Here is a 230686-nt window from a genome sequence, read left to right on the forward strand (position 1 = left end):
GACCCGCGATCGCCGCGCCATCAGCGCGCCCAAGTCGAGCTCCCCTCGGGGCCCGCCGATGGTGCCGATGACGACCAGCCGCCCGTGCTCGCGCAGCATGGACACGTTGTCCATCAGCGTCGGCCCGCCCACGACGTCCAGGATCACGTCGGCACCGCCGGCCTCGCGGACGGCGGCGGGCACATCGGCGGTCCGACGGTTCCAGGCGAGGTCCGCGCCGAGCTCACGGGCCGTGGCAACGGCCTTGTCGGAGCCGACGGTGGTCCAGACCTGCAGGCCCAGGGCGCGGGCGAACTGCAGGGCGAAGGAACCGATCCCGCCGGTGCCGCCGTGGACCAGGAGCGTCTGCGGCTCGGGGGCGGGCTCGCCCTGGAGACGCGGCCACGGAGAGCTGGAGCCGCCGCCGGGCTGGAGGTCGGCTTCGACCACGAGGTTGGAGACGACGGTGGCCGCGACCTCGATCAGGCCGGCGGCATCGCGCAGGTCCAGGTCCGAGGGGGCGGGCAGCAGCTGCTCCTCGGGCACGGCCACCACCTCGGCGTAGCCGCCACCGGCGAGCAGGGCGACCACCGCTTCGCCGGTGTCGCGACGATGGCCCGAGACCTCGAGGCCGAGCAGCTCGGAGGCGCCTGGGGGCGGCGGGTAGTGCCCGGCGGCCTGGGCGAGGTCAGCGCGGTTCACGCCGGCCGCGATCACGTCCACCAGCACCTCGCCCTCGGCGGGGACGGGCTCGGGGAGGTCGGAGAGCTCGAGCTGGTGATCGTCGGTGACGGTGATGGCGCGCATGGACGCCACGGTACGCGGCCGCGCTGAGGACGGGACGCGGCCGGAATCGGAGGAATCACCAGGTATCGGAACGGTTCGACGGTTCGGGGGACCTTCGTGCTCGCCCGGTCTAGCGTGAGCGGCGATCCCGCGGGGTCCCCCGTCGGACGCACTCGAGGAGGAGTGATCGTGGACGAGCCGATGCACGACCGGGTCCGAGCAGATCGTGGCCCCGCAGACCGAAGCCGCCAAGACCGGACCCGCACCGACCGGGCCCGTCCCGACCGGATCCGCCCCGCTGACCCGCGCCCCGGACGACGCGCCCTGCTGGGAGCGGCTGCCTGCTCCGCGGTGGCGCTGCCCGCAGCCGCTGCCGCTGCTGCCCCGGCCGCGTCGGCCGCGTCGGCCGCTCCTGCCGCTCCCACCGGGTCGGGCCGAGCCGGAGCGCAGGTCAGCGGTGCTGAGCGGCGGCAGCGCGCCCGGCGAGCGGTCGAGGCGCTGCGCCTGAACTTCTCGCAGGACGCTCCGAGCGAGATGCTCTCCGAGCTGTACCCACGGCGCGACGGAGACCCCGACTACTCCTACTGCTGGCCGCTCTCGCAGGCGCGCGCGGCCGCGTGCGAACTGTCCTATGCGCTGCCGACCCCGCCACGGGCCGTGAACGCGTTCGTCGCCTCCCTCGAGCGTGCCCAGGAGGCCTACTGGTACCCGGCGGGAGGGGAGACCGACCTGCCGGGATACACCGCAGCCTGCGACGCCGAGCAGGGGCCCCACGGCGACATGTATTACGACGACAACGCCTGGGTGGGCCTGCAGGAGGTCGAGGAGCACCTGATGACGAACGGTCGTCGCGGTGACCTCGGCCGTGCCCGCGCCGTGCTCGAGCTGCTGCGCTCGGGGGAGGACACGGATCCCGACGCCCCCAGCCCCGGCGGCATCTTCTGGACGCAGGCGGGTGAGGAGAGCGGGCGCAACACCGTCTCCACGGTCCCCTCCGCCAAGCTGGCCCTGCGTCTGCACGTGCTCACGGGGGAGGACACGATGCTGCGCGATGCCCAGCGCTGGATGACCTGAACCCGCAACACACTGCTCTCGGCCGACGGCCTGTTCTGGGACAACATCGGGCCCGATGGCGCCATCGACCGCACGACCTGGAGCTACAACCAGGGCGTCCCGCTGGGGGCGGAGGTCCTGCTGTACGAGATCACCGGCCGGCAGGAGCACCGTGACCGCGCGATCGACCTGGCCGACGCCGTGGCCAGCCACTTCGGCCCCTACGAGGACGGTGGCGGGCTCGATCAGGAGCCGCTGCAGTTCGCTGCGATCCTGACGTCGAACCTGGTGATGGCCGAAGCCTTCATCGGTGATCGCATCCCCGGCCGCTCGATCGCGCGGGCCTACGCGGACCGGCTGTGGGGACGGCGAGATCCCGGCACCGATCTGTACGACGGCGAGAAGCGCGAGGGCGGGGATCGCCTGCACCTTCTGGACCAGGCGGGGTACGCGCGAGCGCTCGCCGTGGCGGCGCTGTCCGCGAAGAGCGCGCGGAAGCTGTGCTGATCAGCGCAGGTCCCTCTGCCCGCCGCGCTCGATGTAGGAGCGAGCGGACTGCTCGGCCTTGTCGATCTTGCGGCGGTGCTTCGGCGCGTACCGGCGGGCGGTGCCCGCCATGACGTCGGTCGCCCGCCCGGCCGCCTGACGTCCTCGGTCGGTCCGCAGAGCTGCTCGCGCGGTGTGGGTCAGTCGATTCAGTCGCATGAGCATCACACGACCAGCCGCAGCTGGACTGCGCCTGCGTGTGCGCCGGACGCTTCCCGAACCGGCGCCACCAGACCCCGCGAGCCGCTCTCGCATCATGGGTCCTTCGGGTCAGTCCCTCGGCGGATGCTCCGCGATGCAGAACAGGTTGCCCTCCGGATCCGCCAGCGTCGTCCACTGCACGTGCGGGTGCTCGTCCAGGACGTGCCATTTGACGGTGGCGCCGAGCGCCTCGGCACGTTCGACCTCCGACTCCCGGCTGCCCCAGGGGACGGTCAGATCGAGGTGGGCGAGCTGTCGCGCGGGGCGCTCACCCTCCAGGGGCTGGAAGAAGAGGCCGAAGCCCTGGGGCCCGGCGGGGGCGACGTAGACGCAGTCGCCGCCGGGATGGGTGTCGCCACCGGTGATCTGCGACCAGAACCGTGCGAGGTCGTAGGGATGCTGCGCCTCGGCGTTGTAGGCGCCGAGGGTGAGGGTCGTCGACGTGTTCATGTCCTGGAGCGTATCGACGACGACGGACGGATCCTGTCCTCGAACGGGAGAGCCTGTTGCATCCGATAGAGTCGTCCGGCAGCCGTGTGACGGCTGCCCGGAGGGATGACAGAGCGGCCGAATGTGGTGGTCTTGAAAACCACTGTGCAGTGATCCTGTACCGCGGGTTCGAATCCCGCTCCCTCCGCCGTTCCTCCGCTGCTCACCCGAAGTAGATCGGGTGGTGCGCGGCGCAGCCGGGGTTGAAGGGTGCGGCGCACCGCGGGCAGGCATCCACGGCCGTGTACTCGGCGATGGTGAGTTCGCGCCGGCACGCGCCGCACAGCACGGCGTGCACGTTCTCGGACCCCTCCGGCCACGGCCGCGAGGGATGATCGGCGGTCTCCTCGTGGCACAGGTGGCAGGGGTAGTACTCGCCGCAGCAGGCGAAGCGGATCGCGATGATGTCCAACGGCGTCCGGTAGTGGATGCAGCGGGTGTGGTCGTCGACGGTCGGGCCGTGCACGTCGGGGGTCATCGCACTCCTCGTGCTGTCAGGGCCTCCCCGAGCTCGTCCGCGTGCTTGAGCGCGAGGATCAGGAACGGCACTGCGAAGCGCCGCAGGCTCGGTCGGGCGCTGCGGGCCCGCTGGGCCTCGCGCACCTGGCCGGCGGCGCGGGTGAGCGCGGGCACCGTGTTCAGGGTGACGGCCAGCAGCAGGGCGACGCGCTGCGGGTCGATGCGCAGGCGGGAGAGCGGCGAGAGGCCGCGCTCCATCGCATCGAGCAGGTCGGTGGTGCGCGTGGTCAGGGCCAGCAGCGCCGCGATCGAGATCAGGGCGGCGATCCGGGTGGTGTTCACGAGGGCGGGCCCCGGGCCCAGGAAGATCAGCTGGCCGACGGCGGTGACGATCAGGATCCAGCGCATCGCCACCAGCTGTCCGAGCAGAACGCGAAGGCCGATGCCGGGCACCGCGTAGCAGGCCAGGCAGAGCGCGGCGGGGATCGTGGCGGTCGGCCGCCCCCAGGCCTGCGGCAGCAGGGAGATCGCGAGCACCAGCGCCGCCAGGACGAGGGCCTTGCGTCCGGTGGCGAGCAGGTGCCACAGGCTGCTGCCGGGCCGGTAGAGCGTCACCATCGCAGGCTCTCCTCGTAGGCGGCGATGACCTCGGCCGACGCGCCGACGGCCGCGACCCGGCCCTCGGCCACGTACACGGCGCTCTCGCAGCGGCGGGCGAGTGCGAGGTCGTGGGTGACCAGCAGAAGACGGTGCGCACCCTCGGCGAGGAGATGGTCGGCGACGTGGCGTGCGTTGCGCGCATCCAGGTAGGCGGTCGGCTCGTCGGCGATCACCAGCTCGGGGCTGCGCACGAACGCCCCGCAGAGGGCGAGCAGCTGCTTCTGCCCGCCGGAGAGGTCGTGCGAGCTACGGTCCGCGAGATCGGAGAGACCGAAGCGCTCGAGCGCCGCCGTCACCCTCTCCGCCCGCTCGGCACGTCGGAGCCGGTCGCCGCGCAGGGAGAAGGCGACGTCCTCGGCGACCGTCGGCATCACGATCTGCGCATCGGGGTTGCTGAACACGATCGCGACCCGGCGTCGCAGCTCGGCGGCCTGACGCCGGGGATCGAGCCCCAGCACCTCGACCGTGCCGGAGGAGGCGGGGAGCAGCCCTCCGACCAGGCGCGCGAGGGTGGATTTCCCCGAGCCGTTGTCACCGAGGACCGCCGTCGTCCGGGCATCGAGGGTCAGCGAGACGTCCCGCAGCGCCTCGACCTCGCCCAGTCGCACGCTCGCGTCCTCGAGCACGATGCCGTTCATGCGACGACCTCCACGACGGCCGCGACGCCCATCCCGCCGCCGACGGAGGCGGCGGCGACCCCGAGCGTCCCGGGCCTCGCGCCGCCGCGGACGAGGCGGCTGAACAGGCGCACCACGCTCACGGCACCGCTCGCGCCCCACGGATGGCCGAGCGCGAGGGCGCCGCCGTCGGCGCACACCCGCGGGTCGTCGTCGGCGAGGTCCAGCCGTCCCAGCACAGCCAGGACCTGGGCGGCGAACGCCTCCACGATCTCGACCGCCGCGATCTGGTCGATGCCGACGCCGGCGCGCTCGAGAGCCGCGGTGATCGCGGGCGCCGCACCGACCCCGGGCAGGGCCGGGTCGCAGCCGACGACCGCGTGGCCGCGGATCGCGAGGCCGGGGACCCCGGGCGCCGCCCGGCGGGGAAGGAGCGCGACCGCCGCGGCGCCGTCGCTGATCCGCGTGGCGGTGCCGGCGGTGACGGTGCCGTCCGCTGCCAGCGGGGTCAGGCGTGGCAGCAGGGCCTCCGCGCGGCCGATCGCGTCGTCGTCCGTGGCGCTCCCCAGGGGGACGAGCTCCGCGTCGAAGCGTCCGGATTCGTGTGCGCTGCGGGCGCGCCGGTGGCTGCGGGCCGCGTACGCGTCCTGCCGCGCGCGGTCGATGCCGTCGTGCCGGGCGAGCTCGTCGGCCGCTGCGGGCATGTCGGGGTCCGGCCGACCGGCGGGAGCGAAGGGCGCGCGGGCATACGTCACCCCGTCGATCGAGCGCACCGGCGCGGTCGACGCGCTCTCGACGCCGCCGGCGAGCCGTGGACGTTCGTCGCCCGCACCGATCGCCGTGGCCGCGTCGATGATCGCGGCGAGCCCGCTCCCGCACTGCCGGTCGACGGTCGCACCGGTCACCTCGGGACCGAGGCCCGCGGCGAGAGCCGAGACGCGGGCGGGGTTGCCACCGGGTCCCGTGCAGTTCCCGAGCACGACGTCGGCCGGGTGGAGCCCGTGCCCGAGCGCGGCAGAGGCATCGGCGCTCACCACCTGCAGGACGGGCCCCACGAGCTGCTCGACCCGCAGGTCCGCGAGCGCCCGGCCGCGGGTGGCGATCGGTGTGCGCCGGGCGGCGATGATGACGGCTTCATCCGGCACGGCGGGTCACCTCCCCGTCGAGGACGAGGCGCAGCGCCTCCGCGCGGGCCAACTTGCCGGCCGGCGTGCGCGGGACCTGTCCGGTGAACCAGAGCCGGGGGCGGCTCGCCGGGGTGAGTGCGGCCTCGGCGGACCGGCGCAGGTCCGGATCGTGCGTTGCCTCCGACTCGACCTCGACGAGGGCCGCGACCAGGTGACCCACGGCCGCGGCGGGGACCCCGAAGACCACGGCGTCTGCGATACCGGGAACGCTTCGCAGGGCCGCCTCGACCTCCTCGGGGACCACGGTCGCCGAGGCGGTGAGGATGGCCCCGTCGGCGCGGCCGCGCAGTCGCAGCACGCCGCTCTCGATCTCGGCCAGGTCGCCGACGGTGCACCACGCACCGTCCGTGCGCAGCGGCGCGGGCCGGCCGAGGTATCCGAGCGCAGCGTAGGGACTGCGCACCCACAGCTCACCGTCGCGGATCTCGAGGTCGACGCCGGGGAAGGGGCGCAGCCCCGTGCCGTCGTCGACGGCCACGAAGGACAGCTCGGCCGCCCCGTAGTAGGCGATGACGCGGATACCGTGCGCCTCGGCCGCCGTGCGCAGCGCGGGGTCGAGGTCCGAGCCGCCGACGAGCGCGGTGCGCACCGTGAGCGGATCATCCGAGGCCAGCAGCGCGCGCAGACCCTGCGGCGTCCCGTGGACGGCCGTGGGGGAGTGGCCGGCCCTGCTGCGTCCGGTTCCGTCGTCCTCGGATCCACCGCCTCCGGTCCGGCCGAGGACCGGACGCGGACCGCCGTCCTCGGCGTGCGCCAGGGAGAACAGGGTCAACGACGACGAGGCGGGTGCGGGCAGCAGGACCTCGTCCTCCGGGCCCGCCTCCAGCAGAGCGGTGACGGCGGGGAAGGAACGGCTCCAGGACTCCGCCGTCCGCACGACGATGCGCGGCGCCCCGCTGCTGCCCGAGGTGAGGGCCGCCCATGCCGTTCCTTCTGGAAGGGGAGCGCTCGCGGCCAGGTCACGGACGGAGCCCCACTGCTCGTCGGACCAGCGCTCGTCACCGATCAGCGGCACGTCGCCGTCGGCGCGCACCGCGCGGAGACGCTCGAGCACCTGCTCCTGGGGTGCTCGCAGCGGGACGATCCGTGTCATCGCCCGCTTCCGACCGGCCGGCTCCCGACCGCCTGGCTCCGGGCCCCCTCGGAACGGCGTCGCGAGGTGCGTGCCCACTCCCGCCGGAAGGCGCGCGGGTACGCGCGCACCAGCGTCCTCACCACGAGGGTGGCGATCACGGCCTTGATCAAGTCACCGGGGACGAACACGAGGCTCTGCAGCGCGGTCGACCCCAGCGGCAGATGGGTGACGGCGCTCTGCACGGGGATGCCGATCGCGTAGACCGCACCGATGCCACCGACGACGATGCCCAGCAGCGTGCGCCACCACACCGGCTTGCGGGCGCCCGCGTGCACGATCAGACCGATCACGAAGGCGCCGAGGATCCAGCCGAGAGCGAATCCGCCGGTGGGTCCGATGAAGACCGTCGCGCCACCGCGCCCTCCGGCGAGCAGCGGGAGGCCCGCGGCGACCAGTGTGAGCAGCGCGGTCATCGACAGCGCCCCGAGCCACGGGCCCAGGATCGCCCCGGCCAGCATGACCCCGAGCGTCTGGGCGGTGATCGGCACGGCGCCGAACACCGAGAAGCCGCCCGGCAGTCCCAGCACCGCGACGATGCCGGCGAACACCGCCACCCGGGCCAGGTCCGTGGCGTCCACACCTCGTCGCCCTCTGGGCCTTGCTTCGTCCACGCGCACTCCCGAACCGAACCTGAACGCCGTTCAGGTGAACGGCGTTCAGTAGAGTAGCGCCGTGGCTGAGCAGCGGACAAACCTGAGCCCCCGGCGCACCCGACGCTCGCGGGCCGACATCGTCGAGGCCGCGCTCGGCATCCTGGAGGAGCAGGGGCTCCCGGACCTGACGATGCGCCGCCTGGGCGAGGTGCTCGACCTGCAGGCCAGCGCCCTCTACTGGCACTTCACGAACAAGCAGAGCCTGCTGGCCGCGGTCAGCGAACGCATCCTCGCGCCGGTCACCGCGGGCGGGTGGGAATCAGGATCGCTGCGCGACGCGGTGATCGAGGCGGGGACACAGCTGCACGAGTGCCTCCTGGCCTGGCGCGACGGTTCCGAACTGGTCTCCAGCTCGCTCGCACTCGGGCTGATCGACGCGCCGCTCCACGAGCCCCTCATCGCGACCGCCCGACGCCTCGGGGCGCCGGAGGCCCTGGCTCGCACCGCCGCGGAAGCGGTCACGCACTTCGTGATCGGGCATGCCTTCCACGAGCAGCAGCAGCGTCAGGCCGCACGGCTCGGCGCGCTCGCGGCGTCGCGACCCGGGGCGGCGCCTGAGCATCCGGAGACACCCTCGACACCACCGTCGGAGTTCTCGGCGGGACTCGAGCTCATCGCGGCCGGGGTCGAGGCTTCGGTGGGCGCGTCCCCCGCATGAGACGGAGTCGTGCCCGGTTCCTTCCTCTCGCCTCCCGACGGAGGCAGGAACCGGGCACGACGGCCATGGGGCGGAGCGACAGGGAGTCGCTCCGGCGTGGGTCAGCTCCCTTCGGGGAGCTCGCCGAGCAGGTAGGTCACCATGTCGTTGCCCCGCACGGCTGTGCCGTACCAGGTGGTGGTCACGCGCGTCCCGCCGGAGGGGTAGCTCACGCGACCGACGATGGTCTTCCCGTCGTTCATCAGCGACACGTCGCGCACGCGGACGGGGTTCGGCCCGTCTTCGCCGAAGCTGAAGCCGACGGCGTTGGAGATGATCGTGGTCGCCTCCTCCATGGTCACGTCGGCCGGGGACTCCGCGAGGGTCGCAGACTCGACGATCGACGCCTTGGGGGGCAGGAGGACCGACCAGCCGCGCGTGCCGAGGACGTGGAGGAGCAGCGCTCGTGACTGAGGGTTGGCGGTGCGGACGAGCTGGGCCTCGGCCAAGGTCTCGATCCCGTCGTCGTCGGCGAAGCTCACCGAGACCGGCCCCCCGTCGAGACGGGCGGTCTCGGAGACCTCGATGTCGTACTGGTCCACCTGCGGGTCCTCGCCGTAGGGGGTGAAGTTGACGACGCCGTCGGCCTTCTTGATGTTCGCCGGGCTAAGCTCGGCGATCGGTCCCGAGTCGTACAGCACTGCGTGGGACGAGATGTAGCCGTCGAGCTTGGAACGCAGGGGATCGGTGAAGATCGTTCCCTCCCAGCTGTCAGGGAGCTTGACATCCCCCGTGCTCGACCTCGTGTGCTCCCCGCCCGGCCCTGCAGGGGCCGCCTGGGCCGAGGTGACCAGGCCGGTGCCGGCCAGGGCGCCCCCGGTGAGTGCGAGGGAGGAGCGCAGGAACGCGCTGCGACTGATGGTGCGGGTGCTGCGTGCGGGGGTCATGACGGTTCCTTCCGTGATGAGGGGAAGAGATGTCGGCCGATTCGCGAGGCGATCACCGTGCCGCTGTCATGACCAACTCTTTACGAGTGCTTGACCGGAGTCAAGGGTAAGAATCAGGCGCTGCGAGGTCTTCGCAGGTCACTCCTAAGAAATTAGTTCCACCATGAGCGTGTCAGAACAAAATAAGTTCCGTCGCGCGAGCACCGGGCTGGCCGATGGTGGTCGCTCCTGTGGGGTCGGCGCGTTGTGGGTGCCTGGTCAAGCCGGGGCGTCGTCGTCCGCTCGGGGCAGAGTCGTACCCGGTTCCTCCCTCTCGCCCCCCGACGATGGGCAGGAACCGGGCACGACGTTCATGGGCCGGGGCGGCCGAGCGCCGCCCCGGGATGGGTCAGCTCCCCTCGGGGAGCGCGCCGAACAGGTACGCCCAGCCGCCGTCGCCGCCGACGGCGGTGCCGTACCAGGTGTAGCGGAGGTCGCCGCCGTCGAGGCGGTACCTGACGTCGCCGACGATGTGCTGGCCGTCGTCCAGGACCTGGACGTTGCTCACGCGTGCCGGGTTGTCGCCGTCCTCGGCGAAGCTCAGCGCGACGGCATTGGCGAGCATCGTGCGGGCCATGCTCTTCGTGACCTGCACGGGGGAGTCGACCCGGGCGAGATCCTTGACGATCGGGGCCATCGGGGGGGAGGTCGATCGACCACCCCTGGGTGCCGACGATGTGCAGCAGAAGGCCTCGTGTGTGCGGGTCGGCGGTCTGGACGAGCTGCACCTCGCCCATGATCTCGATCCCCTCGCTGTCGGCGAACCGCACCGACACCGGCCCGCCGTCGAGGCGCACGGTATCGAAGACCTCGACGCTGTACTTCTCCTCCATCGTGTCCGTGCCGTACGGCAGGAAGTTCACGAAGCCGTCGGCCTCCTCGACCTTCTTAGCGCTGAGCTCGTCGATCGGCCCCTCGTCGTAGAGCGTCGTGAAGCTGGCGACGTACCCGTCGAGCTCGGTCGGCAGGGACTGGGTGAAGACCGTCCCGTCCCAGCTGCCGGGGAGCTCGACGCCCTTCCCGCCCGACGTCGTGTGCTCGCCACCCGACCCCGTAGGGGCCGCCTGGGCAGAGGTGACCAGGCCGGTGCCGGCCAGGGCGCCACCGGTGAGAGCGAGGGACGAGCGCAGGAATGCGCTGCGGCTGATGGTGCGGGTGCTGCGTGCGGAGGACATGACGGTCCCTTCCGTGGTGAGGGGAAGTGCTGTCGGCCGGATCGCCGGGGCGAAGCCGTGCCGCTAACGTGACCAAGCCTTTACGAAGGCTTGACTCAGGTCAAGCGGGAAATTCTCCCCCGAGAGCATCTCCGCAGGTCAATGCTGAGAAATTTGTTCCATCGCCCGCGTGTCGGAACGAAGAGACTTACGTGACGCACGTGACACAGAGGGATGTCGGGTGACGCAGAGTCGTGCCCGGTTCCTCCCTCTCGCCCCCCGACGGTGGGCAGGAACCGGGCACGACAGTCATTGTCCGGGGCGAGATGTCGCCCCGGTGGGTCACTCGGGGAGCTGCCCGAAGATGTACGCCCAGCCTTCGTAGCCCGGCACGGCGGTGCCGAACCAGGTGTGCTCCTCGAGGGCGCCGTCAACGGGGTAGCTCACCGTTCCGGAGATGTGCTGGTTGCCGTCGCTCCGCCGGAGGTTGGTGACCCTCGCCGGGTTGTCCCCGTTGGTCTGGAAGCTGAATCCGACGGCGTCCGCGAGCAGGTGGGATGCATCCTCCGCCGTGATCTGCGAGGGCGAGTCGACCGCGGCGCGGAACTCGACGATGGGTGTGCCCTTCGGGAGGGAGATGGTCTCCCAGTCGGGCGTCAGGATGTGCAGGAGCACGCCTCGGGCATCGGAGTTGGCCGTCTTGGTCAGGCGCGCCTCGGCCTGCACCTTGGTCCCTTGGTCTCCCGTGAGCACGACCCCGACGGGTTCGCCGTCGAGCTCCGCCACGGCCTCGGCGTGACCGGTGAACATCTCGTGCCCGTCCGACCCTTCGGGCATGAAACCGGCGACGGCTTCGGTCTCCACGAGCTGCTCAGGGCTGAGACTGGTGATGGGGCCGTCCTCGTACAGGGTCGAGTAGTTGTCGAGATACCCCCAGGAATTGCCGGGAACCGGCTCCGTGAAGACGGTGCCCTTCCAGCTCGCGGGCGGTGCGGCGACCGTCGATCCGGTCTCGGCGGCGCGGCCGACGGGTGTCGCGTGGGCCGACGTGGCGAGGCTGCCGACGCCGAGCGCGCCACCGGTGAGCGCGACGGTCGAACGCAGGAACGCGCCACGGGTGATGCCGTGAGTGCTGTGGTTCGTGGTCATCGTGATCTCTCCTCCGTGATGTGGGGAAGTGATGCCGGCGGGCCACCGGAGTGGCGCCTGCCGCGTGCATGACCAACCGTTGACCTTTGCTTGACCGGACTCAAGGGGCGAGTTTCGGGCATTTCGGCGCCGTTGCAGGTCAGGGCTAGGAAATTACTTTTGCAAGATGCGAGTTCTAGGGAGTGTTCTTTCGCGCTAGGGGCTGTGTGGTGGTGTCGTGGACGAGTGGAACGGTCTCGGTCGCCGGCGCTTCGGGGTGGCGCATCGGGGGTCTGCGCGCAGAGCGCCCCGCTCTCGCGGACGGGAGCGGGGCGCTCTGCGAAGGGTTCGCCGATGCGTCGTATCGGCGATCGGGTGGCCGCGGGAGAGGGCTCCCTGAGGGGTGTCCCCGGGGTCGGCTCGGAGCGCTCAGCTGTCGGGCAGCTGCCCGAACAGGTAGGACCACACACCCTCGATCTCGCTGACCGCTGTGCCGTACCACCGGTGGCGCAGCTTCTCGCCCCCGAGCGGATAGGTCACGCGCCCCACGGTGTGCCGTCCACCGTCCAGGATCTGCAACGAGTCGGCGGTGGCAGGGTTGTCTCCGTCGGGGTGGAACGCGGTGCCGACCGCTCCCGCGAGCAGTTGCCGGGCGTCCTTCTTGGTGACGGCCGACAGGCTGTCCGCGAGGACGTTCGCGCTGACGATCGGTGTTCGACGCGGCAGACGCAGTCGCCATCCCGACGTGCCCACCACGTGCAGCAGGAGGGCGCGGCGCCTGGTGCTCGCCGTGCGCACCAGCTGCACCTGACCCCAGACCTCGGTGCCCTCTGCGCCGAGGAAGAAGGCCTCGACCGGTTCGGCATCGAGTCGAGCGGTGCCGGCGACGTACGGGGTGAAGGCTTCGGACGCGTCGCCGCGCGTGTTCGTGAAGTCCGCGAACCCCTCCTGCCCCTCGATCGTCTCGGCATCCAGTGACTGGATCGCGCCCTGGTCGAACAGCGGCCAGAAGTACGACAGCCAGCCGTCCTGGTACCCCGGGAGGGGGTCGGTGAACACGGTGTCGCTCCAGGACGCAGGGAGTCGCACGGCGGCTGCGGTGGCCTTCTCCGCTGCCACGGATTCCGACGGCGGCGCCGCCTGCGCGGTGCCGGCCGAGAGGGCGACAGCGCCCCCTGCGAGGAGTCCTGTGGAGCGGAGGAAGGAGCCCCGGCTGATCGGTCTGTGAGGCGTCGGAGAGGTGGGTGACGTGGACATGGTGGTCCTCTTCTCAGAGAGGGGAAGTGGTGTCCGCGGGGTCGCGAGCGCGATCTCTAGGCACGAACGAGGGTAAGAGTTGACCAACTCTTGACCTTCGTCAACCCCTGATGCGCGAGGCGGTGGCGCGGCCCCAGGTCATCTCACGAAAACTCGTTCCGCCATTCCGCCTCCCGAAGGAGACGACTTCCGACGTCAGCTCCCGGGGCGCGTTCCGAGCAGCTCGATCTGGGCGAGCGAGATCGGCTGCCGAGTCCCGGTAAGGACCAGGCGGTGCCGGACGGTTCCGCTCGACCCCGCCGGGGACGTGCCCATGGAACGCGAGGGCCGGAACGGGCGGGTCTGACGGCGCCAGCGGAACACCTGCTCGGTGCGCTCGTCGAGCACCTGCCACTCCGGCTCCGCCTCCCCGTCCTCTCCGGAGATCGTGTCCGCCCACGCGGCCTCGAGTCGCCACGAGGTCGGGTCCGCACCCTCTGTCGCCCCGGAGGTGAGGGTGTAGAACACCGGCCCCGTGGCCGGTGTCCGTTCCGCGTCGATCCCGGGCAGCTCGATCACGACTTCGCCGCCCTCCGGGTCGAAGCGCGCCTCGGTGCTCGAGGCGTCGTCCAGGAGCGGGTCCTCGGGATCGTGGGGGAGGAGGTCCACGAGAGGTTGCGGCACCCCGCCGGGCGATGTCGGGGAAGCCGGCGGGTCGTCGGCCGGACCGGGCTGGTCGCCCAGACGCACCCGGACGTCCCCGCGCAGCTCGCCGTGGCGGATCCAGGTGGTCGGGTGCGCCGTGCCCTCGACCGTCACCTGCTGCAGGAACGGATGGTCCAGCGCCTGGTCCTCGGCGCTGATGGTGAATCCCTCGCCGCCCAACGGGCGCACGCGGGCGGTCTCGAACAGCGGCGCGACCAGGTGGTAGACGTCCGTCCCGAGTTGCAGCGGGTACAGGCCCAGGGCGGTCAGCAGCCACCAGGCGCTCATCTCGCCGTTGTCCTCGTCGCCCGGGTAGCCCTGGCCGATCTGCTCGCCCGTGAACAGGCGCCGATGCACCTCCCGCACGATCTCCTGGGCGCGGTGCGGCGCCCCGGCGTGGTGGAAGAGGAAGGGGATGTGGTGGCTGGGCTGGTTCGACATGCCGAACTGGCCCATCCGCACCGCGCGGGCCTCGAGCATCTCGTGGATCACGCTGTCGTAGCCGCCCACGCGATCACCCGTCTCCGGGGTCGCGAAGAACTCCTCGAGCTTCGCCCGCAGAGCATCCCGGCCGCCGTACAGCGCGGCGAGCCCCTCGCCGTCGTGGGGGACGTGGAAGGCGAAGTTCCAGCCGTCGGTCTCGGTGAAGTCCCCGCCCCAGTCGCGCGGGTCGAACGTCCCGGGCGCCTGGGCGAAGGCGCCGTCGGCACGTCGGCCCTGGAAGAAGCCGACGGCGGGGTCGAACAGGAGCGCGTACCCGGCGCTGCGGGCCTCCAGGTACGCGGCCTCCTCCCGCAGCTCCGCGCGACGTGCCTCGGGGAGCTCGGGATCCTCCGCGAGACGCAGCGCCTGCGCGGCGAGGCCGTGGTCGTTGATGTGCGCCTCGAGGCTCCAGGAGACGGACTCGGGGGTGTCGTTGTCGACGTAGCCCGTGAACATCGCGCGATGAACGCCCTTGCGGCCGACGAGCCCATCGGGCGGGGCGACGGTGGCGTTGCGCAGACCGGCCTCGTAGGTCGCGAGCGGGTCGATCAGCTGCACGCCACGGGCCTCCGCGTCGGCGAAGGCCACGTCGGAGCTGGTGCCGGTCATGCAGTCGGCATACCCGGGGGAGGACCAGCGCGGGATCCAGCCGCCCTCGCGGTAGTGCTGGACGAAGCCGTCGACCAGGCGTGCGGCCAGCTGCGGGTAGAGCAGGGCGTACGCGGGCCAGCAGGTGCGGTAGGTGTCCCAGAACCCGTGGTTGACGAACAGCTCGCCCGGCAGGACCTGGGCATTCGTGCGGATGTCGGTGACCTTCCCGCGCGTGGGCGCGACGGGGGAGGCGTGCATCGGACGCGGATCCCGGGCCGAGCCGGTGTTCTCGTGCTGCGAGTTCGGGTAGAGGCTCAGGCGGTAGAGGTTCCCGTAGAGCGTGCGTCGCTGCGGCGGAGTCGCCCCTTCGACGTCGATCACCCCGAGCCGCTCGGACCACGCGGCGTGCGCGGCCCTCTGGAGCGTGCGCAGGTCGCGGCCCTTCAGCTCCAGGTCGAGGGTGTGGCGAGCCTGCTCGAGGCCGATGAAGCTCGTCGCCAGGTGCAGGGTGACCGTGCGGACGCCCTCGTCGAAGGTCGCCACGCGGGCGCTCGTGAGATCGGCGCCCGCCGGGCCGACGCGCACCGGCAGCGGGTCGAGCGTTCCGGCCACGAACATGCGCGAGCGCCCTGCTGCGCTGGCGGCGCCCTCGGTGCCGTTGTCGACCCAGCCGGAGAGCGAGCCGTCGAAGACGGCGCCGGCGAGATCGAACCGGGCGTTCTCGTCGGCGCCTTCGAGCAGGAGGTGGCGCCCGGTCGACTCCGGCGCGAAGGTGATCTCGAGGATCGCGCCGTGGTCGCTCGGGGCCAGGCTCAGCGCGGTGTCGTCCTCGAGCGTGACGGCGTACAGGTCGGGGCGGGCGGTCTCGTCGTCGTGGGAGAAGGCGCGCGAGCGGCCGACGGGGCTCGCGTCGGGGGAGTCGCCCGTCAGCGGCATGGCGATCAGCTGATTGCGGTCGCCCATCCAGGGGCTGGGCTGGTGGGAGACGGCCAGGCCCTGCAGCCGTGGCCGGTTCTGGTCGTCGTTGGCCCGGTGGTACTCGTAGGGCCAGCGCAGCGTGCGGGCGTTCGTCATCGGGGTGAAGAAGGCGAAGCCGTTCGGCCAGGCGGTGATCGGAAGGTTGTTGCCCCGGGAGAAGTCGCCCGAGGCGTTCGTCCCGCGGCGGGTGTCGACCCAGGCGACGGGATCGCTCGGCGAGGGGTCCGCGGGGATCGGCTCGATCCGCGGAGGGTCGATCCAGGCGACGAGGTCAGGCTGGTCGTCCTGGTCGTCCTGGTCGTCCTGGTCGTCCTGAACCTCCGGACCCGCCGAGGGCGGGTCCGCGACCACCAGCACGCCGACGATCGTGCGGCCGACGGCGGGGGTCAGGTCGACCTGGACGTCGTTCCACTGATCCGCGTACAGGATCTTGCCGGCGCCCTGCGCGGCGGCATCGACCGGGGTGCCGTACTGGTCGGTGGCGCCGAGCTGGGAGAGGCGGGTGCCGTCGGAGAGCTCGAGATCCACCGCGATGTGCGTGGCACCCCAGGTCAGGGCTTCATCGAGCGCGGGGTACACGACGGTGCGCAGGTGCTCCCCGGGGGCGATCACGTGCAGGACGGGATCGAGGTCGCGGTCCTCGAAGGGGAACGCCGCCTCGCTGTGCCGGCCGGCGGGGAACTGCGCGCGCACCGCCTCGGGAGAGTCGAACCCTGCATCGTCGCGACTGGTGGGACCGCCGACGGGCCCGCCTCCGGGGGTGAGGATCATCCCGCCATGCTACGCAGGTCACACCCGGGAACCGGGTTCCGACGGACGTGTCAGCCCTGCGACGTCGCGGCGCGCCGGCGCCACGCGGCGAGAGCGGCGAGCACGGCGGCAACGGCGAGCAGAGGGAGACCCCGCCTCCACACCTCGGCCTCGACCTGCGTGAGCAATAGCAGGCACGACAGGAGGCCGCCGACGGGCAGCACGGTCGGCGCGCGGAAGTGCCGGTGCTCGACGCGGTCGCGTCGCAGCACCAGTGCCGCTGCGTTCACCGCGAGGAAGACCACCAGCAGGAGGAGCACCATGGTGCCCGCGAGCACGTCCACGGTCCCGGTCAGGGCCAGCGCCAGCGACAGCGCCGTGGTCACGACGATGGCGACCCATGGCGTGCGTCGGCGGGGGAGCAGGCGGCCCAGGAACCCCGGCAGCAGGCCGTCGGCCGCCATCCCGTAGGCCAGGCGCGAGGACATGATGCCCGTGAGCAGGGCGCCGTTGGCGACGGCGACGAGGGCGACCGCGCTGAAGACCACGGGAGGCACGATCCCCGCCGCGGAGACGACCCGCGCGAGGGGTGCGGAGGAGCCGGCCAGGTCCTCGGTGGGCACCACCGCCGAGGCCACCACCCCCACGAGCGCATAGACCGCACCGGCGGTGAGCAGGGCCGCGAACAGCGCGCGCGGGTAGGAGCGCGCGGGATCCTTCGTCTCCTCGGCGATGTTCACGCTGGTCTCGAAACCGACATAGGAGTAGAACGCGAGGACGCTGCCCGCGAGGACGGCCGCCGCCGGGCCGTGGTCAGCGGTGCCGAGGGCCGTCAGGCGGCTCAGGTCGCCCTCGCCGCGCAGCAGGACGATCGCCCCGAGGGCGATCACCAGCAGGAGCCCGGAGACCTCGACGACCGTCGCCACCCGGTTCGTCGCCATGGATTCGGAGATGCCCCGCGCGTTCAGGGCCGCGAGCACGAGCAGGAACAGGACGACGACCAGGATCGTCGGGAGGGTGACGAAGGCGCGCAGATAGTCACCGGCGAACCCCAGTGCGAGGGCCCCCACCGAGACGATCCCCGCGGCGAGCATGCAGAAACCCACCAGGAAGCCGACGAAGGGTCCGAAGGCGCGGGTCGCGTAGTGGGAGGACCCTCCGGCGCGCGGGTACTTGGTCGAGAGCTCGGCGTACGACGAAGCCGTCAGCAGCGCGAGCCCGAGCGCGACGGCCAGGGGGATCCACAGCGCTCCACCGGCGATCGCGGCGATCTGCCCCGCCAGCACGTAGACCCCCGCCCCCAGCACGTCGCCGAGGATGAAGAGGAACAGGCTGAAGGTGGTGACCGTCCGGACGAGCGTGGGGGCACCGGAACTCCGCGACGAGGGCATGCGCGTCAGAGTACGCGCGCGCTCCTGTCCGGCATCCGCCTCAGCGCGACTCGACGCGTGCCCCCGGCACCTTCTCCCCGGCATCGACCGCGATCGGCAGCGTGTTCTCCTGCGGCGGGACCGGGCAGGTCGAGTAATCGGTGTAGGCGCACGGAAGATTGACCGATCGGTTGAAGTCGAGCACCACGGAGCCATCGGGCGCGGGCGCGGCCACCGAGAGCGACCTGCTCGCCGCATAGGTCGTGATCCCGCTCGTGGCGTCGCGGAACAGCACGGTGAGCGTGCCGTTCGCGCCCGAGAACGCGGTGAGGCGATGCTGCCGCTCGCCGACCGTGAACTCGATGTGACCCGGCGAGGAGAAGCTGTGCTCGATGCCCGGGAGGACGGCCTCGACACGGCGGGTGGCCGGCTCCTCGGCGGCGACGAAGCGGCCGGTCACCGCCCACTGCGGGTCCGCCGGGTAGGCCTTCGTGCCCGTGTAGGAGCCCAGGTAGGCGCTATCGGCCCGGCGCGGGCGCAGCATCACCCCGTTGCCGCGGCGCGAGACCTCCGCGAGGCCCTTCACGCCTCCGTCGACGAACGCCAGCAGGGCCGTCCCCGTGCGCAGGAACGGTGTCAGCTCCCGGGTTCCGCGCAGCTGCTCGCCGTCGACGGTGAGGACCTCGCCCTCACCGAGCTCGACGACGGGGCCGTTCGCACCGATCGCCCAGGCGCCGGGGACGCCGGGCACGCGCAGACGCGCGCGTCCCAGCCAATGCAGCCCGGTCGCCGCGAGGATGCCGAGCCGGTCCGTGCGGGTCTCCTCGTGGCTCTCGTGCCAGGCAGTCCACTCGGAGACGAAGTCGGCGTCGGCCGGCGCCCAGGCCTCGGCGCTCATGCGGCGTCCCGCACCGCGTCCACCGGCACCGAACCGCGCTCGGCGTCCAGCAGCTCCCCGAACCAGCGTGCGACCTGCCGCACGGCAGGGGTCGCGACCTCCTGCTCGACGGCCGGGTTGTAGTTCGAGTTCGTGTTCAGGTCGTAGGTGACCGTGCGGCCGTCGGTGGTGGTGAGGAACTCGATTCCGGCGATCTCGATGCCCAGGTCCGCGATCAGCTCCTCGTAGTGGCGGATCAGCGGGGTGCTCGCGGTGATCGTGGGGTCCAGACGGAAGGACGGACCCGCCGTCTCCCCCGGCAGTGCGCAGGCGTCGGCCGGGCACAGCTCGAAGCCGCTCGAGGTGTCCACGCGCACCGCGTAGACGAAGCGGCCGCCGACGAACTCCGCGCGCGTGATCACCGGCTCGGGCGCGACCAGCAGCTCTTGCAGGAGCGTCGTGCCGTCGGCCGGCTCCTCGAAGTCCTCGCCGGCGACGTAGGCCTCGAACGCGTCGTGGTCGTCGAAGCGGCGCACACCCAGTCCCTTGCCGCCCTGATCGTGCTTGGTGATGAAGGGGGCGGGCAGGGACTGCGCCGCCTCGGGCAGCAGGGCCCGGTCGTGGACCGCGAGGGTGCGCGGCACGTCGAAGCCGGCCCGGCGCAGGGCGGCGTGCTGCTGGACCTTGGAGACCTCGAGGTCGGCCACGCGCGAGCCGCCCACCACGCGGCGGTCCCAGGACTCGAGCCAGGCGAGGGTGCCGCGGGCGACGTCCTTGGCGTGGGGAGCGCCGCGGGTGTGCGAGGAGGCGCTCAGTCGCGACCAGAAGACGCCCTGCGGGGGCTCGGCGTCGAGGTCGAGCATGCCGCCGTCGAGCGGCCATTCGACCAGGGGGACGCCGGCGGCCTCGAAGGCCTCGGCGAACGGGACGATCCACTCGGGATTGTCGTGGAGCACGTGGACTGCGGGATCGGACATTCGGTCCTCCTGGGCGTCGGGTGGTCGGTGCTTCCGTGATGCGCGGGTGGGCCGACGCTAGCCCTTCCCGTGGCGGCGGGTGGGTGGCGGCGTCATCCGCCGTCATCCGGTGAGGGGGCCCACCGCCTATCAGCAGTATCTCTTATGCCCCACATAAGTACATGCGAGGGCGACGGAGATGTGCGATACGTCGCCCTGCGCGGGCGGTGCGCCAGCGGTGCGCGCGCTCAGGCGCTCTTCGAGCTGCTGCCGCCCGAGCGCGAGGACGCAGAGGTCTTCTTCGAGCTCGAGCTCTTCGGCGAGCTCTTCCCCTTCGAGTTCTTCGACCCCGTCGAGTTCGTGATCGATCCCTTCGAGCTCTTCGACCTCTTCGAGGACTTCTTCGTCGAACCACCGGAGCTCTTCGCGCCCGAGGAGGAGGACGTCTTCTTCGAGGACGAGGAGCCCTTCTTCGCTCCGGACGTCTTCGCGCTCGACGTCTTCCCCGACCCCGAGGAGCTCTTCGACGTCGCCGACCCACCGGAACCGCCACGCTTCTGGAGGCTGCGGTCCAGGGCGTCCATCAGGCTGATGACCTTGCCGCCCTCGTCGTCCTTCTCGCTCTTCTCCTCGTGCTCGCGGCCGAAGGTGGCGTCGGTGTCCACGGCGTCGCCCTGCTCGAGCTTGTCCTCGAGGAGCTCGTGGAGCTGCTCCTGGTACTCGTCGCCGTACTTCTCCGGCTCGAAGTCCCCGCTGAACTGGTCGACGAGCGCTCCGGCCATGTCGAGCTCCTTCGCGGAGATCTTCGGGCGCTTGCGTGCGGAGGGGAAGTCGACCTCCTGGATGTCCTCGGGCCAGCGCATGGTCTGCAGCGTCAGCAGGTTCCCTCGCGAACGCAGCACGCCCAGGCGCGTCTTGGTGCGCAGGGTGAAGGTCACGATCGCCGTGCGATCACTGTTCTCGAGCGTGCGCCGCAGCAGCACGTAGGACTTCGGGGAGCGACCCACCGGCTCGAGCACGTAGGCGGTCCCCAGCAGGATGGCGTCGACCTGGTCGCCCGGGATGAACTGCACGACGTCGATCTCGTCGCTCTCCTCCGCGGGGAGCGACTCCAGCTCCTCGTCGCTGAGGACGACGGTCTTGTCGCCCTCCGCGTACGCCTTCTCGATGTGGTCGTAGTCGATCACGCGCCCGCAGACGTCGCAGCGCCTCTCGTAGCGGATGCGGCCCTGGTCCTCGTCGTGCACCTGATGGAAGGAGACGTCGTGCGAACGGGTGGCGCCGTACAGCTTCACCGGCACGTTCACGAGGCCGAACGTGATCTCACCGCTCCATATCGCGCGCATCTGCCCATCACAGCACTCCTGCGCCCGATCGGCCAGGGTTCTCGGTGACGCGCTGGACCGGGCGCGCCCGTGACACGGTGCGTGATCCGGGGCACAGTGGGCTCATGTCCCCGCGTGAGCAGAAGGTCGAGATCGAGGGGCGCACGCTGCGCGTCTCGCACCTCGACAAGGTCATGTACCCCTCGACCGGCACCACGAAGGGCGAGGTCATCGACTACTACCGACGAGTGGCCGAGGTGATGGTGCCGCAGGCGGAGCGTCGGCCGGCGACGCGCAAGCGGTGGGTCGACGGGGTCGGCACGGCGAAGAAGCCCGGGAAGGTCTTCTTCCGCAAGGACCTCGAGGACTCGGCGCCCGACTGGGTGCCGCGGGCGGACATCGACCACCACGAGGGCACCTCGACGTACCCGCTCATCGACGAGCCCGCGGTGCTGATCTGGCTCGCCCAGCTCGCCGCGCTCGAGATCCACACGCCCCAGTGGCGCTTCGACGCCGATGGCGAGCCGGTGAATCCTGACCGGCTCGTGCTGGACCTCGACCCGGGTGAGGGCGCGGGCCTGGGCGAGTGCGCGCAGGTGGCGCTGTGGTGCCGCGAGCTGCTGGAGGAGATGGGGCTCGACTCCTTCCCGGTCACCTCCGGCTCCAAGGGCATCCACCTCTACGCTCCGCTCGACGGCTCCGCCACGGCCGACGAGGTCGCGAAGGTCGCCCACCGGCTCGCGCGGGCGCTCGAGGAGGAGCATCCCGACCATGTGGTCAGCGACATGAAGAAGGCGCTGCGCCGGGGGAAGGTGCTCGTGGACTGGTCGCAGAACAACGGCCACAAGACCACGGTCTGCCCCTACTCCCTGCGCGGCCGGGAGCGCCCCACGGTCTCCGCTCCGCGCACGTGGGAGGAGATCGAGGACTCCGGCCTCGAGCAGCTCGAGCTCGAGGACGTCCTCGCCCGTATCGAGGACGGCACCGACCCCATCTCCCCCCTGGGGTTCGCGCAGAACGGCCGGGCGAGGACAGCATCCGGGGCAGGGAAGGGGACGAAGAACAGCAAGAAGGAGGGGAAGACAGGGAAGAAGGGAAAGAAGGACGAGAAGGGGGCGACGGGTGCGACGAGTGGCGCCTCCTCGGCCGACACCGTCTCCGATCGCCTGAGCACCTACCGCTCCAAGCGGGACGCCGAGCGCACCCCCGAGCCCGTTCCCGTGGCGAGTGCCGGGGATCCTGCCGATGCCGCCCAGGAGGCCCTCGACTCCGACGCACCGATGTTCGTGATCCAGGAGCACCACGCCTCGAGCCTGCACTGGGACTTCCGGCTCGAGCACGAGGGCGTCCTGGTCTCCTGGGCGGTGCCCAAGGGGCCGCCTCTCGAGGAGGACGTGAACCGGCTGGCCGTTCAGACCGAGGACCACCCGCTCGAGTACGGCACCTTCGAGGGCACCATCCCGAAGGACGAGTACGGCGGTGGCGAGGTGCTGCTCTGGGACAGCGGCACCGTCGAGATCGAGAAGTGGCGCGAGGGGAAGGAGGTGATCGCCGTCTGCCACGGCCGGGAGGACGGGGGACTGGGCGGCGTTCCCCGACGCTTCGCCCTCATCCACACCGGCGGCATGGGGCGCGGCGCGAAGTCCGCCGCCGCGAAGAAGAAGGCGAGCTCCGACTGGCTCCTGCACCTGATGAAGGACCAGCCCGACGAGGACGCGGCTGCGCCGGAGGGGTCGACCTCCGCAGGGGGCACCGATGCCGCGTCCGGGGCGGGAAGTGGCACGGCTCCCGGCGACTCGGCCCCTGGCGACGCAGCTCCCGGCGACGCGGCCCCCGATCTCGGCGAGCCGATACGGCCGATGCTCGCGACTCTCGGCAGCCGCGGGGACATCGACGAGGACGAGTGGGCGTTCGAGATGAAGTGGGACGGGGTCCGCGTGATCGCGACGCTCGTTCCCGGCGAGCTGCGCCTGACCAGTCGCGGGGGCAAGGACATGACGCCCACCTTCCCCGAGCTCACGGAGCTTCTCGAGGCGATCGCCCCCGACACCCTGCAGGCGGGGCGGGTGGTGCTGGACGGGGAGGTCGTCGCCCTGGACGCCCAGGACCGTCCCTCGTTCTCCCGGCTGCAGCAGCGCCTGGGCCTGACCCGCGAGCGGGACGTGGAGCGTGCGCGCGAGCGGACCGAGGTCCACCTGATGGTCTTCGACCTGCTCGAGGCCGGCGGCCGGTCGCTGCTGCGCACGCCCTACCGCGAACGCCGCGACGCCCTGTTCGAGACCGTCGACGCGAGCGAGCACGTGAGCCTCCCGCACGCCGATCACGGCGACGTGGGGCATGCGATCGCGCTCTCGCAGGATCTGCAGCTCGAGGGGGTGATGGCGAAGAAGGAGTCCGGCGTCTATCAGCCGGGTCGGCGCGCCCGCACCTGGATCAAGATCAAGAACTCACGCCACCAGGAGGTGGTGGTCGTGGGCTGGCGCGAAGGCCACGGTGCGCGCGCCGGGGGTATCGGCTCCCTGCTGCTGGCCGTTGCGGGCGAGGACGGTGCACTGCACTACGCCGGCCGGGTCGGCACCGGCTTCAGCGACCGCGACCTCGAGGCCGTGGCCGATCGGCTGCGGTCGCGGACGCGGAAGACCCCTCCGGTGGACGACGTCCCGGCCGCCGACGCCCGGGATGCGCAGTGGGTGCGCGCCGACCTCGTGGGAGAGGTGAAGTACGCCGAGCGCACGGAGGATGACCGCCTGCGGCAGCCGGTATGGCGGGGCTGGCGGCCCGACAAGTCCGCCGACGAGGTGCGCTGGGAGACCTGAGCGGGCCGGGCCGATCTGCTCGAGGAGCGGGCGGCTCGGGTTGGTCGAGGGACGGGCGGCTCGGGCTGCTCGGGGATCGACCGGCCCGGGATGTGAGGACGGCAATGCGCGCACGGCGAGCGAGCGCCGGGCGCGCGAGACTGGAGGGGTCCTCGACCCCCTGCCGGTGCTGAGATGCGTCGGCCGATCGGAGCTCATGCCGTGTCCTCGTCCGTCGCCCCCACCACCTCCGCCCAGCCCTGGACCACGATCGGGGCGGGTCCGCACGACGTGCGCCTGGTCGTCGCGGACATGGACGGCACCCTGCTGACGCCCGACGGGGACGTCCCCGAGGGCTTCGCCGAGCTGCAGCACGCGATGCGTGAGCACGGTGTCGCCTTCGTCCCCGCCAGCGGCCGTCAGCTCGCCACCCTGCGGGAGACCTTCGGCGGCGAGGGCGGTGTGCGGACGTACATCGCCGAGAACGGCACCCTGGTCGTCCACGAGGACGAGGTCATCGCGACCACGACCGTCGATGCGCCGACGGTCGCCGACGTGATCGCGCTGGTGCGGCGGCTCGTCGGGCGCGGGATCGACCTGGGCCTGGTGGTGTGCGGGGTCGAGACCGCCTACGTCGAGCGCAGCGACGAGGCCTTTCTCGCCGAGGCCCGGAAGTACTACCGGCGCCTCGAGATCGTCGAGGACCTCGAGACCGTCGAGGGCGGCGTCCTCAAGCTCGCGATCCACGACTTCGTCGACGCCGAGGCCACTGCCGCCGCCGAGTTCGGCCCCCTCGGCGAGGACCACCAGGTCGTCGTCTCCGGCAAGCACTGGATCGACGTCATGCACCCCGAGGCCGACAAGGGGCGCGGGATCCGCGCCCTGCAGGCGGCGCTGGGGATCGAACCGGCGCAGACGGCGGTGTTCGGCGACTACCTCAACGACCTGGCGATGTACTCCGCCGCGGACTGGTCCTTCGCGATGGCCAACGCCCATCCGGACATCACCGCCGCCGCACGCTTCGTCGCCCCCAGCAACGCCGAGCGCGGCGTGGTGCAGGTGCTGGGGCGGCTGCTGGGCGCCCGCTGAGGCCTCGCACCCGCTGACGTCGGGCTCCCGCTGACGTCTCGCTCCCGCCAACACCACCGACGCGAAGCGCCCGGCCCCCTCGCAGGGGACCGGGCGCTTCGTTCTCGTCGGGGAGAGGGACTCGTCTCAGCGCAACGCCGCGGGCGCGGTCGAGGGCTTCGAGGGATCCTCGCGGTTGACGGGGCCCTCGAACAGGAGGATCGACTCGTCGGCCCCCTTGCCGTTGGTCTCCGGCAGGAAGCGGTGCACGAAGATCACCCCGAACAGGCAGAGCACGGCGAAGATGATCATGACCCAGCTCAGTCCCAGGCCGTCGCGCAGCGGCGGGAAGGCCAGGACCAGCGCGAAGTTCGCGATCCAGTTGACGGCCGCCGCGATCGCGGCCGCCCTGCCACGCACGGCGGTCGGGAAGATCTCCCCCTGCAGCAGCCAGCCGGTGCCGCCCACGCCGATCGCGAAGCTCGAGATGAACAGCGCGAAGGTGATCATCAGGACCACCAGCTGCGGCGTGCCCGAGAGGGTCGCGTTGCCGATCGCGCCGATGACGAGGAAGACGATCATGAAGGTGAAGCCCCCGATGGAGAGCTTGCGACGGCCCAGCTTGTCGATCCAGCGGAAGGCGAAGTAGGTCGCGACCACGTTGACGATCGCGAGCACGCCCGCCGCCATCACGCCGGCGATCTCCGCGTCCACGGGGTTGCCCGCGTCGGTGCCGAAGTAGGGCCCGAGCAGCTCGGGGCCGTAGTAGAAGGCCACATTGATGCCGGTGATCTGCTGGAACACGAAGAACACGCAGACCACCGCGAGCGCGCGGCGCACCGCCGGCGTCCACAGGGTCGTGTTCGCCAGGCGCCGCACCCGCTCCTGGACCGCGAGGGCCTCGGCGTGGACCTGCTCGGCGGTCACGGGGATGTCGAGCTTGCGCATCGCGGTCAGCACGTCGCCCTCACGACCGCGCTCGAGCAGCCAGCGCGGGGACTCGGGCATCCGGGCCCGCAGCAGCAGGGAGACGATCGCCGGGATGAACCCGACGCCCAGCATGATCCGCCAGTCCATGGTGGTGGCGGCGTCGGGGAAGGCACGCAGCAGCACGACGGCGACCACGTAGGCCCCGAGGATGCCGATGGTGATCATCCACTGCTGGATGACCGACAGCCCGCCGCGACGCTTCTTCGGCGCGAACTCGGCGATGTACGCGGTGGCGATCGCCGAGTCGGCGCCGATCGCGAGGCCGATGATGAGGCGGCCGATGATCAGGGTGATCGGCTCCGGGGCGAGGGCCGAGATGATCGAGCCGACCGCGAACAGCGCGGAGTCGGCCAGCAGCAGCGACTTGCGGCCGAAGCGGTCGGTCAGCGGGCCGGCCAGCAGGGCGCCCACGGCCGAGCCGAGCGAAGCGCCGGCCACGGTGATGCCCGTGCCCCAGGAGCCCAGGTCGAAGGGCAGGAACACCAGCGCGGAGCCGATGTTCGAGGAGTCGAACCCGAAGAGGAAGCCGCCGATCGTCGCGAGCACCGCGAGATAGAGGTAGAGCCCCTTGACGTCCCGCGCGTCCAGTGCTGCGAGGACGCCGCCGCCCGGCGGGGCCGGGTCGGGGATCGAGCCGGGGCCGGACCCCTCAGGGGAGCGGCCTACGGGTCCTGATGCATTCTCCGGTGAATTCGACACGGGCGGGACTGTACTCCTCGCCCGGGGGTCATGCGAGATGGCGGCGCAGGAAGACGCCGGTCACGCTGTCGGGGTCGTCGGCGAGCTGCGGTGGTGTGCCGGTCGCGATGATCCTGCCGCCGGCCTCGCCCCCGCCGGGGCCCATGTCGATGACGTGGTCGGCGTTGGCGATCATGTCCAGGTCGTGCTCGATCACGACCACGGTCGCCCCGTTGCCGACCAGGCGGTCGAGCACGGTCAGCAGGGTGCGCACGTCGAGCGGGTGCAGGCCGACGCTGGGCTCGTCGAACACGAACAGGGCGTCCTGCTGGCCGCGGTCGATGTGCCCGGAGAGCTTCAGGCGCTGCGCCTCCCCACCCGAGAGCGCCGGCGTGTCCTCGCCCAGCGTCAGGTACCCCAGTCCCAGGTCTATCAGGGCCTGGAGACGACGGCGCACCGAGGGGATGTCGCCGACCACCTCGATCACCTCGCGGATCGTCTGCGTCATCAGCTCGGGGAGCGTGACGCCCTGGCGCGGGTAGTCGGAGGCCGCAGGCGCGTAGCGGCGTCCCTCGCACTCGGGGCAGTCGATGTCGACGTCGGGCAGGAACTGGACGTCCAGCACCACCCGACCGGTGCCCTCGCAGCGCGGGCAGCGCAGCGAGCCGGTGTTGTAGGAGAAGTCGCCGGCACCGAGACCGGCCTCCGTGGCGGTCGCGGTGCGGGCGAAGGCGCGACGCAGCTCGTCGAGGACGCCGCTGTAGGTCGCGACCGTCGATCGGATGTTCACGCCGATCGGGGTCGCGTCGATCTGGTGCACGCGCCGGATCCCGGAGCTCTCGAGCGAGCGCACGTGGCCGGGCAGGGGTGATGCCCCCGAGTCCGGGCCGCGGTTCTCGTCCGACCGTGGATCCGAGCTCCCCGTCGACGCGAGCAGGGCCGGGACCAGGGACTCGAGCACCATGGTGGTCTTCCCGGAGCCCGAGACCCCGGTGACGGCGGTGAGTCGGCCGTGGGGGACGCTCACCTCGAGCGGGTGGACCGTGTGCACGGTGTCCGTCCCCATGGCGATCGTGCCGCCCGCGAACATCTCGTCGGGCCGGGCCTGCTCCCGCACGACCACGTCGGCGCTGCCGTCGAGGAAGCCCGCCAGGCGGGAGACGCCCGAGGCCACGACCTCGTCCACCGAGCCGGTGGCGGTGATCTCGCCGCCCTCGCGGCCGGAGCCCGGGCCGATCTCGATCAGGTGATCGGCTTCCCGGAGCACCTGCACGTCGTGGTCCACGACCACCACGGAGTTGCCGTCGGCCAGCAGGTCGCCGACCAGGGCGAGCAGGCCGTCGATGTTCGAGGGGTGCAGGCCGATGCTCGGCTCGTCGAGCACGTAGAGCACCCCGGTGGTGCGGTTGCGCACCGCGCGGGCCAGCTGCACGCGCTGGCGCTCGCCCGTGGACAGCGAGGAGCCCGCCCGGTCGAGGGCGAGATAGCCCAGACCCAGCTGGGAGAGCCGATCCGCCATCGAGGTGAGCTGGGCGACGAGCTCGCGGGCCATCGGGTGCATGTCGGCCGGCAGCGTGTCGAGCACCGTGGGCGCCCAGGTCACCAGATCGTCGAGGGTGAGCGCCGTGGCGTCCGCGAGCCCCAGGTCGCCGATCCGCGGGGTGCGGGCGGTGGGGGAGAGTCGCGTGCCCTCGCAGTCCGGGCAGGTGCGGGTGACCAGGAAGCGGCTCACGCGGCCCAGGCGCTTCTCGGTGTCGGCGCGACGCAGCTCCTCGGTGACGGTGAGGCGGGCGTTGCGGAAGGTGAAGTCGAGGTCGTGCACGCCCTTCTTCGAGGTCACCGTGATGTGCTTCTTCTCCTCGGGGCCGTCGAGCACGATCTCGCGCTCCCAGTCCTCGAGGTCGCGGTAGGGCACGTCGGTGCGTACGCCGAACTCGCGGGCGATGTCGGGCTGGACGTTGAAGCCGAACATCTGCCAGGGGGCGACCGCGCCCCCGTCGAGGGTCTTCGAGGGATCGGGTACCAGGGTGTCGTCGTCGACCTCGCGGACGGTGCCGATGCCCTCGCAGGTCGGGCAGGCGCCCTCGGAGTTGAAGGCGAGGGCCTCCGCGCCCGGCGGCTGCATCTGCGCGCCGCACGTCGGGCAGGAGAAGGGGACCTCGGCGGCGACGTCGATCGTGGGCGGCACCCGATGACCGTTCGGGCACAGGTGGGAGGCCAGGCGCGAGAACATCAGCCGCAGCACGTTCAGCAGCTCGGTGGCGGTGCCGAAGGTCGAGCGGACACCCGGCACGGCCGGCCGCTGGCGCAGGGCGAGCGCGGCCGGCACGTGGGTGACGGCGTCGACGGCGGCGCGCGGCGCCTGGGACATGCGGCGCCGGGTGTAGGTGGAGAGGGCCTCGACGTAGCGCCGGGAGCCCTCGGCGTAGAGCACGCCCAGCGCGAGCGAGGACTTGCCCGAGCCCGAGACCCCCGCGATCGCGACGAGCCGGTCGAGGGGCACGTCGACGTCGACGTCGCGCAGGTTGTGCACGCGGGCGCCGCGCACCTCGATGGCCGACGGACCGGAGATCTCTCGTGCGCTCACCCCGCCCACGCTACTCGCGCAGGTGCGGGCTCCCGGTCCCGCTCGGCCCGGCCTCTCAGACCCGCTCGGCCCGGCGCACGTACTCCTGCTTGGTGCCGAAAATAGTCAGCGCCGTGATGTCGTGCCCGTCAGAGCGGCTCACCAGGCTCCACAGCAGGGACGCGAGGTAGCCGACCACGGCGCTGAGCACGAAGGCGACGCAGGCGACCCAGAACGGGGAGGACCCGTCGCTCTGGACCATCCAGGCGCCGATCGAGCCGACGACGAGACCGGTCACCACACCCACGGCGTTCGCGCGCCGGGTGAAGATGCCCAGGGCGAACACGGTCGCGAGCGGGGTGCCGAACAGCCCCAGGATCGACAGGAACAGGTTCCAGGTCTCCGCCTGGTTGGTGCTGGTCAGGTACAGCGCCGCGCCGGTGCCGATCAGGCCCGCGACGATGATGATGGCGCGCGCGAGGCCCACCGAGGCCTGCTTCCCTCCGCGCGGGACGGCGAAGCGGTCCCAGATGTCCACCGTCAGGCACGCGGAGATCGAGTTCATCGAGGAGGACAACGTCGACTGGGCGGCGGCGAAGATCGCGGCCAGGACGAGTCCGGAGACGCCGGCGGGCAGGACATGGACCACGAAGTAGGGGACCACCGCCGAGGTGTTCACGCTCTCCGGCAGCGGCGAGGTGTGCTTGAAGTAGCTGTAGAGCATGGTGCCCATGCCGTAGAACAGCGGGATCGTGACCAGCGCGAGCACGCCGTTGGTCAGCAGCGAGCGGGCGGTCTCGGAGTTGCTCGCGGTGGTCTGGTAGCGCTGGACCACGTCCTGGCTGCCGGTGTACTGGTACAGGTTCGTGAACACCGAGCCGATGAACACCAGCGGGATCGAGGCGTTGACGACGTCGGTCAGGTGCCAGTTCTTCGTGGAGATGAACTTGTCGTCGGCCGCGGCGTCGCTGAGCACCGTGCCCAGCCCGCCATCGATGAAGAACAGGCCCACCACGATGATCAGCACCGCGCCCAGCAGCAGGATGATCCCCTGGATCACGTCGGCCCAGATCACGCCCTCGATGCCGCCCAGGAACGTGTAGATCACCGAGAGGATGCCGACCACGCCCGCGACCAGCACCGGGTTGATGTCGGTGACCGAGGAGATCGCGAGGGTTGGCAGGTAGACCACCACCGCGATGCGGCCGATGTGGAACAGGACGAACAGCAGCGAGCCGATCACCCGCACCAGGGGGCTGAAGCGCTCCTCGAGGTAGTCGTAGGCCGTGACGACGTTGAGCTTGCGGAAGAACGGGATGTAGAACCAGATCAGGATCGGCACGATCGCGAAGATCGCGAGGTTGCCCGCCGCGTACGACCAGTCCGCGAGATACGCCTGCTCGGGCGTGGACATGTAGGTGATCGCCGAGAGCGTTGTCGCGTAGATGCTGAAGCCGGCGGCCCAGGCGGGAATGCGGCCCTGGGCGCGGAAGTAGGAGTCGGTGCTCCGCGAGGCACGCCGGGTGAAGTACACGCCCACACCCAGCATCGCGAGCAGGTAGACGATGATGACGGCCCAGTTCAGGGCGCCCAGTCCGGACGTCTCCACGGAGGTCTCCTTCGGCATTCGGCCCCGGTGCCGAGCGGGGCGATCGACTCTGATCGGCGGCTGCGCGCAGTCGTCGAAGCGTCTGCGGGCCTCCACGCGACATCCTCCGTCCGACCCTCGACCACGAGGACATCGGACGTCTGATGTCTAGGCGTGCCCGACGATAGCGTGCCTGGGGCGCGGGTCGTCAAGCGCCCCACGACGGGGGTGACGCGGCTCGCGATCCGCCGCGGGGCGGGCGGGGTCCCAGCTGTGCCTGCGAGGGTGGGGGCGTGGACATCGGCTCTGTGCTCTCGCGCGCCTGGGACCTCGCGACGCCCTCGACCCCGCCCGACCAGGGGTGGTGGTCGTTCGCGGCGCTGCTGGTCGCCCTCGCGGCCGTCGTCGCGCCGCCGATCTGGCGCCTCGCTCGGCTCGCGGTGACCATCGTCCACGAGCTCGGGCACGCGGGCGTCGGGATCCTGATGGGCCGACGCTTCACCGGGTTCGTGGTCAGCCCCGACATGTCGGGACACGCGATCACCGTGGGCCGAAGCCAAGGCATCGGGCGCGTGGCGTCCGCCTGGGCGGGCTACCCGATGCCCGCGCTCCTCGGCGCGCTGCTGATCCAGGTCGCCTTCGGCGGCTGGGCGAGCACCGCGCTCGCCGTCGCCCTCGTGCTGCTGATCCTCTCGCTGGTCTTCTCCCGCTCCCTGCACACGGTCACGACCGTGCTCGCGACCGCCGTGATCATCGCGCTCGTGTGGTGGTTCGGCGGACCGCTCGGCGCGGCGGCGCTCGTGCTCGGCGGGGGCGTGCTCCTGCTGCTCGGGGCCTGGCGCCACCTCGGGGCGGTCATGCGCAGCGGCCGACGCCAGGACGACCCCCAGCAGCTCGCGCAGCTGACGGGCGTCCCCGCCTGGGCCTGGATCGGCACGTACCTGCTGGTGCTCGCCCTGTGCTCGTGGTGGGCCGCAGCGGTGCTGCTGCGCGCCCTCGGCTGAGTCGCCGGCCGCCGGCGCGTGCTCCCCGGGTGGCGTGGGAACGTCGCCACGGGTGGCGCGGGGACGCCGACGGGTCCATGATCGAAGGGGTCGGCGCGTCCCGTCCCTTCCGCGTCGGCCCCGCACGCGGAGGTGAGCACGGTGGACCTGCAGGCCTGGCTCTCGCTGCTGGATGCCGGCGAGTACACGATCGCCCGCGAGGTGATCCTGCGCGGCGTCGCGGCGATGTTCGCCCTCGCCTTCCTCTCGGCCTTCCACCAGGTGCCGGTTCTCGTCGGGGAGGACGGTCTGCTGCCGGCCCCGACCTTCCTGGAGCGGCTGCGCGAGCGCGGGATCCGCGGCGGGCCGACCCTCTTCCACTGGCACCGCACCCCCTACTCCGACCGTCTGCTGCGGGCCATGTGTCTGGTCGGGATGGTCCTGGGCGTCGCGACGGTGCTCGGACTCCCGCAGCTCGGACCGGCCTGGACGACGATCCCGGTGTTCGCCGTGATGTGGGGCCTGTACCTCTCGATCCATTCCATCGGCCAGGTGTTCTTCGGCTTCGGCTGGGAATCGATGCTCCTGGAGTGCGGGGCGATCGTGGGCTTCCTGGGGTCCGACCAGGTCGCCCCGCCGCTGCTGGTGCTGCTGTTCCTGCGCTGGATGCTGATCCGCCTCGAGTTCGGCGCCGGCATGATCAAGATGCGCGGCGACCCCGCCTGGCGGAACCTCACCGCGATGGACCACCACCATCAGACCCAGCCGATGCCCGGCCCGCTCAGCCGGCAGGCGCACCTCATGCCGCGCTGGTGGCACCGCGTGGAGACGCTCGGCTCCCACGTCGTGCAGCTGGGCGCGATCTGGCTCGTGCTGCTGCCGCAGCCGCTCGCCTCGATCGGCGCGTCACTGGTGATCCTCACCCAGTTGTTCCTCGTGGTGACCGGGAACTTCGCGTGGTTGAACTGGCTGACGATCATCGTGGCCTTCAGCGCGATCAGTGACCCGTTCCTGCGCTGGATCGTGGGCGGTCCCTGGCCTGACTGGGGGCTGCCGCACGGGCCGGCTGCGGACTCCGCAGCTCCGGGGGTCGAGGCCTCGCCGCTGTGGTGGCACGTGCTGATCGTGCTGGTGATCGCCGGCCTCGTGGTCCTCAGCAGACGGCCGCTGCTGAACCTGTTCTCCTCCCACCAGCTGATGAACGCGAGCTTCAACCGCTTCCACCTCGTCAACGCCTACGGCGCCTTCGGATCGATGACCACGCGGCGCTTCGAGGTCGAGATCGAGGGGACTCAGGAGGAGGACCCCGATGCCGCCGGGGAGGAGCAGTGGCAGCCCTACCGCTTCCGCGGCAAGCCCGGCGACGTGCGCCGGCGCTCCCGTCAGTTCGCCCCCTACCACCTGCGGCTCGACTGGATGATGTGGTTCCTCGCGCTGCGACCCGGACCCGAGGCCTGGTTCGTGGTGTTCCTCCAGAAGCTGCTGGCCGGGGACCCCGCCGTGCGCCGTCTGCTGGCCGAGGATCCCTTCGACGGCGAACCGCCGACGGCGCTGCGCGTGCGCTACTTCGCCTACCGCTACGCCACCCGCGCCGAGCGCCGGGAGACCGGGCAGTGGTGGGTGCGCCGCGAGGTACGGGAGCTCGGCCGGTTCGGGCCGCGCTGACGCGGTCGTTCAGACGCAGTCCGCGAGACTGCTGGGTCAGCCGTCCAGCCCGGTCTCGCGCAGGGTGATGTTCAGTCGGCCGTCCGGGATCCCGCAGCCCGCGGGCGCGGTCCCCGGATGGATGCGGGTGACGCCGTGGAAGGCGAGTCGCGCGGGACCGCCGAAGACGAAGAGGTCGCCGGATTCCAGGGTGATGTCCTGGTACGGGCGGGTGCGCGCCTCGGTGTTGCCGAAGCGGAACGTGCAGGCATCCCCGATGGACAGCGAGACCACGGGGGCGAGGGAGTGCTCGTCCTTGTCCTGGTGCATGCCCATCTTCGCGTCCGGGTGGTAGTGGTTCACCAGGGCGGTGTCGGGGGAATAGGGGGCGGCGTCGGGCGCGGCGCCGGACTCCTGCGCGGCTCCGGATTCGCGCCGGAGGGTGTCGGAGACGTCGGTGGCGGCGTCGATCGCCGACCTGCCCAGGCGCGTCATCCAGTCGGGGAAGGGCAGGACGGGCCTGCCGTTCACGTCGACGGCCTCGCGCGAATAGGCGTAGGGGCGCCAGTGCCACCCCAGGCACACCGTGCGCACGCTCATCTCGTGGCCGCGGACCTTGGGCGAGCGCGGCGGCACCGGACCCTCGGCCCATTCCTCGAAGCGGGCCGCGATCCAGGATTGCTGCTCGAGGGTCAGGAACCCCGGCACCCACACCGCGCCGGGGGCGAGCTCGTGCACGGGGCGGGGCAGCAGGTCGTCGCCGAACAGGGCGCCGGCGCCGTCATTCGCGTCCATGCCCTCGATCCTCGCAGACGGGTCAGGGGGTCGTGGGAGTCGAGCCGAGGCGGCTCCGCGGGCCCGTACAGTGATCCGCGAGCACACCCCGAACACGTGGAACAGGAGAGGCATGCCCGAGACGCCCGCCACCGGCACCGCCGTCAAGCTCGCCGTCGGCGACCCCGCCCCAGGATTCGACCTCCCCACCGCCGACGGCGGTCGGGTCACCCTCGAGGACCTGCGCGGCGCCCCCGCCCTGATCTGGTTCTATCCCGCCGCCAACACCTCGCTGTGCACGCGAGAGGCCTGCGACCTGCGGGATCACCAGGAGATGTTCGCGGCGAAGGGGTACCGGATCCTCGGCATCTCCCCGGATCCGCTCGAGGAGATCCAGCGCTTCGCCCGCGAGCAGGAGCTGCCGTACACGCTGGCCGGCGACGAGTCGAAGGACGTCATGCGCGCCTACGGCGCCTTCGGCGAGAAGAACATGTACGGCAAGCTCGTGCAGGGGACGATCCGCTCCACCTTCGCGATCGACGCCGACGGCATCCTGACCTACGTGAAGTACCGCGTGGGCACGCCCAAGCAGATCGCGGACCTGCAGGCCAAGCTCGGTCTCTGACTGGTCGGGCGGTGCGCGCGAAGCGTCCGACGTGACATGCGCCCGTCGTGGGACCGCATCTTTTGCTGGCCACCATCCCGCTCCGCTACGATGATCGGCGTTGCGCATGCACTGCCCGCGGTTCCGGCCCGGGCGACGGCAGGCGCACCGCGCACATGGTGCGTGAGGAGACGTGGCAGAGCGGCCGAATGCGCTCCCCTGCTAAGGGAGTAGGCGGCTAAAACCGCCTCGGAGGTTCAAATCCTCTCGTCTCCGCGTCGATCGAAGGGTCGTCGGCCCGGTGGAATCCCGGGCCGGCGGCCCTTTGGTGTTTCCGGTGTGTTCCCGTATCGGCGAACGAATCGGGTCCATGGCCATGTGCCGCCGGAGTCCATCCATTACCCTCGGGACATGTGCGAGGAATGTCCGCATGTGTCGTCGATGGTCGGATCCCATGTCGCCGACCTGGTGGACGAACGGATCGGTCGGGGAGCGCTGCTGCTCCCGGCCTCGAGGTGATGTTGATGGACCGCCAACCTTTTCCGCTCCTGATCGCGTGGGACTACGTGCTCATCACCGAGTGGTACGACGGTGAGAGCTACCAGGAGGGCCCGGAGCCGCTGCTGGTGATCCCCGCGTCGCTCGCCCAGGCCCTGGAGCAGTGGTCGGGCGAGATGGGGGACGCGTACGCCGACGAGACGGGCGCCGTGAACCCGTCACGCGCCGAGGCGCATGCGCTGGACGTCCGGTTCGACGAACTGGTCGACGACCTGCGCGCCGAGGGGTTCGACGTCGTCCAGGGCGACAAGTGGTGGCGAGGCCGGTAGGGCTCGCACCCCCTGAGGCGCCCCCTGTCGCCCGTCCTGCTCGCCCGTCTCGCTCGCGTCTCCGTCGCCGCGGGATCGTCCCCATGACTGAGACATCGTGCTCGCCTGTCGGGACGGCCCTGTAACCTGTCCCGGACCGTTCACAGCCGACACGGCCGTCGGCTGCTGTCGTCGGTTGTGCGCCGAGGCAGAGCCAGGAGGCCGAGTGTCCGACACAGGTGGCATCCACATCCCGACGCTGACCAGCGAGTTCCCCGTTGTCAGCGATGACCCGCACATCGACGCGCCACTGCGCGCGACAGTCCGACGGCTGTCGACGCTGCTGGGCCGCACCCTCGCCGACCAGCACGGCCAGGACCTGCTCGACCTCGTCGAGGACGTGCGCCGTCAGACCAAGGACGCCAAGAGCTCCGGCGACGCGTCCGAGGCGCAGGCGATCCAGAACCGACTGGCCGAGCTGCCCCATGAGCAGGCGACCGCGCTCACCCGCGCCTTCACCGAGTACTTCCTGCTCGCCAACGCCGCGGAGCAGCTCTACCGCGTGAAGGCGATCGAGGAGAACCCCACCAGCGAGTCCTGGATCCCGCGCACCGTGAAGGAGATCCACGAGAGCGCCGGCGCCGAGGCCCTGCAGAACGCCGTGGACTCCCTGGACATCGAGCTCGTTTTCACGGCCCACCCCACCGAGGCCTCGCGCCGTGCCGTGCTGACCAAGCTGCGCAAGGTCTCCGACCTGCTGGCCGAGGAGACCGAGGAGGGCACGCCGGAGCGTCGCCGTCAGGACCGCCACCTCGCCGAGGTCATCGAGATGCTGTGGCAGACCGACGAGCTGCGCAGCACCCAGCCCACCCCGCAGGACGAGTCGCGCAACGCCCTCTACTACCTGCGCGGGATCTACCGCCACACGATGCCGGGCCTGCTCGACGACCTGCGCGAAGAACTGCGTGCCCATGGCGCCGACCTGCCCACCGACGCGGTCCCGCTGCGCTTCGGCACCTGGATGGGTGGCGACCGCGACGGCAACCCCTACGTCACCGCCGAGGTCACCCGTGAGGTCCTCGGGCTGCAGGCCGACGCCGCGATCGACCTCTCGGTGCAGATCGTCACCGACCTCATCGCCGACCTCTCGGAGTCCTCGACCCTGACCGGCGCCGACCCCGAGCTGCAGGCCTCCATCGAGGCCGACGTCGAGGCAGGCGGCTCGGTCGACGAGGACCAGCGCACGATGTACGCGTCCGAGCCCTTCCGCCTGAAGCTCGGCGCGATCCGCAGCAAGCTCGAGCACACCCGCGAGCGCATGCACTCGGGCGAGGCCCACGTGCACGGCCGCGACTACCTCTCGAGCGATGAGCTCCTGGCCGACGTGCAGGTCGTGCGCGACGCCCTCGAGCGTCACCGCGGACAGCGCGCGGCCGACGGTGCGATCGCCCTGGCCCAGCACCTGCTCGCCGGGATCCGTCTCAGCCTCGCGACCCTCGACGTGCGCGAGCACTCCGAGAAGCACCACGACGTGCTGGCCGCGATGTTCGACCGCCTCGGCGAGCTCGAGCGTCCCTACGGCGAGCTCTCGCGCGTCGAGCGCACCCCCGTGCTCGGCGACGAGCTCAAGAGCCGTCGGCCGATGTTCGGTGCGTCCCTGGCCGACGAGGACTCGATCCTCGACGAGACCACCGCCCCGACCTACCGGGTGTTCACCGAGATCCGCAATGCGCACCGGCGCTACGGCACCGACGTCATCCAGACCTACATCGTCTCGATGACCCACGGGGCCGACGACATCTTCGCCGTCGCCCTGCTGGCCCGCGAGGCCGGGATCCTCGACCTCTCGAGCTCCGAGGACAAGCGCGCCGACCTCGACTTCGCCCCGCTGCTGGAGACCGTCGAGGAGCTCCGCCATGCCGGCGAGATCCTCGACGAGCTGCTGAGCAACCCCGCCTACCGCGAGATCGTGCGCCTGCGCGGCGACCGTCAGGAGGTCATGCTGGGCTACTCCGACTCCAACAAGGAGTCCGGCGTGGTCACCTCGCAGTGGGAGATCCACCAGGCCCAGCGCACCCTGCGCGACGTCGCCGCCCGCCACGGCGTCACCCTGCGCCTCTTCCACGGTCGCGGCGGCTCGGTGGGACGCGGCGGCGGCCCCACCTACGATGCGATCCTCGCGCAGCCCTACGGCGTGCTGGACGGCACCATCAAGTTCACCGAGCAGGGCGAGGTCATCTCCGACAAGTACACGCTGCCGGTGCTCGCCCGCGAGAACCTCGATCTCACGATCGCCGCGGTCCTGCAGGCCACGGCCCTGCACACCGAGCCGCGCACCACGCCCGAGCAGCTCGAGCGCTTCGGCTCCGTGATGGAGAAGGTCTCCGACGCGGCCTACGACCGCTACCGGACCCTGGCCGACGACCCGGACCTGCCCGAGTACTTCGTGACGTCCACGCCGGTCGAGCAGCTGGGCGATCTGAAGATCGGCTCGCGGCCCTCCAAGCGCACCACCTCGGAGAAGGGACTCGACGGACTGCGCGCCATCCCGTGGGTCTTCGGCTGGACACAGTCCCGCCAGATCGTCCCCGGCTGGTTCGGCGTCGGCTCCGGCCTGAAGGCCGCCCGCGAGGCCGGCCTCGAGGACGAGCTCCACGAGATGCTCGGCAACTGGCACTTCTTCCGCACCGTCATCAGCAACATCGAGATGACGCTCGCGAAGACCGACATGGAGATCGCCGCCCACTACGTCCACTCCCTGGTGCCCGAGCGCCTGTGGCCGCTGTTCGAGCGGATCCGCGAGGAGTACGAGCTCAGCGTCGCCGAGGTCGAGCGCCTCACCGGCGTGCTCGGCCTGCTCGACGGTCAGCCGATCCTCAAGCGCACCCTCGCCGTGCGCGACCGCTACCTCGACCCCATCAACTACATGCAGGTCGCCATGCTGCAGCGCACTCGCGCCGTGGCCGAGCGCGGTGAGGAGCCCTCCGAGGAGCTCCAGCGGGCCCTGCTCACCACCATCAACGGCGTCGCCGCGGGGATGAAGAACACGGGGTGAGGCGGGGCCCGGCGGTCCTGTCGGCCCGTCGGCTGGGCGGTCCCGCCGGCTGGGCGGTCCTGCCTGGTCGGTAGGCGAAGGCCGTCTATAGGAAAGATCCGGAGCAGAACGAGCGTGTTCTGCTCCGGATCTTTCCTATAGAGGGGCGTGAGGACGGTGGGGACGGGTGTGCTCACCCCCTGTACATCAGCGCCGGCGGACGGGTGCGCAGGGATGCGACCGCCTTCCGGATCCGTTCCACGCTCGGCACCCGTGCGCCCCGTTCCCGCAGGCTTTCGCGCAGCCGCAGCAGGGAGGGCAACGGATCGAGCAGGTCGCCGCGGTTCTGTCGGCGCAGCAGCCACCCTTGGGCCGCGAGGGCTTCGCGACGCTCCTCGTCCTCCCGCCAGGCACGCTTGGAGAGCCGGCGCCAATCGCCGTCGTACTCGAGCCCTACCTTCGGAGCCCACCATCCGTTGTCCACCCGCCGCGTCCGACCCTCCAGATCGACGTGCACGGGCAGGTTCGGCACGGGCTCCTCGAATCCCGCGTGGCATGCCAGGAGACGTGCGTAGGTCTCGCCCGGTGACTCGACACGGGGTCGGGACAGCGTGAGTGCGCGACGGAGAGCAGGAACTCCGGGTCGGGCCGTCTGCCCCTCGGTGTAGGCGCGGAGATCCTCGAGGGTCAGCCCACGCACGTCCGTCGTGTCGCCGATCAGGGCGTCGGCGGCGGCCACCAGGTCCCAGACGGGCAGCTGGGCGGCGAGCTGCAGCAGCACTTCGGCGGGATGGGACAGGGCCAGCCCGCTGCGCGTGATCGTCGGGCGGGGTGAGCTGCGATGCACATGCGTCGACTCACGCACTCCGCCCCGGCCCTGACCGATGGTGCAGTGCAGCGGTGGGAAGGACGCTGCCAACCCGTCGGCACCCGAAAAAAGGCTCCTGCTCTGCTCCGGCGTGATGCGTGCCGGGATCACCGGCCCGACGCCGTCCCACTCACGGGCCGCGGAGAGCAATCCGACTCCGTCGTCGAGCTGGTGCGGCAGGGGAATGCCCCAATGGACGGCGGCCGTGGAATGACTGATCACGCAGCCCGGCAGGACCCGCTGCTGCAGGAGGCGGCAGAGCACGGTGAGACTCGCGGGCTGTTCGGTCGGGGTGTGGAACCCGGGGACCACGCGACGGAACTCGTCGGACGCGAGTCTGCGGGCGGTGACGCCCCGCGCGATCCACTCGCTGCGGTGCATGACCAGCCCGGCGATCCGGCCCGAGGGAGCATTCATGCTCCGCAGGTTAGGGAGCTGGCAGGGGCTGGTTCGCTCGGCCGCGACGGGTGTGGATGACCGGCCTGTGGGGAGGGAGGAGGAGTGGGGGAGGAGAGGCGGAGAGGAGCGCGGGAGTTGCTGGCGGGCGGCAGCGAGGGCGACGCCCCGCGCCCACCCCTTCTATATGACAGTTCCGTAGCGAGAAGCGGTGTTCTCGCTACGGAACTGTCCTATAGCCGGGCTGACGAACGGGCCGATCGACCGACGGGCGGCCGACGGGGTGGCCAACGGACCAACGGACCGACGGGCCAACGGACCGACGGGCCGACGGACGGGCCCGCCCACCCCGTCACCACTCCAGGATCGACCAGCGCTTCTTCTTGGCGACGGAGTAGAGGCCCAGGTCGGGGGAGACGGCCGAGGGGGTGCCCACGAGCTCGAGCCAGGAGGCGTCGGCCAGGGAGTCGCCGTAGCCGTAGGACTTGGCGAGGTCGGCGCCGTGCTCGTCGGCGTACTTGCGCAGCCAGTTCGCGCGTGCCTCGTCGACCACGGGCGGGGTCGCGAGGTAGCCGCTCATGCGCCCGTCGGACGAGACGTCCATGCGCGTGGCGACGATGTCGTCGAAGAGGTCGGACAGCGGCTCGACCAGCACGTCGAGCGCTCCGGTGACCAGCACGGTGCGATGCCCGGCGCGGCGGTGCTGCTCGATCAGCTCGAGCGCCTCGGGGCGGATCGAGGAGCGGATCGAGCGGCCCAGGGACCCGCTCAGCAGGCGCACCAGCTCCTCGCGGCGGTACCCCTTGTAGCGGCGGTTGACCAGGCGGATCAGCTCCGAGCGGTCGCGCTTCTCGGCCCGCAGGTAGGAAGGGACCGAGCGCAGCAGCGAGCCGATCTCTCCCGGCCAGGCCGAGGCGGGACGGGTCGCCCGCACCACCGAGAGGTACTGCTGGATGATGTTCGCGCCCACCACGGTGCCGTCGAGGTCGAACACGGCCACGGCGTCGGTCGCCTCCTTCATGGGGGCGGCGGGGCGGCTCTGCCGTGCGCGCACGGCGGCGCGGCCGCGGGAGTAGGCCTTGGTGAGCTCGGTGACCGCGGGCAGGTGGAGGTTGCGGAAGTAGTCCTTCCAGTCCAGCGCGGTGATGTCGAAGTCGTGCGTGGCCAGGAACGACTCGGGCAGCTCCTCGCGCAGGGCGCGGGTGTTCGCGTCGTCGAAGACCATCTCGGTCTTGGTGTACTGACGGTAGAGCTCGATGTACTTGCGCAGCGTCGAGAGCCCGGACTCGTTGCGGTGCAGCGTCGAGGTCCACTCGCGGGTGCGGCGGGTCGCGGGCAGGCGCGAGACGACGGTCTGGCCGACCTTGGTGGCCAACTCCTTCATCCGGAAGCGCTGCTCGACGAGCTCGACCGACGGGAAGGTCCAGTCGGGCACGGTGATGTCGTTGCCGTCGTCGTCCTGCAGCGGGTGCTCGATGAAGTAGCCGCGCACCGCGTCGACCATCTCGTGGAAGGGCAGCGGGTTCGAGCCGCCCGAGGCGACCTGGAAGTACGCGTCGTCGCCGCGGCGGGCGACGTCCTGGGTGGCCAGGGCGACGATCACGTTGACCACGAAGTCCACGGGGATGATGTCGAGGATCGAGTCCGCGAGCCCCGGGAACTCGGGGAGCAGCCCGCGGCCGAAGGCCATGATCAGCGGGTCGGCGACCTTGTAGCCGTCGATCCAGCCCGGGAAGGGACGCTGCAGCGCCGACTCGATGATCGAGGGGCGCACGAAGGAGACGCGGTGGCCGGCGTCGGCCCACATCGACTCGGCGACGCGCTCGGCCATCGCCTTGGTGAAGGTGTAGATATCGGTCCAGCCCACGGACTGCGCGCGGGTGCGGCCGAAGTCGACCAGGCGCTCGTCGACCCATGCCTTGCGGGCCTCCTCGGCGGCGGCGGCGACGGCCTTGGGGCCCATCCGTCCGTCGCGCAGGCGGGCCACGCGCATGTGCGTGCGCAGGTTCTCGGGCCGACGGGACTCGGCCTCGACGCGCGTGCGCGCGGACTGGGAGGCCTCGAACTCGGCCTGCCAGTCCACGGAGTGCTCGAGGCGCCCCTCGCGGCGCAGTCCCTTGGAGATGCCGCCCACGTACGCGGTGGAGACGTGGATGACGTGCGGGTCCTGCCCGGAGTCCAGCAGGGCCTGGTACAGGTTGCGGGCGCCGCCGACGTTGGTGCGGAAGGCCTCGTCGATCGGCGGGTCGAAGGAGACGGAGGAGGCCGAGTGGATGACCGTGGCGTAGGTCTTGTCGAGCTCCGGCATCGCGGTGAGGTCGCCCTCGAGGACGTCCACGCGCTCATCGAAGGCTGCGCGGACGGTGTCCTTGCCCACCCGGTCGGCCCAGGAGGAGAACACGGGCTTGCGCAGCAAGCCCTCGAGGCGCTTGCGGCCGGTCAGCGTGCCCTTGGGGCGCACCAGGGCGGTGACGCGGACGTCATCGGTGTACTCCAGCAGCGACTGCAGCACGGCCTGGCCCAGGAAGCCGGTGACGCCGGTGAGGAGGACCTCCCGGGAGCCGGTGGTGCCGGCGGAGGCCGGGGCGGACGGGGTGGGGTTGGACATGCGGTGTTCCCTCAGGTGCTGGTGGGCGGCCGACGGGACGGCCGGGCTGGTCCCGGCCTGCGTCCGACGGGGCGACAGCGGACGCTGCAGCAACGGCGGACGCGCCCGCACGCGCGAGGCGGACGGACGTCGAGCACGGTCACCTCCGACGGTAGCGCATGGGACCCCGTCGGCCCCGACGATCACGCCTGCGCGTGACGACATTCGCGCGTGACGCGGATGACGGAGGCAGGGAGGCCGACACGCCCTGGCGGGTCGATGCCCGCATGTATCGTGGCGGCATGCACAGGGCCCTGATCACCGGTGGGACCGCAGGCATCGGAGCGGCGTTCGCCAGGGCCTTCGCCCGGCGCGGCGTGGACCTGGTGCTCGTGGCCCGCGACCCCTCGCGCCTCGCCGACTTCGCCACCGAGGTGCGCGACACCTACGGCGTCGAGGTCGAGACGCTCGTCGCCGACCTCTCCGACCGGGAGGACCAGCAGAAGGTCGCGGACCGGCTGGAGAACTCCGACGGCCCCGCGGTCGACGTGCTCGTCAACAACGCGGGCTTCTCCGTGCGGGCCTCCCTGCTGGACCCCGACCTCGACGAGCACGACCGCGGGTTCGAGGTCATGCAGCGGGCGGTGCTCAAGCTCGGCGGCGCCGCCGGACGCGCGATGCGCGAGCGCGGCCAGGGGTGGATCATCAACATCGCCTCGGTCAGCGCTTTCATCACGCAGAACAACTACACGGCGATCAAGGCCTGGGTCACGAACTTCTCCGAGTCCCTGAGCGTGCAGCTCGAGGGGACGGGCGTGCTGGTCACGGCGCTGACGCCGGGCTGGGTGCGCACCGAGTTCCACGAGCGCGCCGGGATCCGCGGCTCCTCCATCCCCGACTTCCTGTGGCTGGACGCCGACGAGCTCGTCGAGGAGTGCCTGCGGGACGTGGCGCGCGGCAAGCCCGTGAGCATCCCCGGCGGCCGCTGGAAGCTGATCACCGCCGTCCTGCGCACGACCCCGCGCCCGCTCGTCCACCGCATCAGCTCCCTGCTCAGCTCGCGGCGCAGCAAGGAGCGCTGAGGCCCGTGGCGGAGCAGCAGACCCCGAGCGGGGCGGACGAGGAGGACGGCACCTCGCGCAGCGCGCGCCTGCGTCAGTCCCTCTCCTCGCACCTGCGCAGCCGCGGCTGGGACCCGTTGGACGAGGACACCCGCAAGTACCGCTCCCGCGCTCGTTCGTCGCTGCGCTTCGTGCTCCAGCGCGGGTTGTTCCGTGCCCTGGTGCGCGCGAACGTCACCCAGACCGTGCAGGTCGCGCGGCGGGTGAAGTCGGTGCGCGGGCCCTTCGTGCTGGTCGCCAACCACACCAGCCACCTGGACGCGCCGCTGCTCGCCGAGGGCCTGCCCTGGGCTCAGGCGCGGTTCCTGTCCACCGGGGTCGCCGCCGACTACTGGTTCCGCCCCTGGTACAAGCGCCTGTTCGTGCGCCTGCTGTTCAACGCCTACCCGATCGACCGCGACGGCTCGCGCAAGAACTCCGGGTTCTCGCGCCGTCTGCTGCGCAGCGGGGTCCCGATCCTGGTGTTCCCCGAAGGGGGACGGCAGAAGACGGGCGTGATGGGCGAGTTCAAGCCGGGCGCCGCGGCGCTCGCCTCGGGCGTCGGCATCCCGATCATCCCGGCCGCCCTGGTGGGCGGCTACGAGGCCATGCCCAAGGGCCGCAGCTGGCCCAAGCCCGGGCGCCCGCCCGTCGGCGTCGTCTTCGGCGACCCGATGATGGCGCACGAGGGCGAATCGGTCGTCGACTACATGGAGCGCGTGCGCGCGCAGGTCGTCGACCTCTACGAGAGCACCTACGAGCAGATCCTGGGCCCCGAGTCCGGACCCCGGGAGGAGAACCGATGACCGCATCGATCAGCGCCGGCGACGTCACCCGTCACAAGTGGTGGGGGTGGGGGATGGATGACGTCCGCTTCCGCTTCGACAACAAGCCGGCCTTCCCGCCGCTGGCGAAGAACAAGATCGGCGTGGATCTCGAGGAGATCACCCAGTTCGACGACCCCGACCTCGCCGATCACGAGGTCCCCGAGACCCGTCTGAAGAAGCCCGTGCGCACCGCCCTCGAGGACGTCGTAGGTGCCGAGAACGTCCGCGTCGACGACGAGTACCGCGTGCTGCACTCCTTCGGCCGCTCGCTGACGGACCTGTTCCAGGTGCGCTCGGGCCACTTCGAGCGTCTCGTGGACGCCGTGGTCTACCCGGGCAGCGAGCACGAGGTCGCCGCGGTGCTGCGTCTCGCCCTCGACAAGGACCTCGTGCTGATCCCCTACGGCGGCGGCTCCTGCATCTCCGGATCGGTGACCCCGGATCCCGCCGAGAAGCGCCAGATCATCACCGTGAACCTCGGCCGCATGCGCGAGGTGGTCTCGATCGACGACACGGCCGGGCTCGCCCGTGTGCAGGCCGGTGTCTACGGGCCCGACCTCGAGGAGCAGCTGGCCGCGCAGGGCTGGACGATGGGCCACTTCCCGGACTCCTTCACCTACTCGACCCTGGGCGGCTGGGCCGCGACCCGCTCCTCGGGCATGCAGTCCGACAAGTACGGCGACATCGAGGACATCGTGCGCGGCATGCGCGTCGTCCACCCCGAGGGCACCGTGGTCACCAAGCCGATCCCGGGGCGCGACTCCGGGCCGAGCGTCCACGAGATGATCCTGGGCTCCGAGGGCCGCATGGGCATCATCACGGAGCTGACCGTGCAGGTGCACCGCCTGCCGCAGGTGCGCCAGGTCATCGCCTACATGTACCCCGACTGGGAGCACGGGATCCGCGGCATGCACGCGATCGCGCGCTCCACCGACGTCTCGCCGACCTTCACGCGACTGTCCGACGGGCCCGAGACCGAGTTCAGCCTCGCCATGGTCAAGGAGCCCACCTCGACCAAGGGCAAGGTCGCTGCGAAGGTCCAGGACGGCCTGTTCTCCTACCTGCGCTCCAAGGGCTGGGACACGGACGAGGAGATGAGCATCTCCTACGTCTGCTTCGAGGGCTCCAAGGAGACCGTCGAGCACCAGAAGTCGATCGTGAAGAAGCTCGTCAAGGGTGCGGGCGGGATCACGCTGGGCGCCGGCCCGGGCGCGATCTACGACCAGAAGAAGTTCGACACCCCCTACCTGCGCGACTTCCTGCTCAGCTACCAGGTGTTCGGGGACGTCTGCGACACCGGAGCGACCTGGTCGAACATCAACGAGGTCCACGCCAAGGTCTACGAGGCCTTCTACGAGGCGCAGCGGAAGCAGGGCCTGCCCGGCTTCATGTTCTGCCACATGTCGCACAGCTACCACTCGGGAGCGTGTCTCTACTTCACCTTCGCGCTGAAGTACACGAGCGAGGACAAGGCCCTCGAGCAGTACCTCACCGCCAAGCGCGCCGTGCAGCAGGCCTTCGTGGACCTCGGCTCGACCGTCTCGCACCACCACGCGGTGGGCAGCGAGCACCAGCCCTGGCTCACCGAGGACATCGGCGAGCTCGGCGAGCACATCATCGAGGGACTGTTCGAGCAGAACGACCCGGGCCGGAACCTCAACCCCGGCAAGATCGTCACCCCCTGACCAGGAGGGCCCGACAGGAGCCGACGGTCCGGGGCCGACGGGCCGACGGGCCGGCGCCGACGGAGGAGGATCCCGTGAGCGAGGCCCGCTTCTCCCTGCGCTGCGATCCTTCCCGCGCCCGTGAGCTGGTGCTCGAGCAGCTGTGCGCGGAGGGGTGGCGGCAGCGGGCTTCCCGCCCGGCCGCTGCGCCACGCGACCACCCGGACGACGATCCGCCCCCGCTCCGGATGGAACGGGGGCGGATCGGGTCCAGCGTCCTGCTGGGCGGCCTGGCCGGGAACGCGCAGCACCTCCTGCTGCGCGTCGACGTCCGCCCTGATGAACACGACGACAGGGGGAGCGTCGTCGTCTGCTCCTGGTCGGACGTCAGCCCGAGAGCCCTCGGCGGGATCCTCGGCCGCCGACGCGCGGAGCGAACCATGCAGCGGACGGTCGATCGGCTGCGGGATGCCCTCTCGCGAGCCCGCGTCCTGCAGGAGGAATGAACCGTCCCGCGGGGGAGCCGGGTCAGGCCTCGAGCGCGCTCATGATGCCGGGCAGGTCCTCGGCCAGGGCGTCCCTCCAGGCTCCCCACTCGTGTTCCCGACCCGGCCAGACGGCGAAGTCATGGTCGATCCCCGCCTCGTCCAGGGCATCGTGGAAGTGCTCGTTCGTGGGTTTGACGACGACCTCGGTGACGTCAGCCATGATCTTCGAGACCGAGAGGCCCAGCTGTGCAGCGATGTCCGGGGCCGCGTCGATGATCTGCTGGAGGTCACCGTTCAGGCCGTCACCGCAGCGCAGGAACAGGCGCTTGCCCCGATATCGTTCGACGTTGGTGATCGGGTCGTACTGGAATTGCACGTCGGTGACCGGCCATCCCCAGACGGCCCCGGGGAAGTTCGTCGTCTGCCAGTACCCGGCCTGCGCATCGGCCAGAGGTGCGAGCGCGATCGTCCCCTTGACCCCGAGATCAGTGACGTCGGCCGGACCTGAATAGGAGCTGATCGAGCGGAACAGGTCCTGGTACTTCTGGCCCAGCGCGAGCGCGCCGAACCCGCCCATGGAGAGTCCGGCGATCGCCATCCGCGCGGGATCCGTGCGGAAGTTCTCGTGCACGAAGGGCAGGACCTGCTCGATGATGAAGGTCTCCCAGTTCGCCTCGAGCCCCGGTCGCGGGAAGTTGGCGTTGGAGTAGAAGGAACCGCCGCCGCCGTCGGGCATGACGACGATGACGTCCGAACCGGCTGTCGCCTCGATGGCATTCCCTCCATGTTCCGTCCAGTCCAGGAACATCCCCCATCCGCCGTGCAGCAGGAGCAGCACGGGGTAGGAGCGGTCGGTGTCGGCGTAGCCCTCGGGCAGGAGCACGCGGAACGAGGGCGGGAAGGTCTTCACCTGGTCGGTGCTCACCCGGAAGTCGACCGAGCGCTTGTCCGCCGCGGCGACGGGGAAGCCCTTCTCGAACCGCAGACCGTGCGAGGGCGCATAGGCGCCGGGATCGTAGGGATCCGCCGCGGCCGCTCGGGCCGAGGGGGCGTCGAGGACTCCACCGGCGACCGCCGCGGCAGCGACCGTGGTGCCCGCCAGCAGCGTGCGTCGTGAGGGGCGGAGGGATGTCTGGGTGTGGGTGGGGAGGGACATGGAGTGTCTCCTGTCGGGGAGGGATGGACAGCGCAGCGGAACCCAGAGGGCGCGCTGCAGTACCGCCGGGCGGGATACCCGGTCGGATCGAGGAAGGAAAGGGGTGCGCGGCGGCGGGGGACCCGCCGCGCACGGGCCGCGGACGCGGCGATGGGACGCGGGGCGCCGGCCTGGTCAGGCCTCCAGGGCCTTCATGATCCCGGGGAGGTCCTCGGCGAAGTTTTCCTGCCACAGGCCGAACTCGTGCGTGCGGCCTTTGAGCATCTTGTGGTCGTGCTCGATGCCGGCATCGGTGAGGGCATCGGCGAAGCGCTCGAGGTTGGGGCTCACGTCGCCCTCGACGACGTCCTGGCCGATCGTCTTCTGCTTGTCCCGCAGTTGTTCGTAGAGGTCGCCGTGGCCCTTCAGGGCTTCCGCGAAGTCGATCCAGTTGCCGTCCCCGTTGCGCAGGAAGAGGCGCTTGCCCCGGTACCTCTCGAGGTTCTCGATGGGGTTGTAGGTGGAGGCGATGTCCGGGTCGAGATCGTTGCCCCAGATCGATCCGGGTCCGTTCGCCGTGAAGGGGTACCGCTTGGCCTCGAGAGCAGGGCCGATCCAGATCACGAGGGAGAACAGGCCGCCGTCGAGGGTGTCGGGGCGGCAGTCCGCCAGGCCGGAGTACGCGCTGATCGAACGGAACAGGTCCTGGTACTTCTGGCCGAGGGACAGGGCTCCCCAACCGCCCATGGAGTCGCCGGCGACCGCCATCCGGGAGGGGTCCGTGCGGAAGTTCTCGTGCACGAACGGGAGCACCTGGTCAATCAGGAAGGTCTCCCAGTCGGCCCTGCGCCCGGGGGCCGCGTGATACGCGTTGGAGTAGAAGGATCCGGCGCCGCCGTCGGGCATCACCACGATGACGTCCTGGTCGGCGGTCCGCGAGATCACGTCACCGCCGTTGCCGGATCCCTCGCCGGTCTCTCCCTGGGTCCACTGGGTGAAGTTGCCGCCACGGCCGTGCAGCAGCAGGAGCACGGGGTAGTTGCGATCAGGGCTGTCGCGGTAGCTGGTGGGCAGGGTGACGCGGAACGAGGGCGGGAAGGTCTGGACCTTCTCGGTGTTCACGCGGAAGTCGACCGAGCGCCAGTCCGGGATCGGGACGGGGAAGCCGTCGACGAAGTCGAGCCCGTGGCAGGAGTGGTAGTTCGAGGCGTCGAACGGATCGTTCGTGGAGGCGTGGGCGGTGACGGGGGCCGCGAGCAGGCCGGTTGCGGCGGCGGTGCCGGCGAGAAGCGCCCGTCGGGAGGGGCGGGCAACGCGGGAGGCCCGCTCGGGCGTGACGGCAGAAAGGGTCATCGGATCTCCTGTGATCGGTGCACGAGAAGCCGTGGCCGAACCGAAGACCGTCGCGCGGGAGCACCCTCGTTGGCGCACCCGTCCGCCGCGATCCGAAGAGCTCGCCGGGGCCTGGACAGAGTGCACGGACAGTGCGCGCTGTTGCAAGGGTCACTGGTCGTCGCGGCGTGTCGACGGCGAGGGAGGACCACTCGGCGGCGCTCCGGTGGCCGCGCGCCGGCAGCAGGATCGTCCCAGCAGGGGGACAGGGCATGGAGTGGGAGGGTGCCGCGACCCTACGATGGTGACCACGTGGGAACGACCCCTGCGATTACCCCCAGAGACGAAGGAGTCACGCGCGATGACCCTGCGCATCACCGTGTTCGGAGAGAACCGGCACGAGAAGTTCGACCAGCGGGTCCAGGAGCTCTACCCCGAGGGCATGCACACGACGATCGCCGAGGGCCTCACCCGCACTCTCGCGGAGCTCGGGGTCGAGACCGAGGTGCGGATCGCCCTGCTCGACGACATCGAGGACACCCTCAGCGACGAGGTGCTCGCCGAGACCGACGTCCTCACCTGGTGGGGGCACATCGCCCACGACGACGTGCCCGACGAGATCGCCGAGCGCGTGGTCCGCCACGTCCGCGAGGGGATGGGCCTGCTGCCCCTGCACTCCGCCCACTACTCCAAGCCGTTCCGGCTGCTCATGGGTACCACCTGCAACCTGCTGTGGCGCAACGACAACGACGAGGAGAGGGTGTGGACCGTCAGCGGCTCGCACCCGATCGCGCGCGGGGTGCCGCACCCGATCGTGATCCCCGGCCAGGAGATGTACGGGGAGATGTTCGACATCCCCGCGCCCGACGAGCAGGTGTTCCTCTCCTCCTTCAGCGGGGGAGAGGTGTTCCGCTCGGGCTGCTGCTTCTACCGCGGCAAGGGGCGGGTGTTCTACTTCAGCCCCGGTGACCAGGAGTACCCCGTCTACCACCAGGCGGAGATCCAGCGCGTGCTCGCAAACGCCGCGCTGTGGGCCGCCCCGCAGGAGGGGCGCGAGCGCACCCCTGTGAAGATCTCCAACGCCCCGCGGGACTGGTTCCGCGACGGCGTCGCCGGGCCCGGCGAGGACGGGGAGGCACTGGATCGTGTCATCTGACCTGTACAGCGTCTCGGCGGCGAGCACCTCGGAGGCGGTCGCCGACCCCAATGCCGCCCTCGCGGACGCGGCCGGCCGGCGCCCCTTGCGGGCGGTCGTCGTCGGCGCGGGCGGGATGGGCAGGTGGTGGTCCCGTGTGATCGCCTCGAGTCCGATGACCGAGCTCGTGGGCGTCGCGGACCTCGTCGAGGGCATGCCCGCCGAGTCGATCGCGCAGTCGGGGGTCGAGGACCCGTCGGCCGTCGCGATCGGCACCGACGGCGTCGACCTCGCCCTCGAGATCGGGGCCGACATCCTCATCGACCCCACCGTGCCCGTGGCCCACCATCCCGTCACCCTCAAGGCCCTCCATGCGGGGATCCCGGTGCTGGGCGAGAAACCGGTCACCGAGACGCTCCCGGAGGCGCTGAGCCTGATGGCGCACGCCGAGCTCACCGGCGTGCCGTTCATGGTCTCCCAGTCCCGACGCTTCTTCCCCCAGGTGCGTGAGCTGCGCCGTTTCGTCGCCGCCCACGGGCCGACGGTCCTCACCAGCGCGTTCTTCAGCCTGTTCACCGAGCACGGGGGTTTCCGCGCGACCCAGCAGCATCCGCTGCTGCGTGACATGGGCATCCACGCCTTCGACACCGCCCGGTACGTGACCGGCACGGACCCGATCGCCGTGACCGCCCGCGGGGCCAACCCGCCGTGGAGCACCTACGCCGGTGATGCGAGTGTGACCTGCACCTTCGAGATGTCGGGCGGGTCGCTGTTCGTCTACAACGGGACTTGGAACGCCCGCGGCCTGCCGACGTACTGGAACAGCGAGTGGCGGATCGGGGCCGAGCACGGCAGCGCCACGTGGGACGGCAAGGGCGTCCCGCAGCTGGGCACCGAGGACGAGGCGGGGACGAGCTCGCTGCAGCGGGACCTCGAGCGCGCACTCGAGGCCCCGGAGCCCGATCAGATCGACGCCTCGATCATCGAGTTCGTGACCGCGGTGCGCGAAGGCCGACGACCCATGTGCGAGGTGCACGAGAACATCCTCAGCTTCGCGATGGTCGAGGCGGCGGTGGCCTCGGTCGACCGCGGCACGCGGGTGGTGATCGACGAGGTGCTCGAGGAGGCCCGCACGGAGGCGATCGCCGCCGAGACGTATCCCGAGGCCCGCGACATCCTGCAGTCCTGGCCGTCGGTGCGTGAGGCGATCGAGCGCAACTGACATGCGAAAGGCCCCGTCACCACTGGTGACGGGGCCTTTCCGCTGGTGCGCCCGGAGGGATTCGAACCCCCAACCTTCTGATCCGTAGTCAGATGCTCTATCCGTTAAGCTACGGGCGCCCGTCGGCCATGCCGACCTGATCAATACTAATCGGCCCAGCACCTGCGCGCCAATCGAGAGGCCGTGAGGCGCCTCACGGAATCATCGCGCAGGCAGGGGCTCGACGACGACCCGGTCCGACGGAGCGACGCGATGTCATCCCTGTGGGGGTCCGGACCAGGGCTGGCCGCCCTGAGGGTTCTGGCCGGGCTGCTGCGCCCCGGGCTGCTGGCCCCACTGCGGAGGCTGCGACCCCTGCTGACCCTGACCCTGACCCTGACCCTGGCCCTGGCCCGGGGCCGGGCTCCATCCCTGCTGCTGCGGAGCAGGAGCCGGCGGCGGGGACATCTGGCCACCTGCGGGACCTGCGCCGGAACCCGCCCCTGGACCGGCGCCTGGACCGGCTCCGGGGTACCCGCCAGGACCTCCGGCGCCACCGGCACCCGGGCCTTGGCCCGGGAAGCCCGGACCACCGGCGTTCTGCGCGGCCTTCTTCCGTCGCGAGCGCACCACGAAGAAGATGATCAGCGCGAGCGCGATCAGGACGATCAGCAGCAGGACGACGACGGCGACGATCACCCCGATGAGCACGCCGCTGATCCCGCCGGCCTTGGCCGTGATGTCGAGCCCCGAGCCGAGGTCGGTGGGGTCGGTGATGGTGACGGTCTTGCCGTCCACGCTGCCGACATTGGCGTCGAGGACCTTGCCCGGGAAAGTGAACGACAGCTTCAGCTCGAAGCCGTTGACGTCGGAGGAGCTCAGCTGGCTGAACGATTCGTCGGGCTTCTGCGTCAGGTGCAGTTCGCCGTTGCTCTTCTCGATCGAGAAGGCGGGTCCGAAGTTCTCCTTCTGCACCGTCCCGGAGATCTTGCAGCCCCACATGCCGTCCTTCTCGTAGGACTCGGGCTTCGCGGCGCCGAAGGTGGATTCTTCGCTCCCGAGCTCCTTGCACATGTCCGCGGCGGAGTCGTACGAGGTGTCGACGTACTCGGTCTCGAGGGCGATGTCGAGATCCAGGTGGTAGCTGTTCTCGTCCTTGATCTCGTAGTCGGCCGTCATCCGGCCGCACCCGGCGACCAGGAGCAGAAGGGGGAGCAGGAGGAGGGCGGCGAGCCGTCGCCGCAGGGGGAGGGGATGCATGGGGAACCCGTCGTCGGTGAAGGAGGCGGACGAGGAGATCCCGCGTCCACGATCGGCCGATCGCTGCGCGGCCGAGTCCGTGCTCACACTGTAAACCGACGTACGCACGAGCGCAGTGGGGAGAACTCCCCATCGTCGCTGCGTCCCGCTGTGTTCCGTTCCGCTCCCGGACACCGGCCCGGGGCGCGCGCGGGAGGGCCGGCTGTGGGTCAGCTGTCCTCGGCGGAGGTGCCGGGCGGCATCGGTGAGCCGAAGACGGGCGCCGCCGACGGGCGCTTCGCGTGCACTGCATCGCCCGAGGACTGGCGTCGCAGCCGGCGCATCACCCAGGGGCCGAAGTGGACCCGCGCCCAGTGCAGGTCCTGCTGGCGGGCCTCCCGCCACGGCACCGCCGTCGGATCACCCAGATCGTGCGGCTGCAGGGAGTGCTCGACGCCGAGGGTGTCCAGCACGTGCGCAGCGATCGTCAGGTGCCCCTCGGGGGAGAAGTGCAGGCGGTCCTCGGCCCACATCGCCTCATGGGTCAGCGACCGCAGGCCCCAGAGGTCCACGACCGCCGCGCCGTGGCGCTGGGCGACCGCACGCATGTTCTCGTTGTAGATCGCGGTGCGCCCGCGGATGAGGTGGAAGACCGGGGTCGAGCCGACGTCGGGGCCCGTCCACAGCACGATCGTCGCACCGGTCTCGGCCAGCCGGCCGACGGCCGCGTCCATGGCGGCGGCGATCTCATCGGGGTCCTTGCCGCGGATGACGTCGTTCCCGCCGGCGAAGATGCTGATCAGATCCGGCTCCAGGGCGATCGCAGGATCGATCTGCTGGGCGATGATCTCCCGGTACAGGCGCCCGCGGATCGCGAGGTTCGCGTAGACGAAGTCCGGGACGTCCCGCCCCAGCTCCTCCGCGACGCGGTCGGCCCAGCCGCGATGCCCGCCCGGGACATCGGGATCAGGGTCGCCGATGCCCTCGGTGAAGGAGTCGCCGAGGGCGACGAAGCGCCGCCAGGGCTGGCCCTGGCCGGGACGGGTGCGAGGTGCGGGCCCGTCGCTCATGCTCACTTCCAGAACATGAGCGTGACGCCGCCCAGCGCGAGCACGCCGAAGCCCACCAGCAGGTTCCAGTCACCGATCGGCAGCGGCATCGTCGCGCTCGAGAGGTAGTACGTCACCAGGTAGATCAGGCCGATGATCAGCAGCACCACGGCGAGCGGGGCGATCCACGAGGGGGTCACCGCCGGGGCGGCGGAACGGCGGCCCTTGCCGGTGGCTTCCGCCGTCGGGCGACGGCGCTCGGCGATCGCGTCCTTCGCCTTCTCGCGGGTGTCATCGGTGGCTGGCTCCGCGGCAGCCGAGGGCGTCGAGGACCCGGCGCTCTTCGCGCGCTTCGCGGGCTCGGCACCCTTCGCGCGCTTGACGGGATCCGCGGGCTTCCGGTCGCTCTTCCTGCGCTGCGATGGGGTCATGCGATGCTGCTCCGTTTCCGACGGGGACGAGGTCGATGGACGTGGTGCGAGGCTGACGACTCAGCCGGCGAGGAGCCGTGAGGGCGGGGCGGCACGGACCGGAGGAACCTGAGCGAGAAGAGAACCCGCAGGGTTCCATGGTCCTGCGCCACGGCCCAGGGTATAAGGCACACCTGGGCGGCGCGAGCGTGGAGTTGGTGGCCGGGTGGCCAGGTGGCCGGCGGCGGGAACGCGGGTCGCAGGGCAGGGTCCGGGAGGCAGGTCCGGGGAATCGGTGCTGCCCTGGTGCGTTCGATGGCTCCAGGTGAGGGCTCACGCCCCCAGAAAGGTCGAGACCTCACCCGGAGCCATTGACGGAAGCACCTCGACGAACCTCAGCAGCGTCCAGTCCATCGACCGGCGCGCATCGCCGGACCAAGAGCCGGTCAGGCCGGGGAGACCAGGGGAGCGAGGCCTTGCGAGCGCTCGAGGGCGTCGATCCCGTCGCACAGCTCGAGGAAGCGCGCGAAGATCAGGTGGCCGTGCTGGGTGAGCACCGACTCCGGGTGGAACTGGACGCCGTGCAGCGGCAGGCTGCGATGGGCGAGCCCCTGGACGACGCCGTCGGCCGATCGGGCCGTCACCTCGAGCACCTCGGGGACGGTCTCGGGCACCACGACCAGCGAGTGGTAGCGGGTGGCGGTGAAGGGGCTGGGCACCGCGGCGAACACGCTCGCGCCCTCGTGCTCGACCACGCTCGTGCGCCCGTGCATGAGCTGCGGGGCATGGGTGACCGTGCCGCCGAAGAACTGGCCGAGCGCCTGATGACCCAGGCACACCCCGAGCGTCGGCACCTCCGCGCTCGCGCAGGCCTCGATCACCTCGAGGAGCCGGCCGGCGGTCGAGGGCGTCCCCGGGCCGGGCGAGAGCAGGACGCCGTCGATGCCCGAGAGGTCGACGCCGCCGTCGGCCCCGCTGGGCACGTCGTCGTTGCGCACCACGATCGTCTCGACGCCCATCTGCTGCAGATAGCCGACGATCGTGAACACGAAGCTGTCGTAGTTGTCGACGACCAGGATCCGTGCGGGCCGGTCACTCATTGCCGCTGTCCCCGTTCTCCTTGTCGTTGCCGCTGTCCTCGGCGGGGCTGCTGCTGCTCGAGGCCGAGGACGACGGGCTCTCGCTGTCGGAGGTCGAGGACGACGGGCTCTCGCTGTCCGACGGGGACTCGGTGGGCGTGTCCGAGCTCGAGCTCGGGTCCTCCGTGGGCTCCTCCGTCTTCTCCGGGCCGGTGGAGACGTAGATGGTGACCGTGGTGTTCGGCGAGACCTTGTCGTTGGGCTTGGGATCCGACTTGATGACGGTGCCCTTGGCGACGTCGTCATCGGACTGGTAGGTGACCTCGACCCCGAAGTCCTCGCTGCTGAGGGCCTTGCGCGCATCGGCCTCCGAGCGGCCGACGACGTTCGGGACGGTGACGTCGCCCGGCGCCTTCGCGACCACGATCTGCACGCTCGAGCCGACCTCCGCGGTCTTCCCGCCGCCGCCCGAGGGGGTCTGGTCGACGACCGTGCCCGGGTCCTCGTCGGACTCCCGGGTCGAGGACTCGACCTCGAAGCCCTGCTCCTGGAGAGTGTCGGTTGCCCGGTCCTGATCGAGCCCGGTGACATCGGGCAGCTCGGTCTCGCCGGAGGCGAGATTCACGGTCACCGAGTCGCCCGCCTCGGCGCTCGAGCCGGCCGGCGGGTCCTGCCCGACGACCGTGCCCGCCTTCTTGCCGGAGGCGTCCTTCGAGTCACCGATCTCGATGCCGAGCCCGGCATCCTTCAGCGCCTGCGTGGCGTCGTCGCGGGACATGTCGGTGAGATCGGGGACCTCGACCTGCTCCGGGCCGCTGGAGACGGCGACCGTCACCACGGAGTTCTCGTCGACCTGGGTGTTCGCCCTCGGGTCGGTCGAGATGACCTGGCCCTCCTGGACCTTCGAGCTCGCCTTCTTCTCGAACTTGCCCGTGAGGTCCTCGGCCTCGAGCCGACTGCGGGCCTGGTCCTCGGACATGTTCGTCACGTCGGGGACGCTGGTCTGCTTCGGTCCGTTGTCCCACGGCTGCCACACGGTGAGGATGGCGGCGATCGCGGCGGCGGCGATCAGCAGCAGGAGGACGATCGGCCAGACGGCGCGCTTGCGCCGCGGCTCGGCCTCGTCGTCGGGCCGATCCGTGACGGTCCCGGCGGTCCCGGGGCCACCTGCTGAGGTGCCGGTGGCGCCGCTGCCGCCGGCAGCGCCGGCTCCGGCCGCACCTGCGGCCCCGGCCCCGGCGAGCCCCGCACCGGCGGCGGCAGCCCCTGCCCCGGCCGCCGGGGCGCGATGCGTCTGCTGGGCGCCGGTCGCCTGCGAGGGCAGCGCCTCGGTGCGCTCGTCCACCGGGCTGAGCACCGTGGTCGCCTCGGCGTCCGAACCGGGCTGCGGGTTCCCGGGCACCAGCCGCGGAGCGCGCCCGGCGACCACCGAGGCGATGTCACGCCCGAAGGCGGTCGCCGAGGGGTAGCGGGTCTCGCGGTCCTTGGCCAGGCCCGTGAGGATCACGCGGTCCACGTCGGGCCCGATCGCCGGGTTGAAGCGGGAAGGCGGGACCGGGGTCTCGCGCACGTGCTGGTAGGCGATCGAGACCGGGCTGTCCCCGGTGAACGGCGGACGTCCCGTGACCAGCTCGTAGAACACGCAGGCCGCGGAGTAGATGTCGCTGCGCGCGTCGACCAGCTGTCCGCGGGCCTGCTCGGGGGAGAGGTACTGCGCGGTGCCCATGACCGCCTGGGTCTGGGTCATCCCGGTCGCGTCGGCCACCGCGCGGGCGATGCCGAAGTCCATCACCTTGACGTCGCCGTCGTCGGTGATCATCACGTTGCCGGGCTTGATGTCGCGGTGGACGATGCCCTGCTGGTGGGAGTACTCGAGCGCCGAGAGCAGCGCCTGCATGATCGGTCCGGCCTGCTCGGGCGACATCGGGCGCTCGGGGTCGATGTAGTCGCGCAGCGTGCGCCCGCGCACGTACTCCATCACGATGTACGGGATCGTGATCTCGTTGCCGGTGAAGTCCTTGGTGTGCTCCTCGCCGGTGTCGTAGACGGCGACGATCGACGGGTGGTTCAGACCCGCGGCGCTCTGCGCCTCGCGGCGGAAGCGCTCCTGGAAGTTCGTGTCGCGAGCCAGATCCGTGCGCAGCACCTTCACCGCGACCGTGCGGTGGAGACGGCGGTCCTCCGCCAGGTGCACGTCGGCCATGCCGCCGTGCCCGAGAGCCTTGCCCAGGGCATAGCGCCCGGACAGAATCAGGTTCTCTTCGCTCACGTTCCTACCGTCCTCGAGGCTTCGCCGGTCAGGGCCGGCTCGAACATCGTACGTGCATGCAGGGCCAGTTCGGTCGTCCCGACGGCCGGGTGCGACGCGGGCAACGGTGCCCCGCTCAGCCAGCTCCCGGGGATCACGCCCACGCCCAGCCCGACCGCCACGAGTGCGACCACGACCACGATCAGCAGCAGCACGAAGCCGGGCACCGTGAACGGCCCGATCCGCGACCCGGTGCCGCCTGAGCGAGGGGTGCGACCCGAGGAGGGCGAGCTCCGCTGCGCGGGTGCGTCGGCAGCGCCACGAGCCCCTCCGGTCCCCGCGAACCCGGCGGTCCCGGCGGCCCCGGCGGCCCCGGTGGACGCCGCGCGCGACGTCGTCCCCGTCGCGGCGGGTGCGGGGGAGCCCGCACCCCCGGGCCGGTTCGCGCTCTGCGTGCGCGAGGACCCCGAGGCGGGCATCGCCGCCGACGTGCTCGGCTCCGAGGCCGAGGGCGCCGAGGCACCCGACAACGCCGAGGGCCCCGACGTGCCCGAGCGGTGGCGGATCCCGCGGCGACGGTGCGTGCGCGGCAGCGGCATCGCCGCCGTGCGCGTGCCCACCGGCGAGGAGGACGGCCGCTTCGAGGAGGAGCTGCGGTTCTCCCCGGTGGACCCCGAGGAGGCCGAGGTCCCGGACGAGGAGGAGCCCGTCCCGGCCGGGATCGCCCCGGTGGTGAAGCGCGGCTCCTCGCCGCGCTGGATCGACTCGAGGATGCGGGCGACGGCCGCGGCCGAGCGCGGACGGTTCGCCGGCGCCTTCGCGAGCAGCATCATCACCAGGCGCCGCAGGTCCTCGCCCACCGACTCGGGGAGAGCCGGGGGCTGCTTCTTGACCTGCGCCATCGCGATCTCCACCTGGCTCGCGCCGGTGAAGGGTCGATGACCCACGACCATCTCGTAGGCGACGATCCCCAGTGCGTACAGATCCGAGAGCGAGGTGGCCTGCTTGCCCATCGCCTGCTCGGGGGAGAGGTACTGGGCGGTGCCCATCACCAGACCGGTCTTGGTCAGCCGCGCCTGGTCCTGGCTGCGGGCGATCCCGAAGTCGGTGATCTTCATGTGCCAGCCGTCGGTGTCGTCCACGAGGATGTTCTCGGGCTTCACGTCGCGGTGGACCACACCCTTGGCATGGGCGGCGTCGAGCGCGCGAGCGAGGTCGATGAGCACCGAGATCACCCGGTCCTCGGGGAGCCCGTCGGGGTTGGCCTCGATGATCTCCGAGAGCGGCCGTCCCTTGCACAGCTCCATCACGATGTACGCGCGGCCGTCGATCTCGCCGTAGTCGTAGAGCGCGGCGATCGTGTCGTGGCTGAGCGAGGCGGTGTGCCGGGCCTCCGCGCGGAAGCGCTTGAGGAAGCCCTCGTCGAAGGCGTACTCCTCGCGCAGCACCTTGACCGCGGTCTCGCGGTCCAGGTCCTGGTCCCAGCCCTTCCAGACCTCGCCCATGCCGCCGGTGGCGATCAGGGAGTCCAGGCGGTAGCGCCCCTCCAGCACCATTCCCTTGCCGGTCCTCACTTCGAGACCACCGCCTCCATCACATTGCGCGCGATCGGAGCCGCGACGTCCGCGCCGTACCCGCCCTGCTCGACGACCACGGAGACGGCGACCTTCTTCCCGCCGTTGTCCGCGAAGCCGACGAACCACGAGTGCGGGGTGCGTCCGTCACCCCACTGGGCCGTACCGGTCTTGCCGCCGACCTCGACGCCGTTGATCGCGGCGGCACCGCCCGTGCCGTCCTTGACCGTCGACACCATCATCTCGCGCATCTGCGCCGCATTGGCGGCGCTCAGGGGCTGGGAGTACTGCTGGGCGGAGAACGAGGAGATCACCGACTGGTCGCGGGTGCGGACCTCATCGACCAGCTGCGGGGACATCACCTTGCCGTCGTTGGCCATCGCGGAGCCGACCATCGCCATCTGCAGGGGCGTCACCCGGTCCTCGTACTGGCCGATCGAGCTGGTGGCGAGCTGGGCGTCGTTGAGGTCCTTGCCCATGCTCGAGGGCGTCACCGACAGGGGGATCTCCATCCGGTCCCCGAAGCCGAACTCCTTGGCCTTCTTCTCGATCGCGTCCTCGCCCAGCGAGATGCCGAGCTTGGCGAACGAGGTGTTGCACGACTGCTGCAGCGCGGAGGACAGCGTCGAGGAGCCCCCGGAGCCGCAGGGCGTGTTGTCGCCCCTGGGGTGGTTGTACAGGGTGTTCTGCGTCTGCGGGAGCGTGAACGAGCCCGGGCCGGGGATCTTCGTGTCCTTCGTGTAGTCGCCGCTGTCCAGGGCGGCGGCGGCCACGATCAGCTTGAAGGTCGAGCCCGGCGGGTAGAGGTCGCCGGCGATCGCCCGGTTGGTCAGCGGCCGGTCGGGATCCTCGTTCAGGTCCGTCCACGCCTGGTGCACCTTCTTCGTCGAGTGCGAGGCGAGGTCGTCGGGGTCGTAGCTGGGTGCCGAGACCAGCGCGAGCACCTTGCCGGTCTCGGGGTCCATGGCCACGGCGGCCCCGCGGTGGCCCTGGAGCGCGTCGGTCGCCGCCCGCTGCGCGGCGGGATCGATCGTCAGCTGCACGGACGCGCCCTGCGGGTCGCGTCCGGAGACGGTGTCCGTGAGGCGCTGGTAGAACAGCGCGTCGGACTCGCCGGAGAGCGTGTCGTTCAGCGACTTCTCCAGCCCGGAGAAGCCGTACTCCACCGAGTAGTAGCCGGTGACGGGGGCGTACAGGGACCCGGGGTCGTAGGTGCGCTGGTAGCCGTAGGCGTCGTCGGTCGCATGGGACTCGGCGATGGGTTCGCCGCCCACCACGATCGGTCCGCGGTGGCGGTCGTACTCGGCGTAGACGGTGCGTGCGTTGCGGCCGTCGGCGTTCAGGGACTTCGCGGCGATCACCTGGAAGTAGGTGGTCGAGCCGAACAGCAGCAGGAACAGCACGGCGACGACCATCCACACGTGGCGCAGGGGCTTGTTCACGAGGCCACCTCCTGGGGTCGTCGCGGGGAGGCCGATGCGTCGGCGTCCACCCGCCGGGCCGCCGGGCGACGGGCGGCGTCGGACATCCGCACCAGCAGCGCGAGGATGATCCAGTTGCACACCAGCGAGCTGCCGCCGGCTGCCAGGAACGGCAGGGTCAGGCCGGTCAGCGGGATCACCCGGGTGATGCCGCCGACGACCACGAACACCTGCAGGGCGAGGACGAAGCCGAGACCGGCCGCGAGCAGCGTGCCGAAGCCGTCGGAGATCCCCACGGCCGCGCGCAGCGCCCGCTGCACGAGCAGCATGTAGAGCATCAGCACCGCGAAGGCGCCGATCATGCCGAGCTCCTCGGCGAGGGTCGTGTAGATGAAGTCGGAGTGACCGAAGGGCACCATGTCGGGCCTGCCGCCGCCCGGTCCCTTGCCCAGCAGACCACCGTTGGCCAACCCGAACAGACCCCGGTCGATCTGCTCGCAGGAGCTGAAGTTCTCCCTGCTCAGCGGGTCGAGCCAGCACGTGAAGCGGGTGCGCACATGGCCCAGCAGGGTGGCCGCGAAGATCGCGGGCGGCAGGAACATGACCGCCCCGATCACGAGCCAGCTCAGCCGGTCGGTGGCGACGTACAGCATCGCCACGAACAGCCCGAAGAACATCAGCGCGGTACCCAGATCGGTCTCGAACACGAGGATCGCGATGCAGAAGGCCCAGGCGCCCAGGATCGGCCCGAAGTCCGACCACCGCGGCAGCTGGATGCCCAGCACCTTCGGGCCCGCGAGCGCGAGGGTGTCGCGCCGGGAGACCAGGTAGCCGGCGAAGAAGATCGCGATGCAGATCTTCGCCAGCTCGGCCGGCTGGAAGGAGTAGCCGGCGATGTTGATCCAGATCTTCGAGCCGTACTTCTCGTCGGTCAGGAACGGCACCAGCGGCATCAGCAGCAGCACGGCGCCGCTGACCGCGAAGATCCAGGTGTAGCGGCGCAGCATCCGGTGGTCCCGGAGGGCGAACATCAGCGCCACCGCGAGCACCACGCCGACCCCGGTCCACAGCTCCTGGCGGCCCGCGTACTCGGCGTGGATGGCCGTGAACTTGTTGACCGCGGAGTCGTAGCTGGAGATCATCGCGATGCCGATGCCGTTCAGCAGCACGCCGATCGGCAGGATCACGGGATCCGCGAACGGCGCCCGCCACATCACGGCGATCTGCAGCACCACGATCAGCACGCCCGCGCCGATCGAGATCGTCATCAGATCAGCGGGCAGCTCGCCCTCGCGACCCAGGCCCACCAGGGCGTAGGTCAGCACGCCGAGCGCGGCCGCGATCAGCAGCAGCAGCGCCTGCAGCAGCCGGCGCGGACGCGCCGTGTAGGAGACGACGGTGACCATGTCAGTCCCCCTCGTCGCCGGCGGAGGACCCGCCGTTGTCGGAGGAGCCGCCGCCGTCCGATCCGCCGCCGTCGGAGGCGCTCGAGGAGCTGTCGGCCGGTGGCGTGGGCCCCTCGGTCGGCGTCGTCGGCAGGGTGGTGGCGCTCTGGTCCTCGAGGCGCTGCACGATCTTCTGGGCGTCCTCGAGATCGTCGGCCGGGATGGTCGAGCCGACCTGCTGGCGGGTGACCGAGGGCAGGGTGCCGACGGCGACCTCCGTGGTCTCCACGGGGTCGGACAGCGACAGCGGCCCGAGGTCCTGCGAGATGCCGCGGTAGATCACCACGTGCTCCCCGTCGCTGCCCACGAAGTACTGCTTCTGGGACCAGGTGTACCCGGCCCAGAGGGCGCCCGCGAGCACGGCGACGACGAGCACCAGGGTGACCAGCGCGGGCCAGGGGCCGCGCCTCGGCGGCTCCTCCTCCTCGAAGTCCTCGTCGGAGTAGGGCACCTCGGTGCTCTCGCTGCGGGTCAGGGCGGCGGCGCGGGCGGCCGGCCCGGAGGCGCTCGTGGGCTGGTTGCGGGTGCGTGCGGCGGAGCCGACGATCAGCGGGGCGCTCGAGGGGGCCTCCTGGCCCCGCGGCAGGTCGTCGAGGTCCACGACGTCGGCGACGATGCAGGTGATGTTGTCCGGCCCGCCGCCCTTGAGAGCGAGCTGCACGAGGGCCTCGGCGCACTCGTCGGGGTCCTCGAAGCCGGTCATGGTGGCGTCGATGGTCTCCAGCGACACCAGCCCCGACAGTCCGTCGGAGCACAGCATCCAGCGGTCGCCCACTCGCGCCGAGCGCATCGAGAGGTCGAGCTCGGGATCCGCGTCGACGTCGCCGAGCACGCGCATCAGCACAGAGCGCTGCGGATGGCGCTCGGCCTCCTCGGGGGTCAGCCGCCCCTCGTCCATGAGGCGCTGGACGAAGGTGTGGTCCTTGGAGACCTGCACGGTCTCGCCGTCGCGCAGGAGGTAGGCGCGCGAGTCCCCGATGTGGGCGAGGGCGAAGCGGCCCTCGGCGCGCAGCAGGGCGGTGACCGTGGTCCCCATGCCGGCCAGCTGCGGCTCGTCACGGGCGCGGCGCAGGATCTGCTGGTTGGCGTCGAGGATCGTCTCCTCGAGGCTCGCGACCAGGTCGGAGGCGGGGGTGTCGGTGTCCAGCTGCGCCATCCGCCCCACGGTGATCGAGGAGGCGACGTCGCCGCCGGCGTGCCCGCCCATGCCGTCGGCCACCATCAGCAGGTGGCTGCCCGCGTACCCGGAGTCCTGGTTGTTCGAACGCACCAGACCCACGTCGCTGCGGGCCGCGTAGCGCAGCGCCACGGTCATCGGGGACCTCGCCTCAGCTCGATCTCGGTGCGGCCGATGCGCACCTGGGCACCGGGCCGGAACGGCACGGCGCCCTCGATCGTGGTCCCGGACAGCAGCGTGCCGTTGGTGGAGCCGAGGTCCTCGACCATCCACTCGTCGTCCTGCGGGAACACCCGGGCATGGCGGTTGGACGCGTAATCGTCGTCGAGCACGAGGGTGCACTCGGGGGCGCGGCCGATCAGCACCGGGGTGCGCCCCAGCGTGAGGGTGGTGCCGCGCAGTGGACCGGCCGTGACCACGAGCGCCGTCGCGATCACCGAGGGATCGGTGCGCAGCGATGCGGCCTGGGCGGGATCGGCCGACGGCCGCTGCTCACGACGCGGGTCCGGCTTGGTGCCGCGGTTGACCACGGTGGTGCCGAAGAGATCGTTGCGCAGGATCAGCAGCACGGCGACCACGAACAGCCACAGCCCCAGCACCAGCGCGATGCGCAGGACCAGGATCGTCAGTTCGCTCATGCGGCGATCACCAGGAGGCCTGCGACTGCTGGGGCAGGATCACGGTCATCCGGGTGCGTCCGATGCGGACCGTCGAGCGGTCCTGGACCGGGACGGGCGTGCGGATGCGCTCGCCGTCCACGAAGGTGCCGTTGGTCGATCCGAGATCGGTCACGGTCACGTTCCCGCCGTCGGCCCGCAACTCGACGTGGTGACGGGAGACGCCGGTGTCGTCGAGGATGATGTCGGCGTCGCCGCCGCGGCCGATGACGGTCACGGGGCCGGTCAGCAGGTACTGCTGATCGTCGATCTCGACGATGGGGTGGCCGGGTCCGGCGGCCTGCTCGGCCCCGGTCGCCGGTGCCACGGTGCCGCGCTCCGTGCGCGACTCGGTCTCGAAGCGGCCCGCGCGGACCTCGTCGTCGGCCTCGAGGGAGACGACCACGCCTCCCACGAAGACGTACCGGTTCTTCTCGGCGTGCTCGAGGACGACGCGCTCCATCTCCTCGATGAGCGTGTCCTCCCAGGAGGAGAAGCGCTCACGGTCCTCGGAGTTGAGGTAGATCGTGAAGACGTTGGGGGCGATCGTGCGGGTGCGATCCAGGACCTGGATCTGGTCGTCGCACTCGCGCTTGAGCCCCTGGGCGAGGTCGAGCGGCTTGAGCTGGCCGCGACCCGACGTGAACACGCTGGTGACGCCGCGGTCCAGTCCGCGCTCGATCCGATCCAAGATCCCCACGGTCGATCCTCCGCTGTCGAGACGATGCCCGGTGGAGCCTGTGCGTCCGGGGGGCCGCCGACGGCGGAGAAGGCGCACAGGCACGGGCGGTGCTGATCGATCGTATCGTGCCACGTCGTCGCTGAACGCGAGGAGGAGCGAGGACCTGGGGGAAGGGGTGTGCAGGTCGTGTGGAGGCGCACCCCGTCGCCGCGGTCCCCGCTCCTCGTGCGGAGCTGCTCGCGCCGAGCTCGGCGGCGGCTCTCAGTGCACCAGCACCCGCCGCCCCTTCTTCATCCAGCCCTCCTTCCACAGCATGTCGGTCGCCGCGACGGAGAGGCGTGAGCAGCCGTGGGAGTCGGCGTAGGGCGGGATCGAGGTGGAGCCGTGGATCGCCCAGCCCCGGTCGTAGTACCCCGCGCGGTAGAGGCGGCCCAGCGGCGCGGTCTCCCAGCCGCTGGAGTGGAAGCGCTGCATGGTGTAGTCACCGCTCGGAGTGGTCGCCGTCTTCCAGCGGCCGCCGGAGTAGTAGCGCTTGCCCGAGCCCGTGGAGGTGTTCAGGATGAACTTCAGCTTCCCCGAGCTGATGCAGTAGATCAGCTGCTTCTTCTTGTCGATCTCGAAGGCGGTCCCGGAGGTGATCTTCGGCTTCGGCCTCTTCTTCGCCGCCAGTGCGGCCTTCGACTTCGGGCCGTACACGCCGTCGGCGGTGAGCCCCGCCGCCTTCTGCAGGGCGTAGACGGCCTGCTGGGTGGTGGCCCCGAAGCTGCCGTCGGCGCTCCCGCACCAGTAGCCGACCTTCGCGAGGCTCTTCTGCAGTGAGGTCACCGCGCTGCCGCGTGACCCCTTCTTCAGGACGGTGTCCTTGGCGAGGGCGGGGGCGGTGCCCATCGCCAGGGAGGCGGTGAGGACCGGGGCTCCCACGAGCAGGGTGCGTCGGCCGACGGCGCCCCGGGCGGTTGTGCGATCGATGGTCATCTCTCTTCTCCTCAGGAGAGACGGCGCGGGGGGCCACCGTGTGGCGGGTTCTTCAGGACATGTCCGATCTGCGGACGTGCACAGCCAGCCATACGTCAAGAAAAAGTAAAAGAGGGGTCAAATGCACGTGATGGTCCGAGCGTTCGAGGCCTGTGCGACCCTGGGGCCGTGACCAGTGACGAGACCCGTGACGAGCCCCGCGACACCGTGGACGAACTGCTCGAGGCCTTCGGCTTCCCCTGCGCCCTCGGCGTGACCGATGCGCAGGGCCCGCTCCTGCGCCGCGGCGAGACCTCGCGGGTGCACCCGCTCGCGAGCGTCTCCAAGCCGGTGACGGCGCTCGGCGCGCTGATCGCCCTCGACCGCTCCCTGCTCTCCCTCGACCAGGAGGCCGGGCCCGAGGGGGCGACCGTGCGCCACCTGCTCGCCCACACCGCCGGGTACGCCTTCGACGCCGACACCGTGCTCGCCGCGCCCGGCACCCGCCGCATCTACTCCAACACCGGCTTCGAGGTGCTCGGCCGCGTGCTCGAGGACGCCACCGGCAGCGACCTGCCCGACTGGCTCGAGGGCAGCGTGGTGCAGGGGCTGGGGCTGGTGGACCTCGAGGTCGACGGATCCCCGGCAGCAGGGTTCCGCGGCAGCATCGAGGACCTGCTGGCCCTCGGCCGCGAGCTGCTGCACCCGACCCTGATCGGCGAGGAGCTCTGGCGCGAGGCGACGACCGTGCAGTTCCCGGGACTCGCCGGCGTGGTGCCCGGGTTCGGGCGCCAGCGGGACAACACCTGGGGTCTGGGCCTGGAGATCCGCGATCACAAGTCCCCGCACTGGACGGGGGAGCTCTCGGGGCCGACGAGCTTCGGGCACTTCGGCCAGTCCGGGTCCTTCCTGCTCGTGGACCCCGACCGCGGCCTGTCCGTGAGCTTCCTCGGCGAGGAGCCCTTCGGACCGGTGCACCAGCAGCGCTGGCCCGGGCTCCTGGACGCCGTCCTGGAGCGGGCCGACGCCGGGACGCTCGGAGGGGACGGGGCGCGGGGATGACCCCCGGGCTGGGGGTCCTCGAGGAGTTCCCCTTCGAGGCGGCCGCGATCGTGCTCGGCCCCGAGGGCGTGCGCGCGAGCGCCGGCGACCTCACCCGGTCGCGCCCGCTGCGCTCGGTCACCAAGACCCTCACCGCCTACGCCTGCGCGATCGCCCTCGAGCAGGGCGCGGTGACCCTCGAGGACCAGGCCGGTCCCGAGGGGTCGACCCTGCGCCACCTGCTGTGCCACGCCTCCGGCCTCTTCTACGAGTCCGACCGTGTCCTGCAGCCGCCCGGCCGGCGGCGCCACTACTCCAACCGCGGCATCGACCTCGCCGCCGAGCACGTCGCCTCCGCCGTCGGACGGGACTTCGAGGACTGGGTGCGCGAGCGCGTCACGGGACCCCTCGGCATGGACCGCCTGGAGTGGGCGGGCTCGCCCTCGGTGGGCGCCTCCGCCCCGCTGGAGGACCTCGCCCTGTTCGCCCTCGAGCTGCTGCGGCCCACGCTCGTCGGCCCCGACGTGTTCGCCCGGACGACCACCGCGCAGCTGCCCGAGCTCGCCGGGATCATGCCCGGCTTCGGCAAGCAGGACCCCAACCCCTTCGGCCTCGGCTTCGAGATCCGCGGCCACAAGCACCCGCACTGGACCGCCCTCGCGGGCAGCCCGCGCACCTTCGGCCACTTCGGGATGCTCGGGGTGGCCCTGTGGGTGGACCCCGACGCCGACCTCGCCGCCGTGATCGGCACCGGGCACGAGTTCTGCGACCACCACCGCGTCCTGCTGCCGCGATTGGGCGACGACATCCTCGCCGCATGGGGTCCGTCGGGCCGATAGTCTCGAGGGGATCCCACCCTCCGACCGCATCCGTGCACGCCGTCCGCGCCGCCGAGGAGACACGCCATGCATGACGACACCCGCCTCATCGAGGAGCGGATCCAGCGCTTTTCCCGCGACCATCTCACCGACGCCGGTCGCCGCGAGCAGGTCCCGGTGCGCATCAGCGCCCATGCCCTCCCCGGCGAGCCCGTGCCGCCCGCCCGCGCCATCGCCGCGGACGACTACCGGGACATCGAGGTCGGGCAGAGCTGGGGTCGCGCCTGGTCGACGCTCTGGCTCCACGTCACCGGCACCGTCCCGCCGGGATGGGACCGGCCCGAGGACCTCTGCGAGCTCGTCGTCGATCTCGACTTCACCGACATGCCGGGCTTCCAGGCCGAAGCCCTCGTGTTCACCCCGCAGGCCGAGCCGCTCAAGGCGGTCAACCCCCTGAACTCCTCCCTCGCCCTGCAGGCCGGCCAGGAGATCGACCTCTACCTCGAGTGCGCCGCGAACCCGTCGGTCGCCGGGGGGTGGACCTTCGCGCCGACCGACCTGGGGGATCCGGACACCGTCCCGGAGCGGGAGCTGTACACGATCCGTGCCCTGCACTTGCAGCGCAGCGACCGTCGCGTCCGCGAGCTCGGCCGCGACGTGCGCGCTCTGGCCGGGCTGATGCGCGAGCTGCCCGAGGCGGGCACCCGCCGGGCCGAGATCCTGCGCGGGCTCGAGGCGGCCCTGGACGTCGTCGATCCGGACGACCTGCCGGGAACCGCGGACGCTGCCCGCGAGGTGCTGCGGCCGCTGCTCGCACGACCTGCGCACGACTCGGCGCTGACGGTGATGGCGACCGGTCACGCCCACATCGACTCCGCCTGGCTGTGGCCCGTGCGGGAGACCATCCGCAAGTGCGCGCGCACCTTCTCCAACGCGATCGCCCTGATGGACGCCGAGCCCGACTTCACGTTCTCGGTCTCCTCCGCGCAGCAGTACCTGTGGATGAAGGAGTCCTACCCGGGGCTGTTCGAGAGGATCCGCGAGAAGGTCGCCGAAGGTCGCTTCGTGCCCGTCGGCGGCATGTGGGTCGAGTCCGACACCAACATGCCCGGGTCGGAGGCCATGGCCCGGCAGTTCGTCGCCGGCAAGCGGTTCTTCCTCGAGGAGTTCGGGGTGGAGACCACGCAGACCTGGCTGCCCGATTCCTTCGGGTACTCCGCCGCGCTCCCGCAGATCGCCGCCCTCGCCGGGCAGGACGACTTCCTGACCCAGAAGGTCTCCTGGAACCAGGTCAACACCTTCCCCCACCACACCTTCAGCTGGGAGGGTCTGGACGGCACGAGCGTGTTCACCCACTTCCCTCCCGCCGACACCTACAACGGCACCCTGGAGCCCTCCGAGCTGGCGTTCCTGGAGCGCAACTTCAAGGAGAAGGGACGCTCGGACGTCGCGATCGACCTCTTCGGCTTCGGCGACGGCGGGGGAGGACCGTCCCCCGAGATGATCGCCGCCGGACGTCGCGCCGCCGACCTCGAGGGCTCCCCGAAGGTCGAGTTCGCGGGCCCCGAGCAGTTCTTCGACCGCGCTCGGGACTCCTACCCGGAGCCGCCGGTGTGGGCGGGGGAGCTCTACCTCGAGCTGCACCGCGGCACCTACAGCGCGCAGCTCGCCACCAAGCAGGGCAACCGTCGCAGCGAGGCGCTCCTGCACGAGGCCGAGCACCTCGCGACCCTCGCCGCCCTCCGCGCCGACGAGCTCTACCCCCACGACGCGCTCGAGGAGATCTGGCACGACGCCCTGCTGCTGCAGTTCCACGACATCCTCCCGGGCTCCTCGATCGCCTGGGTCCACCGCGACGCCGAGCGCAACCACGCCTCGATCCGGGAGCGGGCCGAGCGGATCATCGAGACCTCCCTCGCCGCGCTCTCACGGACCGTCGGGCCCGACGACCCGGACACCGGGGAGGACGAGGTGCTGCTGAACACCGCGCCGGTGGTCTCCCGGCGCGGCATCGCGCCCTACAGCGCGGCACCCGCCCCGAGCCGCGGGGAGGGGGTGAGCGTGATGCGCCGGGGTGACCGGGTCGCCCTCGACAACGGGCTGGTGAGCGCGCTGCTGGACGGCCGGGGGGAGATCCTCTCGCTGATCGACGGCGCGAGCGGCCGCGAGGCGATCGCCCCGGGCGATTCCGGTGCCCGGCTCCAGCTGCACCGCGACACCCCCAATGCCTGGGACGCCTGGGACATCGACGCCTTCTACCGCCACGTGGTGCGCGACCTCGACGCCCCGACCAGCGTGGAGGTCGACGAGATCGCCGGCGGCGCCCGCATCACCTACCGCTACACCACGACCGCGCCGGCGGGGTCGAGCGCCGGGGTCACCGGGGCCGGCAGCGAGATCGCCAAGACCTTCGAGCTGCACCCCGGGGACGCCTCCCTGCAGATCACGATCGACCTGGACTGGAAGGAGCGGCGCAAGGCCCTCAAGCTCGGCTTCGGACTGGACCTGCGCGCCCAGGTCATGAGCAGCGAGGTCCAGTTCGGGCACGTGGACCGCCCGATCCCCGTGAACACCTCCTGGGACGCGGCCCGCTTCGAGACCTGCGCCCACCGCTTCGTGCACGTGGCCGAGGGGGAGCGGGGCGTCGCCCTGGCCAACGACTCGACCTACGGCCACGACGTGCTGCGCACGGTGCGCGAGGCCGACGGCGGGACCACCACGACCGTGCGGGCGACCCTGGTGCGCTCCCCGGAGTTCCCGGACCCCGGAGCCGACCACGGCATCTACTCGCTGCGCTTCGCCCTGCGCCCCGGCGCCGACACCGCCGACGCGATCGCCGAGGGCTACCGCACGAACCTCCCCGAGCGCGTCGTGCCGGGGGGCGTCGCACGGGCCGCCGCTCCGCTCGCGCGGATCGAGGGTGCGCCCGGCGTGCTGATCGAGACCGTGAAGCTCGCCGAGGACCGCTCCGGCGACCTCGTGCTGCGCCTGTACGAATCCCACGGCGAACGGGCACGAGCTCGGCTCGTGCTCGACGTGCCCGGCCAGGACGAGCCGAAGGTCGCCGCCGTGGACCTCCTCGAGCGCCCCTTCGGCGAGGACGCCCCCTCGCACCTCGCATCCCTGGTGCGCGACGGCGGGGACGGGACCGAGGAGCGGCGCGGGGCCGGGTCGGCGATCGACCTGGACCTGCGTCCCTTCGAGATCCGCACCCTGCGGGTGGTGCGCGCATGAGCGGCGGGAACAGGGAGATCGCGACCGTGGGCAGGGTCTTCGCGATCGTCGCGTTCGCCGAGGCCGTCACCTGGGCGGGCCTCCTGGTGGGCATGGTGCTGAAGTACGGGCCCGTCGGCACGGAGGCCGGGGTCTGGCTGTTCGGGCGTCTGCACGGCGGCGTCTTCGTCGCCTACGTGGCGGTGGCCCTGGTGGCGGCGGTGCGCCTGCGCTGGCGCTGGTGGGTCGCGCTGCTCGCGCTCGCCTGCTCCGTGCCGCCGCTGGTGACCGTCCCCCTCGAGATCTGGCTGCGGCGCACGGGACGGCTGGACCGCCGTCGCGACGATGTCATCTCCCCGTCACCCGGAGGGCGCCCTTCCCAGGCGGACACCGATACGCTGGAGGATGTCGAGCCCACACCCTGACCAGGAGGTTCCCTGCAATGAAGATCGTCGTCGCCGGCGGAGACGGATTCTGCGGCTGGCCCACTGCCCTCTACCTCTCGCAGAAGGGCCACGAGGTCACCATCGTGGACTCCCTCGTGCGCCGTGAGATCGACACCGAGCTGGGCTCGAACTCGATGACGCCGATCCTCCCGCTCGAGGAGCGCGTGGCCGCCTGGAAGGAGGTCACCGGCAAGGACATCGACGTCGTGATCGGCGATCTCACCGACTACGACGACGTCACCCGGGTGTTCACCGAGAAGCAGCCCGAGGCGTTCGTGCACTTCGCCGAGCACCGCAGCGCCCCCTACTCGATGATCGACCGCGAGCACGCGATCGAGAACCACCGCAACAACGTCGAGGGCACCCTCAACGTGCTGTGGGCGATCAAGGACCACGCGCCCGACTGCCACCTCGTCAAGCTCGGCACGATGGGGGAGTACGGCCAGCCCAACATCGACATCGAGGAGGGGTGGATCGAGATCGAGCACAAGGGCCGGAAGGACCGTCTGCCCTTCCCCAAGGCGCCCGGCTCGTTCTACCACCTCACCAAGGTCCACGACAGCGACAACATCATGTTCGCCTGCCGGATCTGGGGCGTGCGCGCGACCGACCTCAACCAGGGCGTGGTCTACGGCCTCGACACCGACGAGACCCGGCTGGACCCGCGGCTGACCAACCGTTTCGACTACGACGCCGTGTTCGGCACCGCCCTGAACCGCTTCCTGATCCAGGCGGCGATCGGCCACGACCTCACGGTCTACGGGGGCGGCTCGCAGACCCGCGGCTACCTCAACATCGCCGACACCGTGCGCTGCATCGAGATCGCCTGCGAGAACCCCGCCGAGCGCGGCGAGTTCCGGGTGTTCAACCAGTTCACCGAGTCCTTCAGCGTCCAGGACCTCGCCGAGAAGGTCCAGCGCGTGGCCCGGGAGCAGGGCCTCAAGGTCGGCATCGACCACCTCGAGAACCCGCGCGTGGAGAAGTACGACCACTACTACAACGCGGTCAACACGAACCTGCTGGACCTCGGTCTCGAGCCGCACCTGCTGACCGACGAGGTGCTCGAGGAGATCCTGCGGGTGGCCCGCGAGAACGTCGACCGGGTCTCCGACGAGCTCGTGCTGCCCACCGTCACCTGGAAGTGACCCCGGCCGCGTGAAGATCGCGATCGTCACCGAGACGTTCCTGCCGTCGGTCGACGGCGTGGTGACCCGTCTGCGCCACGCCGTCGAGCGCTTCGTGGACCTCGGCCACGAGGTGATGGTGATCGCCCCCGACCTGGGCGTGACCGAGCACCACGGGGCGCGGGTGGTGGGGATGAAGCCGGTCACGCTGCCGTTCTACAAGCATCGTCGCTTCACCCTGCCCAGCCCCACCGTCGACGGGGTGATCCGCGGCTTCCACCCCGACGTGGTCCACGCGGCCCAACCGATCCTGCTGGCCTCCTCGGGGGCCTACGCGGCCCACCGCCAGCGCATCCCCCTGCTCGCGAGCTACCACACGCACATCCCGCGCTACCTCGATCTCTACCGGGCATGGAAGTGGTCCAAGCCCCTGGTCTGGTGGCAGATCAAGCGCAACCACGCCCTGGCCGACGTCAACATCGCGACCTCCCGCACCATGCGCGACGAGCTCGCGGACGAGGGCATCGGGAACCTGCACGTGCTGCGCCGCGGGGTGGACACCGCCCAGTACCACCCCCGCTTCGCCTCCGCGGAGGTGCGCGAGCACCTCTCCGGTGGGCATCCGGAGAAGACGCTGCTGGTGTTCGTCGGCCGGTTGGCGGCGGAGAAGGAGATCCAGCGTCTGCGGCCGATGATGGACCGCCGGGACGACGTCGCGCTCGCGATCGTCGGCGACGGACCCTTCCGCGGGGAGCTCGAGCGGATCTTCGCGGGGACCTCCACCGTCTTCCCCGGCTTCCTCGAGGGGGAGGCGCTCGCGAGCGCCTTCGCGAGCGCCGACGGCTTCGTGTTCCCCTCGGTCACCGAGACCCTGGGCCTGGTGATCCTCGAGGGCATGGCCTCGGGCCTGCCCGTCCTGGCCGCCCGCTCCGGGCCGACGATGGAGCAGGTCACCGACGGGGTCGACGGGCTCCTCTTCGACGCCCGCGACGAGGACAGCCTCGATGCCGCCCTGGACAGGCTCGCCGATGCGGAGCTGAGCGCCTCGATCCGCGAGGCGGCGCGCGCAGAGGCCGAGAAGTACTCCTGGGAGAACGCCTCGGACGACCTGCTGCGGCTGTACGAGCTCGCGATCCAGGAGCACTCCGCGCGGCGGTGACGCAGGAGAACGGCCCGGCCCCGCAGTGCGGGACCGGGCCGGTCGCTGTGGGCGCCGGAGCGCCGTGGCGCCGTGGCGCCGGGGGGATCAGCGGAAGGTGACGAAGCCGCTGGGGGAGCCCCAGATGTCGCGCTCGACGACCTTCTGCTGCGAGCCGGAGGCGTCGATGATCTTGCCGTTGCCGGCGTAGATCGCGACGTGGCCCGGGTAGGTGACGATGTCGCCGGGCTGCGCCTCGGACTCGGAGATCGACGTGCCCTGGGCGGCGATCTCGCTGCTCGTGCGGGGGATGTCGATGCCGGCCTGCTGGTAGGCGTAGGTCACGAGGCCCGAGCAGTCCATGCCGCCGAGGTCGTCGCCGCCCCAGGAGTAGGGGGTGCCGAGGGCGGACTCGGCCGCGCTCATGATCGAGTTGGAGCTGCCGGAGCTCGCCGGGGCCGCGGTCGAGCCCGCGGAGGAGCCGGAGCTGGGCAGCTCGCTGGACTGGCTCGACTGCGTCGACTGCACGGTCGTGGTGCCCTGCTCGCTGGAGCCGGACAGCTCCTGGTCGTTGGCGTTGGCGGCGCCGCCGCTGAGGGCGGTGCCGGCCAGGACGGTGCCGAGCAGCGCGGCGCCGCCGAGGGTGCGGGCGGCGCGGCTGGTGGAGCGCAGGGGGGTGACGGCGCGGCCGGCGGAGCGATGCGTGTTCTGAAGTGCCATGGTGTCGGTGACTTCCTTCCGACCTCGTAGCGAGGATCGTGATGCTGTGCGGGGCAAGCGTCGAGGCCCCGGAGTGTTCTCCGGGGCGCTGCGTCGCGATGTGCATCCACCGTAGGGACGCTCGGCCAGGCACCTGAAGGCGTTTGAGAGAGCCACCGACGAGGGTTGACGGGACTTTGAACCGCCGCGGGGGAGAGGTGACCGAGAGGTGACGCGGATTGACGCTCTCGCGGGGCGTACGCCACATCGACGGCCGGGTCCGTGGGGAACGTGTCGGGGGAATGTGTCGCCCTGTGACATCAGGTTGGCACGCTCCCGCCGGGCCCGCCCATGATGCCGGACATGACCACCACTGTGCCCCTCGACGCCGCCCCCGGACGCGGTGGGCAGGAAGCGCGCGCCCCGCGCGGGTCCACTCCCCGCAGTGCGCTGCGACTGGACGGGGTGGGGCGCGCCTTCGCCGCCCCCGACCCCCGGAGGGGAGAGCCCGTCGACGTCCTGCGCGCCGTCGATCTCGACGTGCCCGGCGGGCAGATCCTCGGCGTCGTCGGCCCCTCGGGGTGCGGCAAGTCGACCCTGCTGCGCCTGGTCGCCGGACTCGACACCCCGAGCGAGGGGACCATCCGCCTGGGCGGGGCCGCGATCCGCGGGACCGACGAGTCCACCGCCGTCGCCTTCCAGGAGCCGCGTCTGCTGCCCTGGCGGACGCTCGCGGCGAACGTGGCCCTCGGGCTGCCCCGCGGCACCTCGAGGACCGAGGGACGCGACCGCGTGCGCCATCTGCTGCAGCTGGTGGGTCTCGAGCACGCCGCCTCCCAGAGGCCCCGGGAGGTCTCCGGCGGCATGGCGCAGCGCGCCTCCCTCGCCCGGGCCCTCGCCCGCGGCCCCGAGGTGCTCCTGCTCGACGAGCCCTTCGGCGCCCTCGACGCCCTCACCCGCCTGCGCATGCAGGACCTGCTGCTCGAGATCCACGCCGCCGAGCCCACCACCGTCCTGGTGGTCACGCACGACGTCGAGGAGGCGCTGTACCTCGCCGATCGCGTCGTGCAGCTGCGCACGCTGCGCGAGGCGGGCGAGGAGGAGGGGTCCCTCGCCCGCGAGATCGAGGTCCCGAGCCCTCGCCCGCGGGACCGCGCCGACCCCGCCCTCGCCGCCCTGCGCGGTGAGCTGCTCGACGGGCTCGGCGTGACCACGCACCACCAGCCAGACGCCCGCCCCACGACGTCCCAGGAGCACTCATGACCCGCCCCCTCGCCACCCGCCGCGCCACGCGCCGAGCCGCCATCGCCCTCGGCGGCGCCCTGCCCCTCGCCCTCGCGGGCTGTGTCGCCGGAGAGGACTCCGAGGGCGCCGGCGCGAAGAAGGCGGGCGGCTCGGGGGACTGGTCCCTCGGTGAGCTCACGATCGACTTCGCGACCTTCAACCCGCTGAGCCTCGTGGTCAAGGATCAGCGCCTCATCGAGAAGGCGCTCGGCGGGGGCGTGAAGGTCACCTGGGTGGAGTCGGCCGGGTCCAACAAGGCCAACGAGTTCCTGCGCTCGGGCTCCGCACAGGTCGCCTCGACGGCGGGCTCCGCCGCACTCCTGGCGCGCGCGAACGGCTCCCCGATCAAGGTCATCGACATCTACTCCCAGCCCGAGTGGTCGGCCCTCGTCGGCCCTCGCGGCACCGACCTGAAGGATCCCGCCGACCTGAAGGGCCGCTCGGTCGCCGCGACCAAGGGCACGGATCCCTACTTCTTCCTGGTGCAGGCGCTCGATTCCGCGGGCCTCGGCGTGAAGGACGTCGAGATCCAGTCGCTCCAGCACGCCGACGGCCGCTCGGCCCTGGACGGCGGCTCCGTGGACGCCTGGGCGGGGCTGGACCCGATCATGGCCGCCGCCGAGGCCGAGAGCGGCGACGAGCTCTTCTACCGCGACGTCGACCTCAACACCTACGGGTTCCTCAACGCGACCGAGGAGTTCATCGAGAACAACGCCGACGTCGCTCAGGTCGTCGTCGACGCCTACGAGAAGGCCCGCGGCTGGGCGCTGGAGCACCTCGAGGGCACCGCGGGCCTGCTGGCGAAGGCCGCCGGGATCGACGAGAAGGTCGCGAGCACCGTGGTCTCCGAGCGCTCGAACCTCGACGTCAGCGGGGTCCCGGGGTCGGACCAGACGAAGGTCCTCGAGCGGATCGCCCCGGTGCTGGGTTCCTCGGGCGACGTCCAGGGAGGGGAGAAGGCGGTCTCCTCGGCCCTCGAGAGCATCGTCCACGACGCGTTCGCGAAGAAGGCCACGGCGAAATGAGCACGACGACGACCCCGGCCCCGTCGACCGGGCGCGGCGAGCGCAGGAGCGCCCACGGAAGAGGTGGTGGGATCCGCCGCCTCGCGCTCGGTGCTGCCGTCCCGCTGCTGCTCCTGGTGGTGTGGCAGGCGGTCACCGCCGCCGGTCTGGTGGCGCCCTATCGCCTGCCCGGACCGCTCGCGGTGCTGAGCGCTGCGGGCGAGCTGCAGCGGGACGGGCAGCTCTGGCTGCAGATCGCGATATCCGTCCAGCGCGTGCTGATCGGGTTCGCGATCGGGGCGGTCGCGGGGCTCGCGGTGGCGGCGCTGGTGGGCCTCAGCCGCACCGCCGACGCCCTGCTCGGCCCGCTGCTGGCGGCCCTGCGCGCGGTACCGTCGCTGGCCTGGGTGCCGCTGCTGATCCTGTGGATGCAGATCGGGGAGACCTCGAAGATCACGCTGATCGCGATCGGCGCGTTCTTCCCCGTGCTCACCACCGTCTCCTCGGGCCTGCGCCACATCGACCCGCAACTGGTCGAGGCCGGTCGCGCCTTCGGGCTGCGCGGGCTCTCACTGCTGCGCACCGTGCAGCTGCCGGCCGCCGTCCCCGCGGTGGTCTCGGGGCTGCGCCTCGCCCTCGCCCAGGCCTGGTTGTTCCTGGTGGCGGCCGAGCTGATCGCCTCGTCGATGGGACTCGGGTACCTGCTCCTGGAGTCCCAGCAGAACGGCCGCGTGGACCGCATCCTGCTGACCATCGTGCTGCTGGCGCTGCTGGGCACCGCATCCAACGCCCTGCTGGGGCTCGTCGAGAAGAAGCTGCTGAGGAGGTGGGCATGAGCCCGTCCGAGACCGCGACCGACCCTGCGAGCGACACCGCGAGCGCACTCGCACCCGAGGCGCGATTGACCGAGGACCGCAGTTACGCCCCGCCGACGGCCCTCGCCGGCACGGCGAACGTCGGCCCGGGGGAGTACGAGCGGGCCGCGGCGGATCCCGTCGGGTTCTGGGAGGAGGCCGCGCACCGACTCGCCTGGCGCACGCCCTGGCACACCGCGCTGGACTGGCAGCCGCCCCGCGAGGACCCCGCCACCGGCGAGCTGAGCGTGCCGACGGTGCGCTGGTTCGAGGGCGGCACGCTCAACGTCGCCGAGAACTGCGTGGACCGCCACGTGCGGGAGGGCCGCGCGGAGAAGGTCGCCCTGTTCGTCGAGGGCGAGCGCGGCGACCGCGAGGCCGTCACCTATGCCGAGCTCCAGCAGCGCGTGTGTCGGACGGCCAACGCGCTCACGGATCTCGGCATCGGCCCCGGCGACCGCGTCGTCGTCTACCTGCCGGTGATCGTGGAGACCGTCGTCATCGCCCTGGCCTGCGCCCGCATCGGTGCCGTCCACTCCCTCGTCTTCGGCGGCTTCAGCGCCGAGGCCGTGCGTTTCCGCCTGCAGGACACCGGAGCGAAGCTCCTGGTCACCTCCGACGGCCAGTTCCGTCGCGGCACGGCCGTCGAGGTCAAGTCCGCGGCCGACGCCGCCGCGGCGAACCTCCCGGACCTCGAGCACGTGCTCGTCGTGCGCAGGACCGGGCAGGACGTCGAGTGGACCGACGGTCGCGACCTGTGGTGGCACGAGGTCGTGGACCCCGCGAGCCCCGAGCACGAGGCCCCCGCCTTCGATGCCGAGCATCCTCTGTTCATCATCTACACCTCCGGGACCACCGGGAAGCCCAAGGGCCTCGTCCACACCTCCGGCGGCTACCTCGCCCACGCCTCCTGGGCGCACTGGGCGCACTTCGACGCGACCGAGGACGACGTCCACTGGTGCACGGCGGATCTGGCCTGGGTCACCGCCCACACCTACGAGATCTACGGACCGCTGGCCAACGGGCTCACCCAGGTGATCTACGAGGGCACCCCGGACACCCCGCACCGGGAGCGCCACCTCGAGATCATCGAGCGCTACGGCGTCACCTGCTACTACACGGCGCCCACCCTGATCCGCACCTTCATGTCCTGGTTCGGGCAGGAGCTGCCGGGCGGCCACGACCTCTCCTCCCTGCGGCTGCTGGGCACCGTGGGGGAGTCCATCAACCCCGAGGCCTGGGTGTGGTTCCGCCGCACCTTCGGGCGCGGGGAGCTGCCGATCGTGGACACCTGGTGGCAGTCGGAGACCGGCGCCGCCATGGTCGCCCCTCTTCCCGGAGCCACCACCCTGAAGCCCGGCTCGGCGACCCGAGCCCTTCCCGGCATCGACGTCGCCGTCGTCGACGAGGCGGGCGAGGAGGTCGAGCCCGGACGCGCCGGAGCCCTGGTGGTGCGTCGGCCCTGGCCCGGCATGGCGCGCACCGTGTGGGGCGACCCCGAGCGCTACCGCGACTCCTACTGGCGTGCCCACGCGGGCCGCGGCGAGCACGGCGGCTACTACCTCGCGGGCGACAGCGCCACGATCGACACCGACGGCTGTCTGTGGGTGCTCGGACGCCTCGACGATGTCGTGAACGTGTCCGGGCACCGCCTCTCCACCATCGAGATCGAGTCCTCCCTGGTCGCCGACCCCGCCGTCGCCGAAGCCGGTGTGGCGGGCGTGTCCGACCCGGTCACCGGCCAGGCCGTCGCCGCCTTCGTCACGCCGAGCGGCTGCGCGGACGATGCGGTGATCGACCCCGATCGCCTGCGTGCCCTGGCACGGCGGGAGATCGGACCGATCGCCAAGCCCCGTCACGTGCTCGAGGTCGGGGACCTGCCCAAGACCCGCTCGGGCAAGATCATGCGGCGTCTGCTGGCCGACCTCGTGCACGCCGAGCGCGACCGCCGGGCGGGGCGCACCCCCGTGCCGCTGGGCGACGTGACCTCGCTGCAGAACCCGGAGGCCGTCGACACCGTCGCCCGGATCCTCGCCGACCTGCCGGAGGACCACCCGATCCTCACCTGAAAGACGCCCCCGACCATCATCGCTACGATCGCCAACGATCCGATCGAGAACGATCCGACCACCAGGAGGTCCCCGTGACCACGACCGCTCCCGTGAGCGCCCTCGAGACGCCGCTGAAGTTCGCCTACTGGGTGCCCAACGTCTCCGGAGGCCTCGTCGTCTCCACCATCGAGCAGCGCACCGACTGGCAGCTGCCCTACAACTCCTCGCTCGCGAAGATCGCCGAGGACTCGGGCTTCGAGTACGCCCTCACCCAGACCCGCTACGCCGCGAGCTACGGCGCCTCCCAGCAGCACGAGGCCTCGGCCTTCAGCCTGGCCCTGCTCGGGGCGACCGAGCGGCTGCGCGTGATCGCCGCCTTCCACCCCGGCATGTGGCACCCGGGCGTGCTCGCCAAGTGGGTGAACACCGCCGACCAGCTCTCGGGCGGCCGCGCGGCGGTCAACATAGTCTCGGGCTGGCTGAAGGACGAGTTCACCGGCTTCGGCCTGCCCTGGCTCGAGCACGACGAGCGCTACGTGCGCACCGAGGAGTTCATCCGCGCCCTGCGCGGCCTGATCACCGAGGACGGTTACTCCCAGGACGGCCAGTACTACACGATCGACGACTTCACGCTCTCCCCGAAGCCGGTCGACGTGCCCGGCCGCGCCCACCCGGAGATCTTCTTCGGCGGGAACTCCACGGCCGCGCAGGGCGTCGCCGGCCGCGTCGCCGACTGGTACTTCTCCAACGGCCGTGACCTCGAGGGGTACGCCGGCAACGTCGAGGGCGTGCGCGCCTCCGCCGAGAAGGCCGGCCGCTCGCCGCGCTTCGGCCTGAACGGCTTCGTGATCGCCCGTGATTCCCGCAAGGAGGCTGAGGAGACCCTGCGCGAGATCGTCGCCAAGGCCCACCGGCCGGCGGTCGAGGGCTTCCAGAAGTCCGTCCAGGAGGCGGGTGCCTCCACGAAGGACGGGAAGGGCATGTGGGCCGACTCCTCCTTCGAGGACCTCGTGCAGTACAACGACGGCTTCAAGACCCGGCTCCTGGGCACCCCCGAGGAGATCGCCGAGCGCATCGTCTCCTACAAGGAGATCGGGGTGAACCTGCTCCTGACCTGCTACCTCAACTTCACCGAGGAGGTCGCCGGCTTCGGGCGCGAGGTGATGCCGATCGTCCGCGAGCTCGAGAAGGACCTGGCGCGCAAGCACGGCACCGAGCTCGACGTCTCGCAGATCCCCGACGTGCCCGGCGTGAGCGCCGAGCAGGCCACCGCGGCGGCCGACGCGACGCTGCCCGCCAGCGGCGCGAACGGTTCGAACGGCGCCGGCGCGGACCAGGAGGACGCCGCGTGAGCGCCTCGGACCAGGAGCGCAGCTTCGGCTTCCGCACCCGGGCCCTCCACGCCGGCGGCACGCCCGATGCCGTCCACGGGGCCCGTGCGGTGCCGATCTACCAGACCACCTCCTACGTCTTCGACGACGCCAACGACGCCGCGACCCTGTTCGCCCTGCAGAAGTACGGCAACATCTACTCGCGGATCGGCAACCCGACCGTCGCGGCCTTCGAGGAGCGCGTGGCGTCCCTCGAGGGAGGGATCGGTGCGGTCGCGACCGCCTCGGGGATGAGCGCGGAGTTCATCACCTTCGCGGCGCTCGCCGGGGCGGGTGACCACATCGTCGCCTCCGCACAGCTCTACGGCGGCACCGTCACCCAGCTCGACGTCACTCTGCGTCGCTTCGGGGTCGAGACCACCTTCGTGCCCTCCTCGGAGGCCGCGGACTACGCGGCGGCGATCCGGCCGGAGACCAAGGCGCTCTACGTCGAGATCATCGGCAACCCCTCGGGGGAGATCGCCGACCTCGCCGCGCTCGCCGAGATCGCCCATGCCGCCGACATCCCGCTGGTCGTCGACGCGACCCTCGCGACGCCGTACCTGGTGCGGCCGCTCGAGCACGGGGCGGACATCGTCCTGCACTCGGCCACCAAGTTCCTGGGCGGGCACGGCACCACCCTCGGCGGCGTCGTCGTCGAGTCGGGCCGCTTCGACTGGGGCAACGGCAAGTTCCCCGCCATGACGGAGCCCGTCGAGAGTTACGGCGGGCTCAGCTGGTGGGCGAACTTCGGCGAGTACGGGTTCCTCACCAAGCTGCGCTCCGAGCAGCTTCGTGACATCGGGCCCTCGCTGAGCGCGCAGTCGGCCTTCCAGCTGCTGCAGGGCGTCGAGACCCTTCCGCAGCGCATCGACGCCCACCTGGCGAACGCGCGCGAGGTCGCCACCTGGCTCGAGCAGGACCCCCGCGTCGCGTACGTGACCTGGGCGGGCCTGGAGAGCCACCCCCACCACGAGCGCGCCGAGCGGTACCTGCCGTTGGGCCCGGGGTCCGTCTTCGCCTTCGGCGTCCATCCGACGGGCGAGTTCGACGACGATGCCGAGCGGGCCACCGCGGCCCGTGAGACCGGTGAGGCGGTGATCGGGAACCTGCGGCTCGCCTCGCACCTGGCGAACATCGGCGATGCGCGCACGCTCGTCATCCATCCGGCGTCCACCACCCACCAGCAGCTCACTCCCGAGCAGCTGCTCGCGGGCGGCGTGGCGCCGGACCTGATCCGCATCTCGGTGGGGCTCGAGGACGCCGAGGACATCATCTGGGACCTCGACCAGGCGATCACGAGTGCGACGGGAGTGGAGCGATGACCGACACCGGTACGAACGGATCCGGGACCCGCAGCTGGCAGGGGCCCTCGGCTCCGGAACGTCTCGGGATCCTGCGGCGCGCCAGGTCGGTCGCGATCGTCGGCGCGTCCGCGAACCCCTCGCGGGCGAGCTACTTCGTGGCGACCTACCTGCTCTCGAGCTCCCCTTACGACGTCTACTTCGTGAACCCGCGGGCCGAGACGATCCTGGGCCGACCGGCCTACGACTCGCTCGCCGACCTGCCGGTGGTGCCGGACATCGTCGATGTCTTCCGTCGCCACGACGACCTGCCGGGGGTCGCCCGTGAGGCGGTCTCCGTCGGTGCGAAGGCTCTCTGGCTCCAGCTCGGCTCCTGGAACGAGGAGGCCGCGCAGATCGCGGAGTCGGCGGGACTGGACGTGGTCATGGACCGATGCCTGAAGATCGAGCACGCGCGATTCCACGGGGGCCTCCATCTGGCCGGTTTCAACACCGGCGAGATCACCTCGCGCAAGCAGAGGATTGCGTGAGGATGAGATTTTCCTGATGAGATAGTGGTGCAGATCCGGTGGCCGGTTCCCCTGAGGGGGAGCCGGCCACTTCTGTGTGGGACTGGGTGCGGCGGGACACGGTGCGAAGACGGGGAACGGTGCAGGCCATAATCGTGCCAGGGCTCCACGTCCGTGGAGGGTGGTCTGTGGAAAAGTGGCCGAAAAGCGATGTCGGATGCGCGTGACTTGCGAATGTCGGTATCGAATGTGGAGAACTCGATAATGTGGAGGATTGGTCGTCCGCGTCTTTATCAACAATCTCGCCGAGAGATGGAGAATGGCGTGTTCCGTGATATTCTGGAGGCAGTTCTCCCGCTGGTGACGACGAGGTCGGAAAGGGGGCGGGGAGGATGCTCCAGGACGATGCGCGCGGCGGCGACGTCCACGCCGACGGCCCTCCGGCACGCGAACCGAGCCCTCGACGCCTGGCGCGGGGCCCGCGGCCCCGCACCCCGATCTCCCGCGACGCGGTCGGCCCGCGGGCGCTCACGGAGGAGGATCCCGAACTCACCGAGGAGCTGCAGGCCCTCTGGGACCTCGGCGTCGAGGAGTCGAGGGCCGCGGTGGTCCAGATGCGCGCCCTCGCCCCGCTGTGGGCCGACCGCGATGCCCCGAACGCCGAGCCACACACCGGGGACGCGGAGGACGCCGAGGTCGCCATCTCCCTGCGCTGCACCATCGCCGGCGCCTATGGCCGGATCCGCGACGCACACGAGGCCGTCACGATCTTCCCCGCCCTCCTCGCCCGGGTCGAGGAGGGCGACCTGCCGATCGACTGGCTGCGGCGCGTGCTGCGACGCACCCGGGAGCTGCCCGTCGAGGACCGTCGGTACGTCGATGAGCTCATGGGGACGTGGGAGTTCGGCGTCACTCCGGAGACCTTCCGCCGGCTGCTCTCCGAACTGGTCTGCTGGCTGAGGTCCCTGCTCGACCTGTCCCCGCTCGAACAGGCCGAGCAGCGCCGCCGCGTGGAGTCGCCGCAGATCGGGGAGGACGGCACGGCCAGCATCAGCATCGTCGGCCCGATCCCCGAGATCACCGCCTTCATGCAGCGTCTCGACGCCGCCGCGGAGACGCTCCAGCGAGCCCAGCGCCGAGCCATCGCCGAGGGGGAGCCCATCCCGTTCGACGACGGGACGCTCGCCGCCGACGGCCGACCCTTCTCGAAGGGGCGCCTGCGCTACGAGACCCTGCGTCACGGCAGCCTCGACGTCGATGGCCTCGAGATCCCGGCAGAGCGGTTCCGCATGCTCATGACCGTCCCTGCCATGACCCTCATGGGCAGCTGCGAGGCACCGGGCATGATCGACGGCCGCCACCCCGTCCCTGCCGAGATGGCCCGGGAGCTTGCTGCCGGTCAGGAGGACTGGTACCGGGTGCTGACCGACCCCGTCACCGGTGCCTTCCTGCCCCTGCCTCCCGAGCGATACACACCGACCCCGGCCATGCTCGAGCACCTGCGGCTGCGGAGCCCCGAGTGCGCCGTCCCCGGCTGCACCCGTTCCACGCGCCACGGTGCGGAGGCCGATCACATCGAGGAGTTCGACCACGAGCACCCCTAGGCAGGCGGTCGCACCTCACTCGATGACCTGCACCTGCTGTGCACCGGCCATCACCAGATCAAGACCGGCCGCGAGATCGACCCGATGCGTCTCGAGGATCCCTCGACCCCGGAGGAGACGCCCCCTGACCCGCCGCCCCGACCTCGTTCGGGTCCCGTGGGAGCCTCCCCACCCTTCCGACTCCCGAGCCGCGCCGTCGACGAGACGGTGCATCATCGCCGTCGGCCGGGGCGGACGCGCTGGGACCTGCGCGGCACAGCGAAGGTCACGGTCCAGGACTCGCGTGACCTCCTCACACCCCTGATCGCCCGGGACCTGCGGCTCGCCTGGGAGCAGCACCTCGCTGCCCCCGCGATCGACGCTGCCTCCGTCGCCGACGCGGTGGTGGAGACCTCCCCCGAGGGCTCGCAGGCGCCCCACCACGACCCGCCCTTCTGAGGAGGATCACAGGCACGGGCAACCGGATCGCTAGCATGGCCACCATGTCCGACGAGCACCCCACCGCCGCCACAGCGCGGCGCGACCCTCGCCTGGTGACGCTGGAGCAGGACTCCGGATACCAGGTGCACGAGCGCATCGGTGCCGGCGGCATGGGCATCGTCTACCGCGCGCACGATGCCGACGGCAACGAGGTCGCGATCAAGCTGCTGCGCCATGACATCGCCGACGACCCCCGTGCCCGCGAGCGCCTCGCCCGGGAGGTCGGCGCCCAGCGCCTCGTGCACAACGACAACATCGTGCGGATCCTCGACGCCGAGCTCGAGTCGGCCGACGCCTTCGTCGTCACCGAGTTCGTCCCCGGCCCGACCCTCGAGGACGCCGTGCGCAGCGTGGGCGGTCTCCATCCCGAGCTGGTGCGTGAACTGGGCATCGTGCTCGCCGAGTCCCTCGAGGACATCCACGCTGCCGGCGTCGTCCACCGTGACCTCAAGCCCTCCAACGTGCTGCTGCGCGGGGCCCGCGACGAGGACCTCCAGGGCTACGACCCCGAGGGGTACGGCCTGGATCCCGTGATCATCGACTTCGGCATCGCCGTCGCCGCCGAGGAATCCCGTCTCACCTCGACGGGCCTGGTCATGGGCACGGCCGCCTACCTCGACCCCGAGGTCATGCGCAGCAACCGCACCGGCGAGACCGGCGACTGGTGGGCGCTGGCCGCGATGCTCGCCTTCGCCGCCACAGGCCGCGAGCCCTTCGGCAGCGGCCGCGCCGACCTCGTGCTGCTGCGTGCCGAGCGCGGGGAGATCGACGTCGACGGAGTGCCCGTCGAGCTCGGTCAGTGGTTCCGGGACGCCCTGCGATCCGAGCCCGAGGACCGTCCGAGCCCCCGTGAGCTGCGCGAACGCCTCGACCGTCTCGACCTCGACCGCTACGCCCACGAAGGTGCGACCGAGGCGATCCCTGCCGGGACCGCCGGCGCGGGAGCCGCGACCGCGGCTGCAGGAGCCGGCGCGGCAGCGGGGTCTGCCGCCGCAGCCGACCCGCCCACCGAAGCCCTGCCGGCCACGGACGGGGAGGACACCCCGCCCGCCGGATCCGACCGCACCGAGGTGCTGTCGGCCGGCCCGCGCACCGACTCCACGCGCCCGCAGGAGACCGGCGCAGCCGGAGCGGCCGCCGCGGATCCCGACCGCACGGAGGCCCTGCCCGCGGCCCGCCAGGATCCGGCCACCGAGGTCATCCCCGTCGCGCAGAACCCCACCAAGGCCATGCCCGTCATTCGGGACGAGGACGAGCCGCAGGGCGGACCGGTGCACCGGCAGCCCGCTCCCGCGCCGGCGCCGGCACCTCAGCAGGAGCCGCCCACAGAACGGATGGCCCCGGTCGCCTCCGCGCCCCCGCAGCAGGCTCAGGACGCGCAGGATTCCCAGCGCATGCAGCCCTGGGCACCGTCGGCCCAGCAGCCCACCGGCAGCGAACAGGCAGGGCAGGGGCTCGCGAACCCGTACGGCGACTGGCAGCAGCCCCCGGCTCCACGTCGCCGCATCATCGTGTGGATCGGCCATCTGATCATCGTCGCGCTCGCGGCGGTGGCCCCGTACGTCTCGCTCGCCCTGCTGCTGGTGTTCGGCGCCCTCGCCCGCACCTGGGAGAAGTCGCACCGCACGGTGCTGGCCCGACGCTCGCGCGGCTCCTCGAGCAGCGGTGCCAGCACGGCGGCCGGCTTCGCCGCGCCCTTCCGCTTCCTGCTCGGACTCGTGGTGACGGCCCTGCAGGCGCTGCTCCCGCTGATCCTGGGCCTGCTGATCGGCCTGGGCGTGGTCGCCGCCTTCGACCTGGTCCAGCACACCCAGCTGCCCGACGCGGTGCCGTTCGCGATCGCGATGGCGGTCACCCTCCTGCTGGTCTGGGTGGGGATCGGCGCACGCACCACGCGCGACGGCGCCCACCGCATCGTCGAGGCCGCGACGCCCGACCTCGTGTGGAGCCTGGTCGTCGGGGTGCTGCTGGTGCTCCTGCTCGGCGCGATCGTCTCGGTGATCGTGGCCCGCGGTGGCGCGACCGACTACATGCCCTTCTACCAGTGGCCGACGATCTCCCAGATCGCCTTCTGGCGCTGAGCGACGCAGACCCCGAGTGACCTCGGCGGCATCCAGGCACGGTTCGAGAAGGCCTCGGTAGACTGCGCGGCGGGTCCCCGCGCGCGGGGCACGCACCCCGACACGACCATGCCGCCGCACGGTGGCGAGGAGGACCGATGGCCGCATCGAACGCCCAGGAACGACGCGAGGCCCAGCGCGACGCGATCCGCAGGCAGCGCGAGGCCGAGCTCAAGCGCCAGCGCAGCATCCGCACCATCGTGATCACGGCGATCGTCGTGGTCGCCCTGCTGATCGCGGCCGGTATCGGCTACCTGGTCTGGAGCGCGAACAAGCCGGAGGGCCCCGCCGCGACACCGAAGGGCACCTCGCAGGAGCAGCCGTACTACTCGCTCGGGGCGCCCAAGGACTCGGGCAAGCCCGTGGTCGAGCTCCACGTCGACTTCATGTGCCCGGTCTGCGGCCAGTTCGAGAAGATCAACGGCAAGGACATCCGCAGCATCGTCGACGACAAGGAGGCGACGGTGCACCTCTACACGCGGCGCTTCCTCGACTCGAACTCGACGACGGGTGACTACTCGACCCGAGCGGCGAACGCCGCCGCCTGCGTGTACAACGACGACCCCGACAACTTCATGGACTTCCAGACCGCGCTGTTCGACAACCAGCCGGGCGAGGGGACGGCCGGCCTGTCCGACGACGAGCTCGCCCAGTACGCGCAGAAGGCCGGAGCCGGCAAGGACGTCGCCAGCTGCATCGACGACGGCACGTACGACCGGTGGGTGCGTGAGGACGTGGACCCGGAGGCGGAGAAGCACGAGAAGGCAGACGATGCCAAGGGCACGCCCTTCATCAAGGTCGACGAGAAGGTCGTCGGCCCCGGGTCGTGGAGCAAGCAGGGCGAGGTCAAGAAGGCCGTCGAGAACGCCGCCAAGGGCTGATCACCCTCGACCGCCTCGGTCACCTCGATCGCGCGTGACGGCTGCGATCCGGTACCCTTTCGGGGTGCCGGATCGCAGTCATCCGCACCTCCGCTGGAGTGGCGCAACGGTAGCGCACCTGTCTTGTAAACAGGTGGTTGCGGGTTCGATTCCCGTCTCCAGCTCTCACGGCCCTCACGGGCCATCGCCCCACCGTCACACCGAGACGCGCCCGCTCCGCACCCGTTCCTTCGCGCGCGCCACCGCCCCCTCCGGGATGCTCGGCAGGCGCCCGCCGGCCATCGACTCCAGGACCCGCACCACCTGACGGCAGTAGCCGTGCTCGTTGTCGTACCAGACGTAGAGCACGGCGTCCCCGCCGCCGTCGGCGATGGTGGCCAGGCCGTCGACGATCCCGGCCTTGCGGGAGCCCAGACCGTCGCTCGAGGCGAACTCGGGGGACTCGATGTAGTCCACCTGCCGGCGCAGCGGCGAGGCGAGCGAGGTCTCGCGCAGGAACGCGTTCAGCTGCTCCCGGTCCATGCTCTGGGCACCCGCACCCAGGCGCAGGTTCAGGACGGCCAGGGAGACGTTCGGGACCGGGACCCTGATCGCGCTGCCGGTGAGCCGGCCAGCGAGCGGCGGGTAGGCGGCCCCCACGGCGCGGGCCGCGCCGGTCTCGGCGATCACCATGTTCAGCGTCGCCGCCCGACCGCGGCGATCTGCCGTGTGGAAGTTGTCGGTGAGGTTCTGGTCGTTCGTGAAGGCGTGGACCGTCTCGACATGTCCCCGCTCCACCCCGCAATGCTCGTGCAGCGCCTTCAGCACGGGTGCCACGGCGTTGGTCGTGCACGAGGCCGCCGCGAGGACGGCGTGATCGCCGATCTCGTCGTCGTTGACGCCGTGCACGATGTTCGGCACGTCGCCCTTGCCCGGTGCGGTCAGCAGGACCCGTCGCACCCCGCGTGAGCGCAGATGCTGTTCGAGGCCCTCGCGGTCGCGCCAGCGCCCCGTGGTGTCCACGACGATCGCCTCGTCGATCCCGTGCTCGGTGTAGTCCACGGCGTCGGGGGAGGGGGACTCGATCACCTGGATCTCGATGCCGTTGGCGACCAGGACACGACGTTCCGCGTCGACGGTGATGGTGCCCTGGAAGGGCCCGTGGACGCTGTCGCGACGCAGCAGGCTCGCGCGCTTGACCAGGTCCTCGTCGCTGCCGGGACGGACCACCACGGCCCGCAGGCGCAGACCGTCGGCGCCCCCGGAGCGGGCGAGCAGGATCCGGGTGAGCAGGCGACCGATGCGCCCGAAGCCGTAGACGACGATGTCCGTCGGCCCTGTCGCCGGGCGGGGCGTGATCCGCGCGAGCTCGCGGTGCAGCAGCTCCTCGGCCCCCTCGTCGGGCCGCTCCCGCCCGAGGGCCAGCAGCGAGGCGAGGTCGACGACGGACGGCGGGACATCGGTCGCGGCGAGGGTCTGCAGGAGGGGGAAGGAGTCCGCGGGGTCGAGCTCGGTGCCGTCGATGTGTCGGGCGAAGCGGTGGGCCTTCAGGATCTGCTGCGCCGAGAGATCGACGAGGCGGCGCCCGTGGATCGTGGTCACCACGTGGTGGGTGCGGTAGAGCGATCCGATGATCGGGATCATCGACTCCGCGAGTGCGAGACGATCGGACCAGTCATCGGATGCGGACGGGAACTGCACGGGGGTTTCTCCTCCTCGAGAGCGGGGGTGGTCACCCCAGCCTCGCGCGACGCGGGCCCGTGTGGGAGTCGTCCCGGCCCAGAATTTCCCCGGTTCTTGCACTGAGGGGAAATCGCGCGCTGCGATCGTGGGCTGCGAGGGGGCCGACCGCCGCGGCGAGGCTCAATCCATCGCGGCGTGGCGCTCGAGGAACTCGAAGACCTCCGTGTCGTCGACTCCGGGGAAACGGCCCGAGGGCAGGGCCGCGAGCACCTGCGCGTGCATGCGGGCGCTCGGCCAGGCCGCCTCGGACCAGCGGGCGGCGAGGTCCGAGGGCGGACGGGAGCAGCACGACTCGTCGGGGCAGGTCGAGACCTGGCGCTCCCGGGTGGCGCGCCCGCGGAACCACTTCGCGTCGTCGAACCCCACCCCGAAGGTGATCGAGAAGGCGCCGTGAGGGCCCGATCCGGTCTGCGTCGAGGACCAGAAGGTGCCCGCCGCGGTGTCGGTGTACTGGTGGGCCTCGGTGGTGCGGTTCTCCTGGTGCCCGGCGCGGCGTGCGATCCACTTGCGGCACACGATCTGGCCCTCGACGGCCCCGGTGACGTCGGTGGGCAGCGGCAGGCCGTCGTTCTCGTAGGCCTTGTGGATCTCGCCGTCGGCCCCCACGCGCAGGAAGTGCACGCGCAGCCCCAGGTGGGTGGTGAGCAGGTTCGTCATCCGCAGGGCGGCCTGCTCGTGGGTGACGCCGAAGGCGTCACGGAAATCCTCCACGGCCAGGTCGCGCCGCTCCTTCGCGTCGGTCAGGAACTCGACGGCCTGCCGCTCCGGCATCAGGCACGAGCCCGCGAAGCAGGCGATCTCGAGGCGCTGGCGCAGGAACTCCTGGTAGGAGGAGGGTGCCGTGTGGCCCAGCACGCGGTGGGCCATCGCCTGCAGGGCCATCGAGCGCAGCCCGTGCCCGCCCGGGATGGAGGAGGGCGGCAGGTAGATCCGCCCGTGCTCGAGATCGGTGATGGTGCGCGTCGAGCGGGGCAGGTCGTCGACGTGCAGCAGGTTGAACCCCAGGTGCTCGGCCATCAGCGCGACCTCGCGGTGCGTGAGCGCGCCGATCTCGTGGCCCACCGCCTCGACGATCTCCGTGGCCGCGGACTCGATGTGGGGCAGGTGGTTGTCCCTCTCGCGCATCCAGCCGCGCAGCTCGGTGTTCGCGCGCCGGGCCTCCTCCGGCGTCGCCGTCGCCTCGCGGGCCTTGCGGTCCAGCTCCTGGAGGGTGCGCACGAGCGCCGCGAGCGCGTCGTGGGGAAGCGTGCGGGAGACACGGACGGCGGGCACGCCGAGAGCGGCGAACTGCGGCCCGCTCTGCAGGCGCTGCAGCTCGAGCTCGAGGGCGGTGCGCGCGTCGGGCGGCTCGTCCGACAGCAGGTCGGTGACATCGACGCCCAGGGCGCCGGCGAAGCTCGGCATCTCGGGGGCGCGCAGGGCCCGTTTCCCGTTCTCGACCAGGGACAGGGTGCTCGCCGTGGTCCCCAGCTGCTCGGCGAGGGCAGCGAGGGTCAGGCCCGCACGGGTGCGGAAGTGGCGGATGCGGGCGCCCATCACCCGGGTTCGGTCGTCCTCGACACGCATGTTTTCACCATACGGGAAGAATCAAGATTCTTCGATGCGCCACGGGGCGTGTCAGGCGGTCCGCAGCCCCCAGTGTGGAGACACGACCGGCGGACGATTCCGCCCTCGCCCGACGAAAGGCTTGGTCATGACCCTCCTGACGCATTCCGCTTCCGACGTACGCACCGATCGCCCTGGCGTACTGCCGCTGTCCGCGGTGGGCCTGGACGATCTGGCGCGCGTCGGCGGGAAGAACGCCTCGCTAGGCGAGATGCTCGGCTCCCTCTCCGAGCTCGGCGTCAGCGTCCCGGACGGCTTCGCCACCACGGCCGACGCCTTCCGCGACCATATGTCCGCCACGGGCCTGACCGAGTGGATCAGCGAGCAGCTGCAGGCGCTCGACGTCGAGGACACCTCGGCGCTCGCCGCCACCGGCGCCCGCATCCGCGCACGGGTCGAGGAGACGCCGCTGGCCGAGTCCCTCGCCGACGCCGTGCGCACGGCCTTCGCCGAGCTGCTCGAGACGGCCCCGGACGGCGATGTCGAGGCGTCCTTCGCGGTGCGCTCGAGCGCGACCGCGGAGGACCTGCCCGATGCCTCTTTCGCCGGGCAGCAGGACACCTACCTCAACGTCCGCGGCATCGACAACGTGCTCGACGCCGTGCGGATGGTCTTCGCCTCCCTGTTCACCGACCGCGCGATCGCCTACCGCGTGCACCACGGCTTCGTCCACGACGAGGTCGCCATCTCGGTGGGCGTGCAGCGCATGGTCCGCTCCGACCTCGCCGCCGCCGGCGTCATGTTCACCCTGGACACCGAGTCCGGCTTCGAGGACGCCGTCTTCCTCACCAGCGCCTACGGCCTGGGGGAGGGCGTCGTCCAGGGCGCCGTGGATCCCGACGAGTACACGGTGCACAAGCCGGGCCTGCGCGAGGGCCGCCCCGCGATCCTCCGCCGTCACCTGGGGTCCAAGGACCGTCGGATGATCTTCACCGAGGATCCGCGCGTGGGTCGCACCACCGCCTTCGAACCCACCGAGGAGGACGAGCGCGGCCGCTTCTCGCTGGCCGACGACGAGGTCACCGAGCTCGCCCGCATCGCCCTGGCCATCGAGGACCACTACGGGCGGCCGATGGACATCGAATGGGGCAAGGACGGCGCCGACGGCAGCCTGCACATCCTGCAGGCCCGGCCCGAGACCGTCGCCTCCCGCCGCGGCGCCGGCGTGATCGAGCGCCACCACCGCGTCGGCGACTCCCGTGTGCTCTCCGAGGGCCGCGCGATCGGCCAGAAGATCGGCACGGGCGCCGTGCGGCGCCTGACCGACCCCGAGGACATGCACGGCTTCGAGCCCGGTGACGTGCTGGTCGCGCCGATGACCGACCCCGACTGGGAGCCGATCATGAAGCGTGCGGCGGCGATCGTCACCGACCGCGGCGGGCGCACCTGCCATGCGGCGATCATCGCTCGCGAGCTCGGGATCCCCGCCGTCGTCGGCACCGGGGACGCCACCCAGCAGCTGTCCGACGGGCAGGAGGTCACCGTCTCCTGCGCCGACGGCGAGACCGGGCTCGTGTTCGAGGGCATCCTCGAGACCCGCGTCGAGACGATCGAGATCGGCGAGCTCGGCGAGCTGGACGTCGATCTGATGCTGAACCTGGGCAATCCCGACCTCGCCCTGTCCACGGCCGCGCTGCCGAGCGCCGGCGTGGGCCTGGCCCGGATGGAGTTCGTCATCAACCGCCAGATCGGGATCCACCCGCTCGCCCTCCTGCACCCCGAGGACCAGAGCGGGCAGGTGCGCGAGGAGATCGCGCGACGCACCAGCGCCGACGACTCACCGCGCGAGTTCTTCGTGCGCGCCCTCGCCGAGGGCGTCGCCACGATCGCCGCCGCCTTCTCGCCCCGACCGGTGATCGTGCGGCTGAGCGACTTCAAGTCCAACGAGTACGCCGGCCTGGTCGGCGGGGCGGCGCACGAGCCGGACGAGGAGAACCCGATGATCGGGTTCCGTGGCGCCTCCCGCTACCTCGACGAGGACTTCGCCGAGGCCTTCGCCCTGGAGTGCGAGGCCCTGCGCCGCGTCCGCGAGGACATGGGGCTGACGAACCTGCGGATCATGATCCCCTTCGTCCGCACCCCTGCGGAGGCCGAGGGCGTCGTCGACCTGCTCGCGCGCAACGGGCTCGAGCGCGGGAAGGACGGTCTGCAGGTCGTGATGATGTGCGAGATCCCGGCCAACGCGCTGAACGCCGGGGAGTTCCTCGAGCACGTCGACGGCTTCTCGATCGGTTCGAACGACCTCACCCAGCTGACCCTCGGCATCGACCGCGACTCCTCGCTGGTGGCCGGATCCTTCGACGAGCGCGACCCCGCGGTGCTGCACCTCGTCGACCTCGCGATCGACGCCTGCCGGGAGCGCGGGAAGTACGTGGGCATCTGCGGACAGGCTCCGAGCGACCACCCCGAGCTCGCGCAGCACCTGCGCGAACGCGGGATCAGCTCGATCTCCCTGAATCCCGACACGATCGTGGACACCTGGATGCGGCTCACCGGCCAGGAGGCCGGCGAGGAGGACGGTCAGAAGGTCTGATAGCCGGCCTTGGCGAGCGTGAAGCCCTTCCCGGTTTTCACGTTCCAGCAGGTGATGCCGCTGGACTCGCTCGTGCAGGCGACGTCGCCCTTCGCCGCGCTGCTGCCGTAGGAGAGCCTCTCGGGGGAGCCGCCGCCGAAGGAGGTCCCGCACTCGGGTCCCGCCTCCTTCCCGGCGACTCCGATCGAGAAGGCATCGGTGGAGCAGTCCTCGAGGTCGTCCCCGAAGGTGTGCTCGCCGATGGTGCAGCCCACGGAGTCCTCCTCGAGGCTGCAACTGATGTTCCCGCTGGGAGCGGTGAACGCGCTGAGGTCACGGGCATTCCGCGGGGCCGGCTTCACGTCCGGCTCCTCGGTCTTCGTCGTCTTCTCCTCCGTGGGCTTCGCGGAGGTGGACTCGGCCGACGTGCTCGAGGAGTCGCGCTGGTAGGAGTCGTCACCCTCGCTCATCCAGGCGCGCAGACCCAGCACGGCCACCAGCACGACGATCAGGGCGAGCAGCAGGCAGCCGCCGCACGCCCACCAGGTGCGACGTCGTCGAGCGGCGTCCTGGTCGGAACCGTCGCCGGATTCATCGTAGGAGCCGGCACCGGCCCCGACGCCCGCGCCCGTACCGACGCCGGCACCGGCACCCGCACCCGCGGCGACCGCCGGCAGGGTCGCGGTCGCCGCGGGGTCGGGGCTCGAGCCCGAACCCGAGCCGGAAGGCCCGAGGGGGACCACCCCGCCGTCGGACTTCACCCGATGGATCGGGCCGTTCGGGGTGGCGGGCCGCTCCTCGCGCACCGGCGGGATGCCCCAGACGGACTCGGCATCGGGGTCCGCGACCGGGTCGTTTCGGTCGGTCGCGTCCTGCCGAGGATCCGCGGCGGTGGTGTCGGGGCGCAGCGGTGCCGGGGCGGCGGAGGCGTCGATCGGCCGGGTCTCCGGCTCCTCCGCGCCGCTCGCTGCGCCGGCCTCGTCCTGGGTCCAGTCCTGCGCGTCCGTGCTGGGCTCCCCGCTCTCGTCGGGCTCGCCGCTCCCCCTGGCCTGGGCGTTCTCGTCGGCCTCGGTGCTGCCGTCGGCCTCGGCGCGGGAGCGCAGGCGCGGGTTCGACGCGAGGATCCACTGGCGTGCCACGTCCGGACAGGAGGGGTTGGCCAGGATCAGGCTCTGCAGCTGCGGGTGCCGCTCGGTCAGCTCCACCAGTCGCTCGGGCGGGGTGGAGGGGTCCTTCGCCTCCTCGGCGGGTGACCGGGGGGTCTCGTTCACGTCTACTCCTGTTCATGGGCGCGGGCTCTGCGGCCGCCCGATGACGGGCGCGCGAGGACCCCGGCTCTGTGCGCAGTCACCCGAGGGTGCCACACCTGCTCACGCGCCGTCGCACGCACATCGTCGCCCTTGTGAGAGTCCGGACGAAACCGGTACCAGGAGATGACGTTCGGGGGCTGACTGAGGGCAGGCTTACCTGACATACTGGCTCCGCGCCCCGCCGACCGCCGACCCTCCGGGGATCAGATCCGTCAAGGAGACACCGTGCCGCCTACGACCACCACCGCCCACCTCGCCGAGGTCCTCCGGGTGGAGGAGCGCAGTCCGTCCTTCCGCCGTGTGGTGCTAGGAGGCGAGGGGATGCGCAGCTTCGGCTTCGAGCACCACCCGCTGGACCAGCGCTTCAAGATGATCATCCCGCCGCAGCACGAGAAGCCCTCCCTGGACCTCGTCGACTTCCTCGAGAGCCGCGCCGAGGACGACGGTCTCTCCTGGTACCAGGCATGGCTGCGCCTGGAGGAGTCCGAGCGCGGCGCGATGCGCACCTACACCATCCGCGAATGGCGCGACGAGGAGCGCGAGCTGGTCGTCGACATGGTGCTGCACACCGACGAGCAGGGCGTGGGCGGCCCCGCCGGGACCTGGGCCCGCGATGCGGAGCCGGGATGGCAGCTGCACGTGATCGGCCCCCACCGCGAGGGCGAGGACCGACGCTCGGGCATCGAGTTCGAGCCCCGCGGGGCCCGCGACCTGCTGCTGGTCGGCGACGAGACCGCCGTGCCCGCCATCGCCTCGATCCTCGATTCGCTCGCGGGCCAGGACGTGCGCGGCTGCGTGATCCTCGAGGTCCCCACCCTCGAGGACGTCCCCGAGCTGGATGCGCCCGGGGGCATCGAGGTGATCCCGCTGGCGCGGGACGGACGTGCCCACGGCGACCTCACGATCCCCGCCGTGAAGGCGGCGGTCACCACGCACCCGCCGGCCGGCAGCGGAGCCTCCGGCTCCGGGGTCGATCTCGAGGAGGTCGACATCGACAGCACGGTGCTGTGGGACACTCCCCAGCTGCTCACTCACGCCGCGCACGGCAGCACCACCGAAACCCATCGCGACGAGCGCCCCTTCTACGCGTGGATCGCCGGGGAGGCAGGGGTGGTCAAGACCCTGCGTCGCTACCTGGTGCGCGAGGTCGGCGTGGACCGCAAGCAGGTCGCGTTCATGGGCTACTGGCGCCGCGGCAAGGCCGAGGGCTGACGCGCCGCACCCCGATCCGGCGCGCCCGGCGTGGCACCATGCCGCCCATGGAACCCCGCGACGCCGACGTCCGACCCTTCACCGCCCCCGTGCGTCGCCATCTCGCCGGCGCCGCACTGGCCGGAGCGGGAGCCCTCGTGCTCGCCTCCGCCGGCCCCGCCGGGGCCGAGGACCGACAGACGGACGGGGGATCGGCCCTGCCGGTCCTCCACCCCGACGAGGACTGGTCGCGGATGCTCGCGAGGAGCCCCCGGGTGCAGCTGGTACCCGGGGCGGTCTACACCCTCGCCGCCCCTGTGCACCTGCCCGACGGCGCCCGCATCCAGGGCAACGGTGCCGTCCTCACCACCGCGGACACCACCTCCGGCGCCCTCGTCGTCGACGGCGCCCGCGACGTCACGATCAGCGACGTCCGCTGCCTCGGCGAGGGAGCGGGCAGCGCGGACCCCGGGCGCATCGACGTGCCCTTCGCGCGGGACCACGTGGCCGTGCGCATCGACCGCTCGAGCAACGTGCGGGTGCTGGACTGCGACCTGATCGGCTGGCGCGGCGCCGGGATCGTGCTGACCGGCAGCACCGAGGACGACTACTTCTCCTACGGCAACCACATCGCCGGGTGTCGCTTCGCCCGCTGCTACCTGGGCCTCTCCGCCGCCGACCGTGCGGAGTTCTCCCAGCTGGAGAGGTGCTTCTTCACCGCCTGCCGGCTCGCCGTGTGGCAGTCGGCGGGGAACTGGACGCTCTCGGGCTGCATCATGGTCGGCTGCCACGGCAGCTACTACTCGATCGCGGCGAGCAGTCCCTACGGCGAGGCCGACTCCGACAACTGGAACCACGGCACGCTCGTCGGCTGCACGATGAACCACGCGAACTCCGGGGCGAAGGAGACCTGGTCCGCGCACCTGGAGATGCCCATTGGGGGGTAAAGTCGTGACCCCGGTCGTGGCGTGGTCGTCGAAGGGCTGCTGCCACCCACCACGTCCGGCTGCACCTTCTGGTACACCGACGGCACCGCGAGGGGCCTGCAGGGCACGGCATGGACCCTCACCGGCTGCACGCTCTCGGACCTGACGATCACGGGCGAGGGCGAGGTGCCGATCCGGCTCGTCGGCCATCAGTCCAACAGCGGCGAGCACCGGCCGGTGCTCACCGGCGCCGTCGAGGACGCACTCGCCTGAGCGCTCAGGCGGTCGCGGCGTCCTTCACCACCCGCCAGTCCACGGGATCGGCGCCCTGCTGCTCCAGGAGCGCGTTCGCCCGCGAGAACGGGGCCGATCCGAAGAACCCGCGGCGCGCGGAGAGCGGACTGGGGTGCGGGCTGGTGATGCACGGCGTCGGCGACAGCAAGGGCTGCAGGTTCTGGGCGTCACGACCCCACAGGATCGCCACCAGCGGGCCGCCGCGGGCCGCCAGCGCCCGGATCGCGGCCTCGGTGACGGCCTCCCAGCCCTTCCCGCGGTGGGAGGCCGGGGTGCCAGGGCGCACGGTGAGCACCCGGTTCAGCAGCAGCACGCCCTGGTCCTGCCAGGCGCTGAGATCGCCGTGCGGGGCGGGAGGGATGCCGAGGTCGTCCCGCATCTCGGCATAGATGTTCTGCAGGCTGCGGGGGATCGGCCGCACGTGCTCCTCGACCGCGAAGGAGAGCCCGATGGGGTGACCGGGAGTGGGGTAGGGGTCCTGGCCGACGATCAGCACCCGCACGTCGGCCAGCGGACGGGTGAAGGCCCGCAGCACGTTCTCCCCGGTGGGCAGGTACCCGTTCCCGGATTCCGCCTCCCCACGCAGGAAATCACCCATCGCGTGGATCGCGGGCTCGACGGGGGAGAGGGCCTCGGCCCAGTCGGGCGCGATGGTCTCGGCGAGGGGACGCGGCATGGGATCAGTCTGGCATGCGGCGCGCCGCCCGAGCCCGTGTGGAGCTCCCGCCTAGGCTTGGGGGCATGACCGATCCCGCCTCGTCCGACGCCCTCTCCGAGGGGCCCACGGATCCGGATGGTCTGAGCGCCCAGGACCTCGCGATCCTGGCGATGGAGGAACGCAGCTTCCGCTACGTCGGCGCGAAGGAGAGGCGGATCCGCGAGGAGCTCGGACTCTCGCCGACCTCCTACTTCGTGCGGTTGAACGCCCTGCTGGACCGTCCCGAGGCGCTGCGGGCCGCGCCGGGTGCGGTCAACCGCCTGCGGGCCCGCCGGGTGAGCTCCACGAGCACCGGCCCCGGACCCGCCCACGCCGCCTGAGACCCGCTGCGGCCGCACGGCCGCGCCACGCGTGTCCCGCGCGTGGCTACCGCCGCTTCCGACGGGGACCTGGTTCAATGGGCCCGTGGCTGATTCCGAGTACCCCTACCCTCCGGACCAGTACGACGAGGAGGCGGCTGACGTCGCCTTCCACGGTGCGCACCGCGCCGAGGAGTCGTTCTGGCGCCAGAACCTGGTCTACCTGATCATCATCGCCGTCGCGGTGGTGATCCTGCTCGCGCTGCTGTTCACCATCGGCGGGCTCGGGCGTTCCGGGGACGAGCGAGCGGATTCCCCCACCACCTCGGCGTCCCAGGACGACTCCTCGAAGCAGGCCTCCGACGGCGGAGGCGACGAGGAGGACAAGCCCAAGGCCGACGCCTCCACCCCCATCCTGGTCCTGAACGGCGGCAACGTCAGCGGCATGGCCGCGGACTGGAAGCAGGCGCTCACCGACGACGGCTGGTCCAACGTCGGCATCGGCACCTCCGACAACGTCCAGCAGGAGAGCGTGGTGTTCTACCGCGACAAGGACGACGAGGCCTCGGCGCAGGAGCTCGCCGACCAGGTCGGCGCGGAGGACGCACGCCAGAGCGACGAGTACGACAACCGCATCACCTTCGTCGCGGTGCAGCCCCCCGAGAACGACTGAGAGCGGCCGACGCCCCGTGGCAGGGCGCCCGCCGATTCCCGTGGCCGGGGACGGTCGGGTCGTTCGCGGCATGCGCGGGGCGTGCCCCCGGCACGCTGTGGGCTGAATCCGCCCGCGACTTCGGATCGGGGTTAGCACTCGGAGGGTGAGAGTGCTTATGATGATCTGGCACTCGACGCCGGAGAGTGACAGCACCATCCGGCGGCGAGCCAGGAACATTCCGGCCCCGTGAGGGACCCGGCGCCGCGTGACGTGAACACGGCGTGGGGTGCCGTCCGTCGCGGGCACTGGGTCGGGTGGACATCACAGACACGGGAGAGATTCCACAATGGCCAAGCTCATCTCTTACGACGAGGAGGCCCGGCGCGGTCTCGAGCGGGGAATGAACCAGCTCGCCGACGCCGTGAAGGTCACCCTCGGCCCCAAGGGTCGCAACGTCGTCCTCGAGAAGTCCTGGGGCGCTCCGACGATCACCAACGACGGCGTCTCGATCGCCAAGGAGATCGAACTCGACGACCCGTACGAGAAGATCGGTGCGGAGCTCGTCAAGGAGGTCGCCAAGAAGACGGATGACATCGCGGGCGACGGCACCACCACCGCCACCGTCCTCGCCCAGGCCCTCGTCAAGGAGGGCCTGCGCAACGTCGCCGCCGGCGCCAGCCCGATCGCGCTCAAGCGCGGCATCGACAAGGCCGTCGCCGCGGTCTCCGAGACCCTGCTCAAGCAGGCCAAGGAGATCGAGACCAAGGACCAGATCGCGCACACCGCCGGCATCTCGGCGGCCGACCCGGCCATCGGCGAGCTCATCGCCGAGGCCCTCGACAAGGTCGGCAAGGAAGGCGTGATCACGGTCGAGGAGTCCAACACCATGGGCCTCGAGCTGGAGCTCACCGAGGGCATGCGGTTCGACAAGGGCTACCTCTCGCCGTACTTCGTCACCGACGCCGAGCGGCAGGAAGCGGTCCTCGAGGACCCGTACATCCTGCTGATGAACTCCAAGATCTCGAACGTCAAGGACCTGCTGCCGCTGCTGGAGAAGGTCATCCAGGCCGGCAAGCCGCTCGCGATCATCTCCGAGGACGTCGAGGGCGAGGCCCTCGCGGTGCTCGTGGTCAACAAGCTCAAGGGCTCCTTCAAGTCCGTGGCACTCAAGGCCCCCGGCTTCGGCGACCGCCGCAAGGCGATGCTCGAGGACATGGCGATCCTCACCGGCGGCCAGGTCATCTCCGAGGAGGTCGGCCTCAAGCTCGAGACTGCGGGCCTGGAGCTTCTGGGCCAGGCGCGCAAGGTCGTCGTCACCAAGGACGAGACCACCATCGTCGAGGGCTCGGGCGAGGCCGACCGGATCGCCGGTCGCGTCAAGCAGATCCGCACCGAGATCGAGAACTCCGACTCCGACTACGACCGCGAGAAGCTCCAGGAGCGCCTGGCGAAGCTCGCGGGCGGCGTGGCCGTCATCAAGGCCGGTGCCGCGACCGAGGTCGAGCTCAAGGAGCGCAAGCACCGCATCGAGGACGCGGTGCGCAACGCCAAGGCGGCCGTCGAGGAGGGCGTCGTCGCCGGTGGTGGCGTCGCGCTGCTGCAGGCGGGCAAGGACACCTTCGGTGGCCTCTCGCTCGAGGGTGACGAGGCGACCGGTGCGTCCATCGTCTCCGTGGCCGTCGAGGCCCCGCTCAAGCAGATCGCCGTCAACGCCGGCCTCGAGGGCGGCGTCGTCGCGGAGAAGGTCAAGAACCTCCCCGTCGGCCAGGGCCTGAACGCGGCCAGCGGCGAGTACGAGGACCTGCTGAACGCGGGCATCATCGACCCGGTCAAGGTCACCCGTTCGGCGCTGCAGAACGCGGCCTCGATCGCCGGCCTGTTCCTGACCACCGAGGCCGTCGTGGCCGACAAGCCGGAGCCCGAGGCCCCGGCCGCCGGTGGCGGCGACATGGGTGGCATGGGAGGCATGGGCGGCATGATGTGATCCGGCCCGGGCCTCGTGCCCGGACCTGATCGTGTCGGCGAGCCTGCCCGGGTCGGCCCGGGCGGGCCCGCCCGCCTCACGGGCCCCTCGTCGGGCCCGCCCGCCTCACGGCGCCTATATGACGATTGCGAGTCAAATCCCCGCGGATTTGGCTCGCAATCGTCATATAGAGGGGTTGCTTGCCCCGCTGGGTGCTTGTCCAGCGGGGTGCCTGTCCCGATGGGTGCTCGTCCCCGCTGGGTGCTCGTCTCGTGCCGCCTGCCGCCTGCCGCCGGTCGGCTGGTCCGTGGCATGCCCGCTCGGCACGTCGGTGGACAATGGCGCCATGACCTACGAGATCCAGGACTCCGTTCAGCTCTCCGCGTCTCCGGAGCAGGTGTACGAGCTGCTCAGCGACATCACGCGCACGGGCGAATGGAGCCAGCAGTGCCATCGGTGCGAGTGGGAGAGCGATGACCGTGGTGTGGGCGCCCGGTTCGTCGGGCACAACCGCACGCCGGAGCGGGAGTGGCAGACCGTGTCCGAAGTGGTCGCCGACGTCACCAGAGAGCACTTCGCCTGGTCGGTCGGTCCGGGACGGGCCGTGTGGGGATACAGGATGCGGCCCTCTGCTGGAGGCGGGACGGAGCTGACCGAGTACACCCGCACCTCCCCGACCTTCGAGGAGTTCTTCACCGAGCGCTACGGGGACCGTGCCGAGGAGGAGATCGCGACGCGGCAGGAGGCCGCGCGCGCCGGCATCCCGGCGACGCTCGCGACGATCCGGGGGATCCTCGACGGTCGGTGAGGTCGGTGAGGCCAACACGGGCGGAGGACCCAGGCAGCCATGTCGTGATATCCCTATGACAGTTGCGAGCCGAATCCGGGGGGATTCGGCTCGCAACTGTCATAGGGGCGATCCGACCGCCCCTCTGCCTCGTTCCTCCGCTCGTCTCTTGCTGCCCGGCCACGGATCAGCCCCGGGAAGGTCTCGGGCTGTGCGTGCGTTGTGTGAGGGGTGAGGATCTCCCTGCTGGACCGCTCCCGCACGCGCGACGGGCGCCCCGAACCGGTGGCGCTGCGCGACAGCGTGGAGCGGGCGGTCTCCGCCGAGTCGCAGGGCTACCACCGCTTCTGGGTGGCCGAGCACCATGGCGTCCCGGGGATCGCGAGCGGCTCACCGGCGGTTCTGCTCGCCGCCGCCGGGCAGCGCACCACCACGATCCGGCTCGGTTCCGGCGGCGTGATGCTGCCCAACCACCGGCCCCTCGTGGTCGCCGAGCAGTTCCTCATGCTCGAGGGCCTCGCACCGGGCCGGGTGGACCTGGGGCTCGGACGCTCGTTGGGCTTCACCGCACCCGTGCGGGAGGCCCTCGGACGCACGGAAGCCACCGCGGAGCAGTTCGCCCACGAGATCCTCCAGCTGCGCGATCACCTCGAGGGCAGCGCGCCGGTCACCGCACGGCCCGCTGCCGACACCCCTCCGCCGCTCCACGTGCTCGCCACCGGCTCCGGCCTGCAGACCGCCGCGCGCCTGGGGCTCGGGGCGGTCATCGGCGGGCCGGCTCTGCTCTCCGATGACATCGGGGAGAGTGCTGCCGCCTACCGCCGGGAGTTCCGCCCGCACCGGGGCAGCGTCCCGCACCTGATGGTCTCGATGGACCTCCTGGTCGCCGACACCGACGCCGCCGCCCAGGAGCTCGCGCTCCCCGAGGTCTGGGCGATGGTCCGGGCCCGGGAGGCCGGCGCGTTCCCTCCGCTCGAGGACCCGGCGAGCATTCGTGCGCGTGTGCAGGCGCGTGCGCTCGGTGCCCGCGAGGAATCCCGCCTAGAGAAGGGACTCGCCACGGCCTGGGCCGGCAGCGAGCGGACGCTCCGCGAGCGAGTGGGCAGGCTCCTCGAGACCACCGGGGCCGACGAGGTCCTCGCCTCGGGTGTCACCTACGACCGCGGCGCACTGGCCGAGTCCGACGCCCGGATTGCGCGGCTGCTGGAGTGAGAAGGAGCCAGGGGACTAGGGGGCCAGGGGGACCCGGGGCCAGGGGAGTTCTCAACCCGCCGACGGTGCCTCCAGGTCCAGGTCCAGGTCCAGGCCCTGGCCCCGGGCCCAGGCCCGTTTCCAAGTCTTTGCGGAAGCAGACGCTGATGCCGTCGGCCGGGTCGTAGGGGGAGAAGACCTGCACGTGCTCCCAGCCCTCGCGCTCGTAGAGGGCGATCGCGTCGGGCTGGCGGTTCCCGGTCTGCAGGAAGAGCTCCCGCTCCCCGCGCTCCCGCGCTTCCTGTTCGAGATGGGCCAGGACGGCTCGGGCGAGTCCCAGGCGGCGGAAGGCGGGGGACACGAACAGTCGCTTGACCTCCAGCCGGTCCGGCAGCCGCCGCAGGGTGCCGGTCGCCGCGACCTCGCCGTCGACCAGGGCCAGTGCGACGATCACGACGTCGTCCCCTGTCGGCCTCCCCGGCGGCACCGCGGTGCCGCGCAGCGGCACGTACCGCGGCCCGACCTCGGCGTCCATCGCATCGCGCAGTGCGCGGGCCCGGGGATCCTCCCAGCCGGTGTGCTCCCAGGTGATGACGGGAGCGGGGACGGTGCTCATGCGGTGGCCTCCAGGATGTCCTCGTCGCGGCGGCCCCCGAGGGCGGGGACCGAGCTCAGCAGTCGCTGCGTGTACTCGTGCTGCGGGGCGGCGAGGACCCGCGCGGCCTCGCCCTCCTCGACCACCTCGCCACGGCGCAGCACCGTGAGGGTATCGGCGATCTGCCGCACCACACCGAGGTCGTGGGAGATGAACAGGTAGGTCAGTCCGAGGTCACGCTGCAGGGTCGCGAGCACCTCGAGGATCCCCGCCTGCACGCTCACGTCCAGGGCGCTGGTCGGCTCGTCGAGCACGAGCACCTCGGGGCGCAGCACGAGGGCGCGTGCGATCGCGACGCGCTGGCGCTGCCCGCCCGAGAGGGCCGTCGGCCTGCGCCCGAGCAGGTCCTCCCCGAGCCGGACGGCGTCCAGCGCCCAGCGCACGCGTTCGCGGCGCTCGGCCGCGCTGCCCACCCCGTACAGGTCCAGGGGCTCGCGCACGATGCGGCCCACCCGGAACCGCGGATCGAGGGACGTGAAGGGGTTCTGGTGGACCAGCTGTAGGTCCCGGCGCAGCGAGCGCAGGCTGCGCCGGTCGCCGGGGTCGATCGCACGGCCGTCGACGCGCAGTCGTCCGCTGTCGAGGGGCTCGAGGCCCATCAGCGCCCGCGCGGCGGTGGTCTTCCCGGACCCCGATTCGCCGACGAGCGCGTGGGTGGTGCCGCGGCGGACGGCGAAGGAGACCTCGCGCAGAGCGGGCACGTCCCCGCCGGCCGTGCGGAAGGTGCGGGTGATCCTGTCGGCCTCGAGACGTGCGGGGGAGCCCGCGGCGGCATCACCGGGGGAGCCCCCGGCGGTGTCCCCGCGTCCTGCGCGCAGGGCGGCGAAGCGGTCGGGATGCAGTCCGGGGACGTCGGCCTGGAGGCGGCGGGTGTAGTCCGAGTGCGGGCGCTCGAAGACCTGCGCGGTGGGGCCCGCCTCCTGGATGCTGCCGCCGCTCAGGACGACGACCTGCTGGGAGCGCTCGGCCGCGAGCGCGAGATCGTGCGTGATCAGCAGCAGGCCGATGCCGAGCTCGGCCTGCAGGGAGGCGAGCAGGTCGAGGATCTGCTTCTGGACGGTGACGTCGAGGGCGCTGGTGGGCTCGTCGGCCACCAGCAGCGCGGGGCGGGGGATGATCGCGAGCGCGATCAGCACACGCTGCAGCTGGCCGCCGGAGAGCTGATGGGGGTAGGCCGCGGCGATGCGTCCGGGATCGGAGAGACCCACCCGTTCGAGGGCGTCGCGGACCAGGTCCTCGCGGGCGGCGCGGGTGCTCGCTTCCGGGACCAGCGCCGCGGCCTCGAGGGCCTGGGAGCCGATGGTGCGCACGGGGTTCAGGGAGCTGCCCGGGTCCTGCGGGACGAAGCCGAGGACCCGTCCGCGCAGAGGACGCAGGGCAGGCTCGGGGAGGTCGTGGATGGCGCGTCCGCGCAGCGTGATGCTGCCGCGCACGTGGGCCCCGCGCCGGTCCAGCAGGCGCAGCACCGCCCGCGCGATCGTGGACTTCCCGGAGCCGGACTCGCCGATCAGGGCGAGGGTCGATCCGCGGGGGACCGTGAAGGAGACGTCGCGGACCACCTCGGATCGACCGTAGGCGACGTGCAGGTGCTCGACGGTCAGCAACGGCTCCTCGGAGGAGGGTCGGGAGGTCATGGTCATCGGTTCCTCTCGGTGTCGATGAAGCGGCTCAGTCGGCTCACGGACAGCACGACGATCGCGATCGTCAGTCCCGGGGCGAGGACGAGCCAGGGGGCGTGCAGGAGGTGCTCGCGACCGTCGGCCACCAGCAGTCCCCAGTCGGAGGCGGGCGGCGGGTCGCCGTACCCCAGGAAGGCGAGACCGGCGATGGTGAGGATCGCGAGGCCGAACTGCAGCACGGCGAGCGAGAGCACGGGGCGCACGGCGTTGGGCAGCACGTGGCGCACCAGGACGTAGCCTCCCGAGCCCCCGTTCAGCCGTGCCGCCTCGATGAACACGCTGGTGCGCACGCGCAGCACCTCCGCCCGCATGAGCCGGGCGAACACCGCCACCGCGGAGACGCCGGTCGCGATCGCGGCGTTGCGGGTGTCGTACCCGAGCGCCGTCACCACGACGACGGCGAGCAGGAAGCTCGGGATCGCCAGCAGCACGTCCACCAGGCGACCCAGCACCGCGTCGGCCCATCCGCCCGCGTACCCGGCGACGAGGCCGATCGCGCCGCCCACGATCACGCCGATGGCGACGGCGACCAGTGCGCTGGTCATCGAGGAGGCCGAGCCGTGGACGATGCGGCTGAGCAGGTCGCGTCCCAGGTGGTCGGTACCCAGGAGGTACTGCGTCCCCGGAGCGGTGAACTTCGCCGCGGGGATCCCCGCGGCGGGGTCCGAGCGGGTTAACAGTCCCGGGACGAGGGAGAAGGCCAGCACGAGAGCGAGCACGAGGAGCGCGAGGACCACGGTGAGCGGGAGGCGCCGGCGCGGGGAGGCCGACGGGGCCTCCGCGGCGGCGGTGGGCTCGCCGGTGGTCAGGACCGCTGCACTCATGAGGCCTCCTGGATCGGGCGCAGCCGCGGGTCGAGCGCGGGCAGCACGAGGTCGATGACGAGGTTCACCAGCACGAACACGGCCGCGGAGAGGACCACGGCGGCCTGCAGGACCGGCACGTCCTGGCTGCTGACGGCCTTCTGGACGACGGTCCCCAGGCCCGCGCGGCCGAAGATCGTCTCGGTGATCAGGGATCCGCCCAGCAGCTCGCCGACGACGAGGCCGCACACGGTGACGGTGGGCAGCAGGGAGGGACGCAGCAGGTGACGGGCGAACACCCGCAGCGGGGTCAGGCCCCGTGAGAGCGCGACCTCGGTGTGGTCGAGGGACGCGGTGGTGTCGAGAGCCGTGATGAGCACCTGGGCGATCTGTGCGGAGACGGGGATCGCCAGGGTGAGGGCCGCGAACAGCGTCGCCCCGGCGCTCTCGGGCTCGATGATCGAGAACAGGCCGAGCTGCACGGCGAGCACCTGGATGAGGACCAGACCGATCAGGAAGTTCGGGGTTGAGAGGAACACCGTGGGCAGGGTCCGCACGAGGGCGTTCGGACGGCCCTCGGGGAGCCGCTGGGAGGCGAAGCCGAGCGCGAGGGCGATCAGCACCGCCAGGACCAGGGCGCTCGAGGCGAGCGCGAGCGTCGAGGGGAGGGCCTCGCCGATCGTGCTCGAGACGGACGCCGAGGTGGACAGCGAGATCCCCAGGTCCCCGTGCAGGGCCCGGCCGAGGGCGAGGGCGAGCTGGACGAGGACGGGCTTGTCGAGCCCGTAGAAGGAGCGGATGCGGGCCTTCTCGGCCTCGGTGTAGCCGGCTTCAGGGTTGTCCAGCTGCGCCGAGACGGGATCCCCGGGGATCGCCGCCAACACCAGGAAGACCAGGACGTACGCCAGCAGGATCACCAGGACGGCCTGCGCGAGGCGGCGCAGCGCGAAGCCGGCGTAGCGGCTGCGCGCTGCGGTGAGAGGGGAGCGCGTGACGGCGAGGCCCAGGGCGCCGGCCCCGGGGGACGTGGTGCTCATGCGGCCTTCCTCCTGCCCAGGGTGGCGGCGTGGTACGAGGGGATCGCGACCGCGTTGAACGTGATGCCGGTCAGCTCGGGGGTCTGCACGTAGATGCGCTGGACGTTCTGCTCGAGGGGGATGAAGTACGCCTGCTCGAGGACGTGCCGCGAGAGGTCGGCGATCACCGAGGCGCGCTCCCGGCGGTCACCGGTGCCGGCGACCCGGGCGGCGAGCTCGGTGAGCTCCTCGTCGCTGTCCTGCAGGCCGAACCAGTCCTCGCCGTCACCGGTGATCACCCCGGCCACGGTGCCCGCGTCCACGAAGCTGCGGGTGACCTCGGCGAGGCCCTGCTCGGGGTTGTCGTCGACCTTGCCCGCGTAGCTCGAGATGTCGACGTTCTGGGTGGCGACCCGGATCCCGAGGCGTCCCAGCTGCTGCGAGATCAGCTCGGCCTCGGGCACCGATCCCGTGAGGTACGGGGTGGGGTAGAGCGTGAAGCCGAGCTCCGTGCCGTGCTTCGCGCGGTAGCCGTCCTCGGTGCGGTCGGTCCAGCCGGCCTCGTCCAGCAGCTTCTCGGCGGCCGACGGGTCGTGCGCGAACAGGTCGGAGAGGTCCGTGGTCTCGGGGACGGAGGACTGCAGCCAGCTCGTCGCCGGCTCCCAGGCATCGGTGAACACGGTGCGCAGGATCTCCGCCCGGTCGATGCCGTGGGTGATCGCCCGGCGCACGCGCACGTCGTCGAAGGGTGCCACGGTGGTGCGCACCCGGAATCCGTGGGTGAAGCCCAGGTAGCGGGGCACGTCGATCGTGAAGCCGTTGTCGGTGAAGGAGTCGAGCACCTGCGGGTTCACGTTGTAGGCCACGTCGGTCTGCCCGGCGCGGGCGGCCGAGGCCCGCAGGGTGTCGTCGGGCAGCACTTTGAATCGGATCCGGGACAGCGCCGCCGGCCCGCTGCGGCCGAGGGCGGGCGGGGCCCAGTCGTAGTCCGCGCGTCGCACGAGGGTCACGTGGTCGTCGGCCGCCCAGGAGTCCAGGACGAAGGGTCCGCTGCCGATCTGGTGGGCGAGATCGGCCTGGTCGGCGAGCGAACGGGCCACGGAGTCGGGGCTCAGGAGCAGGCAGGCGTGGTAGCCCAGGGTGGGCAGGAAGGACAGCGAGGGGGCGGAGAAGCGCACGCGCACGGTGTGCGCGTCCTCTGCCTCGGCGCCCTCGTAGGTCGAGCCGGGGAACAGGCCCACCTTCGCGATGCCCTCGTCGGGGCGGCCCTTCGCCCAGACGTCGAGGTTCGCGACCACGGCGTGAGCGTCCAGCGGGGTGGTGTCGGAGAAGGACACCCCGCGGCGCAGGTGCAGAACGAACTCGGTGGAATCCGCGTTCGCCTCCCAGCTCTCGGCGATCCACGGGGTGACCTTCCCGTGGTCGTCGGTGTGCAGCAGCTTGTCCGTGAGCTGCTGCCAGACGTTCGCCTCGTAGCTCGAGATCGCGCTCTTGGACGGCACCCAGCCGCCGTCGAGGTTCGAGATCAGGAAGGTCAGCTCGTCGCCGTCGCCGTCGGCGCTGGCCGCCTCGACCGAGCAGGCGGCCAGCGGCAGGGCGGAGAGACCGAGCGCCCCGGCCCCGAGTCCGCGCAGCAGCTGCCGACGACTGGGTGCGCCCGTCATGGTCTCGCCGCCGGGTCCGCGAGCGCTTCGGCCAGGCGCTCGGCACCCGTCCGCAGCTGATCGGGTCCGAGGTGGCTGATGCCGACCCGCAGGCTCGCCCGGTCGTCCGCAGGATCCTCACGGAAGAAGTACCGGCCCAGCACGGCGTCGGTGCCGGTCCTCTCGCGGGCGACCCGCTGGGCCGCGGCGAGGTCCGTCCCGCTCTCGCGCAGGCGCACCCAGGCGAAGATCCCTCCGGTGCGGTGGGCTACCTCGATCCCACCGGGCACCTGCGCATCGAGGATCCCGGTGACCAGGTCGAAGCGCTCGGCATAGGCACTGCGGGCGCGGGCCGCGATGGCGTCGAAGCCGCGCGGAGCGTGCGGGCCGTCGCCCGGGGCGGGCGAGGCGCCGGCGCCGACGACCCGGGCGACGACCTCCTGGACCAGCACCGAGGAGTGCTGATCCTGGTTCGCCCGCAGACGGGTCACCGGGCCGACGAGCCAGTCGGGCAGGGCCAGCCAGCCCAGGCGCAGCCCGGGACCGAGCACCTTGGAGAAGGTGCGCACGTGGACCACGCGATCGGAGTCCAGCGGGTAGTCCGGCAGGGAGGGGCCGTCGAAGCCGAGCGAGTGATAGGCGTCGTCGGAGACGATCACGAAGCCGAAGCGCTCGGCGAGGGAGGTCAGACGCGCGCGCTCGGCGGGCGTGGTGACGTACCCGGTGGGGTTGTGGTGATCGGGCACGGTGTACAGGAGCTTGGGGCGCTCCCCGGCGATCAGGCGCTGCTCGAGGGCGTCGATGTCGAAGCCCTGAGGGGCAAGGGTCAGAGGCACCAGGCGCGGGCGCTTGTGCTGGAGGTCCCGGAAGATCAGCGGGTAGGTGGGGTCCTCGACGATCACGGCATCGCCCTCGTCCAGCAGGGCGTCGAAGAGCAGGGAGAGGCCGTGGAAGGCGCCGTTGGTCACCAGGATCCGGTCGGCCTCGGTGCCCTCCCGCGCCGCGATCCAGTCGCGCAGGGCGGGTGTGCCCGAGGGGCGGGAGTACTGCAGGGCGGCGGCGAGCGCCGCGGGATCGGCGGTGAGGTCCTCGCTCGCGTGGCGGATCTGCGCGAGCGGCAGCAGATCGGCGCTCGGGGCCCCGCCCAGCAGCGGGATGGAGCCGGGCAGCGAGCCGGTGGCTTTCCCGAAGCCGCGCGAACGGTCCTCGCGGGAGGCGAGATCGGACAGCAGGCGCTGCGGCGTCAGAGCCGGCGCGGGTGCAGGGGTGGAGGTCGTGGTGCTCACAGGGCCTTCCCGGGGTTGAGCAGGTGCTGGGGGTCGAAGGCGTCCTTGAGGCGACGCTGCAGGTCACGTGAGGCAGGGGAGAGCTCGAGGTCGAGCCAGCCACGCTTGGCCGTGCCGATCCCGTGCTCGCCGCTGATGGTGCCGCCCGCCGCGAGGGCCTCGCGCACCAGGGCGTCGGCCGCCTCGTGGATCACGGGAGGGATCGGCGCGCGGGGGCCCGTGGCGGCCTCGGCGGGGTCATCGTCGGGGCGGGGGAGCGAGAACGAGGGGTGGAGGTTCCCATCACCCGCATGGGCCACGGCCGAGGTGCGGACGCCGTGCTCGGCACCGATCCGCTCGAGGGCCGCGAACACACTGCCCAGGCGCGACTTCGGGACCGCGACGTCCTCGCCGAGCCGGAACTGCCCGACGCCGGACCCGCGGCCGGAACGCCGCAGCTCCCACCAGTGCTCGGCCTCCGCCTCGTCCTCGAGAACCGTCACCCGGGCACCGGAGGCGACGAGGGCGGTGGTGAGGTCGCGGGTCTGCTCCCCGATGCCGTAGCCGTCGAGCTCCACGAGCAGCACGGCGCTGTCACCCTCGGCCACTCTCTCGCCGGTGTTCTCCTCGATGTCCTCGAGGGAGCGGGCATCCAGCAGCTCGCTCGCGGCGGGACGGACGGGGCTCAGCGAGATCGCGTTCACCCCGACGGTCGCCTGCGCGATCGTGGGGAATCGCGCGAGCACGCTGCGGCGGGCCACCGGCAGCGGACGGATGCGGACCGTGGCCGCGACGACCACCGCGAGCGTGCCCTCGGAGCCGATCAGGAGCTGGCTGAGGTCGAGCCCGGTGACGCCCTTGACCGAGCGGTGGCCCGTCCTCAGCAGGGTGCCGTCGGCCAGGACGACCTCGAGGCCCAGCACCGACTCACGGGTCACCCCGTACTTCGCGCAGTGCAGACCGCCGGCGTTGGTCGCGATGTTCCCGCCGATGCTCGAGAGGTGCGCGCTCGCCGGGTCCGGCGCGTAGAAGAAGCCGCGCGGGGCGAGGGCCCTCGAGAGGTCGGCGGTGATGACGCCGGCCTCGACCACGGCGACCTCGTCGACGGGGTCGATCTCCCGGATCCGCGTGAGCCGTTCGAGACCGAGCACGATCGCGCCGAGGGTGGGCGCGGCCCCGCCGGAGAGCCCCGAGCCGGAGCCGCGAGGGACGACGGGGGTGCCGGTGTCGTGGGAGAGGCGCAGGACGGCCTGCACCCCCTCGACGTCACGGGGGAGAGCGAGCAGATAGGGCGTGCCGGGCTCTGCGCTCACGGCGCGGTCACCCGCGTACTGGGGAGCGGGGTCGGACACCACGGCGTCCTCGCCGAGCTCCGCACGCAGGCGATCGGCGAGGACGTGCAGGTCCGGAGCGAGGGCGGTCGTATCGAGGGCGGTCACACCGTCTCCCGGGGGTTGTCGGCGGCAGGGACCGTCACATCCTCCGGGCCGCGCTGCATTAGCGCAACTGATGGTTCACATAAGGAGATACAGGGGTGTGGTCCGTATCCGGTCGCAGTGTCAGCCGCCGAGCCCCCAGGCGTCGGCGAGGAGCTCGTGGGAGCGGTCGCGGTGATCGGGGTCGTAGACCTGCCCGGTGACGATCAGCTCGTCGGCCCCGGTGGCGCGCACGATCGACTCGAGCTGGGAGACCACGGTCGCGGGCGATCCGACGGCGCGCACCGAGAGCGTCTGGTCCACCTTCTGCAGCAGGGCCGGATCGGCCAGGCCTTCGAGCGAACGCGGCGGACGGACCTTGCTGCGCTCGCCGCGCAGGATCCCCAGGAAGCCCTGCTGCGCCGAGGTGAACAGGTGCTGCGCCTCCTCGTCCGTGGGGGCGACCAGGACGTTGACGCCGACCATCGTGTACGGCGCGTCGATCTGGGCGGAGTCCGCGGAGGGGTCGAAGGTCCGACGGTAGGCGTCCAGGGCCTGCTCGAAGCCGAACGGCGAGAAGTGCGAGGCCACGGAGAAGGGGAGTCCCAGGCGGCCGGCGAGCTGGGCGCCGTTCGCGGTCGATCCCAGGATCCACAGGGCGACCTCGGTGCCCTCGGCCACTGGGGCAGCGATCCGCAGACCCGTCGGCTGCTCGCTCCGGGACCAGTCGCGCATCTGCTCGACCGCGGCGATGAACGCCTCGGGATCGGCCGACGTGCGCGCGAGCAACTGCGCCGTGAGCGGGTCGGTGCCCGGCGCCCGCCCCAGGCCGAGATCGATGCGCTCGCCGTGCATCTGCACCAGGGTGCCGAACTGCTCGATGACCGAGAGCGGGGAGTGGTTGGGCAGCATGATGCCGCCCGAGCCCACGCGGATCCGCTCGGTCAGCTGGGCGGCCTGTCCGATCAGCAGACTGGTCGCGTTCGAGGCCAGCGAGACCGTGTTGTGGTGCTCGGCGAACCAGTAGCGGCTGAAGCCCAGTCGGTCGGCGAGCTGCGCTGCGCTCATCGAGCGCGCGATCGCCTCGTCCGCCTGCATCCCCTCGGAGATCGGGACCAGATCGAGGATCGACAGCGGGATGTGGGGAGTGTGCGGAACTGGGGCGCTGGTGCTCATGAGAGCGAGGCTACGCCCCTGGTCACGAGCGTGCAGAGCGCTGTGAGCGGCCGAGCGTCGGCCGCGGGAATATTGAGGTCAGCGCGCCGGGTGCACCGGGCGGCCGTAGGCAGCCTGGAAGGCGGCGTACTGCGCGCGCACACGCTCGTTGTGGTTCGAGGCGGCCACGCATCCCCAGATGATGCTCGCGATCCAGATCGCGACACCGAATACCGGGACCAGGAGCAGCAGGACCGAACCGAGGCCCATGGTGGCGAGCGAGATGAGGCCGATGATCACCCCGCCGAGGAGGCCGCCTCCGATGGCGATGGCGAGCAGGGTGATCGCACCGGCGACCGAGGAGTAGAAGAGCCCGAACACGCCGAAGAAGAAGGTCAGCACGAACGCGACACCCACGCTCTTGGGCTGCATGACCGGCACCGGGACGGCCGCCGGCATGGCCTGCGGGGCGGGCGGTGGAACCTGCCCGGCCCGGACCAGCGCGCCGTGGTCTGCCGGATGGCCCGCCATGGGCGGCTGCTCGACGAGCTGCCCGGGAATGACGTCGTGGGACGGCGCCTGCGTCCGCGCGGAGGAGTGGTGCGGTTCATGTGGTGAGCTCACCTGGACCACTGTACGGTCGGCCACCGCGTCGGAGGCCGGGTTCGCGCCGAACGGACGCTCGCTCAGGTGATGTAGCGCGTCGGCCGTGGCTCGACGGGAAGCCCTGCCGCGGCCCAGGCCCGGAAGCCGCCTGCCAGGTCCGTGGCCCGGGAGAAGCCGAGCTCGCGCAGGTCCCTCGCGGCGAGCGAGGAGGAGAAGCCCTCGTTGCACACGGTGATCACGAGGTCGTCGTGGCCGGGGCCGTCGGGGATCCTGCTCGGGCTGAGCGGGTCCATCCGCCACAGCATCACCGTGTGCTCGACGACGACCGCGCCGGGGATGTGCCCCTCCTCGTCCCTGGTCCACGGTGTGCGCAGGTCGAGCACCCACGCGCCCTCGGCGAGGAGGGCGGGGAGTGCCTCGGCATCGACCCGTCGGACGCCCCGACGAGCCTCCGCGAGCACCTGGGAGATGCTGCGCGTGGCCCGGTCGGGGATCTCGTCCGCAGGGCGCTGGTCTATGACAGGAAGCCTAGGCGGGTCCGGCTTCGGCGTCCGGAACGGACTCAGCCGCGGCGACCGGAGGAGAAGGCTGCGAGGCCGGCGCTGGAGCCCCGGCTGCCGCGACCCGAGCCCTCGCTCGAGGTGCTGTAGGTGGCCACGGAGCCGGAGCCCGAACGGGCGCCGCGGGAGCGACCGCGCGAACCCTGCCCGCCGCGCGAACCCTGCCCGCCACGACGGTTCTCGCCGCCCTGGGTGTCCCCGCCGCTACGACGGCGTCCGCCGTTAGCGCGCTCGCCGCCGTTTCCGCCGCCGTTCCCGCGACCGCCACCGTTGCCGCGGCCGTTCCCACGACCGCCGCCGTTGCCGCGGCCGCGCCCGCCGCCCTGCTGGGCCTGGGACGGGGCCGGTGCGGGCTCGGTGAACACCCGCTCGCCGGGGGCGAGGTCGCGCAGCACGGTGCTCTCGACGCTCACGCCCTCGTGGGCGGCGGGCGTGATCCGCGCCTTGCGCATCAGGTCGTGCACGTCCTTCTTCTGGTCGGGCGTGCGCACGGTGATCACGGTGCCGGAACCGCCCGCACGTGCGGTGCGGCCCGAGCGGTGCAGGTAGGCCTTGTGCTCGACCGGCGGGTCGGCGTGCACCACGAGGGCGACGTCGTCGACGTGGATGCCGCGGGCGGCGATGTCGGTCGAGACCAGGGTGCTCGCGCTCCCGTCGCCGAAGGCCTCGAGGTTGCGGGTGCGCGCCCCCTGCGAGAGGTTGCCGTGCAGCTCGACCGCGGCCACGCCCGTGCGGCTGAGCTTCTGGGCGAGCTTCTTCGCGCCGTGCTTGGTGCGCGTGAACAGGATGGTGCGGCCCGGCGCTGCCGCGAGATCGCGCAGGACGTCGAACTTCGCCTCGCTGGAGACCTCGAGCACGTGGTGCTCCATGGTCGAGACGGGGCTGGTCTCGGGATCGGCCGAGTGGGTGACGGGGGAGTGGAGGAACTCCTTGACGAGCTTCTGCACGCCCTGGTCCAGGGTCGCCGAGAACAGCATCCGCTGCCCCTGCTTCGGGGTGGCGGAGAGGATCCGGCGCACCATCGGCAGGAAGCCCATGTCAGCCATGTGGTCGGCCTCGTCGAGCACCGTGATCTCGATGCCGCGCAGGTCCACGTGGCCCTGACCCATCAGGTCCAGGAGGCGACCGGGGCAGGCGACGAGCACGTCGACGCCGCCCGCGAGCGCGTCGACCTGGGGCTTCTGTCCGACCCCGCCGAAGACGACGGTGCTGCGCAGCTTCGAGGCCCGCAGCAGAGGGCTCAGGGAGGCGTCGATCTGGGCGGCGAGCTCACGGGTCGGTGCGAGCACGAGGGCGCGCGGCATCCGGGCGCGGCGCTTCCTGCCGTCGGCCTCGAGGCGCGCGACCAGCGGCAGTCCGAAGGCGTAGGTCTTTCCCGAGCCGGTGCGTCCACGGCCCAGCACGTCGCGCCCGGCGAGGGAGTCGCCGAGCGTCGCGGCCTGGATCGGGGTGGGGGTGGTGATGCCCTGCGGGGCGAGGGCGTCGATGAGGTGGGAGGGCACGCCGAGGCGCGCGAAGTCACTGGTGGTCACGGGGATCCGTTCTGCATGAGGGGGGCGGTCCCGCCGGCGCGCTGCACATCCGATCGCCCAGAGGGCGCTTGCGCGGATGGCGCGCCGCCGTCGTCGCTCGTGCGACGAGGCGCGGTGCCATGGCAGGGGACGGCACACGAAATATCGAGCCTACGCCGGGAATCGCCCCTCGGCCCCTGTCACGGACGTCGATGTGAGCAACGCACCGCCTGGGTATCCTCGGCGCAGGCGCGAACAGGACGTGCGCGAACAGGACGTGAGAGACGAGGAGGCCGCGATGGGCCGCCGGGTGAGCATCAAGGACGTGGCCCGCACGGCCGGGGTCTCCTGGAAGACCGTCTCGAACGTCGTCAACGACCGCCCGGTGGTGCGGGAGGAGACCCGCCGACGCGTCGAGCAGGCGATCGCCGACCTCGGCTACGTCCCCAACACCGTGGGCAGGGAGCTGCGCGGCGGTCCCACACGCCTGATCTCCCTGGTCCTGCCCGAGCTCGAGAACCCCTACTTCGCGCGCCTGGCGCAGGCTCTGCACGTGGCCGCGAAGGCCCGGGGGTACGGGGTGAGCGTCGAGCTGACGTTGGGAAACGTCGACGTCGAACGCGCTCACGTGCGCGGCCGGGTCAGCCGCCCCGTGGATGCCGTCATCATCTCGCCGGACGCCCTCGACCCGGCCGAGATCCGCGAGCGCGGCGACGGCCCGCCCCTGGTGCTGCTCGGCGAACGGCTGCTGGGAGCCGCGGGCATCGCCCACGTCGCGGTCGACAACGTCGAGGCCTCGGCCGACGTCGTCCGCCACCTCGTCGAGCGCGGCTACCGGCATCCGGTGTTCCTGGGCGGCGAGTCGGAGCAGCGCTCGGCCGGCACGGACCGTCTGGCCGGCTTCCGTGCCGCCTGCCGGGCGAGCGGGATCCCCAGCGACGCGGCGCACATCGCCCACGTCGACGCCTGGGACATGGCTGAGGGACGACGGGCCGTCCTCGACCTCCTGACCGGCGGCATCGAGGTCGACGCGATCGCGGCGGCGAACGACCAGCTCGCCCTCGGTGCTCTCGCCGTCCTGCGCGAGTCGGGCCGGGACGTCCCCGGCGACGTCGGCGTCGTGGGCTGGGACGATACCCCCGGCAGTCGCCACAGCGCACCCCTGCTCAGCACGGTCAGCCCCGACATGGACGATCTGGTGGCGGCCGCGCTGGATGCGGCCGTGGGCTCCGAGGGGGCGGGCACGGCAGCGGACGGGAGCGCGGACGGCGAGGGGAACGCGAGCGGGGAGCACGTCGTGCCCTACCGCCTGCTGGTGCGCGAGTCCTCGTCCGGTCCGCGGACATGACGGTTTCCCACGTTGCAAACCGGTCCTCGGCAGTGTTGACTTGAACCGGCCGACGTGACCCGTCGCGGCGGCCGGCTCCGCCGATCAGCGCCGATGGAAGGACCACCGTGACCTCTCCCGCCCCGCAGCACCCCGCGCACGACGCCCCCGAGCTGCCCGCCCACCTCAGCGAGCTGTTCGCCCGCGCCGACGAGCTCGCCGCGGCCCTCGACGCGCCGCCGGCGGCCCCGGCCGGGGGAGCGGAGAACGGCGAGGTGCCGCGACCGGAGCATCCGCGTCCCCAGCTGCAGCGCGAGAACTGGGTGAACCTCAACGGCCGCTGGCAGTTCGAGATCGACCGCGGCGACTCCGGCCGCGAGCGCGGCCTGCTCGAGCGCGACCTGGCCACCGAGATCCTGGTGCCCTTCCCCCCGGAGTCGGAGGCCTCGGGCATCGGCGACCGCGACTTCCTCGAGGCCGTCTGGTACCGCCGCACCGTCCGGATCCCCGCGAACTGGGAGGGGCTGCGGGCCGTCGTCCACTTCGCGGCGGTCGACCACGACGCGACCGTCTGGGCGAACGGCATCGAGGTCGCCCGCCACCGCGGCGGCTTCACCCCCTTCAGCGCCGACCTCTCGAAGGTCGCGGGACCGGGGGAGAGCGTCGAGCTGGTGGTGCGCGCCAGGGACTCGCGCGAGGCCCTGCAGGCCCGCGGCAAGCAGTCCACCTTCTACGGGGCCAGCCACGCGACCTACCACCGCGTCACCGGCATCTGGCAGACGGTCTGGCTCGAGGGCGTGCCTGCCGACGAGATCCGCTCGCTGCGCATCGTGCCCTCGCTCGCCTCGCGCTCCTTCGCGATCGACGTCCCGCTAGCCCGCTCGACGCCCGGCACCCGTCTCGAGGTCGTGCTCGGCGAGGTCGGCGGCGGGACCGTCGCGAGCGCCGAGGTCCGCGCCGACCTCGACCTCGCCCCGCACGTCGAGATCGTGATCCCCGAGGAGTCGGTGCGCATCTGGGCCCCGGGAGACCCTCAGCTCTACACCCTCGAGCTGCGCCTGCTGGCCGACGGCGGCGCCGTGCTCGACGAGGTCCGCTCCTACGCCGGCCTGCGCTCGACCTCGCTGAACGGCCACGAGTACCGCCTGAACGGCCAGAAGGTCTTCCAGCGCCTGGTCCTGGACCAGGGATGGTGGGAGGAGTCCTTCATGACGGCCCCGTCGGACGCGGCGATGGTGGACGACATCCGCCTCTCGCTCGAGGCCGGCTTCAACGGCGCGCGCCTGCACCAGAAGGTCTTCGAGGAGCGCATGCTCTTCTGGGCCGACGTCCACGGCTACCTCACCTGGGGCGAGTTCGGCGACTGGGGCGTCTCGGGCCAGGGGCCCACGGGCGACAACCAGAAGCCCACCGCCTCGTTCGTCGCCCAGTGGATCGAGGCGCTGCACCGCGACATCAACCACCCCTCGATCATCGGCTGGTGCCCGCTGAACGAGACCCACCAGGTGCGCCACGACCGCATCACCCAGCTCGACGACGTCACCCAGGCGATGTACGACGCGACCAAGCTCGCCGACCCCACCCGACCGGTCCTGGACGTCTCCGGCTACTCCCACCGCGTGCGCGGGGCCGACGTCTACGACTCCCACTCCTACGAGCAGGACCCGGGGCGCTTCCGCACCGAGCAGGCCGGACTCGCCGACGGCGAGCCGTTCGCCAACCGCCGCGACATCGGCGACGGCGAGCTGCCCTTCGCCGACGGTTCCTTCTCCCTGCCCTACGCCGGCCAGCCCTACTTCGTCTCGGAGTACGGCGGCATCTGGTGGAACGCCGAGGAGGCCGAGCGCGCCGCACGGGAGGCCGGCAACAACGCCGCGGAGTCCTGGGGCTACGGCCAGCGGATCGCGAGCGAGGAGGAGCTCTACGAGCGCTTCGAGGGCCTCACGAACGTGCTGCTCGAGGATCCGCTCATGTTCGGCTACTGCTACACCCAGCTGACCGATGTCTTCCAGGAGAAGAACGGAGTCGTGGACTTCGCCCGCGGCCGCAAGCTCGACCTCGCCCGGCTGCGCGCCGTGCAGGAGCGCGCGGCGGCGTACGAGCAGGAGTGAGGGCCGGGGTGGGGCGGTCCCGGGCGACACAGGGATCGTAGCCGCCGGATCGGACGCCGCAGCGCCGCTCAACACTCACCTTCGATGGTTCCTGGTGAGGTCTCAGGCCCGTATACGCGTCGAGACCTCACCCGGAGCCATCGAAGATGACGTCCCGCCGCGCACGGCACCGTCGTGAGCGTCCCTCGTCGTGAGCGCTCCCTCGTCGCGAGGGACACTCACCGCGAGCGACCCCCAGCCGCCGTGCGGCACGATGGCCTCATGAGAGCCGTGCGCTACGACGCCTTCCGCCAGCAGCCCCGCATCGAGCAGCTCCCGGACCCTGCGTGCCCGCCGCGCGGGGCGGTGGTCGACGTGCACGCCACGGGCGTCTGCCGCAGCGACTGGCATGCCTGGCAGGGCCATGACGACTCCGTCGTCCTGCCGCACGTGCCCGGGCACGAGTTCGCGGGCGTGGTCCGCTCCGTCGGCCCCGAGGTCACGCGCTTCACGCCCGGCGACCGCGTCACCGCACCGTTCATCCTCTCCTGCGGGCGCTGCGAGCAGTGCCTCGCGGGGAACGGTCAGGTATGCCCCGACCAGCAGCAGCCGGGATTCGACCTGCCCGGGTCCTACGCCGAGCAGGTGGTGGTGATCGAGGCCGACCACAACCTCGTGGCCCTGCCCGCGGAGATCGACATGGTCGCCGCGGCGGGCCTGGGGTGCCGTTTCGGCACCGCCTTCCACGCCGTGCGCAGCCAGGCCCGCCTCCAGGAGGGGGAGTGCCTGGTGGTGCTCGGCTGCGGCGGGGTGGGGCTCTCGGTCATCCAGATCGCCCGGGCCATCGGCGCTCGCGTGCTCGCCGTCGACGTCTCACCGGGCGCGCTCGAGGCCGCCCGCAGGCTCGGCGCCGAGCCCGTGCCGACGACGCCCGACGAGTCGGCCGACGTCCTCGTCGGACGTCTGCTGGAGGCGAGCGGCGGGGGAGCGGACGTCACGATCGACGCCCTGGGCTCGGCGCGCACCGCGCGCATCGGCCTGCGCAGCCTGCGTCCGCGCGGACGCCACGTGCAGGTCGGTCTGCTGCTGGGCGAGGACGCCGACCCCGCCCTGCCGATGGGTCTCGTGATCGGCCTGGAGCTGCAGGTCCTCGGCAGTCACGGTCTCGCCGTCGGCGAGTACCGCGAGCTGCTCGAGGAGATCGCGAGCGGGCACCTGGACCCCGGCGCCACCGTGGGCACCGTCATCGGCCTCGAGGACCTGCCGGATGCCCTCGTCGGGCTCGGTGGCGTGCCGGCGTCGGCCGGGATGACGGTCGCACGGATCGGCTGAGCGAGGCCCGCTCAGCCCTCGCGGATCTCCCGGTCCGCGCTGCGCCGGACCGTGCGGTACAGCGCGACGGCGAGGACGACGAACACGATCACGCCCAGGATCATCGCCGGGTTCGCGAAGCCCTCGCCGACCACGGCCAGCGGGGTGTCGTTGCCGGTCGCGGCGACGACGCCCGCGAAGACCACGCCGAACAGGCTCTCGCCGACGATCATGCCGGTGGCCAGCAGCGTGCCCAGCCGTCCCGCGAGCTCGGGGCGCTTCGAGCGCTTCGCCCACCGCGTGTAGAACAGGCCGATCACCGCGCCGACCACGATCAGCAGCGTCGTGCTCATCGGCAGGTACATGCCCATGCCCACGCCCAGCGGCGGCAGCGCGAGACGGGAGCTGCGGGCGCGCAGCACCTCGTCGACGACGATCACGACCAGGCCGAGCAGCGCGCCCAGCCCGATCAGGCTCCAGTCCAGGTCCCCGCCGAAGATGCCCTTCACGAGCGAGGAGATCAGGGAGGCCTGCGGGGCGGCGAGGGCGTCCGGGCCGGCACCCGGGGCGCCCTGGAAGCCGAAGGCCGTGGACATCAGGCCCAGCACCGGCGGGATGATGATCGAGCCGAAGACCACGCCGATCACGAGGGCGACCTGCTGCTTCCACGGGGTCGATCCGACCAGCTGACCGGTCTTGAGGTCCTGGAGATTGTCGTTGGAGATGGTCGCGATCCCGAACACGATCGCGGTCGTGAACAGCGTGAAGGCGACCAGTGCGGCGGTCTGCGAGGGGTCGGCGCCGTGGACGAGCTTGATGACCAGGGCGGCCGTGATCGCGACCAGGATGCCCACGCCGGAGATCGGCGAGTTCGAGGAGCCGATGAGGCCGGCCATGTAGCCGCACACGGAGGCCACCAGCAGGCCGGCGATCAGCACGTAGAGGATGCAGATGGTGATCAGCCCGCCCGCGCTCTGGGCCAGCGCGGTGTCCTTGACGAACCACCACAGCATCAGGCCGATCGGGACCATCGAGACCACGGTGATGACCACGACGAGCGAGAAGGGCAGGTCGCGCTCGGTCTTCTCCACACTCGCGCCGCGGCGCCGGGCGTGCGAGGAGGCGAGGGAGCTGCGAATGCCGCCGACGACGGGCCGGGCGATCCGCACCAGGGTCCAGATGGCGGCGATCGCGATGGCGCCGGCGCCCACGAAGCGCACGTCGCTGGAGAAGACGCCGTCGACGGCCTCGGCGATGTCGCCGCTGCCCGGCAGCGCGCCGCTCGACATGATCGGGAGCAGCACGCCGTAGGAGACCACGAGTCCGACGAGCATCGCGATGCCCACGGTGATCCCCACCAGGTGACCGACGCCGAGCAGGGCGAAGGACAGGCCGGCGCCGATCATCGTGCCGCCCGAGCCGATGCGGAAGGCGGTGGTGACCGAGTTGCTGATCACCTGCAGGGCCGAGACGACCGAGAAGCCCGCGGAGGTGATCGCGCCCAGCAGGATCGCGCGCAGACCGCGACGGTTCTCCTCCGCTCCGCCGGCGGAGTCGCCGACCAGCAGGACCTCGGCGCCCGCCACTCCCTCGGGGTAGGGCAGGTCCGAGCCGGTGACGAGGGCGCGTCGCAGGGGGATCGAGTACATGACCCCGAGCAGGCCGCCGACGGCGCACAGGGCGACCGTCGTCCAGTACGGGAAGCCGCTCCACCAGCCGACGACCACGAGGCCCGGCAGCACGAAGATGATCGCCGAGAGGGTGCCTGCGGAGGAGGCGATGGTCTGGACGATGTTGTTCTCGACCACGCTGTGGCGGCGGAAGAAGCGCAGCACGGCCATCGAGATGACGGCCGCGGGGATCGAGGTCGCGAAGGTCAGCCCGGATTTCAGCCCCAGGTAGACGTTCGCGGCGGTGAAGACGAGGGTGATGATCCCACCCAGGATGATCCCGCGCAGCGTGAGTTCGCGGACCGTGGGGGCGGTGGTCGCCTGCGCGGGGTCGGTGGCCGATGACATGGATGCTCCTGCTTCCCGGAGCACGGCGCGCCCCGACGTCGGGCACCGTACTCTTCCCCGCCGTCACCGGGGTAACCGGTGTCTACCTCGACTCGTCGGTTGACACCGGAGACGATGAGGGTCGCGTCCTCAGTGCTCAGCGCGCTGTGGAACGATTGCGGCCATGACGATCACCGCTGCGGCCGACGGCTCCGCGCTCGGCAACCCCGGCCCGGCGGGCTGGGCCTGGTACATCGACGACTCGACCTGGCGGGCGGGCGGATGGCCCCACGGCACCAACAACATGGGCGAGCTCAAGGCCGTGCTCGACCTCCTCGAGGCGACCGCCGTCGATGCCGATCAGCACCTCCACGTGCTGTGCGACAGCCAGTACGTCATCAACTCGGTCACCAAGTGGATGCCGGGATGGAAGCGCAAGGGCTGGCGCAAGAAGGACGGCAAGCCCGTGATGAACGTGGACCTGCTGAAGGCGATCGACCGCGCGCTCGCCGGGCGCAGCGTCGAGTTCGAGTGGGTCAAGGGCCATGCCGGGCACGCCATGAACGAGGCGGCCGACCGTCGGGCGAACGGCGCGGCCCTCGCCTACTCCAAGAAGCAGGATCCGGACGTCGGACCCGGATACCGCGGCAGCGGCGGAGACGCGTCGGCTCGCCACCTCTCGTTGACCCCCTCCGGGGCGGACGACGCGGAGGGACCGGACACCGCGACCGGCGCGAGCACGTCGAGCGAGTCGGCGGGGGACGACCTGTTCAGTCTCTTCGCAGCCGAGCCGGAACCGGAGCCGGCCCCGTCGGCCCCCAGTTCGGAGCGATCGGCCGCCGGCAGCCGCGCGTCCGACAATCCTGCCGACACCCCCTTCGAGGAGGTCGTCGCCCGCGAGCAGGTGCTCCTGAGCGACCTGCTGCGCAAGAATCCCGCGCGCGCCGCCGAGCTGCTGCATCCCGACTTCGTGGAGATCGGTGCCTCCGGGCGCGTCCACGACCGCGAGCAGACCCTGGAGGCGCTCGCGCCCGTTCCCGGCGTCCGCGCCGAGGAGTTCGTGGCCGAGGAGATCGCTCCGGACGTCGTGCTGCTGCGCTTCGTCACCGCCGACCACCGGGGCGCCGTCCGGCGCAGCTCGCTGTGGATGCGCGTGGACGGGGAGTGGCTGCTGCGCCACCACCAGGGGACGCCCTCGCCGCGCTCATGACGTGACCGTGCGCCGGCACCGTCGGATGCGAGACCATGACGTCATGACCGTCTTCGCCGACACGCCGCGCTGGGAGCGCCACGGGATGCTGTGGGGGCATCTGATCTCCGATGCCTCCCTCTCCGAGCTGCACCTCGTGGCTGCTCGCGGCGGTCTGCACCCGCGGTCCTTCGACCTCGACCATTACGACTGGCCCGAGAGTGCCCGGGAGGGCCTCGAGGCCGTGGGGGTCACGTTCGTCGGCAACGGCGACCTGACCAGGAGGCTGATCGCGAGCGGGCTGCGCGTGCCGGCCGCCCGCCGGGCGGAGGCCCGCCGCGAGCGGGCCGAGCGCGGGGCCGTCGGCCTCGGCCTCGACCACGTGCCCGAGGATCTCGTGACCGGTCTCGAGGGCCACGCGGCGCCGCTCCCGCCCGTGGGGGAGGCGACTCCGGGGACCTTCCGTCTCACCCGTGACAGTCCGTGCGCGCTGGTGCGGATCGAGGCGCACGACGAGCTCGGTCGGGCGGCGGCCTGGGAGTTCCTCGCGCGGGCCGACGTGCTGTCGAACCGGGCCACAGGCCATTCGTTCGTCGGTCAGGTGCTGGACGTCCCGGACTGAGGCCCCGACGGCCTGTCGCCCGGATCCGCATCGCCCTGCGTGATCTCGCTGACCTGATCGGGTTCGACGACCTGCTCGGGGGAGAGGTCGGCCGCCTGCAGCTCCACATGGAAGGTGGCGCCGCCACCGGGCGTCTCGTCCACCCGGATCGAGCCCTGGTGCTGCTGGACGATGGTCGCGGCGATCGAGAGGCCGAGCCCCGCGCCGCCGCCCTGTGCGGCCGAGCGCTGTCGCGACTCGTCGGTGCGGTAGAAGCGTTCGAAGACCTTCTCGCGCTGGTCCTCCGCGATCCCCTCGCCGTGGTCGCGCACCTCGATCACCACGGTCCCGGCATCCTGTCGGCCCACGGCGATCTCCACCGGGGAGCCCTTGGGCGTGTGGCGGTTGGTGTTGCCGATCAGGTTCAGCAGCACCTGGCGCAGGGCCGGCTCGTCGCCCCGGACGCCGACCGGGATGTGCGGGCTGACCGAGAGCGGCGTCCCCGATAGCGAGACCACCATGACCTGGCGGGAGGGGTCCAGGGCCCGCAGGTCCTGGGCGACGTCGAAGATCGCGTCGGTGACGTCGAGCGGCTCGAGGGCGACGTCGGGGTTCTCGTCGAGGCGCGCCAGGCGCAGCAGGTTCTCCACCAGTGAGCCCATGCGCCGGGCCTCGTCCTCGATGCGGCGCATCGCGGAGGAGACGTTCTCCTCGCCGCTGAGGGCGCCCATCCGGTACAGCTCGCCGAAGCCACGGATCGCCGCCAGCGGCGTGCGCAGCTCGTGGGAGGCGTCGCCCACGAAACGGCGCATCCTGGCCTCCGAGCTGGTGGCCTTCTCCTCGCTGTCGGCCTGGGCGATGAAGGACTGCTCGAGGCGCACGAGCATCTCGTTGAGCGACACCGCGAGGGCGTTGACCTCCTGGCTGGTGTCGGTCACCGGGACGCGCCGGGACAGGTCGCCCGCGACGATCTGGGAGGCGACCTCCTCGACGTCGCGCAGCGGCTCGAGCGCGCGATGGGCCATGTAGCCGCCGGCGCCCATGCCCACGAGCACCACGAACGTGCCGACCAGCACGATCACCAGGGCCATCTCCCGCATGGTGCGGTCGACGCTGTCCAGCGGGAGGGCGACGAAGACGCTGCCGCCGGATGCGTCGTCGTTGACCATGGCGCGCACGCGCCAGCGGTTGCCGTCGGAGTCCAGGAGGGTGAAGGGCTTCCCGTCGTGCTGGTTGACCTGTTCGGTCGTCCAAGAGGGGAAGGCGAGGTCCACCGAGGAGTCGTCGTGGTAGTTGTCCTTGCGGTAGACCTGGTGGCGACCGCTGTCGTCGTGGACGGCGATCACGAAGTCCACGGGCGCGTTCGCCGGGTCGTCGCCCTCCTCGTCGTCCCCGTTCAGGTCCGCTGCGGCGATGCTGACCATGCCCTGCATGCCGGTGCGCAGCTCGCCGTCCTTGGACTGCATGAGGGTGCGGTGCAGCAGGGTCAGCGAGAGCGCCCCGGTGAGCAGCGTCCCCAGCACGAGCACCAGGGAGATCAGCGTGACGATCCGTGTCCACAGGGACACGGGGCGCCGGCTGCCGAGGGAGGGGAAGGACACGCGCGTGTCAGCGGCTCTCGGCCGAACGCAGCACGTAGCCGATGCCGCGCTTGGTGTGGATCATCGGCTCGCCGATCACGTCGATCTTGCGGCGCAGGTAGGAGATGTAGGACTCGACGATGCCGACCTCGCCGGACCAGTCGTAGTCCCACACGTGGTCGAGGATCTGGGTCTTGGAGACCACGCGTCCCGAGTTGAGCATGAGGTAGCGCAGCAGCTTGAACTCGGTGGGGGAGAGGTCGATCGCGATGTCGCCGCGGTAGACCTCGTGGGAGTCCTCGTCCAGGCTCAGGTCGCCGACCACCAGCGCGCTCTCGACGGTGTCCTCGCTCGCGCCGTGGGTGCGGCGCAGCACCGCGCGGATGCGGGCCACGACCTCCTCGAGGCTGAACGGCTTGGTGACGTAGTCGTCACCGCCCACCGTGAGCCCCTGCACCTTGTCCTTGGTGTCGTCCTTCGCGGTGAGGAACAGGATGGGGTACTGCTCCCCGCGGTCGCGCAGGCGACGGGTGACGGTGAAGCCGTCCATGTCCGGGAGCATCACGTCGAGGACCACGAGGTCGGGCTTGTTCTCGGTGGCCTCGCGGATCGCCTCGTTGCCGGTGGAGGCGGTGAACACCTCGAAGCCGGCGAACCGCAGCGACGTGGCGAGCAGGTCGCGGATGTTGGGTTCGTCGTCGACGACGAGGAGGCGGGCCTCGAAGTTCTGATCCTGGTCTGTGCTCATGGCTCCACGGTGCGCGGCCTAGGTGGGAGTTCCCTGGACGTGGGCTGTGCGCAGCTCACGTCCAGGGACGATCCGGGTGGGCCAGCGGCGGTGATCAGCGATCGACCGGGTGCTGGACCTTCTGCAGCTGCTTGCGCAGCTTCTTGATTGTGCGGCCCTGCTGGAACATCCGCACCGAACCGACCAGCGCCATCACCAGCGCGCCCGCGATCGCCGCGAGCAGCATCGCGATGCCCAGCGGCAGAGCGAACTGACCGGCGAAGTAGTGGAAGTCGGCCGGGGTGTTGTTCTGCAGGATGAACACGAGCAGCAGGATCAGCACGATCGCGCCGAGCACGAGGGCGATCCAGACACCTGCGGTGCGACCGCCCGAACGCGGCACGTCCTGGACGTCGTCGTGGGCAGGTGCGTGCCGCTCGGTCTCGTCCCGACGGCCCGACGGGCGGGTCTCGGCCGACGAGGTGCCCGAGGGAGAGGTGGAGGAGGGCGCGGTGGAGGGTGCGGGCTCGGCATCGGGCCGCGCACCGGTGTCGCGGATGTCGCGGGCGCCCTCGGCTGCGGGGGTCCCCTCGGCCAGGGGCTCGCCGGCGGTGCGGCGAGGCTCCCGCGGGGTGGTGGGGGTGGAGTCGTCGGACGAGGTCATCGGTCGCTCCTCGGGGAAGAGAGGGATGCGCGGCCCGCGGACCGCGGACCGCACCGGACAGCGCCCACTGTAGCCACCGCGGCCCTGCGCACGGCGCTCATCGCGCCTCGGAGCGGCGCGGCGGGGGTCGCCGAGCCCGCTCCGCTCCGTGGCGCGACGAGCGAGGCCGGTGCGCGAGGTCGGTGCGCGGGGCCCGTGCGTGAGCAAGGGTGCGGAGGCCTCGATGTGTTCGCCGATGGCTCCCCGTGAGGTCTCGCCGCCTATAGGGGGTTCGGACCTCACGGGACGCCATCGGAGAGAAGCATGGCGGGGATGCAGCGGCCGCTGGGCTCCGACCCTCAGGTCGCGGGCTGCAGGGCTTCTCCTCCCTTCACCATCAGCCGACGGGCCGACGGGCTCCGCCTCACCGTCAGCCGACAGGCAGGTCCTCGCCGTCGACGATCGAGTAGGCGTAGCCCTGCTCGGCGAGGAAGCGCTGGCGGTGGGCGGCGAACTCCTGGTCCTGGGTGTCGCGCGTGACGACGGTGTAGAAGCGGGCCTCGCGGCCGTCTGCCTTGGGGCGCAGCAGCCTGCCCAGCCTCTGGGCCTCCTCCTGGCGGGACCCGAAGGCACCCGAGACCTGGATCGCGACGCTCGCCTCGGGCAGGTCGATCGAGAAGTTCGCGACCTTCGAGACCACGAGCCGGTCGATGCTGCCCTCCCGGAAGGCGTCGAACAGCTCCTGGCGGCGCTTCACCGAGGTCTTCCCGGTGATGAGGTCGCAGTCCAGCCGCTCGGAGATCTCCTCGAGCTGGTCGAGGTACTGGCCGATCACCAGCAGGCCCTCGCCGGCGTGCCGGCGGGCCAGGCGCTCGACGACGTCGATCTTCCCGGGGTGGGTCGCGGCCAGGCGGTGGCGGTCGTCGGCCTCGGCGCCCGCATGCAGGAGGCGCTCCTCCCGGGTCATGCTCACCCGCACCTCCGTGCACACGGCGGGCGCGATGTATCCCTGGGCCTCGATGTCCCGCCAGGGGGCGTCGTATCGTTTGGGGCCGATCAGCGAGAACACCTCGCCCTCGCGACCGTCCTCCCGCACCAGGGTGGCCGTCAGCCCCAGACGCCGACGTGCCTGCAGGTCCGCGGTCATGCGGAAGACGGGCGCGGGCAGCAGGTGCACCTCGTCGTAGAGGATCAGACCCCAGTCGCGGGCGCTGACCAGCTCGAGATGCGGGTGCACGCCCTTCCGCTTCGTCGTCAGCACCTGGTAGGTCGCGATGGTGACCGGGCGGATCTCCTTGGAGGCCCCGGAGTACTCGCCGATCTCGTCCTCGGTCAGGGAGGTGCGGGCCAGCAGCTCGGCCTTCCACTGCCGGGCGGAGACGGTGCTGGTGACCAGGATCAGGGTGGTGCGGCCGGTGGCGGCCATCGCGCCCGCGCCGACCAGGGTCTTGCCCGCGCCGCACGGGAGCACCACCACGCCGCTGCCGCCCTCGACGAAGGAGTCGACCGCCTCGCGCTGGTAGGGGCGCAGCTCCCACTCGTCCTCGACGAGGTGGATCGGATGGGACTCGCCGTCGACGTAGCCCGCGAGGTCCTCGGCCGGCCAGCCGAGCCGCAGCAGGGCCTGCTTGAGGGCGCCGCGCTCGGAGGGGTGCACGGCGATCGTGTCCTCGTCGATCCGCGCACCGAGCATCCCGGCGACCCGCTTGGAGCGCGAGACCTCCGTGAGCACCGCCCGGTCCAGGGCCCGCAGCACCAGGCCGTGCGCAGGATCGGCCTGCAGCTGCAGGCGCCCGTAGCGGTCCATCGTGTCCGCGACGTCCACCAGCAGGGCGTGCGGAACGGGGTAGCGGGAGTTGTCCACCAGCGCGGCGACCACGCTCTCGGCGTCGTAGCCGGCGGCGCGGGCGTTCCACAGTCCCAGGTCGGTGATCCGGTAGGTGTGGATGTGCTCGGGGGCGCGCTCGAGCTCCGCGAACGGGGCGACCGCCGCACGGGCGGTCGTGGCGCGCGGATGATCGACCTCCAGCAGGAGGGACTTGTCGCTCTGGACGATGAGGGGGCCGTCGGTCACCCGAGCGAGGGTACGCCGGAGCGTGCGAGGTGGGGAGGGGCGGCCGGCGCCGCCGTCGCCCGCATCACCTCAGGGTGCGTCCGGCAGCTCCCGCCCGCTCAGACGCTCGTAGAGCCCGAGCAGGAACAGCGAGGTGAACGGGGCGGCGAGGATGTCGAGGACGTTCAGGTCCGCGGTCAGCAGCGAGAGGACCCACACCATCAGGATGCCGAGGATCGTCGTCCCCACGTGCCGGCGGGCCACGGCGGCACTCGCCCCGAACGGTCGCTCGGACCCGCGCGCCGCGGCAGCAGGGGCGAAGACGAGCAGCACGATCGCGACCAGGCCCGGGACGACGAGGAGGACCAGGCCGACGACGATGGCGAGAGAGGTCAGGATGTATATCCAGATCACCTGGCCGCTGCCCGTGAAGTAGCGGTTCGAGCCACCCCTGTGCCCCTCGAGGCCGTCCACCCCGAACCGCAGGCAGGCGGCGGTCCACAGCAGGGTGACCACGAGGTTCGCGAGAGAGAGGACCAGTTCCGAGCCGGTCAGCGAGATCAGCAGCCAGTGCGGCAGATGATCCGCGAAGGGGAGGCTGACGAGCGGGCCGCTGCCGACCCCGTCGTCGCCCGTCAGTCCCTTCACGACGTCCAGGGCCAGGGCGATCGCCCCGTAGACGCAGATCGCCGGGAGCAGTGCTCCGCCGCGGCGGCTGATCATCCGCCACATGAAGCGCAGCGCCGCGCCCAGGTCTGCGCCCAGGTGGGTGCCGGGCGCATGCCCGTCGGAGACGGAGGCGGAGGCGGTCGGGTTCGGGTGCTGGTTCTCGGGCGTCGCCATCATGCTCGGACGGGCTCGGCCGGCTCGCGGTGGTTCAGGCGCTCGTGGAGGCCGAACTGGAACAGGATCTGCAGAGGGATCAGGACGAAGATGCCCACGAGCAGGAAGCTCGCCACCGAGGAGGCGGCCATCAGGATCAGGTAGGCGATGATCGTCGTGCCCAGGTTCTGCTTGGCCAGCGCGAAGCTCTCCTTGAGGGCCTCGACGGGGCGCGCACCCCGGGCGGCGGCGGGCAGGGCGTAGAAGCTCATCACCGCGACGATCAGACCGGGGATGTACAGCAGGACCATGCCGACCCCGACCAGCACGAGCACGAGCAGGGCGGTCAGGACGAGCCGTCCGCTGCCGATGAAGGCACGGCCGATGCTCGGGCGCTCCCCCTCGAGGACGGTGCGGCCGCCGCGCGCGGTGCCGGACTGCCACAGGGCGCCCACGAGACCCGCGACTGGGGCGGAGGCGAACATGATCGCGTAGGCGCCCAGGATCGGACCGAGCGGCGGGGTCTCGTCGGAGCCGGCGGCGCCTTCGACGGCCGAGTAGAAGACCGCGAAGCCGATGCCCACGAAGAGACCGATGATCACGAAGCTGACGACCGACCACACGATCGAGGGCACCAGGAAGGCGGCGACGTTGCGCGAGAAGGCCTTCCACATCCAGCGCAGCGCGGCCCCGAGATCGGCGCCCAGGTCCGTGCCGGGGGCCGGGGCGCCGTCGAACGGGGGAGCGCCGAAAGGCTGCTGCCCGCCGACGGCCTGCTGCTCGCCGAAGGTCTGCTGGGCGCCGTAGGGCCGCTGCTCGCCGTAGGGCTGCTGCGGAGCATCGGCCGGGGAGGTCGGGATCGTCGGACCCTGCTGCCAGGGCGAGGGTCCGGAGCCGTTGTCCGGGGTGGGCGGAGGAGTGGTGCTCATCGCGGTGCTGCTCCTGAGGGGAGTTCGCCTCTCGGGCACCGGCGCGGCCGGTGATGCGGGGCGAGGCTCGACGGGGTCGGGGACATCGTGACGTGCAGAACGCTACCGGCGCTGCCGTTCCGGGAGATCCCTCGTTCGTCGGGCGGACCTGCGACGGAGGTCGCGGTGTGCTGGCGCGCGCCGCGCGGAGCGCCTGCACGGGGCGCGCGTGCCGCCGGTCACGGCAAGCAATGGCAGGCGACCACGGCAGGTGCGCGCCATACCTACAATGGTCCCGACAGCCGGCACGGCCGCCCGGCGCGTGTGCGCCGGATCGGTGCGCGCCGCCCCGACGCGCGGCCCCGCCGTACGCCGGATCGGTGCGCGCCGCCCCGACGCGCGGCCCCGCCGTACGCCGGCTACCGCACTCGATGCAAGGAGCACATCCATGGCCAGCTTCGAACCTTCGCCCGCGAACGTCGCCGACATCGGCGTCACCGGCATGGCGGTGATGGGGTCCAACCTCGCCCGCAACCTCGCGCGCAACGGCTTCAAGGTCGCGATCCACAACCGTTCGGTCGGCAAGACCGAGACGGTCTACGACCGCTACAAGGACGAGGGCGAGTTCTACCCCTCGGAGTCCACCGAGGAGTTCGTCGCCTCGCTGCAGAAGCCGCGGGTCGCCATCATCATGGTGAAGGCCGGCGGCCCCACCGATGCCGTCATCGACGAGCTCTCGCAGTACATGGACGAGGGCGACATCATCGTGGACTGCGGCAACGCACTGTTCACCGACACCCGTCGTCGTGAGAAGGCTCTGCGTGAGAAGGGCCTGCACTTCGTGGGCGCCGGCGTCTCCGGTGGCGAGGAGGGCGCCCTCAACGGTCCCTCGATCATGCCCGGCGGCACGGTCGAGTCCTACGACCGCCTCGGCCCGATGTTCGAGAAGATCGCCGCGCAGGTCGACGGCGCCCCCTGCTGCACCCACGTGGGCGAGGACGGCGCGGGCCACTTCGTGAAGATGGTCCACAACGGCATCGAGTACGCCGACATGCAGGTCATCTCCGAGGCCTACGACCTGATGAAGCGGGCCCTGGGCATGGACGCCGACGCCATCGGCGCGGTGTTCGAGGACTGGAACAAGGGCGACCTGGAGTCCTTCCTCATCGAGATCACCGCGATCGTGCTGAAGCACAAGGACTCGCGCACCGGCAAGCCGTTCGTCGACGTCATCGCCGACCAGGCCGCCCAGAAGGGCACCGGCGCCTGGACCGTGCAGACCGCCCTGGACCTGGGCGTGCCGGTCACCGGCATCGCCGAGGCCACCTTCGCCCGCTCCACCTCCGGTGACGTCGCCGAGCGCGACGCCGCCCAGAAGGCCCTCAAGGGCGAGACCGTCGGCGAGGACATCGCCGACAAGGCCCAGTTCATCGACGACCTGCAGAAGGCGCTCTACGCCTCCAAGCTCGTCGCCTACTCGCAGGGCTTCGAGGAGATCGCCAAGGGCGCCGAGACCTACGACTGGGACATCAAGCTCGGCGACATGGCCAAGATCTGGCGCGGCGGCTGCATCATCCGCGCCAAGTTCCTCAACCGCATCACCGAGGCCTACGACCGCGCCCCCGGCCTCAAGCTGCTGCTCGCGGATCCGTACTTCGCCGAGGAGATCACCAAGTGCGTGCCCGCATGGCGCCGCGTGGTGGCCTACGCCGCGGCCAACGGCTACCCCGCCCAGGTGTTCGCCTCCTCGCTCGCCTACTACGACGCGGTGCGCGCCGAGCGTCTGCCGGCCGCCCTGGTCCAGGCCCAGCGCGACTACTTCGGCGCCCACACCTACAAGCGCGTGGACGACGAGGGCACCTACCACGTCGAGTGGTCCGAGGACCGTCGCGAAACCCGCACGGACGCCGAGCGCGAGAGCGGCGTGACCCACGGCGCCGTCGATCCTGCCGCCGGTGAGGCCACCCAGGAGGCCTCGACCGACCGCAGCTGATCATCTCGGCTAGATGACGAAGGCCCGGACCTGATGGTCCGGGCCTTCGTCATGCTGTGCCTCGCGGGTGCGGGGCGTGGGGTTCAGTAGGTCTGCATGGACCCGGAATTGATGAGCGCCGGCACGACGACGGTGAAGTACACGATCAGCCCGATGATCGTGAGGACTGCCCAGATCGCGTAGATGATCCAGCCCCACTTGTAGAGCTTGTTCGCGAGCGGGAGGTCCTGGTCGGCCTTTACCAGGCCGATGATCGCCAGGATCATCGTCACCAGGTTGCCGAAGCACAGGGTGCCGACGACCAACTGCACGATCCACTTGGTCTTGCTGACGGGAGCCCCGGGGGCGCCGCCCTGTCCGCCGGGCACCGGGCTCGAGGCGCCGGGTCCGCCCTGTCCGGGGCCGGGGGTCGGGGAGCTGAAGTTGGGGTTCGGGGTTGTCATGGTGGTCCCTTCGTCGGGCCGGCGGGTTCCGCCGGTCTGGTCGTGGTGGCCGCCACTGGGGGTGTGCTCGGCGACACGCAAAAGCATAGGCACAAGATCGACGCGGGACGATGGGGAGAGGTCCCCATGGCGCCGCGTGTCGCGGGTAGGTGCTCGCCTCAGTCCAGCGTCACCCGATGGACGAGCACCGTGAATTCGCTGCCGTCCTCGCTGCTGCGGGCGCGCAGTCGCCCGTCCTCGACCGCGAGCGGCACCGCCCGGCGGGTCTCGACGCCGCCGCGGCCGTCCACGATCCCGAGGTCGAGCTCGAGGGCGCTGCCGGCGGCCTCGAGCAGCCGGTCCATCACGCTGGGGGAGCCGTCGCCGGCCTCCGCCCGCCGCAGCCGGGTGATGGCCGTCGCGAGATCGGGAGTCGCCGAGGCCGGCACCTGCGCGGGAGCCCGCACGAGGTGGTCCGTCCGGCCCACTCCCGGCCCGCGCGAGTCCAGACGCACGCCCTGGCCCTCGATGAGCGGGGAGAGCCCGGCTGCGGTCGCCAGACGCAGCAGGGTGCGCGGCTCGCAGGTCGCGACGGCGACCGTCGGCGCGAGACGACGCAGACCCGCCTCGGCCGCACCCGGATGGGCGAGCAGGAGCGCGAGGGCATCCTCCTCGCCGGTGACGTAGGCCAGTGCCGAGCCCACGCGCACCTGGCCGAGCCGGCGCTGCTCGTCGTGCACCAGGTATTCGAGTGCCTGCGGGAGCGGGGAGCTGGATGCCTCGCGCAACAGCTCCAGGAAGGCCTCGGGGTCACGACCCTCGCGCAGCGCACCGCCGATCGATTCTGCGGTCGCGCGCAGCGTGAGGGCTCCGCCGCGCGAGACCACCTCGGTCCAGCTCTCCAGGGCCTCCAGTCGGGCGCTCGGTCTCCCGGGGATCACGATTGTGAGGTCGGCGTCCAGCAGCACCTCGTCCACCGGCGCAGGGGCATGGGACGTCAGCGCGTCCGTGAGAGCGGCGTCGGCCGTGGGAAGGTCGGCGTCGAGAACGCCGACGAGGGCATGGCCGAGCACGGTGAGGGCGCCCCCGTCGAGCAGGCCGAGGGCGTTCCCCTCGGCGAGCAGGGCGTCGACGTCCTGGCGCAGTGTGCGCGCCGGGACCAGCGGATACCACCAGGAGAGCGCCGCCAGCAGCCCCGCCGACGGCACGTCACGATCGGGATGCTCGGCGAGCAGGTGCAGCAGGCGGTGCCGGCGGGTGGCGGCCTGCTCGACCCGGGTGGCCTCGGAGAGGGCGGCGCGCGGCGTCGTGGTGGCATCGGCGTCGCCGACGATCGTCGCGAGATGGTCGCTGTGCGCCCAGGTGAGAACGAGCTCGGCCCACCGGGACTCGGGTCCGCGCCGCCACAGGTCGACCCAGTCGGCCGTCGGCGCCCAGGTCTCGCCGTCGTGGCCGATCAGCCCGGCGAGCCACCCGGTCTGCAGCACCGTGGCAGTCGTCGTCACCTCGGCGCCGGCCTCGACGGCGAGGCGCCGCAGATCGCGCTGGGGGAGGCCACCCCGGCGTAGCACGCCGGGCGCGTTCTCGTCGTCCCAGGTGAGGACGGTGTCGAGGACCCGTACGGCATCCAGGGCGCGCTCGACCGCCCCGGCCGTGCGGGTGCCGGGGATGCGTTCCCGGATCTCCGTGCCGCCCGGATCCGGCGGCGCGGCGGGGAAGGACTCGTGGAGGTGACCACCGCGCAGCTCGAGGTGGATCGAGCGAGGGATCCGCAGGGCGTCCGGACCGTCGGCCCGGGCTATCCCTGCCTCCTCCAGCTGGGAGGCCAGGGTGCCGGATCCTCGCGCGAGGCGGCCGGGCGCCCAGCGCAGTGAGTCCAGCGGACCCTGGAGGGCGGTGGGGGCGTGGGCGACGAGGTCACGGGCCTCGTCGGCCGACGGGTCCTCGGGGTGGGGCGGCGCGAGGCCGGCGGGGGAGCGCAACCCCTCGCGCACGGCGTGGACGAGGTGCAGCTCCTTCTCGCCCCACAGCAGGGCGAGGGTCCGCAGGCGCTCGAGGTGTGGTGCGAGATCGGCCGCCCCGAGGGCGAGGAGTTCGGCGACCGCGGTCGGCGAGGTGTCCTCCGGCAGGACGGCGAGGGCGTCGACGACAGCGAGCTCGGCGGCGGTGAGCGACCCGAGCGCCCGTCGGGCCGACAGGGCTCCGGCGGCCCGGGCCGCGAGGGCCCCGATGCCGTGGGGCAGGGGGCGCAGCAGGTCCTCACGGGCACCCAGGAGTTCGGCGAGACGGGTGTCGTCGAACCGGCGGAGCGAGTCGGCGAGGGAGCGGAGGGAGTCTGCCATGGCCGCACCAGCATAGGCTTGGCAGCTGCGCGCCCCCATAGCCCAACCGGCAGAGGCAGCCGCCTTAAAAGCGGCTCAGTGCGGGTTCGAATCCCGCTGGGGGCACCGATCCCGGGGCGGCGGGGACGACGGGTCACCCCACGCGCTGAGCGGCGGCCAACCTCCCCACCAGAACCGTGAACACGCCCGCCAGCACGATCTGCACGCCCACGCAGGCCGCGAAGGCCCATGCGGGCAGCGCCGGCAGCGCACTCAGGACGAGCCCGAAGATCGGGACACCCACGGCGATGCCGACCTGCTGCATCGTCGAGAACAAGCCGCTGGCGAGCCCGGCGAGGCCGCGATCGACCGCGCCCATCACGCTGCCGATCAGCGGGCCGTACATCGAGGCCTGCACCAGGCCGAGGATGATCAGCAGCACGCACAGGAGCACGAGCGGCGGCTGCGACCCGGTGACCACGATGAGGGTGGCGATGGCCAGCAGCGTGAGCACCTGACCGGTGACACCCGCGAGCATCACGCGACGGGCCGAGAAGCGCTCGAGCAGCGCGGGCAGCAGAGTGCTGGCGACGACGAACCCCGCGTTGAAGGTCATCAGCGTGATCGCTGTGGTCAGCGCTCCCAGCCCCAGCCCTGCCTGCAGCGCGGTCGCGAAGTAGTAGGCGAAACCGCCGTAGCTCGCGAAGAAGACGAGGGTGAGGGCGAGCCCGATCTGCAGGGGGCGCACCCGCAGGGCGGGCAGCGGCACCAGGGCGTGCTGCGCGGTGCGGTGCCGCTCCCAGAGGGCGAACAGGGCCAGCAGCACGAGGGCGCCCACCACCAGCAGCGCGGTGATCACCGGGGGCAGGGTCGTGAAGAGTCCGAGCGGGAGCACGATCATCGTGATCGCCGCGCCGAGCAGCAGGGCGCCCAGCGGGTCGAGGCGTCCCGAGACCGTGCCGCGGGTCTCGGGGATCGCGGAGCTGGTGGCGAGCACGAGCAGCGCGACCGCGGCGACGAGCGCGAAGCTCAGTCGCCAACCGATCCCCCAGGGGTCGAGCGTCACCAGCACGCCGGCGCCCATCTGCCCCACCGCGGTGCCGCCGCCGATGACCGCGGCGTAGGCGCCGGTCCAGCGGGCACGTGCGCGTCCGCTGGTCGAGTGCTGGATCGTGGAGAGCACCTGGGGGAGGGCGAGACCGCTGGCGATCCCCTGCAGCGCCCGCCCCACCAGCAGGACGCCTGCCCCGGGAGCGAGCGCCACCAGCAGCGAGGCGGGGATCAGGGCGGCGACCGCGAGTCGCAGGATCCGGCGCCTGCCGTGGGCGTCGCCGAGCCGGCCGCCGAGCACGAGCGTGGCCGCGAAGCCCACGGAGAACAGCGCCACCACGAGCGCCCCGGTGGCGGGGGCGAGGGCGAGGCCCGACTCGAGGGCGGGCAGCGCCAGCGTCGAGGCGCCGAAGACGAGGTTGCCCGTGATCCCGGCGGCGAGCAGCGCCACGCCGCCCGCACCGAGCCCGTCCGCCGGCTGCGTGGCGGACGATGCGGGGGCGGCGTCAGGAGAGGCCGTGGAGGACGTCATGTGACCATTGGACACCTTCTCTATCCGGGTATCCAGATGGTCTTTATCATGGTACTCATGATGCCCACCTCCGCAGCTGCACGATCCGAGCTCGGCTCCTTCCTGCGCAGCCGGCGCGAGGGTCTCACCCCCGGGCGGGTGGGCCTGCCGCCGGGAGGGCGACGGCGCACCCCGGGGCTGCGTCGCGAGGAGGTCGCCCTGCTCGCCGGCGTCGGCGTCACCTGGTACACGTGGCTCGAACAGGGACGCGACATCAGCCCGTCGGCCCAGGTGCTCGACGCCGTGTCCCGCGCCCTGCTGATGGACCCGGACGAGCGCGCCCACGTCCACCAGCTCGCCACGGGCGCCCGGCCGGAGGATGCCGGTGAGGCCATGGGCTGCGGGGCGGTGACCTCGGAGCACCTCGATCTGCTCGAGCGGCTGGACGGCATCCCCGCATGCATCCAGACCGCGAAGTTCGACATCCTCGCCTCGAACGCGACCTATCGCTTCCTCATCGACGACGTGGACGAGGGCCCGACCGAGGACCGCAACTGCCTGGTGCGTGCCTTCCTCCACCCCGCCTGGAAAGACGCCTACGACGACTGGGAGGCGACCACCGCGCGGATGGTCGCCCGTCTGCGATCCGCGATGCCCGCTCATCTCGACGACCCGGCCTGGACCGGGCTGGTCGAGCGCATGAGAGGAGCCTCGTCCCGGTTCGAGGATCTCTGGCAGCGCCACGAGCTCACCCGCGACGAGACGCACGACCAGCTCTTCCACCTGCCGCGGGTCGGCGACGTCACCGTGCGGTTCACACTCCTCTGGCTCGACACCGCCGCGAACGTGCACCTCACGCTGCTGCATCCGGTCGGCCGGCGCGACGCCGAGCGGCTTCGCGAGCTCAGCTCGTCCACGGCGCACGCTCCCCGCGTGACCGTGCGCCCCGCGCTCGCCCGGCGCCTCGGCGAGCTGGAAGAATCGGCCGCATGACCAGCACCCCCGGTACGACCCCCGTTCCCGACCTCGAGCAGCGCCTGGACGGCGTGCTCGGCCGTATCGAGTCCGCAGCCGAGCGGGCCGGGCGAGACCCGCGGGAGATCCTGGTGCTGCTGGCCACCAAGACCCGCGAGCCCGGCGAGATCGCCGCGGCCGTGCGCGCGGTCCACGAGCGGGGATGGCGGGTCGCGGTGGGGGAGAACCGTGCCCAGGAGATCGCCAAGCACGAGGACCCGGCGCTCGCCGCGCTGGAGTCCGAGCTCGGGGTGCCCCGGCACTTCATCGGCCGTCTGCAGCGCAACAAGGCGCGCGACGTGGTCGACTTCGCCTCCGTGATCCACGGCGTCGACCGGGACGGGATCATCGACGCCCTCGCCCGTCGCGCCGAGCTGGCGGGCACGCAGCGGGACGTGCTCGTGCAGGTCAACACGTCGGGGGAGGAGTCCAAGGGCGGCTTCGTCCCGTCGGCCGACGTCCTCGCGGACGCCGTGACGAGGATCCGCGCGACCGGGGTGCTGCGACCCGTCGGCCTGATGACGATCGGCGCGCACACGAGCGAGGAGAGCGCGGTGCGGTCCTCGCTGCGCCTGCTGCGCACCCTGCGGGACGAGCTCGCGGATCCGCAGATCGTGGAGCTCTCGATGGGGATGAGCGGCGATCTCGAGATCGCCGTCGAAGAGGGCGCGAGCATCGTGCGCCCGGGATCGGCCGTCTTCGGTCCCCGCGAGGGCTGATCGCCGGGCCGAGACTCCGTCCCCTCCCGCCCTACTCGGGGCCGACCAGCGCCGTGGGCAGACCGTACTCGTGCTCGAGGACCTCGCACGCCGAGCCGACGGCGATCAGATCGGTGCCGCGGGTGGAGAGCATGACCTCGACGTGCACCCACGGCTCCTCGCGCAGGCCCGCCTCGAGGGCGCTGCGGATCGCGCCCATCATCTGCTCGTGGTGGGCGTAGACGGTGCTGCCGCCCAGGACCACGCGATCGACGTCGACCAGGCGCACCAGGTCCAGCACGATCGTGGCGAGGACCTGCGCGGCGTCCTCCACGTCCCCTCGTCCCAGGGATGCCGCGAACTCGGCCTGGGCGCAGCCGCGCCGACCGCACTCGCAGGGCGCCCCGTCCATGCGGACGACCGTGTGCCCGACCTCGCCGGCGTGGGAGTGGGCTCCGCGCACGATCGAGCCGTCGATGCTGAGGCTCGCCCCCAGGCCGTCCTCGACCAGCACCAGGGCGGCATTGCGCAGCAAGTCGGGCTGGGACCAGGTCTCGCCGACGATCGCGGCGCGGGAGTCGTGGTCCAGGAGGACCGGCATCGCCAGAGCGTCCACGAGCATCCGGCGGATCTCGGCGCCGCGCCACGGGTCCGGGGCGGAGGTCCCCCGGTAGACGCCGCCGCTGAAGTCCACGGGCCCGGGCATCCCCAGGCCCACCCCCAGCAGGGTGCCGGAGCCCACGTCGGCCAGCTCGCGCGCCTGGGCGGTGAGCGTCTCGAGCAGCTCGGGCACGGGCTGGCGGTGGCCGATCTCGATCTCGCGGTGGGAGACGACCTCGCCGGTCAGGTCCGCGACGACCCCTCGCAGGCGCGTGCGGGTGAGGTGCAGACCGATCGCCCGACGGGACGAGGGCACGATCCGGTAGAGCGTGGTGGGCTTGCCCGGGCCCGAGATGATCGACCCCGCGCCGGCCATCATGCCGCGCTCCATGAGCCGCGCCAGGATCTTCGAGATCGCCTGCGGGGTGACGCCCAGCGCCTCGGCGAGATCGGTCCTGGAGACGGGCTCCCCGCGACGTGCGACCGCCAGCACGGCGGCGTCATGGGCGCCGGCCACGCGGTCCAGGGGAGTACTCGGTCTCACGACTCCCATCCTCCCACGCGCGCCCCGCGGCGACAGGTGTGACGCGGGTCCGACGGTCCCACCCCTTGACGTAACGCAACAGCGTTGCTTTATTCTGGAGCATGGGTCGACGGAGCCCGCCCTGCACGATCCGCCCCAGTCCCGAAGGTTCGCTCATGACCACAGTCGACACCTCGCCCGTCACCACGGCCGCACAGTCCCCCGACGAGATCTCGCCCATGCGGCGCCGCCTCGCCCTGTTCGCCCTCGCGCTGGGCGGATTCGGCATCGGCGGCTCCGAGTTCGCCTCGATGGGCCTGCTCCCCGGAATCGCCCACGGTCTGCTGCCCGACCTCATGGCCTCCGATCCGGAGACCGGCATCGCCCGCGCCGGCATCGCGATCTCCGCGTACGCCGTCGGCGTCGTGGTCGGCGCCCCGATCCTCGCGCTGCTCTCGGTCCGGTGGAGCCGTTCCTCGATGATCGTCGCGCTCGCTCTCGCGCTCGCTGCGGGCACCCTGCTCTCGGCGCTCATGCCCACCTTCGAGCTCACCGTGGCGGCCCGCTTCCTCGCGGGCATCCCGCACGGCGCCTACTTCGGCGTCGCCTCGCTGCTGGCCGCGTCCCTGATGGGCCCCGGCAGCCAGGGCAAGGGCGTCGCGCTCGCGCTCTCGGGTCTGACCGTCGCCAACCTGCTCGGCGTGCCGGTGCTGACTGCCGTGGGCCAGGCCTTCGGATGGCGCTCGGTGTACATGGTCCTCGCCGGGGTCTTCCTGGTGACCGTCCTCGCCCTGCGTATGACGGTCCCTGCCCACGAGAAGCCGCTGGGGCGTCGCATGGTCGACGAGCTCGTGGCCCTGCGCCGCGTGCAGCTGTGGGTCGTCATGGGCATCGCCGCGATCGGCTTCGCCGGCTCCTTCGCCGTGTTCAGCTACGTCTCGGACATCACCACCCAGGTCACCGGCGCACCCGAGAACGCGGTCCCGTGGGTCCTGGCCGCCGCCGGCCTCGGCATGACGATCGGCAACGTCGTGGGCGGCGCCAGCGCCGACCGTTCGCTGAACCGCACGCTCATGGTCGGCTTCCCCGCCAACATCCTCGCGCTCGTGCTGCTGTTCGCGGTGGCGCACACCAACCTGGTGGCGCTGATGGTCGGCTTCTTCCTCGCCAACCTCGCCAACGCCTCCCTGAACCCCGCGATGCAGACCTGGCTGATCCGCATCGCCCGCAGCTCGGAGGTGCTCGGCGCCTCCCTGAACCACGCGGCGTTCAACGTGGCCAACGCCCTCGGTGCGGGCCTCGGCGGTGCCGTGATCGCCGCCGGCTTCGGCTACCGCTCCACCATGGTGGTCGCGATCGTGCTGGCCACGGCCGGGTTCCTGATGGTCTCCGGTGCCCTGCTGGCGCTGCGGGTGCGTGCCCGTCGCCGCCTGGAGATGCTGCGCCGCACCGAGTTCACCACCACCGGCGCCATCGAGGCGATCGAGGAGGAGGCCGTCGCGGCCGAGGAGACCACCGAGGTCCGCGAGACCGTCTCGGTCTGACCGGTCTCCCGCGCCCTCCACGGGGGTCGCGCCGTGTGTCCCAGGACGCATCGGCGCGACCCCCAACACATGTTTATGGCACCGATAAGCGGCGCGCCTAGGATGGGGGTATTCGTCCCGTCCAGGAGGTTTTCGTGCACATCCAGACCCTCGCCGTCCAGGCCCTGCGCGACCACGAGCACGGTGCCGTGGTCCCGCCCGTGCACCTGGCCTCGACCTTCGAGCTCGACCCCGCCACGTCGGGCGGCGACTTCTCCTACCAGCGCGGAGGGAACCCCACCCGCGCGCAGCTGGAGACCGTGCTCGCCGCGCTCGAGGACGGCGCCCTGGAGGGCCGCGAGCAGCCCAGCCGGGGCTTCGCCTTCGCGACCGGGATGGCGGCGACCTCCGCGGCCTTCTCGCTGCTGCACACCGGTGACGAGGTCATCCTCCCCACCAGTGTCTACGGGGGCACCTTCCGCTTCGTCGAGACCGGCTTCGAGCGGCTGGGCCTCGGCGCCCGCTGGGTCCGGGACCTCGGCGAGCTGACCGAGGCCGACTTCGGCGAGTCCACCCGGATGGTCTTCGTCGAGACCCCCACGAACCCGACGCTGCGCGTCACCGATCTGCGACGCATCGTCGAGCTCGCCCACGCCCACGGTGCCCTCGTCGTCGTCGACAACACCTTCCTCACCCCGCTCCTGCAGCGCCCGCTGGATCTCGGCGCGGACCTCGTCGTGCAGTCGGCCACGAAGTACCTCGCCGGGCACGCGGACCTCCTCGCGGGCGTGGTGACCACGCGCGACCCCGAGATCGCCGAGAAGATCGCCCTCTCGCAGAAGACCTACGGCGGCGTCCTCTCGCCGTTCGACTCCTACCGGCTGATCCAGGACATCAAGACCCTGCCGCTGCGTCTGGCCCAGCAGCAGGCGAGCGCGATCACCATCGCCGAGCACCTGCGCGGCCACGAGGCCGTCTCCCGCGTGCTCACGCCCGGTTCGCACGACGAGCGCGAGGCCCGGATCCAGGCCGATCAGGCCGACGGTCCCGGTGCCGTGCTCTCCTTCGAGCTCGTGGACGGCGTGGACCGCGTGCGCTTCCTGCGCGCGCTGAGGATCCCCGCCTACGCCGTCAGCCTGGGCGGCGTGGAGTCCCTCATCTGCTACCCCGCCACCACCACCCACGACGCCATGACCCCGCAGGCCCGCGTCGACGCCGACATCACCGAGGGCATGCTGCGACTGTCCGTCGGGATCGAGGAGGTCCAGGACCTCGTCGCCGACCTCGACCAGGCCCTCGACGCCGCCCGCTGAGCCCGCGCCGCCGCCGCTCACCCCACCCATCCTGCCCAGGAGGCACGTCATGACCCGCCAGCTCCCCGCCGTCACCACCCGCCGCAGCTTCCTCACCGCAGGATCGGGCCTCGGCCTGGCCGCGCTGCTCGCCGCCTGCGGCCCCTCCCAGAACCGCGGCTCCGACGGCTCGGTCTCCAGCGACGGCGGCGGCAAGCCCGCCGACGAGGATGTCCTCAAGCGCATCCAGTCCTCCAAGACGGTGCGCATCGGTCTCGAGGGCACCTACCGGCCCTACGCGTACCACGACAAGGGCAAGCTCGTCGGGTTCGAGAAGGAGATCGCCGACGCCGTCGCCGAGGGGCTCGGCGCGAAGGCGAAGTACGTCGAGACCGAATGGGACTCGCTGATCGCCGGGCTGGACGTCGACAAGTTCGACATCGTCATCAACAACGTCGGCATCACCCCCGAGCGCGAGAAGTCCTACCTGTTCTCCGAGCCCTACGCGCGTTCGATCGGCCGCGTCGCCGTGCCCGAGGGATCGGACATCACCACCCTCGACGACCTCAAGGGCAAGCGTGCGGCGCAGTCGGCGACCAGCAACTGGGCCGAGGAGATGAAGAAGCTCGACGCCGAGATCGTCTCCGTGCAGGGCTTCGCCGAGGCCGTCGAGCTGCTGACCCAGGGCCGCGTGGACGCCACCGCCAACGACCTGGTCTCCTTCCAGACCTACAAGAAGGAGAACCCGGGCAAGAAGTTCACGCTGCTGGACGAGGAACTCCCCGGGGAGACCGAGGTCGGCGTGATCATGCCCCAGGGCCAGGACGACCTGAAGAAGAAGATCGACGAGATCCTGGACGGCATGAAGTCCGACGGCTCGCTGAAGAAGATCTACGAGAAGTGGGTGGGACAGGACCTCACCCCCAAGAAGTGAGGGCACCCGCATGAACACCCTCCAGCTGTGGTGGCAGAGCCTGCCGGACCTGCTCATGGCCGCCGTCGAGGTCACGGTCCCGCTCTCGCTGATCTCCTTCGCGATCGCGATGGTGCTCGCCGTGATCACGGCCCTCGGCCGTCTCTACCTGCCCGGTCCGCTCAAGGTCATCCCGTGGCTGTACGTGTGGATCTTCCGCGGCACGCCGATGGTCGTGCAGCTGTTCATCGTCTTCTTCGGGCTGCCGAACATCGGGATCGTGCTGCCCGCGATGACGGCCGCCGTCGTCACCCTCGCGCTGAACACCGGCGCCTACGCCTCCGAGGCCGTGCGCGCCTCGATCCTCTCGATCCCGCGCGGCCAGTTCGAGGCGGCCCAGACGCTGAACCTCTCGCGGCGCACCACCTTCTCCAAGGTGGTCGCCCCGCAGGCGTTCCGCATCGCCCTGCCGCCGCTGATGAACGACTTCATCGACCTGGTGAAGGGCACCAGCCTGGTCTTCGCGATCACCATCACCGATCTGTTCCAGGTGGGGCGCCAGGTGGCCGCCTCGACCTACCAGCCGATGGCGATGTACGCCCTGGTCGCGCTGATCTACCTGGTGATCGTCTCCCTGCTGAGCCTGCTCCAGCTCGTCCTCGAGAAGAAGGTGTCCGCCCATGTCCGCAGCAGCTGAGCCCGCCGGCACCCCGACCCCGGCCGAGGCAGCCGAGACCCTGCGTCTGCGCGGGATCCGCAAGACCTTCGGTTCCCTGACAGCGCTCGACGAGGTGGACCTCGACATCCCCCGCCGGGGGACGACGGTCCTGCTGGGCCCCTCGGGCTCGGGGAAGTCGACGCTCCTGCGCTGCATCAACCTGCTCGAGGAGCCCGACGCCGGGGAGATCGACTTCGGCGACGGCCCCACCCGCCTCGGGGGACGCCTGGGCGCCCGCACGGTGCGTTCCATCCGTGCGCGCTCGACCATGGTCTTCCAGCAGTTCAACCTGTTCCCGCACCTCACGGCGCTGGGCAACGTGACCCTCGCGCCGATCCACACCAAGGGTGTCGCCAAGGAGAAGGCCGAGGTCCGCGGCAGGGAGCTGCTGGAGAAGGTCGGTCTCGGGTCGAAGGCCGACGCCTACCCCGACCGCCTCTCCGGCGGCCAGCAGCAGCGCGTCGCGATCGCCCGCGCGCTCGCCATGGAGCCCGACGTGCTCCTGTTCGACGAGCCCACCTCGGCGCTGGACCCCGAGCTCGCGGCCGAGGTGGTCGCGGTCCTCGCCGACCTCGCCCGCGAGGACCGCACGCTCGTGGTCGTCACCCACTCGCTCGCCTTCGCCCAGCGGGTGGCCGACAAGGTCGTCTTCCTCGAGGAGGGCAGGATCCTGCTCGACGGCCCGCCCGCGGACTTCTTCGAGAGCGAGGACGCGCGGCTGCGCCGCTTCCGCGAGATGGTCAGCTCGGCGGTGTGAGGCGGCTCCGCGAGGAGCGCTGACGGTGCGCGCGCCGCTCACGCAGGCGGCGCACCAGCCGCAGCAGAGCGCGCCGAGCGCCGGTCAGCGAGTCGGCGACCAGGGCCACGCCCAGGGTCGAGACCAGGGAGATCAGGAAGGTCCCCGTCGCGGTCCCCAGCAGGCCCAGGTGCGAGGCGAGCGTCCACGCGCCCGCGGTCGTCCCGGCACCCGTGACGAGCTCGCGCGGCGAGAGCGAGCGCACCGCGCGGCGCTCGCTGTCCTCGGCGCGAGACGGGCGGGGTGAGCGAACGGATCCCTGTGTGGAGCCGCGCGCGGAGCCCTGCCCGGAGTCCTGCGCCGTGGCGGCGTCCTCCCGCTGCGGTCCCAGCTCGAGCGCCCGGCTGTCGATCGCACGCAGCGTGGTGGTCGCCGTGACGGTGCGCCGGGGCAGGTGGCGGGTGCGAGGGGAGTGCGGGGCGGTGTCGCTCGCGAGGGGGTTCTCGGCGGTGGCGGTGGGCATGGGTCCCACCCTCGCGCGCCTCGCGCGTGCACGGGCGAAGGATCCGTGAGGCCTTCGTGAAGATCGCGCGACGTCTCCCCGTCGGCGCTGAGCGAACTCCCACCCTTCGCCCAGGTGCAGGTACGAGCGCCCCGGTAGACTGGCAGCAACCCCCGGGCCACCTGCCTGGGCGCAGCACCCCACGCCATCACGCACTATCGGAGGAGCGCCATGGCACGGCACAACATCGTCTTCGGCAACGACCAGCCCATCAGGCAGGGCGTCGCCCGCCCCTCGCCCGACTTCACCTCGGACTTCCCGTCCAGCGATCAGCGCACGAGCAGCGAGCACTCGCCCGAGAACCTCGAGGCGATCTACGCCCGCCCCTCGGCCACGGGCCGCGACACCGGCCGGATGACCATCCGCGACGTGCTCAACGCGACGACCGCGACCCTCGGTCTCACCATCGTCGCAGGCATCGTGTTCGCTCTTCTCCCGATCGCGCTCGGATTCGTGGGCGGCGACGAGGGGTACACCCTTGGTCGCGGCATCTCGATGGTCGCGATGGGCGTGGGCTTCCTCGGCGGCTTCGTGCTGGCCCTGGTGAACTCCTTCAAGAAGAAGCCCTCGCCGGTCCTGGTGCTCGCCTATGCGCTCCTCGAGGGCGCGGCGCTGGGCGGTCTGAGCGGGATGCTCAACGAGCAGCTGCCGGGAATCGCGCTGCAGGCGGTGGTGGGCACCCTCGCCGTGGCCACGACGGTGCTCTTCCTCTTCCGCATCGGCGTGCTGCGCACGTCGCCGCTGCTGACGAAGATCTTCGCCGTCGCGATGGTCGCCTACCTGCTCTTCTGCCTCGTGAACGTCGGGGTCGTCTTCCTCACCGGCGGCGACCTGCGCAGTGGGGCGCTCGGCCTCGTGATCGGCGCGCTCGCCGTGATCATGGCGTCCTACTCGCTGGTGATGGACTTCGAGGACGTCCAGCGCGGCGTCAACGCCGGAGCCCCGCGCGCCTATGCCTGGCGCTGCGCCTTCGGCATCACCGTGACCCTGGTGTGGATGTACATCGAGATCCTGCGGATCCTGTCGATCCTGCGGAACAACTGACGCGTCGTGGTGACGCTCACGAGGGCGGTGGGTCTTCGGACCCGCCGCCCTCGTGCGACAGTGGAGGGTCTGCGCAACGAGCGATGAGGAGCAGGTGAGGAGGGCACGTGGAGGCCTGGAGGTGGCTCGTCGAGCACGTCGTCCTCGTCGCGCCCTACGTGGCGCTGGTCGTGGACATCATCCTGCGAGTGGTCGCGGTGCTCGTGGTGCCGCGCAACCGCCGGCCCGCCAGCTCCTTCGCCTGGCTGCTGGCGATCATGGTGTTCCCGATCATCGGCTTCCCGCTGTTCCTGCTGCTCGGTGACACCCAGCTGCCCCGCAAGCGGCGCGAGAAGCAGCAGGTCGTCAACCGTCTGATGAAGGTCCGCTCGCACGACATCCCCGACAGCGAGCTCGACGAGGACAGCCCCAGCTGGCTGCAGTCCGCCGTCGCCCTGAACCGCGAGCTCGGCGCCTTCCCGCTGACGGGCAACAACTCCGCCGACCTCGAGATCGAGTACGAGAAGTCGATCCGCCGCATGGCGGAGGACATCCGCACCGCCCGCGAGAGCGTGCACGTGCTCTTCTACATCGCGGGCCTGGACGAGACCACCCGCCCGTTCTTCGACGCCGTCACCGAGGCCGCCGACCGCGGCGTGAAGGTGCGCTTCCTCTACGACCACTACGGGTCGCTGAAGTACGGCAGCGTCTACCGGCCGATGCGCCGTCTGCTGGACGCGCACGACATCGAGCACTACCCGATGATGCCCATCAAGCCGCTGCGGGACGGCGCCCTGCAGCGTCCGGACCTGCGCAACCATCGCAAGATGCTGGTCGTGGACGGCGAGGTCGCCTGGATGGGCAGCCAGAACCTGATCGACTCCGCCTACGCGAGCGCGAAGGGCGCGCGTGAGGGCGTGCGCTGGCAGGAGACGATGATCCGACTGCGCGGCCCGATCGTCTCCGAGATCAACCTGATGTTCGCGACCGACTGGTACCTCGAGTCCAGCGAGTCGATCGCCGAGTCCCAGGTGGTCAAGCCCTCCCCGGACACCTCGGGCACCTACGAGTGCCAGCTGGTGCCCAGCGGTCCGGGCTTCGTGCTCGAGAACAACCTGCTGCTGTTCAACCAGCTCTTCTACAGCGCCGAGCGACGCATCGCGGCCGTCAGCCCTTACTTCGTGCCCGACGAGTCGCTGCTGTACGCCCTGGTCACGGCGGCCAAGCGCGGGGTGGAGGTCGAGCTGTTCGTCTCCGAGAAGGGCGATCAGTTCCTCGTCGACCACGCCCAGAGCTCCTACTACTCGACGCTGCTCGAGGCGGGCGTGCGCATCCAGCTCTACGAGAGCCCGAAGGTCCTGCACGCCAAGCACGTGACGGTCGACGACTCGGTGACGGTGCTGGGCTCCTCGAACATGGACATCCGCTCGTTCCTGCTGGACATGGAGAGCTCGCTGATGGTCGGCGGCACCGATTTCATGAAGAAGATGCACGCGGTCGAGGACGTCTACCGGTCCCGCAGCCGCGAGCTGACGCTCGAGGAATGGCGGCAGCGGTCGGTCTGGCGTCAGTTCGTGGACAACACCTGCCGCCTGGCCTCCTCGATCGTGTGAACGCCGGGAGTCGGCATCGGGGCCGACGCCTCAGGTGAGCCCGCTCAACGAGTTCTCCGCCTGCTCCGCAGCCTTCTCGTGCTCCTCCACGCCGATCGCGGACTCGGAGACGAAGACGCTGGGGCCCTCTGGGGTGTCCACGACGATCACGGTCAGCCCGCTCGCCGACGTCTTCTTCAGGCTGGAGGAGTCGAACGTGAGCTTCCCGGAGGTGCGGTAGCCCTTCATGCCGTCGACCGTCACCTCGGTGGTCTTCTCGTCCTCGAGCTCACGGCCCGTGGTGTCGCCCCAGAGGCTGGACTTGGAGACCAGGCAGTCCAGGATCCGGCTGGAGGCCTCCTTGTCGCCCGGGTACTCGATGCCGGGCTGCCATTCCACCTTCGCGACGCCCACGGTCGAGGACCAGTCCTCCTCGACATGCGCCGCGGCCAGCACGCTGTCGTTGGTGAACGCCGCGTAGGACATGTCGCGGCGGTCGTTGAAGACGTCGGGGATCTCGAGCTCGAGGCCTCCGCCGCGCAGCCTGTCGGGCGGGTTCGTCGACGTGCGGTCGAATCGGGTGGGGGTCCAGCACCACTCCTCGTCCTGCGCCGCGTCCTCGCTCTCGGTCTCGCTCGGGGTCGCGGTCGGACCGGAGGTGGGGGAGGCCGTGGGGCTCGGGGAGGAGCGGCCCACCGTGAGGGCGTGCACGCCGAGAGTCCCGCCCACGATCAGCACGAACACGACCACGAACGCGCCCACGCCCGCGAGGACCGGCCGGGATCCGGTGGGGAGTCGGGGGGTCATGGGGCTGCTCCGGGCATGTCAGACCACCTTTAGGGTCTCGATGATCTCCTCGAGCGCGTCGGCGTGCTCGGGGACGTCGGCCGCGACGTCCGAGGCGAGCGCCTGCGGGCCGTCGTCGGTCTCGACCACGATCGAGGTGACGATCGAGGCACTCGAGTCCTTGATGAAATCGGGGTTCTCGAAATGGTAGGTGGCCTGGACGATCCACGCCTGGTGTCCGTCGACCTCGGTCTTCTCGCTGCGGTAGTCGGTGACGGTGGGGTTCTCCCCGAAGCCCACGAGGACCCCGGAGGTGGTCGCGTAGCACTGGAAGATCGCGACGGCGGCGTCCTCGGTGCCCGGGTACCCGCCCTCCTCGTCGGGCCACTCGACGGAGCCGACGTTGACGACGCTGTACCAGTCGTCCTCGACCTCTCTGCCGTAGGCCGACACGTCCTTCATGTAGGGCAGGCCCGCGTCGACCCACGGGTAGTCCCAGTCCTTCGGTCGCGTGTACTCCAGATGTCCGCCCCGGACGGTACGGGGTCCGCTCCCGGTGCCGCCCTGCCCGGCGTCCGAGGGGATCGAGCAGTCCGTGGTCGGCGCCTGCGTGAAGATCGGCGGGGGCGGGGCGAGGTCGGGATCCTTCGGATCGGGCACGTACTCGCCCTCGCCCGAGGAGGAGCGGGAGGACCCGGCGGTCGGGGTGTGGGACTCGTCGGGATCCAGCATCGGGCGGAAGAGCGTCTGCGAGAGGATCAGGGCGATCACGCCGATCAGCACCACGGCGCCGACGATCACGGTGATCAGCACGACCCGGGTGCGGGCACGGCCGGCCTCGTCGGGGCGGGAGAACGGCGCCGGGGTGTTCCGGGCGTCCGTGGAGTAGTCGGGGAGGTCCGCGTCCTCCTGGCCCGGGGTGAACGCGGGGAGGGAAGGGGTGTCCTCCTCGTCCCGCTCCGGGCTCCCTGCCATCTGCTCTCCCTGGTCGTGCCGTGGCTCCGTGCGAATTCTCCCACAGCCTCCCCGGCGCCTCAGGCTCCCGGGACCGACCGCGCCTGCTTGACCCGCAGCATCCGCGCCGCGGACTCGCGCACGCGGCGAGCCGTGGCCTTCGACTGCGATGCCCAGTCGGCGATCGCCTCGACGAGCTGCTCGGCGAGGTCGGGGTCCGCTGTCAGCACCACGTCCCCGCCGGCCTCCAGCAGACGGGTCGCGCGTTCGGCGACGGGGACGTCCTGCACCGCCGCCGCGCTGCCGACGTCGTCGCTGACGACGAGGCCGTCGAAGCCCATCGACCCGCGCAGCAGCTCGGTGACGATCGGGCGGGAGAACATCGCGGGGGTGTCCTCGTCCAGGCGCGGGTAGAGCGCGCTGGAGAGCATGACCATGTCGGCCCCGGCGTCGATGCCGGCGCGGAACGGGTCCAGGTACGAGGAATCGGCGTCGGTCTTCTCGTCGGTGATGTCCTCGGCCGAGAAGTCGGTGTTGCCGCGCACGCGGCCCAGGCCCGGGAAGTGCTTGAGGGCGGAGGCGACCTGCTGGCCATCGAGCGCCTTCGTCGCGGCCACCACGCAGTCCGCGACGTGCGCCGGGTCGGTGCCGAAGCCGCGGTCGACCTTCCCGACCGGCGCATTGGCCGAGCCCAGCTCCGGGTCGACGGCGTCGGCGACGGGGGCGAGCGCCGCGTGCAGACCCAGGCCCGCGAGGTCCTCGCCGATGCTCGTGTACGCATCGGTGACGGCGTCGGTGCCCTGCTCGCCGAGGGTCGCGGCCGACGGGGTCCGGCGGGCCGCGCTGCCGCGCAGCATGCGCACCTGGCCGCCCTCCTGGTCCACGCTCAGCAGCGGCGAGACGTCCCCGTCCCCGACCCGGTCGCCGATGTCCTCGACGAGCGCGCGCACGGTGTCGGCGCTGTCCCAGATGCCCAGCAGGAAGAAGCCGCCCACGCGCAGGTCGGAGATCAGGGAGGAGGCGGGAGTGGTGCCGGCGGGGATCCCCACGAGCACCAGCTGCGCGGCGGCCTCCTCGTCGCTGAGGTCCGCCGCTCGCTGCTCCGCGGCATCGGGCGTGGGAGAGGGGGAGGGGGTCGTCTTCTTCCCGGAGGCCTCGGAACCGCCGTCGGACGACGAGGGCCGGGACGTGCTGCCGCTCGCGTCGGAGGCGTCGGCCCCGCGATCGGAGCAGGAGGCGAGAAGAGCGGCCGGGGGAAGGGCGAGAGCAGTGCGTCGGCGCATGTCATCGAGTCTGCCACGGAGCGCGGACGGGTTCGCCCGGAGGGAGGCCCCACACGGGTGTTCGCCACTAGTGTGAAGGCATGAGCCAGCACGCCGAGTCCCGCCCGCAGCTCCCGGACGCCGAGACCGCGGCCGACCCCTGGCAGTGGCTCGAGGACGTCACCGGCGAGAAGGCCCTGGACCACGTGCGCGAGCGCAACGCCCGTGCGGAGTCGGAGATCGACGCCGTCGAGGACCCGCGCGGAGACGGCAGCCTGAGCGAGCACCTGCAACAGGACATCCTCCAGATCCTCGACGCGAGCGACCGCATCCCGGGCGTCACCAAGCGCGGGGAGTTCCTCTACAACGTGTGGACCGACGCCGAGCACGAGCGCGGGCTCTGGCGGCGCACCACGCTCGAGAGCTACCGCGAGGACGAGCCCGAATGGGACGTGCTGCTGGACGTCGACGCTCTGGGGCGCGAGGAGGACGAGAACTGGGTGTGGCACGGCGCCCAGCTGCTGCGGCCCGTGGAGGGCGAGCCCTACCGCAGGGCCCTCGTCTCGCTCTCGCGCGGCGGCTCCGATGCCGACGTCACCCGAGAGTTCGACCTCGAGACCCGTCGCTTCGTCCCGGTCGCCGACGGCGGCTTCGAGCGCCCGGAGGCCAAGGGGTCCCTGCACTGGATCGACGAGGACACCGTCTGGGTGACCACCGACTTCGGCGAGGGCACGCTCACCGACTCCGGGTACGCGCGGCAGGCGCGGATCTGGCGGCGCGGCAGCGCCCTCGAGGACGCTCACCTGGTCTTCGAGGGCGAGCAGCACGACATGGCGGTGTTCGCCGCGCACGACCAGACCCCGGGCTGGCAGCGCGACTGGATCGTGCTGATGCACGCCTTCTACGACACCACCCTGCGCATCGCCGACCTCTCGGGGCTGTCCGCGGGCGAGGACCCGGTGCTCACCGAGCTGCCCCTCCCACGGGACATGGAGGCCAGCGGCCACCGCGACCTCGCCGTGCTCGCCCCGCGCAGCGACTGGCAGGTCGGTGACGACACCTTCACCGCGGGCTCCCTCCTGGTCGCCGACCTGGACACCCTCCTGGCGAGCGCCCCGCAGGGCCCCTCGGCCTCCGACCTGCACGTGCTGTTCGAGCCGACCCCCAGCACCTCGCTCGCCGACCTCACCATCACCCGGTCCACCATCGTGCTGACGATTCTCGAGGACGTGGTCCACCGTCTCGAGGTCCACCATCGTGGGGATGACGGCAGCTGGGTGCGCAACGACCTCTACCCCGAGCTGAGCGGTGCGATCGACGTGCGCGCCGTGGACACCGACGAGTCCGACGAGATCTGGGTGACCAGCACCGACTACCTCACCCCGACGACCCTGCTGCTCGGCGACCTCGCCGAGGTCCCCGCCGGCGGAGAGCCCGGCGAGCTCGAGGTCGTCAAGTCCTCGCCTGCACGTTTCGAGGCCGAGGGTCTCGAGGTCACCCAGCACTTCGCGACCAGCGAGGACGGCACCCGCATCCCCTACTTCGAGATCGGCCCCGTGCCCGGCGGGGACAGTGGCGGCGACGGGGGCAACGGGACCGACACCCCCGCCCCGACGCTCCTCTACGGGTACGGCGGCTTCGAGATCTCGATGACCCCCGGCTACCTCGGAGCGGTCGGGAAGGCCTGGTGCGAGCGCGGCGGCACCTATGTGGTGGCGAACATCCGCGGCGGCGGCGAGTACGGGCCGGACTGGCACCAGGCCGCGCTGCGCGAGAACCGCCACCGCGCCTACGAGGACTTCGCGGCCGTGGCCCGTGATCTCGTCGAGCGCGGCGTCACCGATCGTGACCACCTCGCCGTGCGCGGCGGCTCCAACGGCGGCCTCCTCACCGGCAACATGCTCACCCAGTACCCCGAGCTGTTCGGCGCCGTGATCATCCAGGTCCCGCTGCTGGACATGAAGCGCTACTCCCACCTGCTCGCCGGTGCCTCCTGGATGGCCGAGTACGGGGACCCCGACACCTCCGACTGGGAGTTCGTGCGCACGTTCAGCCCGTACCACCTGCTGGCCGAGGGCACCGAGTACCCGCCCACCTTCCTGCTCACCTCGACCCGCGACGACCGCGTCCACCCCGGGCACGCCCGCAAGATGACAGCGGCCCTCGAGTCGCTGGGCGCGGACGTGCGCTCGTGGGAGAACATCGAGGGAGGCCACGGCGGAGCCGCCACGAACGAGCAGGCGGCCCGCATGAACGCCCTGATGTACACGTTCCTGTGGTCCCGGATCGGTGGGTCAGGGCCCCGGTCGGGGGTCGCGCCCGCCGACCAGGACACGGGAGCCTGATGCGGTCGGTGCCGGAGCTCCTGGGCCGCACCGGCCAGGACGACCTCCTCACCCTGCGCAACGACCTGATGACGCTCCAGCGCGAGGTCTCGGCCGACGACCGTCGGCTGTTCCCGCTGCGGTACGCACGGGTGAACCCGCCGCGCATGGGCCGACGCGCCGCCGGGATCCGCCGTGACCTCGAGACCCCCGTGGTCACCGTCGTGCCCGACGGCCCCGGCGGTGCCTCCGTGCTGCCTTACGACCTGCTGCGGCGTTCCCTGGCCGCCCGCGGGCTCGACGTCATCATGCCCGAGCACCGCGGCGTCGGCCTCTCGCGCCTGGATGCCGAGGGGCATGACCTGCCGCCCCATGCGATGGACCTCGACGAGGCCATCGAGGACCTGCGAGCGGCGCTCGACCATGCACTCGTCGAGCGCACCGTGCTCTACGGCTGCGGCTACGGCGCCTACCTCTCGCTGGCCTTCGCCGCGCGCCACCCCGAGCGGGTGGGAGCACTGGTCCTGGACTCGCCCCTCGTCGGCCCCGGGGACGAGGCGATCTCCCAGCTCGCCGTCCGCGAACGCTACTGGGACGGTGCGGACCCGCGCACCGACACCATCGCCCGCACCCTGCGACGACTGGACGACCAGGCGGTGATCGACGCCCGACGGGCCGGTCCCGTCGTCCTCGCCGTCCACGAGTACGGCGGCACCGACGACGTCCGCGAGCTCGTCGACCTGCTGGCGATGGGACGCGGCCAGGCGACCTGGACCAGCGTCTGGCAGGCCCTCACGCAGGAGTGGTTGCAGTCCACCCGGTACGTCAGCGAGCCCGATCTGGTGGTGCGGATCGCGCACACGCAGCTCGCGTTCGGCTCCCACGCCGACGGCGGCCCGATGGACCCGCTGCTGATCTCCGGGGAGCAGGCGCAGCAGGCCCCGGCCCCCACACGACGTGCCATGGCGCAGGACCTGCGCGAGGTCGCCCCCGCGATCACGGCGCCCACCCTGGTGCTGAGCGGCGAGCAGGATCTGGTGACCCCGCCGCGGATCGCCCGCGAGCTCGCCTCCCTGATCCCCGGCGCGCACCTGCTGAACATGCCCGACACCGGCCACGGCATCCTCGACTCCCATTCTCAGCTCGCCCAGATCGCGATCTGGTGGAGCGCCGCGGGGGCGGGCGGCGAGCTGATCGGGCAGCGGGAGCAGCTGATGGCGCTCAAGCCCACCCCCAGCAGCCGTGTGCTCTCCCACGGTCTGCGTCTCGCGCTCGCCGCCGAGCGCTACTCGCCCTGGCGCATGCGACTGGAGACCGCGCGCACCCGACGTGCCGAAGCGCTCATGGATCCCTCGCGTCGCTCTGCTCGGGGGCCGCGGTTGTAGGAACGGATCTCCGCGGCGGGAGGGGAGTCTTCTCGGATTCCTCACGCCCGGGGGTTCTTGGTTCCTCATTTCTCGGCGTTGCCGCCGTCGTGGCGAATTCTGGGGTGCTCGGGAGCATCCGTGCGTGCGCCTCTCGAGAGGCAAGACGTGCCCCCGTCGCGACCAGGCTTGCATGGCGTCGGCACGGCGTTGAATCCAGCCTCACCTGCAGTAACGCAGGGGTGGGACATCTGAGGCGGGCGTCGTGGAGAACTCGGCGCATCGGTGGGACATGATGTGAACAAAGTGGGTGTGTGGAGGATTAGATCGACGTTTTCCACATATTCCTCTTCACCTCTTGTGGGCCTCCCTCTCCTCGCTATTCTTGAATGCAGAAAGCATGGCAGCGGAAAGCAGGCAACGGGGAAGGGGGGAGAGATGTCGTCGGATCGGGAGACCGTTGCACCGAACGTCCCGGGCGCCTCCCCGTCCGTTCCCGCCTCTCCCGCGGCTGCCGCTGCTACCGCGGCTGCTGCCGCTGCTGCTGCCGCAGCGGCTCGCCGGGCGCATCGTGGTCCTGCACCACGCGTCCCGCTCTCCCGCGAGAACGCCCCGCGGCGCGCCTGCGGGCCGGATGCGGAGATCGAGCTCAACGCGCAGCTCCAGGGGATCTGGGACCTCACCGTCGAGGAATCGAAGGCGTCGGCGACGCGCATGCGAGCCCTCGCCCCGCTCTGGGCGGACCGGGACCACGCCTCGGCACCCGTGCACGCGGGGGAGGTCGAGGATGCCGAAGCCGCTGTGGTGCTCCGATGCACGATCAGTGCGGCCTACGCCCAGGTCCGCGACGCCCACGAGGCACTCACCCTCTTCCCTCGACTGTTCGCCCGTCTGGAAGCAGGTGATCTCCCGGTCGAATGGCTGCGACGGGTCCTGCGGCGCACCCGAGATCTTCCCGTGGAGGACCGTCGGGAGATCGACAGGGTCATGGCCGGGTGGGAGTTCGGCGTCACGCCCGAGACCTTCCGCCGGCTGCTGGGGGAGCTGGTGTGCCTGTTCACCTCCCGCCTCGAGACCTCACCGCTCGAGCAGGCCGAACGCCGGCGCCACGTCTCGACACCCGCCGTCGGCGACGACGGGTCCGCGAGCGTCACGATCACGGGGCCCATCCCCGAGATCACGGCCTTCATGCACCGCCTCGACGCCTGCGCGGAGACGCTGCAGCGCGCGCAGCGTCACGCCCTCGACCAGGACGGTGTCGAGATCCCGTTCGACGACGGCACCGTGCGCGAGCGCGGCCGAGCGATGTCCAAGGGATCACTGCGGTACGAAGCCCTCCGCCACGGTGAGCTGAACACCGACGGACACCCCGTCCCCGCCCCGCGCTTCACCATCCTGGTCACCGTTCCGGCCCTGACCCTGATGGGGCGCAGTGACGCCCCGGCCACCCTCGAAGACATCCATCCGATCCCGGCCGATATGGCCCGCGAGCTGGCCGCGGGTGAGAAGGACTGGATGCGCGTGCTCACCGACCCGGCCGCAGGGACCTACCTGCCCTTGCCGCCGGAGCGCTATCAGCCCACGCCCGCGATGCAGATGCACCTGCGCCTACGTGGCCCCGAGTGCGCCGTCCCGGGCTGTACGCGGCCCAGCTGCCGGAGCGCGGAGGCCGACCACATCGAGGAATTCGATCACCAGCACCCGGAGGCAGGTGGCTCCACCAGCCTGGAGAACCTCCACCTCCTGTGCTGGTCCCACCACCAGATCAAGACCTCCCGCGCGATCGACCCCGACCGGCTCCGGGCGGCCGAAGGTGGCGCGGGACCACCGGGCAGCACCCGATGGAGCCTGCGCGAGGACATGCGTCTCACCCGCCAGGACGAGACCGATCTGCTCACGCCGTCGCTGGCCGGCGAGCTCCATAATGCGTGGCAGCGGCACCTCACGCCCGTCCGGACAGCCCCGCCGGACCCCGGGTCCACGGCCCAGGAGGACCACTCCGAGGCCCCGCCGCCATTCTGATCGTGACCGCTCCGGTCGTTCTCGCTCAGGTCGTTCCCGGGCGGCAGGCCACCTCGAAGCCGTTCTCGGTCATCACCTCGTCGAAGGTGGTGCCGTAGTTCCCGCTCGCCCAGCTCGCGGCGTCACCGGGGTCCTGGCCTCCCCAGGAGAAGGCCTCGCGGTCGATCAGCACGCAGTCCGGCACGCGGGCGTTCGTGCCGTGCACCCATTGCACGTCGTCGTGCGGCACCAGGCGCGCCATCACCGTGATGTCCGAGGCCACCACGACGTCGCCCGGCACCGCGTCGACCGCGGCCGCGGCCGCCTCCGCGCGCGGACTCGGCTCCCAGGACGTGGCGCGCCCCAGGTTCGCCAGCGGCAGGGCCGACCACAGCACGAGCGTGACCGCCGCACTCGCCACGACGGCCGTCCAGCGCACGAGCGGACGAGGACGTCGTTCGTCGCTGTGGCGGTCGCCCAGGGCATCGAGCAGGGCCGCCAGGGCGATCGGCATGAGCACCGCGTTGTAGTGCCAGTACCAGCCCCAGTAGAACTCGACGTTCCCCGCGAAGCGCCACGCGAGCGTCGGCAGCATCGCCGCCATGATCGGGGAGCGCGCTCCGATCACGCCCGCGGCGAGCAGCAGCATGAGCACCGTCGTCCACTTCTCGACGGGCACGAACACGTCGAGCGGAGACCCCAGGTTGCCGCCGTAGTCGTACTGGCCGCCCGGGTTCAGGGCGGGCAGCACCACGAAGGTCGACAGCACGAACCAGCCGAGACCCCAGGCCGCCAGACCCATCCCGCCGCGTCGGGCGAGGGGGCTGCGCAGAGCGATCACCGCGCCGAGCACCGCCACGGTCAGCCCCATGTCCTCCTTGACCAGCACCAGTGGCGCGGCCCAGGCGATGGCCGCCACGAACCGTCCGCGCAGCAGCGCCGTCAGCGAGAAGGCCAGCAGCGGGAGGGCGAAGGCGATCTCGTGGAACTGCACGTCGGCCGCGGCCTGCAGCCCGAAGCCGAACAGGTAGGCCGCGCCCGCGAGCAGCCCGGCGCCTGCGCCCAGTCGGTCGATCGCCAGGCGCGTCAGCGGGACCGCGGAGATCCCCATCAGCACCGCCTGGACCCACAGCAGGGAGAGCGGGGACGGCCACACGGCCCAGACCGGGCCCAGCACCACGAGGATCGGATGGAAATGGTCGCCGAGCAGATTGAAGCTGTCGCCCTTGATCGGCACGATCGGGGCGCGCAGCTCGGAGTAGTCGCGCGCCACCTGCGAGAAGATCGCGAGATCCCAGGAGCGCTCCTCGAGGCCACGCCACTGCTGCACGCCGCGCAGCCCGTAGGCGAGGGCGCCGAGAGCGCCCATCAGCAGCGGTGCGAGCAACCGCAGGACCCGGTTCCCGCCCGCGGGCAGGACTTCGGTCTCGTCGTGCCGCAGGGGCGGGGCGGGACTGCTCACCGTGCGAGCGTAACGGGTGGAACCGTGTGATCCGCGACCGGCCCGGGACCCGCGGTGCACCATGCCCTGACCCCGCAGTTAGGCTGGCCTCCGTGGTGCCCGTCGGCGACCGGACCGGCCGGGCCCGTGCCGGCCCAGGAGGAAGCATGACCGCTGTGCGCACGCCGATCGAGGCGGTCGACGTGACCCTGGGCTACGGGGGACGCACCGTCAGCGAGCACCTCGACGTGGGCATCCCCGAGGGATCCTTCACAGCGATCATCGGCCCGAACGCCTGCGGGAAGTCGACCCTGCTGCGTTCCCTCGCGCGGCTCCTGGAGCCGCAGGACGGCTCGATCGTCCTGGACGGTCGCGCGATCCACGACTACTCCTCGAAGCAGGTGGCCCGTCGGCTGGGCCTGCTGCCCCAGGCCTCCGTGAGCCCTCCCGGGATCACGGTGCGCGATCTCGTGGCCCGTGGCCGCTACCCGCACCGCAGTCTGCTCTCCCCGTGGTCCGCGGCCGACGGCGACGCCGTCGCGCGGGCCCTCGAGGCCACCGGCAGCACGCATCTCGCGGACCGCCTGGTCGACGAGCTCTCGGGCGGTCAGCGTCAGCGGGTATGGATCTCTCTCGTGCTCGCGCAGGAGACCCCGCTGCTGCTCCTCGACGAGCCGACGACCTTCCTGGACATCACCCACCAGCTCGAGGTGCTGAACCTGTGCCGTCGCCTGCACGCGACGGGGGAGTACACGCTCGCGGCGGTGCTGCACGACCTGAACCTCGCCTTCCGCTACGCGACCCACCTGATCGTCATGAAGGACGGGAAGGTCGTCGCGCAGGGGGCACCGCAGGACGTCGTCACCTCGGATCTGATCCAGGACGTCTACGGGATCGGGAACCTGTGCGTGCAGGATCCGGTGACCGGACGTCCGATGATCGTGCCCACCGACGGCGTCGACGGGTAGCGCTGACCCCTGGCTCAGCCGTTGTTCTGCTCCTTCTGTCGGATCAGGTCGAGGGCGATCGTGCCGCCGATGATCGTGAGCCGCAGACCGGGCGGAACCGTGGGGTCGATGGCCAGGACGTAGCGGCTGTGCCCGAGCAGCCCACGTGCGATCCCGCCCCATTTCCGGGACACACGGGCCGCCACCGATCCGTTGATGGCGTACTCGAACTCGTGACCGAGCACGTTCCCGGTCAGCGCGACCACGGTGCCGTCGCCCAGAGTGAGATCCACCTTCGTCCGCAGCATCGAGAAGCGCTTGCGCACGTCGGCGACCGGTGTGCCGTCCGGGGCGCTCAGCTCGAAGCGGTCGAACCCGATGCCGGTGGGATCCTGCACGTGCAGCAGCGGCGTGCCGTCCGCATCGGCGACGTCGAGGGAGCGGCTGCCCGCGAGTGCACGGGAGATCCCGCTGCCGCCCGTGGTGACGTGGCCGATCACCTGATCGCCCGACGCGTCGAGGATGTCGAAGTCGTTGGACATGAACCCGGTGATCTGCTGCATCACGAGGGTGTCGTGCGAGAGGAGCGTGGCCGGTGTGGAGTCGTTCATGAGCACAGCCTGCCAGGTGCAGCGGCGGTTACCGTGGGGTTCATGACCGCCGCCGATGAGGATCCTGCTCCGGAGCAGGCGCCCCTGGACATCTTCCTGCCCTCCCCGCCGCCCGATCACGAGGCGCAGGAGGAGTTCCTGGACGCCGCCGCCGAGCTCGCCCTGAAGGGGCAGCCGATCACGGTCTATCTCCAGGACGAGGACGCCTGGGCCTTCGAGGAGTGCGAACCCGTACGGGCGCTGATGGAGTCCGCGGGGCCCTCGGTGCTCCCGGTGACACTGGTGGGCCTGGACATCGTGGTCAGCTCCGTCTACCCGACCTCCTCGCAGATGCAGCGCTTCGCGGACCAGGGCGGCGCCCCGCGCGAGCGCCGCAGCGCCGCCGCGTCGGCCTGCGGCCCGGTGGGGGAGGGCGCCGCACCGATGCCCCGGAAGGCCGGCGGGTTCGCCGCGCAGCTGATGGGCGCGGCTCCCTCCCCGGACCTGCCGACGGGCGGCCCCGACATCGGCGCACGCCGCAACCTGATGGGCGGCCACTCCGACCAGTGAGCCCCCGCTCCGACTAGAGCGAGCAGGCGACCCCGTTGAAGCCGTGGTTGCAGTAGCCGTAGGGGTTCTTCGCGAGATACTGCTGGTGCTCGGGCTCGGCGGTGTAGTACTGGCCGTCCCCCGCTTCGGCGAGGGGCGAGAGCTCGGTGGTGATCTGCCCGCGGCCCGAGGCGTCGAGCGCCTCCTGATAGCGCACCGCCGAATCGCGCACGATCTCGCCCTGGTGGGCGCTCGTCCAGTACACGGCGGAGCGGTACTCGGTCCCCACGTCGTTTCCCTGGCGCATCGCGGTGGTGGGGTCGTGCTGCTGCCAGAACTCCTCGAGGAGGCGGCGCAGAACGGTGTCGCGCTCGTCCTGGTCGGCTCCTGCGTAGATCACCCGCACGGCCTCGGTGTGCCCGGTCTTGGCCGAGAACACCTCCTCGTAGGTGGGGTGCGGGGTGTACCCGCCCGCGTAACCGGCCGAGGTGGTGTGCACACCGGGGATCTGCCAGGCGATCCGTTCGATCCCCCAGAAGCATCCGCCGGCCAGGATCAGCTCCTCGCTGCCCTCGGGCCAGGGGCCGAGCATGTCGGTCCCCAGCACCGCGTGACGGCGCTCGAGCGGGTAGGGGTAGTCCTCGCGGCCCGGGAGGGCGTCCTCGGGGGCGACCATGTCCTTCTTGTGGGCGTTGAGCATGTCCATGATCTGCCACATGCGTTCCACGCTACGCCGCCTCAGCGGCCCCGTCGCCGGGGTGTGCCGCGCGGCACGAGCACGAGCACGAGGGCGATCAGCGCGAGGGTCCCGAGCACCAGCGTCCACTCGGGGGTGCGGGCCCCGGCCAGCGGCAGCACCAGCAGCCAGAGGCCTCCGCCGAGCAGCACCGCGGCGCCCGCCCAGGCCGCGCAGCGCAGCGCCGCGCCGCGGGTGATGACCCCGTGGGCGGGCACCATCGCCGCGGTCGACCAGCAGGCATGGGCGAGCAGCAGCAGGCAGCCGATCAGGGCGAGCACACCGGCTCCTCCCGGCGCCGTACCCGCCGCGGCGAGCACCGGGGCGGCGAGGGCGGGCAGGCCCCAGGGCCCGTCCGGCCGCAGCGACTGGAGCAGTCCGAACACGATGACCGCGAGGCTCGTGACACCGGGCAGCAGGGTCGAGAAGAGGTCCCCTCCCGTCGCGACGAGCTGGGCGGACGCGAGGGCCACCACCGCGAGCAGCCGCAGCGCCCACTGCGAGCGGGAGACATGGCCGAGGTCGACGAGCATCTGCGCGAGGGACTCGACGAGAGAGCGCATCAGGACCTCCTCATCCGCGGGGCGCTCGCCGCACGCGCCAACGAGAGCAGCACGGGGGCGAGGGATCCGGGCCCCTCCCATACCGTGACCGGCACGCCCTGCTCGCGCAGCTCCCGGACGGTGCGCTCGCGCTGCAGGCGCCTCAGCGTCCAGGCCTCCTCCCAGTAGCGGTCCTCGCGGGCCGCGCGACGCCTGGCCCCGGTGCCGAGGGCCCGTGCATCGCCGACGGTCCTCGGCAAGGTGTCGACGACGATCACGTCTGCCCCGAGGGCCAGCAGGTCGCCGATCTGTCCCAGCACGCCGGGTGCCAGCAGGGGAGTGCACACCACGACGAGGGTCGAGGTCCGCACCCGGCCCAGGCGGTGGATCCGGGACATCCGGCTGTCACCGCGGTGGGCGCGCGAGAGGGTCTCGGTGAGCACGCGCAGCTGGCGGGGGCCCGTGCCCGCGCGGACCGGACCGATCTGGGTTCCGAGGTCGTGCACGCCGACCCGGTCGCCGACGGACAGGTAGTGCCGGGCGATCGCGGCGGTCGCGCGGACGGTGACGTCCAGGCTGGTGGCGTCCTCGACATCGGTGGGCACGACCTCCTGGAGCGTGTCCGTGACGATCAGGACATCGGTGTCGCGCTCGGTGAAGGTCGCGTTGGTGTGCAGGGTGCCGGTGCGGGAGGTGACGGGCCAGTTGATGCGGTGCATGCGGTCGCCCGGCTGGAACTCGCGCACGTCCGCCAGCGCCGTGCCCTCCCCGCGCCGACGCGACAGGTGCTGGCCGGCGACGCCCGTGGGCGCGGGCACCGAGGGCGGGGCCTCGAGCAGGGAGGAGCCGGGGGTGACGTGCAGCGGGACCGCCGGCAGCGTCGTCTGGGTGCGGAAGGCGCCGAGGGCGTCGGCCAGGGCCACGTGTAACGGACCGATCTCGTAGCGTCCCCAGCGCTGGGCGGTCACCACCAGTCGTGCGGAGCGGGCGGTCAGCTCCGATCCGAGCGGCGGGGAGAGCAGGGCGTGCGCGGGCACGGGGACGGAGAGGCCCAGCAGGACGTCCTCGGAGGAGTCGACGGCGATCGCGACCGTGCCGCCCTCGTCGAGCTTCCGCCCGGTGCTGCGCACGCGGGGGCGCAGCAGACCGTCGCGCTCGCCGCGGGCGAGGCGCCGCACGACCGCGATGATCGCCCAGGCCAGCAGCGGCAGTCCCAGCGCCAGCAGCTGCGGGCGGCCGACGAGCACCGCGAGCACGGCGGCCAGGCTCCCTGCGAGGCCGGCACGGATCAGCGCCGGCGAGGGCAGGGTGCGAAGCCGCTCCGGTGGCTTCGACCGCTCCGGCTCGCTCGCCTCAGCCATGGGCGACGTCCCGGGCGTGGGCGGCGGGAACGGCGGTCCCCTCCAGCGCTGCGTCGATGATCGAGGCCGAGGTGATCTCCTGCAGCCACAGCTCGGGCCGCACGATCACGCGATGGTCCAGGGCCGCGTGGGCGAGGTCCTTGACGTCCTCGGGGATCACGTAGTCGCGGCCGCGGATCACGGCCAGCGCCCGCGCGCAGACCACGAGGGCGAGGGACCCGCGCGGGGAGGCGCCGACGAGCGCGTGGGGATGGGCGCGGGTCGCCCCCACGAGGGAGACGGCGTACCGGCCGACGTCGTCGCTGACGTGGACGGACTCGACGACGGCCTGCACCGCCAGCAGCTGATCGGCGTCGATCACCTGCTCGACGCGCTGGTCCTCGGTGCCGCGTGCCAGGCGGCGGCCCAGAACGTCCCACTCCTCCTCGGCACTGGGGTAACCGAAGGACAGCCGCAGCAGGAAGCGGTCCAGCTGGGCCTCCGGCAGCGGGTAGGTGCCCTCGTGCTCGACGGGGTTGGCGGTGGCGAGCACGTGGAAGGGGCGCGGCAGGGGCCGGGTGGTGCCCTCGACGGTGACCTGGTGCTCCTGCATCGCCTCGAGCAGGGCCGACTGGGTCTTCGGGGGCGTCCGGTTGATCTCGTCGGCCAGCAGCAGGCCCGTGAACACGGGGCCGGGCCGGAAGGAGAACTCGCTCGTGCGCTGATCGAAGACCTCGGCGCCGATCAGGTCGGCGGGCAGCAGGTCGGGGGTGAACTGGGCACGGGTGAAGGGCAGTCCGAGGGCCTGGGCGAGCGAGCGCGCGGCGAGGGTCTTGCCGAGCCCCGGGAGGTCCTCGAGCAGCACGTGGCCGCCGGCGAGGATGCCGGCCAGGACCAGCTCGAGGCTCTCGCGCTTGCCCACCACGGCAGTCTCGACGGCGTCGAGGACGCGGGCCGCGACGGCCGAGGCATCAGGGGTGGGGCTGGTCATCGGGTGTCCTCCTGGGAGTGGGGATCGGAGAGGGCGCGCAGCCAGCGGTGCAGCGTGGCGCGGTCCACGGGGGCGAGAGGTGGTGCGGTGCGGGCATCGTCGGCGGGCAGGGGGCGGGTGGCCTCGGTGAGGAAGTCCTGCAGGTCCTGGGGCAGGGCGCGGGCGTCGTCGCGATGCGAGCGCTCGGTGGCGACCTCGGCGAGGGCGCGGCCGAGCGTGCGTGAGGTCATCCGCCGGCGGGGCGCGGCGCCGTGGATCATCTCCTCGAGGCGACGCACGACGACGTCGCCGGCGTGGGGGCTGGCGGCTTCGGGGTCGTCGTCGAGGTAGGGCGGATCCAGGGCGTCGGCGGTCTCGAGCTCGGAGGAGACCAGCCAGCTGATCAGCGCGATCACCAGCAGCAGCGCGAGCGGCAGCACCGGGTGCAGGACGATCCCGAGCAGTCGCAGGCCGAGCGTCAGGGCGAGCAGGGCCAGCAGCGCCGCGCCCAGCCGGGAGGGGAGCGTGCGCAGGCGCCGGTCCCAGGACGCCAGGGTGCGGGCGAGGCCGAGGTTCATCGGGGTGCCCCCTCGTCCGTGCTCTCGCGCAGGCTCTCGCCGAGGCGGCGCAGGATCTCGCGGGCACGGTCGCGGCCGTCGTCCGCGACGCCGGCGCGGTCGAAGAGCGCCTGCCGGTAGAGGTCGGCGAGCGTGCGCAGGTCCCGGGCGGGCAGGTCGAGGTCGGCCAGCACGTCGACCACGTACTCGGTCGTGGTCTGGTTCTCGCGGCGGCTGATTCCGGCCTCGGCGATCCCGGACTCGAGGGCGAGCCATGCCTGGACGACGGCGTCCTCCGGGGTGGCCGCGTAGTCGAGGGAGGCGATCGCCCGGTGGAGGGCACGCTGGGCCTCCTCGACCTCGAGCATCTCCTGCTCGGGTGGGGCCTCGGGCTCTTCGCGCTCGGGTCGGCGCAGGGCGCGCGCCCTCCACAGGATCCAGCCGATCAGCAGCAGCACCGCTACCCCCGCCAGCACTGCGAGCACGATCAGCACCGTCCCCAGCCAGTCCGATCCGCCGGACGTGGGTGGGACGACGGGTGGTGTCGCCGAGCCGGTCTCGGTGGCCGTCTCGGGCGGGGTCGTCTGCTGGTCGGGCTGCTGTTCCCAGCGGCCGTCGCTCGCGGTCATCACCGGGCCCAGGACGCGTCCCGCTCCCAGGGCGACCAGCACGATCGCCAGCAGGGCGATCAGGGAGGTCACCACCGCGTCCTTGCGGGGGGAGTGGGGGCGCATGGGATCAGTCCTCGGGCTCCGACGGCGGGGTGCGGGGGTGCGGAGCGGCGATGATCGCGTGCTGCTCGCCGGCGATGCGGGTGAGGATCACGGTGGCGCGCTCGTCGCCGAAGCGGCGCGGCCGCAGCTTCCGGCGCAGTTCGTCGGGCTCGATCGCGGTGCCGCGCTTCTTGATCTCGAGGACTCCCAGGCGGTGCTCGCGCAGGTAGGAGGTCAGGCGTTTGAGGGAGAAGGGCATGACGTCGCGCACCGTGTAGCCGCTCGCGAAGGGCGTGGACACCTTCCGGTCACCGGTCAGGTAGGCGATCGTCGGATCGAGCGTGTGAGCGTCCAGCTGCCGGGCCACCTCGCCGAGCAGCCCCGCGCGGATCACCGCGCCGTCGGGCTCGTAGAGGTGGTCACCGAGCGGACCCGGCTGGGGGTCGGGCGCGGGATCGCCGGCGGGCGCGAGGCGCCGGGCCCCGGAGCGGCCGATGACGAGCGCGCTGCGGGCCGTGCCGGGCGTGGCGAGCGGACCGAACCAGCAGGTGGCCTCGAGGACCTGGCCGTGCCAGGACAGCCACTGGGTCTCCGTGGCGGCGGGAAGGTCCTCGTGGGCGATGCCGGGGCCGAGCTTCGCCCCGAGCGGGCCGTCCTCGCCGCCGTGGCCGAGACGCCGGGCGAGGTCCGCGACGGTGGACAGCGGCGGCGAGTACTCCTCCGGATCGCGCACGCGCACGCTGCCGCTGCCGCGACGCGGCCGGCGGCGGGCGGGATCCAGCCAGATGCCCTCGGTGCGCGTGGGGTCGAAGTCCTCGGCGCTGCCGAGCTCGACACGAGCGCTCGGGAAGGGCATGAGGTTAACGGTGGCGACGGCCACGGTCAGCGGATCGCGGTCCACGGCGATGACGTCGAGATCGAGCGCCGCGGCCGCCATCGCATCCCCTCCGATGCCGCAGCCCAGGTCCGCGAGGGAAGTGATGCCGTGGTCGCGGAAGCGGCGGGCGTGCAGGGCCGCGATCGGCAGACGGGTGGCCTGCTCGAGCCCGTCGGTGGTGAACAGCATCCGGTCCGCGAACTCCCCGAACTTCTCCGAGCCCTTCGCGCGCAGGCGCGACTGGGTGAGGACGGCCGCGACGCGGTCGGCGGGATGTCCGGCCTCGCGCAGCCGGCCGCCGCGGGCGAGGGCGTCCCGCTCCTCGTACGGGGGGAGGGACTGCAGCAGGGCCCACCCCTCGGGGGCGAGGACCTGTTCGAGAGCGCTCTGCTGGGTCTCGCTCATCGGGCCGACGTGGCCGTCCGTAGGTCCAGCACGATCTTGCCGCGGGCGTGGCCGTCCTCGAGCAGACGGTGCCCCTCGGCGATGCGCTCGGGCGGCAGGATCTCGCTGACCTCGACGTCGAGCGTGCCGTCGGAGACGGCCGCGGCGAGGTCGCGTAGGCGCTGCGGGCTCGGCGACATCGCGGTCACGTGCGCCTCGATGCCGCGGTCGCGGGCGGGGGAGACGTCGGCGAGGCTGGGCAGGGCGACGATCCGGCCGCCGTCAGCGAGGTGATCGAGGCTCGGGACGAAGGTCGAGAAGTAGTGGGCGTCGATGACCACGTCGACGCCGCGGCCGTCGGTCGCCGCGTCGACGGCCTGCTCCCAGTCCTGGGTGTCGTAGGGGATCGGCTCGGCGCCGAGTGCGCGCAGGCGGTCGGCGTTGGAGCTGCGGCCGGTCGAGAGCACCCTCGAGGCGCCGGCACGCAGCGCGAGGGGGATCAGCAGCTGGCCGACGCCGCCGCTGCCGCCGTGGATCAGCACCACGTCGCCCTCGCGCACGTGGGCCTCGTCCTCCAGCGCCGTCAGGGCGGTGGAGCCGGCGAGGGCCAGTCCGGCGAACCGGGGGAGGTCCGCATCGGACGTGCCCTCCGGGACGGGTGCGAGGTCCTCGGCCGCGATCGCGATCTGCTCGGTGTAGGTGCCGCGCATGTCGGAGAGGTCGCGCACGCCGAAGACCCGGGTCCCCTCGGGCAGGCCCAGCTCCTCGAGGTCCACGCCGGCGCCGGCGCTGATCACCTCGCCGACCATCTCCCGGCCCAGCACGGCGGGCAGGGTGAGGGAGGAGGCGCGGCCCGAGGAGCCGTCGCGCAGCTTGTAGTCCAGCGGGTTCAGTCCCGCGTAGGCCACGCGGACCAGGACCTCACCGGGGGCCGGGGCGGGAGCGGGGGCATCGGCCTCGAGGTGCAGGTTCTCGGGGCCGCCGAACTCGGGAAGGATGATCTGACGCATACGGTCCATTGTGGCCCTTCGCGTGGTCAGCGGGTGCGGTTCGAGCCGCGCGGCCGCGGGCGACGCCGTCCGTCCAGCAGGCTGCGGACGATCGGGACCAGCAGCATGGACACGGCGCCGAGGCCGACGCCCAGGGCGAGGGCGGCGATCCACGGGCTGTAGAAGTACCCCGCGACGGGCACGAGAATGAGTGCGAGCAAGCCGACGGGCCAGGCACCGATCCCGCGATGACCCAGCAGGTCCGAGAGGACGATCGCGACGACGAGGCCCGCCACGAGGACGAGGACGTGCACCGCAGTCATGACAGGAGCATAACGATTCGGCCATCGAGACCCGATCGTGTGCACGGGATCACCGATCCACGCCACTATGGTGGGGCCGTGCGCACGTGAGGCGCAGACGAGCGGTCGCCCGCGAGGGGCTGGCGAGCGCCGCGGCACAGGAGCCGCGACCGCACCCAGCAGTGCGGCGCCTTCCTCTCGGTGCACCACCTCAGGGGGTCACCTTCGCGACCGAGGACTCGGTCGACGATGGGCAGTGAAAGGAATTGCAGGTTGATGATGACGCACGTCCCCAGGAGTGTCCGTGGCTAGGTTCATCTCGATACGGGTGCTCACGTACGTGATCCTCGTGTTCCTGGCGACGAGCTTCGCCTATCTCCTCGCAGCGTCGCTGATGCATCCCGAAGACGTCCTGTATCCCCCTGCGGCACCGAAGCCGGTTCCGGAAGCCACGGCGCAGGCCTACATGAACGCGCGCAACATCAATCCGGACGTTCCGCTGTTCCAGCGCTACGCGAACTGGTTGGGCGGTCTCGTCCGCGGGGACTTCGGGGTCACGACCGGCACCAACAAGGAGATGCGTCCTGTCCTCACCGTGCTCTCCGAGCGGATCCCGATCAGCCTGCGCCTGGTCGTCCTCGGCACGGTCATCGGCACCGTCGTCGGCGTCGTCGTCGGCATGGTCACCGCCGTGCGGCGGCGGTCGATCGGCGACCGCAGCGCGACCCTCCTCTCCTTCGTCCTGGTCTCTCTCCCCACCCCGGTCGTCATCCTGGTGGTCCAGCAGATCAACCAGGCGATCCAGAACCGGACCGGCTACGGGCTGCCGGCGATCAACCCGGTCAACCCTCTCCTGCACGGCTGGGACGCGTTCGTCTACGAATCCAAGGCGCTGGTGATGCCCACGATCGTGCTCGCCGTGCTCGCCGCGGCGTCCTACTCGCGGTACATGAAGGTCACGACCCTGGACGTGCTGGGCAGCGACTACCTGCGCACCGCGCGAGCGAAGGGCCTCACCCGGGGCAAGGCCATGAACCGGCACGGCCTGCGTATGGCCCTGATCCCCATGGGTCAGTACTTCGCCTTCGCCATCGGCGCGGCGTTCACCGGCTCGCTGTTCGTGGAGCTGATGTTCAACTGGCAGGGCGTGGGCCGGTACGTGATCTCCGCGATCAGCATGGCCGACATCAACGGCACCGCCGCGGTGGTGCTGTACACGGGCGTTCTCACCCTTCTGTCCGCCACCCTCGCAGATTTCCTGCAGGGCCTTCTCGACCCGAGGATCAGGTGAATCGGTGATGACGAATCCTTCGGACCTCCGCGGCGCCGACGACGCCGCGACCCTGCAGATCGAGTCCGATCACCGTGCGAACGCGGTGCTCGAGGGCCTCCCGCCCAGCGAGGCGGAGCCACCGGCGGGAGACGCCCGCTCTCTCGAGTCCATCGGCCGGGGCGAGCTGCTGCGGCGTCGCTTCCTGCGTAACCCGAGCGCCGTGACCGGCATGGTCATCGTGCTGCTGTTAATCCTCGCGGCGATCTTCGCGCCGATGCTCTACCAGTACGGGCCCTTCGAGCGAGATCTGCGCAACGCCCTGACGGGGCCGACCCAGTTCCACTGGTTCGGGGTCGACGAGAACGGGTACGACGTGTTCGCCCGCACCATGGTCGGCCTGAGGATCTCGCTCGTGATCGGTGCCGGCACGGCGCTGCTGACCACGCTTCTCGCTCTCCTGGTGGGGACCATCGCGGGGTACGTGAGCTACAAGGGGCGGTGGGGCGCATTCGTCGACGGCGCCTTGGTGAACCTGATCAACCTGTTCCTGGTGATCCCTGGTCTCCTGCTGCTGATGCTCTTCAGCCCCGTGCTGCAGCAGGCAAGCTGGCTGTGGATGATCCCGCTGCTGGCGGTCTTCTCCTGGATGCTCACCGCCCGCGTGCTGCGCGCGATGACCCAGCAGCTGGTGCGCACGGAGTACGTGGAGGCCTCGCGCTTCATGGGCGTGAACCCCGTGGTCACGATCGTGCGACACATCATCCCGAACATCGCGAGCTGGATCATCATCGACACCACCCTGGGCGTGAGCGCCGCGATCCTCGGTGAGACCGGGCTGTCGTTCATCGGCTTCGGCATCCAGTACCCCAACGTGTCGCTGGGGACGGTGCTGCAGGGCTACAACATCTCCGCGCCGTGGACCTGGATCCCGCCGGCCGCCGTGCTCGCTGCGCTGGTGATCTCCGTGAACCTGATGGGTGAAGCCTTGCGCGACGCCCTCGACCCGACCAGCGGCTCGAGCCGGGTCTGAGAGGAAGTGCAGGAATGAGCGAACCGATTCTCTCGGTCAAGGACCTCAGCGTCGCCTTCGACACCGAAGCGGGCCGCGTGCAGGCCGTCCAGGACCTCAGCTACCAGGTACGTCGTGGTGAAGCGCTCGCCATCGTGGGCGAATCGGGATCCGGGAAGTCCGTGAGCTCGCTCGCCGTGATGGGCCTGCTCCCCAAGGGGGCGCAGATCAGCGGCGACATCGAGCTCATGGGCAAGAAGATCTTCACCATGAGCGACCGTCAGCTCTCGGACCTGCGCGGCGACACCATCTCGATGGTCTTCCAGGATCCGCTGTCGGCGCTGACGCCCGTGTACCGCATCGGCGATCAGATCTCCGAGGTGGTGCGTATCCACCATCCCGAGGTCAGCAAGCAGAAGGCCTCCGAGCGGGCGATCGAGCTCCTCGAGGCCGTGGGGATCCCCGAACCGAGGCGTCGTGCCCAGCAGTACCCGCACGAGTTCTCCGGCGGCATGCGCCAGCGCGTCATGATCGCCATGGCGATCGCCAACGAACCCGAGCTGATCATCGCCGACGAGCCGACCACCGCCCTGGATGTCACCATCCAGGCGCAGGTGATGGCGCTGCTGAAGTCCGCCCAGGAGATGCTCGGTGCGGCGACCATCCTGATCACCCACGACATGGGCGTGGTCGCCGGCTTCGCCGACCGCGTCCTGGTCATGAAGGACTCCCGCCTGGTCGAGACCGGCGACGTCGAGCAGATCTTCTACGAGCCGCGCGAGCAGTACACGCGCGATCTGCTCTCTGCCGTGCCGCGGATCGACCAGGGAGCCGATTCGGAATCCCGCAGTGTGGCCGGTTCGGCGATGCGCACGGTCGCCGAGGTCGCCACGAGTGACGACACGACCCCGCGTGAGCAGCGCCCCACGGTCCTCGAGGTCGAGGACCTCCACCGCGTCTACCCGATCACCAAGGGCGCCGTCGTGCGCCGCAAGGTGGGGGAGCAGCGTGCCGTGGACGGGATCTCCTTCGACATCCGCGAGGGGGAGTGCATGGCGCTGGTCGGGGAATCCGGCTGCGGGAAGACCACGACGCTGATGGAGATCATGCAGCTGCGCACGCCGCAGCAGGGCGAGATCCGCATCGACGGCAGGCCGACCGGTGGGCTCAGTCGGGCCGAGCGGGCGAAACTTCGCTCCGAGGTGACGCTCGTCTTCCAGGATCCGATGGCCTCCCTGGACCCCCGGATGCCGATCGGCGACATCCTCAAGGAGCCCATGCGCGTGCAGGGCTACAGCGCGCAGCGGATGAACGAACGCGTCGAATGGCTGCTGAAGACGGTCGAGCTGCGACCCGAGCACGCGTCCCGCTACCCGACCGAGTTCTCCGGTGGGCAGCGTCAGAGGGTCGGTGTGGCCCGGGCCCTGGCCTGCGATCCGAAACTGATCATCCTCGACGAGCCCACCTCCGCCCTCGACGTCACCGTGCAGGCCGGCGTGCTGGCGCTGCTCGCCGACCTCAAGACCCGTCTGGGCGTGTCCTACCTTTTCGTCTCGCACGACCTCTCCGTCGTGCGCCACATCTCCGATCGGATCTCGGTGATGCGCAAGGGGAGGATCGTGGAATCGGGACCCACGCATCAGGTCTTCGAGAACCCGCAGCACGAGTACACCAAGGAGCTCCTCGACGCGGTCCCGATCCCGGATCCGAAGGTCGCTCGTACGCGGGGTGGCACGGTGATCGACGCCGAGGCGTTCCAAGGGAACTCCCACGACGAGACCCCGTCGGAGCAGGGCAGCGTTCGAGCCTGAAGGGCCAGGTCGCGCGTCGAGTCCCTCGTAAAACGTTGCGAATGAATAACACCCTGTTCAGAACGCTGACCCGGTCGCCCGGCGTTCGTATGCTGAGCGTGCCTTGTGCGGCACGTCACGTCGGCCATCGGAGGTCGGGACGGGTGCCGAGGGGGATCTGACGAGCTGCTCCGAAAGTCTCGGGGTGCGCGCAAGAAGGAGAAACATATGCGATTCACGCGGCGTTCCATGCTCGGCGCGACAGCGCTGTCGGTGACGGGTGTGGCCCTCGTGGGCTGCAGCAAGGACACGGGTCAGGGCGGTGGGTCGGGAGGCGACTCGGGCAACGACTCCGTCGCCGCCGATGCCCTGGACATCAACGCCAAGGACCGCGGCGATCTCGGTGAGGGCGGTGTGCTGCGCCTGACGAACAATGCCTTCCCCGCGAACTGGAACAGGTACAGCCTGGACGGCAACGAGACGAACACCGCGCAGATGTGCGACGGCGTCCTCTACCCCCTGCTCGTGGTGTCGAACGAGAAGGGGGAGATCTCGGCGAACGAGGCGTGGGCGAAGCGCATCGAGCTGACCTCCGAGGATCCGCAGGTCATGGAGGTCGAGCTGCAGCCGGACATGAAGTGGTCCGACGGCACCCCGATCGACTACAAGTCGATCGAGAACGTCTTCACGGTCATGAGCGGGAAGAAGAAGGGGTACAACATCTCCTCCTCCGAGGGGTACAACTTGGTGGAGAAGGTCGAGCAGGGCAGCTCCGACCTGATCGCGAAGATCTCGTTCAAGTCCACGTACGCGGACTGGATGGGGCTCGCCGGCGTGCTGCCAGATTCTGCGGTGGAGAGCCCGCAGGCCTTCAACGAGGGCTACGTCAGCGAGCCCAAGGTCACCGCGGGCCCCTTCAAGGTGGGCAAGATCGACACCGCGAACAAGACCGTCCTGCTGGAACGGGACGACAACTGGTGGGGCGAGAAGCCCCCGCTGGACCAGGTCCTGTTCACCACGATCGAGGATCCCTCGGCGGCTGCGACCTCCTTCCAGAACGGTCAGCTCGATGCGATCGAGCCCTCTGTCCCCGCGGTGTACTCGGTGGTCAAGCCTCTGGTCGGGAAGGGCAACTCGCTGCGGAAGTCGGCGGGTCCGGAGTGGTCCCACATCACGCTCAACGGCTCCAAGGGGCGGCCGCTCGAGGACGTCAAGGTGCGCCAGGCGGTGTTCCGTGCGATCGACCGCCAGGAGGTCTTCCTCTCGGTGAACTCGACGATGCCCTACCCGAAGGACTTCCCGCCCCTGGGCAATCACATCCTGATGCCCAACCAGGACGGGTACAAGGACAACTCGGGAGATCTCGGCAAGCACGACGTCGATGCCGCGAAGAAGCTCCTCGAGGAGGCCGGCTACACGTTCGAGGGCGAGGAGGCGACCAAGGACGGCAAGCAGCTCGAGCTCACCTACGTCTACAACGACGGCTCGAAGACCAACGAGGCGGTCGTCCCCGTGGTCGAGGAGGCGCTCAAGGCCGTCGGCATCAAGATGAAGGTGCAGAAGGTGCCGCCGACGGATCTCTTCTCCAAGTACATCTCCCAGGGGGACTACGACCTCACCCTGTTCGGATACACCGGGGGCGTCCTGCTGTCCGGTAACGACGGTGTCTGGAAGCAGAAGGGCGAGAGCAACTACGCCAAGGTCGGCAGCAAGGAGATCGACGACCTCGTGGGCAAGGCCTCGGCCGAGATCGACGAGGCCAAGCGCCTGGACCTGGTGAACGAGCTCGACGCGAAGCTCTGGGAGATCGCCGGGCTGATCCCGCTGTGGCAGTCCTACAGCTTCTGGGTGCAGAACGACGATCTGGCGAACTTCGGTGCCCGCGGGTTCAAGGATCTCGACTGGACCCTCGTCGGCTATGTGAAGGGCTCCGACAAGCTCAAGGGCTGATCCGGCACCTCCTGACCGACGCTGAGCAGGGTCGTCCCGCAGCCGCGGGGCGACCCTGCTCAACGTCTGCGCCCGCAGCGTCCGCCCCCACTCGTACCCTGGCACCATGCGCATCCTGCAGCTGACGGACACCCACCTCTACGGGGACCCCGCCGCCCGCCACTACGACCGCATCGACACCGGCGCCGCTCTGCGCGCCGTCCTCGCCCGGCTCGAGGGCCTCGAGGGCTTCGACGCCGTGGTCCACACGGGCGACGCCTCGGACGACGGCACCGCCGCGAGCTACCGGCTGCTGCACGAGATCCTCGACCCCTTCGCGGCCTCCCTCGGTGCGCCGCTCATCGTCACCATGGGCAACCACGACGTCCCTTCTTCCTACGCCGAGGTCGCGGGTCCCGGCGATCACGGCGGGCCGTTCCAGGACCGGGTCCACGACCTGCCCACGGGCGGGCGCGTAGTCGTCCTCGATTCGAGCGTCCCCCGCGCGGGGTACGGCCATCTCGAGCCCGAGCAGCTCGCCTGGCTGCGCGAGGTCATGTCCATCCCGGCCGCCGGAGCGGAGGCGGGCGACGGGGGAGCGGGCACCGTGCTCGCGATCCACCACCCGCCGCTCGTCGCCGCGACCCCGTTGCTGCGCGGCCTCGACCTCGACGGCCTCGACGAGCTCGCCGAGATCCTGCGCGGTAGCGACGTGCGGGCGGTCCTCTCCGGCCACTACCACCACGTGATGCGCGGCAGCATCGGCAGCGTCCCCGTGCTCGTCGGCCCCGGGATCACCAACATCGTCGACCCCCTCGCCGTCGGCGGCACGGAGCGCGCCGACGCCCGCTCGGGCGCCCAGATCGTCGAGATCGACGAGGGGTCCGGCGCCGACTCCGTCCGGGCCTGGAGCACCGAGTGGACCAGCGCCGGCGACGATGCCGCGGACCCCCATCTGCCGGTCTACGAATTCGGCCCCGAGCGGGTCGCGGGCATCCTCGCGGCAGCCGGACGCTGAGGCGTCTCCGCCCTGGGTGAACGGGCCGTCCCCAGGGTTAGCACTCGTGTTGCGTGAGTGCCAGCGGGGGTCCTAGAGTGGGCGCGTTGGCAGTCATCGGCCGAGAGTGCCAGATGGCCGCCGCGACCGGGTTCCCCCGGGTCGGCACCGCGACGACGACCAGGACCGGGAACCCGTCCCACAACTCACGTCGAGTCTTAGAACACGAAGGAGTGAGCCGCATGTCGGTCTCCATCAAGCCCCTCGAGGATCGCGTCGTCGTCCAGCCCACCGAGGCAGAGCAGACCACGGCTTCCGGTCTGGTCATCCCCGACACCGCTCAGGAGAAGCCCCAGGAGGGCACCGTCGTCGCCGTCGGCGAGGGCCGCTACGACGACAAGGGCGCGCGCATCCCGGTCGACGTCAAGGTCGGCGACAAGGTCGTCTACTCGAAGTACGGCGGCACCGAGCTGAAGTACTCGGGCGAGGAGTACCTGATCCTGGGCTCCCGCGACATCCTCGCCGTCGTCGAGAACTGAAGGGCCTGATTCCTTTGGCAAAAGAGATCATCTACGACGAGGACGCACGTCGCGCCCTCGAGCGCGGTGTCGACAAGCTCGCCGACACCGTCAAGGTGACGCTGGGCCCCAAGGGCCGCAACGTCGTGCTGGACAAGAAGTGGGGCGCCCCCACGATCACCAACGACGGCGTGACCATCGCCCGCGAGATCGAGCTCGAGGATCCCTACGAGAACCTCGGCGCGCAGCTCGCGAAGGAGGTGTCCACCAAGACGAACGACGTCGCCGGTGACGGCACCACCACCGCGACGGTCCTCGCCCAGGCCCTCGTCCACGAGGGTCTGCGCAACGTCGCCTCGGGCGCTGCTCCGGCAGCCCTCAAGCGCGGGATGGAGACCGCCGTCGAGGCCGTCTCCAAGAAGCTCGGCGAGGTCGCGATCGAGGTCTCGGACAAGGACCAGATCGCGAACGTCGCCTCCGTCTCCAGCCAGGACCGCGAGATCGGCGAGCTCCTCGCCGAGGCCTTTGACAAGGTCGGCAAGGACGGCGTCATCACCGTGGAGGAGTCCTCCACCACGGCGATGGAGCTGGACTTCACCGAGGGCATGCAGTTCGACAAGGGCTACATCTCCCCGCACTTCGTCACCGACGGGGACCGCCAGGAGGTCGTGCTCGAGGACGCCCTCGTCCTGCTCAACCAGGGGAAGATCTCGGCCGTGGCCGACATCCTCCCGCTGCTCGAGAAGGTCGTCGAGTCCGGCAAGCCGCTCTTCATCATTTCCGAGGACGTCGACGGCGAGGCCCTGTCCACGCTGGTCGTCAACAAGCTGCGCGGCGCCTTCAAGGGTGCTGCCGTCAAGGCCCCGGCCTTCGGCGATCGTCGTAAGGCGATGCTGCAGGACATCGCGGTGCTCACCGGCGCCCAGGTCGTCACGCCGGATCTCGGCCTCGACCTGAAGTCCGTGGGGACCGAGGTCCTCGGCCACGCCGGTCGCGTCGTCTCCACCAAGGACACCACCACCATCGTGGGCGGTGCCGGTGACGACCAGGCCGTGGCGGACCGGGTCGCGCAGATCCGCTCCGAGATCGAGGCGACCGACTCCGACTGGGACCGCGAGAAGCTCCAGGAGCGCCTCGCCAAGCTCGCCGGCGGCGTGTCCGTCATCAAGGTGGGCGCCCACACGGAGGTCGAGCTCAAGGAGAAGAAGATGCGCATCGAGGACGCGGTCTCCGCGACTCGTGCGGCCATCGAGGAGGGCATCGTGGCGGGCGGCGGCAGCGCCCTCGTCCAGGCGTCCTCCGCCCTCTCCGAGGACCTCGGGCTGACGGGCGACGAGCTGGTCGGCGCCCGCGCCGTCTCCAAGGCACTCGTCGAGCCGCTGCGCTGGATCGCCGAGAACGCGGGCCTCGAGGGCTACGTCGTGGTCGAGAAGGTCAAGGAGTCGTCCATCGGCACCGGCCTGAACGCTGCGACCGGCGAGTACGTCGACCTCGTCGGCGCGGGCATCATCGACCCCGTCAAGGTCACCCGCAGCGCACTGCGGAACGCGGCGTCGATCGCCGCGCTCGTCCTGACCACCGAGACCCTCGTGGTCGAGAAGAAGGACGAGGACGAGGAGGACTGACCCTCCCCGCCCCTGCGCGACGCCCCGTCGGTTCGATCCGGCGGGGCGTCGTGCGTTCCTGGGCACGGCGTGCTCCCAGAAAAGGGGGTGGCGGACCGTAGAATCGGACATCATCAGCACGAGCCGTCACCAGGCGTGATCAGCACGCATCGTGACCCGGACCGGAGGGAGTGCCGTGGACGTCGACCGCCCGGACGCGGCCTCGCCGCGGGACGAGAGCACGACCCCACGCGCCCCCGAGGCAGTGCCCGAACGGGTCTACGGTCCCGCCGCCAGCGGAGTCATCGGCACGCTCATCACCGCGGTGCTGTGCGCCGGGGTGCTCGAGTTCCTCGTGATCACCAGCTTCCTCGGTCAGCACCTGTGGGCCGATCCTCGGCTCGGCCGGGACTTCATCGTCACCCTCCCTCTGCTGATCTGGTTCCTGGTGCTGGTCGCGACGCTCGCCTGGGCGCTGCGGACCCTCACGATCTGGCTGCAAGTCGACGAGCACGGCTTCCGACTGCGCGGCCTGTGCCGGCGCACCCGCGCCGCCGACTGGACGGACGTCGGCCGCGTCGTCGCGATCCGCGACATCCGCCGGCCCGGCACGGCCGCCGAGCTCCTGGACTCCGGCTCCATGTTCGACGCCCTCGAGCTCCTGCGGGAGGACGGCACGCGCCTGGCCGTGGTCTCCGGACGAGTGTTCGGCCCCCGCGCCCAGCTCGAGACGCTCCGCCGGGCACGCGGCGCGGACGTCCCCATCGAGCAGATCGAGACGGTCACGGTCGAGGAGCTGCGTCGCACGCACCGTGACTGGGTCTCGCCGGCCGAGGTCCACCCGAACCTGGTGCTCGCCGGCCCGGTGCTCTTCTACCTCGCCCACAACGCGCTGACCTTCGCGATCTGGGGCCTGTGATGGGCCGCGCCGCGCGGCGCCGGGAACGACGGGCCGCCCCGCCCCTGGCCCAGCGGGGCGGACTGGACCCGATCCGCTGGCGGATCGGCCCCGAGAGCGCCCTCGCCGGCACGCGCGCGCTCGAAGCCCTCGCCGGGCGCTACCCGGCCCTCCTGGACCCCGCGGCGACCACGCTCGAGGAGCGCTTCGCCGCGGGGGACGTGGTCCGACCGGACGGCGCCCCCTGGCGGGCGGAGGATCCCGTCGTGCCCGGTGACGAGCTGTGCTTCCACCGGGAGCTGCAGGACGAGGAGGTCGCCGGCGAGGACCCGCCGATCCTCCTGAGGGATGCCCATCTGCTCGTCATCGACAAGCCGCACGAGATGGCGACCATGCCGCGCGGGGTGCACGTGCTCTCCAGCGCACTGGTGCGACTGCGCCGCTCGACGGGCCTGGAGGACCTCACCCCGCTGCACCGCCTGGACCGCCGCACGGCGGGCGTCCTCGCCTTCGGGGTCGTGCCCGCAGAACGCTCGGCCTATCACGGCCTCTTCGCCCGCGGAGAGGTGGCCAAGACCTATCTGGCGAGGGTGGAGCTGAACGCCGGCACAGGGATCCCGCACAGTCCGGGGGAGCGCTTCACGATGCACGACCGCCTGGAGAAGACCCGCGGGGACCTGCGCACCCGCGCCGTGCCGGGCGAGCCGAACGCGCTCACCGAGGGCGAGGTCCTCGAGGTCGACGCGCAGGGGGAGAGGGCCGTCGTGCGCCTGCGCCCGCGCACCGGCCGCACACACCAGCTGCGCGCCCAGCTGTCCCTGCGCTCGGCCCCCATCGTGGGGGACGAGCTCTACTCGCCGGCCGCTCCCGGCGAGGCAGCGCTGGCCCTGCTCGCCCAGGAGCTCGCCTTCACGGACCCCGTCACCGGGACGCAGCGCTCCTTCCGCAGCGATCGGGCGCTGCCGTGAGCGCACCCGCTCCGCGCCGCACCCGCCGCCACGGCCGACAGGTCGTCGGCCCCACCCTGCGTGCCCGCTACCTGCCCGGGGCCCTGATCGGCGTCCCGCTGCTGGCGCTCCTGCTGGGCACCTTCCCCGCGGCGGGCATCGAGCAGTGGCGAGCAGTGCGCCTGCGCGCGGGCCACGACGGCCCGCTGCTGCGCGTCCTCGAACCAGGCCTCGTGCAGTTCCTACTCGGTGCCCTGCTGGTGTGGGCGCTCGTCGCGCTGTGGGCCCTGGTGCCGTTGCTGATCACCCACCGCACGGTCCACCTGGACCCCGACGTCGCGACGCTGCATCGCATCCGGCGCCTGCGCATCGTCGAGTCCCGACCTCTGCACGAGGTGGTGCGCGTGGAGGCGGACGCCGAACGCGGAGGGATCGGCGTCATCACCTTCGCGGACGGCGCCGAGTGGGTCGTGCCCGAGAGCGGCTGGGACACGGCCTCCTTCGACGGCTTCCGCGCCCTCCAGGTCCTTGCCCAGCTCCCCGTGCAGCCGCCGCGCGGGGAGGTGATCGCCGCGCACCGGCGTGCTCACCGCATCGGCCGGGACAGGGAGTCCGCCGAGCGGATCGGCATGCCCTGGCAGCGCGCCTACGACGACGACCCGTCGGCCTTCCTCGCCGAGTTCGACCGGCGCCGACGCGTGCTCGGCGGCAAGGAGCCCCCGCGTCCCGGGGACCTCGTGCGCGAGGGGCGAGCGCGAGGGCGCGGACGGGACGCCTGAGAGGCCCAGCCGGGCCGCGAGCGGTGCCCGGCGATCCGCCCCGGGGTGGCCGGTCCCACGTCCCACGCCCTGCCGGAGCCCCCTGGCCGCCGAGTAGCATCGGTGCATGACGAGTGCGGATCCCTTCGGTTTTGTCGGCCTGACCTATGACGACGTCCTGCTGCTCCCGGGCGAGACGGACGTGATCCCCTCCGAGGTCGACACCTCGAGCAGGCTCACCCGGGAGATCACCCTGCGGGTGCCGCTCGCGAGCGCAGCGATGGACACCGTCACCGAGTCGCGGATGGCGATCGCCATGGCCCGCCACGGCGGCATCGGCATCCTGCACCGCAACCTCTCGATCGAGGACCAGGCCCACCAGGTCGACCTCGTCAAGCGCACCCAGACCGGTCGCATCTCCAACCCCGTCACCATCGGCCCCGACGCCACCCTCGAGGACTTCGACTCCACCTGCGGGCAGTACCGCGTCTCGGGCCTGCCCGTGGTCGACGGCGATCAGCGTCTGCTGGGCATCTGCACCAACCGCGACCTGCGCTTCATCCCCGTCGCCGACTGGGCGAGCACCCGGGTGCGCGACGTCATGACCACCGAGCTGTTCACCGCGCCCAGCGACGTCTCCCAGGAGGAGGCCACCGCCCGTCTGCGCGCCAACAAGCGCGAGCGGCTCCCGCTGGTCGACGGCGACGGACGCCTGACCGGCCTCATCACCGTCAAGGACTTCGTGAAGTCCGAGCAGTTCCCCGACGCCTCGAAGGACGCCGAGGGCCGCCTGCTGGTCGGCGCCGGCGTCGGCTTCTTCGGGGACTCCCTGGACCGTGCCGCCGCACTCACCGAGGCCGGCGTCGACGTGCTGGTGGTGGACACCGCCAACGGCCACGCCCGCCTCGCTCTCGAGATGATCCGCCGGATCAAGACCGACCCCGCCTTCGCGGGCGTCCAGGTGATCGGCGGCAACGTCGCCACCCGCCCGGGTGCCCAGGCCCTCGTGGACGCGGGCGCGGACGCGGTCAAGGTGGGCGTGGGCCCCGGCTCCATCTGCACCACCCGTGTGGTCGCCGGTGTCGGCGTCCCGCAGGTCACCGCCATCCACGAGGCCTCCAAGGCCTGCGGCCCCGCAGGCGTCCCGCTGATCGGCGACGGCGGCCTGCAGTACTCCGGCGACATCGCCAAGGCGCTCGTGGCCGGCGCGGACACCGTCATGCTCGGATCGCTGCTCGCGGGCACCGAGGAGTCCCCGGGCGAGATCGTGCTGGTGGGCGGCAAGCAGTTCAAGTCCTACCGCGGCATGGGGTCGCTGGGCGCGATGGCCTCGCGCGGCAAGAAGTCCTTCTCCAAGGATCGCTACTTCCAGGCCGACGTCGAGAGCGACGACAAGATCGTGCCCGAGGGCATCGAGGGGCGTGTCTCCTACCGCGGGCCGCTCGGCACGGTGATCCACCAGCTCGCCGGCGGACTGCACCAGTCGATGTTCTACGTCGGCGCGACCTCGATCGACGAGCTCAAGGAACGCGGCAACTTCGTGCGCATCACCCCGGCCGGGCTCAAGGAGTCCCATCCCCACGACATGGCCGCGATCATGGAGGCGCCGAACTACACGGCGAACTGACGGGTCGGGTGGGCTGCTACTCGGCCCGGGCCGCGGGGTCCGCGTCGCCGGAGTGCTCGTAGCCGATCAGCCACAGCACCCCGAAGCGGTCGCGGACCTGCCCGTCGGAGGCGCCCCAGGGGCGACGCTGCAGATCGTCGACGACCTCCCCCTCGGCCGCGAGGTGCGCGAACCAGGTGCGCAGCGTGGTCGGGTCCGCGGTGCCCAGCAGGGCGAACATCAGCCCCTCCAGCCGCAGCGGCCGCTCGTTCGCCGAGTCCGAGGCGTACAGCTGGACGGGGCCGTCCAGCTGGGCGTGCGCGACGGCATCGGCGGGCAGGTCCTCGCGCTCCATCTCGGCGGCCGTGGAGACGCTGAGCTCGCCCCCGAAGACCTCTCGGTAGAACTCGAGGGCCTCCCGGGCGGTGCCGGGGAAGAACAGGTACGGGGTCGGTGCGCTCATGCGCCCCGACCCTACTCCGCACGCCTGTCAGGGCGTCCACGGACCGTGTCCGGCGTGCACTCGTCCGTCCGCCCGCCCGCATAGGGTGGACGCCATGACCACCGCCTGGATCGACGCCCCGCTGCTGGGCTTCGACACCGAGACCACCGGCACCGACGTCGCCCGTGACCGCATCGTCACCGCGGCCCTCGTGCACTCCACGGGAGCGGGGCGCGAGAACGAGACCATCGCGACCTGGCTGATCGACCCCGAGATGGAGATCCCCGAGCCTGCCCGCAAGGTCCACGGCATCTCCACCGAGCACGCCCGGGAGCACGGCATGTCCGCCGCCGCGGCGCTCGAGGAGGTCGCCGCGATGCTCGCCCAGGCCCTCGCCGCGGACGTCCCGATCGTCGCCTTCAACGGCAGCTTCGACCTGCAGATCCTCGAGAACGAACTGCGCCGCCTGGGCCTGCCCACCCTCGCCGACCGGCTCGGTCACGACATCGCGCCGATGCTCGACCCGCTCGTGATCGACCGCGGCGTGGATCGCTTCCGCAAGGGCAAGCGCACGCTCAGCGCCCTCATGGAGCACTACTCGATCGTGACCGACGGGCGGCTCCACACGGCCGACGTCGACGTCTCGGGCACGATCGACGTGCTGCGCGCCCAGGTCGTGGCCTTCCCGCAGCTGCGCGCGTCGGTCCTCGCAGACCTCCATCAGCAGCAGATCACGTGGCATCGCGACTGGGCGCAGAACTTCAACGACTTCCTGCAGAAGAAGGGCAAGACGCCCGACGTGCCGCTGACCTGGCCGCTGTGAGAGTCGCGGGTAGACTGCCACGGTGATGAGCGAGATCGAGATCGGCCGGAACAAGCGCGGACGCCGCGGCTACAGCTTCGACGACGTCGCCGTCGTCCCCTCCCGGCGCACACGCGACCCCGAGGACGTCTCCACCGCCTGGCAGGTGGACGCCTACCACTTCGAGCTCCCGATCTTCTCGGCGCCGATGGACTCGGTGGTCTCCCCGCAGACCGCGATCGCCCTGGGCCGCGCGGGCGGGCTCGGCGTGCTGGACCTCGAGGGTCTGTGGACCCGTTACGAGGACCCGACGCCGCAGCTGGAGCGGATCACCGCCGCCAGCGAGGCCGAGGTGACCGACGTGCTGCGCGAGGTCTACGAGCAGCCCATCGACCCCGAGCTGATCACCGAGCGCATCCGCGAGCTGCGCGAGGCCGGGGTGACGGCCGCCGGCGCGCTCTCCCCGCAGCGCACGCAGGAGCACTGGCGCACCGTGGTGGACGCGGGCGTCGACCTGTTCTTCATCCGCGGCACCACCGTCTCCGCCGAGCACGTCTCCTCCGGGCGGGAGCCGCTGAACCTCAAGCGCTTCATCTACGAGCTCGACGTGCCCGTCATCGTGGGCGGCTGCGCGACCTACACGGCCGCCCTCCACCTCATGCGCACGGGTGCCGCCGGCGTCCTCGTCGGCTTCGGCGGCGGCGCCTCCCACACCACGCGCGAGACCCTGGGGATCCAGCTCCCGCTCGCCAGCGCGGTGGCCGACGTCGCCGCCGCCCGCCGCGACTACATGGACGAGTCCGGCGGCCGCTACGTGCACGTCATCGCCGACGGCGGCCTGGGCCGCAGCGGCGACCTCGTCAAGGCGATCGCCTGCGGGGCCGACGGCCTGATGGTGGGCGCCGCCCTCGCCCGCGCGGAGGAGGCCCCCGGCCGCGGGTACCACTGGGGCAGCGAGGCGCACCACCCGACGCTGCCGCGCGGCCACCGCGTGGAGGTCGGCACCGTCGCACCGCTGGAGCAGATCCTCTTCGGCCCCGGCCTGAACGCCGAGGGCACCACCAACCTGGTGGGCGCCCTGCGCCATGCGATGGCGACCACCGGGTACACGGAGCTCAAGGAGTTCCAGCGCATCGAGGTCGTCACCACCAGCTGAGCGAGGTGCCGGCATGGAGCACACGACGACGCTCACCCGCGGCGGGATCACGCTGCGCCCGCTGAGCACCGAGGACGCCCCCGCGTTCCGCGCCCTCGCGGACGCCGGGAGCTGGGCCGGCATGTCCGACCCGCTGCCGGCGGACGACGCCGCCATGGCCTCGCACCTGTCGGGTCTGATCGAGCGCCCGGACGCACTGTGCTTCGCCGTGGAGAAGGACGGGCGGCTGGTCGGCCGCACCACCTACTACGACCTGGTGCCGCGACTGCGCGTCGAGATCGGCAACACCCTGTACGCCCGTGAGGCCTGGGGGAGCGAGGTCAACCCGACCTGCAAGCTGCTGCTGCTCGAGCACGCCTTCGCCGCCGACGGCCTGGGCGTGGGCCGCGTCGCCCTGCGCTGCGACCACCGCAACACCCGCTCGCACCGGGCGATCGCCCGGCTCGGCGCCCGCTTCGAGGGCACCCTGCGCGCGTTCCGGCCCGCGGCCGACGGCACGATCGCCGACGTCGACTACTTCTCGGTGCTCGCGGGCGAGTGGCCCGCGGTGCGCGAGGGCCTGGAGGCACGGCTCGCCCGCTGAGGCGGCGTGGCCTCAGCCCCGTGCGGCGGCCAGGGCCTGCTGGGCGATCTCGAGCTCCTCGTCGGTGGGGACGATGAGGACGCGCACGGGGGAGTCCTCCCGGGAGATCGTGCGCACCCCGGGGACGCGGCGGGCGTTCTCCTCCGGGTCCAGGAGGATCCCGAACTCCTCGAGACCCGAGAGGGCGCGCTCGCGGACCTCGGGGACGTTCTCGCCGATGCCGGCGGTGAGGGTGATCGCGTCCAGGCCGCCCAGGGTGAAGGCGTAGGCGCCGATGTACTTGCGCAGGCGGTGGACGTAGACCTGCATGGCGAGCTCGGCGCTCTCGTCGCCGTTGCGGATCGCCTCGGTGATGTCACGGAAGTCGCTCATCCCGCACAGGCCCTGCATGCCCGAGTTCTTGTTCAGCACCGTGTCGATCTCGTCGATGCTCATGCCGGCGCTGCGGTGCAGGTGCGCGTACACGCTGGGGTCGATGTCGCCGGTGCGGGTGCCCATGACCAGGCCCTCGAGCGGGGTCAGGCCCATCGAAGTCTCCACCGGCCTCCCGCCCGAGATCGCTGAGGCCGACGCCCCGTTGCCCAGGTGCAGCACGATCTGACGGATCCCGGCGGGGTCCTTCCCCTCCGCGGCGAGGAGCCGCGCGACCTCGCGGGAGACGTACTGGTGGCTGGTGCCGTGCGCACCGTAGCGGCGGATCCGGTACTCGTCGGCCACCCCCTTGTTCAGGGCGTAGGTGCGGGCGGTGGCCGGCAGGTCCGCGAAGAAGGCGGTGTCGAAGACCGCGACGTGGGGGATGCCCGGGAGCATGCGGCGGGCTGCGTCGATGCCGTCGACGGCCGGCGGGTTGTGCAGGGGTGCGAGCGAGCTCAGGTCCGAGATCTGGTCGCGCACCCACGAGTCGATGAGGGTGGGAGCGGAGAACCGCGCGCCGCCCTGGACCACACGGTGGCCGACCGCGACCACGTTCGCGTCGGCGAGGGCCAGCCCGACCTGGTCGAACAGGGAGGTCACCACGCGCATCGCCTCGACGTGGTCGGGCACCTCGCCCTGGTGGGCGCCGTAGGCGTCGCCCGCGGTGATCCGGCCCATGCCCTGGTCCAGCCCGATGCGCTCGATGATCCCCGCGGCGAACACCTGGTCGGCGTCCGGGTCGAGCAGCTGGAACTTCAGGGAGGAGGACCCGGAGTTGACCACCAGCACCGTCGCGGTGTCGGCGGCCGGTGTGGGGGCGCCCTCCTCGGCGGCGTCGGAGGAGCCGGCGGCGCCGGTGGGGCCGGTGACGGGGGAGGTGCTCATGCCTGGTCCTTCGGCTGCTCGGAGGTGGGGGCCTGGGCGTCGGCCGCCTGGGCCTGGATCGCGGTGATCACGACCGTGTTGATGATGTCGTCCACGAGCGCGCCGCGGGAGAGGTCGTTGACGGGCTTGTTCAGTCCCTGCAGGACCGGCCCGATCGCGATCGCCCCGGCGCTGCGCTGCACGGCCTTGTAGGTGTTGTTGCCGGTGTTGAGGTCGGGGAAGACGAAGACCGTCGCCCGCCCGGCGACCGCCGAGTCCGGCAGCTTGGTCTGGGCGACCGAGGCGTCCACGGCGGCGTCGTACTGGATCGGTCCCTCGACGTCGAGCTCGGGGTGCTGGGAGCGCACCGTCCCGGTGGCCTCGCGCACCTTGTCGACGTCGGCTCCGGAGCCCGAGCTGCCGGTGGAGTAGGAGAGCATCGCGATCCGCGGCTCCACGCCGAACTGGCGGGCGGTCTCGGCGGACTGCACCGCGATGTCGGCGAGCTGCTCGGCCGTGGGGGCGGGGTTCACGGCGCAGTCTCCGTAGACCAGCACGCGGTCCTGCAGCGCCATCAGGAACACCGAGGAGACGATCTTCGCCCCCGGCTTGGTCTTGATGATCTCGAAGCTGGGACGGATCGTGTGCGCGGTCGAGTGGACGGCGCCGGAGACCATGCCGTCGGCGCGTCCGGTCTGCACCATCATCGTGCCGAAGTAGGAGACGTCCTGGACCTTCTCCCGGGCCTGCTCGAGGGTCACGCCCTTCTTCGCCCGCAGCCGTGCGTACTCGGCGGCGAAGTCCTCGACCAGGTCGGGGTCCGACGGCGAGATCACGGTGGCCTCGGAGATGTCGTGGCCCAGCTGCGCGGCGCGCGAGCGGATCGTGGTCTCCTCGCCCAGCAGGACGAGGTCGGCGACGCCGCGGGCCAGGATCGCCTCGGCGGCGGCGAGGATCCTCGGTTCCTCGCCCTCGGGCAGCACGATCGTCTTCTTCTCCCCGCGGGCGCGCGCGAGCAGCTCGAACTCGAACATCATCGGGGTGACCACGTCGCTGCGGGTGACGTCCAGGGTCTCGAGCAGCTGCGACATCGGCAGGTGCTCGGCGACCGCGCGGCGTGCGGCGTCGAGCTTCTGGGGGCTGTCGGCCGTGAGGCGGCCGTGGGTGCCGGCGATCGCGACCGCCGCCTCGTACGTCGAGTCCTCGGTGGCGATGATCGGCAGGTCCTGCTGGACGCCCTCGATCAGCCGCGTCACCTCCGAGGGGATCTGGTAGCCGCCGGTCAGCACGATCGAGCTGAGGGCGGGGAAGGTGCCGGACTGCTGGGCGAGGAACAGGCCCGGCAGCAGGTCGTAGCGGTCGCCCGGGGCGATCACGGTGCAGTTCTCGGTGAGGCGCCGCAGCACGTTGGGAAGGCTCATCGCCGCCACCACGGTGCCCATCGCCACGCGCCCGAGCCATTCGGGGTTGCCCTGGACGAGGCTGCCGTTCACCGCGTCGGTGAGGGCCTGGACGGTGGGTGCCATGATCACGGGGTTCTCGGGGATCGTCGCGACCACCGTGCCCTCGGGGAGCCGCTCGGCGACGGCCCGACGGGTCGCGTCCAGCTGATCGGGGTCGGCGCGGTTGACCACCAGCGCGATCGGCACCGCGTGGTGGGAGGAGAACTCCTGCGAGCTGACCTGGGCGAGAGCCGCGACCTGGTCGGGGGTGCGGTCCAGGCCCGAGACCACGATCACCACGGGGGCCGACAGGTTCGCGGCGACCTCGGCGTTGAAGGAGAGCTCGGTGGGATTGGCGATGTCGTCGTAGTCCGAGCCCAGCACGACCAGGGCCGAGTAGCGGTCGGCGAGGGCGTGGTAGCGGCGCAGGATCTCCTCGTGGGCCTCCTCTGGGGCCGCGAGCGCCCGCTGCAGGTCGACCCCGAGGGCCTCCTCGTAGCCCTGATCGACCGCGGGATGGGAGGTCAGCAGATCGACCGAGGAGTCCCGGGTCTGGTCGGCCTTGAAGACCGGGCGGAACACCCCCACACGGTCGGAGCGGGCGGCGAGGGCCTCGAGCAGACCGAGCGCGACGCTCGACTTCCCGGTCATGCCCTCCGGACTGGCGACATACACGCTGTGCGACACGCCCCCAGGATAGGTGCACCGCCTGCGGATCCCCGGGGGAGTCATGTCACGTCCGTCCCCGGCTCCCGGGATGCTCCCACGTGCGCGCCCTACCATGGGCGCGTGCTCCGCGTCGCCCTCCGCCCCCGCTTCATGGGGCTGCTCGCCCTGATGGTGGTGGCGACGCTCGTCTGCGGGCTGCTGGCCACCTGGCAGTGGGACCGCGCGCATCGCGCCATGCAGCAGCAGAGCGCCGTGGATCGCAGCCTGGGCAGCATCCAGGACGTCGTCCAGCCCGGCGACGCGGTCACCAACTCGATCCAGGGCGGGATCGTCCGTGCCGAGGGCAGCTACGACCCCGACCAGCAGGTCCTCGTTCCCGGCCGTCGCATCGACGGCGAGGACGCCGTGATCGTCGTGACCGCGCTCCATGTCAGGACGGACGACGGCACCACCGCGCTGCTGCCGGTCGCCCGGGGCTGGGTCCCCGAGGAAGACGTCACCGGGAAGGACGGACAGCCCGACCCCGGGCGCGCACCGGCGCCGCCGAGCGGACGCGTGGACGTCAGCGGACGCCTCGAGGCCAGCGAGTCCGCGAGCCAGGGCATCGAGCACGGCATCGCCCAGGAGATCGCGACCCCGCTGCTGGTCAACGAGTGGGGAGAGCCGATGTACGCCGGCTACGTGGGCGTCGACCACGCGGCCGACGGGCTGCGGGCCATGCCCGCCGCCGAGTCCGCGTTCTCCACGGGGCTGAACTGGCAGAACCTCGGATACGCCCTGCAGTGGGTGCTGTTCGGCGGCTTCTTCCTGTACCTGTGGTGGCGCTCCGTGCGCACGGCGTACCTCGACGAGCTCGCCGAGCGCCGCGAGCGGATGCAGTCCCGCCTCGCCCTGGCAGAGGGTGAGGATCCCGTCGCCGCCCACGAGGACGACGACCATCCGACCGTCGGCCCTGCCGGGGCCGACCCGACCGTCAAGGGAGAGACCGGTGCCGACTCCGCGTCCACTCGATGAGGTGACCGCCCGCGCGTCCTTCGCGCGCTTCCGCTGGGCCGCGATCGCCGAGGGCATCGCCCTGCTGATCCTCGTGGCGATCATGGTGATGCGCTACGGCGTGTACGGCGGGGACCCCTGGTGGGAGTCCACCTCGGACCTGTGGTCGACGATCAGCAGCCGCTGGTCCCCGATCCACGGCGTGATCTACATGATCTACGTCGTCCTGGGCTTCGACCTGTGGATCAAGATGCGCTGGAAGCTCCCGCGCATGGTGCTGATCATGTTCTTCGGCGTGGTCCCCGTGCTGTCCTTCTTCGGCGAGCGCTACCTGCACTCCTCGATGGAGCGCGACCTCCGCCGCCGTCCCACGCTCCAGGACGCCGACGCCTCGGGCGCCGAGAGCTCCACCACGCGCGGTCCCGACACCGGGACCGGCGCGGCGGGCAGGGCCGACGGGACAGTAGACTGAAACGGTGACAGATACCGACGCCCGGCCCGTCCTCGTCGTCGACTTCGGCGCTCAGTACGCGCAGCTGATCGCACGCCGTGTCCGCGAGGCCCAGGTCTACTCCGAGATCGTTCCGCACACCGCCTCCACGCAGGACATCCTCGCCAAGGATCCGCGTGCGATCATCCTCTCCGGCGGCCCCTCCTCCGTCTACGCCGACGGCGCCCCGCGCCTGGACCCGGCACTGCTCGAAGCGGGTGTGCCCGTGCTGGGCCTGTGCTACGGCTTCCAGGCGATGGCCGCGGCCCTGGACGGCACGGTCTCGCCGACCGGTGTGCGCGAGTACGGCGCCACCCGGCTCGAGGCCGTGGACGCCGCCAGCGAGCTGCTGCACGAGCAGGACATCGACCAGAACGTGTGGATGAGCCACGGCGACTCCGTGACCGAGGCCCCCAGCGGCTTCAGCGTGGTCGCGACCTCGTCGGCCTCCCCGGTCGCAGCCTTCGAGGACCCGGACAAGCACCTCTACGGCGTGCAGTGGCACCCCGAGGTCGGTCACTCCGACCGCGGCCAAGAGGTGCTCGAGAACTTCCTCTACCAGGGAGCCGGGATCGCCCCCGAGTGGACCACCGGCAGCGTCATCGACGAGCAGGTCGCCCGCGTGCGCGAGCAGATCGGCGAGGGCACCGCGATCTGCGGGCTCTCCGGCGGGGTGGACTCCGCGGTCGCCGCGGCCCTCGTGCAGAAGGCCATCGGCGACCGTCTCACCTGCGTGTACGTGGACCACGGTCTGATGCGCCTGAACGAGTCCGAGCAGATCGAGAAGGCCTTCGGGGAGTCCACCGGCGGCGCGAAGCTCGTGGTCGTCGACACCGAGGAGCAGTTCCTCACGGCGCTCGAAGGGGTCACCGATCCCGAGCAGAAGCGCAAGATCATCGGCCGCGAGTTCATCCGCACCTTCGAGCGCGCCCAGGCCGACATCCTGCGCGAGCGCGGCGTCATCGAGGGCGAGGGCTCGCAGGCGCACACCTCGGCCGAGGGCGGCACCAAGACCTTCCTGGTCCAGGGCACCCTGTACCCCGACGTCGTCGAGTCCGGCGGCGGCGAGGGCGCGGCGAACATCAAGAGCCACCACAACGTGGGCGGCCTTCCCGACGACCTCTCCTTCGAGCTCGTCGAGCCGCTCCGCACCCTGTTCAAGGACGAGGTGCGCGCCGTGGGCGCCGAGCTCGGCCTGCCCGACGGCATCGTCTGGCGCCAGCCTTTCCCGGGGCCCGGCCTGGGCATCCGCATCATCGGCGAGGTCACCCGGGAGCGCCTGGACGTGCTGCGCCGGGCCGACGCGATCGCCCGCGAGGAGATGAAGGCCGCCGGGCTGGACCGCGAGATCTGGCAGTGCCCCGTGGTGCTGCTGGCCGACGTGCGGTCCGTGGGCGTGCAGGGCGACGGCCGCACCTACGGCCACCCGATCATGCTGCGCCCCGTCACCAGCGACGACGCCATGACCGCCGACTGGGCGAAGCTCCCCTACGAGGTGCTGGGCCGCATCTCCACCCGCATCACCAACGAGGTCGCCGAGGTCAACCGCGTGGCCGTCGACATCACGAGCAAGCCCCCGGGCACCATCGAGTGGGAGTGAGGCCGGGCCGGTGACGTCGCCGGGCGACGACCGGGTGGTGGCCGTCCGGCCGCGGCCGGGGCGCCGTCGTCGTCGGGCCGCCGTCGCCGGGGCGCCGTCATCGGGGCGCCACCTGGTCGCCGTGTCGGCGGCTTGTCGTCCGAGCCGTAGGCCGGCCGGGCCTCCGAGGGACTAATAGCGCATCATCTGCCATATATGGCAGATGATGCGCTATTAGTCCCTTCGCGGCCCGATCCGGACGCCGCAGCCGCGGGCGGGCCCGCCTACGCCTGGGCGTCGCTCACCCCTCAGTGCCCTCACTGCCCGCAGGCCCCGCAGCGCCCCCGCCGCCTACTCTCCCTCGACCCCCTCCGGCTCCAGGAGCCGCGAGGCGTGGGCCGAGGCGTCGGCGTGCCAGGACTGCGTGCGCTCGAACGTCTCCCAGCCCATCGACGTGTAGAGGCCGTCGGCGCCGGTGGGTGAGTCGGCGTCGACCTCGAGGTCGACGTGGTCGCGCCCGCGACGGGCGGCGTCGGCGATGGCGGCGTGCAGCAGGGCCTTGGCGACCCCGTGGCCGCGTGCGCTGCGGTGCACCCCGAGGTAGTCGAGGTAGGTGCCCTCGCCGAGGCTGCCGTGGGCGGGGGAGGTGGAGGCGACCAGACCGCCGGCGGGCAGCCAGCCGCCCTCGTCCTCCCCGTGGTCGACCTCGGCGATCCACCACAGGTCCCAGTCGGCCGTGCGGGGCGCCTCGAGCAGGCGCTGGGAGAACTCCGCGAAGGATTCGCGGTAGGAGCTGAAGTGGTCCGCGAAGGACTCCTCGAGCATCCGGTGCACGCTGCGCACGTCCTGGGCGAGAGGCAGGCCCGAGGGATGACGGTGCACCCGGCGCACGCGGACCGACGGACGCGGGGCGGGGAGCGACGTGGCCTCCTCCGCGCGGGTGGGCCGGCGCATGTGGAGCCAGGTGCGCACCTGCTCGAGCCCGCCGGCTGCGAGCTGGGCGGCGCCGTCGGTATCCCGTTCGTCGATGTCGGCGGTCAGCTGGGTGGTCTCGACGCCGCGATGGCGCGCGAAGGAGCCCGCGACCTCGAACGCCCAGGTCATCAAGGTGGATGCGAGCTCCTGGCGCACGGGCGCGTCCGGGGCGATCACCCACTGCAGATCGGTGCGCCCGCGGGCGCGGTCCTCCAGGGCGATCCAGGCCAGGGGTGCCGCCTCGAGCGATGCGGTGCCGTCGGCCTCGGCGGGGACGATCACCACCTGCCGACGGGACCACGAGTGCAGCCCGACCATGCGGGAGCGCAGGTCCTCGACGTCCAGCGGGGTCTCCGGATCGATGGTGTCCAGGTGCGCGCGCAGCAGGCCGGCGACCCCGTCGACATCGCTCTCGATCGGGACGCGGGAGGCCAGCGGGGCGCCAGGGGAGTCGGGGAGGCGAGGGGGGAAATGGTCGGTCAGCAGCACCGCCCTATCGTTGCACGATGCGTCGGCCTCCTCGGCCTCCTCGGCCGACCTGCCCCCGCTCTCGGGACGGCCCCGCCTCCCCGGGAGCACTGCGGGCCCCGCACCAGGAGAGGTGCGGGGCCCGCGTGCCGGGAGAGGCCGTGCTCAGCGGCTGGCGTGCCGGCCGTGCTGGGCGGGGCCCTCGGCCCGGTGGGACTGGCGGCGTGCCGCGCGCACGTCCTCAGCGCTCGCCTCGCCGTGCCCGTCAGCGTGCTCGCTGCCCCGGGACTGCTCGTCGGCGCTCTGGGGGCGGGCGCTCTGGCTGCGCGTCTCGTCCCGATCGGACCCGGCGCTGTCGCCTCGATGGGCGTCGCCCGAGACCGCAGCCGACTCCTCGTCCTCGCCGAGCGAGGACTCCGCGAGCGGCTCGGATCCGCCCACGGCCGCGAACTGGCCGGTGGTGGTGGCGGGCTCGTCGGCCACGTGCAGGGTGTCGCGCAGCGGCATCTGCTTGATGAACAGCGAGAGCAGCAGCGCGGCGAGCACGAAGGGCACCGCGGTGAGGAACACGTCGTGCATGGCGTCGCCCATGCCGCTGCGGATCGCCTCGGCCAGGAAGCCGGGGAGCTTCTCGAGCTTCGAGGGGTCCAGCACCGAGCTCTCGAGGTCGGAGGACTCGATGCCGCCGCCGCTCGCCTTCATCTGGGCGAGCTTGGCGAGGTCCTGCTTGGGCAGCGCAGTGATCTTGTCCTGGATCGCGGTGGACATCTGCGCGCTCATCACGGTGCCCAGCACCGCGGTGCCGATGGTGGAGCCCATGTTGCGGAAGAACTGCACGGCGGAGGTGGCGACGCCCAGCTCGTGCTGGTGCACGGCGTTCTGGACGACCAGCGTGTAGACCTGCATGCACAGGCCCAGGCCCAGGCCGATCACGACCATCGCCAGGGTCAGGTGCCACTGGGAGTCGCCGTAGGACATGGCCTGCAGCAGGTAGTACCCGACGGCGAGCACGATCCCGCCGGCGACCAGGAAGATCTTGTAGTTGCCGAGCTTCGAGATCAGGATGCCGACCACGATCGAGGTCAGGATCATCGCGACCGACAGCGGGATCAGGATCGCCCCGGAGTTCGTGGCCGAGACGCCGAGGACGCCCTGGGCGTAGACCGGGATGTAGATGATCGCGCCGAACATGGCCACGGCGATCGCGAACGAGGCGGCGACCGAGAGCGCGATGATCGGGCGCACCAGCATGTGGATCGGCAGCAGCGGCTCGGCGACCTTGTTCTCGATGATCACGAAGACGACGAGCAGCACCGCGGTGATCGCGTACATCCCGATGATCACGGGGGAGGACCACTCGTAGGAGGTGCCGCCCCAGGTGGTGGCGAGCAGCCCGACGACCAGGGCCGGCGTCAGCGTGATCATGCCCAGCAGGTCGACCTTGCCGCTCTTGGCGGTGTGCTCGAGGTGCAGGAACTTGAAGATGAAGATGAAGGCCAGCACCCCGATCGGCAGGGTGAGGTAGAAGAGGTAGCGCCAGCCGAAGCTGTCGGTGATCGAGCCGCCGATCAGCGGTCCCACCACGGAGGAGACGCCGAACACGGCGCCCATCAGGCCCTGGTACTTTCCGCGCTGACGGGGCGGGATGATGTCGCCGATGATGGTCTGGGACAGCGGCATCAGGGTGCCCATGCCCAGGCCCTGCACGGCGCGGGAGAAGACGAGGAACCAGAAGTTCTGGGACATCCCCGCGAGGATCGAGCCCACCATGAAGATGGCGAGACCGGCGAGGTAGAACCAACGACGACCGTAGAGGTCGGAGAGCTTGCCGACGATCGGCACCGCCACGGCGGAGACCAGCATCGCGGCGGTCGCGATCCAGTTGTAGTGGTCCAGACCGCCGAGCTCGGCGACGATGCGGGGCATCGCGGGGCCGACGATGGTCTGGGAGAGCGAGGCGACGAACATGCCGAGCATGAGGCCGGCGAAGACGAGCTTGCCGGACCGGTCGAGGCCGGTGAAGACCTGCTCATGCCCACCGGCGGTTGCGCCGGTGGTGCGCGGCGCGGCTGAGGTGGTGGAGGACAAGAAGACTCCTGGGTCCTGAAGGGGCGTTGGGTGGTGGCACGGGGCCGGAATGGGCAAAGCGCTCCGTCGGGCTTCGACCGGACAACACTACTGCGATTGCAGTCACTGCACAATTGCAGTGACTGCACTTTTCTCGTGAGGTCCGCTACGGTCGTCGCCGTGGACAGCTCCCCCTCCGACGCCCCCACAGGTGCGTCCGACGCCCGCGCGGGCACCCCCGACGCCCCGACGGACACGACCGACGCCACCGCCCCGGAATGCGGGCTGCGCGAGCGCAAGAAGCGCCAGGCCCGCGCCGCGATGCACCGCGCGGCGCTCGAACTGGTCGCCGAGCACGGCCTCGACGGCGTCACCGTCGAGATGATCGCCGAGCGCGCCGGGGTCTCGCCGCGCACGTTCTTCAACCACTGGGCGACGAAGGAGACCGCGATCCTCGGTCTCGTCATCGACAGCCCCGAGGAGTTCCACCGCCGTCTGCTGACCGAGTCACCCGAATCGACGCCGGAGCAGGCGCTGCGCCAGGTGCTCCGCGAGATCATCCAGGTCGCCCAGACCGACCTGGACGTCCGGGAGCTGAAGAAGGAGGTGCTGCGGCGCGAGCCGCAGCTGCACGCGGTCAACGCCGGGCGCACCCATCACATCCAGGCCGCCCTGGTCACGGCCTTCGAGTACCGGGTGCGTCAGGGTGCGGTCGCTCCCGACCGTATCCCGTCGGCCGACGACGAGGCAGCCGGGGCATTCCCCGAGGGCCTGGGGGACGGCGGACCCGAGCACGCCCGCGCGGTGATCGCCGTGCAGATGGGCTTCGCCCTCACCCGCAGCGCCTTCTCGCTCTCGATGGCCGGCGGCACCGAGGTGGTCGACGAGTTCGACCGGATCCTGCGGATGGTCGACGCCGGGGACGTCCGCATCTGAGGGACGTCCGCATCTGAGGAACGGCCGGCCCGCGCGGGTCGGCTCCGGTACGGCTCAGCGCACGAGCACGCCGTGGCCCGTCCGCCACCCGCGACCGTCGGCCAGACGATCGCCGACCACCTTCTCGAGCCGTGTGCGGCGGGGACGCCGGATCGCCTCGGCGGAGCTGCGGGCGTGGAAGACGAAGAAGGCCGCGCCCTCGTCGTCGGCGTGGGAGTCGACGACGGTGAAGCGGTCCACGAAGGCCCCGATGTTCGAGTCGTCCCCGAGTTCGTCGACCAGGACCCTGTTCATCAGCCACGAATCGCACGTGAACTCACGACCGAAGGCGGGCATGTTCTCGGGGGCGGCGCGCACCAGGTCCGGGTAGGCGGCGGGGAAGTAGCGCTCCGCCTGCTCGAAGGACGCCTCGACCTCGCCGGGATCCAGCGGGCCCGTCGCGGGGATGTGCACGCCGATCACGGAGCGGCCGTCGGCCGCCGACCGGTGCAGGTCGAACTGCAGCCTGGCGAGGTGCACGAGGCGCCCGCGCCAGTTCATCGCCGTCCACGCCACCTGGTGCAGTCCCAGCCGCCCGCCCGTGCTCGCCCGGTGCACACGCATCTGCTGGCCGAGGTCGGCGAGCACCAGCCAGGACAGCTCCTCGCCGAGTCCGCGCTCCGCGTGCCAGGCGCGGACCACGTCGGTCGAGGCCAGGTGCGCGAGGATCGCCACCAGGCCCTCCCCGGGCAGGACGCGCTCCTGCAGTGCGTCGTGGGCCGCGGCGAGCTCGGCCAGCGGTGCCGGCGGGACCTCGAGCCCGGCCGCGCGCAGCAGGTTCGCGGTGCGGGTGACGGCGGTCAGGATCGCTGCGTCCTCGAGCGCCCGCGGGAGCACGGCCTCGAGCTCGCTGCGGTCCTCGCCGGTGATCCCGAGGCGCGGCAGCAGGACCTCGAGCGACGCGGGGGAGAGGCGCTCGCGCACCTGCGCCTCGTCCAGCGCATCGGGTGCCGCCAGCCCCGTGCTGAGCGGAGCGGGGGCGGGTCTCGATGCGTCGTCGCGGGTCATGCCGGAAGCCTATGTCGTGAGTGGGCGCCTCCGCGGTCCCCGGCCCGCTACGATCGTCCCGATCCCAGCGCTGCGAGGAGGACCCATGACCGACGAGACCGTCCAGCCCGACGAGACCGCACCTGACCTCGACGAGAAGGCGACCGCCGTGCGCGACGCCTACGCCTTCGAGGGCACCCGGATCCACCTCGGCGCGCTGGTGCGCCACGACGAGCCCGACCCGCAGGTCCCCGTGAATCTCGCCCTGGGCATGCTGAACCGCCACGGCCTCATCGCCGGCGCGACCGGCAGCGGCAAGACCAAGACCCTGCAGGTCATCGCCGAGCAGGTCGCCGCCGCGGGGACCCCTGTCTTCGTCGCCGACATGAAGGGCGACCTCGCGGGCATCGCGGTGCCGGGTGAGGGCAGCGAGAAGCTGACCGCCCGCGCGAGGGCACGCGGGCAGGAGTGGACGGCGCGCGCCGGCACCACCGAGATCTTCAGCCTGGGCGGGCAGGGGGCCGGCATCCCGATCCGCACCACCGTGAGTGACTTCGGGCCGGTGCTGATGGCCAAGACCCTGGGGTTGAACGGCACCCAGGAGTCCTCGCTCAGCCTGATCTTCCACTACGCCGACACCAAGGGCCTGGGACTGCTGGACCTCAAGGACCTGCGCGCCCTCATCCAGTTCCTCACCGACGACGAGGAGGGCAAGAAGGAGCTCAAGGGGATCGGCGGTGTCTCGGCCGCGACCGCCGGGGTGATCCTGCGCGAGCTCACCGAGTTCGAGAATTCCGGGGCCGACGTCTTCTTCGGCGAGCCCGCCTTCGACACCAAGGACCTGCTGCGCACCGCCGAGGACGGGACCGGCATCGTCTCGTGCCTCGAGCTGCCCGACGTCGCCACCCGGCCCACGCTGTTCTCGACCTTCATGATGTGGCTGCTGGCGGACCTCTACCAGGACCTCCCGGAGGTCGGCGACGCGGACAAGCCGAAGCTCGTGTTCTTCTTCGACGAGGCGCACCTGCTGTTCAAGGACGCCTCCAAGGCGTTCCTCGAGCGGGTCGTCCAGACCGTCCGGCTGATCCGCTCCAAGGGCGTCGGCATCTTCTTCATCACCCAGACCCCCAAGGACGTGCCCGGCGACGTCCTCGCGCAGCTGGGCAACCGCGTCCAGCACTCCCTGCGGGCCTACACCCCGGAGGACGCCAAGGCGCTCAAGGCGACCGCCTCCACGTTCCCCCGCAGTGACGACGACCTGGTCGAGGTGATCCCGGCACTGGGCACCGGTGAGGCCGTGGTGACCGTGATGAGCGAGGACGGCGCCCCGACCCCGGTCGCGGTCACGGCGGTGCGTGCCCCCGAGTCCTCGATGAACCCGGCGCCCGCCGAGGCCCTCGAGAAGATCGTCGGCTCCTCGTCGCTCTCGGCCTACGCCGAGGTGGTCGATCGCGAATCGGCCTACGAGATCCTCGGCCGACGCGACGAGGGGGCGAGCGCCGGTGGCGGAGCGGGGGCCGACGCCGCGGGCGGCGCGCCGGCGGAGAGCGCACCGGCCCCCGAGCGGGCGGGGCCCGAGTCCGATGCGTCGGGGGAGGAGAAGCCCGCGCGCGCCTCGAAGTCCTCGAGGAAGGACGACGGGATCCTGGGCAACCCCGCGGTGCGGTCGTTCATGCGCTCGGCCGGCACCGCGCTCGGGCGCGAGATCACCCGGTCCCTGTTCGGCACCCGCCGGCGCCGCTGAGGTCGGCCCGGGAGCCCGGACTGCGTCTCACCAGAACCCGGGTGGCTTCTCACCAGAAGTAGCCGCGCCCCGCGCAGAAGGTCGCGACCTGCTGCGCGCTCAGCCACTGGCGCTGGGGGAGGGAATCCGAGAGCGTCGCACCGGCGGGATCGGCGATGCGCAGCGTGCCCTCGTCGGCGTTGTAGCCGTCGATGGTCAGGAAGTGCTGGACGTCCTTGTCGTTGCCGCCCCAGCCGGGGTACTCCCCGGGCAGCACCCACCAGTTCACAACCGTCGCGAAGCCGTTGTCGGCGTTGTTGGTGGCGCGCTGCCAGAGCAGGTCGGCGTCCTCCTTCGTCGCCGTCATCGACTCCATGAAGTGATCCGTGTAGGTCTTGTCGGGGGTGTGGGCGTTCAGGACGGGTGAGATCGCACCGAAGGTGGTGCCGTCGTCGGTCGTGCCGAGCTCTCCGGCGAGGGAGTCGGGGGTGGGGGCCTCGCCGCGGGCGCTGAGGGCGATTGCGACCGCCGTCGGCCCGCACCAGTAGAGGGTCGACTGCTGCTGCCAGGTGGTCGGCAGCAGCGTCTCGCCGGCGGCAGCCGTCGCGGTCGCGGCGGGGAGGAGGGTCGTCCCGGCGCCCAGAGCGAGGGCGCTGAGTCCGGTGGTGCGGAGAAAAGTGCGACGGTCCAGCATGGGGGCTCCTTCGGGGAGGGGATGCGCGCCCGTCGTTGTGACGCGACGCACACCACTGTAGGGCCGGGCATCCCCGCGCAGGACGGGAACGGCCCCCGGGGGATCCCCCGGGGGCCGTTCTCCTCGTGCGCGCCGAGCGGTGTCGGCGCCGGCGTCGGCGTCTGGTCCGCCCTACTTCTTGCCCTGGTTGGCGACGGCCTCGGCGGCGGCCTTCGCAGCCACCGGGTCGAGGTAGCGGCCGCCCTTCTCGAGCGGCCGGAAGTCCTCGTCGAGCTCGTAGACCAGCGGCTGGCCGGTGGGGATGTTCAGCCCCGCGATCTCCTCGTCGCTGATGCCGTCGAGGTGCTTGACGAGGGCGCGCAGCGAGTTGCCGTGGGCGGCGACCAGCACCGTCCTGCCCGCCTTCAGATCGGGCGTGATGCCCTCCTCCCAGTAGGGGAGGAAGCGCTCGACGACGTCCTTCAGGCACTCGGTGTGCGGCAGCTGCTCGCCCAGGTCGGCATAGCGGGGATCCTGGTCCTGGCTGAACTCGGTGCCGAACTCGATCTCGGGCGGCGGCACGTCGTAGGAGCGGCGCCAGGCCATGAACTGCTCCTCGCCGTACTTCTCGCGGATCTCCGCCTTGTCCAGACCCTGCAGGGCGCCGTAGTGGCGCTCGTTCAGGCGCCAGTCCCGGCGCACCGGGATCCAGTGGCGGTCGGCGGCGTCCAGCGAGAGGTTCGCCGTCATGATCGCGCGGCGCAGCAGAGAGGTGTGGACGACGTCGGGCAGCACGTCCTCGCGGGCCAGCAGCTCGCCGCCCGCGATCGCCTCGGCCTTCCCGGACTCCGACAGCGGCACGTCGACCCAGCCGGTGAAGAGGTTCTTCGCGTTCCATTCGCTCTCGCCGTGGCGGAGCAGCACGAGTGTGTAGGTCATGTCCCCAGCGTAATCCACCCTCTCGCCGTGAACCTGGTCGTGACCTCCTGTGCACTTGCTCTCCGGAAGTTCCAAGAGTCGTCCCAGCTGGCTACCATGGGAGAACCGGGCGCCCGGACGATGTCGACCGCCGCGCCGCCGCGACGCCCCGCGCGTCGCCTCCCTCTCACGAGCCGCGCCGAGGGTTCCTCTGCGCCGTCCGCGCGATCGCTTCCCTCGGGTGCCCGTCCACAGGACGGCCGACAGAGCGGAGCACAGCGTGCAGGATGCCGAGCAGACGACACCGAAGACCGTGGCGAGGGACCGCAGGGCCGCTGAGGGCCCGCGTGACGAGCGCCGCCCACCCTCGACGAGCGAGGAGATGCAGCGCGGTCCCACCGATCTGGGGCCCGCGGGCGGGATCACGGTCAACAAGGTCGTCCTCGGTGTCTCCTCCGCCGTCATCCTCGCGTTCTCGCTGTGGGCGATCCTGAGCCCGTCGGGTGCGCAGAGCACGCTCTCGGGGGTGGTCACCTGGATCTCCACGAACGTCGGCTGGTTCTACGTGCTCACCGTGACCGTGGTGATCGGCTTCGTGCTCTGGGTGGCGCTGTCCAAGCAGGGCACCGTGCGCCTGGGGCCGGACCACTCGCGGCCGCAGTACAGCCTGTTCACCTGGGTGGCGATGCTGTTCGCCGCGGGCGTCGGCATCGACATGCTGTTCTTCTCCGTCACCGGCCCTGTCACCCAGTACTACGCGCCGCCGACCCTCGACGCGGAGAGCGGCGAGGCGGCCCGTGACGCCGTGGTCTGGACGATCTTCCACTACGGGGTCGCCGGCTGGTCGATGTACTCGCTGCTGGGCATGGCCATGGGCTACTTCGCCTACCGCTGGGGGATGCCGCTGAGCATCCGCGCCGTGCTCTATCCGCTGTTCGGCAAGCGTGTGCGCGGTGCCACCGGGCACGTGATCGACATCGTCACCCTGGTGGGCACCGTGTTCGGGGTCGCCACCTCGATGGGCATCGGTGTGGTGCTGCTGAACATCGGCCTCGAGCACCTGCTGGGGCTGCCCGCGGGGCTGGCCGTGCAGATCGCCCTGGTCGCCGTGGCCGTGGTGATGACCATCGCGGCCTGCACCTCGGGCGTGGACAAGGGCATCCGCCTGATCTCGGAGCTCAACATCTGGATCGCCGCCGCGATGCTGCTGTACATCATCGTCACCGGCCGCACCGCCTTCCTGCTCTCCGCGATCGTGGAGAACATCGGTCGCTTCGTCACCACGCTGCCCGGCCGCACCATGGAGACGATGGCCTACGAGTCCGGCGGCTCGGAGTGGATGGCCGGATGGACCCTGTTCTTCTGGGCGTTCTGGCTGGCCTGGGGCCCCTTCGTCGGCCTGTTCCTGGCCCGGATCTCCCGCGGGCGCACCCTGCGTGAGTTCGTGCTCGCGGCGATCACCGCACCCGTGCTGTGCGACCTGCTGATCGTCTCGGTGTTCGGCAACTCGGCGATGTCCGAGGTGCTGGGCGGCAACGACGCCTTCGGCAAGCTCGCGATGAAGAGTCCCGAGGAGGGCTGGTACGCGCTGCTGGAGATGTTCCCGGGCGCCTCCTTCCTGATCGGCCTGGCCACTCTCTCCGGGCTGCTCTTCTACCTGACCAGCGCGAACTCCGGGGCGATGGTGATGTCGAACTTCTCCTCGACGATCCGGGACCCCGGTGAGGACGGCCCCAAGTGGCTGCGCATCTACTGGGCGGTGCTCACCGCCGTGCTGACGGTCGCGATGCTGATCGCCGGCGGGGTGACCACGATGGAGTACGCGACGCTGATCTTCGCGCTGCCCGTCACCGTCATCGCCTACCTGGTGATGTTCTCCTTCACCAAGGTGCTGCGGATGGAGGCCGCCGAGCGCGAGGGCTGGGCGCGGCTGCGCGCGGCCGGACTGCGTCGCGGCGGGGCCGGGCGCTCCTGGCGCCAGCGCATGGCCTCGATCCGCGCCTACCCGGGACGCGATCAGGTCGCACAGTTCTCCGACTCCGTCGTCGGCCCCGCCCTCGAGGCGGTCGCCGAGGAGTTCCGTGCCTCGGGCACGGCCGCCGCGGTCGAGCGCGCGGAGGAGCCGCTCACCGGGGTCGACGAGTACGTGCTGACCGTCCCGATGGGGGAGGAGCGCGACTTCCTCTACAAGGTCGCCTCCGTGCAGGCGCCCGTCCCGCAGATCGGCTCGAAGGCCTCCCGCGGCGAGACCCGCTACTGGCGCCTCGAGGTGTTCTCCCAGACCGGCTCGGCCGGGTACGACCTGATGGGGATGACCGACCAGCAGATCATCGAGGACGTCCTGGACTCCTACGAGGCGCACCTCGCCTTCCTGCACCTCAGCACCGAGCACGACGGGCTCTCCTCGATCGCGCCGGTCGGTCTGGAGACCGGACAGGAGTCGATCGCCGGGGAGCCCGCGCCGCCACGGATCGGGTGAGGGTCGGGGCGGGACCCTCAGGCCTCCAGCAGGATCGTGAACGGCCCGTCGTTGGTCGAGGACACCTGCATGTGGGCGCCGAACCGGCCGGTGCCGACGGTGACACCGCGCTCGCGGATCGCGTCGACGAGCGCCTCGATCAAGGGTTCGGCGACATCACCCGGGGCGGCCTTCGACCACGAGGGACGGCGTCCCTTGCGGGCGTCGCCGTAGAGGGTGAACTGGGAGACCACGAGCACCTGCGCGTCCGCATCGAGCACCGAGCGCTCGCCCTCGAGGATCCGCAGCTCGCAGATCTTGCGGGCGAGCGTGGCGACCTGTTCGGCGCCGTCGTCATGGGTGGCCCCCACGAGGGCGAGGATTCCCTCGCCCTCGATGCTGCCGGTCACCTCCCCGTCGACCTCGACACGGGCACCGGCGACTCTCTGCAGGACGGCTCGCATGGTGCCGAGGGTAGTCGGCTGTCGGCGTCGGCCGCGCCACCGTTTCAGCCGACGCCTGCGCTGGTTGACCAGCCCTGTGGCCGTGGCCGTGGTCGTGGCCGTTGCCTGCCCCGTGGTTGTGATGGCCGATGGCTCCTGGTGAGGTCTCAACCGCTGTGAGAACGTGAGCCCTCACCACGAGCCATCGAACGACAGCCCGAGCACGGCAGGGCGCCGGCGAACAGCGCGCCGGCGAACAGCGAACCGGCGAGCAGAGCATGGCCCGGGTGTCCGAGGCAGGTGCGCCGCGCGCCGACCGTAGATGTCTCACGATGTGCACCGCCCGCGCGAGCCTCCATCATCAGCCCAGGCGCTCGACCGCGCGTCGCCCGTGGGGACCGAGCAGGCGGATCGTGTCACGCACGGCGAGCTGCGTGGCCTGCCAGTCGTGCCAGATCTGGTCGTAGCTGAGACGGAGCGTCTGCAGGCCGAGCCGGCGCAGCGCGAGATCGCGTCGCCGATCGCGGTCGAATGCGCCGGGGAGACTGTGCGGGCCGCGGCCGTCGATCTCGAGGAAGATCCCTCCCCCGTAGGCGTCCACGAATCCGACGTCCTCGACGAAGACCTGCTGCTCGACGCGGTAGCCGAGCCGTCGGAGCATCCTCACCACCCGTGTCTCGGATCCCGATCCGCTGGCGTCGGAGAGCCGTCCGATGCGGGATCTCAGATGGTCGGGCAGCGCTTCGACGATCGCAGCGATCTCCTCCGGGGTTCTGCGATTCTCGGCGAGGACTGATTCGAGGACGATCGACGCCGATTCCCCGTCGAGACATCGCGCAGCGTGCGCGAGGCTGAGGTCGAGGGAGGCCACGAGGTCCTGCTCCGGCCAGGTCCTGAAATGGGCCGCGGGTGGAGGACGACGCCTGGCCCAGATGCGTGCGAGCGGGGGGGAGTAGAGATGCCGTCGGGAGATCTGATCCGCCGACGGCTCCGGCGTCCATACCTGGTGGCGCATCAGCGCGTCCCTGCAGGTGATCCTGGCGGATGCCCGAGCGGCGGTCACCACCTGCGGATCAGCATCGGGTCGGGCGTAGATGCCACGTGCGACCCGACGCAGGCGTCCGTCGGCCAGGCCCTTGCGAATCTCTGCCGCCGGCACGTCGGCCTCCACGAGCTGTGACCGGGTGAACACGCCCAACGTGGCGGGCGACAGACGATCCTCGCGCGGATCGGCGGGGTGCGGCCGCTTCCACGGGAGTGCTCGGCTCGGAACTGCCATGGTGCTGGCGGTGTGCAGAGGGAGGGCAGTCATGGAGCGAGACTGGGCCAGGACGCCCCGGTACGGATCGCACGGGAGCACTCTGTGGACCACATAGGGGTGGGGAGGACGCCGCCCGAATCCTGAGTCTGAGGACGAGGACGAGGACGAGGACGAGGCCGGGGTCGGGCTCGGGTCCGGGTCCGAGTCCGAGTGCGAGTCCGGGATCGGGTGCGGGATCGGCCGCGGGCCGTCGGTCGCGTGCCGGCCCATCGGCCTGATCGGTTCGCCGATGGTTCCTGGTGAGGTCTCAACCGCTGTGAGAGCTTGAGCCCTCACCAGGAGCCATCGAACGCAACAGATGGCCGATCCCCCACGCGAAACTCGCAGGACGAACGAGATCGGCCGGAAGGCGTAGGCCTCAGCCCGGTCTGCAAGGCCTCAGCGCGGGCCGCCAGGTGTGACGCGGCGCTCGAGAGTGGGGGAGTCGTCCCCCTCGGCTCCGGTGTCGCCGACGGGCCCGCCCTGCCCGGTCGGTCCGCCCTGCCCGGTCGGCCCGCCCGGCATCGACGGCGCGGCCTGCGCCGGTGCTCCAGTTCCTCCGGACGGTCCCGAGCCGCCAGGAACCCCTGCTGCCCCGCCGGACCCGTTGACCACAGGGCGCTCGCCGGACAGGGCGGCATTGTGCTCCCGCTCGGCCTCGCGGGCGATCTCGACCCAGCGTTCGGCGACCCGCACGATCGACTCGGTCGTCGCCTCCCAGGCCGCCTCCTGCTGGCGGTGCGGTCCGGTGGCGAGCGAGAGCACCACGCCGGCGCTGCGCAGCGCGAGCTCGGTGCGGTCCACGCGGCGCTCGAACACGCCGTGCCAGGCGTCGATGGCGTCCTGCACGCGCTGCTGGACCGCCGGGTCGACCCGCCTGGTGCTGCCGTCGTCGGCCAGCACGCTGAGGTGGGCGAGCAGGCAGGCCAGGTCGTCGGCCCGGCGGCCGGGGCCCACGGTGTCGATGTCGAGGACGCCGACCACCTCACCGTTCTCGACGAACACCTGCGCCTCGTAGAAGTCGCCATGGACCACGTCGTGCGCCGACATGTCCAGACGTCGGCCGACGGCGGCGAGACCCTCACGGATCTCCCGCACCAGAGCGTCCACGCGCGGCCCGAGCGAGGGCAGCGAGGAGCTGACGATCCCCGCGTAGAACTCGATCGAGTCCGTCCACGGCGCACGCAGCGGCAGCGGGAACAGGGACGCGGGCAGGCGGTCGAGCATCCCCACCAGGTCCTCGGCCCGGCAGGCCCGGATGCCCTCGTCCAGGATCGCGCGCGACAGCGGCACGCCCGGCAGCTCCTCGAGCACCACGAGTCCCTCGTAATGAGCCAGCACGCGGGGCACCGGGACGCCTGCCGAGAGCAGGTGCCGGTGGCGCTCGACGATCTCGCCGGAACGGCGCGGCTGCATGACCTTCAGGTACAGCCCGCGATCCGGGAGCTGCGCCCGCAGCACGGCGCGGCGGCCCGGGCGGTAGGAGATCACCTCGATGGGCACGTGGGCGGCGGCCTCGGGCGGCAGCTGCACGCCCATGTCCAGCAGCGTGCGGCCGACGACGTCGGGGTAGCAGACCCTCGCGAGCATCGGCAGCCAGGGGTCGTGCGGGTAGCGCCAGACCCGCACGTTGATGTCGCCGTCGGTCATCATCATCGAGTTCTCGGCGTCCAGGAGGTCCTTCTCCTGCTCGCCCACGTGGGCGCTCGCGCCGAACAGCTCCTCGCGGGCGGGTGCCTGCGGTCCGTCGATCTCGGGCCAGGTGACCGTGGTGCGGTACAGGGCCTTCGTGGAACGACCGGGCCGGTGGTCGACATGATCGAGCTCCCACGTGCGCAGCACGCCGCCGGCGTTGCCCACTGCCGAGCGCAGCAGCCCCCCGGCTCCGGGTCCGGTCAGCAGCTCGGACCCGTCGGATGTTCGATCCATGCCTTGTTTCTACCAGCTGGCGTGCTCCGGCACACAGCCCGCGCAGGATCCGTCGCCGCCTACGATGGACACATGAACGAGACCTCGCGCCCGATCGGGACCGACAACCTGCTGGGAATCCCGCCGACCCGCCTCCCCGAGGACCACCCGGACGTCGCCGTGGCAGCCGCCCTGGCCGACGGTGCCGACGCCCGCGACCTCGCCGCTCGCTACCCGGCCTCCTCCCTGGCCTGGGCCGAGCTCGCCCAGGAGGCCTTCGACGCCGAGGACCCGGTCGCCGCCTACGCCTACGCCCGCACCGGCTACCACCGGGGTCTCGACGCACTGCGTCGTGCCGGCTGGAAGGGGCAGGGACCCGTCCCCGCCTCGCACGCCCCCAACCGCGGCTTCCTCAAGGCCCTCGCCCTGCTCGGCGAGGCCGCCGGCCGCATCGGCGAGAGGGACGAGGCCGAGCGCATCCGTGACTTCATCCACGACGCGGATCCGAGCCTGCTGGGCTGAGACCCGCCCGGCGCCCCGGGGCATCCTCCCCGGGCCCGGATTGCTAGACTCTCTGCGGCCCATCCGCCGCTCGCGCGGTCGGGTCACCCACCCGCCCTCCACCCTTTGCAGGAGCTGCCATGCCGGCCGTCGTGATCGTCGGAGCCCAATGGGGGGACGAGGGGAAGGGCAAGGCGACCGACCTGCTCGGTGAGCGAGTCGACTACGTCGTCAAGCCCAACGGCGGCAACAACGCCGGCCACACCGTCGTCGTCCGCGGCGAGAAGTTCGAGCTGAAGCTCCTGCCGGCGGGCATCCTCTCCGAGCGCGTGACCCCCGTGATCGGCAACGGGGTGGTGGTGAACCTCGAGGCGCTGTTCGAGGAGATCGCGACGCTGAAGTCCCGCGGCGTGGACACCGACCGCCTGCGCATCAGTGCGAACGCGCACGTCGTGGCCTCCTACCACCAGACCCTCGACAAGGTCACCGAGCGCTTCCTGGGCAAGCGCGCCATCGGCACCACCGGGCGCGGCATCGGCCCGGCCTACATGGACAAGGTGGGTCGCCTCGGCATCCGCGTGCAGGACCTGTTCGACGCCTCGATCCTGCGCCAGAAGGTCGAGGGCGCCCTGCGCCAGAAGAACGAGTTGCTGGTCAAGCTGTACAACCGGCGCTCCGTCGAGGTCGAGGAGATCGTCGAGGAGCTGCTGGCCTACGCCGATCGTCTGCGGCCGATGGTCGTGGACACCGTCGAGATGCTCAACGTGGCCCTCGACCGCGACGAGGTGGTCCTCATGGAGGGCGGCCAGGCCACCTACCTCGACGTCGATCACGGCACCTACCCGTTCGTCACCAGCTCCAACCCGACCGCCGGCGGAGCCTGCATCGGCGCGGGCATCGGCCCCACCCGCATCGACCGGGTGATCGGGATCGTCAAGGCCTACACCACCCGCGTGGGGGCCGGCCCGTTTCCCACCGAGCTCGAGGACAAGTGGGGCGAGTACCTGCAGACCACCGGCGGCGAGGTGGGCGTGAACACCGGCCGCCCCCGGCGCTGCGGCTGGTACGACGCCCTGATGATCCGCCACGCGGTGCGCATCAACGGCTTCACCGACATCGTCCTGACCAAGCTCGACGTCCTCACCGGCATCGAGGAGGTCCCGATCTGCACCGGGTACGACGTGGACGGCGTGATCCATGACGAGATGCCGATGACGCAGACCGAGTTCCACCACGCGACGCCGGTCTACGAGACCCTTCCCGGCTGGAGCGAGGACATCTCCACCTGCCGCGCCCTCGAGGACCTGCCCGAGAACGCGCGGGCGTACGTGGCCCGGCTCGAGGAGCTCGCCGGCTGCCGCATCAGTGCGATCGGGGTGGGGCCCGACCGCGAGGACACCATCACCGTGCACGACCTGCTGCCGGAGCGATGAGATGACCATCCGCCGACGCACCGACCCCGCTGACGGCGACCAGGCACTGCGCAGCTGGGCCGCGGATCCCGCGGGCGCGACCCGCTCCGTGCTCGCCCCCGCGGTGCGCCACACCCTCGAACTCGTCGCGGAGGAGCAGCCCGGCAACTCCGTCGAGCTGCGGGTCCCGCCCTACGGCGCCGTACAGGCGATCGCGGGAGTCCGCCACACCCGCGGCACCCCACCCGCGATCGTCGAGACCGACGCGGCGACGTGGCTCGCGCTCGCCGTCGGGGACCTCGGCTGGGACGAGGCCGTGGACGCCGGACGCGTGAGCGCGAGCGGTGAGCGCTCCGACCTCACCGAGCTGCTGCCGCTCCCGGGCCCGCGCCGCGTGGTCCGCACGGCGCGCGAGAGCGCGCACGGAGACCCGACGGGGGAGTCGCGATGAGCGTCGCCGTCGAGATCGCGGTGCAGGACCTCGAGGGGCTGCGCATCGCCGCCCATGCCGGAGCGGACCGCGTCGAGCTGTGCAGTGACCTCGCCCGTGGCGGGCTGACGCCCGATCCGGAGCTGATCGGTGCCTGCGTCGCCGAGGCCGCCCGGCTGCGGGAGAGCCGCGACGCCAAACCCGCCTTCGACGTGCACGTGCTGATCCGCTCCCGTGCCGGGGACGGCGACCTGCGCGAGACGGACGGGGAGTTCGTCTACGACGAGGCGGAGATCGCCCGGATGGCCGAGCAGGCCGCGGGGGCCGTCGGCGCCGGCGCCGCGGGCGTCGTGATCGGCGCTCTCACCGAGCAGCGCACGCTCGACGTCCCGGCCCTGGAGGCCCTGCGGGACGCCGCCCTGCAGGCCGGCTCCGATGCCCTGCGTGGCGTGCACCTGACGTGCCACCGCGCCGTCGACGCCCTCGTGGACGACGACGCGCGCGAGGCCGCCGTGACGACCCTGCTCGCTCTGGGGTTCCACCGGGTGCTGAGCTCCGGGGGAGCGCGCAGTGCGCTCGAGGGCGCCGCCTGCCTGTCCCGCATCGTCGACGCGGCGGACGGCCTGATCGACATCTGCGCCGGAGCGGGCATCCGACCGGTCGACGTCCCGCAGCTGGTGGGCACGACAGGGGTCGGCGACATCCATCTCTCGGCCCGCCGCCGCTCCGCCGACGCCGGCTCCGGGCCCGGCACCGGCTCCCAGACCAGTACCGACGCCCCGACGTCCGATGCCCCACCGGCAGGGACGTCCCCCCTGCCCGACGGTCCCGCAGCGGACCCGTTCCGTACCGATCCCGCGGTCGTTCAGGCCGTGGTCGACGCCGCAGGAGAAGTGTGACCTCGCAGCCCAGCCCCGAGACCGCCCAGGACCCCCAGGAGACCGGCGGTCGCCCGTCCGCCTCGCCGGCCGACGGCCCCGTCCCGGCCCATGCCTCGAAGGACCGCGCCCCCGAGTCGGCGGAGGATCGCGGTGCGCCCGACGAGGGGACCGTCCTGTACGTCCGGCGCCGTCGCGTGCCCACCCTGGGCTTCTGGGTGACCCTCTCGATCATCGTCGGCCTCCTCGCCGGGGCCGTCACCGCCCTGATCACGCGCGTGGACTCGGCAGGCGGGGTCATCTACTTCGCGGTCACCGGTGCGGTCTTCATCGGGCTGCCGCTCGCCCTGATCGCGGCGGTCGTCGATGCGGTGATCCACCGCGGGGAGCGCCGCAGGCCGCGCTGAGCGCGCCGCGCCCGCGACGTCCCTGCGGTGCCGTGCCGGGGTGCCCCGCGTGCCCGTGGACGCCGTCTCGGCATCCGAGTCGGGTGTGAGATGATCGGGCCGTGGCACGCGGTGACGGAATGCTCTCGCACGATCTGCTCCCCGGTGAGAAGGGGCCCCAGGACTCCTGTGGGGTCTTCGGCGTCTTCGCCCCCGGCGAGGAGGTCGCCAAGCTCACCTACTACGGTCTGTACGCCCTGCAGCACCGCGGACAGGAGTCCGCGGGCATCGCTGCGAGCGACGGCGAGCAGATCATGGTGTACAAGGACATGGGCCTGGTCTCCCAGGTCTTCGACGAGTCTGCCCTGAGCTCCCTGACCGGGCACATCGCCGTCGGGCACGCGCGCTATTCGACGACCGGAGGCTCGTTCTGGTCGAACGCGCAGCCCACGCTCGGCCCGCGGCCCGACGGGACCGTCGCCCTCGCCCACAACGGCAACCTCGTCAACACCGGTGAGCTCGTGGACCTGCTGCTCGAGCGCAACGGCGGTCGCAACCCGGACAAGGGCGAGATCTCGCGCGGGAACACGACCGACACCGCCCTGGTCACCGCGCTCCTGGACAACGGTGACTCGCTCGAGGACGCGCTGCGCGAGCTGATGGGGCATCTGCGCGGCGCCTACTGCTTCACCCTCATGGACGAGGACACCCTGTACGCCGCCCGCGATCCGCAGGGGATCCGTCCCCTCGTGCTCGGCCGACTCGAGCGCGGCTGGGTGGTCGCCTCCGAGACGGCGGCCCTGGACATCTGCGGTGCGAGCTTCGTGCGCGAGGTCGCCCCGGGCGAGATGATCACGATCGACGCCCAGGGCCTGCGCAGCCAGCAGGTGCTCGAGCCGCGACCGAAGGGCTGCGTCTTCGAGTACGTCTACCTCGCCCGGCCCGACACCGAGATCGCCGGCCGCAGCGTGAACGCCTCGCGGGTCGAGATGGGTCGCCAGCTGGCCCGCGAGCACCCCGTCGAGGCGGACCTGGTGATCCCGACCCCCGAGTCCGGCACGCCGGCGGCGATCGGCTACGCGCAGGAGTCCGGCATCCCCTACGGCCAGGGCATGGTCAAGAACGCCTATGTGGGCCGCACCTTCATCCAGCCCAGCCAGACCATCCGTCAGCTGGGGATCCGCCTGAAGCTCAACCCGTTGAAGGAGATCATCGCCGGCAAGCGGCTCGTGGTGATCGACGACTCCGTGGTGCGGGGCAACACCCAGCGCCAGGTGGTGCGGATGCTGCGCGAGGCCGGTGCCGCGGAGGTCCATGTGCGGATCTCCTCGCCGCCGGTGCGGTGGCCCTGCTACTACGGCATCGATTTCGCCAGCCGCGCGGAGCTGATCGCCAACGGTCTCGGCCCCGAGGAGATCGCCCGTTCGCTGGGTGCCGACTCCCTCGGGTACATCTCCGAGGACGGGATGGTCGCAGCCACCGAGCAGCCCCGCGAGGCCCTGTGCACCGCGTGCTTCAGCGGCGAGTACCCCGTGCCCCTCCCTGACCCCACCGTCCTGGGCAAGAGCGTCCTGGAGGCACGCCGCGACGACCAGCGCGCGGCCCTCTCTGACGCGTCCCACGCCCCCGTCCGCCAGGAGACCGCGACCGCATGACCTCCACCTCGCCGAGCCCCGCGCCCGCCCTGACCTACGCCGAGGCCGGCGTCGACACCGCCGCCGGAGACAAGGCCGTCGACCTGATGAAGGCCGCGGTCGCCGCGACCCACGGCCCCGAGGTGCTCGGTGGAGTGGGGGCCTTCGCCGGGCTGCTCGACGTCAGCGCCCTCAAGACCTACGAGCGCCCGCTGCTGGCCTCCTCGACCGACGGCGTCGGCACCAAGATCGCGATCGCCCGCGCCCTCGACGTCCACGACACCATCGGCCAGGACCTCGTGGGCATGGTGGTCGACGACATCATCGTGGTCGGGGCGAGGCCGCTGGCCATGACCGACTACATCGCCTGCGGGAAGGTCGTGCCCGAGCGGGTGGCCGACATCGTCCGCGGCATCGCCGAGGGCTGCCGGATGGCGGGCTGTGCGCTCGTGGGCGGCGAGACCGCCGAGCACCCCGGACTGATGGCCGCCGAGGACTACGACGTCGCGGGCGCGGCCGTCGGCGTGGTCGAGGCCTCCGCGATGCTGGGTGCCCACCGCGTGCGCCCCGGTGATGCGATCATCGGCATGGACTCCTCGGGCCTGCATTCCAACGGCTACTCCCTGGTGCGCGCGGTGATCGAGGCCCAGGGCCTCGGACTGGACACGGAGGTCCCCGAGCTCGGCCGGACGCTGGGGGAGGAGCTGCTCGAGCCCACCCGCATCTACACCGGGGACCTGCTCTCCCTGCTCGACTCGTCCGCGGGGAAGGGGCTGCACGCCCTCAGCCACGTCACCGGCGGCGGGCTCGCCGCGAACCTCGCGCGCGTGCTGCCCGAGGGTGTCACCGCACGGGTGGATCGCGGCAGCTGGCAGCCGGCCCCGGTCTTCGAGCGCGTCGCCGCCTGGGGAGGCGTGCCGCTCCACGATCTCGAGGCGACGCTGAACATGGGCATCGGGATGGTCGCCGCCGTCTCCGCCGAGCGGGTCGACGCCACCCTCGAGCACCTGCGGGGACGAGGCCTGCCGAGCCGTGTCATCGGCGAGGTGCTCGAGAGCGCCGAGGCGCCGGGCGTCACGGACCGCGACGTGCTCGTGTCCGGGGCGAAGGGCGTCGACGGGGGAGAGGTCCTGCTCACCGGCACGCACGAGGGCTGGGCCTGAGGGCCTGGAATCCTGCCCGTGCACGTGAAGAGGGCGACCCCTCGGGGTCGCCCTCTTCACAGGGAGTATGCGGGGCCGATCGGCCCGGTGCTTCTCAGTGGCGGTTCGCAGCCGTCGAGGTGGAGCCGTCCTCGGCCCAGTCCGTGGCCTCGTCGTCCTCGGGGCCGTCGTGCTCGGTGTCGGCCGACTGGTGCGACTGCAGCTCGCGCTGGAGGGCGGAGAGGTCCGTCGGCGGGCTGTAGTACTTGAGGTCCCGTGCCACCTTGGTCTGCTTGGCTTTCTGTCGGCCACGACCCATGGATCTGACCCCCTGTGCGTCGGCTGGCGGGCGCGCGAGCCCGGACGATGGCAATGTTTCGGAACCCGATCCTACATCGCAATCGGCGTCGCCAGCCAACCGACGGGAGTGGTGTGAGCAACGCCCACGGCGTACTGCGGGGTTCCTGTGACGCCGCCGACGCGCCGATCGTGCTCGGGACGCGAAGTCTCGCCGGGGCTCCGGCGCCCGTACGAGCGAACACCCCCGTCATGTCCGATTTTCGTCCTTTAGTGCCTGTAGGGGGCGGTGCGAAGGGCCCTGGCATGAAAGTTTCCAGTCGGTATTGGAACTTTCGTCCGTGTCGTCTGCTCTGTCCGTCTTGCTACGATAGATGTGCAACCTTGGCCCCAAGCACCCAGAGAAAGGGGACCCCCCCAATGGCTGCAACGATTGAACAGCACTCGATGGAGAGCTCGTCGGCGTACACGGCGCTGCTCACCCCGGCAGAGGTCGCCCGGTTGTTCCGGGTCGACCCCAAGACAGTGACCCGTTGGGCGCAGTCCGGCAAGCTCTCGCCGCTGCGCACGCTCGGCGGACATCGTCGCTACAGGCGCGAGGAGGTCGAGCGGCTCCTGACCGAGAGCACCGGTGAAGACGCCAACTGAGGCCTTCACCGCCCCCGGGAGTCCCCTGCGCTGACAGGCGCGCCTGGTCCGACGGCCCGCGATCCACACGGATCGCGGGCCGTCGTACTGTGCGCAGCATCGTCCGCCCGGACCCGGCCTCGTCCCCGGGTCCGCGCTCAGCGTCGGCGCGTCGCCAGTTCCCGGAGTCCGAGCGCGGCCCCCAGGACGACGGGGACCACGAGGGCGCTCGCACCCAGCACGAGGGAGGCCGCGGCCGCCGTCGCCGGCGCGGTCCCCAGGGAGACCAGGAGCAGGGCGAGCGCCGTCTCGGTGAGTCCGCCACCGCCAGGGGTCACCGGCACCAGGGAGACGGCGCGCCCGACCAGGAACACGCCCAGGAGGGGCAGGAGCCCCACGTCCGCGCCGAGGGAGCGGAGCGTGATCACCAGCACGGCGAACTGCGCCGCCCGTCCCAGCAGCAGAGGGATCAGGACGCCTGCCCAGCGTCGGGCCAGGAGGCCGGCCACACGGTCGCGGACCTCGAGGGCAGCGGTGGCGGGCGCACCGCCGTCCGCACTCCCGCCGGCTGCGCTCCCGCCGCCGCGTCCCGTCATCTCGAGCACCGAGGTGATCGTCGGCCCCAGGGCGTCGAGGACACGGACCGCCGACGGGCGATGGAGCACGAGGACCCCCGCCGCGAGTGTCGCCAGCACGCCGAGCAGCCCCAGCACGACCGCTCCCACCGAGCCGGGGAGATCGTGGTCGCGGCCCAGGAGCCCGTAGGCGAGCAGCGCCAGGAGCGGTATGGCCACCCCGCTGAACAGGACGTCGGTCAGGGAGAAGGCTGCGATGCCGCTCGCGACGGTACGCGTGGGCACACGCCGACGGCGCAGGGTGGTCGCCACGATCGCGATCCCCAGCAGGGAGCCTCCCGGGATCACCAGGGCAGTCGCACCGGCCGCCGCCTGTGCCCGGAGGGTGGGGGCCACGGGGGCTCCGGGAAGCACGGCGCGAGCCGCTGCTCCCTCGAGCAGGACCGAGAGAGCCCCGAGCGCGACCGCGAGCAGCAGCACCGTGCCGGGCACCGAGGCCAGGGTCGTCCCGATCCGGGGGAGATCGAGGTCCAGGGCACGGGGGAGGAGCCAGAGCAGCAGCAGTGTCAGCAGCAGCACTGAAGCGGCAGCGATCAGGAGGCGGGAGCGCGTGGGACGCGGGGTGCGCGTGAGCCCGAGTGCGCCGGCGAGCAGGGCGTCCGCACCGCCTGCAGGGGGATCCGGGACCCTCGGGTCGTGGTCCGGGTCGGTGCGCGCCATGCTCGGGATTCTCCCATGCGCCGGGGGATCCGGGACCGCTCACGGGGCGGGTGTCCCCGCGCCGAGGGGCGGGGGCGCGGGACGTCCGGCTCTCCGCCTATCCTGAGTGGGCCATGAGCTCTCTGTTCGACGACATGTCCCTGCCCGACTCCTTCCGCGCGCTCAGCGGGGTCCGGGTCGAGCCCGGCGCGCCCGACGACTCGATGGCGCCGCCGCCGGAGGACGACGCACCCCCGCCGGAGGACGACGCGCCCCCGCCCGAGGAGGAGCCGCCGCCGGAACACGACGAGCGCCCTGCTCCGAGTGCCTGGGGCCCCACCGCGTGGGCGCCCAGCGGCCCCGCGGACGCGAGCGATCTCGTGGACGGGCTGAACCCGCCCCAGCGCGAGGCGGTCGAGCACCGCGGCAGCCCCCTGCTGATCGTCGCGGGTGCGGGATCGGGCAAGACCCGAGTCCTCACCCGCCGCATCGCGCACCTGCTGCGCACCGGTGAGGCGCTGCCCGGGGAGATCCTCGCGATCACCTTCACCAACAAGGCCGCCGCAGAGATGCGCGAGAGGGTCGAGGAGCTCGTGGGCCCCGCCGGTCGCGGCATGTGGGTCTCGACCTTCCACTCGGCGTGCGTGCGGATCCTGCGCCGCGAGCACGCGGCCGTCGGGCTGAAGAGCTCGTTCACCATCTACGACTCGGCCGATTCCCTGCGGCTGATCACGAACATCGCCAAGGACTTCGGGCTCGACACCAAGAAGAACCCGCCGCGGGGCATCGCCTCGAAGGTCAGCTCGCTGAAGAACGAGCTCGTCGATCCGATCGACTACGCGGACGAGGCCGAGACCGCCAAGAACCCGTTCGAGAAGTCCATCGCGCAGGTCTACACCGCCTACACCGAGCGTCTGCGCCAGGCCAACGCCGTGGACTTCGACGACCTCATCGGCCTGACCGTCACGCTGATGCGGGAGAACCCTGCGGTGCGCGAGAGCTACCGTCGGCGCTTCCGCCACGTGCTCGTGGACGAGTACCAGGACACCAACCACGCCCAGTACTCCCTGGTGAGGGAGCTGGTGGGCGAGGACCCCCGCGCCGACCTCACCGTGGTCGGCGACTCCGACCAGTCGATCTACGCCTTCCGCGGCGCCACCATCCGCAACATCGTCGAGTTCGAGCAGGACTACCCCTCGGCGCGCACGATCGTCCTGGAGCAGAACTACCGCTCCACCCAGAACGTGCTCAGCGCGGCCAACGCGGTGATCGAGGAGAACCAGGGGCGGCGCAAGAAGAACCTGTGGACGGACCACGGCGAGGGCGAGAAGGTCACCCTCTACGTCGCCGACGACGAGCAGGCCGAGGCACGCTACATCGGCCGGCAGATCGACGCCCTGGTCGACGGCGGCCGGCGGGCCAGCGACATCGCGATCTTCTATCGCGCCAACGCGCAGTCACGTGCCCTCGAGGACCAGCTGATCCGGGTGGGCCTGCCCTACCGCGTGGTGGGCGGCACCCGCTTCTACGAGCGTCGCGAGATCAAGGACGCCGTCGCCTACCTGCAGGTCGTCGCCAATCCCGACGACGAGATCAACCTGCGCCGCATCCTCAACGTGCCCAAGCGCGGCATCGGCGACCGCGCCGAGGCGGCCATCGCCCTGCTGGCGGAGCAGGACCGCATCAGCTTCGGCGATGCGCTGCGCCGGGCCGAGGAGGCTCCGGGCATCGCCACCCGCTCCCTGAAGTCGGTGCGCGGCTTCGTGTCGATGCTCGACGACCTCCGCGAGCTGTACGAGCAGGGGACCGGCCCCGCCGAGCTGGTCGAGCAGATCCTGCAGCGCTCGGGCTACTACGCCGAGCTGCAGGGCAGCGACGACCCGCAGGACGAGTCCCGCCTGGAGAACCTCGCGGAGCTGGTGGGGGTGGCGAGCGAGTTCGAGGCCGAGGCCGAGGCCGGCGCCGCGGCGGCGAGCGAGTTCGAGGAGACGGAGGAGAACGCCGGCGACGGGGAGGACGGCTCCGCCCTGCCCGCGACCGACGATCCCGAGGCGCCCATGCTCGACCAGTTCCTCGAGAAGGTCTCCCTGGTCGCCGACGCCGACCAGATCCCCGGCGGCGAGGACCAGTTCGTCACCCTGATGACGCTGCACACCGCCAAGGGGCTCGAGTTCCCGGTCGTCTTCCTCACCGGGCTCGAGGACGGCACCTTCCCCCATCAGCGCACCCTCGCCGACCCCGAGCAGCTCGAGGAGGAGCGGCGACTGGCTTACGTTGGCATCACCCGTGCGCGGGAGAAGCTCTACCTGACGCGTGCGCAGATGCGCGCCACCTGGGGCGCCCCGCAGTTCTTCCCCGGCAGCCGGTTCCTCGACGAGATCCCCGAGGGCGTCCTCGACGTGGCCCGCGCCGGCTCGTCCCTGTCCGGGGTCGGCTACGGCGGGTCCGGGCGCGGCTACGGCGGCGGAGGCCACGGAGGTGGTGGCTACGGCGGCGGCTCCTCGCGAGGACCCTCGTTCAGCGGCGGCACCGCCGGTGGCCGCCGGGACGTCTCCCGGCCCTCCTTCGGCTCGGGGCGTGCGGCGCGCTCCGCGGTCGACATGCCGTCCTTCGCGGTCGGCGACCGCGTCACCCACGACAGCTTCGGGATGGGGACGGTCACCGAGGTCGCCGGGCAGGACGAGAAGACCCAGGTCGAGGTCCAGTTCAAGGCTCCGCACGGCACCAAGCGCCTGTTGCTGCGCTACGCCCCGCTCACCAAGCTCTGAGCTGCTCTCGGGGGCACCCGCGGACGCTTCCGTGGCTCCCGCGCGTGCCGTTACAGTGCGTGCCGTTCCAGTGCGTGCTGCTCACGCCGCTCGTGTCGCGGAGGTCGCTCGGGCGTCGAGCGGGGTGCGACGGCGCCAGTACCCGATCAGGGCGGCGATGATCGCGAGCGGCCAGAGCAGGAACGGGACGTAGCAGACCAGCAGCAGGGCACGGTCCCCGGCTCCCATCCCGCGATCGGGGGTCCATCCCGTGCGCAGGCCCAGCCACGTGGTCGCCAGCGAGACGATCAGCGAGGCCCAGATGGCGAGCATCGTCAGCACGCCGGCGGTCCCGATGGCGGTGGGCAGCCAGCGCGGGATCACGCGCCCGCCGGCGCCCGGCACGAATCCCGGGACCCTCTCGCCCCAGCGCATGGCGAGCCCCAGGCAGGCCAGCCCCACGATGATCTCGACCAGGTCGAGGCCGATCACGTACCGCACCGCCTCGGCGCTGCCGCGGAACAGCGGGGCATCGGCGAAGCCGACGTCCACACCGCTGAGCATGAGCACCCGCCAGAGCACTGAGGGCAGGGGGAGCAGCAGGCACAGCCAGGTGGCCGTCCGCGCCCAGGGCTGCACGCTGCGGTCGACTGCCCCGAGACTAAATAGAGACGCTGTTCCAGAACGCATGCTCTGATACTGCACTAGGATTCCCGGCATGGCAAGACCCGCACGCTTCACCGCGGACGACATCCTCGACGGAGCCGCCCGCGCTCTCCTGTCCATCGGCCCCTCGCTCACCATCGCCGACATCGCCCGCGCGATCGAGGGCCCGAGCGGATCGATCTATCACCGCTTCGCCTCCCGGGAGGAGCTCCTGGGCCGACTGTGGCTGCGGTCCATCGGCCGCTTCCACGAGGACCTGCTGGAGGCGATGGCCCTGCCCGATCCCTGGGCGGCGATCGCCGCGAGCGCGCGCTGCGTCCCCGACTTCTGTCGGCGTCACCCCGCCCAGGCCCGGTCGATGCTGCTGTTCAGCAGGGCTCGCCTCCTCGAGGCGGGGCCCGCCTCCCTGCGGGAGGACGCCCGCGGCGTCAACGACGCGATCGACGAGGCCCAGGTCGATCTCGCGCAGCGCGCGTACGGAGCAGAGGCCGACGCCAGGCTCGAGGTGCTCTCGGTCGCGATCCGGCAGTCCCCCTACGGGATCACTCGTCCCTTCATCGGGCGGGAGATGCCGCCCTGGTTGGACGACGCCGTGGTCGCGGCGTCCCTCGCGATCGCGCGGCTCGAGGTCCGTCCGGACTAGGCCGGGGCGGGCGATGCCCGTCAGGAATCCCGTGCGGCGCTCTCGTCGGAGCTCTGCCCCGAGGGCCGCCCGAAGCTCCCGCCCGAGCTCTTCCTCGAGCCCGAGTCCGTGTCGCCGGGCCGGGAGTCGTCCAGGACGTCGATGCTGCCGGCGTAGTTCGCGACCCACACGCTCGCCGTCGTCGGCTCGTAGGCGACCCCCACCGGGTTGCGCCCGACCTTCTCGCGCTGGACCTCCGAGAGCGTCTCGACGTCGAACTTCGAGACCGAGTCCTCGTAGTAGTTCACGACGTACAGCGCAGTGCCGTCGGGGGAGATGTCCATCGAACGCGGTTCGCGCCCGGTGTCGACCTGGCGCAGCACCTCCCCGGTCCTCGCATCCATCTCGAGCAGCCGGTCTGAGCCGGCCTCGGTGAGGTACATGCGGGTGCCGTCGGGGGAGAGGACGAGGTGGCGGGGCTTGCGGCCGGTGTCGCGCACCAGTTCGCTGGTGCCCTTGTCGACGTCGATGCGGAACAGCTCATCGGCGTACATCGCCGTGACGTAGGCGGTGTTGTCGTCGGGCAGGATCACGATGCCGCGCGGGGCCGAGTCGACGTCGATCTCCTTGGTCACCTCGCCCTTCGCCAGGTCGACGACGGAGACCGTCTTGTCGCACCAGTTGGAGACCAGCGCGGAGGACTGGTCCGGCGAGATGGCGACGTACTTGGGCACGCGTCCCACCTCGATCGCCTGGTCCCAGCTCATCGTGGCGGTGTCCAGACGCAGCAGCGCGCTGCGCCCCGTCTTCTCACCGTTGCGGCAGTCGTCGTTGCCGGAGGCGCCGTGCCCCTCGCCCTTCATCTGGTACTGCGAGACGTAGGCGTAGCGCCCGTCCGAGGTCCAGTCGGCCTCCACCGGCGCCCCCTGCGAGGCCCCCGGGTAGTCGGGGAAGCCCAGATCGTCCATCTGCACGGTGTCCTCGACCGTCGCGTGCAGGTCGCGGTCGGCGGCGTCGTAGACGGTCACCGAGTGGGCGTAGAGCATGTTGTTCGCGATCACCAGTCCATGGCCGTTGCTGACCACGGATTTCGGAGTGATGTCCCCGGTGATCCGGTGCCGATCACCCATGCGGGTCTGCGCGGAGGGGACGTCGAGCTCGGCGGACTGCGCCCAGGGCAGGTCCTCGGCCCAGGCGGGCGTGGCGCCGGCCCTCGTGCCGTCGTCCTCGCCGGCGGAGGTCGAATCGCCGTCCAGGATGCCCGTGCGTCGGAGGGCGACCAGGGTGAGCGCGGCGACCAGGGCGAGACACACCAGGATCGCCAGCAGGGGGATCAGGGGCGAACGGCCGACACCGCCCGTCGGATCCCGTCTCGCATGTCGTCCGGCGAGCCTCGTCGCACTCCGGCGCCCCGGGGTCATCGCCCTCGGCCCGTGCCCCGGTCCCGCACCCGCTCGAGCTCCTCGGACCTGCGGCGTCCGGCCTGGTCCGAGGGGTCGTACTCGCGCTCGCGTGCCTCGCTCGTCGTCTCCTCCGCCTCATCGGCCTCGTCCTCGCCGCCGAGTCCTGCGAACAGGGCCCAGCCGAAGCGCAGCACCATCAGCAGCAGCACCACGATGAGCACAGCGGTGATGGGGATCTGCACCCCGGTGCGGGTGACGACGAACCAGATCACGCCGATCGAGGCACCCATGATGAGCGCGTCGCGCAGGGCGGCGAGCAGTCGCTGCCCGATCCGTGCCCGCTTGAGGTGACGTCGGGTGACCTCCGTGTAGGCCGCCGCGTCCCGGCGGTAGCGCACCCCGCGCTCGCGCAGATGCCGGCGTGAGTCGCGGGTGCCGCCCTCGGCGGCCCGCCCGGCGGCGCGGGCATAGTCCCCGGCGCGCTGCGAGGAGCGGCGCACGGAATCGCGCGCCTGCCGCGAGAGATCGGGTGCCTGGCGCCGGGCGGTGTTGCGGGCCGCTCGCGCGTACGTCTTCCAGCTGCTCATGGTTCCTCCCGCGCCTCAGCGATCGTCGTCGCGCCAGCGGATGTCCCCGCGATCCCCGTCCCGGTCGCGGGGAGGGCGCCGACGGGCGTGCTCGGCCCTGCGCTCGCCGATGTAGGACAGGCCCACGTTCAGCGCGATCGTGAGCGCGACCGACAGCACCAGGCCCGCGACCGACGAGCGGACGCCGAACACCCGGAGCACCAGGAACAGCACCAGGACGGCGACCAGGCTGAAGCCGACCTGGTCGCGGATCCGGCGGGTGAGACGACGTCTTGGTGGGGCCACCGTCACAGCGTAGCCGCGCGGTGCGGGCACCGGGGTGCACGGCGATATGGTGGAGGCGTTCGAGGGGTGGTTCGAGGACCGACGAGGGTCCGCCGCCCGCCTACGACAACGGAAGGACGGACATCCGTGGACCTGTTCGAGTACCAGGCCCGCGATCTCTTCGAGAAGCACGGCGTCCCCGTGCTCCCCGGGATCGTCGCGGAGGACCCCCAGGCGGCCAGGGAGGCCGCCGAGACCATCGGGACACCGGTGGTGGTCGTCAAGGCCCAGGTGAAGGTCGGCGGCCGTGGCAAGGCCGGCGGTGTGAAGATCGCGAAGTCCCCCGAGGAGGCCGAGCAGAAGGCCTCCGAGATCCTCGGGATGGACATCAAGGGCCACACGGTCCACCGCGTGATGATCGCCGGAGGCGCCGACATCGCCTCCGAGTACTACTTCTCGCTGCTGCTGGACCGTGCGAACCGCAACTACCTCGCCATGTGCTCCGTCGAGGGAGGCATGGAGATCGAGCAGCTCGCCGTCGAGCGCCCGGAGGCGCTCGCGCGCGTGGCCGTGGATCCCAACACCGGCATCGACGAGGCCACCGCGAAGACCATCGTCGAGACCGCGGGCTTCGACGCCGAGACCGGCGCGAAGGTGGTCCCCGTCCTGCAGAAGCTCTGGGACGTCTACCGCGAGGAGGACGCCACCCTCGTCGAGGTCAACCCGCTCGTGCAGACCGGCTCGGGCGAGATCGTCGCCCTGGACGGCAAGGTCACGCTGGACGACAACGCCTCGTTCCGGCACGAGGACCACGAGGGCCTCGTCGACACCAAGGCCGAGGACCCGCTGGAGGCCAAGGCCAAGGCGCTCGACCTCAACTACGTCAAGCTCGACGGCGAGGTCGGGATCATCGGCAACGGCGCGGGTCTGGTCATGTCGACCCTGGACGTCGTCGCGTACGCCGGTGAGAAGCACTCGGTCAAGCCCGCGAACTTCCTGGACATCGGCGGTGGCGCGAGCGCCGAGGTGATGGCCAACGGACTCGACGTGATCCTCGGTGACGAGCAGGTATCCGCGGTCTTCGTGAACGTCTTCGGCGGCATCACCGCGTGCGACGCGGTGGCCAACGGGATCGTGGGCGCCCTGGAGAAGCTGGGCGATGCCGCGACCAAGCCGCTGGTCGTCCGTCTCGACGGCAACAACGTCGAGGAAGGGCGGAAGATCCTCGCGGACGCCGCCCACCCGCTCGTCACTCTGGCCGACACGATGGACGGCGGTGCGGCCAAGGTCGCCGAGCTCGCCGCCGCAGGAAAGTGAGGGACCGTCATGTCGATCTTCCTCGATGAGAACAGCAAGGTCATCGTCCAGGGCATGACGGGCTCGGAGGGCATGAAGCACTCCCAGCGCATGCTCGATTCCGGCACCAACGTGGTCGGAGGCGTGAACCCCCGCAAGGCCGGGCAGAGCGTGTCCTTCGAAGGTGGCCACGAGGTCCCCGTCTTCGGGTCCGTCGCCGAGGCCATGGAGGCCACCGGCGCCAACGTCTCGGTGGTCTTCGTGCCCCCGAAGTTCGCCAAGTCCGCGGCGATCGAGGCGATCGACGCCGAGATGCCGCTGCTCGTGGTGATCACCGAGGGCATCCCGGTCAAGGACTCGGCCGAGTTCTTCAACTACGCCAAGGGCAAGGGGACCACGCGCATCATCGGCCCCAACTGCCCGGGCCTGATCAGCCCCGGGAAGTCCAACGCGGGTATCACCCCGGCCAACATCACCGGTCCCGGCAAGCTGGGCCTGGTCTCGAAGTCCGGCACGCTGACCTACCAGATGATGTACGAGCTGGCCGACCTCGGCTTCACCACGTGCATCGGCATCGGCGGCGATCCGGTCATCGGCACCACCCACATCGACGCGCTCGAGGCGTTCGAGAACGACCCCGACACGGTGGGCGTGGTGATGATCGGCGAGATCGGCGGCGACGCCGAGGAGCGGGCCGCCGCGTACATCAAGGACAACATGTCCAAGCCGGTGGTCGGCTACGTCGCGGGCTTCACCGCCCCCGAGGGCAAGACCATGGGGCACGCGGGCGCGATCGTCTCCGGCTCCGCCGGCACCGCGCAGGCGAAGAAGGAGGCCCTCGAGGCCGCGGGCGTGAAGGTCGGCAAGACGCCGACCGAGGCCGCCGATCTCATGCGCGAGATCGTCGGCGGCGCGGCCTGATCAGCCGGGACCTCCACCGACGGCGGACGGGCGGGCACCCTCGGGTGTCCGCCTGTCCGCCGTCTTCGGCCTCGGACGAACACGCCGGTGACGTCGGTACGAACAGGTACGGTAGAGGGCATCGGCGGCGCGAGTGCGTGAGGACGATCCGAGCACGTCGCGCCCGACGGCCGCCACCCGAGCGAGAGATGGAGCAGCACGCATGAGCAGCGATCTGGTCGACACCACCGAGATGTATCTCAAGACGGTGTTCGAACTGCATGAGGCGGGCATCCCTCCGATGCGCGCGAGGATCGCCGATCGTCTCGGGCATTCCGGCCCCACGGTCTCCCAGACCGTGGCGCGCATGGAGCGCGACGACCTCCTGCACCTGGACGACGAGCGCAGGATCATGCTGACCGAGAAGGGGCAGTCGATCGCCACGGACGTGATGCGCAAGCACCGTCTGGCCGAGCGTCACCTGATCGAGCAGGTGGGTCTGCCCTTCGAGCTCGTCCACGAGGAAGCCTGCCGCTGGGAGCACGTGATGAGCCGCGAGGTCGAGGAGCGCATCGCCCAGCAGATCTCCGCACCGTTCGTCGACCCCTACGGCAACCCGATCCCGGGCCTGCCCGAGCTCGGCATCGACGTCGGCGACGAGACCGGCGTCACTGCCGAAGGTCAAGACTCGGCAAGCTGGCACGGCACCCTCGACCGCGCTCTGGGCGGCTCCGGCTCCCTCGAGCTGCGGCTGCGCAGGATCGGGGAGACCGCTCAGACCCATGTCGAGCTCCTGCGGGATCTCGCAGGTCACGGGATCCTCCCAGGAAAGACCTTCCGCGCGGAGCGGGATCCTGCGGGCTTCCGTCTGACCGGCGGTGGCCAGGAGCCGGTGATCGTCGACGAGGAGACCGCCGGCCAGCTGGTCGTCACGCCTGCGAGGGCCGAGTAAAGAGTCGGCAAGGTCTTCCCCAGACCTTCCCAGGATCGGCATCGAGCACGGGCTCGGCTCCTTAGAGTCGAGCCCGTGCCGTATTCCGGAGGGGTCGGCACGGGCCACCGGGTCCGGCGCGCAGCGCCCCGGCCGGCCATCCGATGACGAAGCCGAATTCTCCGCCTGTGCGGAGGCACAGGGGAGCCCTTACGTGTCGAAGACTGCGATGAACACGCACCGCCGAGCCATGCGCCCGGTGACGCCCGCCGCCCGCGCCGGACGCACCGCTGCCGGTGCCGCGATCGCCGCCACCATGCTGTTCGGCGGCTCCGCTGTCGCCTCGGCCGACGGCTCCACCGAGGCCGGCACCGCCAACGGTGTCGCAGCCGGTGGCGAGGCACCCGCGAAGCTCCCGGCGCCGGCCGCCACGTCGACCACGCTGAAGACTCTCGAGAAGTCCAAGGACGTTTCCCCGGAGAGCCTGAAGAGCGCGAAGGTCTCCGGCTCCATGAACGTGGTCTCCGGGGAGCAGATCCGGGAGCAGAAGGAGCAGGAGCGCCAGGAGAAGAAGGCGCAGGAGCAGCGCGAGCAGGAGCAGCAGGCGTCCTCCGAGGACACCGCCGACTCCCAGGAGCGCAGCGAGCAGGGCGGCCAGAGCCAGCGGGCCCAGGGCGACGAGCAGCAGAGCGCGCAGCAGGAGAGCACGGAGCAGCAGGACCAGGGCACTGAGCAGGCCTCCTCCTCGCACAGCTCGCGTGGGCAGTCCTCGAGCACCGCCGGCTCCTCGCACTCCAGCCGCTCCACCGGTGAGTCCGCGAGCTCGTCCTCGACCTCGACCTCGACCTCCTCGAAGCCCGCCAAGAAGAAGCCCTCGGAGTCCTCCTCCTCCGACGCTCCCGCCTCCTCGAGCGCGTCGGGCAGCGGGCTCGCCGGCACCGCGCAGACCGGTATCGGCACCCCGTACGTCTTCGGCGGCACCAGCACCAGCGGCTGGGACTGCTCGGGCTTCACCCAGTGGGTCTACGCCCAGAACGGGATCAGCATCCCCCGCACCGACTCGGCGCAGGCCGCGGCCGGTCGCACGATCTCCAAGTCCGAGGCCCGCCCCGGCGACATCATCCGCAAGCCCGGCCACGTCGGCATCTACATGGGCGGTGACATGATGATCGACGCGGGCAACCCGCGCGTGGACACGACCTACCGCCACATCTACTCGGGCAACTGGACGTTCCACACCTACACCCACTGATCCCTCCCCCGCGATCGCAGGTCGGCCCCGCACTCCCGGAGTGCGGGGCCGACCTGCATCCACCCCACGTCCGGCCGGGTCGAGGTCCCTCCGGCGGATCCACAGCCCGGCGTGGCAGGCTGTCGGTGGTCATCGGCCGACGGGGGAGTGCGCCCTGGTGCCGACGATGTCGGGATCGAGAGAGGAACAGCGATGAGTGCTCTGCGTCAGCTGGCCGCCGGCCTGCTGCTCGTGCTGGCCGCCGTGGTCGGGACGGCATGGTTGCCGGGCACCTGGCTGCAGCACAACGTGGTCGAGCGCGAGGGCTTCCTCGCGGTCGCCGAGCCGCTGGGGGAGGACTCCTCGACCCAGGACGCGCTCAGCGACGCCGCCATCGATCAGGTGCTGGGCAACGGGATGATCCCCGATGCGGCCCGCGAGTCGGTGACCCCCGTCGCCCAGGAGCAGGCTGCCTCGTTCACCACGACGAGCAGCTACCAGCAGATGTGGGACACGACGATGGGATCCCTCCACGACGGTCTCTTCGCCCAGGGTGACTCGACGGTCGAGGTCGACCTCTCCCCGGCGGTAGACGCGATCGTCGACCCGATCGAGGACAAGCTGCCCTTCGGCCTGACGCTGCCGCGGCCCGATCATCCGACGGTGACGCTGACGACCATCCCGGATCTCCCGGTCCTGCGGGGAGCGGCCGAGGCGCTGCCGTACGCGAGCTGGGCGCTGCCGACCATGATCGGGCTGATCCTGCTCGCCCTGCTGATCGCCTCCCGTCGGCGCTCCGCGCTGGTGGGCGCCGGGATCGCGACCCTCGTCGCCGGGGGCATCGGGCTCCTGCTCGCTGCGGGGATCGGTGCGATCGTGCCCGGGTCCGTGGACGGCTCGGAGTTCCTGGGACCGATCGTGCAGGGATTCGAGGCCCGCTTCAGCGCCGACATCGCGCCCCGCGCCATCGTGATGACCGGTATCGGTGCCGTCGTGATCGTGATCGGTGCGGTGCTGCTGGGTGTGGACCGTCGGCCCCGGCGGTAGCCCGCCCGCAGTCGGACGGGATCACTCGGACCGACGAGCCTCCGGTGACTCCTGCGCGTCCCAGCTCTGCGCAACCGGGTCCCGATACGCAGCGACGAGAGCGTGCACATCGGCGGTCTGACGCCGGATCCAGAGAGCTGCCAGGACCAGGACGAGCAGCAGACCTGGCTGATCCACGAGTGCAGGAGCCGCTCGCCGGGCCACCACAGCCATAGGAGCCCCGCGAACACCACCGGTCGCACTGTCACCTTCGCCCACAGCAGGCGTAGACCGTCCCGGCTCATGCTCGCCACGATATCGGGCCTCGTCCCGAAGCACGATGACGGGTCTCCTCCCAGGGGATGAACTGACGCTGAAAGGGTTCAACCCGGGATCGGGGGAGGCTACGTTGAGCGGGACGCGCGCCACAGACAGTCCACCACCGATGGAAGTGACACTCATGCACGCGAAACTCTCACCCGCCAAGATCGGTCTGGCCCTGGCCGCAGCAGTCCTCACGATGGGCGCTGCACTGCCGGCGACGGCCGCCCCGACGGCGTCGGCTGACGACGGTCCGTCCACCAAGGACGTCCCGCAGTGCGTCTGGGCCTGGTCCAACGAGTACGACGACGTCATCGTCCACAACGCATGCGGCAACTACCAGCGCTACAAGGTCGTCATGGCCTTCGGGCCCGACTTGCCGTGCGCCACGCTGGCGCCGGGTCAGGAGCACAGCTGGAGAGACCCTTCAGGACGGTTCGACGGACTCGTCTCCTGCTGACGCCCGCACGGCGAACGCCCCTGCTTCCTCCGAGGATGCAGGGGCGTTCTTCGCGATCGCCGAACTGCGTGGTCATCGGTGCCCCCGGCGCGATTCGAACGCGCGACACCCGCTTTAGGAGAGCGGTGCTCTATCCCCTGAGCTACGGGGGCGGAACCGCCGACCATCCTACGGTACGGAGCACCCTGGGCCGCTCCCGCCCTGCGTGACAGGATCGGGGAGTGAGCACCTCCACCCTGCCCGTCGCCCTGGCTCAGATCGTCGTGGACGAGGAGCCTGACCGGGCCCGCGAACGGGCGGTCGCAGCCCTCGAGGAGGGCATCGCCTCGGGTGCCCGTCTCGTCGTCCTGCCCGAGGCGACCCTCGCCCCCTTCGGCACCGATCTGGGTGCTGCGGCGCGTGTGCACGCGGCCGCGCTCGACGAGGCGCTGACCGCGGTGGCCGAGGAGGCCGGCGTGGTCGTGGTCGCCGGATCCTTCGAGGCCGCCGACGACGGGCGCGTGCACAACACGCTGATCGCCCGTGGCCCCGACGTGCACCGCGACTACCGGAAGATCCACCTCTACGACGCCTTCGGGGCGGATGAGTCACGGACCATCGCACCGGGGGAGGAGTTGGCGCTGATCGAGGTCGAAGGCACCACCGTCGCGCTCGCGACCTGCTACGACATCCGCTTCCCCGAGCAGTTCGTGGCTCTCGCGCGTGGGGGAGCGGACGTCATCGCGGTCCCGATGGCCTGGGGCGCCGGCCCCGGCAAGTCGGAGCAGCTGCGGGTGCTGCAGCGCGCCCGGGCCCTGGACTCCACCAGTCTGCTGGTGGCCGCGGACCAGATCGCGCCCCGGGACCACGAGGGGAAGGCCCCTCGCGGGGTCGGCGGAACCGTGGCCGTCTCGGCGCTGGGTGAGGTGATCGCGCATGCGCGCGACGGGGAGCAGATCCTGCGGGTCGACCTGGACGTCGGCTCCGTCGCCGAGGTGCGTCGAACCCTGCCGGTGCTCGAGGGGCGCCCGTCGATCCCGCGGGCTTGATCCGACCTGAGCCCAGGGGCGGCACGAGGGGCACTGTGTGCTGTTGTGCGGACGGGCAGCATGCGGACAGACGAACGGCGCCGGACCCGAAGGTCCGGCGCCGTCGTGACGGCCGATCGGCCGTGGAGCGGTCTCAGAGGTTGCCGAGGCCGTCCTTCGCCTGGTCGGCGCCCTTACCGATCGCGTCGTCGAACTGATCGGGGGCAGCGTCCTGCGCCTTGTCCGAGGCGCCGTCGATGCCCTTCTCGACCTGATCCGAGTGCTCGGATGCGAAGTCCTTGCCCTTGTCGAAAGCGTCGTTGAGGCCCATGAGGAGCTCCTTTCGTCGGCTGACTCGCTCCGGTCGGAGCGACACAGCTCACGCTAGAAGGGAGTCGCCACCGATCGCAAAGAATCCGTCCACACTCCGCCATATCTGACGGTTCGCGCGCACTTGCGGCGAGAACCGGCCAGCAACAGGCATGATGTGTGCATGGATTCGATCGAACGCCCCAAGGACAGGAGTGGGCGCTGGGACCGTGTGCTCGCGATGCTCGCCCAGCACCGCAGCCTGAGCGTCACCGAGGTCGCCCGTGAGCTCGGGATCAGCGAGTCGACCGTGCGCCGCGACTTCGTGGAGATGGAGCGCGCCCAGCTCGGCCGCCGCACCCACGGCGGCATCGTCGCGATCGACGTCGCCTACTCGCTGGCCACCACGCCGCGGGACAACGACGACGCCGCGGCCGACCGCGAGCGGGTCGCTGCCGCGGCGGCAGCGCTCGTGCGTCCGGGCCAGATCGTGGGCTTCAACGGCGGGCGGACGACGACGGCCACCGCTCGCCGCGCCGTCTCCCGCCCCGACATCGACTCCCGCGACGGCGCCCCCGGCATGACCGTCGTCTGCGCGGCCCTGAACATCGCGACCGAGGCCGTCCTGCGGCCGGCGGTGCGCACAGTGGTGCTCGGCGGGGTCGCAGAGCCCTACTCCTTCGAGCTCACCGGGCCGCTCGCCACCGCCACCATGCGGGACCTCTGGTTGGACACGATGTTCGTGGGCATGATCGGCCTGGACGTCGATGCCGGGCTGACCTGCAACTCGGATGCGGAGGCAGGGGTCACGCGCACGATGATCGGCCACTCGCGGCGGGTCGTCGGCCTCGCCACGGCCGACAAGTTCGGCCTGCGCGCGCTCGCGGGCATCTGCCCGGTCGCCGCGCTCACGGACCTGGTGATCGCCGGTGGGGTCGCAGAGCCCCTGCGGGAGCATCTCGCCGAGCACGAGGTGCGGCTCCACGAGGTCTGAGGTCCCGTCCGGGAACGGCGCGCGCCCTGTCGCGCGCGTGCATGTGACGAACCCTTGCGTGCCTGCATCCCGTGGCGCGGCACGCCTGCACGCCGGACACCGTCCCTGCCGGTAGCGTGGCCACCATGTGGAGACTGCTGCGTGGGAAGAAGCACGCCGACGAGGGGCGCGACGCCGTCCGCGGCGCATCGCAGGAGGGGCCCGGGAGCCGGGCCGAGGACCATGACCAGGCCGCGGCGGCCGCGGCCCCGGATGCCCGCTCCTCCCGCCCCGGGTCGGTCCGCAGCGGCGCGAGCGCCGCGAGCGCGGACCCCGCCGACACCGGCGTGCACATCTCCATCCAGCACCGCCTGGGCCCCACCGGAGCCGACGTCGCACCGGTGCAGGAGGAGGACAGCCTCCCGCGCCGCCGCGTGGACGATGCGCCGCTCAGCCGCCCCGACCGCGTCGGCAGCGCGCTGGACCGCTGGATGCTCCAGATCGCCGGGACCCGCAACGAGCCCTCCTTCCTCACGCGCATGCGCGCGGGCGAGCACGTGCTGGACCTGACCCACTGCCACCCCTCCGGTCTCGCCCAGCTCCTCGCGGGCCGTGGGCCGACGCGACTGTCCTCCCTCGTGCGCGAGGTCGGAGCACTCGCCGATGCGCGTGCCGAGGCGCGCGCGATCCGGGAGATCGCCGAGCGCCAGGCGGAGGAGGTGGGCCTGAGCACCTGCCATCTGGGCATCGGCGAGGCCACCTGGATCCCCGAGGAGGGCGGGGAGCCCTTCCACGCCCCCGTGCTGGTCCGGCCGATCACGCTGCGGCTGCGCGGCAGCGCCCGCGAGGACGTCGACCTGGACCTGGACGCCACCGTCGACGTCAACCCGGTGCTGCTGCGCGCGCTGCGCGAGGCCGGGATCGCGGTGGATGCACGTGCGCTGCTGGCCACCACCGAGGGGCCCTACGGCTTCGACCCCACGCCGGTGATCGACGCCTTCAAGTCCCTCGGCCAGCCCCTTCCCGGCTTCCGCGTCGCCCAGGCCCTCGTGATCGGCAACCTCATGGACGCCGCCGGCCAGCTCGTCGAGGACCTGCGGACCGAGCCGGCCGAATGGGCCGACAGCGACCTGGTGGCCGCGCTCGCCGGTGACCCCGAGGCGCGCGCCGCGATCACCGCGCGCAGCGAGCAGGCCCCCGCCGCGCCCGAGGAGTCCGACATGGTCACGGCGCTCTCGCCGGACCGGATGAACGTCCTCGCCCACGTGCTCGGCGGGGCCGACCTCGCCGTCTCGGCACCCCCCGGCACGGACCCGATCGACTTCGTCATCGATCTGGCCGCCGAGGCCAACGCACGCGGCAAGAGCGTCCTGGTGGTCTCCCAGCGTCGGCGGAACCTCGCCCATCTCGCGTCGATCGCCCGGGAGCGGGGGCTGGAGGACCTGGTCTTCGACCTCTCCCCGGACCCTTCCCTGCAGCGCAACGCCTCGCAGGCTCTCCTGCACAGCCTGCGCCGAGCGGGCTCCTTCAGCGCGCCGGTCTCCACCGAGGTGCCGCAGGAGCTCGCCGAGACGCGCAGCATCCTCAGCGGTCACGTCGAGGCGATGCACCGCATCCAGCAGCCCTGGAACGCCTCCGCGCACGACGCCCTCTCGGCGCTCGCGGCCCTGACCCGCATGCGTCCGGCTCCGCGCACCGAGGTGCGACTGGGCGCGGATGTCGCCGCGACGATGGTCGGCGAGGACCGTGAGCGCGGGGCCGAGGCGCTGCGCGAGGCCGCCCGCATCGGCGTGCTCTCGATCGGACCGGACGACACCGCCTGGTACGGCGCCCGCATCACCTCCGACACGCAGGCCGAGCACGCTCTCGCCCTGGTCGGACGCCTGCGCGAGACCCTGCTGCCGCAGCTGCGCCGGGTCATCGAGCGCACCGGACCCGCGATCGGCCTCTCCGAGGCCCGCACCCTCGAGGCCATGATCGCCCGGGTGCAGCTGCTGCACCGTGTGCGCGGTGTGCTCTCGGTCTTCCAGTCGGCCGTGTTCAACGCCCCGCTGGACGACCTGATCGCTGCGACGGCCGAGAAGGACTGGCGGCGCGAGCACGGTGTGGTCATGAGCTTCACGACCCGCCGACGGCTGCGCAAGGAGGCCGCTGCCCTGCAGCGCCCCGCGTCGCTGGCTCCCGACCTGCACGACTCCCTGCGCACCGTGCGGTCCGTGCGCGACGAGTGGCGAGCGGCCGACGGCGGCTCCGGGGCCTCGCCGAGCGTGCCCGACACGCTCGAGAACGCCGAACAGGTGCTCGAGAAGCTGCAGTCCCTGTGCGACGAGCTCGCCGTGCTGCTCGAGGGCACCCCGGCAGGCGGGGCGCTCACCCGCACCGATGTCGACGAGCTCGCCGCGCGTGCGGACGATCTGCACGCGGACCGGTCGGACCTCGTCGAGCTGCCCCGACGCACAACGCTGCTGCGCTCGCTGGCCGCGGACGGACTGGGGGACCTCGTCGAGGACCTGCGCTCGCGCGGCGTGCGCGAGAAGCACGTCGGCGCCGAGCTGGACCTGGCCTGGTGGCAGAGCGTGCTCGAGCTGATCGCGCGCGCCGAGCCCACCATCTCGCAGTACGACGGCACCAGCCTCTCCCAGGTCGCCGAGCGGTTCCGCCGCCTCGACGCCGAGCACATGGAACGTGCGGCCTACCGCGTGCGCGGGGCGAGCGACGACCGCCTGGTCTCGACGATGAAGACCTTCCCGGACACCTCGCGGGCCGCGATCGCCGAGC

At 71.5% G+C, this 230686-nt stretch carries 198 protein-coding genes, 6 tRNA genes and 1 pseudogene (2 of these 205 only partly in view); 105 read left to right on the forward strand and 100 right to left on the reverse strand.

Going from position 1 to position 230686, the window contains the following annotated elements; all coding sequences use genetic code 11:
- Window positions 1-786: the 5' portion of an NAD(P)H-quinone oxidoreductase gene (locus DEO23_RS02695; RefSeq protein WP_109274442.1), read on the reverse strand. 207 nt of this gene lie to the left of the window's left edge; the window shows 786 of its 993 coding nt (coding positions 1-786); the start codon lies at window positions 784-786; its stop codon lies off the left edge, out of view.
- A gap of 513 nt (window positions 787-1299) precedes the next feature.
- Between DEO23_RS02695 and DEO23_RS02705 the strand changes: the two are divergent.
- Window positions 1300-2325, forward strand: a pseudogene (locus DEO23_RS02705) (glycoside hydrolase family 76 protein).
- On the opposite strand, the gene DEO23_RS02710 reads toward DEO23_RS02705, so the two are convergent.
- Together DEO23_RS02710 and DEO23_RS02715 are read right to left on the reverse strand one after the other, a co-directional pair.
- Window positions 2326-2523 (reverse strand): hypothetical protein, encoded by a 198-nt coding sequence (locus DEO23_RS02710; protein WP_133249825.1) that lies wholly within the window; start codon window positions 2521-2523, stop codon window positions 2326-2328.
- Window positions 2524-2634: 111 nt separating this feature from the next.
- The gene (locus DEO23_RS02715) at window positions 2635-3015 is read right to left on the reverse strand and encodes a VOC family protein (protein WP_109274446.1); all 381 of its coding nucleotides are present in this window, start codon (window positions 3013-3015) and stop codon (window positions 2635-2637) included.
- Window positions 3016-3114: 99 nt separating this feature from the next.
- On the opposite strand from DEO23_RS02715, the gene DEO23_RS02720 reads away from it, so the two are divergent.
- A tRNA-Ser gene (locus tag DEO23_RS02720) sits at window positions 3115-3202 on the forward strand.
- A gap of 15 nt (window positions 3203-3217) precedes the next feature.
- Here the strand turns inward: DEO23_RS02720 and DEO23_RS02725 are convergent.
- The 6 genes from DEO23_RS02725 to DEO23_RS02750 are packed head-to-tail and all read right to left on the reverse strand — an operon-like array spanning window position 3218 to window position 7723.
- Window positions 3218-3532 (reverse strand): CHY zinc finger protein, encoded by a 315-nt coding sequence (locus tag DEO23_RS02725; protein WP_109274447.1) that lies wholly within the window; start codon window positions 3530-3532, stop codon window positions 3218-3220.
- Entirely contained in the window at window positions 3529-4131 is a 603-nt protein-coding gene (locus DEO23_RS02730) for an energy-coupling factor transporter transmembrane component T family protein (RefSeq protein ID WP_109274448.1), read from the reverse strand. The genes DEO23_RS02725 and DEO23_RS02730 overlap by 4 nt, the downstream gene beginning before the upstream one ends.
- Complete coding sequence (locus DEO23_RS02735; RefSeq protein WP_109274449.1) at window positions 4125-4811, reverse strand: energy-coupling factor ABC transporter ATP-binding protein; 687 nt, start codon at window positions 4809-4811, stop codon at window positions 4125-4127. The genes DEO23_RS02730 and DEO23_RS02735 overlap by 7 nt, the downstream gene beginning before the upstream one ends.
- On the reverse strand, window positions 4808-5935 hold the full coding sequence (locus DEO23_RS02740) for a thiolase family protein (RefSeq protein WP_109274450.1): 1128 nt from the start codon (window positions 5933-5935) through the stop codon (window positions 4808-4810). Before DEO23_RS02740 ends, DEO23_RS02735 begins: the two co-directional genes overlap by 4 nt.
- Window positions 5925-7070 (reverse strand): AMP-binding protein, encoded by a 1146-nt coding sequence (locus DEO23_RS02745; protein ID WP_109274451.1) that lies wholly within the window; start codon window positions 7068-7070, stop codon window positions 5925-5927. Before DEO23_RS02745 ends, DEO23_RS02740 begins: the two co-directional genes overlap by 11 nt.
- The gene (locus tag DEO23_RS02750; RefSeq protein ID WP_109274452.1) at window positions 7067-7723 is read right to left on the reverse strand and encodes a biotin transporter BioY; all 657 of its coding nucleotides are present in this window, start codon (window positions 7721-7723) and stop codon (window positions 7067-7069) included. Before DEO23_RS02750 ends, DEO23_RS02745 begins: the two co-directional genes overlap by 4 nt.
- Window positions 7724-7784: 61 nt before the next feature.
- On the opposite strand from DEO23_RS02750, the gene DEO23_RS02755 reads away from it, so the two are divergent.
- Window positions 7785-8423: a TetR family transcriptional regulator gene (locus DEO23_RS02755; protein ID WP_240613175.1), complete on the forward strand. Its 639-nt coding sequence runs from the start codon at window positions 7785-7787 to the stop codon at window positions 8421-8423.
- A gap of 101 nt (window positions 8424-8524) precedes the next feature.
- Here the strand turns inward: DEO23_RS02755 and DEO23_RS02760 are convergent, their stop codons facing one another.
- Together DEO23_RS02760 and DEO23_RS02765 are read right to left on the reverse strand one after the other, a co-directional pair.
- Window positions 8525-9349 carry a hypothetical protein gene (locus DEO23_RS02760; protein ID WP_109274453.1) on the reverse strand — a complete coding sequence of 275 codons (825 nt, stop codon included), beginning with the start codon at window positions 9347-9349 and terminating at the stop codon, window positions 8525-8527.
- Between the two features lie 388 nt (window positions 9350-9737).
- On the reverse strand, window positions 9738-10025 hold the full coding sequence (locus DEO23_RS02765) for a hypothetical protein (protein ID WP_109274454.1): 288 nt from the start codon (window positions 10023-10025) through the stop codon (window positions 9738-9740).
- Between the two features lie 98 nt (window positions 10026-10123).
- Between DEO23_RS02765 and DEO23_RS02770 the strand changes: the two genes are divergently transcribed.
- Window positions 10124-10312 carry a hypothetical protein gene (locus DEO23_RS02770; protein WP_109274455.1) on the forward strand — a complete coding sequence of 63 codons (189 nt, stop codon included), beginning with the start codon at window positions 10124-10126 and terminating at the stop codon, window positions 10310-10312.
- Between the two features lie 572 nt (window positions 10313-10884).
- Here DEO23_RS02770 and DEO23_RS02780 read toward each other — a convergent pair.
- From DEO23_RS02780 to ku, 7 genes are all read right to left on the reverse strand, one after another.
- Complete coding sequence (locus tag DEO23_RS02780; protein WP_109274457.1) at window positions 10885-11691, reverse strand: hypothetical protein; 807 nt, start codon at window positions 11689-11691, stop codon at window positions 10885-10887.
- A 408-nt stretch (window positions 11692-12099) separates the two neighbouring features.
- On the reverse strand, window positions 12100-12729 hold the full coding sequence (locus tag DEO23_RS02785; RefSeq protein ID WP_133249826.1) for a hypothetical protein: 630 nt from the start codon (window positions 12727-12729) through the stop codon (window positions 12100-12102).
- A gap of 393 nt (window positions 12730-13122) precedes the next feature.
- Window positions 13123-16434, reverse strand: a complete 3312-nt coding sequence (locus tag DEO23_RS02790) for a GH92 family glycosyl hydrolase (protein ID WP_109274459.1) — start codon at window positions 16432-16434, stop codon at window positions 13123-13125.
- 50 nt (window positions 16435-16484) lie between these two features.
- Window positions 16485-17804, reverse strand: coding sequence for an APC family permease (locus DEO23_RS02795; RefSeq protein WP_109274460.1), 1320 nt, complete (start codon window positions 17802-17804; stop codon window positions 16485-16487).
- A gap of 40 nt (window positions 17805-17844) precedes the next feature.
- Complete coding sequence (locus DEO23_RS02800; protein WP_109274461.1) at window positions 17845-18681, reverse strand: DUF1684 domain-containing protein; 837 nt, start codon at window positions 18679-18681, stop codon at window positions 17845-17847.
- Window positions 18678-19637, reverse strand: coding sequence for an ATP-grasp domain-containing protein (locus DEO23_RS02805; RefSeq protein WP_109274462.1), 960 nt, complete (start codon window positions 19635-19637; stop codon window positions 18678-18680). The genes DEO23_RS02800 and DEO23_RS02805 overlap by 4 nt, the downstream gene beginning before the upstream one ends.
- A gap of 227 nt (window positions 19638-19864) precedes the next feature.
- Window positions 19865-20962 (reverse strand): non-homologous end joining protein Ku, encoded by a 1098-nt coding sequence (gene ku, locus DEO23_RS02810; RefSeq protein WP_109274463.1) that lies wholly within the window; start codon window positions 20960-20962, stop codon window positions 19865-19867.
- 104 nt (window positions 20963-21066) lie between these two features.
- On the opposite strand from ku, the gene DEO23_RS02815 reads away from it, so the two are divergent.
- Both DEO23_RS02815 and DEO23_RS02820 read left to right on the forward strand, forming a co-directional pair.
- Window positions 21067-23757, forward strand: a complete 2691-nt coding sequence (locus DEO23_RS02815; RefSeq protein WP_109274464.1) for an ATP-dependent DNA ligase — start codon at window positions 21067-21069, stop codon at window positions 23755-23757.
- A 201-nt stretch (window positions 23758-23958) separates the two neighbouring features.
- On the forward strand, window positions 23959-24825 hold the full coding sequence (locus DEO23_RS02820) for a Cof-type HAD-IIB family hydrolase (protein WP_240613176.1): 867 nt from the start codon (window positions 23959-23961) through the stop codon (window positions 24823-24825).
- 126 nt (window positions 24826-24951) lie between these two features.
- Here the strand turns inward: DEO23_RS02820 and DEO23_RS02825 are convergent, their stop codons facing one another.
- From DEO23_RS02825 to DEO23_RS02835, 3 genes are read right to left on the reverse strand one after another with little or no spacing between them, the layout of a single operon-like run.
- Window positions 24952-26493, reverse strand: a complete 1542-nt coding sequence (locus tag DEO23_RS02825; RefSeq protein ID WP_119724699.1) for a sugar porter family MFS transporter — start codon at window positions 26491-26493, stop codon at window positions 24952-24954.
- Window positions 26494-26521: 28 nt separating this feature from the next.
- Window positions 26522-29059 (reverse strand): excinuclease ABC subunit UvrA, encoded by a 2538-nt coding sequence (locus DEO23_RS02830; RefSeq protein ID WP_109274810.1) that lies wholly within the window; start codon window positions 29057-29059, stop codon window positions 26522-26524.
- Window positions 29060-29114: 55 nt separating this feature from the next.
- On the reverse strand, window positions 29115-30647 hold the full coding sequence (locus DEO23_RS02835) for a sodium:solute symporter family protein (protein WP_240613177.1): 1533 nt from the start codon (window positions 30645-30647) through the stop codon (window positions 29115-29117).
- A 272-nt stretch (window positions 30648-30919) separates the two neighbouring features.
- Here DEO23_RS02835 and DEO23_RS02840 point away from each other — a divergent pair, with 272 nt between their 5' ends.
- A complete protein-coding gene (locus DEO23_RS02840) occupies window positions 30920-31630 on the forward strand; it encodes a M50 family metallopeptidase (protein WP_109274468.1) in 711 nt (236 codons plus the stop codon).
- A 132-nt stretch (window positions 31631-31762) separates the two neighbouring features.
- The gene (locus tag DEO23_RS02845; protein WP_165831702.1) at window positions 31763-33274 is read left to right on the forward strand and encodes a lipase maturation factor family protein; all 1512 of its coding nucleotides are present in this window, start codon (window positions 31763-31765) and stop codon (window positions 33272-33274) included.
- 36 nt (window positions 33275-33310) lie between these two features.
- Here the strand turns inward: DEO23_RS02845 and DEO23_RS02850 are convergent, their stop codons facing one another.
- On the reverse strand, window positions 33311-34048 hold the full coding sequence (locus DEO23_RS02850) for an alpha-ketoglutarate-dependent dioxygenase AlkB family protein (protein ID WP_109274470.1): 738 nt from the start codon (window positions 34046-34048) through the stop codon (window positions 33311-33313).
- A gap of 112 nt (window positions 34049-34160) precedes the next feature.
- On the opposite strand from DEO23_RS02850, the gene DEO23_RS02855 reads away from it, so the two are divergent.
- The 4 genes from DEO23_RS02855 (at window position 34161) to ppc (ending at window position 38492) form a co-directional block, all read left to right on the forward strand.
- A complete protein-coding gene (locus DEO23_RS02855; protein WP_109274471.1) occupies window positions 34161-34652 on the forward strand; it encodes a peroxiredoxin in 492 nt (163 codons plus the stop codon).
- 166 nt (window positions 34653-34818) lie between these two features.
- Window positions 34819-34907 (forward strand) — tRNA-Ser (locus tag DEO23_RS02860).
- A gap of 248 nt (window positions 34908-35155) precedes the next feature.
- Window positions 35156-35458 carry a hypothetical protein gene (locus DEO23_RS02865; protein WP_109274472.1) on the forward strand — a complete coding sequence of 101 codons (303 nt, stop codon included), beginning with the start codon at window positions 35156-35158 and terminating at the stop codon, window positions 35456-35458.
- 205 nt (window positions 35459-35663) lie between these two features.
- Window positions 35664-38492: a phosphoenolpyruvate carboxylase gene (gene ppc / locus DEO23_RS02870; RefSeq protein WP_109274473.1), complete on the forward strand. Its 2829-nt coding sequence runs from the start codon at window positions 35664-35666 to the stop codon at window positions 38490-38492.
- Window positions 38493-38664: 172 nt separating this feature from the next.
- Here ppc and DEO23_RS02875 read toward each other — a convergent pair whose 3' ends face one another.
- Complete coding sequence (locus tag DEO23_RS02875) at window positions 38665-39756, reverse strand: hypothetical protein (protein WP_109274474.1); 1092 nt, start codon at window positions 39754-39756, stop codon at window positions 38665-38667.
- 331 nt (window positions 39757-40087) lie between these two features.
- A complete protein-coding gene (locus DEO23_RS02880) occupies window positions 40088-42343 on the reverse strand; it encodes an HAD-IB family hydrolase (RefSeq protein ID WP_109274475.1) in 2256 nt (751 codons plus the stop codon).
- 281 nt (window positions 42344-42624) lie between these two features.
- Between DEO23_RS02880 and DEO23_RS02885 the strand changes: the two genes are divergently transcribed.
- The 4 genes from DEO23_RS02885 to DEO23_RS02900 all read left to right on the forward strand — a co-directional run bounded on the left by DEO23_RS02885 (window position 42625) and on the right by DEO23_RS02900 (window position 46419).
- A complete protein-coding gene (locus tag DEO23_RS02885; RefSeq protein ID WP_109274811.1) occupies window positions 42625-43404 on the forward strand; it encodes an SDR family NAD(P)-dependent oxidoreductase in 780 nt (259 codons plus the stop codon).
- A gap of 5 nt (window positions 43405-43409) precedes the next feature.
- Window positions 43410-44228 (forward strand): lysophospholipid acyltransferase family protein, encoded by an 819-nt coding sequence (locus tag DEO23_RS02890; protein WP_240613178.1) that lies wholly within the window; start codon window positions 43410-43412, stop codon window positions 44226-44228.
- Complete coding sequence (locus tag DEO23_RS02895; RefSeq protein WP_109274476.1) at window positions 44225-45934, forward strand: FAD-binding oxidoreductase; 1710 nt, start codon at window positions 44225-44227, stop codon at window positions 45932-45934. The genes DEO23_RS02890 and DEO23_RS02895 overlap by 4 nt, the downstream gene beginning before the upstream one ends.
- Before the next feature lie 74 nt (window positions 45935-46008).
- Window positions 46009-46419, forward strand: a complete 411-nt coding sequence (locus DEO23_RS02900) for a hypothetical protein (RefSeq protein ID WP_109274477.1) — start codon at window positions 46009-46011, stop codon at window positions 46417-46419.
- A 22-nt stretch (window positions 46420-46441) separates the two neighbouring features.
- Here DEO23_RS02900 and DEO23_RS02905 read toward each other — a convergent pair whose 3' ends face one another.
- Window positions 46442-47557 carry an alpha/beta hydrolase gene (locus DEO23_RS02905; RefSeq protein WP_109274478.1) on the reverse strand — a complete coding sequence of 372 codons (1116 nt, stop codon included), beginning with the start codon at window positions 47555-47557 and terminating at the stop codon, window positions 46442-46444.
- A gap of 174 nt (window positions 47558-47731) precedes the next feature.
- On the reverse strand, window positions 47732-48889 hold the full coding sequence (locus DEO23_RS02910) for an alpha/beta hydrolase (protein ID WP_109274479.1): 1158 nt from the start codon (window positions 48887-48889) through the stop codon (window positions 47732-47734).
- Window positions 48890-49229: 340 nt separating this feature from the next.
- Between DEO23_RS02910 and DEO23_RS02915 the strand changes: the two genes are divergently transcribed.
- Window positions 49230-50024: a ThuA domain-containing protein gene (locus tag DEO23_RS02915; RefSeq protein ID WP_109274480.1), complete on the forward strand. Its 795-nt coding sequence runs from the start codon at window positions 49230-49232 to the stop codon at window positions 50022-50024.
- Window positions 50014-51225: a Gfo/Idh/MocA family protein gene (locus DEO23_RS02920; RefSeq protein WP_240613179.1), complete on the forward strand. Its 1212-nt coding sequence runs from the start codon at window positions 50014-50016 to the stop codon at window positions 51223-51225. The genes DEO23_RS02915 and DEO23_RS02920 overlap by 11 nt, the downstream gene beginning before the upstream one ends.
- A 43-nt stretch (window positions 51226-51268) precedes the next feature.
- On the opposite strand, the gene DEO23_RS02925 is transcribed toward DEO23_RS02920, so the two are convergent.
- The 13 genes from DEO23_RS02925 to DEO23_RS02985 all read right to left on the reverse strand — a co-directional run bounded on the left by DEO23_RS02925 (window position 51269) and on the right by DEO23_RS02985 (window position 65159).
- Window positions 51269-51344: transfer RNA gene (locus DEO23_RS02925), tRNA-Arg, on the reverse strand.
- 136 nt (window positions 51345-51480) lie between these two features.
- A complete protein-coding gene (locus DEO23_RS02930; protein WP_109274481.1) occupies window positions 51481-52551 on the reverse strand; it encodes an LppM family (lipo)protein in 1071 nt (356 codons plus the stop codon).
- A gap of 122 nt (window positions 52552-52673) precedes the next feature.
- On the reverse strand, window positions 52674-53513 hold the full coding sequence (locus DEO23_RS02935) for an SGNH/GDSL hydrolase family protein (RefSeq protein WP_109274482.1): 840 nt from the start codon (window positions 53511-53513) through the stop codon (window positions 52674-52676).
- A 2-nt stretch (window positions 53514-53515) separates the two neighbouring features.
- Window positions 53516-53923, reverse strand: a complete 408-nt coding sequence (locus DEO23_RS02940) for a cell division protein CrgA (RefSeq protein ID WP_109274483.1) — start codon at window positions 53921-53923, stop codon at window positions 53516-53518.
- A gap of 425 nt (window positions 53924-54348) precedes the next feature.
- A complete protein-coding gene (locus DEO23_RS02945) occupies window positions 54349-55002 on the reverse strand; it encodes an anthranilate synthase component II (RefSeq protein ID WP_109274484.1) in 654 nt (217 codons plus the stop codon).
- Window positions 54995-57250 carry a Stk1 family PASTA domain-containing Ser/Thr kinase gene (gene pknB, locus DEO23_RS02950; RefSeq protein WP_109274485.1) on the reverse strand — a complete coding sequence of 752 codons (2256 nt, stop codon included), beginning with the start codon at window positions 57248-57250 and terminating at the stop codon, window positions 54995-54997. Before pknB ends, DEO23_RS02945 begins: the two co-directional genes overlap by 8 nt.
- Window positions 57247-58803, reverse strand: coding sequence for a serine/threonine-protein kinase (locus tag DEO23_RS02955; RefSeq protein WP_109274486.1), 1557 nt, complete (start codon window positions 58801-58803; stop codon window positions 57247-57249). The genes pknB and DEO23_RS02955 overlap by 4 nt, the downstream gene beginning before the upstream one ends.
- Entirely contained in the window at window positions 58800-60245 is a 1446-nt protein-coding gene (locus DEO23_RS02960; protein WP_109274487.1) for a peptidoglycan D,D-transpeptidase FtsI family protein, read from the reverse strand. Before DEO23_RS02960 ends, DEO23_RS02955 begins: the two co-directional genes overlap by 4 nt.
- A complete protein-coding gene (locus DEO23_RS02965; protein WP_109274488.1) occupies window positions 60242-61630 on the reverse strand; it encodes an FtsW/RodA/SpoVE family cell cycle protein in 1389 nt (462 codons plus the stop codon). Before DEO23_RS02965 ends, DEO23_RS02960 begins: the two co-directional genes overlap by 4 nt.
- A 1-nt stretch (window position 61631) precedes the next feature.
- A complete protein-coding gene (locus DEO23_RS02970; protein ID WP_109274489.1) occupies window positions 61632-62984 on the reverse strand; it encodes a PP2C family protein-serine/threonine phosphatase in 1353 nt (450 codons plus the stop codon).
- Entirely contained in the window at window positions 62981-63484 is a 504-nt protein-coding gene (locus DEO23_RS02975; RefSeq protein ID WP_109274490.1) for an FHA domain-containing protein FhaB/FipA, read from the reverse strand. Before DEO23_RS02975 ends, DEO23_RS02970 begins: the two co-directional genes overlap by 4 nt.
- Before the next feature lie 7 nt (window positions 63485-63491).
- Window positions 63492-64202: an FhaA domain-containing protein gene (locus DEO23_RS02980; RefSeq protein ID WP_109274491.1), complete on the reverse strand. Its 711-nt coding sequence runs from the start codon at window positions 64200-64202 to the stop codon at window positions 63492-63494.
- A gap of 243 nt (window positions 64203-64445) precedes the next feature.
- Complete coding sequence (locus tag DEO23_RS02985) at window positions 64446-65159, reverse strand: L,D-transpeptidase family protein (RefSeq protein WP_109274492.1); 714 nt, start codon at window positions 65157-65159, stop codon at window positions 64446-64448.
- 168 nt (window positions 65160-65327) lie between these two features.
- On the opposite strand from DEO23_RS02985, the gene DEO23_RS02990 reads away from it, so the two are divergent.
- The 6 genes from DEO23_RS02990 to DEO23_RS03015 all read left to right on the forward strand — a co-directional run bounded on the left by DEO23_RS02990 (window position 65328) and on the right by DEO23_RS03015 (window position 72939).
- The gene (locus DEO23_RS02990) at window positions 65328-66200 is read left to right on the forward strand and encodes a serine hydrolase domain-containing protein (protein ID WP_109274493.1); all 873 of its coding nucleotides are present in this window, start codon (window positions 65328-65330) and stop codon (window positions 66198-66200) included.
- Window positions 66197-67018, forward strand: coding sequence for a serine hydrolase domain-containing protein (locus DEO23_RS02995; protein WP_109274494.1), 822 nt, complete (start codon window positions 66197-66199; stop codon window positions 67016-67018). The genes DEO23_RS02990 and DEO23_RS02995 overlap by 4 nt, the downstream gene beginning before the upstream one ends.
- Window positions 67019-67084: 66 nt before the next feature.
- Entirely contained in the window at window positions 67085-70231 is a 3147-nt protein-coding gene (locus DEO23_RS03000; protein ID WP_109274495.1) for an alpha-mannosidase, read from the forward strand.
- The gene (locus DEO23_RS03005; RefSeq protein WP_109274496.1) at window positions 70228-70635 is read left to right on the forward strand and encodes a DUF3817 domain-containing protein; all 408 of its coding nucleotides are present in this window, start codon (window positions 70228-70230) and stop codon (window positions 70633-70635) included. Before DEO23_RS03000 ends, DEO23_RS03005 begins: the two co-directional genes overlap by 4 nt.
- 17 nt (window positions 70636-70652) lie before the next feature.
- Window positions 70653-71801: an NAD-dependent epimerase/dehydratase family protein gene (locus DEO23_RS03010; protein ID WP_109274497.1), complete on the forward strand. Its 1149-nt coding sequence runs from the start codon at window positions 70653-70655 to the stop codon at window positions 71799-71801.
- A 10-nt stretch (window positions 71802-71811) separates the two neighbouring features.
- A complete protein-coding gene (locus DEO23_RS03015; protein WP_109274498.1) occupies window positions 71812-72939 on the forward strand; it encodes a glycosyltransferase family 4 protein in 1128 nt (375 codons plus the stop codon).
- 87 nt (window positions 72940-73026) lie between these two features.
- On the opposite strand, the gene DEO23_RS03020 is transcribed toward DEO23_RS03015, so the two are convergent.
- Entirely contained in the window at window positions 73027-73638 is a 612-nt protein-coding gene (locus DEO23_RS03020; protein WP_109274499.1) for a C40 family peptidase, read from the reverse strand.
- Window positions 73639-73980: 342 nt separating this feature from the next.
- Here DEO23_RS03020 and DEO23_RS03025 point away from each other — a divergent pair, with 342 nt between their 5' ends.
- The 12 genes from DEO23_RS03025 to DEO23_RS03080 all read left to right on the forward strand — a co-directional run bounded on the left by DEO23_RS03025 (window position 73981) and on the right by DEO23_RS03080 (window position 87242).
- Complete coding sequence (locus DEO23_RS03025) at window positions 73981-74880, forward strand: ABC transporter ATP-binding protein (protein WP_109274500.1); 900 nt, start codon at window positions 73981-73983, stop codon at window positions 74878-74880.
- Window positions 74877-75926 (forward strand): aliphatic sulfonate ABC transporter substrate-binding protein, encoded by a 1050-nt coding sequence (locus DEO23_RS03030; protein ID WP_109274501.1) that lies wholly within the window; start codon window positions 74877-74879, stop codon window positions 75924-75926. The genes DEO23_RS03025 and DEO23_RS03030 overlap by 4 nt, the downstream gene beginning before the upstream one ends.
- Complete coding sequence (locus tag DEO23_RS03035; protein ID WP_109274502.1) at window positions 75923-76741, forward strand: ABC transporter permease; 819 nt, start codon at window positions 75923-75925, stop codon at window positions 76739-76741. The genes DEO23_RS03030 and DEO23_RS03035 overlap by 4 nt, the downstream gene beginning before the upstream one ends.
- Window positions 76738-78828, forward strand: a complete 2091-nt coding sequence (gene acs / locus DEO23_RS03040; RefSeq protein WP_109274503.1) for an acetate--CoA ligase — start codon at window positions 76738-76740, stop codon at window positions 78826-78828. The genes DEO23_RS03035 and acs overlap by 4 nt, the downstream gene beginning before the upstream one ends.
- Window positions 78829-78902: 74 nt before the next feature.
- Window positions 78903-80162 carry a dimethylsulfone monooxygenase SfnG gene (gene sfnG / locus DEO23_RS03045; RefSeq protein ID WP_109274504.1) on the forward strand — a complete coding sequence of 420 codons (1260 nt, stop codon included), beginning with the start codon at window positions 78903-78905 and terminating at the stop codon, window positions 80160-80162.
- Complete coding sequence (locus DEO23_RS03050; RefSeq protein WP_109274505.1) at window positions 80159-81505, forward strand: O-acetylhomoserine aminocarboxypropyltransferase/cysteine synthase family protein; 1347 nt, start codon at window positions 80159-80161, stop codon at window positions 81503-81505. Before sfnG ends, DEO23_RS03050 begins: the two co-directional genes overlap by 4 nt.
- Entirely contained in the window at window positions 81502-82014 is a 513-nt protein-coding gene (locus DEO23_RS03055; RefSeq protein WP_109274506.1) for a CoA-binding protein, read from the forward strand. The genes DEO23_RS03050 and DEO23_RS03055 overlap by 4 nt, the downstream gene beginning before the upstream one ends.
- A 371-nt stretch (window positions 82015-82385) precedes the next feature.
- Window positions 82386-83597: a DUF222 domain-containing protein gene (locus tag DEO23_RS03060; RefSeq protein WP_109274507.1), complete on the forward strand. Its 1212-nt coding sequence runs from the start codon at window positions 82386-82388 to the stop codon at window positions 83595-83597.
- A 207-nt stretch (window positions 83598-83804) separates the two neighbouring features.
- Entirely contained in the window at window positions 83805-84035 is a 231-nt protein-coding gene (locus DEO23_RS03065; protein ID WP_133249827.1) for a hypothetical protein, read from the forward strand.
- A 44-nt stretch (window positions 84036-84079) separates the two neighbouring features.
- Window positions 84080-86158, forward strand: coding sequence for a serine/threonine-protein kinase (locus tag DEO23_RS03070; protein ID WP_109274814.1), 2079 nt, complete (start codon window positions 84080-84082; stop codon window positions 86156-86158).
- Window positions 86159-86295: 137 nt separating this feature from the next.
- Window positions 86296-87078: a DsbA family protein gene (locus DEO23_RS03075; protein WP_109274509.1), complete on the forward strand. Its 783-nt coding sequence runs from the start codon at window positions 86296-86298 to the stop codon at window positions 87076-87078.
- A gap of 92 nt (window positions 87079-87170) precedes the next feature.
- A tRNA-Thr gene (locus DEO23_RS03080) sits at window positions 87171-87242 on the forward strand.
- Window positions 87243-87273: 31 nt separating this feature from the next.
- Here the strand turns inward: DEO23_RS03080 and DEO23_RS03085 are convergent.
- A complete protein-coding gene (locus tag DEO23_RS03085) occupies window positions 87274-88758 on the reverse strand; it encodes a glyceraldehyde-3-phosphate dehydrogenase (protein WP_276309430.1) in 1485 nt (494 codons plus the stop codon).
- A 162-nt stretch (window positions 88759-88920) separates the two neighbouring features.
- Entirely contained in the window at window positions 88921-90366 is a 1446-nt protein-coding gene (locus tag DEO23_RS03090) for an XRE family transcriptional regulator (RefSeq protein ID WP_109274510.1), read from the reverse strand.
- Window positions 90367-90493: 127 nt separating this feature from the next.
- Here DEO23_RS03090 and ppsA point away from each other — a divergent pair, with 127 nt between their 5' ends.
- Window positions 90494-92938, forward strand: coding sequence for a phosphoenolpyruvate synthase (ppsA, locus tag DEO23_RS03095; protein WP_109274511.1), 2445 nt, complete (start codon window positions 90494-90496; stop codon window positions 92936-92938).
- On the opposite strand, the gene DEO23_RS03100 is transcribed toward ppsA, so the two are convergent.
- On the reverse strand, window positions 92926-94188 hold the full coding sequence (locus DEO23_RS03100) for a variant leucine-rich repeat-containing protein (RefSeq protein ID WP_109274512.1): 1263 nt from the start codon (window positions 94186-94188) through the stop codon (window positions 92926-92928). The genes ppsA and DEO23_RS03100 overlap by 13 nt on opposite strands.
- A 264-nt stretch (window positions 94189-94452) precedes the next feature.
- Here DEO23_RS03100 and DEO23_RS03105 point away from each other — a divergent pair, with 264 nt between their 5' ends.
- From DEO23_RS03105 to DEO23_RS03115, 3 genes are read left to right on the forward strand one after another with little or no spacing between them, the layout of a single operon-like run.
- Window positions 94453-95439, forward strand: coding sequence for a siderophore-interacting protein (locus tag DEO23_RS03105; protein WP_240613180.1), 987 nt, complete (start codon window positions 94453-94455; stop codon window positions 95437-95439).
- 47 nt (window positions 95440-95486) lie between these two features.
- Window positions 95487-96365 (forward strand): hypothetical protein, encoded by an 879-nt coding sequence (locus tag DEO23_RS03110; protein WP_119724700.1) that lies wholly within the window; start codon window positions 95487-95489, stop codon window positions 96363-96365.
- A 21-nt stretch (window positions 96366-96386) separates the two neighbouring features.
- Window positions 96387-96617, forward strand: a complete 231-nt coding sequence (locus DEO23_RS03115) for a hypothetical protein (protein WP_109274514.1) — start codon at window positions 96387-96389, stop codon at window positions 96615-96617.
- Window positions 96618-96621: 4 nt separating this feature from the next.
- Here DEO23_RS03115 and DEO23_RS03120 read toward each other — a convergent pair whose 3' ends face one another.
- Entirely contained in the window at window positions 96622-97314 is a 693-nt protein-coding gene (locus tag DEO23_RS03120; protein WP_109274515.1) for a uracil-DNA glycosylase, read from the reverse strand.
- 65 nt (window positions 97315-97379) lie between these two features.
- Here DEO23_RS03120 and DEO23_RS03125 point away from each other — a divergent pair, with 65 nt between their 5' ends.
- From DEO23_RS03125 to DEO23_RS03145, 5 genes are all read left to right on the forward strand, one after another.
- Complete coding sequence (locus DEO23_RS03125) at window positions 97380-97676, forward strand: DUF3263 domain-containing protein (RefSeq protein WP_109274516.1); 297 nt, start codon at window positions 97380-97382, stop codon at window positions 97674-97676.
- An 85-nt stretch (window positions 97677-97761) separates the two neighbouring features.
- On the forward strand, window positions 97762-98328 hold the full coding sequence (locus DEO23_RS03130) for a LytR C-terminal domain-containing protein (RefSeq protein WP_109274517.1): 567 nt from the start codon (window positions 97762-97764) through the stop codon (window positions 98326-98328).
- Between the two features lie 328 nt (window positions 98329-98656).
- Window positions 98657-100294, forward strand: coding sequence for a chaperonin GroEL (groL, locus tag DEO23_RS03135; protein WP_109274518.1), 1638 nt, complete (start codon window positions 98657-98659; stop codon window positions 100292-100294).
- Between the two features lie 325 nt (window positions 100295-100619).
- A complete protein-coding gene (locus DEO23_RS03140) occupies window positions 100620-101081 on the forward strand; it encodes an SRPBCC family protein (protein ID WP_109274519.1) in 462 nt (153 codons plus the stop codon).
- A gap of 210 nt (window positions 101082-101291) precedes the next feature.
- Window positions 101292-102272, forward strand: coding sequence for an MsnO8 family LLM class oxidoreductase (locus DEO23_RS03145; RefSeq protein ID WP_109274520.1), 981 nt, complete (start codon window positions 101292-101294; stop codon window positions 102270-102272).
- Here DEO23_RS03145 and DEO23_RS03150 read toward each other — a convergent pair.
- The 11 genes from DEO23_RS03150 to DEO23_RS03200 form a co-directional block, all read right to left on the reverse strand.
- A complete protein-coding gene (locus DEO23_RS03150; RefSeq protein WP_109274521.1) occupies window positions 102211-102867 on the reverse strand; it encodes a GNAT family N-acetyltransferase in 657 nt (218 codons plus the stop codon). The genes DEO23_RS03145 and DEO23_RS03150 overlap by 62 nt on opposite strands.
- The gene (locus DEO23_RS03155) at window positions 102864-104540 is read right to left on the reverse strand and encodes a dipeptide ABC transporter ATP-binding protein (protein WP_240613181.1); all 1677 of its coding nucleotides are present in this window, start codon (window positions 104538-104540) and stop codon (window positions 102864-102866) included. Before DEO23_RS03155 ends, DEO23_RS03150 begins: the two co-directional genes overlap by 4 nt.
- Window positions 104541-104542: 2 nt before the next feature.
- Window positions 104543-105409, reverse strand: coding sequence for an ABC transporter permease (locus tag DEO23_RS03160; protein ID WP_109274523.1), 867 nt, complete (start codon window positions 105407-105409; stop codon window positions 104543-104545).
- Window positions 105406-106425: an ABC transporter permease gene (locus DEO23_RS03165; RefSeq protein WP_109274524.1), complete on the reverse strand. Its 1020-nt coding sequence runs from the start codon at window positions 106423-106425 to the stop codon at window positions 105406-105408. The genes DEO23_RS03160 and DEO23_RS03165 overlap by 4 nt, the downstream gene beginning before the upstream one ends.
- Entirely contained in the window at window positions 106422-108068 is a 1647-nt protein-coding gene (locus DEO23_RS03170) for an ABC transporter substrate-binding protein (protein ID WP_109274525.1), read from the reverse strand. The genes DEO23_RS03165 and DEO23_RS03170 overlap by 4 nt, the downstream gene beginning before the upstream one ends.
- Window positions 108065-109333 carry an aminotransferase-like domain-containing protein gene (locus DEO23_RS03175; RefSeq protein WP_109274526.1) on the reverse strand — a complete coding sequence of 423 codons (1269 nt, stop codon included), beginning with the start codon at window positions 109331-109333 and terminating at the stop codon, window positions 108065-108067. Before DEO23_RS03175 ends, DEO23_RS03170 begins: the two co-directional genes overlap by 4 nt.
- Window positions 109330-110751 carry an FAD-binding oxidoreductase gene (locus tag DEO23_RS03180; protein ID WP_109274527.1) on the reverse strand — a complete coding sequence of 474 codons (1422 nt, stop codon included), beginning with the start codon at window positions 110749-110751 and terminating at the stop codon, window positions 109330-109332. The genes DEO23_RS03175 and DEO23_RS03180 overlap by 4 nt, the downstream gene beginning before the upstream one ends.
- A 120-nt stretch (window positions 110752-110871) precedes the next feature.
- The gene (locus DEO23_RS03185) at window positions 110872-111903 is read right to left on the reverse strand and encodes an LLM class flavin-dependent oxidoreductase (RefSeq protein ID WP_109274528.1); all 1032 of its coding nucleotides are present in this window, start codon (window positions 111901-111903) and stop codon (window positions 110872-110874) included.
- 78 nt (window positions 111904-111981) lie between these two features.
- Window positions 111982-112506, reverse strand: a complete 525-nt coding sequence (locus DEO23_RS03190) for a TM2 domain-containing protein (protein ID WP_133249828.1) — start codon at window positions 112504-112506, stop codon at window positions 111982-111984.
- Window positions 112507-112568: 62 nt separating this feature from the next.
- Complete coding sequence (locus DEO23_RS03195) at window positions 112569-112949, reverse strand: rhodanese-like domain-containing protein (protein WP_240613182.1); 381 nt, start codon at window positions 112947-112949, stop codon at window positions 112569-112571.
- 101 nt (window positions 112950-113050) lie between these two features.
- Window positions 113051-114580, reverse strand: a complete 1530-nt coding sequence (locus tag DEO23_RS03200; protein ID WP_109274531.1) for a DEAD/DEAH box helicase — start codon at window positions 114578-114580, stop codon at window positions 113051-113053.
- 256 nt (window positions 114581-114836) lie between these two features.
- Here DEO23_RS03200 and DEO23_RS03205 point away from each other — a divergent pair, with 256 nt between their 5' ends.
- From DEO23_RS03205 to DEO23_RS03215, 3 genes are all read left to right on the forward strand, one after another.
- Complete coding sequence (locus DEO23_RS03205) at window positions 114837-115907, forward strand: LacI family DNA-binding transcriptional regulator (RefSeq protein WP_165831703.1); 1071 nt, start codon at window positions 114837-114839, stop codon at window positions 115905-115907.
- A 107-nt stretch (window positions 115908-116014) separates the two neighbouring features.
- A complete protein-coding gene (locus DEO23_RS03210) occupies window positions 116015-117997 on the forward strand; it encodes a glycoside hydrolase family 2 protein (protein ID WP_109274533.1) in 1983 nt (660 codons plus the stop codon).
- A 261-nt stretch (window positions 117998-118258) separates the two neighbouring features.
- A complete protein-coding gene (locus DEO23_RS03215; protein ID WP_109274534.1) occupies window positions 118259-119308 on the forward strand; it encodes a zinc-dependent alcohol dehydrogenase family protein in 1050 nt (349 codons plus the stop codon).
- 11 nt (window positions 119309-119319) lie between these two features.
- Here DEO23_RS03215 and DEO23_RS03220 read toward each other — a convergent pair whose 3' ends face one another.
- The gene (locus DEO23_RS03220; protein WP_109274535.1) at window positions 119320-121305 is read right to left on the reverse strand and encodes an OPT family oligopeptide transporter; all 1986 of its coding nucleotides are present in this window, start codon (window positions 121303-121305) and stop codon (window positions 119320-119322) included.
- 163 nt (window positions 121306-121468) lie between these two features.
- Here DEO23_RS03220 and DEO23_RS03225 point away from each other — a divergent pair, with 163 nt between their 5' ends.
- Together DEO23_RS03225 and DEO23_RS03230 are read left to right on the forward strand one after the other, a co-directional pair.
- The gene (locus DEO23_RS03225) at window positions 121469-122494 is read left to right on the forward strand and encodes a ribonuclease HI family protein (RefSeq protein ID WP_109274536.1); all 1026 of its coding nucleotides are present in this window, start codon (window positions 121469-121471) and stop codon (window positions 122492-122494) included.
- Window positions 122495-122537: 43 nt separating this feature from the next.
- Window positions 122538-123095, forward strand: a complete 558-nt coding sequence (locus DEO23_RS03230; protein WP_109274537.1) for a DUF4031 domain-containing protein — start codon at window positions 122538-122540, stop codon at window positions 123093-123095.
- Here DEO23_RS03230 and DEO23_RS03235 read toward each other — a convergent pair.
- The 6 genes from DEO23_RS03235 to DEO23_RS03260 form a co-directional block, all read right to left on the reverse strand.
- Complete coding sequence (locus DEO23_RS03235; protein ID WP_109274538.1) at window positions 123071-124675, reverse strand: sensor histidine kinase; 1605 nt, start codon at window positions 124673-124675, stop codon at window positions 123071-123073. The genes DEO23_RS03230 and DEO23_RS03235 overlap by 25 nt on opposite strands.
- 7 nt (window positions 124676-124682) lie before the next feature.
- Complete coding sequence (locus DEO23_RS03240) at window positions 124683-125402, reverse strand: response regulator transcription factor (RefSeq protein ID WP_109274539.1); 720 nt, start codon at window positions 125400-125402, stop codon at window positions 124683-124685.
- Window positions 125403-125496: 94 nt separating this feature from the next.
- Entirely contained in the window at window positions 125497-126045 is a 549-nt protein-coding gene (locus tag DEO23_RS03245) for a LapA family protein (protein ID WP_109274540.1), read from the reverse strand.
- Window positions 126046-126454: 409 nt separating this feature from the next.
- On the reverse strand, window positions 126455-128098 hold the full coding sequence (locus tag DEO23_RS03250) for a DNA repair helicase XPB (protein WP_109274541.1): 1644 nt from the start codon (window positions 128096-128098) through the stop codon (window positions 126455-126457).
- Between the two features lie 69 nt (window positions 128099-128167).
- Window positions 128168-128923, reverse strand: a complete 756-nt coding sequence (locus tag DEO23_RS03255; RefSeq protein ID WP_109274542.1) for a hypothetical protein — start codon at window positions 128921-128923, stop codon at window positions 128168-128170.
- The gene (locus DEO23_RS03260) at window positions 128920-129828 is read right to left on the reverse strand and encodes a hypothetical protein (RefSeq protein ID WP_109274543.1); all 909 of its coding nucleotides are present in this window, start codon (window positions 129826-129828) and stop codon (window positions 128920-128922) included. Before DEO23_RS03260 ends, DEO23_RS03255 begins: the two co-directional genes overlap by 4 nt.
- Window positions 129829-130255: 427 nt before the next feature.
- Here DEO23_RS03260 and gndA point away from each other — a divergent pair, with 427 nt between their 5' ends.
- Window positions 130256-131800, forward strand: a complete 1545-nt coding sequence (gene gndA, locus DEO23_RS03265; protein WP_109274544.1) for an NADP-dependent phosphogluconate dehydrogenase — start codon at window positions 130256-130258, stop codon at window positions 131798-131800.
- Window positions 131801-131883: 83 nt separating this feature from the next.
- Here the strand turns inward: gndA and DEO23_RS03270 are convergent, their stop codons facing one another.
- Together DEO23_RS03270 and DEO23_RS03275 are read right to left on the reverse strand one after the other, a co-directional pair.
- Entirely contained in the window at window positions 131884-132243 is a 360-nt protein-coding gene (locus DEO23_RS03270; RefSeq protein WP_109274545.1) for a hypothetical protein, read from the reverse strand.
- A 158-nt stretch (window positions 132244-132401) separates the two neighbouring features.
- Window positions 132402-134564 (reverse strand): helicase-associated domain-containing protein, encoded by a 2163-nt coding sequence (locus tag DEO23_RS03275; RefSeq protein WP_109274546.1) that lies wholly within the window; start codon window positions 134562-134564, stop codon window positions 132402-132404.
- 31 nt (window positions 134565-134595) lie between these two features.
- Here DEO23_RS03275 and DEO23_RS03280 point away from each other — a divergent pair.
- Window positions 134596-134669, forward strand: a tRNA-Leu gene (locus DEO23_RS03280).
- 28 nt (window positions 134670-134697) lie between these two features.
- On the opposite strand, the gene DEO23_RS03285 is transcribed toward DEO23_RS03280, so the two are convergent.
- Window positions 134698-136125: an MFS transporter gene (locus DEO23_RS03285; RefSeq protein WP_109274547.1), complete on the reverse strand. Its 1428-nt coding sequence runs from the start codon at window positions 136123-136125 to the stop codon at window positions 134698-134700.
- Between the two features lie 57 nt (window positions 136126-136182).
- On the opposite strand from DEO23_RS03285, the gene DEO23_RS03290 reads away from it, so the two are divergent.
- Together DEO23_RS03290 and DEO23_RS03295 are read left to right on the forward strand one after the other, a co-directional pair.
- A complete protein-coding gene (locus DEO23_RS03290) occupies window positions 136183-137097 on the forward strand; it encodes a helix-turn-helix transcriptional regulator (RefSeq protein WP_205678822.1) in 915 nt (304 codons plus the stop codon).
- Window positions 137094-137837 carry a YggS family pyridoxal phosphate-dependent enzyme gene (locus DEO23_RS03295; protein ID WP_109274548.1) on the forward strand — a complete coding sequence of 248 codons (744 nt, stop codon included), beginning with the start codon at window positions 137094-137096 and terminating at the stop codon, window positions 137835-137837. The genes DEO23_RS03290 and DEO23_RS03295 overlap by 4 nt, the downstream gene beginning before the upstream one ends.
- A 31-nt stretch (window positions 137838-137868) precedes the next feature.
- Here DEO23_RS03295 and DEO23_RS03300 read toward each other — a convergent pair whose 3' ends face one another.
- Window positions 137869-138969, reverse strand: a complete 1101-nt coding sequence (locus DEO23_RS03300; protein WP_109274549.1) for an ROK family transcriptional regulator — start codon at window positions 138967-138969, stop codon at window positions 137869-137871.
- 146 nt (window positions 138970-139115) lie between these two features.
- Between DEO23_RS03300 and DEO23_RS03305 the strand changes: the two genes are divergently transcribed.
- The 5 genes from DEO23_RS03305 (at window position 139116) to DEO23_RS03325 (ending at window position 144142) form a co-directional block, all read left to right on the forward strand.
- A complete protein-coding gene (locus DEO23_RS03305) occupies window positions 139116-140483 on the forward strand; it encodes an MFS transporter (RefSeq protein ID WP_109274550.1) in 1368 nt (455 codons plus the stop codon).
- A 134-nt stretch (window positions 140484-140617) separates the two neighbouring features.
- Window positions 140618-141775, forward strand: a complete 1158-nt coding sequence (locus DEO23_RS03310) for a trans-sulfuration enzyme family protein (RefSeq protein ID WP_109274551.1) — start codon at window positions 140618-140620, stop codon at window positions 141773-141775.
- Between the two features lie 49 nt (window positions 141776-141824).
- The gene (locus DEO23_RS03315; protein ID WP_109274552.1) at window positions 141825-142688 is read left to right on the forward strand and encodes a transporter substrate-binding domain-containing protein; all 864 of its coding nucleotides are present in this window, start codon (window positions 141825-141827) and stop codon (window positions 142686-142688) included.
- Window positions 142689-142698: 10 nt separating this feature from the next.
- A complete protein-coding gene (locus DEO23_RS03320; RefSeq protein ID WP_109274553.1) occupies window positions 142699-143364 on the forward strand; it encodes an amino acid ABC transporter permease in 666 nt (221 codons plus the stop codon).
- Window positions 143348-144142 (forward strand): amino acid ABC transporter ATP-binding protein, encoded by a 795-nt coding sequence (locus DEO23_RS03325; RefSeq protein ID WP_109274554.1) that lies wholly within the window; start codon window positions 143348-143350, stop codon window positions 144140-144142. The genes DEO23_RS03320 and DEO23_RS03325 overlap by 17 nt, the downstream gene beginning before the upstream one ends.
- On the opposite strand, the gene DEO23_RS03330 is transcribed toward DEO23_RS03325, so the two are convergent.
- Entirely contained in the window at window positions 144126-144644 is a 519-nt protein-coding gene (locus tag DEO23_RS03330) for a hypothetical protein (protein ID WP_109274555.1), read from the reverse strand. The genes DEO23_RS03325 and DEO23_RS03330 overlap by 17 nt on opposite strands.
- 210 nt (window positions 144645-144854) lie before the next feature.
- Between DEO23_RS03330 and DEO23_RS03335 the strand changes: the two genes are divergently transcribed.
- Together DEO23_RS03335 and cls are read left to right on the forward strand one after the other, a co-directional pair.
- On the forward strand, window positions 144855-145727 hold the full coding sequence (locus tag DEO23_RS03335) for a Bax inhibitor-1/YccA family protein (RefSeq protein WP_109274556.1): 873 nt from the start codon (window positions 144855-144857) through the stop codon (window positions 145725-145727).
- A gap of 107 nt (window positions 145728-145834) precedes the next feature.
- Window positions 145835-147319: a cardiolipin synthase gene (gene cls / locus DEO23_RS03340; protein WP_109274557.1), complete on the forward strand. Its 1485-nt coding sequence runs from the start codon at window positions 145835-145837 to the stop codon at window positions 147317-147319.
- A 30-nt stretch (window positions 147320-147349) separates the two neighbouring features.
- On the opposite strand, the gene DEO23_RS03345 is transcribed toward cls, so the two are convergent.
- From DEO23_RS03345 to DEO23_RS03355, 3 genes are read right to left on the reverse strand one after another with little or no spacing between them, the layout of a single operon-like run.
- The gene (locus tag DEO23_RS03345) at window positions 147350-148105 is read right to left on the reverse strand and encodes a hypothetical protein (protein ID WP_109274558.1); all 756 of its coding nucleotides are present in this window, start codon (window positions 148103-148105) and stop codon (window positions 147350-147352) included.
- An 18-nt stretch (window positions 148106-148123) separates the two neighbouring features.
- On the reverse strand, window positions 148124-149059 hold the full coding sequence (locus DEO23_RS03350; protein WP_109274559.1) for a hypothetical protein: 936 nt from the start codon (window positions 149057-149059) through the stop codon (window positions 148124-148126).
- A gap of 59 nt (window positions 149060-149118) precedes the next feature.
- On the reverse strand, window positions 149119-150321 hold the full coding sequence (locus tag DEO23_RS03355) for a glycoside hydrolase family 3 N-terminal domain-containing protein (RefSeq protein WP_109274560.1): 1203 nt from the start codon (window positions 150319-150321) through the stop codon (window positions 149119-149121).
- Between the two features lie 80 nt (window positions 150322-150401).
- Here DEO23_RS03355 and DEO23_RS03360 point away from each other — a divergent pair, with 80 nt between their 5' ends.
- From DEO23_RS03360 to DEO23_RS03370, 3 genes are all read left to right on the forward strand, one after another.
- Window positions 150402-152645, forward strand: a complete 2244-nt coding sequence (locus DEO23_RS03360) for a prolyl oligopeptidase family serine peptidase (RefSeq protein WP_109274561.1) — start codon at window positions 150402-150404, stop codon at window positions 152643-152645.
- A complete protein-coding gene (locus DEO23_RS03365; RefSeq protein WP_109274562.1) occupies window positions 152645-154009 on the forward strand; it encodes an alpha/beta fold hydrolase in 1365 nt (454 codons plus the stop codon). The genes DEO23_RS03360 and DEO23_RS03365 overlap by 1 nt, the downstream gene beginning before the upstream one ends.
- Window positions 154010-154426: 417 nt before the next feature.
- Window positions 154427-156010 carry an HNH endonuclease signature motif containing protein gene (locus tag DEO23_RS03370; protein ID WP_109274563.1) on the forward strand — a complete coding sequence of 528 codons (1584 nt, stop codon included), beginning with the start codon at window positions 154427-154429 and terminating at the stop codon, window positions 156008-156010.
- Window positions 156011-156035: 25 nt separating this feature from the next.
- On the opposite strand, the gene DEO23_RS03375 is transcribed toward DEO23_RS03370, so the two are convergent.
- Window positions 156036-157451 (reverse strand): DUF2079 domain-containing protein, encoded by a 1416-nt coding sequence (locus DEO23_RS03375; RefSeq protein WP_240613183.1) that lies wholly within the window; start codon window positions 157449-157451, stop codon window positions 156036-156038.
- A gap of 146 nt (window positions 157452-157597) precedes the next feature.
- Here DEO23_RS03375 and DEO23_RS03380 point away from each other — a divergent pair, with 146 nt between their 5' ends.
- The gene (locus DEO23_RS03380; RefSeq protein ID WP_109274564.1) at window positions 157598-158398 is read left to right on the forward strand and encodes an ABC transporter ATP-binding protein; all 801 of its coding nucleotides are present in this window, start codon (window positions 157598-157600) and stop codon (window positions 158396-158398) included.
- A 14-nt stretch (window positions 158399-158412) separates the two neighbouring features.
- Here the strand turns inward: DEO23_RS03380 and DEO23_RS03385 are convergent, their stop codons facing one another.
- Window positions 158413-158988, reverse strand: a complete 576-nt coding sequence (locus tag DEO23_RS03385; protein ID WP_205678824.1) for an LURP-one-related/scramblase family protein — start codon at window positions 158986-158988, stop codon at window positions 158413-158415.
- 42 nt (window positions 158989-159030) lie between these two features.
- On the opposite strand from DEO23_RS03385, the gene DEO23_RS03390 reads away from it, so the two are divergent.
- Window positions 159031-159537, forward strand: coding sequence for an arsenic metallochaperone ArsD family protein (locus DEO23_RS03390; RefSeq protein WP_109274565.1), 507 nt, complete (start codon window positions 159031-159033; stop codon window positions 159535-159537).
- 13 nt (window positions 159538-159550) lie between these two features.
- On the opposite strand, the gene msrA is transcribed toward DEO23_RS03390, so the two are convergent.
- Genes msrA through DEO23_RS03435 form a run of 9 tightly spaced genes read right to left on the reverse strand, consistent with a single transcriptional unit; the run spans window position 159551 to window position 166947 of the window.
- Window positions 159551-160234, reverse strand: coding sequence for a peptide-methionine (S)-S-oxide reductase MsrA (gene msrA / locus DEO23_RS03395; protein ID WP_109274566.1), 684 nt, complete (start codon window positions 160232-160234; stop codon window positions 159551-159553).
- 20 nt (window positions 160235-160254) lie between these two features.
- Complete coding sequence (locus tag DEO23_RS03400) at window positions 160255-160815, reverse strand: hypothetical protein (protein ID WP_109274567.1); 561 nt, start codon at window positions 160813-160815, stop codon at window positions 160255-160257.
- Window positions 160815-162155, reverse strand: coding sequence for a DUF58 domain-containing protein (locus tag DEO23_RS03405; RefSeq protein WP_109274568.1), 1341 nt, complete (start codon window positions 162153-162155; stop codon window positions 160815-160817). Before DEO23_RS03405 ends, DEO23_RS03400 begins: the two co-directional genes overlap by 1 nt.
- Window positions 162148-163125 carry an AAA family ATPase gene (locus tag DEO23_RS03410; RefSeq protein WP_109274569.1) on the reverse strand — a complete coding sequence of 326 codons (978 nt, stop codon included), beginning with the start codon at window positions 163123-163125 and terminating at the stop codon, window positions 162148-162150. The genes DEO23_RS03405 and DEO23_RS03410 overlap by 8 nt, the downstream gene beginning before the upstream one ends.
- Window positions 163122-163682 (reverse strand): hypothetical protein, encoded by a 561-nt coding sequence (locus tag DEO23_RS03415; protein ID WP_109274570.1) that lies wholly within the window; start codon window positions 163680-163682, stop codon window positions 163122-163124. Before DEO23_RS03415 ends, DEO23_RS03410 begins: the two co-directional genes overlap by 4 nt.
- Window positions 163679-164395, reverse strand: coding sequence for a DUF4129 domain-containing protein (locus tag DEO23_RS03420; protein ID WP_109274571.1), 717 nt, complete (start codon window positions 164393-164395; stop codon window positions 163679-163681). Before DEO23_RS03420 ends, DEO23_RS03415 begins: the two co-directional genes overlap by 4 nt.
- A gap of 4 nt (window positions 164396-164399) precedes the next feature.
- Window positions 164400-165656, reverse strand: a complete 1257-nt coding sequence (locus DEO23_RS03425) for a THUMP-like domain-containing protein (RefSeq protein ID WP_109274572.1) — start codon at window positions 165654-165656, stop codon at window positions 164400-164402.
- A complete protein-coding gene (locus tag DEO23_RS03430) occupies window positions 165653-166645 on the reverse strand; it encodes an NADP-dependent oxidoreductase (protein WP_109274573.1) in 993 nt (330 codons plus the stop codon). Before DEO23_RS03430 ends, DEO23_RS03425 begins: the two co-directional genes overlap by 4 nt.
- 26 nt (window positions 166646-166671) lie before the next feature.
- Window positions 166672-166947 (reverse strand): hypothetical protein, encoded by a 276-nt coding sequence (locus DEO23_RS03435; RefSeq protein WP_109274574.1) that lies wholly within the window; start codon window positions 166945-166947, stop codon window positions 166672-166674.
- A gap of 283 nt (window positions 166948-167230) precedes the next feature.
- Between DEO23_RS03435 and DEO23_RS03440 the strand changes: the two genes are divergently transcribed.
- From DEO23_RS03440 to guaB, 11 genes are all read left to right on the forward strand, one after another.
- Complete coding sequence (locus tag DEO23_RS03440; protein ID WP_240613184.1) at window positions 167231-168217, forward strand: ABC transporter permease; 987 nt, start codon at window positions 167231-167233, stop codon at window positions 168215-168217.
- A gap of 7 nt (window positions 168218-168224) precedes the next feature.
- Entirely contained in the window at window positions 168225-169229 is a 1005-nt protein-coding gene (locus DEO23_RS03445) for an ABC transporter permease (RefSeq protein WP_109274576.1), read from the forward strand.
- A 14-nt stretch (window positions 169230-169243) separates the two neighbouring features.
- Window positions 169244-171019 carry an ABC transporter ATP-binding protein gene (locus DEO23_RS03450; protein ID WP_109274577.1) on the forward strand — a complete coding sequence of 592 codons (1776 nt, stop codon included), beginning with the start codon at window positions 169244-169246 and terminating at the stop codon, window positions 171017-171019.
- 207 nt (window positions 171020-171226) lie between these two features.
- A complete protein-coding gene (locus tag DEO23_RS03455) occupies window positions 171227-172948 on the forward strand; it encodes an ABC transporter family substrate-binding protein (protein WP_109274578.1) in 1722 nt (573 codons plus the stop codon).
- A 106-nt stretch (window positions 172949-173054) separates the two neighbouring features.
- Window positions 173055-173945 carry a metallophosphoesterase family protein gene (locus DEO23_RS03460; RefSeq protein ID WP_109274579.1) on the forward strand — a complete coding sequence of 297 codons (891 nt, stop codon included), beginning with the start codon at window positions 173055-173057 and terminating at the stop codon, window positions 173943-173945.
- Window positions 173946-174166: 221 nt separating this feature from the next.
- Window positions 174167-174463 (forward strand): co-chaperone GroES, encoded by a 297-nt coding sequence (gene groES, locus DEO23_RS03465; RefSeq protein WP_109274580.1) that lies wholly within the window; start codon window positions 174167-174169, stop codon window positions 174461-174463.
- A gap of 14 nt (window positions 174464-174477) precedes the next feature.
- A complete protein-coding gene (gene groL, locus DEO23_RS03470; protein WP_109274581.1) occupies window positions 174478-176067 on the forward strand; it encodes a chaperonin GroEL in 1590 nt (529 codons plus the stop codon).
- A gap of 175 nt (window positions 176068-176242) precedes the next feature.
- Window positions 176243-176965, forward strand: coding sequence for a hypothetical protein (locus DEO23_RS03475; RefSeq protein ID WP_109274582.1), 723 nt, complete (start codon window positions 176243-176245; stop codon window positions 176963-176965).
- Window positions 176965-177912: a pseudouridine synthase gene (locus DEO23_RS03480; protein ID WP_109274583.1), complete on the forward strand. Its 948-nt coding sequence runs from the start codon at window positions 176965-176967 to the stop codon at window positions 177910-177912. Before DEO23_RS03475 ends, DEO23_RS03480 begins: the two co-directional genes overlap by 1 nt.
- Complete coding sequence (locus tag DEO23_RS03485) at window positions 177909-178670, forward strand: hypothetical protein (RefSeq protein ID WP_109274584.1); 762 nt, start codon at window positions 177909-177911, stop codon at window positions 178668-178670. Before DEO23_RS03480 ends, DEO23_RS03485 begins: the two co-directional genes overlap by 4 nt.
- A 106-nt stretch (window positions 178671-178776) precedes the next feature.
- Window positions 178777-180276: an IMP dehydrogenase gene (guaB, locus tag DEO23_RS03490; protein ID WP_109274585.1), complete on the forward strand. Its 1500-nt coding sequence runs from the start codon at window positions 178777-178779 to the stop codon at window positions 180274-180276.
- Window positions 180277-180292: 16 nt separating this feature from the next.
- Here guaB and DEO23_RS03495 read toward each other — a convergent pair whose 3' ends face one another.
- Window positions 180293-180718 carry a VOC family protein gene (locus DEO23_RS03495; RefSeq protein WP_109274586.1) on the reverse strand — a complete coding sequence of 142 codons (426 nt, stop codon included), beginning with the start codon at window positions 180716-180718 and terminating at the stop codon, window positions 180293-180295.
- A 94-nt stretch (window positions 180719-180812) separates the two neighbouring features.
- On the opposite strand from DEO23_RS03495, the gene DEO23_RS03500 reads away from it, so the two are divergent.
- Genes DEO23_RS03500 through DEO23_RS03510 form a run of 3 tightly spaced genes read left to right on the forward strand, consistent with a single transcriptional unit; the run spans window position 180813 to window position 183238 of the window.
- Window positions 180813-181520, forward strand: a complete 708-nt coding sequence (locus tag DEO23_RS03500; protein WP_109274587.1) for an exonuclease domain-containing protein — start codon at window positions 180813-180815, stop codon at window positions 181518-181520.
- Between the two features lie 25 nt (window positions 181521-181545).
- Window positions 181546-182655 (forward strand): GuaB3 family IMP dehydrogenase-related protein, encoded by a 1110-nt coding sequence (locus tag DEO23_RS03505; RefSeq protein ID WP_109274588.1) that lies wholly within the window; start codon window positions 181546-181548, stop codon window positions 182653-182655.
- A 13-nt stretch (window positions 182656-182668) separates the two neighbouring features.
- Window positions 182669-183238: a GNAT family N-acetyltransferase gene (locus DEO23_RS03510; protein WP_109274589.1), complete on the forward strand. Its 570-nt coding sequence runs from the start codon at window positions 182669-182671 to the stop codon at window positions 183236-183238.
- Between the two features lie 12 nt (window positions 183239-183250).
- Here the strand turns inward: DEO23_RS03510 and DEO23_RS03515 are convergent, their stop codons facing one another.
- Window positions 183251-184537 (reverse strand): acetate kinase, encoded by a 1287-nt coding sequence (locus tag DEO23_RS03515; protein ID WP_109274590.1) that lies wholly within the window; start codon window positions 184535-184537, stop codon window positions 183251-183253.
- Complete coding sequence (gene pta, locus DEO23_RS03520) at window positions 184534-186690, reverse strand: phosphate acetyltransferase (protein ID WP_165831705.1); 2157 nt, start codon at window positions 186688-186690, stop codon at window positions 184534-184536. Before pta ends, DEO23_RS03515 begins: the two co-directional genes overlap by 4 nt.
- A 57-nt stretch (window positions 186691-186747) precedes the next feature.
- Between pta and DEO23_RS03525 the strand changes: the two genes are divergently transcribed.
- Genes DEO23_RS03525 through guaA form a run of 3 tightly spaced genes read left to right on the forward strand, consistent with a single transcriptional unit; the run spans window position 186748 to window position 189710 of the window.
- Complete coding sequence (locus DEO23_RS03525) at window positions 186748-187641, forward strand: SURF1 family protein (RefSeq protein WP_109274591.1); 894 nt, start codon at window positions 186748-186750, stop codon at window positions 187639-187641.
- A 1-nt stretch (window position 187642) separates the two neighbouring features.
- Complete coding sequence (locus DEO23_RS03530) at window positions 187643-188092, forward strand: DUF3817 domain-containing protein (protein WP_240613185.1); 450 nt, start codon at window positions 187643-187645, stop codon at window positions 188090-188092.
- 4 nt (window positions 188093-188096) lie between these two features.
- Window positions 188097-189710, forward strand: coding sequence for a glutamine-hydrolyzing GMP synthase (gene guaA, locus DEO23_RS03535; RefSeq protein ID WP_109274593.1), 1614 nt, complete (start codon window positions 188097-188099; stop codon window positions 189708-189710).
- A 330-nt stretch (window positions 189711-190040) separates the two neighbouring features.
- Here guaA and DEO23_RS03540 read toward each other — a convergent pair whose 3' ends face one another.
- Together DEO23_RS03540 and DEO23_RS03545 are read right to left on the reverse strand one after the other, a co-directional pair.
- Window positions 190041-191153, reverse strand: a complete 1113-nt coding sequence (locus DEO23_RS03540) for a GNAT family N-acetyltransferase (protein ID WP_109274594.1) — start codon at window positions 191151-191153, stop codon at window positions 190041-190043.
- Between the two features lie 144 nt (window positions 191154-191297).
- Window positions 191298-193220 (reverse strand): MDR family MFS transporter, encoded by a 1923-nt coding sequence (locus DEO23_RS03545; protein WP_109274595.1) that lies wholly within the window; start codon window positions 193218-193220, stop codon window positions 191298-191300.
- 159 nt (window positions 193221-193379) lie between these two features.
- Here DEO23_RS03545 and DEO23_RS03550 point away from each other — a divergent pair, with 159 nt between their 5' ends.
- Window positions 193380-194135, forward strand: a complete 756-nt coding sequence (locus DEO23_RS03550) for a TetR/AcrR family transcriptional regulator (RefSeq protein ID WP_240613186.1) — start codon at window positions 193380-193382, stop codon at window positions 194133-194135.
- Between the two features lie 54 nt (window positions 194136-194189).
- On the opposite strand, the gene DEO23_RS16040 is transcribed toward DEO23_RS03550, so the two are convergent.
- A complete protein-coding gene (locus tag DEO23_RS16040) occupies window positions 194190-195182 on the reverse strand; it encodes an acyltransferase domain-containing protein (protein WP_165831706.1) in 993 nt (330 codons plus the stop codon).
- An 85-nt stretch (window positions 195183-195267) separates the two neighbouring features.
- On the opposite strand from DEO23_RS16040, the gene DEO23_RS03560 reads away from it, so the two are divergent.
- A complete protein-coding gene (locus DEO23_RS03560) occupies window positions 195268-196905 on the forward strand; it encodes a helicase HerA-like domain-containing protein (protein WP_240613187.1) in 1638 nt (545 codons plus the stop codon).
- Window positions 196906-196954: 49 nt separating this feature from the next.
- Here the strand turns inward: DEO23_RS03560 and DEO23_RS03565 are convergent, their stop codons facing one another.
- Window positions 196955-197578, reverse strand: a complete 624-nt coding sequence (locus DEO23_RS03565) for a C39 family peptidase (RefSeq protein ID WP_109274596.1) — start codon at window positions 197576-197578, stop codon at window positions 196955-196957.
- 171 nt (window positions 197579-197749) lie between these two features.
- Entirely contained in the window at window positions 197750-198496 is a 747-nt protein-coding gene (locus tag DEO23_RS03570; RefSeq protein WP_109274597.1) for a phosphoglyceromutase, read from the reverse strand.
- Between the two features lie 361 nt (window positions 198497-198857).
- On the opposite strand from DEO23_RS03570, the gene betT reads away from it, so the two are divergent.
- The gene (gene betT, locus DEO23_RS03575; RefSeq protein ID WP_109274822.1) at window positions 198858-200954 is read left to right on the forward strand and encodes a choline BCCT transporter BetT; all 2097 of its coding nucleotides are present in this window, start codon (window positions 198858-198860) and stop codon (window positions 200952-200954) included.
- Window positions 200955-200971: 17 nt separating this feature from the next.
- Here the strand turns inward: betT and dtd are convergent, their stop codons facing one another.
- The 3 genes from dtd to DEO23_RS03590 form a co-directional block, all read right to left on the reverse strand.
- Window positions 200972-201397, reverse strand: coding sequence for a D-aminoacyl-tRNA deacylase (gene dtd, locus DEO23_RS03580; protein WP_109274598.1), 426 nt, complete (start codon window positions 201395-201397; stop codon window positions 200972-200974).
- Between the two features lie 340 nt (window positions 201398-201737).
- Window positions 201738-202688, reverse strand: a complete 951-nt coding sequence (locus tag DEO23_RS03585; protein WP_240613188.1) for a type IV toxin-antitoxin system AbiEi family antitoxin domain-containing protein — start codon at window positions 202686-202688, stop codon at window positions 201738-201740.
- Between the two features lie 387 nt (window positions 202689-203075).
- Window positions 203076-204605, reverse strand: a complete 1530-nt coding sequence (locus DEO23_RS03590; RefSeq protein ID WP_240613189.1) for a phosphotransferase — start codon at window positions 204603-204605, stop codon at window positions 203076-203078.
- A 72-nt stretch (window positions 204606-204677) separates the two neighbouring features.
- Here DEO23_RS03590 and DEO23_RS03595 point away from each other — a divergent pair, with 72 nt between their 5' ends.
- The 7 genes from DEO23_RS03595 (at window position 204678) to purM (ending at window position 210988) form a co-directional block, all read left to right on the forward strand.
- Window positions 204678-205106, forward strand: coding sequence for a DUF3151 domain-containing protein (locus DEO23_RS03595; RefSeq protein ID WP_109274599.1), 429 nt, complete (start codon window positions 204678-204680; stop codon window positions 205104-205106).
- A 119-nt stretch (window positions 205107-205225) separates the two neighbouring features.
- Window positions 205226-206518: an adenylosuccinate synthase gene (locus DEO23_RS03600; protein WP_109274600.1), complete on the forward strand. Its 1293-nt coding sequence runs from the start codon at window positions 205226-205228 to the stop codon at window positions 206516-206518.
- A 1-nt stretch (window position 206519) separates the two neighbouring features.
- Window positions 206520-206948: a sterol carrier family protein gene (locus DEO23_RS03605; protein WP_109274601.1), complete on the forward strand. Its 429-nt coding sequence runs from the start codon at window positions 206520-206522 to the stop codon at window positions 206946-206948.
- On the forward strand, window positions 206945-207826 hold the full coding sequence (locus DEO23_RS03610; RefSeq protein WP_109274602.1) for a copper homeostasis protein CutC: 882 nt from the start codon (window positions 206945-206947) through the stop codon (window positions 207824-207826). Before DEO23_RS03605 ends, DEO23_RS03610 begins: the two co-directional genes overlap by 4 nt.
- Entirely contained in the window at window positions 207823-208212 is a 390-nt protein-coding gene (locus tag DEO23_RS03615) for a hypothetical protein (protein ID WP_109274603.1), read from the forward strand. The genes DEO23_RS03610 and DEO23_RS03615 overlap by 4 nt, the downstream gene beginning before the upstream one ends.
- A 101-nt stretch (window positions 208213-208313) precedes the next feature.
- The gene (purF, locus tag DEO23_RS03620; protein ID WP_109274604.1) at window positions 208314-209846 is read left to right on the forward strand and encodes an amidophosphoribosyltransferase; all 1533 of its coding nucleotides are present in this window, start codon (window positions 208314-208316) and stop codon (window positions 209844-209846) included.
- A complete protein-coding gene (purM, locus tag DEO23_RS03625) occupies window positions 209843-210988 on the forward strand; it encodes a phosphoribosylformylglycinamidine cyclo-ligase (RefSeq protein WP_109274605.1) in 1146 nt (381 codons plus the stop codon). Before purF ends, purM begins: the two co-directional genes overlap by 4 nt.
- A gap of 94 nt (window positions 210989-211082) precedes the next feature.
- Here the strand turns inward: purM and DEO23_RS03630 are convergent, their stop codons facing one another.
- Window positions 211083-211286 carry a DUF3073 domain-containing protein gene (locus DEO23_RS03630; protein ID WP_109274606.1) on the reverse strand — a complete coding sequence of 68 codons (204 nt, stop codon included), beginning with the start codon at window positions 211284-211286 and terminating at the stop codon, window positions 211083-211085.
- Between the two features lie 425 nt (window positions 211287-211711).
- On the opposite strand from DEO23_RS03630, the gene DEO23_RS03635 reads away from it, so the two are divergent.
- Window positions 211712-211912 (forward strand): BldC family transcriptional regulator, encoded by a 201-nt coding sequence (locus DEO23_RS03635; RefSeq protein WP_109274607.1) that lies wholly within the window; start codon window positions 211712-211714, stop codon window positions 211910-211912.
- A gap of 137 nt (window positions 211913-212049) precedes the next feature.
- Here DEO23_RS03635 and DEO23_RS03640 read toward each other — a convergent pair whose 3' ends face one another.
- Window positions 212050-213186 (reverse strand): lysylphosphatidylglycerol synthase domain-containing protein, encoded by a 1137-nt coding sequence (locus DEO23_RS03640; protein ID WP_109274608.1) that lies wholly within the window; start codon window positions 213184-213186, stop codon window positions 212050-212052.
- Between the two features lie 113 nt (window positions 213187-213299).
- Between DEO23_RS03640 and DEO23_RS03645 the strand changes: the two genes are divergently transcribed.
- A complete protein-coding gene (locus DEO23_RS03645; protein ID WP_109274609.1) occupies window positions 213300-215933 on the forward strand; it encodes a UvrD-helicase domain-containing protein in 2634 nt (877 codons plus the stop codon).
- An 81-nt stretch (window positions 215934-216014) separates the two neighbouring features.
- Here DEO23_RS03645 and DEO23_RS03650 read toward each other — a convergent pair whose 3' ends face one another.
- Window positions 216015-216602, reverse strand: coding sequence for a hypothetical protein (locus tag DEO23_RS03650; protein ID WP_133249829.1), 588 nt, complete (start codon window positions 216600-216602; stop codon window positions 216015-216017).
- Window positions 216603-216630: 28 nt separating this feature from the next.
- Between DEO23_RS03650 and DEO23_RS03655 the strand changes: the two genes are divergently transcribed.
- The gene (locus DEO23_RS03655; RefSeq protein ID WP_109274611.1) at window positions 216631-217221 is read left to right on the forward strand and encodes a TetR/AcrR family transcriptional regulator; all 591 of its coding nucleotides are present in this window, start codon (window positions 216631-216633) and stop codon (window positions 217219-217221) included.
- A gap of 20 nt (window positions 217222-217241) precedes the next feature.
- Here the strand turns inward: DEO23_RS03655 and DEO23_RS03660 are convergent, their stop codons facing one another.
- The 3 genes from DEO23_RS03660 to DEO23_RS03670 all read right to left on the reverse strand — a co-directional run bounded on the left by DEO23_RS03660 (window position 217242) and on the right by DEO23_RS03670 (window position 219475).
- Window positions 217242-218513 carry a YncE family protein gene (locus tag DEO23_RS03660; RefSeq protein ID WP_240613190.1) on the reverse strand — a complete coding sequence of 424 codons (1272 nt, stop codon included), beginning with the start codon at window positions 218511-218513 and terminating at the stop codon, window positions 217242-217244.
- Window positions 218514-218617: 104 nt separating this feature from the next.
- A complete protein-coding gene (locus tag DEO23_RS03665; protein WP_205678827.1) occupies window positions 218618-219190 on the reverse strand; it encodes a hypothetical protein in 573 nt (190 codons plus the stop codon).
- 15 nt (window positions 219191-219205) lie between these two features.
- On the reverse strand, window positions 219206-219475 hold the full coding sequence (locus tag DEO23_RS03670) for a hypothetical protein (RefSeq protein WP_109274825.1): 270 nt from the start codon (window positions 219473-219475) through the stop codon (window positions 219206-219208).
- Window positions 219476-219601: 126 nt separating this feature from the next.
- On the opposite strand from DEO23_RS03670, the gene sucC reads away from it, so the two are divergent.
- The 6 genes from sucC (at window position 219602) to DEO23_RS03700 (ending at window position 225619) form a co-directional block, all read left to right on the forward strand.
- Window positions 219602-220771 carry an ADP-forming succinate--CoA ligase subunit beta gene (gene sucC, locus DEO23_RS03675; RefSeq protein ID WP_109274612.1) on the forward strand — a complete coding sequence of 390 codons (1170 nt, stop codon included), beginning with the start codon at window positions 219602-219604 and terminating at the stop codon, window positions 220769-220771.
- A 9-nt stretch (window positions 220772-220780) separates the two neighbouring features.
- Window positions 220781-221671, forward strand: a complete 891-nt coding sequence (sucD, locus tag DEO23_RS03680; protein ID WP_109274613.1) for a succinate--CoA ligase subunit alpha — start codon at window positions 220781-220783, stop codon at window positions 221669-221671.
- Between the two features lie 202 nt (window positions 221672-221873).
- Window positions 221874-222602, forward strand: a complete 729-nt coding sequence (locus DEO23_RS16480) for a metal-dependent transcriptional regulator (protein ID WP_109274614.1) — start codon at window positions 221874-221876, stop codon at window positions 222600-222602.
- Between the two features lie 193 nt (window positions 222603-222795).
- Window positions 222796-223833 carry a C40 family peptidase gene (locus DEO23_RS03690; RefSeq protein ID WP_165831707.1) on the forward strand — a complete coding sequence of 346 codons (1038 nt, stop codon included), beginning with the start codon at window positions 222796-222798 and terminating at the stop codon, window positions 223831-223833.
- 192 nt (window positions 223834-224025) lie between these two features.
- Window positions 224026-224859, forward strand: coding sequence for a hypothetical protein (locus tag DEO23_RS03695; protein WP_109274616.1), 834 nt, complete (start codon window positions 224026-224028; stop codon window positions 224857-224859).
- Between the two features lie 439 nt (window positions 224860-225298).
- Entirely contained in the window at window positions 225299-225619 is a 321-nt protein-coding gene (locus DEO23_RS03700) for a hypothetical protein (protein WP_109274617.1), read from the forward strand.
- Between the two features lie 79 nt (window positions 225620-225698).
- On the opposite strand, the gene DEO23_RS03705 is transcribed toward DEO23_RS03700, so the two are convergent.
- Window positions 225699-225771, reverse strand: a tRNA-Arg gene (locus DEO23_RS03705).
- Between the two features lie 69 nt (window positions 225772-225840).
- On the opposite strand from DEO23_RS03705, the gene DEO23_RS03710 reads away from it, so the two are divergent.
- Window positions 225841-226647 carry a nitrilase-related carbon-nitrogen hydrolase gene (locus DEO23_RS03710; protein WP_205678829.1) on the forward strand — a complete coding sequence of 269 codons (807 nt, stop codon included), beginning with the start codon at window positions 225841-225843 and terminating at the stop codon, window positions 226645-226647.
- Window positions 226648-226780: 133 nt separating this feature from the next.
- Here DEO23_RS03710 and DEO23_RS03715 read toward each other — a convergent pair whose 3' ends face one another.
- Window positions 226781-226957 carry an antitoxin gene (locus DEO23_RS03715; protein WP_109274618.1) on the reverse strand — a complete coding sequence of 59 codons (177 nt, stop codon included), beginning with the start codon at window positions 226955-226957 and terminating at the stop codon, window positions 226781-226783.
- Window positions 226958-227119: 162 nt separating this feature from the next.
- On the opposite strand from DEO23_RS03715, the gene DEO23_RS03720 reads away from it, so the two are divergent.
- Both DEO23_RS03720 and DEO23_RS03725 read left to right on the forward strand, forming a co-directional pair.
- Entirely contained in the window at window positions 227120-227929 is an 810-nt protein-coding gene (locus DEO23_RS03720) for a DeoR/GlpR family DNA-binding transcription regulator (protein WP_109274619.1), read from the forward strand.
- 125 nt (window positions 227930-228054) lie between these two features.
- On the forward strand, window positions 228055-230686 hold the 5' portion of the coding sequence (locus DEO23_RS03725; protein WP_109274620.1) for a hypothetical protein. Its footprint extends 2225 nt past the window's final position; 2632 of the gene's 4857 nt are visible here — the first part of the coding sequence; its start codon is at window positions 228055-228057; its stop codon lies off the right edge, out of view.

It is taken from the genome of Brachybacterium endophyticum (assembly GCF_003130585.1).
GTDB lineage: Bacteria > Actinomycetota > Actinomycetes > Actinomycetales > Dermabacteraceae > Brachybacterium > Brachybacterium endophyticum.

Bases quoted from the DNA above. Each gene is read 5' to 3' on its own strand.
- DEO23_RS03400 (WP_109274567.1), bottom strand. From the start codon at position 160,815: ATGCGCTCTCTCGTCGAGTCCCTCGCGCAGATGCTCGTCGACCTCGGC.
- DEO23_RS02865 (WP_109274472.1), top strand. From the start codon at position 35,156: ATGGACCGCCAACCTTTTCCGCTCCTGATCGCGTGGGACTACGTGCTC.
- DEO23_RS03165 (WP_109274524.1), bottom strand. From the start codon at position 106,425: ATGAGCACCACGTCCCCCGGGGCCGGCGCCCTGGGCCTCGCCGTCACG.
- DEO23_RS02940 (WP_109274483.1), bottom strand. From the start codon at position 53,923: ATGACCCCATCGCAGCGCAGGAAGAGCGACCGGAAGCCCGCGGATCCC.
- DEO23_RS03270 (WP_109274545.1), bottom strand. From the start codon at position 132,243: ATGACAACCCCGAACCCCAACTTCAGCTCCCCGACCCCCGGCCCCGGA.
- DEO23_RS03380 (WP_109274564.1), top strand. From the start codon at position 157,598: ATGACCGCTGTGCGCACGCCGATCGAGGCGGTCGACGTGACCCTGGGC.
- DEO23_RS03425 (WP_109274572.1), bottom strand. From the start codon at position 165,656: ATGAGCGAGACCCAGCAGAGCGCTCTCGAACAGGTCCTCGCCCCCGAG.
- DEO23_RS03350 (WP_109274559.1), bottom strand. From the start codon at position 149,059: ATGGCAGGGAGCCCGGAGCGGGACGAGGAGGACACCCCTTCCCTCCCC.
- DEO23_RS03595 (WP_109274599.1), top strand. From the start codon at position 204,678: ATGAACGAGACCTCGCGCCCGATCGGGACCGACAACCTGCTGGGAATC.
- DEO23_RS03650 (WP_133249829.1), bottom strand. From the start codon at position 216,602: ATGCGTTCTGGAACAGCGTCTCTATTTAGTCTCGGGGCAGTCGACCGC.
- DEO23_RS03560 (WP_240613187.1), top strand. From the start codon at position 195,268: ATGACCGACGAGACCGTCCAGCCCGACGAGACCGCACCTGACCTCGAC.
- DEO23_RS03655 (WP_109274611.1), top strand. From the start codon at position 216,631: ATGGCAAGACCCGCACGCTTCACCGCGGACGACATCCTCGACGGAGCC.
- gndA (WP_109274544.1), top strand. From the start codon at position 130,256: ATGGCCAGCTTCGAACCTTCGCCCGCGAACGTCGCCGACATCGGCGTC.
- DEO23_RS02850 (WP_109274470.1), bottom strand. From the start codon at position 34,048: ATGGACGCGAATGACGGCGCCGGCGCCCTGTTCGGCGACGACCTGCTG.
- DEO23_RS02945 (WP_109274484.1), bottom strand. From the start codon at position 55,002: ATGAGTGACCGGCCCGCACGGATCCTGGTCGTCGACAACTACGACAGC.
- DEO23_RS03010 (WP_109274497.1), top strand. From the start codon at position 70,653: ATGAAGATCGTCGTCGCCGGCGGAGACGGATTCTGCGGCTGGCCCACT.
- purM (WP_109274605.1), top strand. From the start codon at position 209,843: ATGACCTCCACCTCGCCGAGCCCCGCGCCCGCCCTGACCTACGCCGAG.
- DEO23_RS03225 (WP_109274536.1), top strand. From the start codon at position 121,469: ATGACGATCACCGCTGCGGCCGACGGCTCCGCGCTCGGCAACCCCGGC.
- DEO23_RS03230 (WP_109274537.1), top strand. From the start codon at position 122,538: ATGACCGTCTTCGCCGACACGCCGCGCTGGGAGCGCCACGGGATGCTG.
- DEO23_RS16480 (WP_109274614.1), top strand. From the start codon at position 221,874: ATGAGCAGCGATCTGGTCGACACCACCGAGATGTATCTCAAGACGGTG.
- DEO23_RS02910 (WP_109274479.1), bottom strand. From the start codon at position 48,889: ATGACCCTTTCTGCCGTCACGCCCGAGCGGGCCTCCCGCGTTGCCCGC.
- DEO23_RS03000 (WP_109274495.1), top strand. From the start codon at position 67,085: ATGCATGACGACACCCGCCTCATCGAGGAGCGGATCCAGCGCTTTTCC.
- DEO23_RS02730 (WP_109274448.1), bottom strand. From the start codon at position 4,131: ATGGTGACGCTCTACCGGCCCGGCAGCAGCCTGTGGCACCTGCTCGCC.
- ku (WP_109274463.1), bottom strand. From the start codon at position 20,962: ATGCGCGCGATATGGAGCGGTGAGATCACGTTCGGCCTCGTGAACGTG.
- DEO23_RS03430 (WP_109274573.1), bottom strand. From the start codon at position 166,645: ATGCGTCAGATCATCCTTCCCGAGTTCGGCGGCCCCGAGAACCTGCAC.
- DEO23_RS03715 (WP_109274618.1), bottom strand. From the start codon at position 226,957: ATGGGCCTCAACGACGCTTTCGACAAGGGCAAGGACTTCGCATCCGAG.
- DEO23_RS03480 (WP_109274583.1), top strand. From the start codon at position 176,965: ATGGGCCGCGCCGCGCGGCGCCGGGAACGACGGGCCGCCCCGCCCCTG.
- DEO23_RS03325 (WP_109274554.1), top strand. From the start codon at position 143,348: ATGTCCGCAGCAGCTGAGCCCGCCGGCACCCCGACCCCGGCCGAGGCA.
- DEO23_RS03150 (WP_109274521.1), bottom strand. From the start codon at position 102,867: ATGAGCACCGTCCCCGCTCCCGTCATCACCTGGGAGCACACCGGCTGG.
- DEO23_RS02770 (WP_109274455.1), top strand. From the start codon at position 10,124: ATGATCTCGATCCCCTCGCTGTCGGCGAACCGCACCGACACCGGCCCG.
- DEO23_RS03240 (WP_109274539.1), bottom strand. From the start codon at position 125,402: ATGAGCACAGACCAGGATCAGAACTTCGAGGCCCGCCTCCTCGTCGTC.
- DEO23_RS02885 (WP_109274811.1), top strand. From the start codon at position 42,625: ATGCACAGGGCCCTGATCACCGGTGGGACCGCAGGCATCGGAGCGGCG.
- DEO23_RS02790 (WP_109274459.1), bottom strand. From the start codon at position 16,434: ATGATCCTCACCCCCGGAGGCGGGCCCGTCGGCGGTCCCACCAGTCGC.
- DEO23_RS03110 (WP_119724700.1), top strand. From the start codon at position 95,487: ATGGAACCCCGCGACGCCGACGTCCGACCCTTCACCGCCCCCGTGCGT.
- DEO23_RS02995 (WP_109274494.1), top strand. From the start codon at position 66,197: ATGACCCCCGGGCTGGGGGTCCTCGAGGAGTTCCCCTTCGAGGCGGCC.
- DEO23_RS03405 (WP_109274568.1), bottom strand. From the start codon at position 162,155: ATGGCTGAGGCGAGCGAGCCGGAGCGGTCGAAGCCACCGGAGCGGCTT.
- DEO23_RS02875 (WP_109274474.1), bottom strand. From the start codon at position 39,756: ATGAATGCTCCCTCGGGCCGGATCGCCGGGCTGGTCATGCACCGCAGC.
- DEO23_RS03640 (WP_109274608.1), bottom strand. From the start codon at position 213,186: ATGGCGCGCACCGACCCGGACCACGACCCGAGGGTCCCGGATCCCCCT.
- DEO23_RS03460 (WP_109274579.1), top strand. From the start codon at position 173,055: ATGCGCATCCTGCAGCTGACGGACACCCACCTCTACGGGGACCCCGCC.
- DEO23_RS02735 (WP_109274449.1), bottom strand. From the start codon at position 4,811: ATGAACGGCATCGTGCTCGAGGACGCGAGCGTGCGACTGGGCGAGGTC.
- DEO23_RS02895 (WP_109274476.1), top strand. From the start codon at position 44,225: ATGACCGCATCGATCAGCGCCGGCGACGTCACCCGTCACAAGTGGTGG.
- DEO23_RS02855 (WP_109274471.1), top strand. From the start codon at position 34,161: ATGCCCGAGACGCCCGCCACCGGCACCGCCGTCAAGCTCGCCGTCGGC.
- DEO23_RS02780 (WP_109274457.1), bottom strand. From the start codon at position 11,691: ATGACCACGAACCACAGCACTCACGGCATCACCCGTGGCGCGTTCCTG.
- DEO23_RS03005 (WP_109274496.1), top strand. From the start codon at position 70,228: ATGAGCGGCGGGAACAGGGAGATCGCGACCGTGGGCAGGGTCTTCGCG.
- DEO23_RS03125 (WP_109274516.1), top strand. From the start codon at position 97,380: ATGACCGATCCCGCCTCGTCCGACGCCCTCTCCGAGGGGCCCACGGAT.
- guaB (WP_109274585.1), top strand. From the start codon at position 178,777: ATGACGAGTGCGGATCCCTTCGGTTTTGTCGGCCTGACCTATGACGAC.
- DEO23_RS03360 (WP_109274561.1), top strand. From the start codon at position 150,402: ATGAGCCAGCACGCCGAGTCCCGCCCGCAGCTCCCGGACGCCGAGACC.
- DEO23_RS03120 (WP_109274515.1), bottom strand. From the start codon at position 97,314: ATGCCGCGTCCCCTCGCCGAGACCATCGCGCCCGACTGGGCCGAGGCC.
- betT (WP_109274822.1), top strand. From the start codon at position 198,858: ATGCAGCGCGGTCCCACCGATCTGGGGCCCGCGGGCGGGATCACGGTC.
- DEO23_RS02985 (WP_109274492.1), bottom strand. From the start codon at position 65,159: ATGACCATCGATCGCACAACCGCCCGGGGCGCCGTCGGCCGACGCACC.
- DEO23_RS02935 (WP_109274482.1), bottom strand. From the start codon at position 53,513: ATGAGCGACGGGCCCGCACCTCGCACCCGTCCCGGCCAGGGCCAGCCC.
- DEO23_RS03355 (WP_109274560.1), bottom strand. From the start codon at position 150,321: ATGCGCCGACGCACTGCTCTCGCCCTTCCCCCGGCCGCTCTTCTCGCC.
- DEO23_RS02915 (WP_109274480.1), top strand. From the start codon at position 49,230: ATGACCCTGCGCATCACCGTGTTCGGAGAGAACCGGCACGAGAAGTTC.
- DEO23_RS03390 (WP_109274565.1), top strand. From the start codon at position 159,031: ATGACCGCCGCCGATGAGGATCCTGCTCCGGAGCAGGCGCCCCTGGAC.
- DEO23_RS03410 (WP_109274569.1), bottom strand. From the start codon at position 163,125: ATGACCAGCCCCACCCCTGATGCCTCGGCCGTCGCGGCCCGCGTCCTC.
- groL (WP_109274518.1), top strand. From the start codon at position 98,657: ATGGCCAAGCTCATCTCTTACGACGAGGAGGCCCGGCGCGGTCTCGAG.
- DEO23_RS03295 (WP_109274548.1), top strand. From the start codon at position 137,094: ATGACCAGCACCCCCGGTACGACCCCCGTTCCCGACCTCGAGCAGCGC.
- DEO23_RS03330 (WP_109274555.1), bottom strand. From the start codon at position 144,644: ATGCCCACCGCCACCGCCGAGAACCCCCTCGCGAGCGACACCGCCCCG.
- DEO23_RS03185 (WP_109274528.1), bottom strand. From the start codon at position 111,903: ATGAGCACCAGCGCCCCAGTTCCGCACACTCCCCACATCCCGCTGTCG.
- DEO23_RS03335 (WP_109274556.1), top strand. From the start codon at position 144,855: ATGGCACGGCACAACATCGTCTTCGGCAACGACCAGCCCATCAGGCAG.
- DEO23_RS02805 (WP_109274462.1), bottom strand. From the start codon at position 19,637: ATGTCCGATCCCGCAGTCCACGTGCTCCACGACAATCCCGAGTGGATC.
- DEO23_RS02815 (WP_109274464.1), top strand. From the start codon at position 21,067: ATGTCCCCGCGTGAGCAGAAGGTCGAGATCGAGGGGCGCACGCTGCGC.
- DEO23_RS03020 (WP_109274499.1), bottom strand. From the start codon at position 73,638: ATGGCACTTCAGAACACGCATCGCTCCGCCGGCCGCGCCGTCACCCCC.
- DEO23_RS02760 (WP_109274453.1), bottom strand. From the start codon at position 9,349: ATGACCCCCGCACGCAGCACCCGCACCATCAGTCGCAGCGCGTTCCTG.
- DEO23_RS02975 (WP_109274490.1), bottom strand. From the start codon at position 63,484: ATGAGCGAACTGACGATCCTGGTCCTGCGCATCGCGCTGGTGCTGGGG.
- DEO23_RS03635 (WP_109274607.1), top strand. From the start codon at position 211,712: ATGGAGAGCTCGTCGGCGTACACGGCGCTGCTCACCCCGGCAGAGGTC.
- DEO23_RS03070 (WP_109274814.1), top strand. From the start codon at position 84,080: ATGTCCGACGAGCACCCCACCGCCGCCACAGCGCGGCGCGACCCTCGC.
- DEO23_RS03245 (WP_109274540.1), bottom strand. From the start codon at position 126,045: ATGACCTCGTCCGACGACTCCACCCCCACCACCCCGCGGGAGCCTCGC.
- DEO23_RS03605 (WP_109274601.1), top strand. From the start codon at position 206,520: ATGACCATCCGCCGACGCACCGACCCCGCTGACGGCGACCAGGCACTG.
- DEO23_RS03215 (WP_109274534.1), top strand. From the start codon at position 118,259: ATGAGAGCCGTGCGCTACGACGCCTTCCGCCAGCAGCCCCGCATCGAG.
- DEO23_RS03420 (WP_109274571.1), bottom strand. From the start codon at position 164,395: ATGCGCCCCCACTCCCCCCGCAAGGACGCGGTGGTGACCTCCCTGATC.
- DEO23_RS03570 (WP_109274597.1), bottom strand. From the start codon at position 198,496: ATGACCTACACACTCGTGCTGCTCCGCCACGGCGAGAGCGAATGGAAC.
- DEO23_RS03600 (WP_109274600.1), top strand. From the start codon at position 205,226: ATGCCGGCCGTCGTGATCGTCGGAGCCCAATGGGGGGACGAGGGGAAG.
- dtd (WP_109274598.1), bottom strand. From the start codon at position 201,397: ATGCGAGCCGTCCTGCAGAGAGTCGCCGGTGCCCGTGTCGAGGTCGAC.
- DEO23_RS03255 (WP_109274542.1), bottom strand. From the start codon at position 128,923: ATGATGGCGACGCCCGAGAACCAGCACCCGAACCCGACCGCCTCCGCC.
- DEO23_RS03450 (WP_109274577.1), top strand. From the start codon at position 169,244: ATGAGCGAACCGATTCTCTCGGTCAAGGACCTCAGCGTCGCCTTCGAC.
- DEO23_RS03055 (WP_109274506.1), top strand. From the start codon at position 81,502: ATGACCGACACCGGTACGAACGGATCCGGGACCCGCAGCTGGCAGGGG.
- DEO23_RS03300 (WP_109274549.1), bottom strand. From the start codon at position 138,969: ATGGGAGTCGTGAGACCGAGTACTCCCCTGGACCGCGTGGCCGGCGCC.
- DEO23_RS03365 (WP_109274562.1), top strand. From the start codon at position 152,645: ATGCGGTCGGTGCCGGAGCTCCTGGGCCGCACCGGCCAGGACGACCTC.
- DEO23_RS03585 (WP_240613188.1), bottom strand. From the start codon at position 202,688: ATGACTGCCCTCCCTCTGCACACCGCCAGCACCATGGCAGTTCCGAGC.
- DEO23_RS03075 (WP_109274509.1), top strand. From the start codon at position 86,296: ATGGCCGCATCGAACGCCCAGGAACGACGCGAGGCCCAGCGCGACGCG.
- DEO23_RS03445 (WP_109274576.1), top strand. From the start codon at position 168,225: ATGACGAATCCTTCGGACCTCCGCGGCGCCGACGACGCCGCGACCCTG.
- ppsA (WP_109274511.1), top strand. From the start codon at position 90,494: ATGACCCTCCTGACGCATTCCGCTTCCGACGTACGCACCGATCGCCCT.
- DEO23_RS03435 (WP_109274574.1), bottom strand. From the start codon at position 166,947: ATGACTGCGGTGCACGTCCTCGTCCTCGTGGCGGGCCTCGTCGTCGCG.
- DEO23_RS03290 (WP_205678822.1), top strand. From the start codon at position 136,183: ATGATGCCCACCTCCGCAGCTGCACGATCCGAGCTCGGCTCCTTCCTG.
- DEO23_RS03155 (WP_240613181.1), bottom strand. From the start codon at position 104,540: ATGACCTCCCGACCCTCCTCCGAGGAGCCGTTGCTGACCGTCGAGCAC.
- DEO23_RS03090 (WP_109274510.1), bottom strand. From the start codon at position 90,366: ATGCGTGTCGAGGACGACCGAACCCGGGTGATGGGCGCCCGCATCCGC.
- acs (WP_109274503.1), top strand. From the start codon at position 76,738: ATGAGCCCGTCCGAGACCGCGACCGACCCTGCGAGCGACACCGCGAGC.
- DEO23_RS03510 (WP_109274589.1), top strand. From the start codon at position 182,669: ATGGAGCACACGACGACGCTCACCCGCGGCGGGATCACGCTGCGCCCG.
- DEO23_RS02800 (WP_109274461.1), bottom strand. From the start codon at position 18,681: ATGAGCGCCGAGGCCTGGGCGCCGGCCGACGCCGACTTCGTCTCCGAG.
- DEO23_RS03455 (WP_109274578.1), top strand. From the start codon at position 171,227: ATGCGATTCACGCGGCGTTCCATGCTCGGCGCGACAGCGCTGTCGGTG.
- DEO23_RS03720 (WP_109274619.1), top strand. From the start codon at position 227,120: ATGGATTCGATCGAACGCCCCAAGGACAGGAGTGGGCGCTGGGACCGT.
- DEO23_RS03170 (WP_109274525.1), bottom strand. From the start codon at position 108,068: ATGACGGGCGCACCCAGTCGTCGGCAGCTGCTGCGCGGACTCGGGGCC.
- DEO23_RS02765 (WP_109274454.1), bottom strand. From the start codon at position 10,025: ATGGCCCCGATCGTCAAGGATCTCGCCCGGGTCGACTCCCCCGTGCAG.
- DEO23_RS03515 (WP_109274590.1), bottom strand. From the start codon at position 184,537: ATGAGCACCTCCCCCGTCACCGGCCCCACCGGCGCCGCCGGCTCCTCC.
- DEO23_RS03565 (WP_109274596.1), bottom strand. From the start codon at position 197,578: ATGCTGGACCGTCGCACTTTTCTCCGCACCACCGGACTCAGCGCCCTC.
- DEO23_RS03370 (WP_109274563.1), top strand. From the start codon at position 154,427: ATGTCGTCGGATCGGGAGACCGTTGCACCGAACGTCCCGGGCGCCTCC.
- pta (WP_165831705.1), bottom strand. From the start codon at position 186,690: ATGACTCCCCCGGGGATCCGCAGGCGGTGCACCTATCCTGGGGGCGTG.
- DEO23_RS03140 (WP_109274519.1), top strand. From the start codon at position 100,620: ATGACCTACGAGATCCAGGACTCCGTTCAGCTCTCCGCGTCTCCGGAG.
- DEO23_RS03285 (WP_109274547.1), bottom strand. From the start codon at position 136,125: ATGACGTCCTCCACGGCCTCTCCTGACGCCGCCCCCGCATCGTCCGCC.
- DEO23_RS03645 (WP_109274609.1), top strand. From the start codon at position 213,300: ATGAGCTCTCTGTTCGACGACATGTCCCTGCCCGACTCCTTCCGCGCG.
- msrA (WP_109274566.1), bottom strand. From the start codon at position 160,234: ATGTGGCAGATCATGGACATGCTCAACGCCCACAAGAAGGACATGGTC.
- DEO23_RS03315 (WP_109274552.1), top strand. From the start codon at position 141,825: ATGACCCGCCAGCTCCCCGCCGTCACCACCCGCCGCAGCTTCCTCACC.
- DEO23_RS03630 (WP_109274606.1), bottom strand. From the start codon at position 211,286: ATGGGTCGTGGCCGACAGAAAGCCAAGCAGACCAAGGTGGCACGGGAC.
- DEO23_RS03495 (WP_109274586.1), bottom strand. From the start codon at position 180,718: ATGAGCGCACCGACCCCGTACCTGTTCTTCCCCGGCACCGCCCGGGAG.
- DEO23_RS03025 (WP_109274500.1), top strand. From the start codon at position 73,981: ATGACCACCACTGTGCCCCTCGACGCCGCCCCCGGACGCGGTGGGCAG.
- DEO23_RS03590 (WP_240613189.1), bottom strand. From the start codon at position 204,605: ATGGATCGAACATCCGACGGGTCCGAGCTGCTGACCGGACCCGGAGCC.
- DEO23_RS02795 (WP_109274460.1), bottom strand. From the start codon at position 17,804: ATGCCCTCGTCGCGGAGTTCCGGTGCCCCCACGCTCGTCCGGACGGTC.
- DEO23_RS02965 (WP_109274488.1), bottom strand. From the start codon at position 61,630: ATGGTCACCGTCGTCTCCTACACGGCGCGTCCGCGCCGGCTGCTGCAG.
- DEO23_RS03030 (WP_109274501.1), top strand. From the start codon at position 74,877: ATGACCCGCCCCCTCGCCACCCGCCGCGCCACGCGCCGAGCCGCCATC.
- DEO23_RS02970 (WP_109274489.1), bottom strand. From the start codon at position 62,984: ATGACCGTGGCGCTGCGCTACGCGGCCCGCAGCGACGTGGGTCTGGTG.
- DEO23_RS03505 (WP_109274588.1), top strand. From the start codon at position 181,546: ATGAGCGAGATCGAGATCGGCCGGAACAAGCGCGGACGCCGCGGCTAC.
- DEO23_RS03160 (WP_109274523.1), bottom strand. From the start codon at position 105,409: ATGAGTGCAGCGGTCCTGACCACCGGCGAGCCCACCGCCGCCGCGGAG.
- DEO23_RS03695 (WP_109274616.1), top strand. From the start codon at position 224,026: ATGAGTGCTCTGCGTCAGCTGGCCGCCGGCCTGCTGCTCGTGCTGGCC.
- DEO23_RS03415 (WP_109274570.1), bottom strand. From the start codon at position 163,682: ATGAACCTCGGCCTCGCCCGCACCCTGGCGTCCTGGGACCGGCGCCTG.
- groES (WP_109274580.1), top strand. From the start codon at position 174,167: ATGTCGGTCTCCATCAAGCCCCTCGAGGATCGCGTCGTCGTCCAGCCC.
- DEO23_RS16040 (WP_165831706.1), bottom strand. From the start codon at position 195,182: ATGACCCGCGACGACGCATCGAGACCCGCCCCCGCTCCGCTCAGCACG.
- DEO23_RS03610 (WP_109274602.1), top strand. From the start codon at position 206,945: ATGAGCGTCGCCGTCGAGATCGCGGTGCAGGACCTCGAGGGGCTGCGC.
- DEO23_RS03500 (WP_109274587.1), top strand. From the start codon at position 180,813: ATGACCACCGCCTGGATCGACGCCCCGCTGCTGGGCTTCGACACCGAG.
- DEO23_RS03665 (WP_205678827.1), bottom strand. From the start codon at position 219,190: ATGAGCAGCTGGAAGACGTACGCGCGAGCGGCCCGCAACACCGCCCGG.
- DEO23_RS03275 (WP_109274546.1), bottom strand. From the start codon at position 134,564: ATGGCAGACTCCCTCCGCTCCCTCGCCGACTCGCTCCGCCGGTTCGAC.
- DEO23_RS02725 (WP_109274447.1), bottom strand. From the start codon at position 3,532: ATGACCCCCGACGTGCACGGCCCGACCGTCGACGACCACACCCGCTGC.
- DEO23_RS03700 (WP_109274617.1), top strand. From the start codon at position 225,299: ATGCACGCGAAACTCTCACCCGCCAAGATCGGTCTGGCCCTGGCCGCA.
- DEO23_RS03035 (WP_109274502.1), top strand. From the start codon at position 75,923: ATGAGCACGACGACGACCCCGGCCCCGTCGACCGGGCGCGGCGAGCGC.
- DEO23_RS03305 (WP_109274550.1), top strand. From the start codon at position 139,116: ATGACCACAGTCGACACCTCGCCCGTCACCACGGCCGCACAGTCCCCC.
- DEO23_RS03345 (WP_109274558.1), bottom strand. From the start codon at position 148,105: ATGACCCCCCGACTCCCCACCGGATCCCGGCCGGTCCTCGCGGGCGTG.
- DEO23_RS02715 (WP_109274446.1), bottom strand. From the start codon at position 3,015: ATGAACACGTCGACGACCCTCACCCTCGGCGCCTACAACGCCGAGGCG.
- sucD (WP_109274613.1), top strand. From the start codon at position 220,781: ATGTCGATCTTCCTCGATGAGAACAGCAAGGTCATCGTCCAGGGCATG.
- DEO23_RS02745 (WP_109274451.1), bottom strand. From the start codon at position 7,070: ATGACACGGATCGTCCCGCTGCGAGCACCCCAGGAGCAGGTGCTCGAG.
- DEO23_RS03320 (WP_109274553.1), top strand. From the start codon at position 142,699: ATGAACACCCTCCAGCTGTGGTGGCAGAGCCTGCCGGACCTGCTCATG.
- DEO23_RS03260 (WP_109274543.1), bottom strand. From the start codon at position 129,828: ATGAGCACCACTCCTCCGCCCACCCCGGACAACGGCTCCGGACCCTCG.
- DEO23_RS03060 (WP_109274507.1), top strand. From the start codon at position 82,386: ATGCTCCAGGACGATGCGCGCGGCGGCGACGTCCACGCCGACGGCCCT.
- DEO23_RS03220 (WP_109274535.1), bottom strand. From the start codon at position 121,305: ATGTCATCGGCCACCGACCCCGCGCAGGCGACCACCGCCCCCACGGTC.
- DEO23_RS02905 (WP_109274478.1), bottom strand. From the start codon at position 47,557: ATGTCCCTCCCCACCCACACCCAGACATCCCTCCGCCCCTCACGACGC.
- DEO23_RS02710 (WP_133249825.1), bottom strand. From the start codon at position 2,523: ATGCGACTGAATCGACTGACCCACACCGCGCGAGCAGCTCTGCGGACC.
- DEO23_RS02880 (WP_109274475.1), bottom strand. From the start codon at position 42,343: ATGTCCAACCCCACCCCGTCCGCCCCGGCCTCCGCCGGCACCACCGGC.
- DEO23_RS03385 (WP_205678824.1), bottom strand. From the start codon at position 158,988: ATGAACGACTCCACACCGGCCACGCTCCTCTCGCACGACACCCTCGTG.